The organism is Bacillus sp. BC08, assembly GCF_054326875.1.
Genome location: NZ_JBTGPA010000027.1, coordinates 288018 through 491001, shown reverse-complemented (window position 1 = coordinate 491001; position 202984 = coordinate 288018). Strand labels below are relative to the sequence as shown.

Here is a 202984-nt window from a genome sequence, read left to right as displayed (position 1 = left end):
CAGTAGCACCTGTGTTACCTTGAACACCCTGAGGTCCAGTGGCACCAGTAGCACCGGTAGCGCCCGTGTTACCTCGAGGTCCAGTGGCACCAGTAGCGCCTGTGTTACCCTGAGGTCCAGTGGCGCCGGTAGCGCCCGTGTTACCTCGAGGCCCAGTAGGCCCAGTAGGCCCGGTAGCGCCTGTGTTACCCTGAGGCCCAGTGGCGCCGGTAGCACCCGTGTTACCTCGAGGCCCAGTAGGCCCGGTAGGACCTCTGCCGAACGAAGCTGAATTAACTAGAGTAGTTTGTAACTCTGCAATTAATTTAAGGAGTTCTTGGAGTGTACAATGATCGATTCGGAATAACTTTGTGATGTAAAGTAAATAATTAATTAAAATTTGGAGTTCAACAAATACAGCGCTTGCTATGAAGGTTGGGTTTCTTAATATAGTTATTAAGTTTTTAATAATAGCTAACCCTTGTGCTTTCAGGGAGGAAGTAGCGTCTAGTGAACAAATAAATTTACTTAGTAGGTTCAATGTATCGATTAGATCTTCAATATTTTGAGGAGATGGATTTGCGAAAAGTTTTGGAATTATTTTTGTTAAATCGATAATGATTGCGCGGAATGTTCTAAGTTGTGACTTAGTAACTGGGATTGATGGAGTATTTGGGATTCGTCCGGCGCTACTTGGAAAGCATGGTTTGGAGAATTTGTTCTGACTGTCGTTATAATGAGACATTAAATCTCTCCTTTCTCATGAGGATATGAACGAAACTCATCATAGTAGATGCAAAAATTAGTTAAATGGTCATAGTAAAATCGTTTGTTTAAAGAAAAAATAGAAAAAACGCCTTAGGATAAGGCGTTTTTTCTATTTTCTGCGTATTGATAATATCGTTTGAGTGAAACTTTTGATTTAAATCCAACTAGTTTTATAATTTCTGATTCTGGAGTTTCTTTTTTTATTAAGTTTAAAATATAGGTGTTACGAAAGTGTTGTCCTGAGATTCCTTTACGTAAATTAGCTCTAGATACTTCAAGGCGAATCATTTTTTGGATAGCGATTTCTGTTAATCCCTTTGGTGCATCATTTTCGTATACCCATCTGTATGTTCCGCGATTAAAATCAAATGCAATAAATAATGGGTCATTACTATGGTATTTTGGACGAACGGGTTCTGGGATGCTTTTGTAATAAGTATATAGTTGTTTTTTGTCTTCGCTAGTTAATGTAATTGTTCTTTCTATCCCTGCGGTTGCTGGGATAGATAATGTGTTTGTTTCGAAGTGGACGTGCTGCATAGTTAATGCTGTAAGATCCTGTAAGGATAATCCGTAGTCGATTAACAAGTTTAAAATAGCGATATTACGATCCATTAGTAAAGGGCGCACAGGACGTTGTTTTTCTGAAAGTCCTTCTAATGAAGTGACTATATGCTTTAATCTTTTTTCTTCATCAGATGAAATGAAATCCTCATTACGAAGTGTGCGGTCTGGTTGAATAGAAATTTCCATGTTCTTTAATGGATTAGGGATGTTTAGAAAGTGATGCATTCTATTTAATACAATAAATACACGATGCATCGTTTTCTCAGAGTAATGTCGATTCTTTTTTAAGTCGGAAAAGTAATCTTCATAGTCTTTTGTACAAAGTGTAGCCCATATATTACTGGAAGGGAGCTTTTTGTTTTTTTCTAACCAATGTCCGAAATCTTCAATGTCATAAACATAACGTTTAATGGTTGAAGGTTTTCGGCCTTTATTCAATAAAAAAATAGAAAAGGCTTGTATTGTATCATGGAATTCCGTTGTCTCCATAGTCCCACCACCTTCATTATTTCTTATATTATAGCAAACTTTTCTGAAAATAGTCATTTGCAAGGGAGACAGGAATAATAATATTTGGTGAGTGGATAAAGTGAAACTTTAATCAGTGGAGTATTTGTTCATCCCCCTTGATTATTAGTTGAACCAATCGGGCATTTACGGGCAGTTATCTTTCGTCTAACTTCCTCGCGTTTGCTGAATTTTGAGGTGGGAGTCTTATTGTCTGTTCATGCAGGATAAAATGAGGTGATTGTATGGAACAATCGATGCGAAAGAAAAATAATAATCAAATTAACATTGTGTTAAATCATCGAAAGAAAATTTCTTTACCGGCCGCGGAAAATAAAACGGTAATTTCAAGTGAAACTACTACGAAACATGAGATGTTGCAAAGAATTGAAGAAGAGATGGGAAAGCTAGTTGGAATGGATGATATAAAAAAGATAATAAAAGAAATATATGCTTGGATTTATGTGAATAAAAAAAGACAAGAAATAGGATTGAAGTCTGAGAAGCAAGTACTCCACATGTTGTTTAAAGGGAATCCAGGTACAGGGAAGACAACTGTTGCTAGAATGATAGGGAAATTGTTGTTTGAGATGAATATTCTATCAAAAGGGCACTTAGTTGAAGCTGAACGTGCGGATCTTGTGGGAGAGTACATTGGTCATACAGCTCAAAAAACAAGAGATTTAATAAAAAAAGCAATGGGAGGTATTTTGTTTATTGATGAGGCGTATTCATTAGCTCGAGGGGGAGAAAAAGATTTTGGGAAAGAAGCAATTGATACGCTCGTGAAACATATGGAAGATAAACAACACGGTTTTGTATTGATTTTAGCCGGATATTCAAGAGAGATGAATCACTTTCTTTCATTAAATCCAGGTCTGCAATCCCGTTTTCCATTTATAATTGAATTTGCGGATTACTCGGTAAATCAGTTGTTAGAAATAGGGAAGAGGATGTATGAAGAACGTGAATACCAGTTATCGAAAGAGGCTGAATGGAAATTTAGAGATCATTTACATGCTGTAAAGTACTCATCGCAAATTACATCGTTTAGTAATGGAAGATATGTACGGAATATTGTTGAAAAATCGATTCGTACACAGGCTATGCGCTTGTTGCAAGAGGATACGTATGATAAATATGATCTAATTGGGATATCAAGTAGTGATTTGATGCTTGAAGAGGAGACGCACAGTACGTGAACTGTGCGTCTGTTTTTTGTATAAGTGCTGTTACTCTTTTTTTGCTTTGTCTTGATAAGATTTATGGAAACGTTCCATTTTAGCGCTTTTTTCGTGTGCAGAATTAGGATCATGTCCAATTTGACCTACTGAGCTTTTTTGAGCACCTTTATTAATGTGGTTTGTCATTTGTATTCACCTCGCTTTGAGGATTAGTATAAACATTATGTAAAGAAAAACTCGTTAGAAAAGAAAAACCTCTTTACGTTCTGTAAAGAGGTTGGATTGCTATTTATGCACTGAACGTTCGTTTGTGTCGATACGTCTATGCGGTAAATGCCATTTGTAGTGAATAGAAACCATGCGGAAGCAAACAATTAAAATGAATAAGGTGTATAAAGCCCAATCACTAACAATAATTTGAGCGCCGATTAAGAAACCTGCTAGAATCGTCCAAAAAGCATATACTTCAGCTCGAAGGACGAGAGGTTTTCTACGGGCTAAAAGATCGCGGATAATACCGCCGCCAATGCCAGTTAAAACAGCTGCTACAATTGTAGCGCTAATTGGTAAATTTAATTTCTGAGCATATAATGCTCCTTGTACGGCGAATGCTGATAAGCCGATAGCATCAGTGATGTTTTCCCACTTTTTCCAGTGTCTAATTAATTTATTTGGAAAAAGGAAAATAATTGTCATTGATAAAAGTGCGATTTGGAATAACATGTCTTGTTGCCAAAACGCGACAATCGGATAACCGATTAATAAATTACGAAGGGCACCTCCCCCAAATGCGGTCGCCATTCCTAAAATATACACCCCGAAAATATCATAATCCTCTTCCATTGCAACAATGGCTCCGCTTAGTGCGAAAGCAATTGTGCCTATGATGCTAAAAATCTCCCATGCCATGAATTTTCTCCCCCGCTAACTAGATGAAATGTGCTTCCTCTGCTATTATATTAGAAGGTTTAAATTTCGAAAAGGATGAGTGAACATATTTGATGGAAGAAAAAGAAAAAGTCATATTAGTGGGCTGTCAATTGCCGCAAGAAGATGATGAAAAATTTATGCATTCCATGAAAGAGCTTGCATCGCTAGCGAAGACTGCGCGAGCAGAATTGTTAGTGTCTACAACGCAAAAACGCCCGAAGTTTCATCCGGCGACGTATATAGGTAAAGGTAAATTAGAAGAGCTTACAATGTTAACTGAAGAATTAGAACCGGATGTTATCGTATTTAATAACGAATTAACGCCGAGTCAAATTCGGAATTTATCCTCAGTATTAGATGCGAGGGTAATTGATCGAACACAACTCATATTAGATATTTTTGCGCAACGTGCGAAGTCGAGGGAAGGTAAGCTTCAAGTAGAATTAGCTCAGTTGCAATATACAATGCCGCGTCTTATGGGGCAAGGGTTGTCTTTGTCACGTCTTGGCGGTGGTATTGGAACAAGGGGACCAGGTGAGACGAAACTTGAGACGGATCGTCGTCATATTCGATCACGTATTGATGAAATAAAGAAACAACTTGCAGTCGTTGTGGAACATCGAAAAAGATATCGTGAGAGAAGAAAAGATAATAAAGTATTTCAAGTTTCATTAATAGGATATACGAATGCTGGGAAATCTACACTGTTTAACAGATTAACGGAAGCTGATACATTTGAAGAAAACTTGTTGTTTGCAACGCTAGACCCGACGACAAGGAAAATGCCGTTACCTTCTGGTTATACAGTATTACTAACTGATACGGTTGGTTTTATACAAGATTTACCTACGTCATTAATTGCAGCTTTTCGTTCGACATTAGAAGAGGCTGGTGAAGCGGATGTTATTTTACATGTAGTTGATTCTGCAGATCCTAATTATGTAGGGCATGAAAAAACAGTAAAACAATTATTGTCAGAACTTGAAATTAATCATATTCCTGTTATTACGTTATATAATAAAAAAGATGAATTACATCAAAACTTTATTCCGTTTCCGAAAAGTGACTTCTTAATGACTAGTGCTTTTGAAGAAAATGATTTATTACATATAAAAGAAGCGATAGAAACGAAAATGAAGGAAGAAATGAATCGTTATCAAGTGGAAATTCCTCCGAGTGAAGGTAAGTTGTTAACGTTATTAAAGACGGAAACACTTTTAACAAAGATGGAGTTTTTGGAAGATAAATTTGTATATGATTGCGTAGGGTATATTTTTGCTCATTCATCGCTTAATGTGCAATTAAAGAGATTTTTAGTGGAAGAAGGAGAAAATAAAAATGTTTGAACGTTTGAAAAATGGAGAAAAAATTGCTCCAATTGTAAAAGAAGTAGAGAGCCAAATTACAGAAGTACATAAACGTGCGGATGAAGTAATTGAAAGTAATCAGTTTCGTGTATTAGAAAGTTTTCGTAAACATAAAATTAGCGATTCGCATTTTATTCCGACGACAGGTTACGGTTATGATGATATTGGCCGTGATACGTTAGAAAAAGTGTATGCGGATGTATTTGGAGCGGAAGCTGGTCTTGTTCGTCCGCAAATTATTTCAGGTACTCACGCTATTTCTACAGCGTTATTCGGTATTTTACGTCCAGGAGATGAGTTATTGTACATCACTGGCAAGCCGTATGATACGTTAGAAGAAATCGTTGGTGTACGCGGAAAAGGTGTAGGTTCATTTAAAGAATATAATATTGGTTATAAGGCAGTTCCGCTTACTGAAGAGGGGCTTGTTGATTTTAGAGCTGTTGCGGCTGCAATTCATAGTAATACGAAGATGATTGGTATTCAGCGCTCAAAAGGCTACGCTACTCGTCCGTCATTTACTGTTTCTCAAATTAAAGAGATGATAGCGTTTGTTAAAGAAATTAAATCTGATGTTGTTGTATTTGTAGATAATTGTTATGGCGAGTTTATTGAAGAGCAAGAGCCATGTCATGTTGGTGCAGATTTAATGGCGGGTTCGCTTATTAAAAACCCTGGTGGTGGGATTGTTAAAACTGGTGGTTACATTGTTGGTAAAGAGCAGTATGTTGAAGCGTGTGCATATCGTTTAACATCTCCAGGAATCGGTGCGGAAGCAGGGGCGTCTTTATACAGTCTACAAGAAATGTATCAAGGGTTCTTCTTAGCGCCGCATGTAGCGGGACAAGCGCTAAAAGGTGCGATTTTTACAGCTGCATTTTTAGAGAAGTTAGGAATGAATACATCACCAGCATGGAATGCGCCACGAACAGATTTAATTCAGTCTGTTCAATTTGATGATAAAGATCGTATGATTGCATTCTGCCAAGCAATTCAATATGCATCTCCGATTAATTCTCACTTCACTCCATATGCCAACTATATGCCAGGTTATGAAGATGATGTCATTATGGCTGCGGGAACGTTTATTCAAGGTGCAAGTATTGAATTGTCAGCTGATGGTCCAATTCGTCCGCCTTATGTTGCTTACGTGCAAGGTGGGTTAACTTATTCACATGTGAAGATAGCGATTTGTTCTGCAATTGATGCATTAATTGAAAAAGAATTATTAACAATTTCTTAAGGGGAAGCTGTCGATTTCGACAGCTTTTTTCTAATGAAAGTAATGATTTATTTCATTAGAAAAAAGAATGAAAAAATTTATAAAAAAATCATGTAAGAAAAGCTAACATCTATTGACACTAAACATAACATGTTATAAAATGAGAAGCAGTTAAGGCGAAGGAGGAACTGAAACAATGAAAGAAGATAGACGTTCTGCCCCGCTGTTTCCTATTGGTATTGTTATGGATTTAACACAATTATCTGCACGTCAAATTCGCTACTATGAAGAGCATAATCTTGTTTCTCCAACCCGTACAAAGGGAAATCGTAGATTATTTTCATTTAACGATGTAGATAAGTTGTTAGAGATTAAAGATTTATTAGATCAAGGCTTGAATATGGCTGGTATTAAACAAGTGTTACTAATGAAAGAAAATCAAACAGAAACAGTGAAAATAAAAGAAGAAACGAAAGAAATTTCAAAAACTGAGCTTCGCAAAATACTTCGAGATGAACTACAACATACAGGTAGATTTAATCGAACTTCATTGCGACAAGGGGATATTTCAAGGTTTTTTCACTAAGGATAACTGATTCTGAAGGTGTTTAGAGGGACTAAGGAGGAATTTATAATGGCTAGGTACACAAAAGAAGATATTTTCCGTTTGGCGGAAGAAGAGAATGTAAAGTATATCCGTTTACAATTTACAGACCTTTTAGGAGTAATTAAAAACGTAGAGATTCCAGTGAGACAATTAACGAAAGCTCTTGATAACAAAATGATGTTTGATGGATCTTCGATTGAAGGTTTCGTACGTATTGAAGAATCTGATATGTATTTATATCCTGACTTAGATACTTGGGTAATTTTCCCATGGACTGCTGAAAAAGGTAAAGTTGCTCGTCTAATTTGTGACATTTACAATGCAGATGGCACTCCATTTGATGGAGACCCACGTAACAACTTAAAACGTGTGTTAAAAGAAATGGAAGCTTTAGGATTCTCAGATTTCAATCTTGGACCAGAGCCAGAATTCTTCCTATTTAAAGTAGATGAAAAAGGAAATCCAACATTAGAATTAAACGATAACGGTGGATACTTCGACCTTGCGCCGATGGATCTAGGGGAAAACTGTCGTCGTGATATCGTTCTTGAACTAGAAGAGATGGGCTTTGAAATTGAAGCGTCTCACCATGAGGTTGCTCCAGGGCAACACGAAATTGACTTTAAATATGCAAATGCAATTCGCTCATGTGATGATATTCAAACATTCAAACTTGTTGTAAAAACAATTGCTCGTAAACACGGTTTACATGCAACATTTATGCCAAAACCATTATACGGTGTGAACGGTTCAGGTATGCACTGTAACTTATCACTATTCAAAAATGGTGAGAACGTATTCTTCGATCAAAACGGTGACTTACAATTAAGTGATGATGCTCGTCATTTCATCGCAGGTATTTTAAAACACGCACCAGCATTTACAGCGGTAGCAAATCCAACTGTAAACTCTTACAAGCGTTTAGTACCTGGATACGAAGCTCCTTGTTACGTAGCATGGTCTGCACAAAACCGTAGCCCATTAGTACGTATCCCTGCATCTCGTGGTATTAGTACACGCGTAGAAGTACGTAGTGTTGACCCAGCTGCAAACCCATATTTAGTAATGGCTACATTATTAGCAGCAGGTCTTGACGGAATTAAAAACAAATTAACGCCACCAGCTGCAGTAGACCGTAATATCTATGTAATGACAAAAGAAGAGCGCGAAGAAGCAGGTATCGTTGATTTACCAGCAACATTAGCGCAAGCATTAGTTACATTACAATCTAATGAAGTAGTATGTCGTGCACTAGGTGACCATTTACTTGAGCACTTCATCGAAGCAAAAGAGATTGAGTGGGATATATTCCGCACGCAAGTTCACCAATGGGAACGCGATCAATATATGTCTCTATACTAAGAAACTTAAACCCTTGACACATAACGTGTTGAGGGTTTTTTATTTATCGGGCATTTTTATATGAGGAATAGAAAGGGGCAAGCAAATTCCAAAATGTACTTGCTAATAACTATGCAAAATGAATATCATTTGAAAAAAAGTGAATTGTTTAATATATATGACCTATTTTAATGGGGTGAAAAGTCTTGTTGAAATAAGTTTCAATACAAAGAAAAACCCCCTGATACCGCAGTAATAGAGGGTTTTCGTCATTTATCTACAGTGAATTATGAAGAATATTGTCGTAATTTTTGAACTGAAATTAAGAAGTGTTTAAACAAAAATAAATTATATTGACTCGTTCTATATAAAGAACTAAAATGACAGTAATTAGGGAGTTTTGTATATTCGAAAAATAAAAATAATAATTTTATTTTTGTTTTTTTATGGAATGTTCAACTGAAATCTCATTGGTATTAAATGAGGGGGAGAAGTAATGAATAAGGAAATAAATTTGAAAAATCTATTCACTGTAATATGGAAAAGGATGTGGATACTGCTATTGTTTACGACTCTTACAACGGTAGGAGGAGCTTTGTATAGTGTGTATATGAAAACGCCTCTGTATGCTTCCTCAGCAAGGGTAATTGTTCAAGCTAACGCTGAAACGATGAATACATTGAAAGCGTTGGTGAATGAGCCTGTAATATTAGAAAAAGTAGCTGCTGAATTGAATATAAACAGATCAGCAGGTGCATTAAGTGGACAAATAAGTACGGAAAGTGTACAAGGCTCTCAAATTATGAGGATAAATGTAGTGGATATGGATCCTGTGCTTGCACATAAAATTGCAAATACTACAGCGGCTGTTTATAAACAAGAAGTAGCTAATATACTGAATTTTAATAATGTGAGCATATTACCAGAAGATCCAGTTCAAAAATATTCTATGCCTATAAATATAAATCACTTTAAGACGATACTAATCGCATTCACGTTAGGTATGGTGCTCAGTATCGGTTTTGTTTTTTTATTGGATTCATTGGATGAGAGAATCAAATCAGAACGACGAATTGAACAATTGTTAGATATCCCTGTTTTAGGTGGAATTTCTAAAATGAATAAGAAGAATATGAAAGACAAATTTAGTGGGAAAAATACAGTGTTATTGGGGGAGGGAACAGAGTGGCATACAAAAATAGATGGAAAACAAATAAAGTTAAAGGAGAAAGTATGATTGCGTATACCGCCCCAAGATCGAAAATTTCGGAGCAGTATCGTTCGCTACGAACTAACATTCAATTATCTTCGTCGATTCATAAAAGTAGAACGATAGTGATTACTTCTCCGAGGTACGGTGAAGGGAAATCAACAATTACAGTTAATTTAGCGGTCTCAATGGCGCAAAAAGGCGAAAAAGTATTGGTAATAGACGCGAATTTACGAACACCAACGATTCATGAAATGTTTAGAGTGGAAAATACAATTGGATTAACTGACATATTAAACGGAAAAACAAATTTAGTGGGTGCTGTAAAAAAAACAAAGATGGAAAGTCTGGATGTATTAACTAGCGGTCCAGTACCATTCAATCCGTCAGAAGTACTTAGTTCAGAGGCAATGGATATGCTAATTCAAAAGGCGATGGAACGATATGACATCATATTATTTGACTCTTCTCCTGTATTAGAAGTAACAGATACGAGCATATTAGCTGATAAGTGTGAAGGAGTACTTTTGGTAATCCGGTATAATCGCACTGTGAACGAAGATGCACTTGAAACGAAAAGGGCACTAAGTTTTACGAAAAGTAGAATATTGGGTGCGATTTTGAATGGGAAAGTATAAAAGATATTATTAAATTAAACATTCGTACGTGAAATTGTTCGTTATAAAGAAAATTCAATGAAATTGTGATATGGTGATGTCTCCTAACCGTTATCAATGGAGGCACTCGATTATGCTGTGGGTTGTGAAAATAACCTTAGATGCCGGTCGTCAAAAGTGTAATGTGAGGGAGGGTTAGATGCCCATGTTTTATTAAAGTTTCTAACTATATGTTTTTAATAAAGAGAATATAGTTAGAAACTTTAAGTTTGAAAGAGTTAAGTAAGGAATTGATTAAAGGGGGAAGTTATATGACGTATCGCCGGAGGATATCGTTATTGCTTTTAATGGATTCACTGATAGTATTAACTGCTATTTTTTTTAGTTATTTTTTTGTAAATGCTAGCTTCAGTGTTATCACTTTATCATCAGTTATTAGCTCTATCACTTTATTAGTTAGTCATCATTTGTTTGCTTTTATTTATAAGTTATATAAAAAGGCATTGGAATATGCAAGTATAGGAGAATTGCTAATTATATGCAAGGTTGTTACATATTCTATACTTACTACAGCGGCTGTGCAGCAATTAATCATGGGGAAAATGTATTTTCGATTGTTAGTTGTTACTTGGATGATTCATATTTTATTAATAGGTGGTTCTCGCTTTATTTGGAGAATGTACAGAGATATTTATTATGTTAAAAAAGGCGATAAGAAAAGAACGTTAATTGTTGGTGCTGGATCCGCTGGGACAATGGTTGCTAGACAGTTGTTAAAGAACAGTGCTACGGAATTAATGCCAGTCGCGTTTATTGATGATAATGTCAAAAAACATAATCTAGATATTTGGGGGATTCCTGTAATTGGTGGTATGAACCAAATTGATTACGTTATTAAAAAACTGAATATTGAAATGATAATTTTAGCAATTCCTTCGTTAAACAAAAAAGAAAGGAATATTATTTTAAAAGATTGTTTAAAAACAAATGTGAAAACGCAAATTCTTCCAATGTTAGAAGACTTAGTAACAGGTAAAGTTTCAGTGAATGAATTCAGAGATGTTCAAGTAGAAGATTTATTAGGGCGTGATCCTGTAGAGCTAGATGTGGATATCATTTCAGATTATATAACTGATAAAGTCATTTTAGTTACTGGTGCAGGTGGATCGATAGGCTCAGAAATTTGTAGACAAGTTGCGAAATTTAAGCCCAAAAAATTGATTTTATTAGGGCACGGAGAAAACAGTATATATTCAATAGAAATGGAATTAAATGAAAAACATAATGATAGGAAAGGCGTGTTTATTCCAGAAATCGCAGATATTCAAGATGAAAAGAAGATGCATGTAATAATGAAAAAACATTTTCCTCATGTTGTATATCACGCTGCTGCACATAAACATGTACCATTGATGGAAAACAATCCTGAAGAGGCTGTTAAAAATAATTTGATTGGGACTATGAATATAGCAGAGGCGGCAAGAACACATGGAGTAGGAACGTTTGTTATGATTTCGTCAGATAAAGCAGTGAACCCAACGAGTGTTATGGGGGCAACAAAGAAATTAGCTGAGATGGTAATACAACATAAAGATAAAATAAGTCATACAAAGTTTGTTACTGTACGATTTGGAAATGTCTTAGGGAGTAGAGGGAGTGTTATCCCTTTATTTAAGAAGCAGATTCAAAAAGGTGGACCAGTTACTGTTACTCATCCAGATATGGTTCGTTATTTTATGACAATTCCGGAGGCGTCTAGACTTGTAGTACAAGCTGGTGCGTTAGCTAAAGGTGGAGAAATTTTTGTGCTGGATATGGGAGAAGCAGTAAAAATAGTAGATCTTGCTAAAAACCTCATTCGATTGTCAGGAAACTCCGTGGATGAAATAGGAATAGAATTTACGGGTATACGCCCAGGAGAGAAACTTTTTGAAGAATTACTAAAAGAAGATGAGATGAATGAGCAGCAAGTCCACCCAAGAATTTATGTAGGGCAAGAAATGAATGTTCGTATAGAAGAAATAGAAAAAATAATTTCTGAATATACAGAATTAGATGAATTTGAACTGAGAAAGCGATTGTTAAATTTAGTGAATCAGCGTAAAACTTTAAAACTATTAATACCAGTATCAGGTTAATGACAAAAATTCATAATAAGACGGGTGCGTGGGATGGTGTCTAAAAAAGTTCTGTTTTGTGCAACTGTGGATTATCATTTTAAAGCTTTTCATTTACCGTATTTGAAATGGTTTGCAGACCAAGGTTGGGAAGTACACGTTGCAGCAAATGGGGATATACACCTTCCGTATGTAACTGAAAAATATAATATTCCTATTCAAAGATCACCTCTTAGCATACAAAACCTTCATGCATATAAAAAACTCAAATCAATTATGCATCAAAATAAATATAATATCATTCACTGTCATACGCCTATGGGAGGCGTAATTGCTCGTCTAGCTGCTCGGAAAGCAAGGAGGGAAGGGACGAAGGTCATATATACGGCACATGGATTTCACTTTTGTAAAGGATCATCGTTTATAAATTGGCTTTTATATTATCCAATTGAAAGAAGTTTGGCAATTAATACAGATTGTCTTATAACAATTAACCAAGAAGATTACAATTTAGCAGTTAAACATCGTTTTCAAGCGAAAGATATTAAACTCGTTCATGGTGTAGGGGTAGATATAGAAAGATTTACCCCAGTAACTGAAACGGAAAAACAAGCATTAAAGCTAAAATTTAACTATAATCCACAAGATTTTTTAATGTTTTATGCTGCTGAATTTAATAAGAATAAAAACCAAAGTTTTTTAATTCATGTATTAGCAAAATTGAGAAATGAAATTCCGCATGCGAAGCTTTTACTTGCTGGTGAAGGGCCGTTAATGGAAGAATGCAAAAAACTAGCTACTCAACTTCGGGTGAGTAATATGTTGCACTTTCTTGGTTATAGACATGATATAAACCATTTGCTACAGATGTGTGATCTAGCTGTTGCATCCAGTTACAGGGAAGGTTTGCCAGTTAATATTATGGAAGCCATGGCTTGTGGACTTCCGGTTATCGCTACAAGTAATAGAGGGCATAGGGAGTTAATTATTAATGATAAAAATGGTTGGACTATAGAACGTGATGACATAAAGACGATGGCTGAAAGAATCAATACTATTTCTAAAAATACTAAATTACAAGCGCAGTTTGGACAGTATGGACGTACTATTATTGCGAATGAATATTCAGTTAATGAAGTGTTGAAAGAGAAAAAAGAAATTTATACAAGTTATATGGATGAAATGGAGGATTTAAATTGGGCACTCCATTAAGAGTATTACATGTAGTCGTAAATATGAATAGAGGCGGAGCCGAAACTTTAATTATGAATTTGTATCGTAATATAGACCGCTCAAAAGTACAATTTGATTTTTTAACTTGTAAAGAGGGAGTATTTGATGAAGAGATAGTAAAGTTGGGCGGGGAAGTTCATAGAATTCCATACGTTACAGATGTTGGTCATAGAGGTTATATAAAGGCTCTCAATACCTTCTTTAACTCTCATCCACAATATAAAATTATTCATTCACATATGGATAAAATGAGTGGATTTGTACTTCGTTCAGCAAAAAAAGCAAGGGTGCCAGTTAGGATTGCGCATAGTCATAATACTAGTAGTGAAGGTGGTACTGCTGCAAAAATTTATAAATGGTATGCAGGGAAATCTATAGATACATGTGCAACACACTTGCTAGCATGTTCAAACGCTGCTGCCAGGTGGTTATTTTCAGGTAAAGCTGATGTAGCTAAAATCTTAAAAAATGGAATCGATTGTGATAGATTTTTGTTCTGTCCAGAAATGAGAAAACAAGTTAGAGAAGAATTACAACTTGAGCAAGACGCTCTTGTTATTGGCCATGTTGGAAGATTTGCTCAACAAAAAAATCATACTTACCTTATAGAATTATTCGCTCAGTTAACCCGATTTAGGCCAAATTCAATGCTTTTATTAGCTGGCGAAGGGCCACTTCGTGTGGAAATTGAAAATCAAGTAAGGGAATTGAATTTGGAGAATCATATAAGATTTCTTGGGATACGAGCAGATATAGAGAGGGTACTTCAAGCGTTTGATGCATTTGTTTTTCCATCCATACATGAGGGATTACCACTTACTCTCATAGAGGCGCAAGGAGTTGGTTTACCTTGTATTATATCAGATGCAATTACGAAAGAAGTGGACTTGGGAATGAACCTAGTTGAACATGTTCCTCTGACAGATAAAAAGGCTTGGATAGAAAAAATGAAAAATATAGAAATTAGTAATTTGTCGAGAAAAATACCAACTCAAATATTTTTAGACAAAGGCTACGATATAAAACATACGGCAGAATTAACTCAAGACTATTATTCAGTACTTTCGAGGTGAGGAATATGGAGAATTTAACGATTTTCACCCCTACTTATAATAGAGCGTATTGTCTTACAAATTGTTATGAGAGTTTAAAACGTCAAACATGTAAGAGTTTTATATGGTTAATAATAGATGACGGATCTAATGATAACACAAAAGAATTGGTCGATAGCTGGATAGCTGAAAAACAAATCAAAATTCTGTATCATTGGCAACAAAATCAAGGGATGCATGGTGCACATAATACAGCCTATGAAATGATTGATACGGAGTTAAATGTTTGTATTGATTCAGATGATTATATGCCAGATGATGCTGTAGAAAAAATCCTTTCTTTTTGGGGTAGCTATGGAAATGCTGAAGTTAGTGGAATAATTGGACTGGACTTGTATACAAATGGGCAAATAATTGGCTCAAAGTTACCAGAGAATCTTAAATACTCCACACTTTTTGATCTTTACAACACACATGGTGTCACAGGTGATAAAAAACTGGTCTATCGCACACAATTGACTAAGAAATATCCATATCCCATTTTTAAAAATGAAAAATATGTAGGGTTAGCATATAAATACTATATGTTAGATCAACAATATGAAATGTTATTAATGAACGAAGCACTTTGTTATGTGGAATACATGGCTGATGGATCATCAATGAATATGCTAAATCAATACCGTAAAAATCCAAAAGGTTTTGCTTTTTATCGCAAGGAACTTATGAAATTGCCTTTTACGAATCGACTATTTAAGTATAGGCAAGCTATACATTATGTATCTAGTAGTTTCATATTGAGAAATAGAAGGTTTATACAAGAATCGCCATGTAAAGGACTGACACTTTGCGCACTACCATTTGGGGCTATCCTTTATAGTTACATTACAATGAAAACAAAAATGAAAGTAAACATGTAGAGACTTATTTAGTAATTAAATGAGAGGACAGAATAATGACCATACTTTGGATGAATCTTGCTATCGTATTCATGCTCGCATTTTTTGCAAGGTATTTTGCAATATCAGTGACTAATAGGCTTACATTGATAAAGCCCAATAGGCTGTTGATTATAATGGCGGCTTTATCTCTTGTGTTGGTGGCGGGGCTTCGAAATAATATTGGAGATACTTATTTTTATATGCATGCATATAAAATAACGGAGTTTAATTGGGAATATGTTCAAACTAACAAAGACATGGGCTTTAATATTTTTCAAATGGTTTTGAAAAAATATACGGATAATCCTCAAGTAATGGTTTTTACTACAGCATTGATAACAAATGTACTCATTGTAGCAACACTATATAAATATTCAAGACTAATTGAATTGAGTTTATATGTTTATATTACGTCGGGTATGTATTTAACATCAATGAATGGGATTAGGCAATATTTAGCCGCTGCAATTATTTTTGCTGCCACAAAATATATTTCTGAAGGGAAATGGAAAAAATATGTAGCAATTGTACTATGTGCATCAACATTTCATGCAAGTGCATTAGTTTTAATGCCAATATACTTTTTTGTAAGAAAAAAAGCCTGGTCAGGAACGACATATTTGCTCCTTTTTTTAGCGGTATGTGTAGTAATAGGTTTTAATCAGTTTTCGGAAATTTTATTTTCGGCTATTGGAAATACTCAATATGGTCAATATAAGGAATTTCATGAAGGTGGTGCCAATATACTTAGGGTTGCTGTGAATATAGTGCCAATTATACTGGCTTACCTTGGGAAAGATAAAATAAGGGCGTTATTCCCTGAAAGTGATTATATTGTAAATATGTCTATATTAGGTCTTGTTTTTATGATTATTTCAACACAAAATTGGATATTTGCTAGATTCTCCATATATTTTGGATTATATCAGTTAATATTAATTTCTTGGGTTGTGAAGTCATTTACAGATAAAGATCAAAAGTTGATTTATTATGCAGTTCTAGTGTGCTATTTTATTTATTTTGTATATGAACATGTCATTACTTTGGGAATTATCTATAAGAGTAATCTACTTTGATAATAAATTGCAAAATGCTAGGAGAGGATTGTTGAATGGGGATAGATTCTAAGTCTGAACCTATAAATAAAAAGAAGGTTTTACACATTGTCAGCGCCCTGAATCGCGGGGGAGCTGAAACATTATTAATGAATATATATAGGAAAATAGATAGGGGGCAGCTTCAGTTTGATTTTGTATCCCATCGAAATGAGAAAAATGATTACGAAGATGAAATAATGGCCTTAGGTGGGCGAATATATAAGGTACCTAGTTTAGGACAAATAGGACCTTTTGCCTATGTTAAAGAACTTGTGAAAATTATGTCGGATAATCAATATGAAGTTGTACATGCACATACGGATTATCAAGGTGGTTTTGTTGCTGTAGCGGCAAAAATAGCTGGTATAAAAAAGAGGATTTGTCATTCCCATAGTAATAATTGGCCACAAGACTCTGGAATAAAAGCAAGAGTTATCCTAAAGGTTTTGCAATCTATTATTAAATATGCTGGAACTAATTATTGTGCGTGTAGCGTTGAAGCAGCACGTTTTTTATTTGGTGAGAGAATGCTTCAAAGTCAGAGGATAAAACTGATTAAAAACGGTATAGATATTAATCAATTTACTGATATAGATGCCGGGAGTAGTGTCAGCGTAAGAAGGGAACTTAATATACCGAATACAGCAAAATTAATAGGACATATAGGAAGTTTTTCAGAGTCAAAGAATCATATTTTTATCCTAAAAGTTTTAAAGCAAATTTTAAAAAGAGATTCAAATTATGTTGCTATTCTAGTAGGAGATGGTCCGTTAAGGATTTCTATTGAATTAAAAGCAAAGCAATTAGGGATTTTTGAAAACATTAGATTTTTGGGCGTTAGGAAGGATATTCCACGACTCATGAAGAGCTTTGATGTTTTTATTTTTCCTTCTTTGTTTGAGGGGTTTGGTATTGTAACTTTAGAAGCGCAATCTGCAGGTGTACCATGTGTTGTAGCAGATACACTACCTAATAATACTGACATGGGGTTAGGGATAATGTCATTTGTTGACTTAGATGAAGAAATTGAAATATGGTGTAAAGAAATTTATAAAGCCTTGTTAAAAGAAAGACCAGACAGGGAATTCATAATTAACAATATATCGAAGTTAGGCTTTGATATTAACGATAACATTTACGAGTGGCTATCGTTATATGGAATTGTGTGCAAGGAAGAAGTAGGGTAATCTAATTTGCTTTCATTTTATATGTCTGATGTATAAGGGAAATTGGTAAGCGTAACAGCAAAATACTAATATAAAATGAAGAAGAGAAATCAATAATAGATTTTGTGAGGTATCCTATTATGAAAAAGAAAAGAATATTAATTACATCTTTTGATATGGAAATTGGTGGAGTAGAAAGAAGTTTGATTGGTTTATTAAATACAATTGATTACAGTAAGTATGATATAGATTTAATGTTATTTAAACATGAAGGAGGATTTTTCTCTTTACTACCCAAAGAGCCGAATTTATTAGAAGAATTGCAACGATATACTACTTTTAGAAAATCAATTAAACAGATATTACAAGAAGGGCTTTTCTCAATTGGAATTACTAGGATAATAGGAAAAGTTATGGGTGTTATGCATGGAAGGTTTGTAAATAGTAAAGAACCTGGATACTTTGTCATTCAATATGGATGGAGAATATCTCTTCCATTTCTTCCAAAATTGAGAGAAGAGTACGATGTTGCGATAAGTTTTTTATGGCCGCATTATTTTATAGGAGATAAAGTTCGAGCGAAAAGAAAAATCGGGTGGATTCATACGGATTATTCGAACATACAACTTAACAAAGAAATGGAATGTAAAATGTGGAGGGAAATGGATGATATCGTGGCGGTTTCTGAAAGTTGTAGAGAGACATTCCTGAATAGTCTACCTTATATTAATAAAGAGGTACAAGTGATAGAAAATATAATTGATTCTGAATTTGTTTGTGAACAATCTAATGAAGGAGATATTACTCAGGAAATATCAATAAATAGCGAGCAAATCAAGTTAATTACTGTTGCTAGACTTTCGCATGCTAAGGGAATTGATGACGCTATATATGCGCTTAGACAGTTATTAGATCAAGGATATGATATCGAGTGGTACATAGTTGGATATGGGCCGCAAGAAGCGGAACTTAAATTGTTGATAGATAAACTAGGACTTCAAGATAAATTTGTTTTACTAGGTAAGAAGATTAATCCGTACCCGTACATAAAAGCATGTGATATTTATGTACAACCTTCTAGGTACGAAGGGAAGGCAGTAACAGTTCGGGAAGCGCAAATTCTTAAGAAACCAGTATTAATAACTAATTTTTCAACTGCCAAAAGTCAGTTGGAGAACGGGGTAGATGGATATATTTGTCCAATGGGTATAAAGGGAATTGTCGAAGGAATAAAAAAAATGATTGATGATGTTGAATTCAGAAATGAAATTGTTAATAATGTAAGCCAAAAAAATTATGGTAATGAAATGGAAGTGGAAAAGATATATAGGTTAATTGAATTAGAATAGATTAAGCTATAAAACTAAAAAATCTTTTACTATTTATAAAAGATACTTGGGGGAATTATTTTTATGGATAATGTTTTAGTATTAGATACATCAGTAGGTTCTCTTAATAAGGGTGACGATATAATAATGAAGTGTGTAAAGCATCATCTTTCTGATATAACTAAAAATGCATATGTTTTAACATTACCTACTCATGTTTCACCTTTTCATTGGTACCAAGTAGCGAGAAAATCAAATAGGGTAAAGATTTATAGTGATGCGAAATATAAGTTTGTAGGTGGTTCGAATTTACTAGCAATGGATATGTTTACTCATTTTCCGCAGTGGAATATAAATATATTTAATTATGGTCCTCTAAAGGGGAGTATTCTGGTTGGAGTGGGTGCAGGCAAAGGGAATAAAATAAATCCTTATACAAAAATGTTATATAGAAAAGTTTTATCACATGAATATATACATAGCGTTAGAGATGAAAGAACAAAAAATTTTTTAGAAGAAATGGGGTTTAAAGCTCTAAATACTGGTTGTGCAACTTTGTGGTCTTTTACGCCTGATTTTTGTAGGGGAATTCCGAGTGGAAAATCGGAATCGGTTGTTTTCACATTAACTCATCATTCTAAAAATCGTGAAAAAGATCAATTACTGATAGATATACTTAACAAAAGTTATGAAAATGTCTACTTTTGGATACAAGATGCTGATGATTATGAATATTTAAAATCTCTAGATGGTATACAAGGTATAAAAATTATATCTCCTACTATAGAGGCATATGAAAAAATCCTAAATACAGCCGTTGATTATATTGGAACACGTTTACATGGCGGTATATTTGCTATGCGTCATAAAAAACGTGCAATAATTATCTCTATAGATGAAAGAGCTAAGGGGATGGGTGAAACGTATAATTTAAATCTGATTGATAGAGAAGATTTAAATAATCTCGAAAAAAGGATAAATGGAGAGTTTATCACGGATGTTCAAGTGAATTTTGATGTAGTAAATCAATGGTTAAAACAGTTCTCTAATTAACAAATGTATTGTGGTAAAAATGGCGATTTATTAGGAGGCTCAAATGAATAGTATAATTCTCGATAAAATTGTCGTAAGAAATAATAGGGTTGATTATTATTTTAGTATTAAGGGGGATTTACAAAAGTATTTTAAGACAAGTAATCATATGTTTCTTGAATATAACTATGATGTATCTGATATCCCTTTAAGTATTTTGGCCATTCCGTTTGTTGCGAATGTAGTTCCTCTTGTATGGATTACTAATTCAACAATAGTAATAAATGAATTAGATAAATCTTTTTATATGTGTTTAAATAATATAAAAAATGCATATCAAAACATGTTTCCTGGTGTGAAATTTAAAGGATCCATGGTTGTAGGAGAAATTATTGATAATGTTTACATTCCGGAACTTGAAGCGGCATCTTTATTTAGTGGTGGATTGGATGCACTTACTACATTTATAAGAATAAAAGATAAACATCCCTTGCTAGTTACTGAATATGGATGGCATGAAAATGAAATAGAAGGTAGTAAAGTATGGGAGGCAGATAAAGAAAATGCCGTAAATTTTGTAAAGGATAATGGACTAGAAAATATTTTTATACAATCTAACTATGGGACCTTTATAATTGCAGGGAACATTGACCATGATTTTAGAGAAAAGTTAAACGATACATGGTGGCATGGATTGCATCATGGTCTAGCAATAATATCTGCAGCTATTCCAATAGCTTTTAAATTTAAGATAAAATGTATATACATTGCAAGTTCTAATTCTCCATTATATCAAGTTACTTGTGCATCTGATCCAACTGTGGATAATGAAATAAAATATGCATCTGGAACAGTCTTTCATGATGGATACGAACTTACTAGGCAAGAAAAGATTAAAGTTGTTGTGGACCATTATTCAGCTAGTAAAGAACCTGTTAATATCAGGGTATGTTTTAAAAATGAAGAGAATTGTTGTAAATGTGAAAAATGTTTAAGAACAATTATGGGAATTATCGCTGAAGGGAGAGACCCTCGTGAATATGGTTTTAATATTCCAAGTAATCTTTATCAGTACGTTAAAACTTCTTTAAATAATGAGGTGAAGTTTTTTACTAATACATTCATTGAAATGTATTGGAATTTAATCCAAGTGCGAATGAAACAAAATTGTGATTGTATTACAGATAAAAATTTACTAAATTGGTTTCTAGATTATGATTTCAAGGCGCAACGAAGAAAAGCGTTATTAAAATACAGGATAACAAAGTTTTTCCCGATTTTAAAGAGGAAGATTAGTGCTAAATTTAGTAGAGTGGGTACGCAAAACAACTAAAATATAGAAGGTATTACGATGAGAATACAAAACTCCTTAAAAAATATTTTATTCGGTTTGTCTGGACAAATAATTAGTATTGGTATGGGATTTGTTGTTCGAACTGTTTTTATTTTTACACTCGGTATAGAGTATTTAGGTGTGGAGGGGCTTTTTACAAGTGTACTATTGATGTTTTCCCTAGCTAATTTAGGATTTGATACAGCTATAATATATAGTTTATATAGGCCATTAGCTGAGAAGGATATTTATAAAATACAGGCATTAATGAATTTATATCAAAAAGCATACAGATTAATAGGAGTAGTAGTTTTATTAATAGGGTTATCTCTATTGCCGTTTCTTGATCATTTAGTGAATGCAGATACTACGATTAAAGACATTAACATTATCTATCTTTTATTTTTAATAAGTTCAGTGTCATCATATTATTTTGTATATAAGCAATCTATTATTATTGCTGATCAAAGTAACTATATTATTTCTAAAATACACACTTTGTTCATAATTATATCTAATGCATTACAAATTGTTTTATTAATAATTATTAGTGATTACATTGTAGTACTGGTAGCTCAATTAACATTAAAAGTAATTGAGAATGTATATATTGCAAATAAGGCAAATAAATTATATCCATTTTTAAAAGAAAAAAATAATGCGAAATTATCTAAGACAGACAGACGTGAGTTTTTTGAGAATTTGTATTCCTTGTTGCTATATAAAATTAGTGGTGTAGTAATTAATGCAACAGATAATATAGTTATATCGAAATTTATTGGGGTTATTTGGGTTGGGGTTTATTCAAATTATTTGTTGATCTTAAATACATTAAATACCTTATTAGGCTATTTGTTTTATTCTATCACTGCTAGTGTTGGAAATTTGAATGTGAAAGAAAATGCAGAAAAAAAATATTTTATTTTTCGCGTGATTAATTTTTTGAATTTTTGGATATATGGATTTTGTACAGTTTGCCTTTGGAATTTGATAAATCCTTTCATAACAATCTGGTTAGGTGAGGAATATGTGTTTAATAAGTATGTATTATTTTTCATATTACTTAATTTTTTCACTTCAGGAATGCAAAATACAACTACAATGTTTAGAGAAACCACAGGTTTATTTAAAAAAGGGAAGTACAGACCTATTATAGCGGCAATTATAAATATTGTAGTTTCTATAATTCTCGCGAAACAAATAGGAATAGCAGGAGTGCTTTTAGGGACTGTTATTAGTAGATTATGTACTTACTTTTGGTATGACCCTTATATTATATTTAAAATGATCTTTAAAAAATCTGTAAAAGTATATTTTATTAGATATATTTTGTTTGTAGTGCTTGTATTATTTTCTATTATAGTAACGGATTTTATTAGTTATATTTTTCACATAAATATATTTATGGACATGGCAATACGTAGTATTTTGTGCCTGATTATTCCGAATCTAATCTTTTGGATGGTATTTAAAGAGGCGGAAGAGTATAGATATTTCCTTAACTTAACCCGGATATTAATACAAAAAATAAAATCGAAAACATTAACTCGGAAATTTTCGAATGATAATTATTCATAAATTATAATTTTATTTTTTCCATATCACAGCAAAAAATGCTTTATTTACGGAAGAGATTTTAAGTTGTTCTGAAAATAATAGTAGGTAATAATAGGGTTGTTATGTATAAAGAGTATAGTGCCTTTTTAATAATATTGTAAGTTTAAATAGTATAAATAAAAGAGTATTGAAATAAAAACAGCCAGTAAGAATAGATTTTTTTAGGAAGGAGAAAGGAATTGTAAAAATGCTTTCTAAATAATGGATCTCTAAAAACAATAAAAAGTGATATTACTTCTCTTATATCCAATCAATTTACCTTATGAAACATAAGATGTAGAAAAGCAAAAAAGAGGTGTGAATTGATGTGGAGAAGAAGGGATAATCTTGGGAATTTGAATGATTTAGATTTGGTGTCCAAGCCTCCTTTTCATAATGACATTTTAACTTATGATAGTACGCAATTAAAATGGATTCCAAAATCATTCGAAGATACAAATTCTACAAGTATATATGTATTAGAATTAGATAGATGGGATGTTAAGAATGGTGGGACTGATGCTATCAATACTTCCCAAGGTATTAATAATGCTTTAGTATGGGCGGCTCAACAAGGTTATACGGAAGTTGTGTTACCTAGAGGAATATATTTGATTGATAAACAAACACCCATCGAACCACCAAGTCATTTAACTTTGAATCTAAACGGTTCAACATTAAAAATGGAAACAAATAATTTGACTGGATATGCAATTATAAGTTTTCGTAGAAATCAAGTATATTCTAGGATAACAAATGGTATTATCCAAGGAGATAGATATACACATGATTACTCTAGTGGGGGAACACATGAGGCAGGGTACGGCATTGAATTGGGGAGTTTTACTCCACCAGCTGATGGGGGGAACAATACACGGTTTGTATCTTTAGATAATCTAGATATTTTAGATTGTACAGGAGATGCCATTACACTGAACAGTACTTTTGGGCAGATTTCACCTTTTCCTACAGCATTAGCAAGTTCATTTGAACAGGGAGCAATTAATACAACAGATGGTTCATTGGTAAGTAGTACAACAAAGATACGTTCCAATTTGCAAATTGACATGACTCAAGTGACTATTGTCAAGTATGGTTACTTTGGATTATATGGAAATGGATTTGGAGCATTGGGTTCTGAAATAAAATGCGATTATTATGATGTCATTTTTTACACCTCAAACAATATATTTTTATCTTCAAAAACCAATGTACAATTCTTTGATGAAGTAGAAGTCCCTAAAGGAGCAAGTTATGCTAAAGTTGTTTTGCATCAAGGGAATGTTCCTGCTCCTGCAAATTGTTTAATAAATGTTCGGGTGCCTTCTTTTTCGCAATATACTTATATAGAAAAATGTAATTTACATGATTGCCGTAGACAAGGGATTAGTGTATGTGGGGCAAAGAATGTATATATTCGAGATAATGATATTCATCACATCGCAGGTACCAATCCACAAAGTGGACTAGATATTGAAGATGGATATGATTTAAATCAATATATATATATTGAAAGAAATAATTTTCATGATAATAAAAATTATAATATTATTGTTGTAAATGGGAAATTTATCTATATATCGAATAATTCTATTATGAATACCATTTCAAATGCTTATGTTGGGTTGTCTATTAATGGTGGTGCAGATAGGGTAATCGTAACAGGGAATAATATCCGATTAACCAAGGTCTCTTTGTTAGGAGATGTTATTTTTTCCAATAATTATGTATACGGAGCGCAAGTAAATGTTCAAGGTGTATATGTAAATCGACCTATTAATATATCGGATAATGTTTTTTCTAATAGTAAAATGATTATTGATACTCCCTTTCCATATGCGGTTAAAGTTGATTCCTGTCGTTTTATAAACGATGCAGATAAACTTAATTCCTTGTCAACATTGTATCAGTGGACATTAGAGCTGAAAAATGAACCGCAAACTATCTCAAATTGTATATTTGAAGGACAAGACGTTTTGTATTTAAATTATGTACCAGTAGGAACAGTTAAATCAGGATGGATATTTGAAAATATTATATTTAATAATGTTAAAACTCCAACCTTAGTTGCAGGGACGTATACAAATTGCTTTTTTAAGGATGTAACCTTTTTGGGGATAGCAAGTACAGGAAGCACTTTAGAATTAAAAGGTTGCAAGTTCTTTAGTATAGATAGAAATAACACGTTATTTACAGTGAATAATCTCAAAGCATTCAAGATGATGGATTGTCATATAGAAAAACCAAATGGTACGGTCTTGAATATTCAAAATGTATCTGATGAAATAGTGTTAAGGGGAAATACTATAAAAGTTACAAATGATACTCTTCAGAGAGCTATTATTGTTTTGGATGCAGCGTTTACTGGTAAGCAAGTGATAATTCAAAATAATATTATAAATTCCACAAATTTGATGCAAGTTGGGATAGATAATAGAACAACGAGTAGTACACCTCAAGTAGTAATTCAAAATAACGTGTTAAATAATGCGAAAATTACAATTACGGGGAGGGAATTTTTACAAGGAAATATTGTTAATGGTGTAATCGATTCAAATTAATGCATGGTGATAATTAAATTTGAATAGTTTCAAAAAATTATGAGAAATGAAGTAGAGTGGGTCTATTAATAAATATGTCTATAAAGTATTATATAATGGTACATGGAAGGATTTTGTCCAATGTAATCATTCGAAATAGTTTAATTCCTAATAGATAATATGCTTATTGACTTTTAGTTACTACTATAGAAAAGAGAAAAGCTATTATGTTTTTTATAAACATAATAGCTTTTTGTTATTACGTTAACTGCATACTAAAAAATAGTGAGTAGGAGAATGTTTTAATAACAAATGTTTTTTTATACTATTAAGCGTTGTTTATAAAATTGTTTTTGTGAATATATTTTTTGAGATTTTTACAGTGTGTAATAGTCTCTTGGATAAGCATTTGGAAAATATATTTTGCACCTTTGTGCATTGCTTTCCTCTATATATTAAGTTTTAAAGTTTTGTACTAAAGAAAATGTTTGCAGGTGATAAGTAAAGAAAAATTGAATACAATTTTTTAATTACAACTTGAAAATACTTGATTTCAACCCGTAATGAATACTTTATATATTATTTCACTTTGGAAAAGCATTTGTAATAATTTAAGATGGGGGAATGATTGGTAATGAAGAGACTGTTGGATATCTTTATTTCTTTATTATTATTAATTTGCTTTTTTTTCATTATTCTTTTAGTAGCAATTATAGTTAAAACCCAGATAGGATCACCTATTTTATTTAGACAACAACGTCCAGGGTTACATGGAAAACCCTTTTATCTTTATAAATTTCGTACGATGACCAATGAGCGAGATAATAGGGGGGAGCTCTTACCAGATTACGCTAGATTAACTAAAGTTGGAAAGTTTCTGAGGAAATATAGTTTGGACGAATTACCACAATTAATAAATGTTCTAAAAGGTCAATTAAGTTTGGTAGGCCCTCGACCATTATTAATGGAATATATGCCTTTATATTCGCAAGAGCAAGCTAAAAGGCATAATGTTAAACCTGGAATCACTGGATGGGCTCAAATTAATGGAAGAAATAGTATCTCATGGGATGAGAAATTTAAATTAGATGTATGGTATGTTGAGAATCAAGGTTTTCTTTTAGATTTGAAAATTTTATATCTAACTTTTAGTAAAGTTTTAAAATCGGAAGGGATAACAAATAATAAGCATGTGACTATGCCAGTTTTTAAGGGGGGAATCGAGCATGGGGGGGAATAAAATGAATATTTTGTTTACTAGCTCTGGTAGGAGGGTCACTTTAATTAAAAAATTTAAGGAGGTATTTGAACAAGTAGGAATCAAAGGGAAAATCTTTACTGCAGACTTAAAAGAAACTGCTCCTACCATTTACTTTAGCGATAAGCATTTTATTGTTCCGCGTGTAAATGAAGAAGGGTATATAAATGAATTGTTAAAAATATGTAGATCTGAAATGATAAATCTAATAATTCCGTTAATTGATACCGAATTAACCCTTATGGCTAATAATTCGGAGGTTTTTGAAGGTATTGGTGTAAAAGTACTAGTTTCTAGTATGGAATTAAATAAAATTGCTAATAACAAAAAATACACATATAACTTTTTTGTATCTAATAATATACCAACGCCTAGAGTGTATAGTGATGAAGAGATTGGAAGAAAGGACTATCAATTTCCATTATTAATTAAACCTTATGATGGCAGTTCTAGTAAAGGTGTAACAAAAATAATGAATGAAAAGGAATTGGAATTTTTTAAGGAGTATATACCTAACGCTATGATACAAGAATATGTTTCAGGAGAGGAATACACTATAGATGTCATGGTAGATTTCTATGGGAATATAAAAACGATCGTTCCTAGATTGCGTATAGAGACACGAGCAGGTGAGGTAAGTAAAGGTATAACCAAGAAAGATTTTGACATCATCCAAGCAGCAGAAACTGTAATAAAAGCTCTTCCTAATCCTATTGGATGTATTACTTTACAATGTTTTAAAAAGAAGGATGGACAAATTACATTTATTGAAATAAATCCTCGTTTTGGTGGAGGAATTCCATTATCCATAGAAGCTGGAGCGAATTTTCCACTTTGGACAATTAAAATGTGTCAGGGAGAAGTTTTTACAGATAGAGACTATAATTGGAGAGGAAATTTAACAATGCTTAGATATGATGAAGCGGTTTTTATGGAGAGTATTTAATATGGTGATTCAAGCAATTGTTTTTGATATGGATGATACTTTATATAAAGAGAAAGATTATGTCGTAAGTGGCTTTAAAGCAGTGGATGATTGGATTAAAGATAACTATGGAAAAATTGGTTTTTATAATATCGCAATTCGATTATTTAATTCAGGTGAAAGAAAGTTTGTGTTTAATAAAACACTTAAAAAGTTAGACATTGATTGTGACGAAAAATTGATTAGTAATTTGATAGAACAGTATAGGTTCCATAAACCAGATATTCAATTGTTGGATGAAGCGGATTGGGTACTAAATAATTTGGTTAATACCGTTAAAATAGGACTTATTTCAGATGGATATTTAGTTGCTCAAGAAAGAAAAATAAATGCATTAAAGTTAAAAGAGAGGGTTCATTCAATAATTCTCACTGATAAGCTAGGAAAAGAATGTTGGAAGCCAAGCAAAATTCCTTATGAAAAAATAAGTAAGGAATTACAGGTGCCTCATCAGCAATGTGTCTATATAGGAGATAATTTAAGTAAGGATTTTATAACGGCCAAGAAATTGAAATGGTTAACGATTCATATTAATAGAGAAGATGGAATTTACCATAATCTTATAGTTGAGCAAGCTTATAAAGCGCATTATACAATTAATAATTTAAGGAGATTATCTGATATATCTGTATTAAAGCATATGTTTTTAGATACATAGTATTTAAATATGTATAAAGGATGTGTTTACATGCACACAGTTCAGCATAAAAAGCGAATTTACCTTTCCTCTCCGCACATGAGTGGGAATGAACAAAAATATATCCAAAATGCATTTGATACAAACTGGGTTGCTCCTCTTGGACCAAATGTTGATGGGTTTGAACGAGAACTTGCATCTTTTGTAGGAGTTAAGGGAGGTACTGCAGTTAGTTCAGGTACTGCTGCTATTCATTTAGCTTTACGGTTATTAGGTATTCAAAAGGGAGATACAGTATTTTGTTCCAGTTTTACTTTTGTAGCGAGTGCAAATCCGATTGTTTATTTGGGAGCTGAACCAGTATTTATTGACTCAGAACCGGAAACCTGGAATATGTCACCGAGTGCATTGGCACATGCATTATATGAAGCTAATAAAGTGGGGAATTTACCTAAGGCTATCGTTCTTGTTCATTTATATGGTCAGAGTGCGAAACTAGATGAAATTCTTTCACTCTGTCATCAATATAATGTTCCTATAGTTGAGGATGCAGCAGAATCTCTTGGATCTACATATAAAGGAAAAGCAAGCGGTACATTCGGGAAATTTGGTGTTTACTCATTTAATGGAAATAAAATTATTACCACTTCAGGTGGTGGAATGCTAGTTTCTAATGATGTAGAAGCATTGGAAAGAGCGAGATTTTTAGCGACACAAGCAAAGGATCCAGCTCCACATTATGAGCATAGTGAGATAGGGTATAATTATCGACTGAGTAATATTTTAGCTGGTATTGGTAGAGGACAATTAGAAGTGTTAGAAGATAGAGTGAGAGCTAGAAGATTTATATATAAACGGTATTACGAAGCGCTATCTCACATGCCAGGGTTTTATTTTATGCCTGAATTAGAACATACTCGTCCAAATCGTTGGCTTACTACATTGACAATTAATGAAAAGGAATCTGGGATTTCTATTGGGGAATTGTTGAGAATTTTAGCAGAAGAGAATATTGAAGCGCGTCCTATGTGGAAGCCACTTCATATGCAGTCTCTCTTTAAAGAGAAGAAATATTATCCGCATAGCAAAAATGAAGATGTGTCGCAGTACCTATTTCAAAGTGGAATTTGTTTGCCTTCAGGATCTAATATGTTAGCAGAAGATCAACAAAGGGTAATTCAAAGCGTTTTAAAAGCTGTAGGTAAGTGAAAATAGAATTTGAATTAGATTTGTATACGTACCACTAATTGTTCTTTATAGTGAATTGTTTTTGGCGTTCAGTTTCAATTCACATAAAAAAGGGAGGAGTATAGATATTGAAAATATCTATACTATATAAGTCTGAAGGTAAATTAAAGTATGTAATTGAGAAAGTAATAAAAACAAATAATTTTGTTCTTTAAAAAGAATGATAAAGGGGTATGTTTAACGAATTTAATATGTAAATAGTATTTGTAGTAATTTTCATATATTAGGAGGAAGAAATGAGCGCTATAACTGGCATTATTCACTTTAATAATGAACCTACATCAATTGAACATGGCACACGATTAATGAGTGAATTACAAAAGTACCCTGCTGACGATATTCAAATATGGCACAAAGAAAATGCTTTTCTAGGATGTCATGCACAATGGATTACACCAGAGGCAGTTGGTGAACAATTACCCTTTTATAATTATGAAAAGCAATTGGCAATTACAGCAGATGCTATTATTGATAATCGTGATGAGTTATTTGAAAAATTACAAGTGGATTATTCGGATAGGAAACACATGACAGATAGTGAGTTGATTTTACTCTCTTATCAGAAATGGGGGGAAGCGGCTCCAAAATATTTGGTAGGCGATTTTGCCTTTATGATCTGGGATGAGAAAAAACAAATTCTTTTTGGTGCCAGAGATTTTTCAGGAAGTCGGACCCTTTATTTTTATCGTGGTGAGGAAAAATTTGCTTTTTGTACCATTATAAATCCGTTATTTACTCTACCGTATATTGAGAAAAAATTGAATGAGCAGTGGCTTGCTGAATTTTTAGCTATCCCAGTGAATTTTGAATCGGTAGATCCACAGTTAACAGTTTACAAATATATAGAACAAGTGCCTCCATCACACACTATTTTGGTAAAGGAAGGCGAAGTGAAGTTTTCAAGATACTATATACCAGCTGTTGGGGAAATGCTTAATTTAAAATCAAATGAAGAGTATGAAGAGGCGTTTCGAGAGGTGTATAAAAGTGCAGTGAAGGCACGTTTGCGAACACATCACCAAGTAGGAGCCCATTTGAGTGGAGGATTAGACTCAGGTTCTGTCGTTAGTTTTGCTGCAAGGGATTTATGGACTGAAAATAAAAAATTACATACGTATAGTTATGTTCCAGTAGAAGGATTTGAAGATTGGACACACAAAGGTAGGATAGCTGACGAAAGACCATTTATTCAATCGACTGTAGAGCATGTAGGGAATATACAGGATTATTATTTAGAATTGCCAGAGAGAAGCCCACTATCGGAAATTGATGATTGGCTGGAAACAATGGAGATGCCATATAAATTTTTTGAGAATACTTTTTGGTTGAGTGGAGTTTATGAAAAAGCATCTCAGCATGGAATTGGAGTACTTCTTAGTGGTCAAAGAGGTAATTGGACAGTATCATGGGGACCTATTTTAGATTACCAGGCAATGTTATTGAAAAAGCTACATTGGATTCGTTTTTATCGTGAACTACATTTATATAGTAGAAATATTGGAGTGAAAAAATCACGTGTTTTTGAAGTGGTAAGACGAAAGGCATTTCCATTTTTGCATCATTTACTTTTTTCAGGAAAACAAGATGTAAATTCCGCAATAATTAACCCGGAATTTGCGAGGGAAATGAATGTTTTTGAAAGACTTAGAGAACAAGAAATCGATATAACAGGCACCTCTATTTCTAATGCATATGACATGAAAAGAGAACAGTTTGAAAAACCATATTATTGGAGCATAAATGGCACGTATGAAACGAAATTATCATTACGTTATGCTTTGTGGGATCGTGATCCCACAAATGACTTACGATTGATTCAATTTTGTTTGTCAGTCCCAGAAGAACAGTATGTTCAAAATGGTTTAGATCGAGCCCTGATTCGGAGAGCCACAAAGAACTTCCTTCCTGATAAAGTACGATTGAATCAACGGGTTCGAGGTATTCAAGGTGCAGATGGTGTTTACCGTATGGCTCCTTTTTGGAATGAATTTATTGAGGAAGTTGAAGAACTTAGTGTAGATCCAGTAATCTCACAATTTCTAAATGTAGAGGTAATTAAGAAAGCTATCTCAAAAATTTGTAAAGAACCTCGACCAGAATATGCATTTGATTTAGATTTTAGAGTTTTAATGCGCAGCTTAATCTTCTATCGATTTATAAAAAAAGCAATATGAAAGGAGGTGATACGTATGAAAAAGGAGTGGAAACAACCTGTATTAGAAGTACTTAATATTAATATGACTATGGCTGGGCCTGGGCATAAATATCCAGATGCTGTTCAACCTGACCCAGATGATCCAGTGAAGTACAGTTAAGTCATTGGAAAAATAAAGCTCTTATATAACTTTATTATATAAGAGCTTTCAAAAAATTGACAATGTGGGGGATAGGATGTTTGATTCTATGGGGAATGTGTTATATCAAGCCTTCGGGTTAAAAATAGTAAGTGAAATTCCATTACCCGAATTGTCTCAGCTGAATGAAAAAAAAGAGATGGCAGATGTTCAAGTTGAAATAAAGGATTTGTCAGAACAGTGGTGTAAATATAGCGCGGAAAAGCAAAAAACAATTGTAGTGGAGGATGATGTAGTTATGTTTCATGTTCCTCAAACTGCAATATTTTCTATACAAGCCGGCGAGAAAATCACCTTTTCACCTATGGCAGACGCAGAAGAAGATAAAATTCGCTTATATATTCTGGGAACTTGTATGGGGGCGCTTTTAATGCAACGTAAAACACTCCCATTGCATGGGAGTGTAATTGCCATAGATGGAAAAGCATATGCATTAATTGGTGATTCAGGAGCTGGAAAATCAACGTTAGCCTCGGCTTTTTTGAATAAAGGATATCAGCTTTTAAGTGATGATGTAGTTGCTGTGTCTCTTTTGAATAAAAATAATGTAATAGTTCATCCTTCTTACGCGCAACAAAAATTATGGCAAGAGAGCATAAATGAGTTAGGAATGGAAGTAGCGCAATTGAGCCCTTTATTTGAAAGAGAAACGAAGTATGCTGTTCCTGTGAATTCTCAATTCTTTCCAGATTCATTACCTCTTGCTGGTGTTATTGAATTAGTAAAAACACAGGGAGAAGATATTGAGATGACCCGTATAGAAGGACTCGAGCGCTTGTATAAATTATACCGTCATACTTTTAGGAGTTCTTTGATTTCTAAATTAGGATTGATGGAATGGCATTTTGAAACTTCAACACATATTGCAAGTGGAATGGAAATGTTTCAAGTAAGTCGCCCGACTTCAAGATTTACAGCTCATGAGCTTGTGGAAGTTATTTTAAATACTATACAGAAAGGGAGTATGGTTGATGGTTGTCCACTCGAGAAAAATATCATTAAAACATAACGTTGTCCAAAGTAAAGGTAATATAGTAAGCGATATGGATGGAGAAAAAGTTATGTTAAATGTCCAGAAAGGAAATTACTATAACTTAGGTGAAATAGGCGGAGAAATATGGGAGCTTATTGAAAAGCCAATAATAATTAATCAGCTTGTTACTATGCTAGTATCCAACTATGATATTGAACGAAAAGATTGTGAAGAGCAAGTTCTGTCCTTTTTAGAGTGTTTATTTCAAGAAGGTTTAATTCAAATAAAAGATCAATCTAATAGATAAATTCGTAATTTCAAGAGAACTGTTAGGAAGGGATTAATGAATATTGTGAAAAGGTTAAGGGTATTTTTATCGCTGAACATGGAAACAAAGCTTTTATTTTTAGAGGCTTTTATTTTTTTAGGGTGGGCGCGTGTACTAAAAAGTATTACCTTTTCCAAAGTTGCACCTTCTTTAGGGGATTACATGAACGAAACATCAGTTGCCCAAATTCAGCCACATGGGGATACACTAAAGAAGGTGTCTGAAGCTATTTCTATTATGAGTCGTTATACTTTTTGGGAAAGTCAGTGTCTTGTTAAAGCTATAGCTGGGATGAAAATGCTCGAAAAACGTCACATTGAGAGTACTCTTTATTTAGGAACTGCTAAGGATAGTCATGGGGATTTAATTGCGCATGCATGGTTACGAAGCGGTTCTTTTTATGTTACTGGATCAGAAGGAATGGAGAAATTTACTGTCGTTGGATCATTTGCAAAGAGGCTAAGTGAGGACATTATTAAAGGAGAATAAAATGGAGAAAGATTTTGGTCTTAATGTAGAGTTCATGTCTAAGGAATTGAAACTTCTTTTTGCAATTTTGAAGTTACAAGATGACGAAACAGTGCAAACTTACAGTAATGAATGGTTTTCGGATATTGATTGGGAGGTATTTCTTGAGCAAGCTGTGCATCATCGCGTTTATCCGGTGATATATCAAAAACTTAAACAGGTGGATGAGGAACTAATTCCTTCACATATTGTACAAACCTTGAATAGAAAATATAAAAAAAATACATTTCAAATGCTTTATTTAAGTGCTGAAATGGAACGAATAAATAAACTATGTAATGAAAATGAGATTCGTATGATTTTTCTAAAAGGACCTGTACTATCTCAGGACTTATATGGGGATATTTCTTTACGAACATCCTGTGATTTGGACGTTCTAATTCCGATGCAAAATTTAGAAAAAGTAGAAATGCTACTTTTAGAGCAGGGGTATGTAAAAGACGATTATATTCAAACGATATTAAATGATTGGAAATGGAGGCATCATCATATAACATTTTTTCATCCAACAAAGCAGATTAAGCTTGAAATTCATTGGAGGTTAAACCCCGGACCGGGCAAGGAACCTGGGTTTGAAGAGCTTTGGGGGAGAAAGAGAAAAAGTAACCTTACGAGTAATTCTGTATATATGTTAGGAAAGGAAGATTTATTTTTATTTTTGGTATCTCATGGTGCTAGACATGGTTGGTCCAGATTACGTTGGTTAGTAGATATAAAAAAAATTGTCGATCAAGAACTTAATTGGAGTGAGATCCATAAGTTAATGAGAAAATATCAAATGCGTCATTTAGGAGGACAAGCATTAATTTTAGCAGCTCAATTGCTAGGTGTACGACTAGATGAAAGGATGATGGAATTAGTAGCGAAAAAACATTCAAAGCAGTTAGCTCAAGAGGCACTGTTTTATTTCAAGCAAATGATAAACTTGCATACCGATCCTGTCCCTGAAGAGGTATTTATCTATCATAGTCGATATTTATTTTCACTAATGTCTAATCAGCAAAAAATTTTATATATTATGAGCCAACTATATCCTTATCCAATTGATGCAAAAACATTACCGTTACCTAAATTTCTTCATTTTTTATATTTTCCTCTACGTCCGTTTTTATGTCTTTGGAGGAAAACAAAGAAGCTGGCTTTGTTATAGGGGGAACATCGATGAATCATATTATATATTTTATGAAGAAACTATACTCTTCGGCGGGAAACATACTGTATGTGAATTTATTTGGTATGGTTTTAATAAGTTTACTTGAAGGGATAGGTATTATTTTATTAATTCCTATGATAAGTATGACTGGAATAATTAATATAGGCGAGGAGACTACTTTTATTGCACCTGTCTCTAGATTTTTGCAGGATTTTCCTAAAACAGCAAGTCTAGTTTCTATTTTAGGTATATATATATTAATAGTGTTAGGTCAAAATTTACTACAAAGAAATATAACGCTAAGGGATGCGAGAACGCAACAAGCTTTTATACGAGAATTAAGAATAGAAACATATAGTATGATTTTAAAAGCAAAGTGGAGTTTTTTTTTAGAGAAAAGGAAAACAAATTTAATAAATATATTAACTACAGAATTAGCTCGTGTAAGTTATGGGGTTAATTTAATTTTACAATTGTTAGCTGCTATTCTGTTTACATTTATACAGGTGGGGATTGCGTTTTTATTATCTCCTCAAATAACTATATTTGTTTTGGTCTTTGGTTTATTATTCTTGGTAGCTTCTCGTGTTTTTATAAAAAAAGCACGAATACTAGGCGGTAAGACCTCAGAATTGGCAAAAGACTATCTTTCTGGTATAACAGATCATTTTAATGGAATTAAAGATATAAAGAGTAATACTTTGGAAGCATCACGTATAGATTGGTTACAATCTATAACAAAAAAGATGAGTAATGAGCAAATGGAGTATATGAGAATAAGATCGAAATCTCAATTGTTTTATAAAGTTTCAATGGCTATATTAATTGTATTTTTTTTATTATTATCAGTAAGTATGTTTCAAGCGCAACCCACCCAATTATTATTAATTATCCTCATTTTCTCCAGACTATGGCCAAGATTCATGACGATTCAATCAAATTTAGAACAACTGGCTGCAAGTATTCCTGCTTTTAAGTCATTATGGGAGTTGCAAGTGGAATGTAAGGAAGCGATTGAAATGCAGGATATAGATCAACAAAAACATATAGAGCCGATTCGTATAAAACAAGGTATGGAGTGTAAGGATGTTTACTTTCGTTATAATAAGCAAGAATCTTTATACGCACTTCAAAATATTAATATGCAAATTCCAATAAACAGTATGACGGCCATTGTGGGGCATTCTGGTGCAGGCAAAAGTACATTAATTGATGTATTAATGGGATTAATACAGCCAGAAAAAGGTCAAGTGTTAATAGATGGTACGCTCCTTACAACTGATAATTTATTGTCATTAAGGCGGGCTATTAGTTATGTACCACAAGATCCTTTCTTATTTAATGCAAGCATAAGAGAAAATTTATTGATGATTGAGCCAAATGCAAGTGAAGAACAAATTTGGTCTGCATTAAATTTTGCGGCCGCCGCTGAATTTGTACAAACGCTTCCTAATGGGCTTGATACACTGATTGGGGATCGAGGAGTAAGGCTTTCAGGTGGTGAACGTCAACGACTTGTACTAGCGCGGGCTATTTTAAGACAACCATCCATTTTAATATTAGATGAAGCAACGAGTGCATTAGATACTGAAAATGAATTGAAAATCCAATCAGCAATAGAAAGATTGAAAGGAACGATGACTATCGTCGTAATTGCCCATCGTTTATCAACAATACGTAATGCCGATCAAGTTATTGTGTTAGGAAAAGGTGAAATTGTCCAAAAAGGTGAATTTAATCAATTAGCTAAAGAGAGAAAAGGTGTGTTTCGAAGTTTGTTAGGGTCACAAATGGAAGTTGGTTCTTAGAGAGGAAAGAGTGAATGAATTTTTGTATTCATACAGTTCGAATTGAATAAAAGCCTGAGTGATGGCCAGTTATAACAGGACATTATTCAGGCTTTTATTTGTACGTTTTGTATATTTAGGGAATAAATATAAATAAGTACCTTGCAATGAATAATACCAAGTGGTATATTATGGATGTAATGGGTACCGTGTATTGAACAGTACTGAAATGAGAAAGGGGGATTGACCTTGAACGTTCAGTTTAAAAAAGGCGTGTTAGAACTGTGTGTTTTGGCACTTGTGAAACGTAAGGATTGTTACGGTTATGAACTTGTACAGCAAATCTCAAATAAATTTTTAATATCGGAAGGGTCAGTGTATCCTTTATTACGTCGTTTAACGAAAGAAGGGTATTTTCAAACGTATTTGAAAGAATCTACGGAGGGGCCGCCTCGTAAATATTATCAACTAACTGAGCAAGGGGAAACGCAACTGAATTTGTTAGTAACAGAGTGGCGTGATTTTGCAAAAGGCGTACAAGAAATTATTGAAGGGGTGGAATGGGATGAGTAAAGAACAGTTCCTCAAAGAATTATCAAGTCATCTTAGAAAGTTACCGGAAGAAGAGAGGAAAGATATTTTATTTGATTATGAAGAGCATTTTCAGTTTGGGAAAGAAGAGGGGAAAACTGAAGCGGAAATAATAAAAGGCCTTGGTTCTCCGAAAGTAATTGCGAAAGACTTACTTGCTTTGTATCGCTTTGATGAAATGAAAAAGGACCCATCTACTTCGAATATAACAAGGGCTGTCATGGCTGCGATTGGACTTAGTTTGTTTAATTTCATTATTGTGTTAGGCCCGTTAGTTGCAATTATCGCTTTTATATTTTCATTTTGGGTCGGTGGGATTGCTAGTGTAGTGACACCATTTTTTGTTATTGCAAAAGTATTTATGGGTACTTTTATATGGTTGGATGTATTCGTTAGTATAACGTTTGTTGGAGTAGGTTTGTTGTTATGTATTATCGCTTATTATAGTACGAAGTGGTTTAAAAAGTTATGCGTACGTTATGTATTATGGAACTTCAAAATGATAAAAGGGGAGTAGATGATGAAAAAAATATTGTTAGTAGCAATCGCTTGTATCATTATTGGAGTAATAGGGATTTCACAAACATATGAAAAAGCAGTACAAACTGCAGAAAAAGGAAACAAAGAAGACGTTATTAAAAACGAAACATTAAAAAATATAGAAGTTAAGTTAGACGCTGGGGATATTGTTGTCCAAAAATCTCCCGACTTTTCTTTTTATGTAAAGCAATCAGGAGATGCACGTAAACAAGAGGTTCGTATTGCAGAAGATGGTGACACATTAAAAATTATTGGGGAAAGAGAAAAAGGTGCTTCATTTGATTTTTCTTTTTACGATTTTAGGTTTCAAACATCTACAATAACTCTCCTCGTGCCTGAACGTTCTTACCGGGAGATAAAAATAAATTCATCCGCTGGACAAATAGAAATAAGTGATGTGAAAAGTGATCGTGTAAGTGTTGGTACACTGGCCGGAGAAGTAGATTTGAAACATGTTACAGCAAAAAGTGTGGAAGGATCTTCAAAAGCTGGTGAGGTAAACTTTAAAAAGGTAATAGGGAAAGTAACAGCGAAAACGGCTAGTGGAGAAGTGCATATTATGGATCATGATCCTAAATACGATGTAGAGGCAAGTTCAACTGCTGGGGATGTAGATATTACTTTATTAGAAAAACCACAAGATGCAGTTATAACTGGGCAAAGTGCTGCTGGCGAAGTAATAATTTTTAATGAAGAAAATAAAAATGTAACAATTGGCAATGGTAGTAAAAAGATTAGTGGTAAAACAGCTGCTGGCGATGTGACGATTGAAACTCGTTCATAAGAAATAGAATGTATGAAAATCTATCAAAATACAAAAAGAAGATAATTACCGTATATAAATAAGGTAATTATCTTCTTTTATTATTCTTAGTGTAGATCACGGTATACGCCAATTACTTTTCCGATAACTGACACTTGTTTTAAAATGATAGGTTCTAATGAAGAGTTTTCCGGTTGTAGACGGAAATGGTCTTTTTCTTTATAGAAACGTTTCACAGTTGCTTCGTTATCTTCTGTTAAAGCAACTACAATTTCACCATTATATGCAGACTGTTGTTGGCGAACAACAACTAAATCCCCATCGAAAATACCAGCTTCAATCATACTATCTCCTGAGATACGTAACATAAACACTTGGTCTGCTCCAGCAACAATGCTAGCTGGAAGTGGGAAGTGATCTTCTACACTTTCAACTGCTGTAATCGGTAATCCAGCAGTAACTTTTCCGATAATTGGAACTTGGATAACAGATTGTGTTTCTGTATCCATTCGATCGTCACCTAAAATTTCAATTGCTCGTGGTTTTGTTGGATCGCGTCGAATATATCCTTTTTCTTCTAGTCGTGATAAATGTCCGTGCACTGTAGAACTAGAAGCGAGGCCGACTGCTTGACCAATTTCACGTACGGAAGGTGGATATCCTTTTTCTTGTACTTTTAGCTTAATAAAGTCGAGAATGTCTTGCTGGCGTTTCGTTAACTTTTCCATGTTTTCTAACACCTCGTTTTCTTTCATTTTTCTTATTAATAAGTATAACATGCGAAAAAACATTCTACAAACATAAGTTCGAACAAAAGACGAATTTATGTTACACTGGAGGGAAATAATAGTGAGAAAGAGGGGGGGCATAATGAATGCAATTATTTATGCGCGTGTGAGTACAACGAAAGAAGCGCAAGAAACGTCATTAATACGTCAAAAAGATGAATTATTGCATTTAGCTGAGCGCTATCAAATGAATGTTGCTAAGGTAATTGAAGAACAGGCTAGTGGGTATACGATTGAACGTGACGGTATATTAGAAGTGCTAGATACCATTCGAGATGAACAAATTGATGTGCTACTCATACAAGATGAAACGCGCCTTGGTAGGGGGAATGCAAAGATTGCATTAATGCACTGTTTACATAAAGAGGGAATAAAAGTATACACGCATACGCATAATGGAGAATTACAATTATCGGATTCTGATTCAATGGTATTGGATATTATTGGTATTGTTGAAGAGTATCAAAGAAAGATTCATAACTTGAAAATTAAACGTGGTATGCAACGTGCAGTAGAAAAAGGTTATCGTCCAGAAAATAATTTGAAGAATCGTCATTTAAGCGTAGGACGAGAGAAGAAAGAAGTGCCAATTGAGGAAATTGTACGTTTACGCCGGAATGAATTAACTTTTGAAGAAATTGCAGCAACACTTCGCGGCTTTGGTTATAATGTTTCAAAAGCGACTGTACATCGTAGATATGTAGAATATACAAAGCAATTGCTTGATAAAGAGGACTAACTATTGTATGATAATAATCAGTTTTGAGTAAAAGGGGGATTCGAGATGCAAAGTCACGAACTCATTGAACGCATTAACTTCTTAGCGAAAAAAGCAAAAGCTGAAGGCTTAACTGAAGAAGAACAACGTGAGCGCCAATCGCTACGTGAACAATATTTAAAAGGATTTCGTCAAAATATGTTAAACGAACTTAAAGGAATTAAAGTTGTTAACGAAGAAGGTACTGATGTTACACCGGCGAAATTAAAAGCTTTAAAAAAGCAAGATAATGCAAAATTAAACTAAAAGATGGGCGAAGCCCATCTTTTTTATTTATTATATCCGTTATTTAATAACTTTCCAGTTATTATTGACTGTTGCCTCTATCTTTTTGTGCTTCAATATATAGTTAGCGATAAGTTCAGACATATCTGTTGGTATGTCTTTTATTACGGGCTTATTTTGAAACATAAAGAAGTTTCCTCCGCCGCTTGCGCGATAATTATTCATAACGACGTCATATTCTTCATCCATATTAAGAGGAGTGCCTTTATACTGTAAAGATTCTACTCTCTCGCCAATAGGTTTGGAAATGTTTAATACGTACGAAATCCCTTCCCACATATCGTAATTATAGTGTTGTGGCTTTGGTTCTATGAAGGTAGGGTTTACGATGATAGTTCCATCTGCATGTAATGTGAAATAAGAAGCAGAGAGTTCAAGGGCATTTTTTATATCTGCTCCAGTTATTCTAATTACTTTTAATGTATTTGGATAAATATAATTAGAAACGATGTCACGCATTGTTACATGATCAGGGAAACCTAGAGAAGTATTATGGAATAAGCTTGTACAAGAAATAGAAACATTAGCTATATCCATCTGTATCTTATTTATGAATTCAATAAAAGGATGGTCTTGCAAACGAGTTTGCATAGCGTCTGAAATTTGCATATCTCCATAGATTAGTCCAATAGGTTGATCGAGCCAATTTTGTGTTTTCTCTTCATAATCGGTAACCAAGGAAAGCATATGTTGGTCCGCTGCAATTCCTCGCACGGGCAATAATTGTGAATAACTCTCTTTTCTTACCCATTTTTGTTCTGTTTTCTCGAATGTTACTGTTATTTTTCCGACGGAGTGTCCATTGCATCCAGTCTGTAAAACTGTTACACCATTTATTACGGTGTGAGCGATTTCCCGGTGTTGGTGGCCTGTTAGTAAAATATCTATGCCTTCAATTTCATAGCACATTGCATAACCTTGGTTTTCACCTGTTAAAACTTCAGTCGGTACCCCGGTTTGTAAATCGCGTTCAAATCCTCCATGATACGCTACGACTAGTAAATCTGGTTGCTCTTGTTCGCGAATGTAAGAAACCCATTTTTTTGTTGTTTCCAGTGCATCTTCAAATTGTAGATCTTGAATGTGATGAGGTTGTTCCCAATTAGGAATGTAATGCGTTGTTACCCCTAAAATAGCAATTTTTATATTTGATTCAATATGTTTTATTATATATGGTTTCCCGAAATAAGGTTCTTTTCTGTTTGTATCTAAAATATTTGCTGATAGATACGGGAAGTTCGCAGTAGAAATAGCATGATTTAATACGTCCATTCCATAATTAAATTCATGATTCCCGATAACTGCAGCATCATAACGTAAATAGTTCGCTAATAAGGACATTGGATTTTTCTTATCTTTTGCATATGTAGCGTAATGATAAGTAAAGGGTGTTCCTTGTATGAAGTCACCGTTATCAATTAAAAGAACGTTTCTGTTTTGGGAACGTTCTTTTTTTATAAGAGTAGCAATTTTAGCTAAACCAATTTCGGCTTTGGAGTTATCTTGGTAGTGAATTGGATAAACAGTACCGTGTATATCACTTGTTAATAAGATGTTTAAACTTACTATTTGATTTTGAGTCAATATCATTCACCTTTTCTATTGTTATCTACTAGTTAAGCATATCAAATATATGAAGAGAATTTTAATGAGAATGTATAGAATGTGTAAAGATTCTGTAAATAAGCAATTATTAATAAAAATGTGTGATATATTTCTTCATGTTTACGGAAGGAAATTTATAACAATAAAAATGGAGGCTTTAATATGTTGAAAAAAGTTTTTGCAATGAGCACGACAGTTGTACTGGCGGCGGGATTATTAAGTGGCTGTGGAACGAAGGAATCTAGTGCAAGTAAAAATGCAGATACGAAAAAAGGTTATGTACCGAAGACTTTAAATGTTCAATTTGTTCCTTCTCAAAATGCAGATACGTTAGAGGCGAAGGCAAAACCATTGGAAAAGCTATTAAGTGATAAATTAAATATCCCGGTAAAAGTTAGTATTTCAACGAATTACAATACAATTGTAGAAGCAATGGCATCTAAGCAAGTAGATGTAGGCTTTTTACCTCCAACAGCATATGTACTAGCACATGAGAAAAAGGCTGCAAACGTAATTTTACAAGCACAACGTTTTGGGGTAGATGATGAAACCGGAGCTCCTACAAAGGATTTAGTAGACTTTTATAAATCTGAGTTTGTAGTTAAGAAAGATTCAAATATTAATAGTGTAAAAGATTTAAAAGGTAAAAAAATTGGTTATCAAGATGTAACGTCATCAGCGGGATATGTATGGCCTGCGGCTGTATTGTTAAAAGAGGGTGTTGATCCGTTAAAGGATGTGAAACCTGTTACATTAAAAGGTCACGATCAGTCGCTTATTGCTCTTTTAAATGGTGATGTAGATGCAGCTGTTGTATTCCAAGATGCTCGTAATATTGTGAAAAAAGATTATCCGAATATATTCGATCAAACAAAAATAGTGAAATTTACAGAGAAAATTCCAAACGATACGATTTCGGTACGCTCTGATTTAGATGAAGAGTGGAGTAAGAAATTACAGGATGCTTTCATTGAAATAGGAAAGAATGAGGAAGGTCACAAAATCATTAAAGAAGTATATTCACATGAAGGATATGTTAAATCTGATGATAGTAAATTTGATATCGTTCGTGAATATGGAAAAAAAGTAAAAACGCAATAATACATATGGAAATGGCAGCTAACTGGAAGGAGGGTTTGTTTTCAGTTAGTTTGCCGTTTTGAATACATAGAAGGTAGGTAAGATGTGTGATAGAGTTTCGAAATGTCTCCAAAGTGTATCCGAATGGTACAAAAGGATTGAATAATATAAACTTGAACATTCAAAAAGGTGAGTTTGTTGTAATGGTGGGGCTGTCTGGGGCTGGAAAGTCTACACTTCTAAGATCTGTAAACCGTCTTCATGAGATTACAGAAGGCGACATCATGATTGAAGGTGAATCTATAACTGCTGCAAAAGGAAAAGGATTACGCCGCATGCGCCGAGATATTGGTATGATTTTTCAAAGTTTTAACCTTGTAAAGCGATCAACGGTATTGAAAAATGTATTAGCTGGGCGTGTTGGGTATCATTCGACTTTACGTACAACGTTAGGTCTATTTCCAAAAGAAGATTTGGAGCTTGCCTTTCAGTCGTTAAAAAGGGTGAATATTTTAGAAAAAGCATATGCGCGAGCTGATGAATTATCAGGAGGACAACAGCAACGTGTATCGATTGCACGGGCGTTAGCGCAAGAAGCGAAAATCATATTGGCAGATGAACCTGTTGCGTCGTTAGATCCGCTAACAACAAAGCAAGTATTAGATGATTTGAAAAAAATTAATGAAGATTTTGGAATTACAACAATTGTAAACTTACATTCTATTGATTTAGCTAGGCAATATGCGACACGCATTATTGGATTACATGCAGGCGAAATTGTTTTTGATGGTTCAGTAGAAGAGGCAACGGATGAAAAATTTGCTGAAATTTATGGAGATGTAGCGCAGAAAAGTGAATTATTAGAGGTGGCTGTTAAATGAATGACGTGACGATATATTCGGAATCGATACAGAAGCCACCGAGTAAGTTGAAACATATGTTAACGGCTATTTTAGTCATTTTGCTGTTGTGGGGAAGTAGTATACAGGTCGACGCATCATTTTCAAAACTAGTAGTTGGTTTTCCTAATATGATTGATTTGTTAAAAGAGATGGTGCCACCAGATTGGAGTTATTTTCAAGTTATTACAACAGCGATGTTAGATACAATACGTATGGCGATTATTGGGACGACTTTAGGAGTGATTTTAGCTATTCCACTGGCACTATTTGCGGCAAGTAATGTGTTTACTAGTACATTTTTGTACGGTCCAGCTCGATTGGTTTTAAATTTTATCCGAACGATACCAGATTTATTATTAGCGGCGATTTTCGTAGCTATTTTTGGAATAGGACCACTTCCAGGTATTTTGGCTCTTACTTTTTTCTCAATTGGACTCGTGGCGAAATTGTTGTATGAGTCAATTGAATCGATTGATCCAGGTCCATTAGAAGCGATGACAGCAGTAGGAGCAAATAAAGTGCAATGGATTGTGTATGGGGTAATTCCGCAAGTGAAAGCACATTTTGTTTCCTATGTTCTTTATACATTTGAGGTGAACGTACGTGCAGCAGCTGTTTTAGGTTTAGTAGGGGCAGGCGGTATTGGATTATATTATGACCGTACACTTGGGTTTTTACAATATCAACAAACTGCATCTATTATTATCTATACCCTTGTTGTTGTATTGTTAATTGATTATGTAAGTACATTGTTGCGGGAGAAATTATAATGAGTAAAACGACGTTAATCGTACCAAAACCAAAGAAAACGAGTGTATATCGCTGGTTTATTTTTATAGCACTTGCATTTGTTTATGTATGGGCTTTTTCAGGAGTCCCGTTAGAGGGAATAAAGGATACGGCAGGAGAAATTACAAAAGCAATTATGACAGGTGTATTGAATCCAGATTGGTCGTATGTATCTTTGCCAGATGGTGAAGATTTATTACATGGTTTGATTGATACGTTGGCAATTGCGATATTAGGTACATTTATTTCTGCCTTTTTATCTGTTCCATTCGCTTTTTGGGCAGCAACGAATATGAGCAGTGGAAAATTAACTTCAGGAACTGGGAAATTTGTACTTAGTTTTGTTCGTACATTTCCGGAATTAGTTATGGCACTTTTATTTATAAAAGCTGTTGGACCAGGCTCTTTTGCCGGAGTTCTAGCTTTAGGATTACACTCTATCGGAATGTTAGGGAAATTATATTCAGAAGGAATTGAAAATATAGATAAGGGACCGACGGAAGCGTTAATAGCAACAGGCGCGAATCGCTTCCAAATACTTTGGTATGCAGTATTCCCACAAGTATTACCGGATTTTCTATCGTATACGTTATACAGGTTCGAAATTAATGTACGATCCGCTGCTATTTTAGGTGTTATTGGAGCAGGTGGGATCGGTACGCCTCTAATTTTTGCACTGAGTTCACGCAATTGGTCTCGTGTGGGGGTTATTTTATTGGGTATTATTTTAATGGTAATTATCATTGATTTTATTTCAAGTTCGATAAGGAAGAAAATTGTATAATTTATTTTAAGTACCTATAAAAGGTACTTTTTTACATAATGGGAATAATAAATGTGAACAATAGGGGGGATGATTTGGCTTTACAGCACGAGTTTGTATTTGTTTCGAATGAAAAAAAAGGGTTGGATTTCATAGGTATAGATTGGATTGAACTTTGTTTTCTATATAAAGAAGAGGCAACGATAGATGAGTGTGTTGTATTAAGTGATGAGCTAATCGTATACCTATTAGATTTTACCCATTGGATTCCGACCTATTATCCAGCGAAAAGAGCAGAAGGATTTGGAATTCACTATTATGGTATTACGAAAATAGAACAGCAAGGTGCAGTGATAGCAGAACAGTTATTTTGTTCGCTAGTTAGCATGTTTTCTTTAGCGCTAAAAACAATCGAATTAACAGGACAGTTTCAATGGGAAAATGATAAGAATACGGATGGAGAATATGAAAGATACGTATTTGATCGAGATAAATTATGCCAAGATTTACAGTCGTTTATTTATTTGCTTCGCAGAGTGAAAAATGGGGAAGGATATATTTTGCATTATGGAATTTGAAAATGGTGAATAAATATACAGATAATTCCCTTTCTTTTTAAAATAAAAACAATGAAAAAGTATGTCATATTGAATACCCATACATTCCTGAAAACCTTGATTTTTTTATAAAAAACCAAAAAAATATCAACATATTTGTCGATACATGTTGTATAATCTTGCGTGGGAAGCTATCATATAAATGTATAAAACGTTTACTAATATAAGCGAAGGGAAGAATAGCATGTCACATTCAATCGAACAACTTTCTATCAACACGATTCGCACATTATCCATCGATGCGATTGAAAAAGCAAACTCTGGTCACCCAGGAATGCCAATGGGTGCAGCACCAATGGCTTATACATTATGGACTCAATTTATGAAACACAATCCAAATAACCCAACGTGGTTTAACCGTGATCGTTTCGTATTATCTGCAGGTCATGGTTCAATGTTATTATACAGCCTACTTCACCTATCTGGTTATGATCTAACAATGGATGACTTAAAGAACTTCCGTCAATGGGGAAGCAAAACTCCAGGACATCCTGAGTACGGTCATACAGCAGGTGTAGACGCAACTACTGGTCCACTTGGACAAGGTATTGCAACTGCTGTAGGTATGGCAATGGCTGAAAGACATTTAGCGGCTAAATATAACCGTGATGCGTATAATGTAGTAGATCATCATACATACGCTATTTGTGGTGATGGAGATTTAATGGAAGGCGTTTCTGCTGAAGCATCTTCATTAGCTGCTCATTTACAATTAGGTCGTCTTGTTGTGCTTTACGATTCAAATGATATTTCATTAGATGGCGATTTAAATCGTTCATTCTCTGAAAGTGTAGAAGATCGTTACAAAGCATACGGATGGCAAGTAATCCGTGTTGAGGATGGAAACGATATTGAAGCTATCGCGAAAGCAATTGAAGAAGCGAAAGCTGACGAAAAACGCCCAACGCTAATTGAAGTAAGAACGACAATTGGTTTCGGTTCTCCAAACAAATCAGGAAAATCAGCTTCACATGGTTCTCCACTTGGTGTAGACGAAACAAAATTAACGAAAGAAGCATATGCTTGGACTGCTGAGCAAGACTTCCATGTAGCAGAAGAAGTATATGACAACTTCCGTAAAACTGTACAAGATGTTGGTGAAACTGCGCAAGCAGCGTGGAACACTATGCTAGGTGAATATGCACAAGCATACCCAGAATTAGCAAACGAATTACAAGCGGCAATGAATGGTCTTCTTCCAGAAGGTTGGGAGCAAAACTTACCAATTTATGAATTAGGATCAAAAGCAGCAACTCGTAATTCTTCAGGTGCTGTAATTAATGCAATTGCAGAGTCTGTACCATCATTCTTCGGTGGATCTGCTGACCTTGCTGGTTCTAACAAAACATACATGAATAACGAAAAAGACTTTACAAGAGATGATTACAGCGGAAAAAACATTTGGTACGGTGTACGTGAGTTCGCAATGGGTGCAGCAATGAACGGTATTGCATTACATGGCGGTTTAAAAACTTACGGTGGTACGTTCTTCGTATTCTCTGACTACTTACGTCCAGCAATTCGTCTTGCAGCATTAATGCAATTGCCAGTAACGTATGTATTCACACACGACAGTATCGCTGTTGGTGAAGATGGTCCAACACATGAGCCAATCGAGCAATTAGCAGCGCTACGTGCAATGCCAAATGTATCTGTTATTCGTCCAGCTGATGGTAACGAATCTGTTGCAGCTTGGAGACTAGCTCTAGAATCTACAAACAAGCCAACTGCTTTAGTATTAACTCGTCAAGACCTTCCAACATTAGAAGGTGCAAAAGACGATACGTATGAAAAAGTAGCAAAAGGTGCATATGTAGTTTCTGCGAGCAAGAAAGAAACAGCTGATGTAATCTTACTTGCAACTGGATCTGAAGTAAGTCTAGCTGTTGAAGCACAAAAAGCTCTAGCAGTAGACGGCGTTGACGCAGCTGTTGTCAGCATGCCATCTATGGATCGCTTTGAAGCTCAAACTGCTGAGTACAAAGAATCTGTATTACCAAAAGCAGTAACAAAACGTTTCGCAATCGAAATGGGTGCTACATTCGGATGGCACCGTTACGTAGGTCTTGACGGAGATGTGTTAGGTATCGATACATTCGGTGCTTCTGCTCCTGGTGAGAAGATTATGGAAGAGTATGGATTTACTGTAGAGAACGTTGTTCGTAAAGTAAAAGAAATGCTTTAATGATTTTAGAAAAATCTCTCCGGCATGGAGAGGTTTTTCTATGTAAATGAGTTTTTTCGACAGAAAAAGTTTTTTATCTCTCCGCAGTCAGACAATCATTGCAAAATTTCTTCTATATAATGAAGGGAAAAGGTTGTCCAGATTGGGAGGCGAAAGATGAAAACGTATGAATTGTATTTAATTCAAGAGGATATTGCGAAAGCTTACTTTGGTCGTGAATATTTGTTTTTTGATTTATTTGCTCGATTTTCAGAATCTGGGTCCCTTTCGGAGAAAAAAGTGTTATATAAACAAATGATGTATATAACGATGCCATTACAAGTAATGAAAATTCACCATAAATTAGAACAAGCTTTGCGCGTTCTTGGTAAATATGATCGAACACATCATACACATACACTTTATACAGGAGCGGAATACGGTGAAATAATGGTGAAACCGCACTATATTCGCATGAATACCTCTGGAAACGTTTCTATGGAAACGACTTTCTTTGAGGTGCTAAGGAAGTGTGAATTAACATTTTTAGCAATGGATTATGAAAATACAAAGTACGGATGGCTGAATCCTCTAAAACAAGTACGAACATATGTGTAAAAAATGTCGAATTGTATCTTGTCTTATTGAAAAGGTTTTAGTACACTGTAAGGTAGACAACATGAAGGAGGAAAATATATGCCAATTTGGTTAGGTATTCTAGTGGGCGTAGTAGCACTAGTAGCAGGCGTGGCGTTAGGATTTTTCATTGCCCGCAAATACATGATGAACTACTTAGAAAAAAATCCACCAATTAATGAACAAATGTTAAAAATGATGATGATGCAAATGGGACAAAAACCTTCCCAAAAGAAAATCAATCAAATGATGAGCGCAATGAGCAAGCAACAAACAAAATAAGCGCTAAAGGGCACTCGATAAGAGTGCCCTTTCCTATTGGACTTTTAAAGCGTTTAAAACTTTTAAAAATTCTGTATTTTTGGTAAACTGAAAACATCGCTCATTTTAAGGGAGGAGGATAAAAATGAAGGTATTTATTAATTTAGCTTGGTTTTTTAAACAAGAAAAACGAGCGTACATAATCGGAATTATAATGTTATTTGGTGTCGCGCTTCTTGAACTTGTAGCCCCGAAAGTACTAGGTATGGTAGTAGATGAAATTAATAATGGAACATTAACATCTGAAAAGTTGTTGAAGTGGGTTATTTTGTTAGTAATTGTAGGGATTACTATGTACATATTACGTTATTTATGGCGTATTATGATTTTTGGATCTTCGTTAAAACTAGCTCGTCAATTACGAAAGAATTTATACGAACATTTTACGAAGATGAGCCCATCTTTTTACCAATCACGTCGTACGGGTGATTTGATGGCGCATGCGACCAATGATATTCAGGCGATTCAACAAACTGCTGGATCGGGCGTTTTAACACTGGTTGACTCATTAGCAGTTGGGGGATGTGTACTCGTAGCGATGGGTTTTACAATTAGTTGGAAGTTAACATTGTTAAGCTTAATTCCAATGCCGATTGTAGCGATTTCGACAAACTATTATGGAACGTTATTACATAAAAGGTTTCATAAAGCGCAGCAATCGTTTTCGGAAATCAATGATAAAGTGCAAGAGAGTATGAGTGGGATGAAGGTAATTCGATCACTTGGACAAGAGAAAGAAGATTTACAAGCATTCCGAAAAAAGTCAGAAGATGTTGTACATAAAAATATGTTAGTCGCACGTATTGATTCGTTGTTCGATCCGACAATCTCACTTATCGTTGGATTTTCTTTTTTAATTGCAGTATGTTACGGGTCAGTATTAGTTGTGAGAGGGGAATTAACTGTAGGTGATCTCGTTACATTTACAACGTATTTAGGTACCCTCGTTTGGCCAATGTTAGCCTTTGGGTGGTTGTTTAATATTATGGAGCGTGGGCGTGCTTCGTATGATCGTGTAGAAAAAATTCTCTCTCAAAAATCAGATGTAGTAAACAGAGAAAATGCTGTGCATACAATAGCGAGCGGTGATGTTACATTTGCGGTTGATTCATTTTCATATAAGAAAAATGAATTGTTACAGCTAATAGATGTTCACTTTGATTTAAAGAAGGGTGAAACATTAGGAGTTGTCGGACGTACAGGTGCAGGGAAAACGACGTTATTAAAATGCTTAATCCGTGAGTATGATCATTTTAATGGTGAATTAAAAGTTGGGGAGCGGGATATTCGCGATGTAACACTTTACGGTGTCCGTTCTGCCATTTCATACGTGCCGCAAGATCATTTTTTATTTTCAGCAAGTATTGGGGAGAATATTGCCTTCGGAAAGGCGGATGCTACATATAATGATATTACCCGCGCTGCAGAGATTGCTTGTATTCATGATGATATTCTCCAATTTTCAGAAGGGTATGAAACAGTAGTAGGAGAAAGAGGCGTTTCGTTATCTGGAGGCCAAAAACAGAGAATTTCTATTGCGCGTGCTTTATTAACGAATGCAGAAATTTTAATTTTAGATGATTGTTTATCAGCGGTAGATGCAAAAACGGAAGAAACGATTTTAAATGCATTAAAGAGGGAAAGAGCAGGGAAAACGACGATTATTACAGCTCATCGTTTAAGTGCAATTCAACATGCTAATCTTATACTTGTTGTGGATGAAGGTAGAATTGTGCAACGAGGTACACATGAGCAATTAATGGAAGAAAACGGTTGGTATAAAGAGATGTATGAGAGTCAGCAGTTAGAAGCATTAGTTGAGAAAGGAGGCGTATGATGACTGAGAAGAAGCAGAGTGATTTAAGCAGATTGCTTTCTTATATGAAGCCATATAAAGGGTTGTTATCTTTAGCATTTATCTTTTTAGTTGGTGCAACTGTAACTGAAATGATGGGTCCTTTTTTAATTAAACAATTTCTTGATGAACATTTAGTACCACGTAACTTTGATCAATCAGCACTTGTTACTCTATTTGTAGTGTATCTTATTGCACACTTATTAAAAGTATTATTTACTTATTTAGACTTATTGTATTTTCAAAATATCGCTTTTAAAATTGTTCAAGATATGCGTGTTGAAGTATATGATCATGTTCAAAAGTTGTCATTAAGTTTCTTTGATCGTACGCCGATTGGTACGCTCGTATCGCGAATAACGAATGATACGGAAGCAATTAAAGATTTTTATGTCAGTGTATTATCCACATTTGTCAAAAATGTAGTCTTTTTAATAGGTATTTTAGTAGCAATGTTTTTATTAAATGTAAAACTAGCTCTATTTTCGCTCGTATTAATTCCGATCATGTTTGCAATTATGGTGCTATATCGCCGGAAAAGTGCAGCTTTTTATTTAGAAGTACGTAATCAATTGAGCGTGTTAAATGCAAAGTTAAATGAGTCTATTCAAGGAATGAATATTGTTCAAGTGTTCAGACAAGAAAAGCGTATGAGAAAAGAGTTTGAAGAAGTGAATAATAAACATTATAGTGCAGGGCGACGGACGTTAAAGTTAGACGCATTACTTTTACGCCCGGCAACGGATTTAGTTCATATTATAGCAATTGCGTTAGTACTTGGTTTATTTGGAATTGATGCGCTGAAGAGTCCTGTTGAAGTAGGAGTTCTATATGCGTTTGTTAACTATATACATCGTTTCTTCCAGCCTGTAAACGAGATGATGATGAAATTATCATTTTTCCAACAGGCACTTGTTTCATCTTCACGTGTATTTCATTTAATGGATGAGAAAGATTTAGCGCCAGTTCAAAAAGGGGATGGAAATCCTCAAGTTGTTAATGGAGAAATTGAATTTAAAAACGTTACTTTTTCGTATGATGGAAAACGTGATGTTTTAAAAAATGTATCTTTTCACGTGAAACAAGGGCAAACGGTTGCTTTCGTTGGGCACACTGGTAGCGGAAAAAGTACCATTATGAATTTGTTAATGCGATTTTATAATATTAAGTCCGGAAATATTGTAATAGATGGTGTAGATTTAGAGGGATTTGAAGAGCAGGAAATTAGAAAGAAAATAGGACTCGTATTGCAAGATGCATTTTTATTTGCGGGAAATGTAAAACAAAATATTCGTATGTATAATGAAGAAATTACGGATGAAGAAGTAAAAGAAGCGGCACAATTTGTGCAAGCCAATACGTTTATTGAAAAATTACCAGAGCAGTATGAAACGGAAGTAGTAGAAAGAGGAGCTGCATTTTCTAGTGGTCAACGCCAATTAATTGCTTTCGCTAGAACGATAGCAACGAATCCGAAAGTACTAGTATTAGATGAAGCAACAGCTAATATTGATACAGAAACAGAAGATGCAATCCAAACAGCATTACAGCAAATGAGAAAAGGGAGAACGACGATAGCCATTGCACACAGATTATCTACAATTCAAGATGCGGATCAAATCTTTGTTATGCATGATGGAGAAATAGTAGAAAGAGGTACACATCAAGAATTACTGAGTGAACAAGGGTTGTATTATAATATGTATTTACTACAAAATAAAGGAAGTTTACAAAAAGCCTTGTAATTACAAGGCTTTTTTATTTTGTTTATAAAATATGTTTGCTTTTTATGTCTATAGTATAAACGTCGTGACCCTTTAATAAAGTTGTACATATTGTATGTATACGAAATGAAAAAATTGATAGGAGCTTTTATATGCAAGATAGATCTAGTTCAAATATTACGTTTATCGATGTGTCTCATTGGGAAGGGAATATTGATTGGAATGCAGTGAAAGGATCCGGTATTTCAGCGGCGTATGCAAAAGCGACAGAAGGTGTGAATAATCTTGATCCTACTTTGGTTCAAAATGTACAAGCAGCGCGAAATGCGAATGTATTAATCGGTGCATACCATTTTGCACATCCAGAACTAAATGATGCAATTTCAGAAGCGAAACATTTTGTGAACATATTACAAAGCAATCAGACAGACTTAATGCCAGTTCTAGATTTAGAATCACCGATAGATCCGAGTAATAGTAATTTAACTGGTACTGCTATATCTAATTGGGCAAGAAGTTTCATAAATTATGTGAAACAGGCTACTGGAAAAGATGTCATGTTATATACAGGAGTTTGGTATATTAATGAGTTTGGAATTAACGGGTTAAGTGATATTCCACTTTGGATTTCTAAGTATTCTAGTACGCCGCCTGCTGATGCTGGTGGATGGACAGAGTGGACAGCATGGCAATACACAGATTCTGGTAAAATTTCAGGTGTAGTAGGAAATTGTGACGTATCAGCAGCGGTTTCATTAGAAGCTTTGCAAGGAAATGGAACAAATGGTGGTGGAAATGTTTCCCCGCCTAGTACCGCTACTGCAGTTTACGGTGTTGCTGTAATTAAAGGCGATAATGTAAATCTACGGAGTGGACCATCTTTACAATCTACTGTAATCCGCCAGCTAAATAGAGGAGAATCGTATGAAGTTTTGAGCGAACAAGGTAGCTGGCTTGCTTTAGGTGGAAACGAATGGATATACTATGATCCAAGTTACATTCAGTATAAACATTATGTGGCGACTATTACTGGTGATAATGTGAATCTGCGGGATGCTCCATCATTAACTGGAAATGTTATAAGACAGTTACATCATGGTGAGGCTTATAGGGTATGGTGTAAGCAAGATGGATGGCTTGGTTTAGGTGGAAATGGCTGGATATACTATGATCCAAGTTATATTCAGTATGGTGTACAATAAAATGCACGTAAAAGGTATCTCGCCTGAGATGCCTTTTATACTGCTATTTGAGGGCAACCTGAAACGATCAGTAGGTCATGGGGAAAAATGGCTTATTAAAGTCTCGTTTCATTAAAAATATGTAATTTTTACAAAGTGTATATTGAAAGCATAGTATAATATAATGGATGTTTATAAAAATAAATAAAAATGGAATAAAGGAGTAAACATATGGATTATGTGCTAATAGGTGTGATTTTATTATTATTAGCTGTAGCATTCGTGCTGTTCTATAAAAATAAACAGTTAGAATCAGAGAGTCAGCAAGTAGAGTTTGAAAAGAAACAAGCAATTGAAACGTATGAAAATGAAATTGCAGCTACGGTTACAGAGCATAAAGAACAACAAAATACATTGAAAAGTATGGAACAGAAGAAATATAATGATTTACAAATAAGTGCAGCTAGAGAACTTGAAAATATGCGTATGATGAAAAATCAATTAGCTGTGCAACACAGTAAAGAACGTAGTGAAGTGCAAGAAAAGCATAGTAACGAAATACATATGTTTCAACAATTAATTGCAAATTTGCGAGAGTATACGAAAAATGGAGCTGAAGTGAATACACACGAAACATTACATTATATGAAACGAGGCTTCGTAGAACAAGGCATAATACTAGATAATGAATTTCATATTATGCCGAATGTTTTTATTAGAAATCAGCACGGCGGAAATGATTTTCGAATTCATCATCTTGTTTTAAGTAAAACGGGCATGTATCTACTTGAGACGAAAGAATGGACAGGGAAATTAATTCATGGCTTAACGAAAGAAAATGCTAGTATATATTCATTTATGATTGATGAAATTGGCAAGTATCAACAAGAAGTAGAGAAAGAAGAAACGTTTGAATGCATAACAGGTGAAGATTCATTAACGATACAAGTGAAAAATGAAGGAAATCCGGTATATAGAGCGAAGAAACTAGCTCATATTCTATACAATTGTTTGAAAGAAATCCAAGTTGATATTGTAAAGGAAAACGTAAAACCGATTGTATATTTTTATAATGAGAGTGGGAAAGAAGTGCTAGATCTTTCTGAAGAAAAAACACCGAGATTAAAAGATAGAGAGCAAATTGTAACGTTCTTCAGAAATGAGATCTTAACAGGGAAAGTAATATATACAGATCAAGAGTTAGAAAAGCTTCGAGAAATCATTAACCGGATGAATTATAAAATGAATTAAAAAGAGGTGGGCTTTCTGAGTGCTATATTAAGGGGTATTTTGTATGTTTATGTTTGTTTGTATATACTAATGTATCTTGCGTTTATGTTTGTTATTGATTCGGTTCATATGTCAGTAAGTGTAAAAAGTATGTTTGTAGTAGTCATGCCATTTGCTATATTAGTCGTGATTCAAAAGTTCGTCTTACACACTTCTGTAAATCGTAATACAGAAAAGAAGAAAATGCTAGGTGTAATGATAGTAGGATGTATTCTATTATTAGTGTGCACTGCACAATTAAGTATGAATACATACACCTCAAAGTTTAATCAAGATCGGTGGTTACATGCTGAAGAAAAACGGGTACATATGGTAGATGACCTAATGCGAAAATATAAATTAACAGGGAAATCAAATGAAGAAATTACAAAATTATTAGGAACGCCTACTGAAACAAGAAATGGAGAAGAAGGGATTGTCACTTCGTACTATCTTGGAAATGAACGTGGTTTTATTTCAATCGATAGTGAACAGCTTGTTTTACAATTTGATAGAGATGGTAGGGTTATGGAATATAAGGTGCATAGAGGTTAAAGAAATGTAGAGGGAAGCTATATATTATAGCTTCTTTTTATATTCCAATATAGTAAATGTAGGCAAATAGTAGTCATTCCTATCTATACGAATCGGAATGAGTCTGTTATATTGTAAATGGTTATGTAGTTTAATAGTTTACTAGATGATCTATATTTTAGTTGAGGGGGGGAATTTAACACGAATTTAATTATGACGTGTTAAGTATTATGATGAAAAAAAGATTTTATAATGTTTTAGCTGCATCGATTGTATTTAGTATGGTAACGATTCCAAATTATTCCTATGCTAGCGAGCTTGAAAAAACTGTGACAGTTTCACCTGATGAACAAGCTTTAAAAAGTATTGAAAACCATATGAAAGATGAAGATGGTCGAGGAGAAGATAAAGGAGTACAAAATGAAGTGCCAGGTGAATTTCTTGTACATATAGTGAAAGAAGTACCTTTATATGATTCTAGTAATCTTCAAAAAGAGACAGGGGTTCATATTTCGAATCAAGTCGTAAAAGCTGAGAAGAGAAAAGGAAACGCTTACTATGTTCGGACTTCATCTGAAACTGGATGGATACAAAATAGTAAGGGAAATGTAGAGGTTAAAGAAGTTCATACGTTATCAAGTGAAAAGTTAGTTATTAATGAAGAAACCTCTTCATACTCTGAACCATTTACTTCATACAAAGAAGAAAATGTATTGGAGCCACAAACTATTCAAGTAATAGGACAGGCGGGAGAATGGTTCCAAGTAAGAATAAATAATGAGATGAAATGGATTTATTCACCTTCAGCAAAATTTGAAGGAACAAAGGCTTCGCTTATTCAAGAGGCAACACCAGCACGTACAAAACGTGCAGCGGTTATGTATGCTGCACCAATAGAAGAGAAAACAACGGATATTTATGGTGTAACTTTAAAAGAAATGATTGTACCAAAAGGAAATGACAATATTCGTCCTGGTTATGCGATGAAGCCGAAGTATATTACGATTCATGAGACAGATAATTACAGTGTTGGGGCAAATGCTAGAAACCATGCAATATATTTATATAACCAGGCAACAGGAACGGAAGATCGTTCAGCGTCTTGGCACTTTACGGTAGATGATAAAGAGATTTATCAACATCTTCCATTAAATGAAAATGGTTGGCATGCCGGAGATGGGGCGGAAGGAACTGGGAATCGAGAATCCATTGCGATTGAAATTGCTGTAAATGAAGATGGTGATTATAATAAAGCTGTTGAAAATGCTCGTAAATTAACAGCTTATTTAATGGGAGAATTACATATTCCTTTAGAAAATGTGAAGAAACATCAATTTTGGAGTCAAAAGAATTGTCCGGCTATTATGATTAAAAATAATGCGTGGGAACCATTCTTGCAGGGAACAAAAGTTTATTATGATGCGAACCATAAAGATGATATAACAGGTGGCTGGTACGAAGCAGACATTCGTGAATTAGATAAACGCGACATTATGGTTGGGGATGGAAAAGGATCTTATTGGCCAGAGCGTCTTGTAACACGTGGTGAATTTGCGAATTTAATTTCAAGATCATTGCAGTTACCTGAAGGGTCATCGAATTTTAATGATTTAAATACAGCACATCCATCGCTAATAGATGGTATTAATCGTGCAGCAACAGCCGGGATCATAAGTGGTAGAGGAAATGGGACATTTGCTCCAAATGATACGATTAAACGAGATGAAGCTGTTATCATGATTGACCGTGCACTGCAATATAAAAAAATTAAAGGTAACTTAGTTCCATTACCATTCTCGGATCAAGATTTAGCATATGATAAACAAGCTGTACAACGTGTTTATGGATTAGGTATTGTAAAAGGAAATGAAAATAATGAATTTATGCCGAAAGGTTCTGCAACACGTGGAGAATCGGCAGCATTTATTAATAGAATGTTAAAAGTAATTGAAAGTAAATAATGAAGAAGCATTCGCTTTTGCGAGTGCTTTTTTATTTTTCAATACGTTATGGAAGGGAGAAAGAGGTTTTGGGGTGAATAAGGAATGAAAGCGGAGGTAAGGCATATATATAGATGCATTGGGTTGTTTTTTATCCCGCTTTAATGGGCAGTAAGACCCCCGCCTAAAAATTCAACGAAAGCAAAGAAGTTAGGTGGGGGATTAACTGCCCATTAAAGTCCGATTGGTGAGGGCTAATAATCAGTGGGGGATGAAGAAAACCCCCACTGATTAAAGTTTCACTTTATCGTGCATAAACGGGAAGCCCGATTATAATCAGTGCGGAGTGGACTAAACCTTTACTGATTAAACTTTCACTTTATCACATTGTATAAATGAAGAGGGGGTAAGACGGTGAAAGCTATACCGACTGATGTCCTGAGTAAAGAATTGATGGAAAGAGAAGGGGTTATATCTATTACAGTAAAGGAATTTGAAAAGATAGAAGTAGCTGGAGTAGTAGTCGCTGGTCCTGCAGTTATTTTGATTAATCAAGATTAAGTACATAGTATCAATTTAGACAAGTAAGAAAGCATCCGTTCAGGGTGCTTTTGAAGTTTTCAATGATGATGACATTAGTTTTCACTGGATGTATGTTATGGATGGAATAAAAATAATATAGCAAACTAATATGTTTTACGAATGAATTATGTAGGTAATTCATATTTCCCATATAAAAGGATTTGCTTTAAAATAATGAGTGTAAAGTTCGAGTATTCGAAGTACTACTTGAATTATATCCCTATCCCTTTTCTAAAAATGCGAACAAGTTTTGCCCTATTCTATTCAATAATTAATTGCATAGAAATATATTGTTCGATGACCATTATGGAACGTACATAATGGGAAAATCCCGATCCTTAAAGAGGATGCCCCTAATCTTCATGTGAAAATATGATCGGATAAGAAAGCTGACCAGTCTATGGTTAGCTTTCTTTTTGTTCAAAAACTATTTCTTCTTTAATTTCTGTTTGCAATAATAAAGTTTTTCCAAAACGACGTTTACATTCCGCACGCACTTTTTCAATGGCTAGTAGCTGAGTAGTAGCAGGAACGGTTACGATAGCTTGGCGCGGTTTTCGATTTTCTTCACAAAAGACACATTCCACAACATATTTAGAAATCATATTTTCATCCTTCCGTTTTTAATTTCTAAGTAGGGATTGTCTATGAAGTTGATGTAATCTTTCGTCATTGTTTTATTATTTTCCTCTTTTTTCAAGTGGAAAATAAAAAGGAAGACGAATAGTAGTAGGGGAGGGATGTAGATGGAAAGATGGGTAGGTTGTGCAGCAGTATGTGTAAATGAAAGAAATGAAGTTTTAATGGTGTTGCAAGGGAAAAAGGGTGAAGAAAAAAGGTGGTCTGTCCCAAGTGGCGGGCTTGAAAAGGGAGAAACACTAGAAGAATGTTGTATTCGAGAAGTTTGGGAAGAAACAGGTTACGATGTGGAAGTTGTAAATAAAATATGCGAAAAAAAAGGTATTACATACGGAATTCCAGTGTATGTTCATTATTACTTTGTAAAAAAAATAGGCGGTAGCATGAAAATCCAAGATCCAGATGAATTAATACATGAAATTGATTGGAAGGGGATAGATGAAATGAATGAATTAACGCTATCTTTCCCGGAGGATTATGAGATTTTAAATACATATATAAATAAAAAAGCGAGTGTTTAAACACTTGCTTTTTTAATGTATCCACGATAAGAAAAGCGGAACGATAACTAAACTAGCTCCCGCCGTTAAAAGCATAGATAAACTTGCAATCGTTCCTTCTACAGGACCGATTTCGAATGCTTTTGATGTACCGGTTCCATTTGCGCTCGTGCCTAACATGATGCCTTTTGCGAGTGCTGTTTTAATACGACATATGCGTATGAGAGAAGGACCGAGCAGTGCCCCTGTTAACGCAGTTAAAACAACAAATACGGCCGTTAATTGTGACATGCCACCGATCATTTCTGAAATAGCCATTGCAATTGGTGTTGTTACAATATGAGGTGCTAAACTATGTTCTAACGATGAATCAATTTGAAAAAAATTTGCTAGTAGTGCGGAAGTAATAACTGATAAAAATGAACCGACAATGACGTTAAGTAAGATAGCTATTCCATGTTTTTTCAATAAGTCAAAGTATTTATAGATTGGCCATGCAAAAGCGACTGTCGCAGGCTTTAATAATTCTGTTAACCATTGACCACCTGTTTCATATGTTTCATAAGGTGTGTCTAATCCGAGTAATAACGCAATTAAAATAATAGGACAGACGAGAAGGGGAGAAAGTAAGCTCCAATTCCAGCGTTGATACATTTTCTTCGATATCCAATATGTGAATAGTGTTAATAGTAAACAAAGAAAGCCGATCATTGTGTTGATCCTTTCCGCTTTAGTAGCAATTCTGTTAAGAGTCCTGTAACTAAGGTAACGCAAAGAGTACTAATCATAATAATTAAAATGAGATCGATTCCATATTGTGATAGTGTATCTTTGTAGCGTATGACAGCGACTGCAGAAGGAATAAAAAATAAAATAAGTTCTTTTAATAAAAAGTCTGCTCCGTCCTGTATCCACTCTTTTTTCACTAGGTTAAATTTTAATGAGATTAATAATAAAAAAATACCGATTATACTACCTGGAACTGGGAGGTGTGCCTGTTTTGCAATCCATTCACCTGTCCAAGCGAAACAAAATAATAATAAAATTTGTCCGCTTAATTTCCACCATTTCATACAGTAACCACCTCTTTCTTTTTTTACATAAAAATTGTAAAAAAGAATTAACAATTTCTACTATACGTTCATTCAAAAAATTTGTCTAATATATAAATTATATGTTATTAATATATTAGATGTATTAATCGAAAGTGAAAAGGGTGTCCAAAATGGAATTACGGCATTTGCAATATTTTGTTGTAGTAGCAGAGGAGTTACACTTTGGACGAGCAGCTGCTCGTTTACAAATGACACAACCACCGCTTAGTCAACAAATTCAGCAATTAGAAAAAGAAATGGGAGTTATGTTATTTTCAAGAACGAAGAGAAAGGTTGAATTAACAGAAGCTGGAGAAATGTTTTTAAAAGAAGTAAAAAAAGCGTTCGAACAAATTGAAAAAGCAGTTGAGATTGCACAAAGTGCCCAAAGGGGAGAAGTGGGCTCACTTTCAATTGGTTTTGTAGGTGCGGCGATATATGATATTTTACCATCTATCGTAAGGGAGTATAGAAAGAAATTTCCGAGAGTGTCTGTTGCACTACATGAACTGTCAACACCAGATCAGGTGTATGCACTTCACGATAACCGTATTGATATTGGTTTTTTACGTCCACCAATTCCAACACAATTGCTAGAGTTAGAACCAATTCAAAGGCTTTCTTGTACGTTATGTTTACCGAAGGCACATCCACTCGCTGAAAAGGATGAAATACATATTGAAGATTTAAGAGATGAACCGTTTGTATTTATTACAAGGCCCGTATGGCCAGCGTTATACGATACGATTTTATCACTTTGCCGTGACGTTGGGTTTAGTCCACATATTGTACAAGAAGCAACGGAATATCAAACAGTTATGGGACTTGTAGCGGCAGGAATTGGAATTACAGTAATACCTGTATCGGCGAATAAATTGTATAAAACAGAAGTCGTATATAAAGAGTTATATGATTCTAATTTTGTTGCAGAAATGTCAGTAGCGTACAAAAAAATGAATACTAACCCAGAACTTTTAGAGTTTTTAAAAATAGCAAGAGAGAAGAAAAGAATCGAAGTTGAGGATGATATTAATTAATTTATTTAAAAGTACACCTCATTAAACACTAAAGCGGAAATGCAATACTATTGCATTTCCGCTTTAGTTTGCTTTTTTTAGTTCTATACTAAAGAGATAAACATGTTCATTTTCTTGTAATAGTTGGTCAATAGCGGTTTTTTCCTCAAGCATTGGAACTCTTACCGTTTCTTTATTCGTTTTTATTATAGCCGCTAAAGTCGTTTTTTGATTATATTTTAAGTTTATAGCAGATTGAAGAGTAGTAGATGAAGAGCTATTTATACTTGGAGGTGCTTCTTCAGGAACGAGCATGGAACTACCTTCAATATTAACATACCAGTGTTTTTGCGCTTGTATATCTTTATCGAGTTGGGATTGAGGTGGTAAAAAAGAAAGCTTTACTTTCTTTTTTGGAAAATGTGAGGTAGCTGTATTCACAATTTCGTTTGTTTTTTTACCATTTTGATAATAATCAATCGTAGCATGTATTTCATCTTTTTCATTTTTAAGTGTAACGCTATAAAACATGCTGTTTCCTTCTTGGAAAGGGGTCATTTGTAAAATAGAAGATTGCTCTTCTGTTAATTTGTATGGCTCAACAATGGCAATCTCATTGTTTTTAAGTGGGCTACAACTTGTGAGAAATAATAAAAACAAGATTGATAGTAATTTTGTACGCATGCAATCCCCTCCTTTTTACAATTATATTCTTAATATGATTTTTTCACCATTTTATTTTCTAGGACTAAAGACTTAGAACAAATTCAGATTGTAGTGCGATGTTTAAAATGTCATATTTTTATACACTTGTAGTATAGAATGAGTTTGTTATGAAGTAAGGTAGGGGAAGAACATATGTCTTTATGTCAGTTAGTGAGAAAAAATATAAGAACATTTGCTGCCAAAAGGATGAAGCAATTTATGTGGGTTGCTATGAGTACTATGATTTTATTTTTTATGATATCGCTTCAATTTAATGAAGTAGTTGTTGAGGAATTAGGGATTACATTTTTATTTCAAATGTGTTTTTACACGCTGTTTCTTATATTCATTTTTATATGTACTTTCACTACATATAAAATAACGTTTTCTCTTCTGCAAGTGAGGAAAGAGGAAATTAAATCTTATGTAGCAGAGAATAGGAGCGCACTATGTTTATTATGTCAGGAGCAATTATTTATTTATGGAGCAGCGTTTGTTTTTGGATTAGTTAATGGGATGTTATTTTTGAAATTATTTACGATTATCTTTATGAAAATAGCAGGAATACAAGGGATAAATAGTGCACCGATTACAATATATGCAATAGTAGTTGTTAGTATAATTATGATTGTTATTGTCCTATTATCGATGATGCAATGTTTTCGATTTGTTCAAAGTATACAAGATAAAAATTCGTTTCATTTCAAGGAAAAGGCATGAGAAATCATGCCTTTTCCTATTTTACACATAAAAATAATCATGTTACAGTGTAAAGACCTGACAAAGAATGGGAAGGAAAGGTTGTATAGAATGACAAATGAACAATCGATTGTAAAGGTTGAGCGATTAACGAAGCGAATCGGTTCAAAGACACTTGTAGAAAATATTAGTTTCGAAGTTAAAAAAGGTGAAGTAGTTGGTTTGCTCGGACCAAATGGTGCTGGAAAAACGACTTTAATGAGAATGATGGTCGGCATGATTCGTATGACAGAGGGAGAAGTTTGGATTGACGACCAATCTGTAAAACAGCAATTTGAAAGTACGGCTTCGAAAATTGGAGCAGTAATTGAGACACCGGAATTTTATCCATTTTTGAGCGGCTATGAAAATTTAACATATTTCGGACGGATGAATGGCAATGTGACAGAAGAACGTATCGATGAAGTAGTGAAATTGTTAGGAATGGAACAAGTAATTGACCGCAAAGTAAAAGCATATTCACTCGGCATGAGACAACGTTTAGGAATTGCTCAAGCGCTTATTCACGATCCAGATGTATTGATATTAGATGAACCAACGAATGGATTAGACCCTAGTGGAATACATGAAATGAGAATGTACATAAAGAAAATTGCACATGAACAAGGAAAAGCGGTACTTGTATCTAGTCACTTACTTTCAGAAGTTGAATTAATGTGTGACAGAGTTATCATTATTCAACACGGAGAATATGTCGCGACGCAAAATATTCAGCATAATCAAAGTGAAGAGATGGAAACAATCCGTATACGTGTAGATGATGCGAGTAAAGCGGCAGAAATGCTAGACCAAGATGTTTTAATAAAAGGAAATGATTTACTTATTAATGTAAAAGATGAAGAAATCCCAAATGTTATTCGTACATTGCTTGAGAAAAACATTCAAGTATATCGTGTATATGAAGAAAGAAAAACGTTAGAAGAGCAATTTTTAGAATTAACAGGGGGAAAAGATATTGTTTAATTTAGTGTATAACGAACTGTATAAAATATTTAAGCGAAAGCGAACGATTATTCCATTTGCAGTTATTGCAGTATTAATAATTGGATTAGGATGGGTTACGGTAAAGTATCTAGAACCAGAAACAAAAGGATGGAAAGCCGATTATACAGAACGAACTGTAGAAATTGAGAAAAAACTAGGCATGAAAAAAGAAGCTATTTTAGCAGAAAGATCTGGAGATGAGCTTGTAAAGGAATATCAGCTGAAGATGAAGTATTTGGATACAGATACAGCACCAGCAAGCAGCTCTCCGCTTTCTTTCATGAGAGATACAGGTTTTATCGTATTTCCAATATTGCTCCCATTTATCCTCGTGTATGCAAGTACAATTTTTGCGAATGAATATAGCTGGGGAACATATAAATTTTTAACGATACGACCAGCAAGTCGATTTAAAATTTTGACAGCTAAATTTTTAGCAATCGTGATATTTGCAGCATTATTGTTTATATTTGATATGATTTTCTCCACATTATGTGGGCTTGTTATTTATAAATTCCAGCAGCCTGCATGGAGTGAGTTTATTTTCCAAGACGGAAATATTATAAAACAAAATATTTTTGTAGAAGCTAGTAAGTATTATATTTTATCGTGGTTGCCGACCATTGTGTATGCAGCATTTGCATTTATGATTTCTGTGTTAACAAGATCTAGCGGAGGTGCGATTGGTATTTCACTATTTCTTGCTTTATCAGGAAACATTGCATTACTAGCAGCAACTAGATATGATTGGGCGAAATATTTATTGCCAGCAAACACAGATTTATATAGTATTGCAAAGAATGGAAGTTTTATTGATGGAGTAACGTTCCCGTTTGCTTCATGTATGTTATTCCTATATTTATTTGTATTTTTAAGCATTTCCTATACCGTATTTTTAAAACGTGATTTAACTTAATAAAAAAGGAGCCGTTAAGTATCTCTTAACAGCTCTTTTTTTATGCAAAGTGTTTGAGTGCTTTTTCAGCTAACAAAGCGAAGTATTCTGCACTTATAGGTAATGCTCGTTCGTCTACTGTAAAAGCGGGATGATGCCATTCATGTGTACCACTCGTTCCCATAAAGACGAATGAACCAGGTATTTCTTGTTGATAAAAAGAAAAATCTTCTCCGGCCATTGACGGGGTAGGAGAGATGATATTTAAATTCATTGTTTCTGCAACTTGAGTCGATAAGTTTGTTAGAAATGTATCGTTATGAACAGCAGGAGGCCCTGCATAAAAACGAAATTCTGTTTTTACACCTAATGCATCAGAAACCCCTTGAATAATACGTCTCATTAGTGCAGGGATTTTTTCACGTGTTTCCGTTTGGAATGTACGTACAGTGCCTTCCAGTGTTGCTTGTTCAGGAATAACATTCCACGTATTTCCTGAATGGATGTTTGTAACACTAACGACTGCATTATGAGAGGAACTTATATTCCGGCTTACAATTGTTTGGAGTGCCATAACAATTTGAGAGGACGCGACAATAGGGTCTACCCCAGCATCTGGTACAGCTGCATGTGTACCAACTCCGTGAATTTCAATTTCAAATCGATCAACTCCGGCCATGAGTGGACCATCTTTAATACCGATTGTACCTACTGGTAGATCAGGTTTATTATGCATACCGAAAATAGCTTGCACATCACGTAAATGTCCGGCTTCAATTACTTTGCAAGCACCATCGCTACTTTCTTCAGCTGGCTGGAATATAAAGCGTACCGTTCCGCTAAGAGAAGATTCTTTTTCTTTTAATAAATAAGCGGCACCTATAATAGCAGCTGTATGAAAATCATGACCGCAAGCATGCATCTTGCCGTGAATTTTTGAAGCGTACGGCAGATTTGTTTCTTCTTGAATAGGAAGGGCATCAATATCAGCACGGATCGCTATAATCGGTCCGCTATGATTCCCTGAAATTTCAGCAATAACGCCTGTTTCTAAACTAGAATGTATAATCGTAATGTTTTTTTCTTCTAACCAATTCTTTATAGCTTTCGTCGTTTCAAATTCTTCGTATGATAATTCTGGATGCTCATGCAAATTTCGACGAATAGAAATGAGTGCCTCCGTTAATTGTTCTAGATTTGCTGCCACTTATCATGCCCTCTTTCTTAAATGAAGTATTTACATTAAGTATACAATAAGAAAGGAGAGGATTCTCAAATGAAAATCCTCTCCCGTTTTATCATTTCCCAACAGAAAACTCCCACCTCAAGGAATGGGTAGGACATGTTCCAATGAGTAGGTGGGAGCTGAATGACGGTTAGGCAACAGCCTAAAGGTTCTTCTTGGTGAAGAATCAGTATAAGGTACCGGTATCGTAATCAGTTCGTTCCTATAGAAAGAAAATGTTATAGCTCAGAGGAATTTTTAAATCTACGAAATTGTTTCATTTGTATTTTTTTGAAAGGGACAGAGGACTTTCGACAAAAAAGAAGAAATGATACGTGATCAGTATTTTTTGGTTATATCATGATATCGTTCCCATGCATATCATGAAAAATATTGTAAACAAATAAAAAAAGGAAGTGAGGTGAAAAGCGGTGCTTATCCATAAAGCGTATCAGTTTCGGATCTATCCTAGTGTAGAACAAAAAATAGCTATTACGAAAAAAATTGGTTGTTCACGATTTGTATTTAACTACTTTTTGGAAAAGTGGAATGATAGATATAAAGAAACAGGAAAAGGGTTATCTTATGGCACTTGTTCTTCGCAATTACCTACTCTCAAAAAAGAATTTATATGGCTAAAAGAAGTGGACAGTATCGCTCTTCAATCTTCTCTTCACAACCTTGCTGACTCGTATGCAAGATTCTTCAAAAAACAAAACAAAGCACCCCGGTTTAAATTGAAGAACAATAAAATCCAATCCTATACAACGAAACATACAAATGGAAACATTGCGATTATAGATAATAAATTGAAGTTACCGAAAATTGGTCTTGTCAAATTTGTCAAAAGTCGTGAGATAGAAGGACGAATTTTGAGTGCTACTGTCAGAAGGAATCCAAGTGGAAAATATTTTGTCTCGATTCTTGCTGAAGCAGAAGTACAAGAATTGCCGAAGACCGATTCCGCTGTTGGTATAGAAGTTGGGGTGAAAAACTTTGCTATTCTTTCAACGGGTGAGGTATTCGGTAATCCAAAATGGTCTCGGGTATTAGAAAAGAAACTCGCTCATGCCCAGCGTATTCTATCTAGACGTATAAAAGGCGGAGCGAATTGGCATAAACAGCGAATGAAAGTCGCTCGTATTCATGAACGAATCAAAAATGCAAGAACGGATTACTTGCAAAAACTCTCTACAAGGATCATCAAAAACCACGATGTGATTGGGATAGAAGATTTGCAAGTATCGAATATGTTACAGAATCACAAACTAGCGAAAGCGATTCAAGAAGTATCATGGTCACAATTCAAAGCGATGTTGTTGTATAAGGCATGCTGGTATGGGAAACAAGTGATTGTGGTGTCAAAAACATTCGCTAGTTCCCAAACTTGTTCGCATTGCGACTACAAAAATAAAGATGTGAAAAGCCTGAACCTGCGTGAATGGAAGTGTCCTTCTTGTGGTATGTATCATGATAGAGATGTGAACGCAGCGGAAAATCTGAGAAAAGAGGCCATAAGGCTCCTAACCGTAGGAATTACGGGGATTGCCTACTCATAAAACTGGGGGATACCTTAGTGTTCGTAGGAATCCCCCACTTCAAACAGCTCGTTAGAGTGTTAAGTGGGGGTAGTTCAAGCTGCCAATTTTTTGTGTGTATGATGTTTACGATAACGTCCACGCATTGTATAGGCAATTTGCGGGATTGCAATACCGATTAAAATAAGTGATACACCGAACCATTGTGAAGATAGCACAGCTTCTTTTAAAACGAATACAGACATAATTGTTGTAACCGGTAGTTCTGCTGCACCAAGAATAGTCGCTAAGCCAGAACCGATCTTTGGAATACCAATTGTAAAGGCAATAGAAGGAATAACGATACTAAATGTTCCTAATCCTAAACCGTATTTCCAAAGTCCTTCAGAAATTGCACCGCTAAAAATAAATGTTGGCGGGAATACGATCATTACTAAAGTTAAAGCGCCAGTCATTAAGAGAACACCGCGTGGTAATGAAGGTACTTCAACAGCAACTTTTCCGCTTACGAAAATGTATGTTGCGAATGTAACAGCAGATAATAAACCTAGTATGATTCCAGTCATATCGAAATCACCTGCTGATTTTTCTAGTAAACCACTTGATAAAAAAGTACCTGCAAGTAAGAAAATAACAGAAATCACCTTTTCTCTTGAAGGTAATGTTTTTGTTGCGACTGCTTCAATAATAATGCCGACCCAAACGAATTGGAATAAAAGTATAATTGCAATAGATGCTGGTACAGTTTTTAATGAAGCGTAATAAAAGATTCCAGTGAAACTTGCAGATGTACCTGCAACGAATAAAATTAACGCTTGTTTTAATGGAACACGATGTCTAGAAAATAGAAGTGTAATAGCAAGCAAAATAATCCAACCGAACAAATATTGGCTGCCAATTACCTCTCCAAGTGAAAATCCTTCTGCATAGGCAAGTTTAACAAAAATAGCTAAAATCCCATAACTACACGCTCCTAATAAAACTAAAAGAGAATAACGAAGCATGAAAAATTCCTCCCATCTATATGAAATTGTTCCTAACGGACATATATAACTAGAGGGAAGTATACAAAATTAAAAATGAAGGGTCAAATAAAAGAAAAGTGTGACATTTTATAGAATAATAATAAAAGTATGATATTTATGCATAATCTTGAAATTAATAATAATAGAAGTATTATAAAATCAGCTTTGTATTGTATAAAGATAGCATTTGAAAAAAATATTTTTTAATCAATATGTATGTAGACGTACTCATAACGTGCTAATCATTTGAGAAACTACGTTACCTTTGTTATGTTAATAACAATTAGAGAAGTTTCGTAGTTCAATTGAGATTTTTCTATATAATAGAAGGAAATGAAAACGTTTTTTTAGAAACTGTGTGAAAAGGTAGTTTCTCTTATTATCACGTTGGAAAAGTGATTTCACGAATTGTTCATAGTATTTTTATATGTTTTTGCTACAATATGTAAGGAGAGGAGTGGAACAATGCAAGATATTAGTATTTTTTTAGCGTTTGGCGCAGGTTTTTTATCATTTATTTCCCCGTGTTGCTTACCGCTTTATCCGGCATTTTTATCGTACATAACAGGTATGTCGGTTTCTGAGTTGAAAGAAGAAAATGCAATGCTTCGCAAGAGAAGTATGATACATACAGCGTTTTTCTTACTTGGATTTTCAATTATATTTATTGCAATTGGATTTGGTACAAGCTTTATCGGAGGTATCTTTACAGATTATAAAGATTTAATTAGACAGTTAGGTGGTATATTTATCATCGTGTTCGGTCTTATTATTGTCGGTGTGTTTAAACCGAAATTTTTAATGCAAGACCGCAAATTTACGTTTAAAAATCGTCCGAGTGGCTATTTGGGATCTGTTTTAATTGGATTGGCATTTGCTGCAGGATGGACACCTTGTACAGGACCTATTTTAGTATCTGTCATTGGATTAGCAGCAACGAACCCAGAATCAGCAATGATTTATATGATTGCATACATACTTGGATTTGCTATCCCATTTTTCGTGCTATCATTCTTTATTACGAAAATGTCTTGGATTAAAAGAAATAGTATGAAATTCATGAAAATCGGGGGATACGTTATGATTGTCATGGGTATCTTCCTATACTTTAACTGGATGACGAAAATTATCGTATATTTCTCAAGTTTATTTGGTGGTTTTACTGGTTTTTAGTATTATTCTGTGAAAATGTTGGAAATACTAACGGAAAAGCATATAATGAAAGTATATTTTGCATATAGCCACAAAAAAGGATGAGAAAATATGAACATAGTTGTTTTATCCAGTATCGTTGCTGTTTGTATGGCTGTTGGTGCGATGTTTATTCGTTTAAAAGCAGCTAAGAAACCTGCAACATTGAAAAAAATTATACTTCCACCATTTTTTATGAGTACGGGCGCATTGATGTATGTTTTTCCTGAATTTCGATTAACTCCAGCAGAAATGTTAGAAGCAATTGGTGTCGGTTTGATTTTCTCTATTTTTCTTATTAAAACATCTAAATTTGAAATTAGAGGACAAGAAATCTATTTGAAGCGTTCAAAAGCCTTTGTTTTTATATTAATTGGATTACTTGTCGTGCGAATTGTATTTAAAACATACTTAAGTCAATCGCTTGATTTAGGACAACTTAGTGGCATGTTCTTCTTACTGGCGTTCGCGATGATTGTGTCATGGAGAATTGCTATGTACCGTTCCTTTACGAAATTACAAAAGGAAATGGAAAAAGAAGATGGTTTTTATGATGAAAAAGATATGAAATTAACTTGAAGTATATATCTGTACAGAAAAAACAGCGTCAAAGACGCTGTTTTTTTTGATATTATTAATAATTTTTTGTTCCAATTTCAACTTATAAATTGTTTAGTCTTGCAGTTAACTTGTTTGAAAAATGAAGATTATTTTGCTAATAAAGTTTTATAATTCGAATAATCAATCTCTTTTTCTTGTAGTTTTTTTACTAAAAATTTATGATCACGCTTCGGTGTAGCAATAATATACCCTTTAATAATTAAATCTTGTGTAATTTGAGAGGCTTTTTCTTGTAATGCTAGTTCTCCGATTTTTCCAGCAATTTTTGATTTAGCAACATCACGAAATAGTTCTGGAACAGGACTTACGAGCTCTTCTAACAATTGTTTTTGTTCGTCATCCCATAAATGCCTAGTTTTATTAATATAGTGCTCTTCCCAATCTAAAATAGACATACCATCTTCTTTTGGTAGTCGTTTTAAAAATTTTCTGAACATAAAGTATCCACCGATAGACATGAGTCCTAATAAAATAACAGTCCATAGCACAATAAACCAACTGAACCATCCTTCGAGCAAGCGTATCCCCCCTTAATGATTGCGGTTTTCTTTTATTCATATTATAAACAGTGAGATTCATAGAAAGCAAGAACGCTTGGTCATTTTGACCAAGCGTTATCATTTAAACGAAGTATAGTTGTTCCACACATAAATTGTTACTATCATCTTCTACATATTCAATGATTAATGTGCCAACTTTACGATCTTTATCTTCAGTTGTGAAAATAGAGTAAGAAGTAAAACGTGCTGTTGATAGCCCGCTTATATGTGTAGGTAAAGAAATGTAGTCGTTATCGCGGAAGAATTCCATCAGTTCAATATCCTCAAATTCTTTTCGGTCAACTTGCTTGTTTGTATAGCGGCGTTGAAGTTGTTTTAAAGACTCATTCCAAGAAATTGCTTTTGTATCGTATACCATTGTTCTATCTCCTTACTGTATGTAATCATTAAGAACATACGTTCTAAACTAGTATACTCTTTTTATTAGAAAAGGGAAAGCAAAAAATAATGTAAGCTTGGATTTCCAAGCTTACATTATTGATGCGTCCGTCATAATCTCTATGTTTTATTATAAGTTAGATAAGAATAAGAAACAAGATGATATATATATTGTTGATAGTATTGAAAATTCTGTATATTATAGACGTACTAAAGCGCAAGGGAATGAGAGGATTGGCATATGTAATTTCACTCCAAGGACCGATGGCAAGCGGAAAAACAACATTGGCTAAAAGGTTAGAGCGATGTGGATTTTCAGTTATATATGAAAATCCTTATCCAATTGTAGAAAAGCGAAAGCAATTAAATTTGGATATGAATTCAAAAGAAGGATTTATTATAAATCAAAAAATGTTTATGGAAGCAAAAATAAAGGAGTTTCAAAATGTGAAAGATTCAGTCGTGATTTTTGATCGTGGACCAGAAGACATCCTGTTCTATACACTTTTTTATCCAACGATTATAGGGAAAGAGTGGGATATAGAAGCTGAATTGAAAGATGAATTATATCGATTAAGAGAATGTCGTTCAGATGCGATTTTTTATTTAGATGTGACGAAAAAGAATGTATATGATAGAAAAAATAACGATAGGACAAGAAAACGAAGTACATTTGAAGAGCAATTTAAATTAGTAGAAACGGAAAAAGACTGGTATAAACAATTTCCTGTAACTTATGTGGACACGAATAGGTTAACAGTGGACGAATTAGAGATATATTTTATGAGATGCTTGAAGGAGAGAGGGTTATGAAAAAAATACTTTTATTCGTATATCCAACATTTGCGGAGTTTGAAATAACGGTAGCTACAGCATTACTGAAAAATAAATTTGAAATCATTACAGCGAGTGTAACAAAGGAATTGATTATAAGTGAAACAGGTTTGCAAGTGCAACCACATATAGAATTAAGTGAAGTGCGTGTAGAAGAATATGAGGGGATTATTATTCCAGGCGGAGATGCACTACATATGAAGGATGCCGAAGTACTCTTTACAGTCATTCGTCAATTTTATGAACAAGAAAAATTAGTAGCTGCTATTTGTGCTGGACCATATGCGCTAGCAAAAGCAGGCTTATTCAAAGCAGTCTCGTATACGGTGACTATGGATTATCAAAAATTAGATTGTTTTCCAGTGGAGAATTTTGTATATGAAGAGGTTGTGCAATACTCAAATATTATTACAGCGCAGGGGCATGCATTTGTACCATTTGGAATAGCGATTGCCTCTTATTTTGGAGTAGCAAATGAACATAATATAAATTTTTATGGTGGTAAGGGCAATGTGATGATGGAGAAACTTTTACCTGAGAATGTATAAAAGCTAGCATTTGCTAGCTTTTTTCTTTTTGACATCGATAAATGGCTAACGTTTTCGGATCGCGCCATATACCGTTATGAATTGCCAATTCATTTTCTACTTCTTCTTTTAGCCATTCCTTCATTTCGGCGTGAAGATATGTATTATCAGGTATATTTAACGACGGAAACATGCTAGAAATATAGTTTACAATCGGAGTAGCATGATGAAAAACGAGAGCATTATGAATAACTTCTTCTTCAACAGTTGGAAAAACAGACTGTAATATCTCTTTACCGTTTTCTAAACAAAATGGAGTGACTGAAGATGTTGTTTTCGGCAAATCAAATGCGTCTAACATGCGGTTACACATTTCAATGATACGAGGTAATGTAACGTTAGAATTTGTTGTCGCTAAAAGTGAGCCGCCTGGGCGAATTACTTTATGGAATCCTTGAATTGTTTTTTCGACATCTTTCATGTGATATAACATATGTCTTGCGACGATCCAGTCGTAGCAATTAGCTTCAAAAGGAAGATTACCAGCATCACCTAATCTCCATTCAATTATGCTATTCTTTATTGCAGCTTCAGAAAGCATCGTTTTCGATTGATCAAAACCGGTTAGTTGTCCTTTATGCCCGTTGGTTTGTAAAAGAGAAAGAAAATTCCCGTTAGCGCATCCAACCTCTAATATTTTTTCGTCTCCTTGAAGTTGTAAATGTTCCATGACGAGTTCATCTAAATTTACTTGTTTTTCTTCGTAATGTTTATGCGTATCGATACGAGTTTGTAAATGGTTGCTTACGTTGTATTGGCGTTTTACATCATTCATTTTTTCACATTCCACCTTCGTGCAAAATTGCTGAATCGCATGTGTTAATACGTCGGTTTTCTTTAAACCTTCATATCGAAGTGCAGATTCAAACCTTTCAAGTAATTTTTCTTCAATTCGAAAATGAATATCTTTTCGCTTCATCATTGAAATATCGCCCCTTTGCATCTGTTAGTGAGACTATAGCACGCCTGAAAACTTTGTGTGAATAATTTGTGTACACAAATGGAGGAGATGAAAAAAATGTTTGAATGTGAGTTTAAACTATTGACGATTTAACCGTTTTCATATATTCTTAAATTAAGAAATATTCAAATAATTAAAAGAAATGAGAGAGTCACATGCTTCTTCAAGGAACACATCGAATTGGTCGTATGGCCATGCTGTTGGCACTTGCGGATGAGAATGAAAGCCCTGTATTATCTATCCCGAAAGGTTGGAAGTATTGTACGGGGAAAGTGGGTTCGATGAATTCGCAAAAAGTTGTAGCAGCAATGGAAACAGCGGCTAAGAGCAACCAAGTTATTGAAACAGACGTTTACAGAGAAACACATGCACTTTATCATGCGATTATGGAAGCTTTGTACGGAGTGACGAGAGGTCAAATTCAGTTAGCAGACGTTCTTCGTACAGTAGGACTTCGATTTGCGATTGTGCGCGGTACACCATACGACGGAAAAAAAGAAGGCGAATGGGTTGCTGTTGCATTATATGGAACGATTGGTGCACCTGTAAAAGGATCTGAGCATGAGGCGATTGGTTTAGGAATTAATCACATATGATTTGCCCATAGTCTATTAGTTAGAAGGGGGCCTTACTTTTTTTAGGACAGAAGTCTGTCTTAAAAAGATAAGGTCCCCTTTTGCCTTTTTAAGGAGGAAAAAGAATGATTACGTTAACAGGACACACATTGACAATTGAAGAAATGAAGAGGTTGTTACTTGAAGGAGAAGGTGTAACAGCTTGTCCAAATAGTATGCAAAAGGTGGCAGAGTGCCGCGAAGTAGTTGAGAAAATTGTAGAGGACGGAAAAGTCGTTTACGGTATTACAACTGGATTTGGAAAGTTTAGTGACGTGCTTATTCAAAAAGATGATGTAAAAGCACTTCAACACAATTTAATTCAGTCACATGCATGCGGAATAGGCGATCCATTCCCTGAAGAAGTATCACGCGGTATGTTAATTTTACGAGCGAATACGATGCTTAAAGGAGTATCTGGCGTTAGACCGCTTGTTGTAAATATGCTTCTTGAGTTTGTAAATCGTAAAATTCACCCAGTCGTTCCGCAACAAGGTTCACTTGGTGCGAGTGGCGATTTAGCACCTTTATCTCATCTTGCGCTTGTATTACTAGGTGAAGGTGAAGTGTTCTATAAGGGGAAACGCGTTCATGCGATGGTGGCTCTTACAGAAGAAGGTCTTGAGCCGATTGAACTTGAAGCGAAAGAGGGGCTTGCATTAATCAATGGTACGCAGGCGATGACAGCGCAAGGAGTTCTTTCTTATATAGAAGCAGAAGCAACGGCTTATCAAGCTGAATTCATTGCTTCGATGACAATTGAGGGGTTACAAGGCATTATTGATGCATTTGATGAAAATGTTCATAAAGCACGTGGTTATAAAGAGCAAGTGGAAGTAGCGAGCAGAATTCGTGACATCCTTCACGATAGTAAATTAACAACAAAACAAGGAGAACTACGAGTACAGGATGCATATTCACTTCGCTGTATCCCGCAAGTACACGGTGCTTCTTGGCAAGTTTTAAATTATGTGAAAGAAAAATTAGAAATTGAAATGAATGCAGCAACAGATAATCCACTAATCTTTGATGGCGGAGAAAAAGTAATTTCGGGTGGGAATTTCCATGGTCAACCGATTGCGTTTGCGATGGACTTCTTAAAAGTAGGAATGGCGGAACTTGCAAATATTTCAGAGCGTCGTATTGAGCGTTTAGTAAATCCGCAATTAAATGATTTACCTCCGTTTTTAAGTCCAGAACCAGGACTTCAGTCAGGTGCAATGATTATGCAATACGCTGCAGCGTCACTAGTTTCTGAAAATAAAACGTTAGCACATCCGGCGAGTGTGGATTCAATCCCGTCATCAGCTAACCAAGAAGATCACGTAAGTATGGGAACAATCGCTTCACGCCATGCACATCAAATTATTCAAAACGTAAGACGTGTTCTTTCAATTGAGATGATTTGTGCAATGCAAGCAGCAGAATATCGAGGTATTGAAAACATGAGTACAGTGACGAAGAGCTTCTACCATCAAGGTCGTCAGCAAGTACCTTCTATTACTAATGACCGTATATTCTCAACGGATATTGAAAATATTGCGTATTGGTTAAAAACGAATTATTCGATAAAAGAAAGATTAGATGTAAACGCAGCACTATAAAATGAGAAAAGGGAGAGATTGAAATGGAAAAAGTAAAACAAACAATTCGCGCGCCAAGAGGTACTGAGTTACAAACGAAAGGGTGGGTTCAAGAAGCTGCACTTCGTATGTTAATGAACAATTTAGATCCTGAAGTTGCTGAAAAACCAGAAGAATTAGTTGTATATGGTGGAATTGGCCGTGCAGCTCGTAACTGGGAAAGCTATCAGGCGATTGTAGATTCATTAAAAACGTTAGAAAGCGATGAAACATTACTTGTTCAATCAGGAAAACCAGTTGCAATCTTTAAATCACATGAAGATGCACCTCGCGTACTTTTAGCGAACTCAAACTTAGTACCGAAGTGGGCGAACTGGGATCACTTCCGTGAACTAGAGAAAAAAGGTCTTATGATGTACGGACAAATGACAGCAGGTAGCTGGATTTATATTGGAACACAAGGTATTTTACAAGGAACATATGAAACGTTTGGAGAAGCGGCACGTCAACATTTCGATGGTTCATTAAAAGGTACATTAACACTTACTGCTGGTTTAGGTGGTATGGGTGGTGCACAACCTCTTGCTGTAACGATGAATGGTGGTGTTGTTATTGCTATTGACGTTGATAAGCGCAGCATCGATCGTCGTATTGAAAAGAGATACTGTGATATGTATACAGAATCGTTAGAAGAAGCGTTAACTGTTGCGAATGAGTATAAAGAGAAGAAAGAACCGATTTCTATAGGCTTATTAGGAAATGCGGCAGAGATTTTACCAGAACTAGTGAAACGTAATATTACGCCGGATTTAGTTACGGACCAAACATCTGCTCATGATCCATTAAACGGCTATATTCCAGTAGGTTACACGTTAGAAGAAGCAGCAAAACTTCGTGAAGAAGATCCAGAACGTTACGTACAATTATCAAAAGAAAGTATGACAAAACATGTGGAAGCAATGCTTGCGATGCAAGCAAAAGGTGCAATTACATTTGATTACGGAAATAACATTCGCCAAGTTGCTTTCGATGAAGGTTTGAAAAATGCATTCGATTTCCCAGGATTCGTTCCAGCATTTATCCGTCCATTATTCTGCGAAGGAAAAGGACCGTTCCGCTGGGTAGCACTTTCTGGTGATCCAGAAGATATTTATAAAACAGACGAAGTAATTTTACGTGAATTCGCTGACAATGAGCATTTATGTAACTGGATTCGTATGGCACGTCAGCAAGTTGAGTTCCAAGGTCTTCCATCACGTATTTGTTGGTTAGGTTACGGTGAGCGCGCGAAATTTGGTCGCATCATTAATGAAATGGTTGCAAATGGTGAATTATCAGCACCAATCGTTATCGGCCGCGACCATTTAGATTGTGGCTCAGTAGCATCTCCAAACCGTGAAACAGAAGCGATGAAAGACGGTAGTGATGCAGTAGCAGATTGGCCAATTTTAAATGCATTAATTAACAGTGTAAACGGTGCGAGTTGGGTATCTGTTCACCACGGTGGTGGCGTTGGTATGGGTTATTCACTTCACGCTGGAATGGTTATCGTTGCAGATGGAACAGAAGCAGCAGCAAAACGTATTGAGCGCGTATTAACTTCTGACCCTGGTATGGGGGTTGTTCGTCACGTTGATGCAGGATATGACTTAGCTGTGGAAACTGCGAAAGAAAAAGGCGTTAACATTCCAATGATGAAATAAGGAGGAGAAAACATGCTGGACACTTTACTAATAAATATCGGTCAATTACTAACAATGGATCAAGAAGATGGCTTGTTAAGACGGGAAGCGATGAACACACTTCCTGTTATCGAAAACGGTGTGGTTGGAATTGAAAACGGCGTAATTACTTTCGTTGGAACAGCGGAAGAAGCTAAAGGATTACAAGCGAAAGAAGTAATTGATTGCGGCGGGAAAATGGTTTCTCCTGGTCTTGTTGATCCGCATACTCACCTTGTATTTGGTGGATCTCGTGAAAATGAAATCGCACTAAAATTGCAAGGAGTTCCGTACTTAGAAATTTTAGAACAAGGCGGAGGTATTCTTTCAACTGTAAATGCAACGAAACAGGCGTCGAAAGAAGAACTTGTTCAAAAAGCGAAATTCCATTTAGACCGTATGCTATCTTTCGGAGTTACAACTGTAGAAGCGAAGAGTGGTTACGGATTGGATGATGAGACGGAATGGAAACAATTAGAGGCAACTGCACAATTACAAAAAGAGCATCCAATCGATTTAGTTTCTACATTTTTAGGTGCTCATGCAGTTCCGAAAGAGTATAAAGGTAGATCGAAAGAATTTTTACAATGGATGTTAGACCTACTACCAGAAATGAAAGAGAAGCAATTAGCTGAATTCGTTGATATTTTCTGCGAAACAGGCGTGTTCTCTGTCGAAGAGTCGAAAGAGTTTTTATTAAAAGCGAAAGAGCTTGGCTTTGATGTGAAAATTCATGCTGATGAAATTGACCCTCTTGGTGGTGCGGAAGCAGCGGCTGAAATTGGTGCAGCATCAGCGGACCATTTAGTTGGTGCTTCTGATAAAGGAATTGAAATGCTTGCAAACTCTAATACAGTAGCTACTTTATTACCAGGGACAACTTTCTATTTAAATAAAGAAAGCTTTGCTCGTGGACGTAAAATGATTGATGAAGGTGTTGCTGTTGCGTTAGCTACAGACTTTAACCCAGGTAGCTGTCCAACTGAAAACATTCAGCTTATTATGAGCATCGCAATGCTCAAGCTGAAAATGACACCAGAAGAAGTTTGGAACGCGGTAACAGTTAACTCTTCTTACGCAATTAATCGTGGGGACGTAGCTGGGAAAATTAGAGTTGGTCGCAAGGCAGATTTAGTTTTATGGGATGCTTACAATTATGCTTACGTACCGTATCATTACGGCGTAAGTCATGTAAATACAGTATGGAAGAATGGTAATATCGCATATACAAGAGGTGAACAATCGTGGAGCACGGCCACTATTTAAAGAAGAATGCAAAGTTTATCGATCGTGAAGTGACGAAATGGAGTGAAATGATTAAAGATTGGGAGGAAGGCGTGGAAATATTCGGTGCTGCCTTAATTGGAGCACCCCTTTCTAAACCATCTATTAGTCATTCAGGAGCGAGCTTTGCTCCAAAAACAATTCGTGCGATGTTAGATGCATATAGCACGTACGCAATTACAGAAGAACATGATATGAAGGAAAGTGTCTTATATGATTGCGGCGATATTACGATGCATGTGACGGATATAAAAGAAAGTCATAACCGAATTGCGAAAACAGTTGGTCATGTAACGAAAGTAAATCCGAACATGATACCAATCGTTCTTGGCGGGGATCACTCGATTAGTTTTCCAAGTATAACAGGATTTGCAAACAGTAAAGGAAAGGTCGGGATTATTCAATTTGATGCCCATCATGATTTACGTAATTTAGATGATGGTGGCCCATCAAATGGTACACCGTTCCGTAGTTTACTAGAAAATGGTGTCATTACAGGAAAACAACTCGTTCAAATCGGAATTCGCAATTTTTCAAATGCGCGAGCGTACCATGAATATGCAAAAGAACATGGCGTGACAGTGTATACAATGAAAGATGTACGAGAGCGAGAAATCAAAGATATTATGACGGAAAGTATTGAAGTATTAAGAAAGCAAGGTGTGACTTCTATTTACATTTCTCTTGATATGGATGTACTTGATCAAGCATTTGCACCAGGTTGTCCAGCAATTGGTCCTGGGGGAATGGATAGTACGACTTTACTTGATGCGATTGAATTTCTTGGTAAAGAACCGCTCGTTCAAGGGATGGATATTGTAGAGATTGATCCAACACTTGATTTTAGGGATATGACGAGTCGAGTAGCCGCGCAAGTGATTATGAGTTTCCTTTTAGCGAGAGAGACAGTCCGGAAGCAGGTTAGTATATAGGCGTGAAATTAATAGGGAATGTTTAACGATTCCGTATAAAAAACACATTACTACTTATATGTAGTAATGTGTTTTTATGTAAAAAGAGAAGGTGAAATTAGAATGTATATATGTGTGGAAAAGTTAATAAGATTGCGGGTTTTTAGTGATATTTTACGAATTTATTTTCTTAGTTCGAAAGGATTGACATGAAAAATAATTTTATGATAAAATAAAAATTTTGCTAAAAAAGAAATTGTGTGTTAAGATTGAGAAGGTTACCATATATGGAGGTGGATTATTTGTTTCAAATTGGCGATAACATTGTTTATCCAATGCACGGAGCAGGTATAATTAAAGCCGTAGAAGAGAAGGAAATCGCAGGAGAAAAACAACAGTATTATGTTATAAAAATGTCGGGTAGTAATATGGAAGTAATGATTCCGGCAGGGCGGATATTGAGCTCAAATATACGACCAGTCACGGATATAACGGCAATAGCACACATATTGGATATTTTTCAACATGGAGAATCTGATAGATTACTTACGTGGAAACAAAGGTATAAATTGAACACTGATAAAATAAAGACGGGTAAAATACAAGAAGGTGCTGAAGTTGTACGTGATTTATTACGTATGCAGAAAGAAAAAGCACTTAATGCAAGCGAAAAGAAAATGTTAGATAACGCACACGAATTATTGATTAGTGAACTGGGATTAATTGAAGGTATCACAGAAAGTCAAATAAAAAGCTTTTGTTAAGATTCATTAAAAATAATGTATTACATCCCAAAAAAGATTTTGAATTTTTTGGGAACATAATTATAGAAAATTAATCATTTCAAAGACATTCAACTCTTTCAAACCTCTTTTAGAGCATTAACCTCTTTTGTTATTACTACAATCAAATCCATTTTTATTTTTTAATTCTTTATGAATGTTCGAAGTTTAATTAAATACTTCGATAGAATAGTTACTTGATTTTTGCAATCCTGATTCACACTGGCACGGACGAGGAGCCGTAAGGATGAAAGAGAGGTAGGGCTTTCATTGTTTTAGGTTTATAAGTTATTATTTTTAGAAGAATACTGAACCACTCTCACTTCTACTGCTAAGGAATTTTTTATATGTGAAGAGATAATAATAGTTTATATTCTTTATATAAAAGAGATAAACAAATTGACAACCATATATGTTCAACTAAAAAGGTTTCCTACTAAGGAAACCTTTTTTAGTTTATTTATAGCATTCTATTTGTTTGATATTCGAATATTTTGTGTTTAAAGCGTATAAATTGACGTTACTATCTAAAAGTAAGTATGATGCGATTGTAGTAAGAATTTTTTTAGGGGGAAGAAAAATGACAAGTTCAAATAATAAAGCAGCAAGTATTTATGAAGGAACAAATATAAACGCTTGGGGATCTTTTGAAAATATTGAAGAAACAAAGTTGTTTAATCCGATTCAAATTGGATCTTGGTCTCTTCGTAATTGTATAGCAATGGCACCGATGACTAGATGTTTCGCAAATCATGAAACGGGAGTAGTTGGTACTGATGTCGTTGAGTACTATAGAAAGCGTGCAGCTGATGGAGTTGGATTCATTATTACAGAGGGAATCGTCATTAGCCCAAGAGCAAAAGGAAATCCGGGAGTACCAGGAATTTATACACAAGAACAAATTGATTCGTGGAAGCCTGTTACAGAGGCAGTACATAAAGAAGGCGGAACGATTATTGCTCAAATATGGCATGTTGGACGTATGAGTCATCACGAAATAATTGGTGGGCAAATGCCGCAAGCACCGTCGGCTATTGCTGCAGAAGGAAATGTTCCACGTTTTCGTAAACCGTTTGATACGCCAGAAGCAATGACGTTAGAAGAAATACAAGAAGTGATCGGTCAATACGCACAAGCTGCGAAAAATGCGATCGAAGCTGGATTTGATGGAGTAGAAATACACGGTGCACACGGATATTTAATCGATCAATTTACTTATGAGTTTGCAAATAAGCGTACTGATAAATACGGCGGAGACTTAAAGGAAAGGTTAACGTTTATGAAAGAAGTAACGGCGGCTGTGATAGAAGCTGTTGGAGCTAATAAAACACTTCTTCGTTTCTCTGCTTTCAAAGGTGATAATCCTACTTATATGTGGGAAAACCCTGAGCTTGCAATTGAAACGTTTGTAAATATGTTCAAAGAAGTTGGGTTAACGATGATTCACCCTTCAACGATGAATTATGCCGCAGTTATTGCTGACGGAAAGAATTTTCATCAATTAGTAAGAAAATATTGGGATGGTACGATCGTAGGAGTAGGGAATTTAAATCCGAAAGAGGCTGAAGAAGCGTTGCAAGAAGGAACAATTGATGTAGCGGCATTCGGAAGACCTTTAATTGCTAATCCAGATTTTGTTCATCGAATTAAAAATGCTGAAAGTTTAGTTGAATATGATGCGAAAGAGCATCTTGCTACATTAATTTGAATAAAGATAAAAGGAGAACACATCAGGTGTTCTCCTTTTATTATGGATTTTCATAGGAGGAAGCGGGATGAGTGAAACGCTACTCGTTATTATTAGTATATTGCTCTTATTAATGCTACTATTAATCATTTTTTTTATTATTACATTTTTTATTAAAAAACGGACGCATCATTCTATATTAAAGCTACATCCATACTTAGGAAGAATGCGTTATTTACTTGAAAAGATAGGCCCGGAATTTAGGCAATATTGGTTTGATCATGATACGGATGGAAAGCCTTTTTCACGTTATGATTTTCAAAGTGTAATGTTTTTAGCAAAGTACCGTTCTGAAATACTCGGTTTTGGATCAAAACGAGATTTTGATGCATCTGGCTATTATATTGCTAATACATTATTTCCGATATTAACAGAAGAATTAAGTGTGAATGTAGCGCAAGAACGTGAAGGGAAAAAGTATGTGATTCATAAAGAAGGGTTATTTTCAAGAAGAGAAAAATTGACAGCGGATACAACGAATCTTTGGTTATATGAAGAAGATGATGCGGTTATCGTCGGTGAAAATCGTAAATATCCATGGAAACTGTATGGCATGTTTGGAGCATCAGCAACTTCTTACGGTGCGATTGGCGAAAATTATATTTTAGCGAGTGGGTTTGGCGCGAAGATGGCTGGCGGTTCGTGGATTAATACGGGAGAAGGTGGTGTAATACCGGAGCATTTACATACAGGTGCAAATATCGTTGCGCAAATTGGTCCGGGTTTATTTGGTTATCGTGATGAGGATGGTAATTTTTCAATGGAGCAATTCATGGAGAAAGCGAAAGAAAGCAATATTAAAGCATTCGAATTGAAATTTGGGCAAGGGGCTAAAATACGTGGCGGTCATCTAGAGGGACAAAAAGTAAATGAGAAAATTGCTTCTGTTCGAAATGTACGAGAAGGAGAAACGATTAATTCACCGAATCGATTTTCATTTTTAAATAATGCAGCAGATACACTTTATTTTATTCAGCAATTGCAAGAAACCGGCGGTAAACCTGTCGGTATGAAAATTGTAATTGGGCAGCAGGAGCCGTTGGAAGATTTATTCAAATCGATGAACGAGTTAAACATCTATCCAGATTTTATTACAATAGATGGTTCAGAAGGTGGATCAGGTGCAACGTATAAATCGATGGCAGATAGTATGGGGATGCCGCTTATTCCAGCGTTACTGACATGTATTGATACAGCGAATCATTATGGTGTTCGGGACAAATTCAAAGTGTTTGCTTCAGGGAAATTAATTACACCAGATAAAGTGGCAATTGCTTTAGCTATTGGTGCAGATGCTATAAATTCAGCACGCGGATTTATGATGGCAAGTGGCTGTATAATGGCGCTTCAATGTAATTCGGGGCAATGTCCGTCTGGTGTGGCGACGACGAATCCGCATTATCAAAAAGCGTTAGATCCGTATGAGAAGAAATGGCGCGTAATGAATTATGTTGTTAGTATGAGATATAGTTTGTTCTCACTTGCGGCAGCAGCGGGAGTAAAGAGTCCACGCCATTTAACGAGAGAGCATATTGTGTTTAAAGATGAGGCTGGACGGATAGTTCCTCTTTCAGAATTGTTTCCTATAGTAAATAGAAGGTAAGCTATGAACAGTTATACGAAATAATTAACAAAGAGAGTAAACTAAACTGGTGTTTACTCTCTTTTTATTTAAAATGAAGGAATTATTGACAATAAAAAATAAGTAACTTATAATAAATCTTGAGTTCGAGATAAACAATAGTTCAAATCAAGATTTATTGTGATTATAGAATGAGAAAATATTTTTTGTATATTATCTCGAATTCGAGATAATTTCTATAGGTTAGACGTTAATGTGTAATTTTATAATTAATATCTCGAATTCAAGATAAAATCATAACGATGGATTTTACTTTGCAGTATGGACAAAATGAATAATGAATTTGAATGTATAAAAGTTTTTAAAATGAATTAAAAAGGGGCGGAGAAAATGGAAAAGAAAACGATGGGAATTCATCACATTACAGCAATTGTAGGACACCCACAAGAAAATGTAGATTTTTATGCTGGTGTGTTAGGTTTACGTTTAGTGAAACAAACAGTGAATTTTGATGATCCAGGCACGTACCATCTTTATTTTGGTAATGAAGGAGGAAAGCCCGGAACAATTATTACGTTTTTCCCATGGGCAGGTGCTCGTCAAGGTATTATTGGTGACGGTCAAGTAGGAATCACTTCTTATGTCGTACCAAAGGGCGCAATGGGGTTTTGGGAAAATAGATTAGAAAAATTCGATATTTCGTATACAAAAATGACTCGATTTGGAGAGCAGTATTTAGAATTTGATGATCCACATGGTTTGCATATAGAATTAGTCGAAAGAGAAGAAGGCGAACTAAATAATTGGAGTTTTGGAGAAGTTACACCAGAAGTAGCAATTAAAGGATTTGGCGGTGCTGTTCTTTTATCTGCACAACCTCAAAAAACTGCTGAATTGTTAGAGCATGTTATGGGTCTTGAGAAAATTGGAGAAGAAGGTGAATTTGTTCGATTCCGTTCTTCTGCTGATATTGGAAATATTATCGACTTGAGATTATCAACAATCGGGCGTGGCCAAATGGGTGTTGGTACAGTTCATCATATTGCTTGGAGAGCGAGTGATGATACTGATCAATTAGATTGGAAAGAGTATGTGTCTCGTTTTGGATATCACGTAACTCCTGTACAAGATCGAAATTATTTTAACGCAATTTATTTTAGAGAACACGGGGAAATATTATTTGAAATTGCAACAGACCCTCCTGGTTTCGCTCATGACGAATCATTAGAGACGATGGGTGAGGAATTAAAGTTACCGGAACAATATGAATCACATAGAAAACAAATTGAACAAACACTTCTATCATTTGAAGTGAGAAATTTAGATTAAAGTAATTGAAAGGGGAAAAGAATTATGATGAAACATGTTTTTCAAAAAGGAAAAGATACGTCAAAACCAGTGTTGTTATTACTTCATGGTACAGGAGGTAATGAATTAGATTTATTACCACTTGCAGAAATAGTTGACCCAGAAGCATCTGTATTAAGTGTTAGGGGGAATGTATTAGAAAATGGCATGCCACGTTTCTTCCGTAGATTGGCAGAAGGTATTTTTGATGAAGAGGATTTGATTTTCCGTACGAAGGAATTACATGAGTTTTTAGATGAAGCTGCAAAAACATATGAATTTGATAGAAATAATATTGTAGCTATCGGTTATTCAAATGGAGCAAACATTGCTGCAAGCTTATTATTCCATTACGAAAATGCATTAAAAGGCGCTGTGCTTCATCACCCAATGGTGCCTAGAAGAGGAACACAATTGCCTAATTTAGCAGGGAAATCTGTGTTTATCGCTGCTGGGAAAAATGATCCGATTTGTTCATCAGCAGAGTCAGAGGAATTGAAGGTGCTATTAGAAAATGCAAACGCTAATGTAACAATGCATTGGGAAAATAGAGGGCATCAATTAACAAAGGGTGAAGTAGAAAAAGCGAAAGAATGGTATGACAAAGCATTTTAAAAAAGAAGCATCTGCTAACAGTTAGCAGATGCTTCTTTTTTATTTACGACTGGATTGAAAGATGAGATGAAGAAAGTGGTAGCTGAATATCAACGATCGTACCTTTATTTAATTCGCTTGAAATGTGTAATTTACCATGATGTTCTTCAATTATTTTGTAACACATCATTAACCCTAGTCCTGTTCCCTTTTCTTTTAAACTGTAAAATGGTTCGCCTAGGCGAGAGATACGATCTTCTGGGATACCGCAACCTTCATCAATAATCCGTATTAAAATAAAGGTATCATCTAATGGTTTTGTTTGGATGTAAATATTTCCGCCATTTGGCATCGCTTCTATCGCATTTTTTAATATATTTATAAAAACTTGTTTTAATTGGTTACCATCACATTGAATATCATGTTTGTAATCAAAATGATCCATAATAATATGAACACTATGCATAATAGCAGTTGGTAAAATAAATGTAACTACCTCTTCAATTAAAGCTTGTATGTTACAAGTTTGGACAGATAATACTTGTGGTTTAGACATCGCCATAAATTGACTAGTGATAGATTCCATCTGTGAAATCTCACTTAACATAACATCAATATACCATTTCTGCTCCTCATTTATTTCAGGGAGTAGCAATGTTAGAAAACCTTTTAGAGAAGTGAGTGGATTTCGAATTTCATGGGCGATTCCAGCTGTCAGTTGTCCGACTACTGCGAGTTTTTCTGATTTTCGTAATAACTTTTCCGTTTCTTTTAGCTCGGTAACGTCTCTGCCCATTACGATAAGACCTTTTCGCGAGCCGTCAGGATGATAAAGTGGAACTTTCGATATACTTAAGATTAGATCGAAATCATCTCTATGAATAATAAATTCCTCACCGTGAAGAATTTGTCTTTGTTGCCATGCTAGTTCATCGACTTCTTCACAATGTAAAAAAGCTTCTCGGTACGCTTCGTTATATTGAATGAGTTCCCTATCTTTTTTCCCGTGGTAAGGTACATGATGGAAATTGAAGCAAGAAAGTGCATAGTCATTTGCTTCAAGCCAGCGCCCTTCATGATCCTTAAATATAACAAACGCAGGCATGGAGTCCACTAATGTACGTAATCTCTTCTCACTTTCTTTTAGCATATTCTCAATTCTTTCTGACTTTTCAAGAGGTTTCATAATGGCATATACGCCAGTTAGACGGTTTTGGACAAAAATAGGAACTAGTTTTGTTACGACGTCTAATAAGAATCCATTTTTATGATAAATAGATAAAATATACTCTTGTTGATTATTCGCTTCCGTATTCTTTATATTGTGTAATACTTGTTCAGAAATATGAGCTTCTAAAATAGAGGTAATATGCTTCTGTTCTAATTCTAAAGAAGAGTAACCTAATATTCTTTTTGCAGAAGGATTTATATGTAGAATAACTCCCTCTAAATTTAATGAAATAATACTATCAGGATTGTGTTCAAACAGAGATGCGTACATTTCTGTTAATGAACGATCTTGTGTATGGTTTCGCAAACGTCTAGAAATGTTCGGATGACGTTTTCTTTGAGTTGATGAATATTTTTTACGACTCATAATAGTTCCTCCGTACAAATAGCATCTAAAAAGATTTGTCTATTCATAACTATAATATAGATGTAATGTGTATTTCTATAAAAAATGGAAGTTATATAATAAATTTTGTTTTCTTTATTTTGGAAAAGTGCGTATAGGGTGGTAATAAGGGGAGCTTATATTGTTTTATAAATCTTATGTAAGTTACAAAAGTATGGTTTCCTTATAACATTAGGATAGAAGAGGGGGAGAGAAAATGAAAAATTATATTCAAGGCATTGATCATGTGCAAGTAGCTGCGCCTGTAGGGTGTGAGGAAGAAGCACGAGAGTTTTATAGTGAAAAAATTGGTATGGAGGAAATACCGAAACCAGAGGAATTAAAGAAGCGTGGTGGGTGCTGGTTTAAGTGTGGAAATCAAGAGCTTCATATCGGAGTTGAGCAAAACTTCAATCCAGCTAAAAAGGCGCATCCAGCTTTTTATGTTTTAAGAATAGATGAATTTAAACAAGAGTTAATAAAGCAAGGTATTGAAGTAATAGATGATCATGCACGACCAGATGTAATTAGATTTTATGTGTCAGATCCGTTTGGCAATCGAATTGAATTTATGGAAAATAAAAACTAGGTGGAAATCTACCTAGTTTTTTAACCTTTTCTAAACAATCCTAATACTTCAACCGTTTCTGTAATGTTTACGAATGCATGAGGGTCAATTTCAGAAATTGTTAATTTCATACTTGCTAATTCTTCGCGAGAAACGACTGTCATAAGTACACGTTTTTTTTCGCTGGAATAAGCACCTTCGCCATCAAGTAATGTAATTCCACGTACAACAGTTGAAAGAAGTTGTTTTTTCATTTTTTCTGCTTCATTTGTTACAATCATAAGTGTAACCTTTCGATGTTTCGTATGTATAGCATCGATGACTTTACCAGTTACATAAATTGAAAGTAAGCTTGTAAGAGCAACATCCCAAGTGAAGAAGAATCCTGCAATGACTACAACGACTGTATTTAAAATAATAAGAAATCCGCCAAGTTTAATATCTCTTTTGCGAGACAACAACATACCGATAATATCGAAACCACCAGTTGATCCATTACAGTTAAAAACAAGACCGATACCAGCTCCGGCAATGACACCACCAAAGATTGATGATAAAAGTGGATCTGTTGCTACGACTTTCACTGGAACATAGTATAATGCAACAGATAATACAATAACAGAGATAATCGTGTTAAAAATGACTTTTTTTCCAAGACCTATGTATCCTAAAATAAGGATAGGTAAGTTTAATACAAAGTTAATAATACCTGTGTTTACAGGAGTTACAATCCCTAAAATAATAGCAATTCCGCCAATTCCACTACTTAAAATTTTGTGGGGGATAAGGAAAAGATTAAAGGCAATCGCAATAATAATAGAACCAATAATAACACCAAGAAATCTGACCATCTCTTTCCCGTCCTTCACTAAAAAATTCATATTATTTCAAGATTATATATGATATTGAAAGTTTTGGGTAAAAACAGTTTATTTTGGAAAATTAGATTAATCAAAAGAATTTGAGTATTATATCATTTGGAAGGGGATACAGTTGTGAAGATAAAAACATATCAACAGAAAAGCCCGTTGAAGCAAGAATGTGAGGACTCTTATTTTTGTAATGAAGAAAAAAAGATTTATGGTGTATGTGATGGGGTAACACCACTCGTCCCGTTTCGTGATGAAAAGGGACATAATGGAGCATACATCGCTTCACATTTATTTGCAAGTTATTTTAATTCATTACGCGAAAATCATAGTTTACAAGTTGCCGTTGCAAAAGCAAATGAAGCATTGCAAAGAAAAATGTTAGGCTATGAAGTAGACACGAGAAAAAAAGAGCATTTGTGGTGCACATGTATCGCGGCAGTTCAAATAGTTGGTGAGAAAATTGAATATGCACAATTAGGGGACTGTATGATTGTTGCAATTCTTCAAAATGGAACGATGCAAGTATTAACGAAAGACACGGTTGAAGGAATTAGTAAACGAGCAAAAAAGAAAAGAGAAGAAGATCGTAAAAAGGGGCTATCTGTACCGGAAGAACATGTTTTTCAAGATGTGCGGGAACAGTTAAAATACAATCGTTATCTTGCAAATGTGCAGGGTGGGTATTCCGTTGCGAATGGAATGAAAGAAGCGATTCATTATTTACAGCATGGGGAATTACATATAGATGAAGTGAGTGGGATTTTTATTTGTTCAGACGGATTATTCCACCCAGATTGGCCACTGGAACAAACTGTTGCATATATAAGAAAGAATAGTATGAAGGAATATGTAGCAATTATTGAAGAGCTAGAAGGGGAAAAGAGAATACGACCAGATGATAAAACAATTATGATGATTGATTTGTAAGGGGGATGTTCAAATGGAAATTAAATGTGTTAATTTAACATTTCAAGATGAATTAGTTCCTTTAGAAAAAGTGAATAAACTGATTATCCACCATACATCCGAAGATGGATGGGATGTGTATAAAACACATGAATTTCATCAAAAAGTAAGAGGGTGGAGTGGGATCGGTTATAATTATTTTATTGAAGAAGATGGAACTGTGGTCGAAGGACGAGGTTTACATATTGGAGCACATGCGAAAGATAATAATAGAGAGACAATTGGAATATGTATGACGGGTAATTTTGATAAATATGATCCCACTACCGCACAAATGAATGCATTATATTCTTTATGTAAAATGTTTATAAAGCAGTTTGCTATAAAGAAAGAAAATATACTCGGTCATAGGGAGCTAGAAGGTGTTACAAAAAGTTGTCCTGGAAAGCGTTTTTCTATGGTAGAGTTAAGAAACGTACTATCTTACATATAGAGGAGTAATAAATGATGATGAATATAAAAATACCAAATGATAAAAAAGAAGAGCTAGTAGCACAAATTCAGCAATTTTTCGTTGAAGAAGATTTAGATGAAATTGGGCGTTTTCAAGCAGAACGTTTAATAGAAGAAATGATTAAATTAGTAGGACCGTTTGCATACAATCAAGCAATTGGAGATGCTAGAAAGCTTGTAACAGAGAAATTATCTAATATTGAAGAAGATTTGTATGTGTTAGAGAAGAGTGAAGGGAAGTAAACTTTCGCCAATTATAAAATAAGTATTTGCCACGGTTTCTTTCCGATGTTTTGTTTGGAAAGGACCGTGAAATTGTTTTTGACCATATAAAATAAGCTTTTTCTTTTTTACCAAAAGGGATCCCAGAATTTTAAAAACGTTATTCTTTCTTAACAATCTAGATGAGAAAGAATAACGTTTTTTTTGATTGAGATTAAAAATATATTATCTTAATTTTATCTTTTTTTAATAATTTATTTATGGGCAATTTATAGTTGCTATTTATAATTCCTATATATAGCAGCTATGGATACTACAAAGAAGAAATTTGGATGTGTAACACTTTGTATCCAATTAGCTGTAATCAAAATTTATAACATGAATTGCTCACATAGAATCTTCTTTTGAAAGAAAAGTGGTGTAATTCTTTGTTAAATGAAAGAAGGGATTGGGAAGGTATGAATAAAACAATTTTAAAAACATGTATTATATCAGCAGTTTTAGGTGGAAGTCTATTAAGTGGAACGAATGGAGAGGTGAAAGCGGAAGCAGTTACACCAAAAACGAATCATACTGGTGTATTCAAAGATGTTCCAAAGGGGCACTGGGCATATGAGGCGATTCAGCAATTAACAGGTGAGAAAATCATTTTTGGCTATGATGATGGAAGATTTGGTTTTGGAGATAACGTAACACGCGAACAGGTTGCAGCTTTAATGTATCGTTATTTTAGTATGGAAGAAAACAAAAATTATCAAAACCTATACGGTGACGTAAGTGAAGATTCAACAAGCTATATAAAGGAAATTTTATCTTTAACAGAAATGGGTGTGTTTACGGGTGATGAGCATGGGAACTTTAGACCGAAGGCATCCTTAACACGTGCAGAAATGGCACAGGTTCTTACAAATGCTTTTCATTTAAAGGCAAAGAGTGATCACACTTTTAATGATGTTTCATCGAACTCATGGGCAAGAAACGCAATTAGTGCTATTCAAACAAATAATATTGCAAAAGGAGTAGGACAAGGGAAATTTGCTCCAAGTATGGATGTGACGCGTGAACAGTACGCACAATTTTTATACAATGCAATACAAGAAACGAAAAAAACTCAAGAAACGAAAGGGCAGCTACTGGCCAGCATACTTGGTGAAACAAATTGGCAAGGGACAAAAGTCTATGACAAAGATCATAATGATGTAACGAAAGAGAATCAAAATTTCATTGGGCTTGCAAAATATGATGTTAAAACTGCAAGGTATGAATTTTTTAATGCAAATACAGGAGAGAGTCGTAATGATAGCGGTACCTTTTTTATAACGAATGATGGAAAGAAAAGAGTGCTAATTTCTGAAACGAAAAATTATCAAGCTGTTGTTGAATTAACGCAATTAGATAAGGAGAAATTTACATATAAAAGAATGGGGAAAGATGCAAAAGGAAACGATGTAGAAGTGTTTGTTGAACATGTTCCTTACCATGGAAAAGAACTTTCTTTCACGCGACCTGATAAAAGTTTAGAAAGCTCGACGGGGAAAATAGTTACAAACGTTGATGGAGATGAAATTTTATCTAGTACACTATGGAACGGAACGGTGGTATTAGACGAACAAGGTAATAACGTAACAAAATACAACTCAAACTTAATCAGTCTAGCAAAATACGATAAAAATACAAATAAATACGAGTTCTTCAATGTGAATACAGGAGAAAGTCGTGGAGACTATGGTTTCTTTGATGTTGTACATGGTAATAAAATAAGGGCTCATGCTTCGTTAGGAAATAATAAATATGGTGCGGTCCTTGAACTTACAGAGTTAAATAAAGAGAAATTTACGTATACAAGAATCGGGAAAGATGCGAATGGAAAAGATATAAAAATCTTCGTTGAGCACGAACCGTATACAGGTGACCTAAAACCAAATTTCACAAAGTAAGATGTAAAATAGTTGTTTATAGACAAAAAGATGCCTTCAGGCATCTTTTTGTCGTTTTAAAATGATTTTATGGCAAATATAAAATACAAACTATAGTAACTTACCACTTGCACCACCATACATTTTCGTTCTTTTTTATTTATGCTCTTTATATTCATTAAATTTCTCTTTTACATTACCGACAGTATCTTTAGCAGTGCCTTTTACCTTATCCCATTTTCCTTCAGCTTGTAATTTTTTATTGTCAGTTACTTTCCCAACAACTTCTTTTACTTCGCCTTTTACTTTATCAATAGCACCTTCTACTTTTTCTTTTAAACCATGATCATGTTTAGTCATACATTTCTCCTCCTTGTAGTTTGATTAGAATTCACTTTTCATATTGCAAGTTGAATGATGTATCTAGTAATAGCGTAACAAATCTAGTATGGATATTCAAATGATTGATAGGATAGAAAAGGAATTGTCATAGAATGTATAAGATTGTAATGAAAGGAGAAAGAATGTTAATTATATTTCTTTTGTAGTCCATATTGATTTTGTATAAGCAATTTTCATATGGGCACGTTCCATATTATTTTGACTGCCGCTACCGAACCTTGCTTGTCCAACTATTAAATTACAATTGGATTCAATAGCTGTTTCAATTCGTTTTTGAATTAATGCAGTATGACAGCCTTTACGTTGAAATTCTGGCAAAGTAGCAGATGAAGCTAATGAAGCAACGCCGTTATTTATATAGAGAACCCCTATACTAGCAGGAGTGTTTTGAAATTCGGCTATGAAAAAATGCCAGCCGGGTTTATTGTAGAGAATTTCGTTATTTTGACGGACGCCATCTTTTGTAAAGGATGGCATATTAAATCCGCATACATATATGTCTGCAAAAATATGAAATTCATTTTCTTTCAGTGGACGTACTGAAATGTTAGAAGAAAGCAGGGATGGATCTTCTCTCGGTATACTATATAAAGCGGTATGGAAGCTGGATTGGTAAAATCCTTTTTGAGATAAGTATTGAAATAATTCAGCTGTACCTTGAGCGGGTGTAATTTCAAAACGACAAGGGATTTGTAGCGATTGATAATAAGAGATGATTTCATCTATCTTATCTGTATTTGTAAATGTAGTACCTTTTACGGTATTAAAAGCAGGACCAGCAATTATTTTTGATGAAAAGGCAGTGGCGTTCCCAAATTTTTTCATTTGTATTTGCATTGGATTTTTAGCTAACGCTTGTAATGCTTTCAGTCTAGAAGAGAGCATATGTATTTCTGCGTTTTCTATTTCTTGTGCTGTATTGAGCGTCATAATTGTACTCATATAATTCCTCCGTCAGTAAATATATTTCATAGTACATATACGATGTTTGTTCTGAGATTCCTGTTGAAATGTAAGAGAATAAGAGGTTTTTTGGAAGGGAAATGGAAGTGAACTGTCGAAGGGAGTGAAAACAGATTAAAGGTGGTGCTCTCATGAAACAGAAAGACGTGCAGACATGCTCTAATTGTGGTTCTCAAAACATAGGAGAAGGTGAGTTTGTCGGGTATGCACAAATACGGAAAAAGGAGACGATGTTCACATCTTCACCAGTAGATGCTTATATTTGTACAGATTGCGGAAATGTCCTTTTATTAAAAGTACGACATTATGAAAAGTTCAAGCAGAAGCCGTTATGATTATTGAAAAGTGTTTTTATTAAGGAATTTAATAGGAGTAATATTTTACATATATATGAATATGCCTTATATAAAGAGATGACAACATATACTGTGTGGGATGCTTATTAATCGTTGCACAACATACAAAAATGTATAGAAGAAATTGTGAATTAATATGAGAAAGAAAATTAGCTCTTCTTGGAATATTTCATATCGAAAACTCCTTTAAATGAATAAGGGAGTTTTTATTTTTTTCGTAACAATAATTACCTTTAATTGTTATAATTGGTTATCGAGATAGAGTGTTTTTATTCACACCATAATCATAGAAGAAAACTAGCTAAATCGTATAAAAACCCGCTGTATAACACAATCGCAACCGTAAGTTGACAAAGTGCAACCGCAGGAAGATAGAGATAAGGGTAATGTTTACATACAATTTAGTTAAGAAAACAAAGGGGGACACACATATGGGATTTGGTGAAAAGCTTTTTAAATTAAGAAAGGAAAAGGGCCTTTCTCAAGAAGCATTAGCTGAAAAATTAAACACAACAAGGCAAGCGGTTAGTAAATGGGAAAACGGTCAAGGTTTTCCTGAAACTGAAAAGTTAATAATGATTGGAAATGTATTTGAAGTATCACTCGACTATTTATTAAAAGAAACTGCTGAGCAAGGTAATGAAAATGTGGATGGCTATTATGTAAGTCAGGAAATGGCAGAAGGCTATATAGTGTACGGGCAAAAGATTTCAAAATATATAGCGTTAGGATTTAGTTTGCTCATTTTATCTACAATACCGTATTTATTATTTAAAGAAAATGCAACAATGTCGACATTCCTTGTCATTATCATTGCTGTCCTTGGAATTGGAGCAATGATGGTACCTGCAACGATAGAAGAGAGTCGATACAATGTATTGAAAAAAGAAGAACTACTATTTGATCAAAACTTTCTAAAAGAATTGACAAACAGATATGCGAGTATTAAGAAGAGATATGCTGCAGTGATGATTGTTGGATTTTGTTTTATAGCTGCAGGCGCAATACCGTTTTTGTTTGAGGAAAAAAATATCACTTCAGGAGAATTAGTGCAGTATTATCCGTACTGTGTTGTACTTATTGCAATTGGAGTCTATCTTTTTGTTCGTGTTGTAGGAGTGTGGGAGATATATCGAATTTTAGTAGAAAATAAGGAATACAGTAATCGTTTTATTTTTAAAATGAAAAAGAAAGTAAGGAAAAAGGTAGATAGTTTATAAAAAATAAAAAACATGTTCCGAATCAACGTATTCAAAACATGTTTTTTATCATTTTGAATTATTTCCAAAGAAATAATTCAGAAAATACAGAAAAATGTCGTAATTATTTGCGGAAGTCTGTTATAATAAACGAAAAATGAAAACGCTTTAAAGGGGGATATAACCAATATGATGATGAATGTACCGCTAACAATTAGTTCTATGATGGAAAGAGCAGAAAAACTGTTTTCAAAGAAAGAAATTGTTTCACGGACACATGATACAGTTACGACGTTAACGTATAAGCAGTTAGGTGAAAGGACGAGAAGGCTTTCCAGTTCGTTAAAAAAATTAGGAATTAAAGAAGGCGAGCGTATAGGAACGTTAGCGTGGAATCATCATCGACATGTGGAAGCGTATTTTGCTATTCCTGGTATTGCTTCCGTTTTACACACAATTAATATTCGTTTATCTCCTCAACATATTTCATACATTATTCAGCACGCAGAAGATCGAATTCTACTTATTGATGAAGATCTCGTACCGCTCGTTGAAAAAATTCAATCACAATTATCAACTGTACAAGCCTATATTATTATGACTGATAAAGATGAACTCCCAGACACTACACTGGAGCCTGTATATCATTATGAAAAGCTATTAGAAGAAGGCGATCCAACTTTCCAATTTGTTAAAGATATTGATGAAAATACACCTGCTGGTATGTGTTATACGTCAGCGACTACAGGAAACCCAAAAGGTGTTGTATATACGCATCGTAGTACTGTTTTGCATTGTATGGCACTCGGCTTAGCGGATACAGCTGCTTTATCGGAAAGTGATGCGGCAATGGCGATTGTACCGATGTTCCATGTGAACGCTTGGGGGCTTCCTTTTGCAGCTACTTGGTTTGGAACTAAACAAGTTCTGCCAGGACCAATGTTTACTCCAAAAATTTTATTAGAGATGATTCAAGCTGAAAAAGTAACGATAGCAGCAGGTGTGCCGACGATTTGGCTCGGTGTATTACAAGAGTTAGAAAATAATAGTTACGATTTATCTAGTATAACGAGAATATTATGCGGTGGTGCTGCTGCACCGAAAAGCGTTATTAAAGCATTTGAACAAAAATATAATGTTCCTTTCGTACATGCATATGGTATGACTGAAACAAGCCCACTCGTAACACTTGCACGTTTAAAAAGTTATGAAACAGAATTATCATATGAAGAGCAATTAGAAATCCGCTCAAAACAAGGATATCTTGTCCCTGGTGTAGAGATGAAAGTAGTCGGTACAAACGGTGAAGTGAAGTGGGGTGGTACTGAGATGGGAGAGTTATGTTTACGAGCACCTTGGATCGCTGAAAGCTATTATAACGATGATCGTACTGTCGAAGGATTCCGAGACGGTTGGTTATATACTGGTGATGTTGTTACAGTTGATGAGGAAGGCTGCGTGAAAATTGTTGACCGTACGAAAGATGTTATTAAAAGCGGAGGTGAGTGGATTTCTTCAGTTGACCTTGAAAATGCATTAATGGCACATGATGCTATATTTGAAGCAGCTGTCGTTGCCGTTCCTCATCCGCAGTGGCAAGAGCGACCAATTGCCTGCGTCGTTCAAAAGAAAAATAGTACAGTAACAAAAGAAGAACTATATGAATTTTTAAAACCACAGTTTGCGAAGTGGTGGTTACCAGACGATATTGTATTTATGCAGGAAATTCCGAAAACATCTGTTGGGAAGTTTTTAAAACAGGCGCTTCGGAAAGAACTTGAGCATTTGCATAAAGAGAAATAATTGAAAAAATATTTGTAAACCTATATTTAAAATAAGTTGACAAAAACTAAGTAGAAAGATAATATAACTCCTATAATATGTTATCTAAAAATCATTTTAAGTTTACAAATAGGAGAAGCAAATATGAATACAAAAAACTTAGTTTTCGTCGCTTTATTTAGTTCTATTATGGGAGTGTTAGGGTTAATACCTCCAATTGCTCTTGCTATTACACCAGTTCCGATTACATTACAATCACTCGGTGTTATGCTTGCTGGTGGATTGTTAGGATCACGTCTTGGTGCGTTAAGTCAGCTTATTTTCTTACTTATAGTTGGAGTTGGAGCGCCATTACTTGCTGGTGGACGCGGTGGTCCAGGCGTATTTGTTGGGCCAAGTGCAGGATATTTACTCGGTTATATCGTTGGAGCGTTTGTCATTGGTTATTTAATTGAGCGTTTACGTGAAGTTTCTATAATAAAGGTATTATGTATTAATATAATTGGTGGTATTTTCGTAGTTTATGTATTTGGTATTATTGTACAAGCTTTCTTTATGGATGTTTCTATATGGCAGACGATGAAAGTAAGTGCCGTATTTTTACCAGGTGATTGCATAAAAGCGATTATAGCAGCGATTCTTGTAACGAAATTACATCGTTCATTGAAACATATTATTACGCCTGCTCTAAAGAGTGGGAAATATACAAATGCAGGATAAGAAAGAGAAGAAACACGTTCATTGCGTGTTTCTTTTTATTATTTTGTAGAGAAAGGACAACTTATATGGGAATTACAAAAGAATATAAAAAACATCTCTCTATACAATCAAATAAAATAGCGATAAAGGAAAATGATCGAATTTTAACATATAAAGAATGGTTTGAGTCAGTGTGTAAAGTAGCAAACTGGTTGAATGAAAAAGAATCGAAGAATAAAACGATAGCAATTGTATTAGAGAATAGTATAGAATTTTTACAACTATTTGCTGGTGCTGCTATGGCCGGATGGGTTTGTGTGCCATTAGATATAAAGTGGAAACAGGATGAGCTCAAAGAAAGAATTGCAATCAGTAATCCGGATATGATTGTGACAGAGCGATATAAGGTAAATGATTTACCGGATGAAGAAGAAAGAGTAATAGAAATTGATGAGTGGAAAAGTATGATAGAGAACTACCTGCCTACATATTATCCTATAGAAAATGTGCAACATGCTCCGTTCTATATGGGATTTACATCAGGATCGACTGGGAAGGCGAAAGCATTTTTACGTGCACAACAATCGTGGGTTCATAGTTTTGATTGCAATATAAAGGACTTTCATATGAAAAAAGAAGATTCTATTTTAATAGCTGGGACGTTCGTTCATTCTCTTTTCTTATATGGCGCAATAAGTGCGTTATATGTAGGGCAAACGGTGCACGTTATGAGAAAGTTTATTCCAGATCAAGTGTTGGATAAGTTAGAAACGGAACATATCTCGGTCATGTATACAGTTCCGACAATGCTAGAATCTTTATATAAAGAAAATAGAGTAATAGAAAATGAAATGAAAATTATTTCTTCAGGAGCGAAATGGGAAGCTGAAGCGAAAGAAAAAATAAAGAGTATATTTCCTTATGCACGAAAATATGAATTTTACGGTGCATCGGAACTAAGTTTTGTAACAGCACTTGTTGATGAAGAGAGTGATAGAAGGCCAAATTCAGTAGGGAAACCTTGTCACAATGTGCAAGTTCGAATATGTAATGAAGCAGGAGAAGAGGTACAAAAAGGCGAGATTGGAACTGTTTATGTGAATAGTGATCAGTTTTTTATGGGATACATATTGGATAAGGTTTTAGTTCCAGAGTTGACTGAAGAAGGTTGGATGACAGTACGAGATGTAGGTTATGAAGATGAAGAAGGCTTTATTTATATTGTCGGTAGAGAGAAGAATATGATTTTATTTGGAGGAATTAATATTTTTCCAGAAGAAATAGAAAGTGTATTACATGAACACCCAGCTGTTGATGAAATAGTTGTAATTGGTGTGAAAGATAGTTACTGGGGTGAAAAACCTGTCGCCATCGTAAAAGGAAGTGCTACGAGGCAACAATTAAAAGGTTTTTGCTTACAACGATTATCCTCTTTTAAAATACCGAAAGAATGGCATTTTGTAGATGAAATACCGTATACAGATAGCGGGAAAATCGCTCGTATTGCAGCAAAAAATATGATTGAAAACCGGGAGAAGATATATGAATAGAGCAGTTATTGTAGAAGCAAAAAGGACACCTATTGGTAAGAAGAATGGGATGTTGAAAGATTATGAAGTTCAGCAATTAGTAACGCCGCTTCTTACGTTTTTAAGTAAAGGAATTGAGAGAGAAATAGACGATGTCATATTAGGGAATATTGTGGGGCCGGGAGGGAATGTTGCAAGATTATCTGCCTTAGCGGCAGGACTTGGCTATCATATTCCTGGTGTAACGATTGATCGGCAATGTGGTGCGGGTTTGGAAGCGATTCGCACCGCATGTCATTTCATTCAAGGCGGGGCAGGTAATTGTTATATTGCAGGAGGAGTAGAGAGTACAAGTACATCACCTTTTCAAAATAGAGCGCGATTTTCACCAGAAACAATTGGAGATCCTAATATGGGAGTGGCGGCTGAATATGTTGCAGAGTGTTATAATATAACGCGAGAAATGCAAGACGAGTATGCTTGCATTAGTTATAAACGGACACTGCAAGCATTAGAAAATGGATATTTACAAGATGAAATACTTCCGTTTAATGGCTTTTTTGACGAAGCTATAAAACGAGAAATGAAGTATGAAAGAATGATTAAAAGAACTAAGCCCGTATTTTTACAAAATGGTACAGTAACGGCAGGTAATTCGTGCGGTGTAAATGACGGAGCATGTGCTGTTCTTGTAATGGAAGAGGTGCAAGCCCGAAAACTAGGATACAAGCCTGTTCTTCGTTTCGTCCGCAGTGCTGTAGTTGGAGTGGATCCAAACCTTCCGGGGACTGGTCCTATATTTGCGGTGAACAAATTATTAAACGAAATGAATGTAAAAATAGAAGACATCGACTACTTTGAAATAAATGAAGCATTCGCCTCAAAAGTTGTTGCCTGTGCAAAGGAGTTACAAATTCCGTACGAAAAACTAAATGTAAATGGTGGGGCAATTGCGCTCGGTCATCCGTACGGTGCATCTGGAGCTATGCTTGTAACACGTTTATTTTATCAAGCGCAAAGAGAGCATATGAAATATGGAATTGCGACGTTAGGAATTGGTGGTGGAATAGGGCTTGCGCTATTATTTGAGAAAGTAGAAAACTAGAAAGGGACTAGTTTTCTATTTTGTGAGGAACATAAGCATTGCTACCAGGTTTTGCTTTTATTTCATTCCAAGCGGCGATAGCATCAGCTTTTGATTTTCCTTTATTATTTGGATCTTCGAAAAAGTCGCGAGTGAAACGATTGTATTCAAACTGCGCGCTAATAGTTGTTTTGTATGTAGGATCTTTTTTTCGTTCGTTTTCTTCATACCAAAACGTTATCGCGTCTTCATATGTTTTTCCAACATTCTCTTTAAAAAATTTTTGAAGAGCTACTGTAAAGCGGAAGTTTACTCCGATTTTTTCTTTGAAAAAAGCACGAACATCTTCGCTACAGCGGTGATTGTTAGTAATAATCGTTTGAAGAGAAAGTTCTTTATAAGAGAGAGAAGCTTTACTCACCTTTTGACTAGAGCTGTTTTTTAATATTTTACCAGTATGTAAATAATGTGAGGTACGCTCAGTTATTTCAATCTTAGAGCCACTAGCTGGCAAACCATGCTCACGGCAAAATGCTTGGAGTTCTGCTTTTAACCAATAAAAGTTTTGGAAATCTTCAAGTGATATAGACTTTGTTAAAGGTGGACGCATAGATGTAACAACTTCTTTCTTCCATAATTTTCTTTAATTATAAAACATACGTTCTTTTGGTGGAAGGATTAATTTGTAAATATAACAGGAAGAGGAGATTACATATGGAAAGTGTAATGCAAGTTCGTGTTACGGGAATTTTAATTGAAGATGAAAAAGTATTGCTAGTAAAGCAAAAAGTTGCTAATCGCAATTGGTCTTTACCTGGGGGAAGGATAGAGAATGGTGAAACGTTAGAAGAAGCGATGATTCGAGAAATGAGAGAAGAAACAGGATTAGAAGTTAATATTAAGAAGCTACTCTATGTTTGTGATAAACCAGATGCTAGTCCATCTTTATTACATATTACGTTTCTGCTTGAAAAGATTGAAGGGGAAATTACGCTACCTTCTAATGAGTTTGATCATAATCCAATTCAGGATGTGCAAATGGTACCGATTAACGAATTAAGTCATTATGGTTTTTCGGAAACTTTTATAAAACTGGTAAATGAAGGGTTTGCAAATGCAGGGAGTTATCAAGGATTGAAACGAAATATTGGCCTGTAAATATAGTTGAAGGATAGCTGTTAACTATCCTTCATAAACATGTTTTACACCACTGACTGTAAAGAAGAAACAAGCTGATTTAAAAACTCGTCCCCGGTCATAACCGCTTTTCCGCCGCCGCGCGCACTCTTTTTATTTCCGCCACCTTTTCCTTCAATTGTAGGAAGAGCATCTTTTAAAAGTGTGTTCATATCGAGCGTGACTGATTTTCCGCAAGCAAGAATACATTGTAATTTGTCCTCATTTTCAATAACGAAATATGAAATGGCATGTTCTTGTTGTTCTGTAATAATAGCGGAAAGTTTTGCGATTTCTTGCATAGAACGATTTGTAAACACTCTAGAAATAAGTATGCCAGCGTGTATTTCTAAAGGCTGTTGCAGTAGTTCATTTGCCTCTGCATATAATAATTTTTCATTCATTGTTTGTATTGCTTTTTCGTTTTCTTTTTGAGAAGTAAGAAGTTGTGCTACTTTTGCTGGAATATCATTCTCGCTACTATTTAATTGCTGAGAAACATTTTTTATAATTTGTTGCTGTTGCCCCATTAATTTAAGCGTGCGCCAACCAGCGATAAACGTTAATCGTATGCCGCCTTTATTACGCTCCCATCCTAATACTTGAATAGGCCCTACTTCACCTGTACGTTTCGGATGCGTTCCGCCACAGCCATTGTAGTCGTAATTTTCGATAATAACAACGCGTATATTTTCTGTCATAGTCGGTTCTTTACGAAGGGGGAAAGTTTTTGCTGCTTCTAAGTTCATCCACTCGATGCGAATGGGATGGTTTTCAAAAACAATTTTGTTTGCAATTTGTACTGCTTTTTCAACTGTTTCTGCATGCAGATTGTCTGTTTCTAAATCAATTGTTACCGTCTCTTTTCCAAGATGGAATCCGATTGTAGGTATGTTAAAATGGTCCCAAAAAGCAGCGGATAAAATGTGCTGAGCTGCATGTTGCTGCATATGATCAAAACGGCGCTCCCAATTGATTTTACCTTCTACTTCTTCAGTATGTAATTGTTCTACGATGAAGTGGCGAATTTCTCCATTTATCTCTTCTACATTGATTACATCGATATCATTTAATGTGCCAGTATCATATGATTGTCCGCCACCTGTTGGATAAAATGCCGTTTCGTTTAAAATAACGTATAAGTTACCGTCTTTATCATAATCTTGCTTTATAACTTTTGTAGTAAAGTCTTGCTTATAAGCGTCAGTGTAATATAATTTTTGCTCCAATTGTCTTTCCCCTTTCGTGTTCACTAGTTTCATTGTAAAGCAATTGAAATTAGTTTCCTAATATTTCAGAAGAAAGAAACTATTTTTAGAATTTTCTTGCTATAATAAGGAAAAGAAAATGCGGGGGTGGAATGAATATGTTATATGAAAACGGCGTAGATAAACTGCTTAGTTTAAGCAAAAACATTTCTGAATTGTATCGAGAATTAAATGAAATGACCCGGATTTTAACGGACTGTAATCGAGAAAGTGTGAAGTTTGATCGGTTATATGTGAAAGAGGTACTGTGGAAGAAAGAAGATGTAATAGAGAAATATGACCAGCTGCTTGTACAACTTTGTATAAATGAATGCTTCGATCTAAAAAGTGTCATTACAGGGGAATATAAGTATACATATGAAGAAGTAGAAAACATCGTTTTACAATTTAATGAGAAGTATAATGTCACAATTTTAATTAAAGATGTTTGTAAAGAATTACAGTTTACATATGGCATAGATATGGATATAACGAGAACAGCGCGGGTATCAACAGCTCAAGTATAAAAGGGAAAAGAAAGCAGATCCTTTGCTTTCTTTTTTTATGTAAGAACAGGGAGAGTAGGTTTTTAAGATGAAAGGGAAGTTGCAAAATATACATCCGTTAGGAATGACAATTATAATGGGGACTTTATTTGCGAGGTTTGCCACGTCAATGAGTATTCCTTTTTTAGCGATTTATTTAACGACTGTGAAAGGCGTATCAGCTGGAATGACGGGTGCTATTATCGGAACGAGTGCACTTGTTGGAGTATTTGCTAGTTTTATCGGAGGGAATTTATCGGATCGGTTCGGCCGAAATATGATTATAATATGGTCCATGATCGTTTGGGTGTTTGTATTCATAGGTTTTTCACTTGCAGATCATGTTTTAAGTTTCTTTTTATTAAATGCTTTGAATGGATTATGTAGGTCTTTTTTTGAACCGACGTCAAGAGCATTATTATCAGATTTAACGAAACCACAGTATCGTTTACTCGTATATAATTTGCGTTACGGTGCAATCAATGTTGGAGTAGCAATTGGCCCACTTGTCGGATTACAAATTGGAAGTGCAAAATCAACAATTCCGTTTTTAGTAGCAGCTGGAGTATACATTCTATATACAGCTATATTAGCGTTCCAATTTAAGAAGTATCCAATTGAAAAAAAGAAAGTAAATACAGAAAAGCCCGTCACAATGTTAAATGCAATGCGTATTTTGCGAAAGGATGTCGTATTTTTAGTTGCATTAGTTGGTATTATTTTGAGTAATTGTGGTTTTTCTCACTTAACGACAACAGTATCTCAGTATTTTGCAAATGCACATATATTTCAGGATGGAGTGAAATTATTTTCATATATGTTAGCTTTAAATGCGATTGTTGTAGTTGTAATTCAATACCCTGTTATTCAAATGTGTAAAAAGTATACACCGCTAGTATCCATTATGGTTGGAACTTTATTTGTGAGCGGAGGATTGTTTGGATTTGGAATAGTAGAATCTACGCTAAGTGCTGCCATTTGCACAATTATTTTTACAATTGGAGAAGTTCTCATGTTTTCAATGACGGATGTATTTATAGATGGTATAGCTGTTTCACATTTAAAAGGCACATATTTTGGAGCAATGGGATTTTCAGGAATTGGAGCAGTAATTGGTCCATGGCTTGGGGGCGTACTTCTCGATTACTACGGGTACCAAAATGGATTTATTGTCTTTTCAGCGCTAGCTATATTTTCAACTGTAGCATTTCCTGTAATTTTAGTTGCAAAAGGTTTATTGAAAAAGAGAGATGATAGAAATTGTAATTTAGAATTACATGCGAAATAAAGTGAAACTTTAATCAGTGGGGGTTTTGTTCATCCCCCACTGATTATTAGTTGAACCAATCGGACGTTAACGGACAGTTGATCTCCCACCTAACTTCTTTGCTCCAACTGAATTTTTGGGTGGGAGTTTTACTGTCCGTTAACGTGGGATAAAATAAGCCCCAGCAGACTGCTGGGGCTTATTTTTGTATTCATCCGGCTATTTGCGGCAGTAAAACTCCCGTTGATTACAGTTTTACTTTATTTTAATTCTCAATTTGAAAAAGAACTTTTTCTTCATGTTTATTAGCAACTTCATTTTTGGAAATATGAATGGCTAAATATCCATTCTCTAAGCAGGCTAGCATCTTCTTATAAATAATAGTAGCGGGTAAAGGAATAATCCGCTGTAAAGAACTATTATTATGAAGTATGCAAATATTTAGGCCTGTCTCCATCTTTTTAATAACTACATTTTGTTCGGATACATTTGGTACATCTGTTTCCAAAATGTATTCTTGTTCAGTTTCACAAAGGTCAATATGAATTTGATTTGGGAAACTAAAGTTACTACAAGAATCAGAACAAAATTGATCCATCCATTCTTCGAAACCATCAACATGAAAAAGACAATCCTTCTTTTTCTTGCCCATGTAAGACACCCTCCGTAAAATCTCAATTCATACTATGTTATGCATGAATGAAGTAGGGGTGAAGAATAAATGGAAAAATATAAACATTGTATGTGGCAAAGGTATCTAGTGTGAGCCTTTTGTTTTACATATCATGATGTGCATGATTTTTTTGGCGTGAATGGTTACGGTTTTTTACTTTATGAGATCCGCTTAATGGTTCAGGTTGTCCCTTTTTTTCTTTTGCTTCACGATTGTTTTTTCCCATTGTATGTGACACCTCCTCTTTCTCTTTAGAATGAGAGAAGTTTGCAAATTTATACGAGAATGTTTTTAGAAAAACGGGTAAAGATAAATGGGACTAACTATTATGGAAAGGGGATTATATAATGCCATATCATAAAGATAAACAACAAGCTTTTCAAGCAGCGCAGCAAGGAGTTACACAAGCAGAAAACGCATTTAATAACATTGTGAAAAATGATCCAAACTACGGTCAGGATTTAAAAGAGTTACGCCAAGAGGTTCAGGAAGCGTACGAACAAATTCAAAATGCGTTAGAGGTAGCTTCAGAAACACAACGCCCACAACTTGAGCAATACGAAAATAATCTCCAAAACATTATGCGAAATGTAGATCAATTAGAAAAGTAAATGAGATTGTTGTGTATTCGACAACCTTATTACTTTGACGAACGTTATGCTAAAACAGAAGATTTTTCTATTCGTTTTTTGTTTATTATGCGCAGTACATATATTTCAAGTTGAAAAAGTGGAAGCGAAAATGTTGCTCAGAAAAGAGCTAGAACCAACTGGCTATGTAACGTGGGAAGTACCTAATAATGAAAAGATTATTGCCATTACATTTGATGATGGACCAGATCCAACTTATACACCACAAGTTTTACATTTATTACGTCAATATAAAGCAGAAGCGACATTTTTTATGATTGGATTTCGAGTGCAGCGTAATCCATATTTAGTGAAACAAGTGTTAAAAGAGGGACATGAAATTGGAAACCATACGATGAATCATTTGTATGCCAGTAATTCATCAGACGAAAAATTAGAAAATGATATTTTAGATGGGAAGAAATATTTTGAAAAATGGGTGAAAGAACCTTTGCTATTCCGTCCACCTGGCGGATATATTAACGATGCTGTATTTAAAACCGCGAAAGAAGCGGGTTATCAAACGGTTCTATGGTCGTGGCATCAAGACCCGCGTGATTGGGCAAATCCAGGGGTTGAATCCATTGTAAATCATGTAGTGAAACATGCTAAAAGTGGAGATATCGTATTGTTACATGATGGAGGAAATGATCGCAGTCAAACAGTAGCAGCATTAGCAAAAATTTTACCTGAGCTGAAAAAACAAGGCTACCGATTTGTAACGGTTTCAGAATTACTACGTTATAAACATTAGAAAAAATCCCAAAAGGAAATGGACCTTTTGGGATTTTTCGTTACTGGTTCTTTTTACGTTTCTTATTATTTTGTCGCTCTGCTGGAGTTAAAGGCTCGTTTGAAAATTCTTCATTGTAACCAGTTCCTTGTCCTTGTGCAGATGCCGCATTCATTCCTGAAATAGTATGATTTGCTTTTCTTTTACCCATTTTATTTCACCTCTATAACTTTTTTGTAAGTTGAATGATGAGCAGTTCATAGTATGTATGAACTATAAGCAAAGCGCTAATAGAGCACTTTACTTTATGGTAATAGTATTCATAAGGAGCATGGACATTATTCAAATTTAGAAACATAAAGAAAACTTATGATAATCTATAAGTTTCTTATTATTTACTTATTTAGAAAGTTGTAATAAGATATTATCGTAAGGTATTGAAAAGTTTGTCTACATTTTATATTCAGACAACTTAGTCACGTTTAACAGGGGGGAAACATAATGGTCAAACATAATCCATTTCAATCACGTGCAACTTTTGAAGTAGATGAAAAAACGTATCATTATTATGATTTGAAAGCGCTTGAAAACGCAGGGGTTGGCAACGTATCTCAATTACCATATTCCGTGAAAGTTTTACTTGAATCTGTACTTCGTCAAGTAGACGGACGTGTAATCACAGAAGAGCATGTTACAAATTTAGCGAAATGGGGAACGAAGGATGTGCAAGATATCGATGTTCCATTTAAACCATCTCGTGTAATTTTACAAGATTTCACTGGTGTACCAGCTGTTGTAGATTTGGCTTCGCTTCGTAAAGCAATGGCAGATATGGGCGGGGATCCTGATAAAATTAATCCGGAAATTACTGTAGACCTTGTAATTGACCACTCTGTACAGGTTGATAGAGCGGGTACGGCAGACGCGCTTGCATTCAACATGGACTTAGAGTTTAAACGTAATGAAGAACGTTATAAATTTTTAAGCTGGGCACAAAAATCATTTGATAACTATCGTGCAGTTCCACCAGCTACAGGTATTGTACACCAAGTAAACCTTGAATATTTAGCACCAGTTGTTCATGCTGTGAAAAATGCTGAAGGTGACTTAGTTGCATACCCAGATTCATTAGTTGGAACAGACTCACATACAACAATGATTAACGGTATCGGCGTTCTTGGATGGGGCGTTGGTGGTATTGAAGCAGAAGCAGGAATGCTTGGACAGCCTTCATACTTCCCAGTACCTGAAGTAATCGGTGTGAAATTAACTGGTACACTTCCAAGTGGTACTACAGCAACAGACGTTGCATTAAAAGTAACACAAGTATTACGTCAAAAAGGTGTAGTTGGTAAATTCGTTGAGTTCTTCGGTAATGGACTAAAGAGCATGCCTTTAGCTGACCGTGCAACAATTTCAAACATGGCACCAGAATATGGCGCAACTTGTGGATTCTTCCCAATCGACGAAATTTCATTAGAATACTTACGTTTAACAGGTAGAGATGAAGAGCAAATTCGCGTTGTTGAAGAATACTGTAAAGCGAACGGTTTATTCTATACAGCAGACAGCAAAGATCCAATTTACACTGATCTTGTTGAAATTGATTTAAATACAATCGAATCTAACCTTTCTGGACCGAAACGCCCACAAGATTTAATTCCACTTTCAGATATGAAAGATGCGTTCCACAAAGCTGTTTTAGCGCCAGTTGGAACACAAGGACTTGGATTTAATGAGCAAGAGTTCGATAAAGAAGTGAAGGTTACATTAGAAGATAAAGAAGTAACGATGAAAACAGGTGCAATTGCAATCGCTGCGATTACAAGCTGTACAAATACATCAAACCCATACGTATTAATTGGGGCAGGTCTAGTTGCGAAGAAAGCAATTGAAAAAGGACTTGTAGTACCTGAGTACGTAAAAACATCGTTAGCACCAGGATCTAAAGTTGTTACTGAATACTTAGATAAATCAGGTTTAACAACATATTTAGATCAATTAGGTTTCCAAACAGTTGGTTACGGCTGTACGACTTGTATCGGTAACTCTGGTCCATTAGCAGAGGAATTAGAAGAAGCAATCGCAGCAAACGATTTATTAGTAACATCTGTTTTATCTGGTAACCGTAACTTTGAAGGTCGTATTCACCCACTTGTAAAAGCAAACTACTTAGCATCACCACCACTTGTTGTGGCATATGCACTTGCAGGTACTGTTGATATTGACCTGAAAAATGATGAAATCGGTAAAGATACAAATGGCAATGCTGTATACTTCAACGATATTTGGCCATCAGCGAAAGAAATTGAAGATGTAGTTCAAAGCGTTGTTACATCTGAACTGTTCAAGAAAGAATATGCACAAGTATTTAACAGCAATGAGCGTTGGAATGAAATCCAAACTTCAAACGAAGCTTTATATACTTGGGATAATGATTCAACTTATATTCAAAACCCACCATTCTTTGAAGGTTTATCTAAAGAACCAGGTGAAGTTGAAACATTATCAGGTTTACGCATAGTTGGTAAATTTGGAGATTCTGTAACGACAGACCATATTTCACCAGCAGGTTCAATCGGTAAGCATACACCAGCTGGACGCTACTTATTAGAAAACGGCGTACAACCAGTTGACTTTAACTCTTACGGTTCTCGTCGTGGTAACCACGAAGTTATGATGCGTGGTACATTCGCAAACATCCGTATTAAAAACCAAATCGCACCAGGAACAGAAGGCGGATATACAACATATTGGCCAACTGGTGAAGTAACATCAATCTATGATGCTGCTATGAAATATAAAGAAGATGGCACAGGCCTTCTAGTTGTTGCTGGTAAAGATTACGGTATGGGAAGTTCTCGTGACTGGGCTGCGAAAGGTACAAACTTATTAGGTATTAAAGCAGTAATCGCAGAAAGCTTCGAGCGTATTCACCGTAGTAACCTAGTATTAATGGGTGTATTACCACTTCAATTTAAAGATGGCGAAAGCGCTGAAACATTAGGTCTTGTTGGTAACGAGTCATTTGAAATTCAAATTGACAAAACAGTTAGACCACGCGATCTAGTAAAAGTAGTTGCAACTGATGTAGATGGCAACGAAAAACAATTTGAAGTAGTAGCTCGTTTCGATAGTGAAGTAGAAATTGACTACTACCGTCACGGTGGTATTCTGCAAATGGTTCTTCGTGAAAAAATTGAAGAATCTAAGGTGTCGAACTAAATAATTGAAATAAACGACAAGGAAGCTAACAACTGTTAGCTTCCTTATTTTATGGAAAGGGATGAAACCATTTGGTTTCATCCCTTTCTTTTTACTTTAAAAAATGGAGGAAAGGTCATGAAAGAATATAAAAGAATATTGTTACCGTTACAGAAAGAAAAAATGTTAGTCATAGCAGCCATATGCAGTGGACTCTTTGCAGCTATTTTAAATTTATCCCGTCCACTATTCATGGGGCTAATTGTAGATAATCTTATTCAACGGGAGTTAAAGGAGGCATATTTTTACATTACTTTGTTTGCAGTTAGTCGCTCGTTGATGTGGGTGAACAATCTTTCATTTGATTATGTAAGCTCTAAAGCAAGTCAACGAATATTGCGAAGGAAACGTATAGATGTATTGCGTCATTTTCTCTCATTACCGTTTGAAGCGAGTGAGAAGATTAAACAAGGAGAGTTAGAGACGTTAGTTGTGTCTGATATTCCAAACTGGGTCAGATTATATGGTTCTATATTAATAGAATATGTACACGCTATTGCGCAATTTATAGGTGCGTTCATAGCACTACAACATATAGATATAAAGTTCATATTGTGGGTAACTCCATTTTTATTTTTAAGTGCAACGGTTCCGATGTTGATGGGGAAAAAGGTAAGAAATATTGCAAGCATTGTTCAAAACAATCAATCAAGTGTTGTAGAGATGGTGTCACAGTTTGTAAAAGGAGCACAAGATTTACGTAGTTTGCAACAAGAAAAGTGGGCCATGTGCTTATTTAAAGGAGCAACGGCACAATCATATAAAACAGAAGTAAAGAAGACGATGATGCAACACTGCATTGGAGTAGTTGGAACAGTGATTGAAACAGGAGCATATATCGTTGTTCTCATTATAGGCACGCAAAAAATAATGAAGGGGGAAATGGAAGTTGGTTCACTTGTTGCCGTGTTAGCCACGATTGAAATGCTCTTTTTTCCAGTTCGTTACGTTGGCGATTTATTAATGATGACACAAGTTGCAGTCGCTTCGGCAAATAGAGTTTTTTCCTTTTTAGATAAGCGAGTGGCAGATAGTAAGGTAGAAAGAGCGATGGGGATGACGGTAACAAATGTTTCATTTCAGGAGAACGATGAAGAGAAATGCAGAATTCATAATATTGATTTGCAAATTCACCCCGGTGAACTCGTTATTATTGTGGGGGAAAGTGGTGCAGGAAAAACAACGCTTTTAAAATTAATGACAGGTTTGTATAAACCATCTAACGGTAGCATTGTTTATTATGGTAATGAGGCTCGTATGACTACAGTGTGGCAAGAACCTCGTTTCTTTCGGACGACAGTAAAAGAGAATATGTATTTCGGAGAAGCGTATTTAGAAGATCAATTAGAAAAAAATATTGAACTTGTAAATGTGAAACCGATTATTAGAGATTTACCTGGGGGGATTGAAACTGTATTACATAAAAGTGGTGAAGAGTTTTCGGGAGGAGAAAGAAAACGTCTTGCATTATTGCGAGCAATGGGTTCAAATCCGAATCTTATTATTTTAGATGAACCGACTGCTGGATTAGATCCGAGCAATCAAGAAACTATTTGGGATATGATAGAAGGATTAGGAAGAGAGGTCACGAAAATTGTGGCAACACATGATGTGGAGAAAGCGATACTAGCAGATTGTGTTGTCATAATGAAAGAAGGAAATATTGTTGCGTGTGGAAGGCCTGAAAAATTAATATACAGTCATTCATTTTTTAAGAAATGTGAATAAGGATAAGAGCACTGCTCTTTATCCTTATTCAGCATCATTAATTTGATACTCGATAGATTCTGAATGATTCAGATCAACGTTAAAGGTAGCAGTCATAAGGAAAGTGGCAATTCCAAGAATTAAGAAAAGAACGAATGAGACTAGAGAGACGTAGAGACAAATACGCCCTACTTTCTTTTTTTCAAGATCTTTACTAAAGAGTGAAATAATCCATGTAATAATACCGACTGGGTATAAAAGAAAACTAAGAATATATAATGTTGTTTTTTCGAATGAATTCATAAACAATCCCCCTTTTGTTGTAAGTTTATAATTACGAGAGTAAAAAGGTGAATGGGTCCATAAGAAGATAAGCAACACTTCATCTGTTTTTCTAATTATATGATAAAAAGGAAAAAATTTCACTTTAAATAAGAATATTCTAATTATTTCGACTGTGAATATTTCCAAGCTCGTCCGTATAAGCTAAAATAAGGTATATAGTATTTGAGTGATTAAGTTATAAGAAGACAAACACGTTAGGGTGATATAAAATGTGGCGGAAGTTTACGATTATTGTAGTGTTACTTTGTTTAGCCGGATATGCAGCTTATGAACAGTTTGGTAAAAACGATCAGGTGGTACAAGGGAAGCAAGAAAAAAGTGAAGCTGCTATGAAAGAGATGATTGCAAGTAATGGTATTGAAATAGGGAAGAGTGCCCCGGACTTTACATTAGCGAAGTTAGATGGAACGAATGTAAAGTTATCGGATTTAAAAGGAAAGAAAGTGATTGTAAACTTTTGGGCAACGTGGTGTGGACCTTGTCAGCAAGAAATGCCGGATATGGAGGCTTTCTATAAAGAACATAAAGAAAACGTAGAAATTTTAGCAATAAATTATACGCCTTCAGAAAAAGGTGGGGGAGTAGAAAAGGTAAGCAATTTTGCGAAAGAAAAAGGAATTACTTTTCCCATTTTATTGGACAAGAACATTGATGTGACAACAGCGTATAAAGTAATTACGATCCCAACTTCGTACTTTATAGACACGAAAGGTGTTATTCAAGATAAGTTTATTGGACCGATGACGCAAAAAGAGATGGAGAAACGGATTGCTAAATTAAAATAAAGGTGAAAAGGTAGAGGTAGAAAGTTCGCATTTCTGCCTTTTCTTTTTCACGTAGTGATAGCAGCATGTTATGATAAAAGAAATATAAACGTTTAGAGGTAAAGGAGTGTTTGGAGTGGGGGATATATCCTTACCGTTAGATTATGTTGTAATTGATTTTGAAACAACAGGATTTAACCCTTATAATGATAAAATTATTCAAGTCGCAGCAGTGAAATATCGTAATCATGAACTAGTAGATCAATTTGTTTCCTATGTGAATCCAGAGCGTTCAATTCCGGACCGAATAACGAGTTTAACAGGTATTACAAATTATCGTGTTTCAGATGCACCGACGATTGAAGAAGTATTACCTTTATTTTTAGCATTTTTACATACAAATGTTATTGTCGCTCATAATGCATCTTTTGATATGCGTTTTTTGAAAAGCAATGTAAATATGCTTGGGCTGCCTGAACCTAAAAATAAAGTAATTGACACTGTGTTTTTAGCAAAGAAATATATGAAGCACGCACCGAATCATAAACTTGAAACGTTAAAGCGAATGCTTGGCATTCGCTTAAGTTCTCATAACGCATTTGATGATTGTATTACTTGTGCAGCTGTTTATCAAAAATGTGCATCTATTGAAGAAGAGGCAAAAAGAAAATCGACTACGGAAGTACTTGATGAAACAGCAGTATATGAGGCAGTAAAAAAGATACTTGTACGAAATAAACGTGATATCGAATGGGTTCGTTGTATGAATGTAGGAAGCTATTTAGATATAAAAGCTTTTTATCCAGTTTTGAGAGTAAAAGTAAAAGGGCGAAAGAAATACGTATTAACAGAGATATTAGAAGCTGATGTGAAAGAAATATGTACGAGTTTAAAATGTGAACCGGCGTTAAAAAGCGAAGTTGGTAATACGAGAATTATGCTTAATAGCTTAGAGGACGTCCTGAAATTAGAAAGTTATATTTTAGAACAGTATGATTTCGTACTGCAAGCGCTAAGTGAGTATAAACAAAGTGAAATGAATGCGGATGAAAAACTAAAAGAATATTTAAATATGATGGTATAAAAAAATCCGTGTACGGTTTATTGTACACGGATTTTTTTAGGAGTACTAAAACATAAAATTTTCTTGCAAATCTGATTAAAGAGTTTTTCCTTTGCTCATACTATGTATAGTAAGAATGCGAAGGAGAGAGGGTGAACAGCGTGAGAAGAAGTCGCCGTAAATCATTTGACGAACTTGTGAAAGAAAATAAACAACAATTATTAAGCGATCGTGATGCAATCGATCGTATTGAAGAGCGTATTGAAAAACGTTATGAAATGAAACTTTTTAAGCAAGCTGAATAATTCTTAACACTAGTACGATACTAGTGTTAAGGAGGCGATAGTAATGGGTAATCCGAAAAAGAATTCAAAAGACTTTGCACCGAATCATATTGGGACGCAATCAAAAAAAGCTGGTGGCAATAAAGGAAAGCAAATGCAAGACCAAACAGGTAAACAACCGATTGTTGATAACGGTTAAAAAGGGAGAATGTTGTCATTCTTCTTTTTTGTGACGGATTTTTAAAAGTAAAAAAGGGCTGACTTTTGTCAGCCCTTTTTCGTAATTGTAAAATTTTCAACGAGTAAACGCCAATTTTGCGGGAATGGTAAACCGATCTTCCAGTAACTAATACCACCAATGCCTTGTTCTTTCATTAAGTTGAATTTACTTTGAATAGATCTCGAATCTTCAAACCAAACTTCGTGTTGTACGCCGTTTTCGTCAAAGTAATTGAAATGTGGAGCTTGAGCTGTGAAATCATAGCGGATAGGAACATTGTATTTACGAGCTAGTGCAACAGCTGCAACAGAGCTAACTGCTTTTGCTGGTGGATTCCCTTGTTTGAACGGAAGTTTCCAATCGAATCCGTATAAATTTTGCCCCATCATAATTTTTTGGGGAGGCATTTGAGATTTTGCGTATTGAAGTACTTCTTTTACAGGGCCGATAGGAGAAATCGCCATCGGTGGTCCGCCTTGCCAACCCCAGTCGTATGTCATAATAACGACGAAATCAACAATTTGTCCTTGTGCTTTATAATCGTGAGCTTCGAAAAATTTCCCTTTTTGATTTGAACTTGTTTTCGGTACAAGCGTTGTACTTAATGTGTATCCGTTAGGTAATCGTGTTTTCACATTTCGTAAAAAACGATTATACGCTTCGCGATCTTCAGGTGCCACGCTCTCGAAATCAAAATGAATGTCTCGCATACCGTACTTCTCAGCTGTTCGCAAAATGTTTGTAATAAATTTATTTTGAATTGTTGCGTCCCGTAAAATAACTGATGTTAGATCGGCACTGAAATTGCCATTTTCAATATTTGTAATAACGAGCATAGGGATGGTTTTGCCTTGCGTTGCAATATTCGCGATTTTAGCTGTTTCAGTTGGTTCTTTTAACGTACCATCTCTTTTTGCCTCGAAACTGAAGTAAGCTAAGTATGTTAAAAATGGATTAATAGCACGCGTAGCATTAACCAAACTTTCTTTTATTGGTATAGTTGAAGGTTGTAAATAAGCGATGGATTCTACTGCTCGTTTTGTCCCTTTCGGTATATATAATTGTTGTCCGACATGGAGAATAGATTTTAAAGATAAGTTATTCACTTTAGCTAAGCTAGCGAGAGGAACGTTATATGTTTGAGAAATTCGATAGAGGCTATCGCCAGGCTGTACATAATAATTATTTCCTTTCGTATTCACGATTAGTGCCTGACCGACGACGAGTGTTTCAGATGGATTTAGTCCATTGTCTTTTACTATTTCATCAGGTGTTGATCCATATTTTGATGCCAAGCTATATACGCTATCACCACTACGAACAGTTACAATTTGAATCATATGCTTGCTCCTTTCGGTAAAAGATTCACTGTTTTTATTTTATTTTTGATGTCACTGTATTATGATTAAATGTATGCAAGGTAGCAGAAGTGAAAGAAGGCGAATACATATGTTTGTAGCAGAACATGAAGTTGAAATCCGTTATGCGGAAACAGATCAAATGGGTGTTGTTTACCATTCAAACTATTTGGTGTGGCTGGAATTAGGTCGCACGAAACTTATACAAGATTTAGGATTTTCATATGTTGAAATGGAGAAAGAGGGGATTATTTCTCCTGTGTTAGACTTGCAAATTTCATATCGTAAAGCGATGCGCTACGGTGAAAAAGCAATTGTGAAAACGTGGGTGGATAGCGTGAGCCCGCTTCGGGTTGTATATGGTTATGAAATATATAACGGTGATGGAGACCTTTGTATTACTGCAACTACGACGAATATTTGTGCGAAAAAAGAAGGGTTCAGGCCCGTATCATTTAAAAAGTTATATCCTGAGTGGTATGCGAAATATGAGGAAATTAAGAAAAAATAAAAAAAGTGTGGCTTCTGCCACACTTTTTTTATTTTTCATAATTAAATTGCGGGAAATCATCACCGTCGTTAAATGTAACAGATAAATTATGTCCATCGAAGAACCACTCATCATCGCCTTCAATAAAGAAGTTAATACCTTCTTCTTGAGTTTGAACAGCAGGATATGCAGGATCATCTTTACGAATACCTAAAGAAAGTCCTTTTTGCACAGTACTGCAACCGCCGTATTGTACGAAAAGGCGTAGTGTTTCACCTGATTGTAAGTTTAATTCGTTTTTATACCATTGTGCTGCTTCTTTTGTTACGGAAAGATTCATGTATAGTTCCTCCAAATTATGTTGCTTTTTCTTTAGTATAAAAAATAACGCAAAAAGACGCTATTAATATGCTTCACGTTTTCTTTTTGCGTTATGTGGGTTACGATCTTATTTTTGCTTTTTTGAAAAGTTTGCTTTCGGTTCAGTTTTATTTATAATTCGTCCGATATTTGCACGGTGTTTATAAATAACCATACCTGCTAATAAACACATCGCAATAATGAAGATTTTATCCCCGCTAACAATGGATGCAATAACAGCAACGACGGCTGTTACCATAGAAGAAAGTGATACGTATCTTGTTGTAAATAAAAGGCTGAAAAAGACAACAGCTAATATTGCAAAAACAACTGGAGAGTAGCATAATAGTACGCCAGCAGAAGTTGCAACAGCTTTACCACCACGGAATTTTGCGAAAATCGGATACACATGTCCAAGAACAGCTGCTAATCCGAACCATAGTGGGTGAACATCTAATCCGAAAATAATCGGTAGACTTGTTGCTAATGTACCTTTTAAAATGTCAGCAATTGTAACGATAAAACCTGCTTTTTTCCCTAGTGTGCGGAATGTATTTGTTCCGCCTAGATTACCGCTTCCGTGCTCACGAATATCGATTCCGTAGCCGATTTTTCCAACGACTAGTGCGAATGGAATCGAGCCAAGTAAGTAGGCAACGATAAATAAAAGATATGTAGTAACCATAAGTTCAGTCTCCTTTATTCAAATGTGTTGATAAAGGGTAAAAAGAGTTTTTCCCGTATATTGTACCATACATTTGTAAAGAGCACATTTCTTTTTTGTAAATGAAAAATTCATTATTTCGTGAAAAAAATTTCACAGGAATGTTACATTTCTCACAGAAACACCAAGACTATATGTAGTAACATTTTAATCAAAAGACAACAACATATTGGTGGAGGGTTATAAATGTTACAACGAAATGTACGTGGAGAAGAATTAATGAGAGTATTTGAGACGATTGTCCACGGTAGTGAGCAAGATTTAATGCAAGAAAATGCAAATGTAGATGGCCGCTCTCCGATGGGAGTAATGGGAACGTTCGCATCAGAGAGCGCGAAATATTATGCAGTTGAAAATTTATTGTCAGAGCAAGTGAAAAAAGCGATAAATCAAAATATATTATATCCACATGACTTAGATTTTTATGCGACAGGAACGACGACTTGTTCGCAAATTCCGTTAGCACAAATGCTCGCGAACGGTTTTCATACCGGACATGGGCATATGAGACAACCGCAGGATATTAAAAGTGCATTGGCTCTTTCGTCTATTATTTTTCAGGCGAATCAAAATATGCAGCACGGTGGTCAATCATTTGCACTCTTTGATATTGATTTAGCTCCATATGTGAGAAAAACAGTAGCGAGACATAAGGAACGATTACAGTCATATCCGCTTACGAAAGAACAAATAGATGAATTTGCATGGAAAGAAACAGAAAATGATACGTATCAGGCGTGTGAAGCTTTCGTTCATAATTCCAATAGTATGCATAGTAGGGGCGGGGGACAAGTACCGTTTATTTCTATTAATTATGGAACAGACACATCAAAAGAGGGACGGTTATTAGTTAGACAGCTTTTAAAAGCGACACAAGCTGGTCTTGGTAAAGGAGAAACGCCAATTTTTCCTATTCAAATTTTTAAAATGAAAAAAGGTGTGAATTTTGAAGAATGTGATCCGAACTATGATTTATTTGAATTAGCTTTAGAGACAACGGCTGAACGATTATTCCCTAACTTTTCATTTTTAGATGCGCCATTTAATGCCGTGCATTATGACGGGCGACCGGAAAGTGAAGTATGTTACATGGGATGTCGTACCCGTGTTATGTCTAACATACATGGAGAAGAAACAGCGATTGGAAGAGGCAATTTATCATTTACGTCTATCAACTTAGTGAAATTAGCGTTAATTAGTGGTTCAAAAGAAGCATTTTTTGAAGCGTTAAATTATTACTTAGATTTAGGAATCCAGCAATTATTAGAGAGATTTGAGTATCAATGTACGAAGCGAGCAAGAGATTTTCGATTTTTATATTCGCAAGGTGTATGGCGCGGTGGAGAAAAGTTACATCCTGAAGATTCTGTAGCATCCATTTTAAAGCAAGGTACGCTAAGTCTTGGTTTTATAGGTCTTGCGGAGTGTTTAGTAGCTTTAACAGGAAAGCATCATGGAGAAGATGAAGAGTCATGGAAACTCGGGTATGAAATCATTTCCTTTATGAGAGATAAAATGGATAAAGCGACGGAAGAACATGAACTGAATTTCTCAGTAATTGCAACTCCTGCAGAAGGATTATCAGGGAAGTTTGTGAAAAAAGATAGAGAAGAATTTGGTGTGATTAGCGGTATAACGAACCATAATTATTATACGAATTCATTTCATATCCCAGTTTACTATAACATGCAAGCGATAAATAAAATTCGTTTAGAAGGACCTTTCCATGCCCTATGTAACGGGGGACATATTACGTATATTGAACTAGACGGAGCAGCTATGCATAATAAACAGGCGTTAAAACAAATTGTACGAGCGATGTCAGATCATGGCGTTGGATACGGTTCAATTAATCATCCTGTTGACCGTTGTAAGTGCTGCAGTTACCACGGGGTTATTGGTAATGAATGCCCAAGCTGCGGAAATGAAGACGAGGCTAATATAGAAAGAATTCGCCGTATAACAGGTTATCTTGTAGGTGATATGTCGAAGTGGAATAGTGCGAAACGTAGTGAAGAGATGGACCGGGTGAAGCATAAATGAAAGTGATGAATATTATTCATGATAGTGTAGTAGATGGGGAAGGGTTGCGGACAGTCGTGTTTTTTGCTGGCTGTCCGCATCGTTGTTTCGGTTGCCATAATCCGAAATCGTGGAATATTTGTAATGGAACTGAAATGACAGTAGAAGAAATTGTGAAAGAGATTGCAAGTAATCCATTAACTGACGTAACATTTTCAGGTGGAGATCCATTTTTTCAAGCTGCTGAAGTGAAAAAAGTAGCAAAAGCAGTGAAAGACTTGAAAAAAAATCTGTGGATGTATACAGGTTATACGGTAGAAGAGATACAGAGTTCTCAAAATAATGATATGATAGAGTTGTTACATTATGGGGATGTTTTAGTCGATGGAAGATTTGAAATCGAGAAAAAAGATTTAACACTTCCATTTCGCGGAAGCTCCAATCAACGTATTATTCGATTGAAAGAGTAAAAAGGCGGGATAGATGATATGAATAAAACAGTATTACTTGTTGAAGATGAAAGAAGGCTACGTGAAATCGTTAGTGATTATTTTCGTAATGAAGGCTTTGAAGTAATCGAAGCAGAAGACGGAAAAATAGCGTTAGAATTATTTGCGGAGCATGAAATTGATTTGATTATGTTAGATATTATGTTACCAGAAATAGATGGATGGTCTGTTTGTAGACGAATTAGAAAAGAATCAGCAGTACCAATTATTATGCTGACAGCACGTTCAGATGAGGATGATACATTACTAGGGTTCGAATTAGGTGCAGATGAGTATGTAACGAAACCTTTCAGCCCGAAAGTGTTAGTAGCTCGAGCAAAGACATTATTGAAACGTGCGGATGGCGTGGTAGGAGTAGCAGAAGAAAATACTATGTCCTTAGCTGGAATAGAAGTAAATCGCCTATCTAGAACGGTGTTAGTAGATGGAGAAGAAATTATATTAACACATAAGGAATTTGAACTTCTTGTTTATTTAATGGAGAACAAAGGAATTGTGTTGTCACGTCAACATTTATTAGATCAGCTATGGGGATATGATTACTACGGTGATGACCGAACAGTTGATACTCATATTAAAAAACTACGAAATAAACTAGGAGATAAAGCGAAGCATATCGGTACTGTTATTCGAGTTGGTTACAAATTTGAAGAATAACCTTGAAATTACTATGTACTTTGGTTTTGGGATATAGCAAATTTATACTCTCTTTTGTAGGTGAAATGTACAAAAAATACTTTTCTTGTCTACAATGATAGATAAGAGTATTTTTTTAATTGGATTTCACGATGAGTTCACAAGAAGGACACAGACTGTGACTATACTGAAAGTACGAATTCACCAGAGAGGGGAAATAAAACATGGGATATTACGACGGACCGAATTTAAATGAAGAGCATAGTGAAACGAGAGAAGTGAGAAAATCAGGCAGCAAAAAAGGTTATTTTTTCACAGGTTTAGTCGGAGCAGTAGTTGGAGCTGTTTCAATTAGTTTTGCGGCACCATATATGCCATGGGCTCAAAATAATGGAGCGGCTGTATCATCATTCAGTTCGGATTCAAAAGTTGAAGGTACTGTAGTTCCTGTTGTCAATAAAGCAAAAAATGAAACTGATTTACCTGGTATGATTGAAGGCGCGAAAGATGTTGTTGTAGGTGTAATTAATATGCAACAAAGCATTGATCCATTTGCAATGCAACCGACAGGCCAAGAACAACAAGCTGGTTCAGGATCAGGTGTTATTTATAAAAAAGCAGGAAATAAAGCATATATTGTAACAAATAACCACGTAGTAGATGGAGCAAATAAACTTGCTGTAAAATTAAGTGATGGTAAAAAAGTAGATGCAAAATTAGTAGGGAAAGATCCTTGGTTAGATTTAGCTGTTGTTGAAATTGACGGGTCTAATGTAAATAAAGTTGCTACTTTAGGTGATTCAAGTAAAATCCGTGCTGGTGAAAAAGCAATTGCAATCGGTAATCCACTAGGGTTTGATGGAAGTGTAACGGAAGGTATTATTAGTAGTAAAGAACGTGAAATTCCAGTAGATATTGATGGTGATAAACGTGCGGATTGGAATGCTCAAGTTATTCAAACAGATGCAGCGATTAACCCAGGTAATAGTGGTGGTGCGTTATTTAACCAAAACGGTGAAATAATCGGGATTAATTCAAGTAAAATTGCACAACAAGAAGTTGAAGGAATTGGATTTGCTATTCCAATTAATATCGCAAAACCAGTTATTGAATCACTTGAAAAAGAAGGAGTAGTGAAACGTCCAGCCCTTGGTGTAGGTGTTGTTTCATTAGAAGATGTGCAAGCTTATGCAGTAAATCAATTGAAAGTACCAAAAGAAGTAACAAACGGCGTTGTATTAGGTAAAATTTACCCAATATCACCTGCCGAAAAAGCTGGCTTAGAACAATATGATATTGTAGTAGCATTAGATGATCAAAAAGTAGAAAATTCACTTCAATTCCGTAAATATTTATATGAAAAGAAAAAAGTAGGCGAAAAAGTAGAAGTTACATTTTACCGTAATGGTCAAAAAATGACGAAAACAGCTACTTTAGCAGATAATTCAGCTACAAAGAATCAATAATTGAAATAAAAGAAAGTCTCTTTCATATTGAAAGAGACTTTCTTTATCGGCTATACTAAAGGAATAGGAGGGATAAATTATGACAATTGAAAACCCAACTCGTACGGAAATTGGTGAAGTGTTAAAGAAAAGCAAAACGATTGCAGTTGTTGGATTATCGGATAAACCAGAACGTACATCGTATATGGTTTCAAAAGCAATGCAAGATGCTGGGTATCGCATTATTCCAGTAAACCCAACAGTAGATGAGGTGCTTGGAGAAAAAGCAGTTTCTTCACTAAAGGATATTAAGGAACATGTTGACATTGTAAATGTATTCCGCCGTTCAGAATTTTTAATGGATGTTGCGAAAGAGTTTGTAGAGATTGATGCAGACGTTTTTTGGGCACAATTAGGAGTACAAGATAAAGATACATATAAACTGTTAAAAGAAAAAGGCTATACTGTAATAATGGATCGTTGTATTAAAGTAGAACATGCGATGACAAGATAGTATAGATTTAAAGGTAGAAAGATCGATTCAGCCCTCACTATAGGTAAGTAGGGCCGATGAACGAGGTGTTCATCATGAGATTTTTTAAAGGCTGTTTTTGGGGATTGTTACTTGTTATCCCATTTTGGATATTGATCATTTGGATCATGATAAAGGTTTGGAATGTGTAATCTTGGCATACATATCCATTTCTCGTTGACAAACGATTATTTTTCTGAAATAGTAGCCTAGAGGAATCCTTGTGAAAAAACAAGGATTTTTCTATTGAAAATGGTATATAAAAGAGATAAGATAACTTGCCAAAACTATAGTCGAGGCGTTATTCTATAATAGAAACATATGTTCTGATTTGATTAGGAAAGGGGCAAGGAGTTTGGCGAAGCATCAGTTCCAATATAATGAAGATGCAATTCAAGTGCTAGAAGGACTTGAAGCCGTTCGAAAACGCCCGGGTATGTATATCGGGAGTACGGATAGCCGTGGATTGCATCATTTAGTATATGAAATAGTAGATAACTCCGTTGACGAAGCGTTAGCGGGATTTGGTGACGAAATTTCAGTCGTAATACATAAAGATAATAGTATTAGCGTTATAGATAAAGGGCGAGGAATGCCTACGGGAATGCATAAACTTGGGAAACCTACACCTGAAGTTATTTTAACTGTACTTCATGCTGGTGGTAAGTTTGGTCAAGGTGGTTACAAAACGAGCGGTGGTTTACACGGTGTTGGGGCATCAGTAGTAAACGCCTTATCTGAATGGTTAGTCGTAACGATTAAGCGTGACGGAAGTATTTATGAACAACGCTTTGAAAATGGCGGTGTTCCTGTAACGACGCTTGAGAAAATCGGAAAGACGAAAGAATCTGGTACGACAATGCATTTCAAACCAGATACAACGATTTTCAGCACAACAAATTACAATTACGAAACATTATGTGAAAGATTACGTGAATCTGCATTCTTATTAAAAGGGATGAAAATCTCAATAAAAGATGAGCGAAATGATTTAGAAGATGTCTTTCATTATGAAACAGGAATCGAAGCTTTCGTTTCATACTTAAACGAAGAAAAAGATTCAATCCATCCGGTAGTATATTTTACTGGTGAACAAAATGGAATTGAGGCAGAGCTAGCATTTCAATTTAACGATGGCTACTCAGAGAATATTCTTTCGTTTGTAAATAATGTACGTACAAAAGATGGTGGAACACACGAAGCTGGGTTTAAGACAGCAATGACTCGTGTGTTCAATGAGTATGCTCGTAAAGTTTCACTTTTAAAAGAAAAAGATAAAAACTTAGAAGGTACAGATATTCGTGAAGGTGTAGCGGCTATCGTTTCTGTACGTGTACCAGAAGAAGTACTTCAGTTTGAAGGACAAACGAAGGGAAAACTAGGTACAAGTGAAGCTCGTTCTTCAATTGATGCCATTGTATCAGAGCATTTAGCTTACTTTTTAGAAGAAAACCCGGATGTTGCTACACTTCTTGTGAGAAAGGCAGTTAAAGCAGCGCAAGCACGTGAGGCTGCTCGAAAAGCGAGAGAAGAAGCACGTACTGGTAAAAAGAAAAAGAAATCAGAAGGTACATTAAGTGGTAAGTTAACACCTGCACAATCACGTAACCCGCAGAAAAATGAACTGTACCTAGTGGAGGGTGACTCTGCTGGTGGTTCAGCGAAACAAGGTCGAGACCGACGTTTCCAAGCGGTATTACCGTTACGTGGTAAAGTAATCAATACAGAAAAAGCAAAACTTGCTGATATCTTTAAAAATGAAGAGATTAATACAATCATTTACGCTATTGGCGGTGGTGTAGGGAATGAATTTGCTGTTGAAGATATTAACTACGATAAAGTTGTAATTATGACCGATGCCGATACAGATGGTGCGCACATTCAAGTATTGTTATTAACGTTCTTCTACAGATATATGAAACCACTTATCGAAGCTGGCAAAGTATTTATCGCACTTCCACCTTTATATAAAGTAAGTAAAGGAAAAGGGAAAAGTGAAGTAATTGAATATGCATGGTCTGATGAAGAATTAGATGGTGTAACAAAAAAGGTTGGTAAAGGCTACATGCTGCAGCGCTATAAAGGACTTGGCGAAATGAATGCAGATCAATTATGGGAGACAACTATGAATCCTGAAACACGTACGTTGATTCGTGTGAAAATTGACGATGCATCAAGAGCGGAGCGCCGAGTTACGACATTGATGGGGGATAAAGTAGAACCTCGCCGTAAATGGATCGAACGAAATGTACAATTTGGTATGCAAGAAGAAGGAAATATTTTAGAAAATGAAATGATTATGGAGACGGAGGTGGAATAACATGCAGGCAGAGAAGTTTCATGACCTCCCGCTTGAAGACGTGTTAGGTGACCGCTTTGCACGTTATAGTAAATATATTATTCAAGATCGCGCGCTTCCAGATGCGCGTGACGGTTTAAAACCTGTACAGAGACGTATTTTATATTCTATGTATGTAGAAGGAAACGTACATGATAAAGCATTTCGTAAATCAGCTAAGACAGTCGGTAACGTTATTGGTAACTACCATCCACATGGTGATTCCTCTGTATATGAGGCGATGGTACGTTTAAGTCAAACTTGGAAAGTACGTAATGTTTTAGTTGAAATGCATGGTAATAATGGTAGTGTTGATGGCGATCCAGCAGCGGCAATGCGTTATACGGAAGCTCGATTATCACCAATTGCATCTGAGTTATTACGTGATCTTGATAAAGAAACAGTGGAATTTGTGTCAAACTTCGATGATACGAGTGAAGAACCTGTTGTACTTCCAGCGATGTTCCCGAACTTATTAGTGAACGGATCTACAGGGATTTCAGCTGGTTATGCAACAGAAATTCCTCCGCATCACCTTGGGGAAGTAATTGATGCGACGATGATGCGTATTGATAAGCCGAATAGTACTGTTGATGATTTATTAACAGTTATGAAAGGGCCAGATTTCCCGACCGGTGGTATTATTCAAGGGATTGATGGCATTAAAAAAGCGTATGAAACAGGAAAAGGTAAAATTATTATTCGCGGAAAAGCGGAAGTTGAAACGATTCGTGGTGGTAAGCAACAAATCGTCATTACAGAAATTCCGTATGAAGTAAATAAAGCAAACCTTGTTAAAAAAATGGATGAATTACGTCTAGATAAAAAACTAGATGGAATAGCTGAAGTACGTGATGAGACAGATCGTACAGGTCTTCGCATCGTTGTAGAGCTGAAAAAAGAAGTAAATGCTGAAGGTATTTTAAATTATTTATATAAGAATACAGATTTACAAATTCCATATAACTTTAATATGGTAGCGATAAATAATCGTCGTCCGACACTTATGACATTACCTAAGATTTTGGATGCATATATTGGGCATCAAAAAGAAGTCGTAACAAAGCGTTCTCAATATGAATTACGAAAAGCAGAAAATCGTCAGCATATTGTTGAAGGTTTAATGAAAGCATTATCAATTTTAGATCAAGTAATCGAAACAATTAGAGCTTCTAAAGATAAACGTAATGCGAAAGATAACTTAAGTGCCAAATTTGGTTTTACAGAAGCACAATCAGAAGCAATCGTTTCGTTGCAATTATATCGTTTAACAAATACAGATATTACAGCACTAGAAAAAGAAGCGGATGAATTAAGTACAAAAATTGCAGAATTACAGTCAATTTTACAAAGTGAAAAAAGACTTCTTCAAGTTATTAAAACAGATTTGAAGAGAGTAAAGAAAACATATAGTGATGATCGCCGTGCTATTATTGAAGAACAAATTGAGGAAATTAAAATCGATGTGGAAGTTATGATTCCGCAGGAAGATGTCATCGTTACTGTAACGAAAGAAGGATATGTGAAACGAACAGGTTGGCGTTCACATAATGCATCGAACGGGAAAGACTTCGGTATGAAAGAGGGTGACATCTTACTGGAGCGATTCGATACGAATACGACAGAGACAGTCCTCTTATTTACGAATAAAGGAAACTATATATATCTGCCAGTATATGAAATGCCAGAAATCCGTTGGAAAGATTTAGGTCAACACGTTGCGAATCTCGTTTCACTTGAGCGAGATGAAATGATTATTTGGGCGACCGTCGTACCGAATTTTGAAGAAGAAAAACGATTTATCGTATTTGTAACAAAGAATGGCATGATTAAGAAAACAGAATTAAACCAATATAAAGTACAGCGTTATTCAAGGGCGTTCGTGGCTGTAAACTTGAAAAAAGATGATGAAGTAGTAGATATATTTGCGACAGATGGAACGCGTGATATCGTTCTTGCAACCTATGGTGCATATGCACTTATTTTCCATGAAGATGAAGTAAGTCCAGTTGGTGTAAGGGCCGCTGGTGTGAAAGCCATTAATTTAAAAGAAGATGACTATGTTGCTTCTGGTAAACCGTTAAATGGCGAAAAAGATCAACTTATTCTCGTAACGCAGCGTGGTGCTGTAAAACGTCTAAAAGCATCAGAAATTGAGAAATCAACGAGGGCGAAGCGAGGTCTTGTTATTTTCAAAGAGTTAAAACGTAATCCATACCGTATTGTCGGTATTGAAATTGTTCGAGACGATGAACTAGTTTACATGAAGACAGAGAAACACATTGTAGAAGAAATTGATCCGAAAGCGTATCGAAATAAAGACCGGTATAGTAACGGTAGTTTAGTACTAGATGTTAATGATACTGGTGAAGTTATTGAAACGTGGACGAAAAAACGACCGGAGTAAAGTGAAAGCATCTTGCTATGAATAATAGCAAGATGCTTTTTTCTAGGCAAATTATTATGTCCATAACAATAATCTTGTTATAATAATTGAATGAAATCGTTCTCATAAAGTGAAACTTTAATCAGTGAGTATTTTCTTTATCCCGACTGATTATTAGTTGAAGCCGGACAGATGGAGGGGCAACATGAAAAAAATAGGTGTAGGGATTGTAGGATTTGGGTTTTCTAGTACAACATTTCACATCCCATTATTAGAAACGATAGAAGAATACGATATCCGTGCCGTATTATCTTCAAAAGAAGAAGTAGTAAAAGAAACATTACCGAATGCTAACGTTGTTAGTACAATTGATGAATTGGTGAAGCGAGCTGATATTGACTTAGTGGTCATTACTTCACCGAATACAACTCACTTTCCATATGTAAAAGAAGCAATTTTACATGGTAAGCATGTAGTTGTGGAGAAACCATTTGTTGTTTCAATTGAAGAAGGAAAAGAGCTTATTTCGTTAGCAGAGCAACATAATGTGGTATTAAGTGTATATCATAATCGTCGTTTTGATAATGATTTCTTAACGATAAAGAAATTGTTAGAAGAAAATAGAATAGGGAATGTATATGCATATGAAGCGCATTTTGATCGTTTCCGTCCACATGTGCGCGACCGCTGGAGAGAAAAAAACTTACCAGGATCAGGAATATTATATGATTTAGGCTCGCATTTAATTGACCAAGCATTATCATTATTTGGGAAACCAGATGCAATAAGTGCAGATGTGATCAAACAACGACCAGGTGCAGAAATTGATGATTACTTCCATGTTATACTTCACTACGGTGTGAAACGTGTCACTTTACATAGTAGCAGTTATGTTAAGCAAGCAGGTCCACACTTTACACTGCATGGAGATAAAGGTTCTATCGTGAAATACGGTATGGATTCACAGGAAGAACAATTAAAAAATGGAATGAAGCCAGGCGATAACAGTTATGGAGTAGACGTTGAAGAGAATTTTGCTACTTTAGATGCTGAAGAACAGCTAGAGTGTATTCCGACAGAAGTTGGCTGTTATGACATGTACTATAAAGGTGTAAGAGATAGTATTGTAAATGGCGAGAAACCACCTGTAACAGCGCAAGAAGGCTTAGAAGTTATTCGACTTATTCAATTAGCGATTGAAAGTAGTGAAACGGGTAGAGTCATTTCTATAAAATAAAAAAGACACGAATTTCGTGTCTTTTTTATTAGGAAAATGTGAATATGACTAATTATTTAGCCTAATCGTTTGTCATACATTAACTGGATTTGTATGCCGTATGGATCTTCAATAATACCATATGCTTCACTAAATATATTTTTTTCTAGCGGAGAGATTATTTTCACGTGCTTATCGGAAATTAAATTATTATAAAATCTTTGTATTTCTTCTAAATTAGCGCTTTGAATGCAAAGTGACATATTATTACCAACGTTATAACGTTCAGTAGGATTCATTGTATCTTCTGCTATCATTAGCTTTGTATTTCCAATTTGTAAAACAGAGTGAGCAATATGATCTTTATTTTCATTTGTAATTTTAAAAGAACTATCTCTTTTCGCCAGTTCTTCATACGTAACAATCATTAACTGCTTAGCTTCTAAATTGCGTGTATAAAAATTAATTGCCTCCTTTGCATGCCCATTCATTGAAAGAAAAATAGCTATTTCTAATGTCATAAATTTATAACTCCTTTATTAGTTAATAATTATAATATAGACTAAAAAGGTTTCAATACATGACACCTTTTTGGGAGGGAAATATGAAAAAAACGGAACGAATAAATGATATGCTTATTTACTTAAATAATAAAAGATATTTTAATTTAAAGGATTTAATGGTTAGATATGATATTTCTAAAAGTACCGCGTTGCGAGATATTCAATCACTGGAAGAAATAGGTGTACCGATATATTCTGAACTAGGTAGAAATGGAAGTTACAAAATTATAGAAAATAGTGTGTTATCGCCAATTTATTTTAGTGTGGATGAAATGTATGCGTTATATTTTTCGATTCTTACACTAAATGGATACAAGACGAAACCATTTAATATAGAAAGTATTGCACTTGAAAATAAATTTAAACATGTATTACCGGATAATGTGAGTAAAAATATTTCGATTATGGAGCGAACGCTTTCCTTTGAAGTAACAAATCATAGCAATTTTAGTCCGTACTTAAAAGAAATTTTACAGGGGATTTTTGCTGAGCGAGTTTATCATTTAACATATTTAAAAAAAGATGCGGAGAAAGTATTGGTCGCCCAATTTATTCGAATCGAATCTAAATTTGGCCAGTGGTATGCTAAAATCTTTAACTTTGAGACAAATCATGTTCAAATAATTAGATGTGATAAAATTGTTTCTATTGAGGAAACAAGCAATACGAATCCAAAAAATCTTGAAGAGTTGTTAAGTTATCTTACTAATTTTCATAGAAAGCCTGATGCAACTGATTTTATTGTCATTGTTAATCAAAAAGGAAAAGACATTTTTGATAAAGAGAATTATCCTTCCATGAAGATACAAAAAGAAAATGAAAATTATAGTATAACAGGCTATTTTAACAAGCAAGAAGTTGAGTTTATTGCAAGTTACTTTCTGAATTTCGGTGAAACAATTATCTCAATTCAGCCAGTTATGCTAAAAGAGTTAATCTATAATAAGGTATTATCTATAAAGCAGCATCTAACTTCTTTAAGATAAAGTTAGTTTTAATCATTTTTTTGACATGAAAAAGCCCTTGAGATTTAAATATCTAAAGGGCTTTTTTGTGATGGTATTTGTTCTTTAGAAACATTATTTTTCTGGGACGGACAGTCCATAAAAGAACATCGTAACGATATCTTGTATATGTTTTTCGCGATCTCCTTCAAGAAGCTGTGCCCCGAAATCATCACCTAATTTAGTGAACATTTGAATGTATAGCAACATCATTTCTTTAGTAAGGTGAGGGTTAATTTCATTTTTTTGCTGTGCTTGTTCTAATATTTCTAAATACCAAGGCAGGATTTTTTCGTTTTGATAACTATAAATAAAATCGCGGAGCTCTTCATCTCTTTGCATCATTTGTAGTAACATATCCGGCTGAAATAACCCACCAGTACTCATTTTTCTTACAATCATTTTTTGCATCATATCATGAAAAGGTAATTTTTCCGCTGCAAGATCTTTATAATATTGAAATTCAGATATAATAAATTCTTGTATAAGCTCTCGAAATAACGCATCTTTACTTCCGAAATGATTATAAATGGTAACTTGAGAAACGTTTGCTTCTTTTGCAATATGTTCTATTTTCACTTCATTAAATCCACGTTCTGAAAATAATAAGAAGGCTGCCTCTTTAATGGCACGTTTTTTCTTTTCTTTCACTTTTTCAAAGCCGTTCAATGCAATCACCTCAATTAAAATATACAAGAAAAAATAATGGAAAACAATATTTTTGAAATATGGACATATAAATATTTCAAAAAGTTGTTGCGAATATGAAAGATGAGGAGTACAATAATTTTGAAATATCACATATTAAATATTTCAAAAAATGAGGTGGAATTATGATTTCAGTTCAAAATGTCACAAAACAGTTTTCAAATGGAAAAGGTTTGTTTCATATTACATTTGATGTAAAAGAAGGGGAAGTATTCGGTTACTTAGGACCAAATGGTGCCGGGAAATCCACAACAATTCGTAATTTAATGGGATTTATAAAACCGACAGATGGTAAAGCGACAATTTTTGGATTAGATTGCTGGGATGAAGCAGCGAAAATTCAAAGAGAAGTTGGCTATCTACCAGGAGAAATCTCTTTTATTGAAGGAATGAATGGATTAGAGTTTTTAAAATTAATGCAAGGAATGCGCGGTTTAAAGGATACGAAAAGACGAGATGAATTAATAGAACGTCTGCAATTTGATGTGAAAACACCGATTCGAAAAATGTCTAAAGGTATGAAGCAAAAAGTAGGGATTGTTGCAGCTTTTATGCATGATCCAGAAGTGTTAATTTTAGATGAACCGACATCAGGGCTCGATCCACTTATGCAGCAAGTATTTATAGATTTAATAGTAGAGGAAAAGCAAAGAGGAAAAACAATTCTTATGTCGTCGCATATTTTTACTGAAATTGAGCGTACGTGTGATCGAGTAGCAATTATTAAAGATGGTCGCCTTGTAACGATTGAAAATATTCATGATTTACAAAGTATGAGACGACAGGTAATAGATGTAACCGTATCATCGCAAGAAGAGATTGACTCTCTTACACAATGTAATTTGCAATTTGAAGCGGTGAAAGGAAGAGAAGCGTCGATTATCGTACAAGGAAACTATCAAGCTGTTTTACAAACACTTTCAAACTATAATGTAACGGCACTTCAAACGAGAGCTATGGATTTAGAACATTTATTTATGCATTATTACGATAAGAAAGAAGGGGTAAAGCATGAATAAACAATTGTTTTTAGCTAGTTTGAAAGAAACACAAAAAAGTATTTTGAGTTATGCAACTGGTGCAGCTTTATATTTATGGTTGATAATTTGGATCTTCCCTTCAATGGTATCGGCGAAAGGATTAAATGAATTAATAAGTGCTATGCCTGATAGTGTGAAAAAAATTGTTGGCATGGAAAGTCCGATTCAAAATGTAATGGATTTTTTAGCTGGCGAATATTATAGTCTATTGTTTATTATTATTTTAACAATTTTTTGCGTAACAGTTGCAACGCATTTAATTGCTCGTCATGTAGATAAAGGAGCGATGGCATACTTGCTAGCAACGCCTGTATCTAGAGTGCGAATTGCAATCACACAAGCGGCTATTCTTATATTGGGACTTCTGATTATTGTAGCTGTTACGTATGTAGCGGGTATAGTAGGTGCAGAGTGGTTTTTAGAAGATAATAACTTAAATAAAGAATTATTCCTGAAGATAAATGTAGTTGGAGGGCTCATATTTTTAGTCGTTAGTGCTTATTCATTTTTCTTTTCTTGTATATGTAACGACGAAAGAAAGGCACTTAGCTACTCAGCAAGTTTAACAATTTTATTTTTCGTAGCGGATATGGTAGGTAAATTAAGTGATAAGTTAGAGTGGATGAGAAATATATCATTGTTTACGCTATTTCGTCCGAAAGAGATTGCTGAAGGAACGTATAATATATGGCCAGTGAGTATAGGTTTAACTGCTGGAGCACTTTGTATTTTCATAGTAGCGATTGTAGTGTTTAAGAAGAGGGATTTACCGTTGTAAAGTAGAAAGTCCACTGAGAAAGTGGGCTTTTTTTGATGAGGAGGAAACGAATGAATCATTTGTTCCGGGTGCAGCTATATGTAAATGATATCGAAAAGTCATTATTGTTCTATGAAGAAGTAATTGGTTTAAAGTTGTATAAAAGAAGTATGCATGGAGCTCGTTTTAATCATGACCAGTTTTCTTTATTATTAGTTAGTGATTCAACATTGAATGGAAATCACTATTTTTACAATCGAAAAGAAACGAAGGGGAATGGCTTTGAACTAATTATTGTTGTCAATCGGATTGAAGAAGTATATGAACGTTGTAAAGAGAAGCGGTGCACAATACAAGAAGAAATTCAAACTTACCCATGGGAGATGAGGGGATTTAAAGTGGTCGATCCAGATGGATATTTCCTTAGAATTACATCTGAGTAAAGGTAAACATGAAAAATGTTTATCTTTTTTTATGGAAATATTCAAAAAAATGAACCTTTTTCTAGGCTCATCCGTCTAATACATGTAAAGTTAAATTTGAAGTGAGGATGAAACAGGAGGAGCAATTGTGAAAGTAATCCCTTTATATAAAATGATTGTAAAAGAAGAAACCGATGTTTCTTTAGCGAAAAAAGGTGATCATGAAGCGTTTATGGCGCTTATACATACAGAAAAAGTGAAGATGTATCGCATTGCAAAGGCAATGTTACGTGATGAGACAAATATAGAGGATGCGATACAGGCAACAATTTTAAAAGCCTATGAAAATATAAAAAAATTAAAAAAAGAAGAGTTTTTTCAAACTTGGTTAATTCGAATTCTGATAAATGAGTGTAACAATATTATTAGGTCATACAAAAAGATAATGGTAATAGAAGAAAATGATTACAATATGAGTGCTTACGATCAGTATGAAGATATAGATTTGTGCAATGCGATTCAATCATTACATGAAGAGTTAAGAGCTGTTACGGTGCTTTATTATTATGAAGATATGAATCAAGAGAGTATTGCCAAACTTTTAGAAATACCAAAAGGAACAGTAAAATCGAGATTGTCACGTGCGAGGGAACAACTGCAAAAACAATTAAAGATGGAATAGGGGGTGTATAGGATGGATAACGAAAAATTATTTGATGAAAAATTAAAAAAGAGAATAAAAGGAGAGAATGTGATAGTACCGCCAGAGTTAAATGAAAAGATTAATAGTACCCTTCATAATCTCCCGGTAAAAAAGAAGGGTTACAGAGTTTATATGATGGCTATAAGTGCTGCGGTTCTAACACTTTCAATTGTGTCTATGTCGGAGTTTTCTGATGAAATTTTTGCTCAAAATGGTGGAGTATTTGAATATGTAAAGAAAAAGGCTTTTTCTGATTATGAAAATGAAGAAGAAATAAAATCGAACGTAAATTATCCAGATAAAGAAAAAATTCATGCAAAGATGCTGGATTCTATTGATCATTTTAAAAATATTTCAGGACAATTTGAGGAATATTCTAGCTCGTCAAGAATTGCTACAACATACAAATATGCGATTGATACGGAGCGACAAAGTGGTATCTCTTCGAAAGAAGATAAACTAGCGAAAAAACGAACAATTATATATAACGAGGGCAAGAAAAAAGAATTTGATGATGAGAAGTATACATATAAAGAGACAAAATGGAGCCCGAAAGAAAAAAACTATGAGCTATTAAAATTAAATCCCACAGAAAGGTTATTGAGAAAATCAGGCGAGAAAAAAAGATACGATGATGAATATGTGGGATTTGCTAAGTATAGTATTCAATCAGAATTTGCTGATCTATTAATTCGATATAAAGATTGGAATTATAAAGAAACGAAGTATCTTGGACTGGATTGCTACAAAATAGAAGGGACAATAAACATAGAAATGCCTGTAAGTACATCTGAAGATTTAAGAGGGAAATTTGAAATGGTTGTAGAGAAAAATACAGGGATTATGCTAAAGTTCCTTAGTTTCCACGAGGGTATGATTCAATATTCGATTACGACTGAATGGATACAAATAAACAAAGGGTTGAAAGAGAATGTGTTTCAAAAGGATAGCGCTATGTATGAAAAATTGAAAAATATATTAGATGAATAGAAAATGGAGGGAACTATATGGAGAATACCTCTTCTTCAAGAGAAAAGAAAAATAAAAAACAATATAAAAAGACAATGCTAATAAGTGTATTGTTAGTAGTATTACTATTTGGCGGAGTGGGATATGGTGCTTATGTGTATATGAAAACTTCTAATCTCGTACAAAAGTCTAGTTTGAATTTAGCGCGTGGTGAAAAATCTAATTTACGTGAGAAAGCCGTAAAACCAATTGCAAATAATGTTTCACTTTTAATTATGGGAATTGATGAAAATCAAGAACGACAAAAGGAGTATAATGGTGCTTTTCATACAGATGCACTACTGTTAGCTACTTTTAATAAAGATGATAAGACAGTGAAATTAACGAGTATACCACGTGATACATATACATATGTTCCAGTTGAAAAGAAAAAAGATAAAATAACACATGCATATGGAAGTGGTTTCGTTAAAAATGGTAAAGATGGAGGACCACAAGCTTCAGTGGAAGCGGTAGAAAAAATGTTACAAGTACCTGTTGATTATTTTGTGAAGTTTAATTTTAATGCATTTACTAAAATTGTTGATGGAATAGATGGGATTGAAGTAGATGTTCCAGTTGAATTTACGGAGCAAAATAGTAAAGATGAACCTGACGCAATCCATTTGAAAAAAGGACTACAAAAATTAACAGGGGAAGAAGCACTTGCACTGGCAAGAACGCGTCATATTGATAGTGATGCAATGAGAGGTCAGCGCCAACAGCTTGTTATTGAAGCGATGTTAAGTAAATTAAAAAGTGTAGGTTCGATTACGAAACTAGAAAAAATGGTTGAGGCGGTTGACGGTGATTTTAAAACAAACTTAGTAATGGATGATATTTTATCTTTTTATAAGTACGGTTTAAACGGTTCAGTTGAAAAAATTCAATTAGCTGGTGATGATTTGTATTTACCTAATGGTCCAAATGGGCAACGTGTATATTATTATAATCCTAATAAAAGAGATCTACAGAGTTTGAGTAATACGCTTAGAACACATCTAGGATTAAGTGAAAAGCAGATTGAAGAGAATTGAAGCAGGCGTAATGTCTGCTTTTTTATTTTTGTAGAAAAGAGGTTTGTTACGATATACATTATTTATTAACAATAATTTACAAGTATTTTATAGTGAAAGGATATAAAGACTATTAAATCAATACATAGAATTCAATGAGATATAGTGTTTCGAAAGATTATGGAATTTTTATGAATATTACTGTAAAAAAATAATTTTTTAAAAATTTTCAATAATAACACTTTACAAAACTCAAAAAATTAGTAGAATAATAGTTAATAAGAATCTTCTGATAAATATATAAAGAAAAACAGAATTATCAGAAAATTCTTAAATGAGAGCGTTAAGAATTAGGGAGGGTACAGAAAGTGAAAAAGAAAAAAATGAAAAAACTAACAGCAGTTGTAGCACCAGTTTTAGCAATGAGTATGGCATTAACAGCATGTTCTACATCAGGCGGAGATAAGAAGACAAGCACAAATTCTAGCTCTGGCGGAGATAGCAAATCAGAAGAAAAATTAGCAGCGAAACAAGTACTAAATCGTACGGAAACAAATGAGATTCCGACAATGGATACTTCTAAAAATACTGATACATTAGGTTCTCAAATTTTAGGGAACACAATGGAAGGTTTATATCGATTAGATAAAGATAACAAACCAATCCCAGCCGCGGCAGAGTCAAGCACGAAGAGTGAGGATGGTAAAAAATATACATTCAAATTACGTAAAGATGCAAAATGGTCAAATGGTGATCCTGTAACAGCGAAAGATTTCGTATATGCTTGGCAACGTTTATTAGACCCAAAAACAGCTGCTGAGTATGCATTCATTGCATTCCCAATTAAAAATGCAGAAGCCGTTAATAAAGGGGAAAAACCTGTAACAGAACTAGGAGTAAAGGCAGTAGACGACCTTACTTTTGAAGTTGAATTAGAACAAGCAGTACCATACTTCTTAAACTTAGTAGCATTCCCATCGTACTATCCATTAAATGAGAAGTTCGTAAAAGAAAAAGGGGATAAATACGGTTTAGAGTCTGATACTACAGTATATAACGGACCGTTCGTTCTTACTGATTGGAAGCATGAGCAAGGCTGGAAACTAAAGAAAAACGATCAATATTGGGATAAAAAGACTGTAAAACTAGATGAAATTAATTATAGTGTAGTAAAAGAAGTAGCTACAAGAGTAAACTTATATGATACAAATGCAATTGATTTCGCGCTATTAACAGGTGAATTCGTTGATAAGTATAGAAACAATAAAGAAGAGTTTGGCTCATACTCACAAGTAAGTACTTACTTCTTACGTATGAATCAAAAACGTGGTGGACAAGATACACCGTTAAAGAGCCAAAAATTACGTGAAGCAATCGCATTATCAATCGATAAAAAGAATTTATCAAACGTTATATTAAATGATGGATCTAAGCCTGCGGACTTCTTAGTACCGAAAGGATTAGCAACTGGACCAGACGGTAAAGACTTCCAAGAAACATTTAAAAATGGTATTAAACCAGATGCGAAAAAAGCAGCAGCTGCATGGAATGAAGCGAAAAAAGAGCTTGGGAAAGACCAAGTTACAATTGAGCTATTAAACTATGACACTGGTAATGCGAAAAAAGTTGGTGAATATGTAAAAGATCAAATTGAGAAAAACTTAAAAGGTGTAACTGTTAATATTAAACTTCAGCCATTCAAACAAAAGCTGAAATTAGAAACAGAGCAAGACTATGATATATCATTTGCTGGTTGGGGACCTGACTACGCTGACCCAATGACATTCTTAGATATGTTCCAGTCTAATCATTCTCATAACCAAATGAGCTTCGCTGATTCAAAATATGATGATATGATCAAAAAAGCTGGCGGAGAATTAATGGGTGACGCGAAGAAACGTTGGGAAGAGCTAGGAAAAGCTGAGAAATTACTTCTTGAGCAAGATGTAGCACTTGTACCTTTATACCAACGTGGTGATGCATACGTTCAAAAACCAAACGCAAAAGGCATCGTTCACCATAACATTAGCCCAGAGTATAGCTTCAAGTGGGCATACATGACTGAAAAAGATGGAAAATAATTTTAAACAGTAATACTATCTTTAAGTGGATATATACACGTTTCTTAGCTTATTTTGTAGTGAGAATCTCATCGTCCACAATAGTAAGATAAAATGATAGAGCATTTCAAAAGTAGACTATTTACTTTTGGAATGCTCTTTTACTTTGAGATTAAATGTAAATCAATCGATAAATATAAGGAAGTATTTGTATTGTGATAATTGTAAAAAATACTTGTTATTATCACAAAAAAATAATTTTTAGAATATTTTAAAAATAACTTTACAAAATCTGAAAAATTAGTAGAATATTAATTAATAAGAATTTTCTGATAACTGGTTATTAGAAAATCTATCAAAATTAGTTTCGTACATATAATTGGGGAGGGTACAAAAATGAAGAAAAAGATGAAAAAGTTCACGGCGGTTGTAGCGCCAGTTTTAGCGATGAGTATGGCGTTGACAGCGTGTTCTGGATCTGGTGGGGAGAAGAAATCAACTACGACGTCTAGTGGTGGTGGGGAAGAGAAAAAATCTGAAATTAAATACGCAGCAAAACAAGTGCTAAATCGTACAGAGAATCAAGAAATTCCGACGATGGATGTTTCAAAATCTACCGATACATTAGGTTCTCAAATTTTAGGAAACACAATGGAAGGTTTATATCGATTAGATAAAGATAATAAGCCAATCCCAGCTGCTGCAGAATCTAGTACGAAAAGTGAGGATGGCAAAAAATATACATTTAAATTACGTAAAGATGCAAAATGGTCGAATGGTGACCCTGTAACAGCGAAAGATTTCGTATACGGTTGGCAGCGCTTACTCGATAAAAATACAGCTGCAGAATATGCGTTTATTGCTTTCTATATTAAAAACGCAGAAGCAATTAATAAAGGTGAAAAACCTTTAACAGATTTAGGAGCAAAAGCGGTAGATGATTACACGCTAGAAGTAGAATTAGAAAAACCAGTACCATATTTCTTGAATTTAATGGCATTCCCATCTTACTATCCATTAAATGAGAAATTCGTAAAAGAAAAAGGAGATAAGTTCGGTTTAGAAGCAGATACAACGTTGTATAATGGACCGTTCGTTATGGCTTCATGGAAACATGAACAAGGATGGCAGCTAAAGAAAAATGATAAGTACTGGGATAATAAGACTGTAAAATTAGAAGAAATTAACTACAGTGTAGTAAAAGAAGTTGCTACGAAAGTAAACTTATATGATACAGGGTCAATTGATTTCACATTATTATCAGGAGAATTCGTTGATAAATACAAATCGAACAAAGAGGAATACGGTGAGTATTCAGAAGCGAGTACATTCTTCTTGCGTCTAAATCAAAAACGTAACGGACAAGATACACCGTTAAAGAGCAAAAAACTTCGTGAAGCGATCGCATTATCAATTGATAAAAAAGGATTAGCAACTGTTATTTTAAATAACGGTTCAAAAGCAACAGATCAATTGGTACCAAAAGGACTTGCGACAGGGCCAGACGGTAAAGATTACCAAGATACATTTAAAAACGGTCTAAAATATGATCCGAAAAAAGGTGCAGCAGCTTGGGAAGCAGCGAAAAAAGAACTTGGAAAAGACCAAGTGACAATTGAATTACTAAGTTATGATGATGGAACTGCGAAGAAAATCGCTGACTACTTTAAAGATCAAATTGAGAAAAACTTAAAAGGTGTAACGGTTAACACGAAAATTCAGCCGTTCAAACAAAAATTAAAATTAGAGTCAGCACAAGATTATGAAGTTTCGTTTGCAGGTTGGAGCCCAGATTATTCAGATCCAATGACATTTATTGATATGTTTGAATCGAAGAGCCCATATAACCAAATGAGTTATTCGAATCCAAAATATGATGAAATGGTTAAACAAGCGGGTAATGAATTATTGTCAGATCCGAAGAAGCGTTGGGAAGCTTTAGGGAAAGCAGAAAAATTATTCCTTGAAGAAGACGCAGGATTAGTTCCTTTATACCAAACAGGAAGAGCGTATGTAATGAAGCCGAATGTAAAAGGAATTGTGAAACATAACATCAGTCCAGAATATAGCTTTAAGTGGGCTTATGTAACGGAAGGGAAATAATAAAAAAGAGCGTGTTCAAAGTAGAAACATTACTATTAACACGCTCTTTTTCTATTCAATTAAATAGAGAAGAATAAGAAAAGTAGTACTGACATATAGTAGATGGGGGAGAATTCGTATAGTAGTAATAGTAAAATACATAGTTACTATGAAAATAAAATAATGGAAACTTTAAAAATGAGGATAATTACCAAGATGTTAATTGGTGAAAAAGCATTAATAACTAAGTTCATAGAAAATCTCTCAAAGTTAGTTTCGTACATATAATTGGGGAGGGTACAAGAATGAAGAAAAAAATGAAAAAACTAACGGCAGTTGTAGTGCCAGTTTTAGCAATGAGTATGGCGTTAACAGCATGTTCTTCTGGATCTGGTGGGGAGAAGAAACCGACTACAACGTCTAATAATGGCGGGGAAGAGAAAAAATCTGATATAAAATATGCAGCGAAGCAAGTGCTAAATCGTACAGAAACGAATGAGATTCCGACGATGGATACTTCAAAAAGTACAGATACACTTGGCGCACAAATTTTAGGGAATACGATGGAAGGTTTATATCGCCTTGATAAAGATAATAAGCCAATACCAGCTGTAGCAGAATCTAGCACAAAAAGCGAGGATGGTAAAAAGTATACATTTAAATTACGGAAAGATGCAAAATGGTCAAACGGTGATCCAGTAACAGCGAAAGATTTCGTATTTGCATGGCAACGTCTCGTAGATCCAAAAACAGCTGCGGAGTATGCATTTATTGCTTACTATATTAAAAATGCAGAAACAATTAATCAAGGAAAAGCAGAAGTTGCTACATTAGGTGTAAAAGCAGTAGATGATTATACGCTTGAAGTGGAACTAGAAAGACCGGTACCATATTTCTTGAACTTAATGGCATTTGCGTCATACTATCCATTAAATGAAAAGTTCGTAAAAGAAAAAGGGAATAAATTCGGTTTAGAGTCTGATACAACAGTATATAACGGACCGTTCGTTCTTACTGATTGGAAACATGAGCAAGGCTGGAAATTAAAGAAAAATGAGCAGTATTGGGACAAAAAGACTGTAAAACTAGAGGAAATTAACTATAGTGTAGTAAAAGAACCAGCTACGAGAGTAAATTTATATGATACAGGTGCAATTGATTTCGCACTTTTATCAGGTGAATTTGTTGATAAGTATAGAAATAATAAAGAGGAGTTTGGCGCATATTCGGAAACAAGTACGTTTTATTTACGTCTAAACCAAAAACGTGGTGGGCAAGATACACCGTTAAAGAGCAAAAAATTACGTGAAGCAATTGCATTATCAATTGATAAGAAAGCTTTAACGAATGTCATTTTAAATGATGGTTCAAAACCAGTGGATTACTTAGTACCAAAAGGTTTAGCGAGTGGGCCAGACGGTAAAGATTTCGCAGAAACGTTCAAGAATGGTTTAAAACAAGATTCCAAAAAGGCAGCAGCAGCTTGGGAAGAAGCGAAAAAAGAACTTGGAAAAGATCAAGTCACAATTGAACTGTTAAATTATGATACTGGTAATGCGAAAAAAGTTGGGGAGTATGTAAAAGATCAAGTTGAAAAGAATTTAAAAGGCGTGACAGTAAATATTAAACTGCAACCATTCAAGCAAAAGTTGAAATTAGAATCAGACCAAGATTATGATTTTTCATATGGTGGCTGGAATCCAGATTATGCGGATCCAATGACATACCTTGATATGTTTGAAACGACAAATTCTCAGAACCAGATGAGCTACTCAGATTCAAAATATGATGACATTATTACTAAAAGTAAGACAGAATGGATGGCTGATGCAAAAAAACGTTGGACAGAGTTAGGAAAGGCTGAGAAAATATTACTTGAAGATGATGTAGCGCTTGTACCTTTATACCAAAGTGCTAAATCATATGTTATGAAACCAAATATAAAGGGAATTGTGAAACATAATATTAGTCCGGAATATAGTTTCAAATGGGCGTATATTGAAGAGAAATAATAAAGTGAAACTTTAATCAGACTGCCCAGCAAATGGCAGGATAGAAGAAAAAGCATTTTCAAGTTGCGGTATTAGAGCACTTGAAAATGTTTTTTTCTGTGCACTTTTCTTTCATCACGGAATATATAAAATAAAAAAGGGAGAATCCCATGAAACGAAACACATACATCGATTTCCTAGCTTATTATGGAATAGGAAGTGCTCACCCTGGCGGTTTTACGTTAACAAAACAATTGTTAGCACAACTACCTTTTAAATATGGAGCTAACGTCCTTGAGATAGGCTGCGGTACGGGGAAAACAGCAGCGTATATGACAAAAGAATGTGGTTATAAAGTAACGGCGGTTGAAAAGAATGAGATTATGATTCAAAAGGCGAAAGATAGATGGTCGTTTGAAGGAATAGACATTCAATTAATTGAAGGAAATGTAGAGCAATTACCTTGTTTGCATGAATCATTTGAGTTCGTACTCGGAGAATCGATACTCGCTTTTACGGAGAAAGAAAGGGTGATCTCAGAGTGCTATCGTGTATTACAGAAGGATGGCAAGCTAGTTGTCATTGAAATGATTATTGATAGGCACATTGAGAAGAGTGAGGAAGGAAAAATTGCCCGATTATACGGGATGAAAGAACTATTAACTGAGAATGAATGGGTACAATTATTTCAGAAAGCAAATTTTAAAAGAATTACAATTGCTGGCGGTGGTACAATTGCAGAAACGATCTCGGGCTATATAGAAGAGCCAGAGTGGAATGTATCCGCGCATATTCCAAATGAATTATATGAGGCATGGGTGCAGCATGAAAATGTACGACTTATGTACCAATATATTTTAGGTCATCGTATTTTTATATGTGAAAAATAAAGAAAGAGAGTTGGCTAAAGGTAGTCAACTCTTTATTATTATGTTAAATGAAAAATAATGCAGCTAATGTAATTCCAAAGATGAAACCAAATCCGAGTTCAACGCCCCAGCCACAACCGCCACAATTACCGCAACCACGACCGCCACATCCACATCCACTGAATCCACCACCACAACCAAATCCGCAGCTATCACATCTGCTAATGCCTCCGCAAAGATCACAGCCACCGTTTGCATAAGCGTCATAGTATCCAAATCCTGTATCAAAAGATGAGCGCTGTTGCACTGGTTCAATCCATACAGAGCTTTTTGTCACATCAATTATTTTTCCTAAATGAATGCGACCATCACGATCTTCAATTCGAACGACTTTACCGAAATAACGTTGGCACGTATCGTAACATTTTTGTCTATGCATGTTCTTTCCTCCTTCCCCATTACAGTAATACGATATGTAAAGGGGACAAGTGCGGCTTGTACGAATGCCCTATCTATCATAATTGTTATAGGAAAGGGGAAATATAGGAAGAGGATATATAAGGAGGAAAAGGCATGAAATCTACAGATCAGTTTCAGACATACGAAGTACCGTGGGAAGGATTTATTGAAGCATTGCGAGAAGAAATGAAGAAGCAAGTAGGGGCAGATATAATTGATACAGTAGTTTGCAATTTAGAAGATGGCTTTGAAGTATATACATATGTGCAGGGGGATTTGGAGTTTGAATACAAGGAAGCACTTGAAAGAAAATACGGAAGCGATGCAAAAACTCCTAATGTGTTAACGATTATGTTATTAGCTAGTATTTATAGTACAAGTGAAGAGAATATACGCTTGCATGCGGATAATAAAGATAATCCGGTTGTTGAAGTGTATGTGAAGCAATAAATCAAACTTTTTGATATATGTTTTCAATACGAAAAGTAGGAAAAGTCTGTTTTAAGTGTAGAGCTTAAACAGGCTTTTTTACTTATGGTATCGGATAAAAAACGCTAGAAGGAATAATATTTAGTTTATATAACCGTTTACATAATAAAGTTATGCTATGTTAGTTGTCCTAAAATACAAGTCATATATCTTGTTTCCTCTCATAAATTTAAACATAGGAATTTGTCTACAAAGGTGGCGAAGCCTCATCATGAAAATTCGAATTTGTGCCACATTCATGTTGTTTCTATTTATATGGTTACATCCGTTTTGGACTTTTGCAAAAGGAGAGGAGGCAAAGGAAAGGGTCGTTTCACTTGTATATGATGATTCGGGCAGCATGAGAAATAACGATCGCTGGAAATATGCCAATTACGCTTTGCAAAGTTTAGTTGCGCTATTAGATGAAAAAGATAAATTTTCGTATGTTCCAATGAGCAAGCCGAATGATCCATTAAACATTTCGTTAACGAAGGATAAGAGACAAACAGAAATTGAGGGAATTGGGGCATGGAAAACGTATTTAAATACTCCGTTTAGCGCAGTAGAAACGGCGATGCAATCTATAAAAAAGGAAGCAGATATAGATGGAAAACGTGAATTTTGGCTTATTGTCTTAACTGACGGGGCATTTAATGATTTAGAGAAAGATAAGGTTGGCGGAAAAGAACAAATTACACAGAAGTTAGCACAATTTAAGAAAGAAATGGATGCAAAAAAGATATCGTTACATCCAATTTTAATTACGATGGAAGAGGATTTAGGGCAGCAAGAAAAGGCACAACTAAATACGTTTAAAGAGATATGGAAGAAAGAGATAAATGGAGTTACGATGCCATCTAGTGGAGAGGATGGTATTGTAAAAAGCGTCAATCAAGTGGCAGCATTAGTTGCAAATCGTGATCCGTTCTCTTCTGTTGAATCGATTGTAAAAACGAAAGTAGTAGGGAAGAAAGTAGAGATTACAACACCATTTCCATTAAAGCGTATGACACTTGTACGACAATCGCCTTCTTTGTCTAATTATCAGGTCACACAAATTTCTGAACCGTTACAATTACAATCTTCCTTTTCCATACATGCACCAGGAGAAGCAAAATTATTCGGAAATATAGTTCATATCAGTACGGAAAATCAGGAAGTTATTAAACCAGGAACTTATACGATAGAGGTGGATCGAGATATTGAGAAAGAAGGACTACAAGTACTAGTTGAACCAGCGCTTAACTATACAGTTTCTACTTATGACAAAGATGATCGTAGTCAAAAAAATGTGGGGAAAATGTATGAAGGTGTTACCGCGGTTATTGAAGCGAAGCCGACTGAATTACCAATTCAGTCTTCATATTTTCAGGCAGAAGTAGAAATAGACGGAAAACAGTACCCGATGAAGTGGGACGATAAAAAACATGTATTTTACTATGAAATGAAGATTGATAAAGGATTAGTGCGCGGGAAAGTTCATATGAACATAAAGGGATTTTACAGACAGACGAAAGAATTTAAAATCGAAGTAACGGAAAAACCAAAATTATCACTGCAAACGATAACGAAAGATTATGAAGAAAAAGTAACAAATTTAGAGAATAGTAAACCGTTTATTATACAACCACAGTTAGATGGTAAGCCGATGACCGAGGAGGCTGTAAAGAAACTATTAAAATCTACTGGTGTCACATCTAAACAATCAATCAACTATGAAATAAAACAACATGGTAATCAAATTTATATTTATCCTCGACCTCATTACTCCGACACATTCAATTTCACAGATACCGGCACCGTAGAAGCTACCATCGTAGTGCAAGATTCAAAATTACAAGAAGTAAAGAAAAATATATCACTTCATATTCAAAATGCACCATTTTATGAAAAATATGCGCTTATTTTTAAGTTTGTTATTCCTATCACTTTATTACTGTTAGTAGTAGGAATAATCGTTTTAGGATGGATTGTCCGTCCAAGATTTCACAGGAAAGCACTATTGTATTACGAATGGGATCAAGAGGTAGCGAAAGATTGGTTATATCAATCTGAACCAGAGTTACTTAAAAATAAATGGTGGAAGCACTATTTTGGCATTCCGTTTAGAGCAGAAAGAAAGACTGTGCAATCCGTTACGTTTATAGCAAAGAAAGGATCGAAATCGATATTTGTAGCGAAAGAGTCACAAGTAGTAGGAATGATTATTGATGGGATGTTTATAACAGAGGATGAGGTTGGAATGGAACATAAGACGCTATATCCAAATGAACTTTTAGTAATTGATAGAGGGTATGGTAAAGAAATTTACAAATATGAGTGTGAATAGTAGGTAGGGAAAATAAGGGAGTCTTAGCTTTTCCTCCTCATTTCAAACAAGCAAGAATAGGAAGGTGGTTCACATGACGTTACAAGTTCCAACGATATTAATTGGTTTAGGTGGAATCGGTAGTACTGTAACACATCAAATATATGAAAGGCTACCTGAGGAGCGCCGGAAAAAGGTAGCAATGCACGTATTTGATACAGATGTGAATACATTGAGTAAATTTGATCATATTCGAAAGTTTAAGACGCAAACAAGTTCGAGTAAAACGCCAAGAGAGTATATTGCGGGAGATCCAACGATTCCAGAGTGGTTTCCGATGGACCCGACTATACTTGATAAACCACTGACAGAAGGGGCAGGACAGTTACGCGTTATTTCCCGTTTAGCGTTACGTGCTGCGATGAAAGAAGATAAATTGACGTCCTTTTGGCAAGAAATTGAGAAGATTTTTCCGGTTACAAGCGATCAAACGGAATATGGAGTGCGTGTCATTATCGTAACATCACTAGCGGGCGGAACAGGTTCAGGGATGTTTCTACAAATTGCATTATATTTACGTGAAATGCTTCGAAAAAAACTGCAGCATCACAACATTTTAATACGCGGTGCGTTTCTAATGCCAGATGTGTTAGTTAAGACGAGAACGGTTAGTGCGAAAGAGTTTGAAACGGTGCAAGCAAATGGCTATGCCTCGTTAAAAGAATTACATGCAATTACACTCGGCTCTACCGGAGAACTATCCAAACGCGGTGGCGTCACGATTGAACTAGAGTATCGTCCTGATCAAGTAGATGAAGACGGAAGAACGAATCATACGATTAAACAACATCATTTACCGTACAATTATTGCTTCTTATACGATTATGAAAACCTACATGGACATCATCTCCACAATTTATCGGATTATATGGAGCAAATGGCAAATACGATTTATTTACAGTTATTTAGTCCGATGTCTGCAAATCATTTTGCACAGGAAGATAATCAAATTCAGCAATTAGCAGAATCGAGCGGGAAAGGACGATATTGCGGGGCAGGAACGGCAAAGATTATTTATCCATATGAGCACGTGTTAAAATATTGTGCTTTAAAATGGGCTGTGCAAGGTTTAGATGAATCTTGGCTTCATTTAGATCAACTGTTTCAAGAGAAGAAACAAAGATACGATCAAGATGTAAAACGTGGGATGCAACGTGAAAAGCCAGAGCGTGGGAAAAGTTATTTAGAAGACTTAGAACATCTTGCTACTCGTCCAGAGCAGGCTCATATTTTCTATAGACAAATGTACAATGAAACGCGTGAAGGAGCAGAAGGCGGTAAGATTGGTGTTGCGAAATCTAAACTGTTTTTAGAGGCTGTAGAAAGCTATGTACAGCGTACGGTGCAAAAAGATGAGGAATTAAACCGTCTGCAGCATGAGTGTAAAATTTCGGCTGCGAAGCTGAAAATGATGGAACAAATGAAGGGTGAAGTAGCAAGGGTGGATCATGCGGTTCGTTTATATGCGTATGCGATTCCAAGCCGTGTACATGAACATGTAACGACACTTTTATATGACATGATTGAATCAGACCGTTTTTCACCAAGTGGTTCTGAGGGACAGTCATATCAATTAAATACATGGTTTTTAAAGAAAACAGATCCTGTTCATCCAGTATCAGCTCGTTTTATGTTGTATGAAATTCGAAAGCAGTTAGTAGAGAAAATGAATCGACTACATGAAAATAATGAACAAAAGCGCAATTTAATTCAAAACTACGATAAGAAATTTAATGTAAGTAATATTGATGGGACTGTAACAGCTGTTCGACGAGTAGAAATCGCGCAGCAACAAGGCTGGTTTGGAAAAATGATGAATAATCAGCAGCGTTTGTTTAAAAAAGAATTTGAAGATATTGTAACGCAGTACGTACACAAATTAAACGAGTATCGTAAAGAAATGCTATTAGAACTCGTTTATCAATCACTATATCAAGCGGTTAATAAAATGATTCAATATTGGGAAAGGTTTTTTGATAATTTACACGAAACACGTGAAAATTTATTGTTCGAAATTCAAAAACGAAGCAAGGAATTTGAAGGGAAAACAAACCCAACGAATGTATACGTATTAGCTGAAGAGAAGTTACAAGAAAAGATATGGCAAGATATGCAGCAACATTTAAATTTAGGTGTATTACCGAAAGATATATCTGCAGAAATTTATATGAGTTTATACGGGGAATATTGCCGGGATGCGAAAACTGAAGAGATTCAATCGAAAAAGGTAGAAGACTTTTATCGTGAGCACATACTAAGTTATTGCTACGATGAATTACAAATACGCTATCGCGATAAATTAGAGCTGAATATCGTTGAAGCACTAAGAAAAGAAGCGGATTATAAGAAACGTGATCGTGATGAGTACGTTCGTGAAAAAATTGAAGACTTGTTCCATTTAGCAAGTCCATTCGTGCCGAAAGTTTCTCATCATAGAGAATTACAATATTGGGGTATACATCCATCTTTAAAGAAAGAACTACAAGAGGAATTAATTCAAGAAATGTTTAAAGAAAAAGATACAGTACATGAAGCTTTTTCGCCATTTGAAGTCATTTGTTATCGTGCACATTACGGTTTATCGTTGCAAGACTTCCCTAAGCTTTCGTCTGGACACATTGCAAATGGATTTATGAATGATAAAGGCGATTATTTTCAGTCATACTATCGCCGTGTGAACAAGTTGAATAGTAAAAAATCTAGTCTAACGCCGCATTTAGATAAGTATTGGCACTTACCAGCATTCATGCCAGACTTAAATGCAACGCAAACGAAGTTAGATTACGATAAATGTAATCGAGCTCTTCTATACGCGTATATGTATCGCTGGATTAGTTTAGTTGCTGTTGATGGTCAGTTCGTGTATCAATATAACGGCGTTGGGCGTAGCTTCTTAATTCAGTCGATGGGAAAAAATATTTCAAGTGAAAGTTACAAATTACACAGGGCGTTGCTTCATAATCCGTTTATTTATGAAAACATTTTGTCTAGATTTGAAGAAGAACAAGAAAAAGCGATGATACAGGGCGGACATTTATATACACATCCGTTTGTATTAGGTGCTCAAGATATTAGATGGCTTCGTAAAGAGCATGTCCATAATATTTTAGATATGATTTTAATGTATGACCGTGAAGCAAAATATGATCCAACGCTAGAAGAAACTTCTGATGAATTATTAAGGCTATTCCTTGATGAAATTGAGTTGTATTTCCAAAACTATTACGGTACAGGTGCTGATATGGTTGCAAAGAAAGAGAAAGAAATGTTTATTAAACAATTGTGGGATCGTTCGTATGCGAAAGGTTATGTAGATCCAAATAGTGCTCCTTATAAAAAGTGGCAAAATTTATTAAGTGTTCATGATGAAGAGGAAACGCCAAAAACGAATGTTTAATGAATGAAAAGGGAATCCTTAAAAGTGGCAATACAACTTTAGAAAAGAGGGATTCCGATGCCGTTTTTAGGAAGTGTATATCAAATATTTGGATTGTATCCAGAAATTTATTATGGAATGATTTCAGCTGAGCTACAAGAAGAGGCTCAGAAGGAACATCTTGAAAATAATAGTACAGAAGTTGAAGTGGAAGAATAAAAAAAGTGCAGATGAAAATCTGCACTTTTTATTTGCTTTAAAATGGTTCTATACCCTTAACTGAATTGTTATTTAAAAATAATAATTCAGTAAGGGTATGATGATGTTTCTTGAATTTTATATAATGAAAAATGTATAAAAAAATGCATATAAATATGAAGATGAGAAATAACAATGTTTTCAAGAAAATAATTATGTTTAAAAATAACATTTGATACATAATTAACCGTTATCATACAATTAATTATATTGTTGACAATATAATTAATTGTATGATAAATTCAATCAGCATTCTTAGTAGTGTGTTGCTGAATTAATTGTTTTAAAATTTAATACAGTTTAAAAAGATTGATTTTTCAGTTTTTTTATTGAATTATTAAGTTTATGGGGAGTGAATCATGTATATATTTATTTTCTAAACAGAACAGTAATAAAGATTGTAATAAGTAAGAGATAAACTTGAAAAAGAGGTTTCAATGAATGAGTCTTTTAATAAAGAAAACAATGGATGAAGAAAAGAAAAAAGTATTGAATCAAACTTTAGGTGCAATTGACTTAACTCTTTTAGGGATTGGAGCAATTATTGGTACAGGGATCTTCGTATTAACAGGTATTGTGGCAGCGAAACATGCTGGACCAGCCATTGTATTATCGTTTATATTAGCAGCGATTGTATGTGCGTGTGTAGCTTTCTGTTATGCTGAATTTGCTTCTACAGTTCCAGTTTCGGGAAGTGTATATTCATATACATATATGACACTAGGTGAGATTTTTGCATTTATAGTCGGTTGGTGCGTTATGTTGGAGTACTTATTAGCGACTTCTGCAGTAGCTGCAGGATGGTCAGCGTATTTTCAGTCATTGTTACTAGGGTTTAATATTCACATCCCTACAATCTTTGCTTCGGCACCTGGTATGGGAAAGGGTGGAATTATTGATTTACCAGCAGTTCTTATTATTTTAGTTGTTACATTTTTATTAAGTCGTGGTGCAAAAGAAAGTGCACGAATAAATAATATAATGGTTATTATTAAACTGGCTGTTATTGTAGGGTTTATTGTTGTAGGGACACAATATGTAAAACCAGAGAATTGGCAACCATTTCTACCTTTTGGTTTTCATGGTGTAGTAGGAGGCGCTGCTACTGTATTTTTTGCTTTTTTAGGATTTGATGCAGTTGCAACAGCTGCAGAGGAAGTGAAGCGTCCACAACGTAATGTGCCAATTGGTCTACTTGTTTCATTGTTCATTTGTACCATTCTATACGTAGGTGTTTCACTCGTATTAACTGGAATGGTTCCGTTTACGGAGTTGAATGTCGCTGATCCAGTTGCATATGCATTGCGTATTGTGGGAGAAGATAGAATTGCTGGATTGTTATCGGTGGGAGCGATAGCGGGGCTAACAACAGTTCTGTTAGTAGCTATGTTTGCATTTGTTCGTGTATCTTACTCGATGAGTCGAGATGGGTTGTTACCAAAAAGACTTTCAAGTGTACATAAACGTTTACAAACTCCATTTTTTAATACGTGGGTTACAGGTATTATTGCAGCTTTATTAGCAGGATTAGTGGATTTGAATTTATTAGCTAATTTAGTGAATATGGGAACGATAACAGCATTTGTTTTTGTATCTATAGCTGTTATTGTATTAAGAAAAACACATCCTAATATGAAAAGGCCATTCCGTGCGCCGTTAGTCCCTTTTTTACCAATCGTTTCAATAATAAGTTGTATATATTTAGCTTTGAACCTCTCTCAGCTTACTTTAATTAGTTTTGTAGCATGGGTAATAATAGGTGTAGTTATATATTTTGTATATGCTAAAAAACACAGTAACGTTAGAAATGGAAATAGAGTATAGTCCATTGAAATAATAATTGTAATGTAAATGAAAACACGCTACTTATAAGAACAGGTAGCGTGTTTTTGTTATTTAATAATCCCGTTTTCTAAAATTTTAATAGTAGGAGTAACTTTCACATTAGCTTTTGAAAAGGCACGTGACCAATCATCTTCGACAGTTTTCCATTCTTTATATTGAAATCCTCTCGCATAATCACCAAATCCAAACGGATCAAGTTGCTGTTTTTGAATGTTGTGGATTAAATCATTTAAATCTTTGTTTAGTTGTTTTGTAATAAGAGAAGTTAATTTCTTTCTATCTTTGTCTATATCCATGTTGAATGTAAGTTCAGATACGGAAACTTTAAAATTCATTGCAATATTAAATTTGAAGTGGTTATCGTTATAGCCTGTGTGAATGTCACGATTCATGCTAAGAACATTTATTGTTACGAAATCGTCGCCGTCTGTATCTTTTAGATGACTATTACTTTCAACTGAATGAGAAGGGATTTTCAGTGTAAGTGAAACGGGTATATTCGCTTTCTTTTGTAATAGAAGAAGAAGGGCACTTTCATATCGGTTTAAAGACATTTTATAGATCCCGCGAGAAGTTAATAATGCAGAGCCGGTAACGAGAATATCTTTTTTACCTTTTTTTATTTCTGAGATAGCAGGTGTTATACCTTTATTAAAAGTTTGCCTATGAAATTCATGGAATGTCGTAAACGCGGTTCGATTGTATAGTTTGTTCGTATTAATTAAATCTGTTAAATATTCAGGAAGTGCAGGCTTATCTTTGAAATTATTATATATAACGGAAGAAATTGGACCGTCAACTGCAACCATGCGCATATTTCCGGTATTTTTAGGGTCACGATACCAAACATCAAGGTAAGGCATAGCGCCTTCTTGTTTTAAAAACTTCGTGCTAAATAAAATGAGCTGTAACTTTTCTGTAGATACTAAACCGCTACTTGAACTATTAAATGTTGCTTTTGCTTCTCGAGGAGTATGTACTGTCGCTTCATGAGTTTCGTATTTTTTCTCTACATCTTCATTAAAAATAGGGTTTACGTGGTACACAATTAATTTTCCTTTTGCTTTTGCGTCAAACCCATAAATTAATGAAATGGATTGTTTTTCTAAGTCGAGCCGATCTCCTCCACATCCTGTTAAAAAGGTTATGAGAAAGCAAAATATAGTGAAAATAAAGCGTCTCATTTAAATTTTTCTCCTTTTCCAATGCTGATAAAGTGTCATGTATAAGAGAAATACGACTGGGAATAGAAAAACGATAAAATAACTTGCAGTTCCCCAAAACTCTCGCAATGCACTTATTTGATACGAGGATGGGATATAAAAGAATAAAACGAAAACACACCCGAATAATAAAAACCAAACAGGCAAGGAACTCCTTTTTTTGTTAAGTAATTGATTGATTCCATCTGAAGCAGTGAAAATATAGGGAATGCAAGAATCAAAAATAATGAAGAGATAAAATGACAAAAAGATAATTTCAAACCGTTCAAGAAATGAAAAGTGAAATGGAGTAACAAGAGAAAGCGTGGGCCATAAAAATTTTGTTATACCATCCGGACTAAAATAAACAAAAGAGACGAACGTGACTTGAAGATAAACAAATAGCGTAATCAAATTCGCAAGAACAATCCCTTTTTTGGCAGATGATTTATTACTGAGATAAGGATAAAGAACAAATGCAAACTCAAATCCGAGAAACGCAATAATAGTTGATTTTACTGTGTTGAAAACGGGTATCCATCCCTCTTTCAGGAGAGGAAGTAGATAAACCCAATGCCCGTCTTTAAGTGGGATAAATAATAATAATGGCATCCAAAGTGTAAAGAAGACAGTAAAAACAGCATAACGGCTAATAATAAGAACACCTTTACATGCGAGCATAAGCATTGGAATTGACAGTAACATCATAATTAAAAACATTGGAGATCTAGGTAAAATCCAAATGTGAATAACGTACAAAAGGGAGAAGATTAAGGAAACAGCTGCAAGAACAGCATATAAGATCCAAAAAATCATTCCTACTCTTCCTAGCCACTTCCCAAGATAACGAGTTAGCACATCAAGTAAATGATAACCGGGATGTTTTTCCATGATTTTCACAATACATAGACTGACTAAAGTAGTGATAACGCATCCTATAATAATAGACATCCATCCATCTGTATTCGCCCCTTGTGCAACTTCACGTGGCAGTGTAAGTACACCAAATCCTACTTGAACACCACTAATCGTTAAAATATATTGAAATAAACTAATCTCTCTCTTTGCACGCACTGTCACTTATTTTCCTCCTTTTCTTCTATATCCGGTTGTCGATTTTCTTGTTTTAAGTTAAGTGATAGTGGTCGTTTCTTCATTAGTTTCCATGGTAAACGTACAAGAATGTCTTTTAAATCCGAAGCAAATGCCGGAGAAAAAGGACTACCGTAAGGAACACCAAGTGATTCCATAGAAAGAATATGGATGATGATAACGGACATCCCAACCATAATTCCAATGACCCCAAATAAAGATGCGCTTATCATCATTGGAAAGCGCAGAATCCGAACTCCTGCTGACATTTCCAGATTGGGGATGATAAAAGAAGCGACTGCAGTAATAGATACGACGATAACCATAACATTACTTACTATTCCTGCTTGAACCGCGGCTTGTCCAATGACAATCCCTCCTACGACGCCAATTGTTTGTCCGACGGGACCGGGAAGTCGAACTGCAGCTTCGCGTAGCATTTCAAGTACTAATTCCATCAAAAGTGCTTCTAATATAGGAGGGAAAGGGATTTTTGCCCGAGATTCTCCAATTGTTAACAATAATTTAAGTGGAATCACTTCATAATGGAAGGAAATCATAGCAATATAAAGAGCTGGTGCAAATATTGCAATAAATAATCCAGTGAAACGAAGTAAACGTATGAAAGATGGAATGATTGGTCTAAAGCTGTAATCATCTATTGTTTGAAAAAAAGATGAAAAGGTCATAGGTCCAATTAATACGCCTGGTGAGCGATCGACAACAACAGCAATTCGCCCGTTCAAAATGTGATGGGCCGTTGTGTCAGGGCGCTCAGTGATAGATAATTGCGGAAAGAGAGTATAGGAATTATCTTCAACAAACCCTTCTAATTCTCCAGTAGTAAGAATGGCATCTACTTTGATTGATTCGATGCGGCATGCCATTTCTTGTACGACATCTTCGTTTGTAATGTCTGCTAGATATAGCAAAAAAACCTTTGAAGTAGCTCGTTCACCAACAGTGAATTCCTTCACTTTCAATTCGCGATTTGGAATATATCGACGAATAAGTGCAAGACTGTCGCTCGCTACCTCATTAAATCCTTCGTGTGAGCTTTTTATGGAAGTTTCTGTAGTCGGTTCTTCAATACTTCTTTTTGGCGCAGATTGCGTATCTAGTTCTAAAGCTGTAAGTTGTCCATTTATGAATAAAATGCTTTTTCCATGTAAAAGGGACTGTTCAATGTCTGCCCACTGCTGAACTTTCTTTATATTCCCGATTGTAACGGAGGATTCCCAAAAATCGTCCTCATTCCACTCTTTAAATAGGAGTGGGTGAAGAATATCAATGTTAATAACAGTTTTATCTACAAGTCCTTCCATATATATAAGTGCAGCTTCTTTTCCGTTTTTTAACGGAAAAGTGCGTGTAATTAATTCTGGAATACCGCTAAACAGTTTGGATAAGTGCTTTAGATTAAGGGAAAGAGAAGAAGAAATAGATTTTTTTAATTGGTGATCAGCTTGCTCTTGTGCAGAAAAAGATTTTTCACCACGTATCCATTTATTAAAAGACCCCATTTGTTCGCTTACTCCTTGTCATATATTATATGGGTTATTATGGATAGTTCTATGCGGACATATGCGTAGTTTAAATTTAATATTGTATATTTTTATCTTTAACGCTATAATTATAGTGTTAAAGATGGAATCGTGATATGACCTGTTATGAATCTATCGTTTTATTTATGAATAAATGGATTGGTATTTTAGCAAGATGTGCTAATAGACTACTCCACCATGATAATAACGTGCCGAAATGTGGTGCGTATATTTTCGTGGTGGAGTTTTTTTTATTCTCAAAAAGGGGGAAAGACCATGAATAACAACATGGTTCATATTACAATTGACGGAAAGAAGTATACAGCGGAGCCTGGTTCAACGATATTGGGTGTTATTAATGAGAACGGGATTGAACATCCGCAAATTTGTTACGTGCCAGAAGTAGATCCTATTCAAACATGTGACACTTGTATTGTAGAGGTTGACGGAAAGTTAATGCGCTCTTGTTCGACAGTGGCGATGGAAGGTATGAACATTGAACGTAATTCTACTCGTGCAAAAGAATCACAAACAGAGGCGATGGATCGGTTACTAGAAAATCATTTATTATACTGTACTGTATGTGATAACAACAATGGGAACTGTAAACTGCATAATACAGCAGAATTAATGGAGATCGAACATCAAAAATATCCTTATGAACCGAAAGTAGATGTAAGTGAAGTTGATATGACGCATCCGTTTTATCGCTACGATCCTAATCAATGTATTGCATGCGGTCAATGTGTTGAGGTATGTCAAAACTTACAAGTAAATGAAACGTTATCGATAGACTGGGGAGCGGAACGCCCACGAGTTATTTGGGATGAAGGAGTAAATATTAACGATTCTTCATGCGTGAGCTGTGGCCAATGTGTAACTATTTGTCCTTGTAATGCTTTAATGGAGAAAACGATGCTCGGTGAAGCTGGATTTATGACGGGATTAAAACCAGATATTCTCGAACCGATGGTAGATTTAATTAAAGAAGTTGAACCTGGATATAGTGGCATTTTTGCGGTATCAGAAGTGGAAGCGGCTATGCGTGATACTCGTACGAAGAAAACGAAAACAGTATGTACATTTTGTGGTGTAGGTTGTTCATTTGAAGTGTGGACGAAAGGGCGTAAAATTCTTAAAGTACAGCCTTCTTCTGATGCGCCAGTTAACGCAATTTCTACTTGTGTAAAAGGAAAATTCGGTTGGGATTTCGTAAATTCTAAAGAAAGAATTACAAAACCTTTAATTCGTAAAAATGGAACGTTTGTTGAATCTACATGGGAAGAAGCACTACATGTAGTTGCAAGTAAATTAGGATCTATTAAAGAAGAATACGGTAAAGATGCTATCGGTTTTATTTCTTCATCAAAAATTACGAATGAAGACAATTATGTTATTCAAAAATTAGCTCGACAAGTATTTGAAACGAATAATATTGATAACTGCTCACGTTATTGCCAATCGCCAGCGACAGACGGATTATTCCGTACAATTGGTATGGGCGGAGATGCTGGAACGATTAAAGATATCGCAAAATCCGGTCTTGTTATTATTGTAGGTTGTAATCCGACAGAAGGTCATCCTGTTTTAGCTACACGTATTAAACGTGCGCATAAATTACACGGACAAAAATTAATTGTCGCTGATCTTCGTAAAACAGAAATGGCAGAGCGTTCAGACGTCTTTATTAGTCCAAAACAAGGAACAGATCAAGTGTGGTTAATGGCTGTTACGAAATATATGATGGATCAAGGCTGGCACGATCAACGATTTATTGATGAGAATGTAAACTTCTTTGAAGATTTCAAAGAGAGTCTGACAGAATATACACTTGAATATGCAGAAGAAATGACTGGTATTTCAAAAGAAACACTTATTCAAATGGCTGAAATGATTCGTGATGCAGATGGTACATGTATCCTTTGGGGTATGGGCGTAACGCAAAATACGGGTGGTTCTGATACTTCCGCTGCGATTTCAAACTTACTTCTTGCAACAGGTAATTATCGTCGTCCAGGTGCTGGTGCATATCCACTTCGAGGTCATAATAACGTACAAGGTGCTTGTGATATGGGTACTTTACCAGGATGGCTTCCTGGATATCAGCACGTGACTAACGATATGGAGCGTGCGAAATTTGAAATGGCTTACGGAGTGAAAATTAATAGTGAACCAGGTCTGAATAATATTGAAATGCTTCATGCAATTGATGAAGGAAAAATGAAAGCTATGTATCTTGTTGGAGAGGATATGGCTCTTGTAGACTCTAATGCGAATCATGTACATGAAGTGTTATCAAGCCTTGATTTCTTCGTTGTGCAAGATGTTTTCTTATCTAAAACTGCTCAATATGCAGATGTTGTATTACCAGCAGCACCGTCTCTTGAGAAAGAAGGTACTTTCACAAATACAGAGCGCCGTGTACAAAGATTGTATCAAGTTCTTCCTACGCTTGGAGATGCGAAGCCAGACTGGTGGATTGTGCAGGAGATTGCGAATAAATTAGGTGCAAACTGGAATTATAGCCATCCAAGTGAAATTTTTGCTGAAATGGCAAGTTTATCACCATTATTTTCACAAGCAAACTATGAAGTACTTGAAGGATGGAATAGTTTCCATTGGGGAAGTTTTGATGGAACGAATACACCATTACTTTTCCAAGATGGATTTAACTTCCCAGATAAAAGAGCTCGTTTTGCGATCGCTGATTGGGTACGTCCAGCTGAATTCCCAGCGGAGTTCGATCTTCACATTAATAACGGTCGTATGCTTGAGCATTTCCATGAAGGGAATATGACAAATAAATCAACAGGTATTCAAACGAAAGTACCTGGTGTTTTCGTTGAAATTTCTCCAGCGCTTGCAAAAGAACGTGGAGTGAAAACAGGTTCATTAGTTCGTCTTGTCTCTCCTTTTGGAGCATTAAAATTACGCGCACTTGTAACAGATCGTGTAAAAGCGAATGAATTATATTTACCGATGAACTCTACAGATAATGAAACAGCAATTAATTTCTTAACAGGTCCTGCAGTTGATACGCGTACAAACACACCTGCTTATAAACAGACGAAAGTGCGTATGGAAGTGCTAGAAGTTGAGGGCGAAAATCCGATGCCAAAAGCGAACCCACGTAATAAAAAACGTCATCCTCAAGCTGGTATTGAGGTAGATCGTAAGTGGGCACGTCCAGGGTATGTGCATTTAACGGATAAGTAGGAGGAGAAAAATATGGCTGCACCTATAAAAATGATTCAAAAACAAGAATTAACTGAGGAAGAAATCAAACAGCAAAAATTAGATGATATAAAAGAGCTTCTAGCTAATAATGAAGAAGCTTTAAATCAAATGTTTAATATTGTTGGTGAATTAAATGACATCGGAATGCTAGAAGCCGCAAATTCTATGCTAAAAGCGAAAGAACCAATTGCAAAAATCGTTCTTGGTCAAGTGACTCGTGAGCCTGTTACAAATTTAATTAATAATATGATGGGTGCCGCGGGTGCTTTAACAGAACTTGATCCGGAACTTACGAAAAAGCTTATAGGTAGTTTATTAGTAGGACTAGAAGAAGGAAATGAACATCTAGAGAGTAATAAAAAAGTAGGAGTATTTGATCTTATGAAAGTATTGAAAGACCCAGACATTAACCGTGCTATCGGGTTTGGGCTTCATTTCTTAAAAGGTATGGGTAAAGGGTTAAAAGACGAATAATCTTCATGAAGTGAATCTTTTCGCCCAAATGTTTGTATGAAATAGTTTGGGCGGAAGGCTCATTTTGGTAAAATATATAATAAAGTAAAATGAGGATTTGTTGGAGGTATAATTGTATGTCAAAAAAAGTACATGAATTTAATGATATGATACGAAAACTTCGAAAGGAACTTTTCGGAAAAGGACCGGAACGAATTCATACTGTTTTTGCTGAAAATATGGCGATTGCGACCCTTTACGGAAACTTAACACCTACTGAAAAATTCATTTCAAGTACGATGGACGGTGCGGAAATGGTTCATTTGGCTAGAACGAAAATGATTCAAGAAGTGTATGCTGCGAATTCCCGTGAACATTTGGAGGAACTTGTTGGAGCGAAATTAGTGAATTTATTTTCAGATATGAAAGTAGAAGAAGATATTGCAGTTTCAGTATTCATTTTTGATAAAAATATAACGTGAGAGAAGGATACTGATCGTGAAACCGATACAGGTAGAAAGAGAAATCTTTTGTTATGAACAAGGGGCTTTTAAGCATATAGAGGACAGCATTGTAACAGAGTTTCCAGTCACGATTAAAATGAACGGACAGGAGTTTGTTACAATGGTTAGTACTCCAGAATATATAGAAGATATGGTAATAGGCTTTTTAGCATCTGAAGGAATCATTCGGAAGTATGAAGATATTGATGACATATGGGTACAAGAGAAAGAAGGATTTGTACATGTCACAACGAAAAAAGTGAATCCGTATTACGAACAAATGCAAAATAAACGTTATATTACTTCATGCTGCGGTATGAGTAGACAAGGGTTTGTTTTTGCAAATGATGCACTAAGCGCGAAAAAAATGAATGGCGTACATGTACAGGTTGCTGCAGAAGACTGTTTTCGATTAATGAAAGAAATGCAGCAATCTGCAGAGACATTTCGTCATACAGGCGGCGTTCATAATGCATCTTTGTGTGATGTGAATGGCATTATTTTAAGCCGAATGGATATCGGTAGACATAATGCGTTAGATAAAATTTACGGTTATTGTTTAAAGAATAATATTTCTATAAAAGATAAAATTATTGTTTTTAGTGGTCGTATTTCTTCGGAAATATTATTGAAAGTTGCAAAGATTGGTTGTGAAATTATACTTTCAAAATCAGCTCCAACTGAGTTGGCTTTGCAGCTGGCAGAAGAATTAGGTATTACGACGATAGGATTTATTCGGAATCAATCCTTAAATGTATATACGCATCCAGAGCGTGTTTTAAATATAAAATAAGTAAAAGCGAGGCAATAAATATGAAATCTGTCACATTAGACAAACTACAACGCCCTTTAAAGGATTTACGTATTTCTGTTACTGATCGCTGTAATTTTCGCTGTCGCTATTGTATGCCAGAAGAAATATTTGGTCCTGACTATTCGTTTTTGTCTGATGATAAAATTTTATCTTTTGATGAGATTGAAAGGATAACACGTGTTTTTGTTTCTTTAGGTGTAAGAAAGTTACGAATTACAGGCGGAGAACCGTTACTTCGAAGAGGTCTTCCACAGCTTATTGAGCGCCTTAATAAAATAGATGGTGTGGAAGATATAGGTTTAACAACCAATGGATCGTTACTTAAAAAGTTTGCTCCTGATTTATATAAGGCGGGTTTATCACGTGTGACAGTTAGTTTAGATTCCTTGGAAGAAGATCGTTTTTTCTATTTGAATGGTAATAGAAGTAAAGTGCAAAGGGTTCTAGAAGGAATACAAGCTGCAGCTGAAGTTGGTATGAAAATTAAAATAAACATGGTCGTTCAAAAGGGAAAAAACGAACAGGACATTTTGCAGATGGCACAATACTTTAAGGAAAATAAGCATATTCTTCGTTTTATTGAGTATATGGACGTTGGGAATTATAACGGTTGGGAATTAAAAGAGGTCGTCTCGAAACAAGAAATAGTAGATGCCATTCATCAAGTTATGCCATTAGAACGAATCGAAGCGAATTATGCAGGTGAAGTTGCGACTCGCTATCGTTATATTGGAAGTGATGAAGAGATAGGTATTATTTCATCAGTAACAGATTCCTTCTGTTCCTCATGTACGAGAGCCCGTATTTCTGCAGAAGGGAAATTATATACTTGTTTGTTCGCTTCTAAAGGAAATGATTTGAGAGAACTACTTCGATCTGGATACACTGACGAGGAAATAACAGATATCGTACGTGATATATGGAACAACCGAGAAGATCGTTATTCAGATGAACGCTTAAGTCATACAAGTAAAAAAAGAGCGCCTAAAATTGAAATGTCACATATTGGTGGTTGATATATAAGAGTGACGCTATGATGAATTATATACAAAATGGAAAGTATGCAACGTTTGTAGATTTTCTATTTTATAGTAAAAGTGATGATTGATATCTCTGTAAAAGATGTGCAGAGAAATTAAGCAGCATTCAAAAACCTTTATTTTGAGGAGGTTTTTTGAAGCTGCTTTTTTATTTGGAGAAAATGGAGGAATTAGTAATGGCATTTCATAAACCGGAACAAATTGCTGAGCTTGTAATTGAGGCCGGTGTTCAAAAAGTAAGTCAGACGTTGCCAGCAATGCTTATTCTCGGTTTTTTAGGAGGAGCGTTTATTTCGTTAGGTTTTTTGCTTAACATTCGCGTTTTAGGTAATTTACCAGAGCGTTGGGGTAGTTTAGTCAATGTCTTAGGAGGAGCGGTTTTTCCTGTTGGATTAATGCTCGTCGTATTAGCAGGAGGAGAATTAATTACCGGAAATATGATGTCACTTTCTATGGCGCTTTATGCAAAGAAAATTACATTGGTAAGTGTACTAAATAATTGGGTTTGGATTACTTTCATGAATTTCGTGGGAGCTATTTTTGTTGCGTATTGTTTCGGTCATCTTGGCGGATTGACAGAGGGAGATTATTTAAATAAAACGGTAGCAATTGCAGAAGGAAAGTTACATGAATCGTTTGGGAGAACTTTAATTTTAGCAATTGGATGTAATTGGCTCGTTTGTCTTGCACTTTGGCTCGCTTATGGGACGAGTGATTTTGTCGGAAAAATAATCGGAATTTGGATTCCCATTATGGCATTTGTAGTGATTGGATTTCAGCAAGTAGTAGCAAATATGTTTGTCATCTCGGCAGTTATTTTTGCAGGTCATCTGACGTGGATGGATCTTGCTAGAAATTTTGTTCCTGTCTTTATCGGAAATGTAATTGGAGGAGCTGGATTTGTTGGATTTGCTTACTTTGCTTGTTATCAAAAACAACATTCTAATATGAAATAGAGTTCGTGAGAGGAAGGGTATGTAATGGCTGAGCGGTATTCACGACAACAGTTGTTCAAACCAATTGGGAGTAGAGGGCAAGAAAAAATTCGAAATAAACATGTGTTAATTGTAGGAGCAGGAGCATTAGGAAGTGCAAGTGCCGAAAGTTTCGTGCGTGCAGGTATTGGCAAGTTGACGATTATTGATCGTGATTACGTTGAATGGAGTAATTTACAAAGGCAACAATTGTACTCTGAACAAGATGCTAGAGAGAAAATACCGAAAGCAATTGCTGCGAAAAATCGGCTAGAACAAATTAATTCGGAAGTACAAATACATGCTTTCGTAATGGATGCAGTTGCAGAAAACATGGAAGACCTATTAAAAAATGTAGATGTAATAATTGATGCAACAGATAATTTCGATATTCGATTTGTAATAAATGATTTATCACAAAAACATAAGATTCCATGGGTATACGGTTCTTGCGTTGGATCATACGGTATGAGTTATACGGTTATTCCGCAAGAGACACCGTGTTTACATTGTGTGCTGAAGAACGTTCCAGTTACAGGTATGACATGTGATACAGCTGGAATTATTAGCCCGGCTGTTCAAATCGTCGCAGCATATCAAGTGGCGGAAGCATTTAAAATTTTAGTAGGAGATTTCGCAGCAATTAGAAAAACATTTTTCATGTTTGATATATGGAATAATCAAAACCATTTTATAAAACTAGGGAAAATCAAAACAGGCGAGTGCCCTTCGTGCGGCTTAAATCGAACTTATCCTTATTTATCATACGAAAATCAAACGAAGGTAGCTGCTTTATGCGGAAGAAATACAGTGCAAATTAGGCCAGTAGAAAATAGAAAGTACGATTTTGACGATATAGAAAAAGTATTAAATAAACTAGGGAAAGTAGATCGGAATCCGTATTTACTATCTTGCCAACTAGATGATTACCGCGTCGTTATTTTTCGGGATGGTCGTGTTTTTATTCATGGTACAAATGATATTTCGAAAGCGAAACAATTATATTATCGCGTATTCGGTTAATAGAAAGGGTTGTCAACAATGGAAAGAAGAGTGCCAATTACGGTTGAAGAAGCTGTTCGTAAAGTAATGGGATTTGCTAATGAGGGATTAAAGGAGCTACTACCTATTGAATTAGCTTACGGGCGTATATTAGCAGAGGATTTAGTAGCTGACCATGATGTACCTTCATTCAATCGTTCACCGTATGACGGGTTTGCTATTAGAGCAGAAGATACGAATGTAGCAAGTTATGAAACGCCAATTGTGTTTGAAGTAATTGGTGAAATTGGTGCGGGATCAATATTCCACGAGAAAGTAGGCCCGTTTCAAGCAGTTCGAATTATGACGGGAGCGCAAATTCCGAATGGGTGTGATGCGGTGGTTATGTTAGAGCTGACTAGTCAATATGAGGAAGATGGCAACAATTATATGGAAGTGAAGCGATCATTCAAAACGGGTGACAATATTTCTTTTCAAGGTGAAGATGCTCGTAAAGGAACGGTTCTTGCAAAGAAAGGGTCATACATTCATCCAGGTATTTCAGCTCTTCTGGCTACGTTCGGTTATAGTGAGGTGCCAGTGGCGAGAAAGCCTGTAATTGGATTGTTAGCGACTGGTAGTGAATTGCTGGATGTAAATGATTCACTACAGCCAGGGAAAATCCGAAATAGTAATACGTATATGATATTGTCTCAAATTCGAAGAGCGGGCGGCAGAGTAAAATATTTTGGGAAGTTTAGCGATGATTTTCATACATGTTTCACAGCTGTAAAAGAAGCGTTAAGCCAAGTAGATATGCTCATTACAACAGGCGGTGTATCAGTAGGAGATTACGATTATTTACCAGCTATTTACGAAAAGTTAGGTGCCTCTGTTCTTTTCAATAAAGTTGCAATGCGGCCAGGAAGTGTTACGACAGTAGCACAATTAAATGGCAAGTTATTATTTGGTTTATCAGGAAATCCATCTGCTTGTTACGTAGGATTTGAATTGTTTGTAAGACCTTGTATTCGGACGTATATGTTTAGTGAAAAAGCACATATGAAAAGAGAAAAAGCTTTATTAGGAGAAGATTTTTTAAAACCAAATCCATTTACAAGATTTGTGCGAGCAAAACTGACATATAACGAAGGGCAATTAATTGCTTATCCATCAGGGTTTGATAAATCTAGCTCGGTTTCTTCCCTAGCAGAGACAAATATATTTATTGTACTTCCAGGTGGTACAAGGGGTTATAAAAAAGATATGTTCGTAGATATTCTCTTGCTGGAAGATAATGAAGGTAGTGAATGGCCTGGGACATTTTATAAAGTGAGAGGTGTTTCTAATGGGACAAGCACTGTTTGAAATTGTAGATATACCGATTGTAGTTGAAGAAGTAACGAATAAAGTCGCAAGAAGAGAAGCAGGTGCAATTACAACATTTATTGGTACGGTGAGAGAACTTACAAAAGGAAAACGAACGCTACATTTAGAGTACGAAGCATATAAACCGATGGCAGTAAAACAACTTACAAGAATTGGTGAAGAAATAAATGAAAAGTGGCCGGACGCAAAAGTAGCAATTACGCACCGTGTAGGGCGGCTAGAAATTATGGATATTGCGGTAGTCATTGCAGTTTCATCACCGCATCGTAAAGTAGCTTATGAAGCGAATGAATACACGATTGAACGTATAAAACGAATCGTCCCAATTTGGAAAAAAGAATTTTGGGAAGATGGAACGATGTGGATTGGAGATCAGCTTGAAAATACGGCATATCCAGAAGGAAAACCGAAGAAGGAAGAATGAGAAGATGATTACAATTTTATTGTTCGCAAATTTGCGTCAGGAAGTCGGATCGGATCGATTCGTAATTTTAGAAAAACAAGAAATGACAGTTCAGCAATTAAAAGAATGGCTCAAAGCAAGCTATTGTTTACAATCGCTTGATAGAGTGATGGTGGCTGTGAATGAAGAGTTTGTAACGAATGAAGAGATGATAAAAGCTGGAGATATAGTCGCATTAATCCCGCCTGTTAGCGGGGGATAATAAGATTTTTCGCCAAGAAAATGTTGTATATAAATTCGAATATGAGAAGGGATGAGTGCTATGATTACGCAAGAACAAATAATGAACGCATTAAAACATGTAGAGGATCCGGAGTTACACAAAAGTATTGTAGAATTAAATATGGTTAGAAATATACAAATGAATGGAACAGAGGTTAAACTTGAAGTAGTGCTAACGATTCAAGGTTGTCCATTAAAGGCAATAATTCAACAAGATGTAGAAGAGTCTCTTCAGGCAATTGGTGCATCTAAGGTAGATTTGACATTTGGTTCTATGACACAAGAAGAACGAGCTGCGCTAACAGAGAAGTTAAAGAAAAATACTAGAACAGAGACTGGTATGCCGAGCATGCTTCGCCTTGATTCAGGGGTACGATTTATTACTGTAACGAGTGGTAAAGGTGGAGTTGGAAAATCAACAGTGACAATTAACCTTGCAACTGCTTTAGCTCGTATGGGCAAAAAAGTGGGGATATTAGATGCAGATATATATGGTTTTAGCATTCCAGCTATGATGGAAACGAATCAAAAACCGACGATGATTGATCAAACAGCAATTCCAGTCGTTAGTCACGGTGTTAAAATTATGTCGATGGGATTTTTTACGGAAGGAAATAACCCGGTTATGTGGCGCGGGCCGATGTTAAATAAATGGATTCAAAATTTCCTTGCGAATACGCACTGGGGAGAATTAGATTATTTACTTCTTGATTTACCACCTGGTACAGGAGATGTTGCTATTGATGTTGCAGCAATGATCCCGCAGGCGCAAGAGATTATCGTTACAACACCACACAATGTAGCTTCATTCGTAGCATCTAGAGTAGGTGTTATGGCAAAACATACGAAACATGAAATTTTAGGGATTGTAGAAAATATGGCTTATTATGAAGAGCAAGATGGATCAAAAAACTATCTCTTCGGAAAAGGTGGCGGCGAAATGCTTGCAGAACAATTGCAAACAGAAGTGATCGCGCAAATACCTTTTGCAAAACGAGAAGAAAACAACGGTTCATCTGTATATGATGAAGACTCTCTTGTAGGAGAAGTGTTTACATCGTTAGCAGAAGATATTATTTATAGAGGATAGAGGAGGAAGTTTAGTATGGCTTGTAATATCGATCATTCTATGGAAGATGTAATGAATAAGCTTGAAAATCAAAAGGATTATTTACCGGAAGTGATTTTTAAAGAGTTAAAGGGATTTTTGCAAGGAAATCATCCACAGGAAATATTAAACGATATCTTTCATCTTTTAAAAAAGTATGACTTAGTTAGTGAAGAAGAAAGAGAGACGAGAAATACTCAATTATTGTTGATTATAAAATAAATATTTTTTGGCTTTGTTTTTTTCAGGAGGGGTAAATGTAATGGATATGAAAAAGATGATTGAAACGATAGAAGCAACAAAAGTGACTGAAGAAGAATTATCGATTTCTAATTTACATCAAAAGCTTGTGAAGTTATATAGTCAAAAAAATGTTGCTTATTATACGGAACTATTAAAATATATTTTATCACTATCCGTGCATCTAAAATTACATCTCGTATTGAAATATTTTGGCGTGCGACCGTTTGTTGCCGCCGATGAGCGTATGCAATTTCAAGAGATATTTAAATGTTTAGCTAACAAAGATGATAATGGCGAATGGTTTCTAAATTTCGTTTCTTTATATGTAGGGTTAATCGTAGTTCTTCATTTTGATGAAAAAGAGATTGAGAGAAGTTTTTTCGATGATATGGTAGTGGGTGAAGGGAATAAAATATAAGGTTCTGCTCATAACATCTTTCTGTTTAATTGGCTATATAAATATGAAGGTAACTAATTAATAAAAAGCGTTCTTCAGTTGTTTCCATCGTTTTTTCATGTTACCATTAAGCGAATTTTTCATAGGGAGAGAAAGCGATGAAATGGATTTATTTTATTATTATTAACATTATAGCTTTTAGCCTTATGGGGCTTGATAAACGAAAAGCGAAGAAGAAACAGTGGAGAACGCCAGAAAGTACGTTGTTTTTGTCAGCGGCAGCTGGAGGGGCAGTTGGTGCTTGGATCGGTATGTATATGTTTCACCATAAAACACATAAAAAGAAATTTGTTTTCGGTATACCATTACTTGTCGTTACAACAGTATGTTTACTTTTTACTGTATGAGAAATGTCGAAAGAATTGCAGATTGATTATTGGTAAAGTGAGCATGCGGGACCGTATAATGGAGAAAAATGAGAAGAGGAGAAAAAGGAAGATGGGGAGTCAATCAGCACAGCAAAAAAAAGGGATTATATATGCGGCTGGTGCTTATACGATGTGGGGAATCCTACCAATCTATTGGAAATGGGTTGAGGAAGTTCCGGCAGATGAGATATTAGCACACCGCATCGTTTGGGCGTTCGTTTTTATGTTACTCGTATTAGGTGTTACGAAAAGGTTTCGTCAGTTTATTGGGGAGTTCGTGAATCTTTTTAAACGACCTAAATTATTAATGTCATTAACAATAGCTTCAGTTTTGATTAGCGGAAACTGGTTTGTCTACATATGGGCCGTTAATCATAATCATGTCATTGAAGCTAGTCTCGGCTATTATATTAATCCACTTATTAGTATTTTACTTGGTACAGTCGTTTTAAAGGAAAAGTTAAACTTTTGGCAATATGTTGCAGTTGGTTTAGCTGGAGTAGGGGTTATTATTTTAACAGTACGTTTCGGGGCTATTCCGTGGGTCTCTTTATCACTTGCCCTTTCATTTGGATTATATGGATTAACGAAAAAATTGTTAAACTATGATGCGACAATTGGACTTACGATGGAAACGATGTTAGTGACGCCGTTTGCGATTATTTATCTAGTAATGACAGGAGTACATGGTTTCGGCTCATTTGGCTCTATTTCCATGTTATCGACGTTACTATTAATAGGAGCGGGCGTTGTTACTGCTTTACCACTTTTTTATTTTGCAAAAGGAGCGCAACTTATTCCGCTTTATATGGTTGGATTTTTACAATATATTGCGCCAACGATTAGTTTAATTTTAGGTGTATTCGTATTTGGTGAACATTTCACCTCTACTCATATGATTGCATTTTTCTGTATATGGGTTGCATTATTTGTATTCTCGGTAGCGAAAACAAAGTTCTTAGTGCAGAAACAACCGAAATTTATAAAAAATAAATCAGCAAAAGTATCATAATGCGTAGTATTTTCTACGCATTTTTCTTTATACTGATACTATATAGAATTTCCATTATAGCTAGTAGGGAGCTGAGAACGTGGAAACAATTTTACATAATGATCCGCTTATGGCCGCTGTAATTTCATGGTTTTTAGCACAATTAACGAAAGTAGTCTTTAAATTGGTTAAAACGGGTGAATTTGATTTTGCAAAGTTTTTCGCTTCAGGTGGGATGCCAAGTTCTCATGCTTCAACTGTTACAGCACTTGCGACAGGTGTTGGTGTTGTGGAAGGTGTGGAAAGTTCCATGTTTGCGATCGCTGCTATCTTTGCAATAATTGTTATGTATGATGCTTCAGGGGTAAGACTTGCAGTAAGTAAACAAGCGAAAATATTGAATGAGTTTTTTCACGGTAGACAAACAGAATATAAGAAGTTAAATGAACTTGTCGGGCATACACCGTATGAAGTAGTAGTTGGTGCTTTAGTAGGGATAATTGTCGGAGTAGGATATTGTTTATGAGCAGAACATTTTACATGTTCTGCTTTTCTTTGTTTTCATACATATTCAGCTATCTTTTTGAATATCGTTATACGGATTTCGAAAGGGTGGGTGAGTAACTTGTTATTATATGAAAAAGTGCATGAAGAGATAGCAAGACGAACAACTGCACTTCAAACGATGCAACAGCGAGATGGGACGTGGCACTTTTGTTTTGAAGGTGCACCATTAACAGATTGCCATATGATCTTTTTATTAAAATTATTAGGTAGAGATAAAGAGATAGAACCATTTGTAAAAAGATTAGCATCACTCCAAACAAATGAAGGAACATGGAAATTGTATGAAGATGAAGTGGGTGGTAATTTATCTGCTACAATTCAATCTTATGCTGCCTTACTTGCTTCAAAAAAATATACAAAAGAAGATGCGAATATGAAGCGAGCGGAAATGTTTATAAATGAGCGTGGCGGGGTAGCACGTGCTCATTTTATGACGAAGTTTTTATTAGCGGTTCATGGAGAATATGAATATCCTTCGCTCTTTCATTTGCCAACACCAATTATGTTTCTCCAAAGTGATTCACTTCTCAGTATATTTGAGTTAAGTAGCTCAGCACGTATTCATTTAATTCCGATGATGTTGTGTTTAAATAAAAAATTTCGTGTAGGGAAAAAGTTACTGCCAAATTTAAATCACATTTCGGGAGGAGGCGGAGAATGGTTTCGGGAGGATCGATCTCCGTTGTTTCAAACATTAGTAAGTGATGTAAAACAAATTATATCGTATCCACTATCTTTACATCATAAAGGAAATGAGGAAGTCGAACGTTTTATGAAAGAACGTATTGATGAAAATGGAACGTTATATAGTTACGCAACTGCCTCGTTTTATATGATTTATGCTTTACTCGCGTTAGGACATTCTCTTCAATCAACAATGATTCAAAAGGCTATAACCGGGATAACATCTTATATATGGAAGATGGAAAGAGGGCATCATTTGCAAAACTCTCCTTCAACTGTATGGGATACGGCTTTACTCAGCTATGCGTTACAAGAGGCCCACGTACCGAAAGATAATAAGATGATTCAACATGCAGTAACATATTTATTAAAAAAACAGCATACAAAAAAAGCTGATTGGAGCGTACATGCACCAGCGCTTGCTCCTGGTGGTTGGGGTTTTTCGGATGTGAATACGACAATCCCTGATGTTGATGATACAACAGCCGTGCTAAGAGTATTGGCAAAAAGTCGAGGGAACGAAAATGTAGATTATGCTTGGAAGAAAGGGGTCACTTGGGTTAAAGGATTACAAAATAATGATGGTGGCTGGGGAGCATTTGAAAAAGGTGTGACGAGCAATTTATTAGCAAATTTACCAATAGAAAATGCAAGCGACATGATTACAGATCCTTCTACACCAGATATTACAGGAAGAGTGTTAGAGCTTTTCGGGACATATGCGCAAAATGAATTGCCTGAGAAACAAAAACAAAGTGCGATAAATTGGTTAATGAATGTACAAGAGAAAAATGGATCATGGTATGGAAAATGGGGGATTTGTTATATATATGGTACGTGGGCGGTGATGACAGGTTTACGGTCACTCGGAATTCCATCTAGCAATCCATCATTGAAACGAGCAGCTTTATGGCTTGAACATATACAGCATGAAGATGGTGGCTGGGGAGAATCATGCCACAGTAGTGTGGAAAAAAGGTTCGTTACTTTACCATTCAGTACACCATCCCAAACAGCATGGGCGTTAGATGCTCTCATTTCTTACTATGATAAAGAAACACCAGCAATTCGAAAAGGTATCTCATATTTGCTTGCCAATCGTTATATGAATGAAAAATATCCTACTGGAACAGGTTTACCAGGTGGTTTTTATATTTGTTATCATAGCTATGCCCATATATATCCGCTACTTACTTTGGCACATTATATAAAAAAATATCGAAAATAAACCGAGAGGATATCTCTCGGTTTATTTGGTTGGGTAGTAGGTCCCTGTTGAAAAGAATAAGGTTGTGCTTTCCTTATTTTTCTGTTGACTGGCGTTTTTGACGTGCATCAGCGGCATTTGCACGTGCGTTTGCTTCTAAGTCATTGTGGTCAGCGAGTTCACGAGAGAACTCAACATCAATGCCATCGGTAGCTTTGTTTTGTTTGAAATTTTTTTTGTTCATTCGACACAATCTCCTTGCACTTTATGCGACGTTGCAAAGTTAGTTTGACACAAATAGACTTTTTTATACAAAGAGGAATTAGGAAGTAAAGAGCCGAAATATACAGTATAAGTAATAGAAATGGGGGATAGGGATGGAGCTTTTAAATGGGAGAACAGCTGTTGTAACAGGAGCTGCACAGGGAATTGGAAAAGAGATTGCAAGGGTTTATGCAAAACTAGGGGCGAAAGTATTAATTAGCGATGTAAATGAAGAAAAGCTACAAAAAACGACACGTGAGTTATCGGATGAAGGATATGAAGTGAGTTTATATCGATGTGATGTGAGTAATCAAAATGAAGCGAAGTCATTAATTGAATATGCGGTTCAAAAATTCGGTACATTACATATTTTGGTAAATAATGCTGGAATTACAAGAGATGCAATGTTACATAAAATGGAGAAGTCTTCTTGGGAACAAGTATTGCAAGTGAACTTAACTGGAGTTTTTTATTGTATGCAACCAGCGCTTCTTTACATGAGACAACAAGGGTATGGACGCATTATTAATATATCTTCAATTAGTAGAGAAGGAAATATAGGTCAAGCAAACTATGCAGCTACGAAGGCAGGCGTTGTAGGTTTAACGAAAACGGCAGCGAAAGAAGTTGGAAGTTTCGGTATTACGTGTAATGCGATTTGTCCAGGATTTATGGATACAGATATGACAAAAACAATACCAGATAAAGTGAAAGAAAAGATGGTCGGCGCGATTCCAGTTGGTAGAATTGGAACGCCAGAAGATATTGCGAACGCAGCTGCCTTTTTAGCATCAGAATACGCATCCTATATTACAGGAGAAGTATTAAATGTGAGCGGGGGACTGCAAGTTTAAAGGAATACATAAAGAAAAAGAACCTGACCGGATAGGTCAGGTTCTTTTTCTTTAGTTTAAGTTGAGCCAAACACTCTTCACTTCTGTATAGTTATTTAATGCGTAAGATCCCATTTCACGACCAAGACCAGATTGTTTAAATCCTCCAAATGGAGATGCTGCATCAAAGACGTTATAACAGTTTACCCATACAGTACCAGCACGCACTTTACTTGCAACATAGTGTGCTGTTTTAACATTTTCTGTCCACACACCAGCCGCTAAGCCGAATTGTGATTTATTTGCACGTTCAATTACTTCATCGATATCGTTAAAAGGTATTGCAGAAATAACTGGACCGAAAATTTCTTCTTTTGCGATCGTCATTTCGTCATTTACGTCAGCGAATACTGTAGGAGAAACGAAGTAGCCTTGATCGAATGGATTACTTCCTCCGCAAAGTACTTCAGCGCCTTCTTCAATCCCTTTTTCAATGTAGCCCATTACACGTTTTTGTTGTTCTTCGGAAACGAGAGGACCGATTGTAGTTTCTGGACTTAGACCAGCGCCTTGATTTAATTTTTTAGAATAAAGGACGAGATCAGCCATGACATTATCGTACATTTTCTTTGGAACAAATAAGCGTGATCCAGCAGAGCATACTTGTCCTTGGTTAAACATAACACCAGAAAGTGCACCAGGAATCGCGCGAGATAAGTCGGCGTCTGGTAAAATAATGTTCGGTGATTTACCGCCAAGCTCTAAAGTAACACGTTTCAATGATTCAGATGCTTGGCGCATAATTTGTTTACCGACTGGAGTAGAGCCAGTAAATGCAATTTTATCAACGAGTGGATGATTAACAAGAGCTTGTCCAGCTGATTCACCGAAGCCAGGAACGATATTAATAACACCTTTCGGGAATCCAGCTTCTTCAATTAATTCAGCTAAGTATAGAGCGGATAGTGGAGTTTGTTCTGCAGGTTTTAAAACGATTGTACATCCTGTAGCAAGCGCTGCTCCCATTTTCCACATTGCCATAAGAAGTGGGAAATTCCAAGGAATAATTTGACCGACGACACCAACAGCCTCATGGCGTGTATAGTTAAAGTAATCACCGGAAACAGGAATTGTTTGACCAACGATTTTCGTAGCCCAGCCAGCGTAATAGCGCATATGTTCAATTGCAAGTGGTATGTCTGCTGCCATTGTTTCACGGATTGGCTTTCCGTTATCTAATGTTTCGAGCTGTGCAAGCTCTTCTTTATGCTCTTCCATTAAATCAGCTAACTTGTACATAAGACGGCTTCGCTCAGCAGTGCTCATGCGAGACCAAGGACCTTCGTCAAAAGCCATGCGAGCTGCAACGACAGCTTTATGAATATCTTCGCGACCAGCCTCAGAAACGACGGCAAGTGTTTCGCCGGTTGCTGGGTTAGGTGTTTTAAATGTTTTACCGGAAGCGCTTTCAATGAAAGATCCATTCACATATAACTTTTTTGTACCTTGAAGAAACTTTTCTACCTTTTCATGAAGATTTACAGCTAGTTGACTCATTGTATAACCCCCTTGAAAATATAATGTAAACGCAGTACAAGACGGCGTTTATTCCGAAATCAAGGATGTGGGAACTAGATGGAAAGCCTCTAATTTAAATCATAATTAATAAATACTGAAAATTCAAATTTCAATTGTGTTACAATTGTAAAAAATATGTAATGTAAGAGAACCTTCTATAAGAATATAAAAAATCCTGCTTGTTTTTGCTTTCTAGTAGGAAAAACTAGAAGAACAATGGTACAATAATACCTCGTGAGAGGAGGGAGAAAAATGAAGGATTATCATGATGATCCACGCTTTCGAATCGCCCATAGAGAAGCGTTAATTGGTCTTGGACTTGCTATTATCAATTTTATAATATGGTATGGATTTGCTTATGGGCTTGGTAGTAAAAATCCAAGTGAATATACATATGTATTCGGTTTTCCAGCATGGTTTTTTTATAGCTGTATCGTTGGGTTTGTCGTTATGGTTATTTTACTTAGTTTAGTTGTTCGTTTTGTATTTCAAGATATTTCACTCGATGAGGAAGAAAAAAGTGAGGAATAATAGATGAATTGGTATGTAATCATTCCAATGATAATTTCATTTATCGTTGTGTTTTTAATTGGTGTATATGCTTCAAGACGCGTACAAGCGACTGCTAATAATAAATTTTTACAAGAGTATTTTCTTGGTGGGCGTGAACTTGGCGGTTTATTATTAGCGATGACAATGATTGCTACGTACGGTAGTGCAAGTAGCTTTATTGGTGGTCCTGGTATTGCTTATAATATGGGTCTTGGATGGGTACTGCTATCTGCGATTCAAGTTGTAACAGGGTATATCGTTTTAACGGTTATTGGTAAAAAGTTTGCAATTATCGCTAGGAAGATGGAAGCCATTACTCTTATCGATTATTTAAAGGGAAGATACAATAATAAAGCGGTTGTTATACTTTCTGCGTTATGTATTATTATCTTCTTATTTTCAGCAACAGTAGCTCAATGGGTCGGCGGTGGCCGATTAATTGAGTCGCTAACGGGTCTATCTTATACAACAGCACTATTTTTATTTACTTTTTCTGTACTTGTGTACGTATTAATTGGGGGATTTCGTGCAGTTGCTTTATCAGATACGTTATTAGGAATCATTATGTTAGTTGGAACGACAATCATTTTAATTGCTACTGTCATTGCTGGTGGTGGAATTGAAAAGATTATGCAGGAACTTGTTCAAATCAATCCAAATTTAATTACACCGTTCGGAGCGGATGGTAGTTTAACGAAATCATACGTGACATCATTTTGGATTTTAATTGGAATTGGCGTTGTTGGTTTACCACAAATTAGTGTGCGTGCCATGTCTTATAAAGATTCAAAAGCTATGCATCAAGCGTTAATAATTGGAACGGTTGTTGTGGGTACAATTATGATTGGTATGCATTTAACAGGTGTATTTGCACGAGTCGTACTTCCAGGGATAACGGTACCGGATAAAGTTATGCCGCTACTCGCGATGGAAGTGTTGCCACCTTGGTTAGCTGGTGTTTTCTTAGCTGCGCCAATGGCAGCAATTATGTCTACAGTAAACTCGTTATTGTTACTTGTAAGTTCATCAATTATTAAAGACATATACGTAAATTACATAAATAAAGATGCAGCAGACAGTACGATCAGAAAAGGAAGTTTGTGGATTACTGGTATCGTAGGACTACTCGTTTATGCAGCGGCAATTAAACCACCAGATTTTTTAATATGGTTAAATTTATTTTCTTTCGGTGGATTAGAAGCAGCATTCATTTGGCCGATTGTATTAGGGTTATATTGGAGAAAAGGGAATGCTACAGGAGCGCTTGCTTCTATTTTAGTTGGGGTAGGTTCATATATGTGTATTCATCTTTTCTATCCAAATCCGTTCGGTATACATACAGTTGTCTTCCCAATTTGTTTTGCGTTTATCGCTTATATCATTGGAAGTATGAGTGTTGTGAAGAAAAACAGTATAGGTTAGAGGAAGAACGTAGTCCTTATAGGACTGCGTTTTTTCGTATAAATTTGTTCTTTTTTATTCTGTATACCTATTGCGATTCATAAATTAATAACAATTGAGGGGATGGAGTTGAGGTCGATGAAAAAAGTATTATTTTTAGGAGACCCGGGAATTGATGACTCTTTAGCAATTATGTATGGATTGTTGCATCCTGATATTGATATTGTCGGCGTAGTAACGGGATATGGAAATGTAACGCAAGAAAAGGCGACGAGTAATGCAGCATATTTATTACAGTTAGCAGGAAGGGAAGATATACCGATTATTAATGGTGCGAAGATTCCTTTATCTGGAGATATTACAACATACTATCCGGAAATACACGGGGCAGAAGGTTTAGGACCAATTCGTCCTCCGAAAAATCTTTCTCCGAATATAAAGCCTTTTTGTGAGTTTTTTGATATTCTTGAAAAATATAAAGGAGAATTAATCATTGTTGATGCTGGCAGGTCAACGACACTTGCGACAGCGTTTATTTTGCAAAAACCGATGATGAAGTATGTGAAAGAATATTATATAATGGGCGGTGCTTTTTTAATGCCTGGTAATGTTACACCAGTCGCAGAGGCGAATTTTCATGGTGATCCCATTGCTTCACAATTAGTGATGCAAAATGCCAAGAATGTAACATTAGTACCACTTAACGTTACATCTGAAGCAATTATTACGCCAGAAATGGTGAAATATATTACGGAACACTCTAAAACGAATTTTAATAAATTAATTGAACCAATATTTACGTATTATTATAAAGCGTATAAAAAGTTAAACCCAAAAATAACAGGGAGCCCAGTACATGATGTCGTTACAATGATGGTTGCGGCGAATCCGTCTCTTTTAGATTATGTATATCGCCGTGTCGATGTAGATACAGTTGGAATTGCAAAGGGTGAAAGTATTGCTGATTTCCGTCCGCAACCCGACTCAAAAGCTTTAAAGAATTGGGTGCGAATCGGTTGGTCATTACATTATAAAAAATTTCTCGAAGACTTCGTGAAAATTATGACGTAGACATAATAGGAGAATACAAGTTAAAATAATGGAGATGGTTATTTAAATAACCATCTCCATTATTTTGTTTTTTTAGATAAATAGAGAAGAGTTACACAATAGGAGAGGAATTTTACTTGAAAAAAACTATAGTATGCGCAGTAATTGTGGGTATTTTCATTTTGCTAATATCGGGTAATTTTTTAGTGAAAAAAGTGTGGAGTTCAAATAATGATGATGCGCAGTATATAGCATCCTTTATTGAAGAACATAAAGATGAAAAAAATAGTGCGCTTCTAGTAAAGAGAAATGATAAAGTTGTTTATTCTGTAAATCCCAACGTTGTATTACCTGTTGCTAGTACGATGAAATTAATTGTGGCGCTTGAATATACGAAACAAGTTACAGAAGGGAAAATTGATCCGTCTAGTTTCGTTTCCATAAATGATGTGAATCGTTATTACGTACCGAATACAGATGGTGGTGCACAAGATAGATGGCAAAGGTATTTGCAAAAGACAGATAAGATAACAGAAGGGGCAGTTTCTTTAGAAGAAGTGGCAAAAGGAATGGTTAAGTTTAGTTCGAATGCGAATGCTGAATATTTAATGGAAGTGTTAGGGTTAGATAATATTAATCAAAATTTACAAAGTTTATCCCTTCCAGCGCATCAGCCGCTATTTCCGATTGTTTCATCTTTATACATCCCTGGATATTTGCATAAAGAACTACATGTTCCGAAATATAAAATAGAGAAAAAGTTAAAAGAAATGTCTCAAGAGCAATATCGTGAATATGCGATGATTATTCATGAACGCTTAAAAAAGAAGGGACCATTATTACAGAAGGAAATTCCTCTTTATTTAGAGGAACGTTACGATAAAATTTGGTCAGATCGATTACCAGCAGCTTCTGCAAACGATTATATGGTACTGCTTCAAAAGGCAAATCATAAAGGTGGCCTAACAGAAGCGGAAGAAAAAGTGTGGGCGAACATCGTTGAAACAGATATGAGTGCTAAAAAATATCGTAAAACATTTAGACATGCAGGGCAAAAAAATGGTTATACGCCATGGACAGTTACAAAAGCAGTTTATGCAATGGATAAACGCGGGAACTGTACAGAAATAGTGTTTTTAGCAAATAATTTAAATGAAGACGACAGTGCAGAAATACGTAAACATTTAGCAAACTTACATTTCCAAGTGTTGCAAAGTGATAAGTATGATGCGACTTTTATTAAATAAACTCGGTGCAGAGAGCACCGAGTTTTTTATATACAAGCACTTTTTTTCTATCTCTGGGTATGATGGGTAGTAATACTTAGGTGAGAGGGGAAAAGGTGATGAAACAAAGTAAAGAAGAGTTTATAAAGAGTGAAGGCGCTGATTTCCCTGGGAAAACATATGTGGATTGTGTATTACAACATGTATTTCATTTTCAACGAAATTACTTATTAAAACATATGTTTCAAGTGCATAAAGCGCATATTACAATGCTGACGGAAGAAAATTTAATGAAAAAGGAAGAAGCTAAAGTTATATTACACGCACTCAAAAAGATAGAGGGAGTTCCGAAAGATCAATTGCTATATACAAAGCAGCATGAAGATCTCTTTTTTTTAGTGGAACATTTAATTTCTCAAGAAGCGAAATGTGATTATGTAAGCAATATGCATATTGGTAGAAGTAGAAATGATATGGGTGTAACGATGTATCGCATGAGTTTAAGGCGATATGTATTACGGTTAATGGAACATCATTTGTTATTGCAAGAAAGTATGTTGCAACTTGCCGATAATCATAAGGAAACAATTATGCCAGCTTATACACATACACAACCAGCACAACCAACAACATTTGGTCATTATACGTTAGCGATTTATGATACGATGCAAAGAGATTTAGAAAGAATGAAAAAAACGTACAAACTTTTAAATCAATCTCCAATGGGGGCTGCAGCTCTTTCTACAACAAGTTTCCCAATTAAACGAGAGCGAGTTGCCAATTTACTTGGATTTACAAATGTAATTGAGAATTCATATGATGCTGTTGCTGGAGCAGATTATTTATTAGAAGTTAGCTCGTTACTGATGGTAATGATGACGAATACGAGTAGATGGATTCATGACTTCTTACTATTAGCGACGAAAGAATATGATGGTATTACTGTTGCAAAGCCATATGTACAAATTAGTAGCATTATGCCGCAAAAGCGAAATCCAGTTTCTATTGAACATGCCCGTGCGATTACGAGTAGTGCTTTAGGAGAAGCATTTACAGTATTTCAAATGATTCATAATACACCATTTGGTGATATTGTTGATACAGAAGATGATTTGCAGCCGTATTTATATAAAGGAATTGAAAAGACCATTCGTGTTTTTTGTATTATGAATGCGGTCATTCGAACGATGAAAGTAGAAAAAGAAACGTTAAAAAGCCGTTCTTATAAACATGCAATTACGATAACTGATTTCGCAGATGTTTTAACGAAAAACTATGACATTCCATTTCGACATGCGCATCAGGCAGCGAGTGTTATTGCGAATATGTCATTGGAGCAACAAAAGGAGCTACATGAATTACATTTAAAAGATGTAAATATATACTTACAAGAAAATTTTAAAATACATTTATTAGAAAACGAGTGGGAAGAGATTGTATCGCCAGAAGCTTTTATTCAAAAAAGAAATGTATACGGTGGACCGAGTAAAAAAGAAATGGAGCGCATGATTAAAAATCGAAAAGAGTCATTTCAAAAAGAGGAAGAGGTATTTGAAAGGGAAAAACAAAGGATTTTACAAGCTGAAAATGATTTGAATACGTTAGCTTTGAATATTATTGAATCGTAAAAGAGGGATTTAGTGGATTAATCGCCAATACTTAATGAAACTATAAATAGAGAGAAGAGATTGTCGATGATTCAATTACATGTATATGAAGAAATTCTTGCTTTTAAAGAAGAGGTTACGCCATTTTTAGAAAAGAATGAGCAGGAAAATAATCTTATATTAGGTGTATTACAAATGGTTCAACAACCGATATTTATGGGGATAGCAAAACAAGAGGAAGAGATAGCGGCTGTATTTCTTCAAACGGAAGAGAAGAAACAAATCATTGTTGCTACGTCTGAAATTGCGGAAGCGGACATCGTGGAACTTGCAAAAAAATTAACGAAAGTATACCCAAATGTTCCAGGATTGATTGGTAATAAGAAAATTGTACAGAAATTAGCGGAAAAGATTGCGACGTTAGAACAGAAAAAAACTACTGTTGCAATGGAGCAAGGTGTATATGAATTAAAACAAGTAAAGAAAAAGTGGAACGGAGATGGAATCTTTCGAGAAGCAAGTAGTGAGGAGCTACCATTAATAGAACAGTGGATATATCAATTTTGCGAAGATGTGAAGCTTCCTACTACGAAAGAAGAAGCGAAACAAACCGCCCATACATTAATTACTAATCGTCGTCTTTTTGGTCTAGAAGTAGACGGGAAACTTGTTTCTGTAGCTGCAAAAACGAGACCGACTACAAACAATATAACAGTTAATTTCGTATATACACCGAAAGAAGCGCGGAAAAAAGGGTACGCATCTAGTTGTGTTGCCGCACTTAGTCAACGTATGTTAGATGAAGGTTACAAAACAACGACTTTATATACGGATCTGGCAAATCCGACATCAAATAAAATTTACCAAGAGATTGGTTATGAACAAATTGCAGAGTCTGTACTTATATTTTTAGAGAAATAGAATGAAAAGGCACGCTAGTAGAGCGTGCCTTTTTGTTATTCATCAATTCGAATTACTTCACCTTGCGGGAAATTCTCAGTTTCTAGTAAGCTACGAATTGCTTTCGCAACGTATTCAGGTGATAGTAGTTTTCCTTCTTCTTTTAGTGCGATAAAGCGATCTAAATTTATGAAGTCTTCTTTATTTGTTTCACGAATTTGTGCTTGCATACTTGTATCAACAACACCAGGTGCAAATGCGACGATTTTTACCGGATATTCTTTTTCTGCTTCTTCGGTTGCTACGCACTGTGTAAACATATTTACACCAGCTTTCGTTGTACAATAAGCGCCCCATCCAAAATAAGGTTTTTTTCCTGCGCCAGATGAAATGTTTATAACACGTTTATCTACTTTCCAATCTTTCGTATGTTTCATGAAAGTGGAGGTAAGAATCATCGGTGCAAGTAAATTAATTTGAATGTTCGTAATGAGCAGTTCGCTTTCAGCTTTTTCTATTGGTTTCATTGGTGCGAGTGTACCAGCGTTATTAATTAAATGAATAGATGATACAGTGTCTTCTTGAATAGATGAAATGATTTCGTTAAAGTTCGTTTCTAAATTATGTACATCTTGAAGATCTAAGGAGTGGAAAATACAATTGCTGTTATATTGCTCTGCGAGTTTCGTAAGTTCTTTATTTTCTCTTCTAGAAATAGAGATGATACTCGTGTTTTCTTCTAACAATTGTGCGGCGATTGCCTCACCTAAACCTTGTGAAGTTCCTGTTACGATAACATAACGCATAGTGTAGTAAGCTCCTCTCGTATGTGCGGAATTTTGTTGGACAAAGTACATTGCATAGTTTGTCTACATTTTATAGTATAGAGCACTTTTTACTATAATTGAAATGAGATGATTGTGTGCCTTTTATAAATCGTTTTACGACAACAGTACCTGGTGCCGTCACGTTCACTGGGAATACGCTGGGACTTAGCCCTACATCACCTGCACCAGGTAATATTTTTGGTACACTTGCTGTGTTTACGACAGTAAATACAGCGTTGCAAGTACCAGGATTCCCAGCAGGGACAACAGATGAGTGGCAATTGAATTCTTCAAGTGCAATTTTAAACCTTCCAGTGGGAAGCAGTGTGTTATATGCAGAATTGGTTTGGGCTGGTACTTTCCGGACTGATACGGAAGATGTTTTACCGTTTTTAAATGATAACATTACATTTACTACGCCAGCAGGGACGTTTTCTGTTACGCCAGATCCTGCTACCGCGCAACAAGGTTCAGTAGGAAACCAATTTTATTACGCTCGCTCTGCTAATGTAACGAATCTTGTTAGTGCAGGTGGGGCAGGAACTTATACAACGGGTGCAGTGCCAGCTGCAAGAACTTCATCAGATCCAACTATCAGTCGTTCGGCTGGTTGGACACTTGAGGTTGTTTATCAAAATGCAAGTTTGCCACTTCGGAATTTGTCAGTTTATGCAGGTCAAGAAATTATCGATGCTTCATCACCACCAGTTGATGCTACTATTTCAGGATTTGCTACTCCGGGGACAGGAGCAGTTACAGGACGAGTGCTCGTAACTGCTCAAGAAGGTGATTCTAACATTGTTGGAGACCAACTTCGCTTTGGACCGAATGCAAATGCTACAGTTGCATTATCAGGCCCGAGAAACCCTGCTAATAATTTCTTTCAATCACAAATTTGTAATGACATTGGAGAGCTAGATACAACCGGGACATTTGGAGATTTGAATCAGCCGTTAGGGATAGCTTTAGCTGTCCGAAGACAAGGATGGGATATTACGAATGTAAATGCCTCTGCATCATTAGTAAATAATCAAACGTCAGCAACTGTTCGTTTCGTTACAAATGGTGATGGATACGCTGCGGCTGGTTTTGGTGTTCAAATTGATGCAACAGGTCCAATTATTAATCCTGTTAAATCGGTTAATAGAACAGTCGCAGGGGTAGGGGATACTCTCACTTATACGATTACGGTCCCAAATACAGGCACAGGAAGTGCAGAAAATGTTATATTACAAGACAGTATTCCGAACGGAACGACGTTTGTTGCAGGTAGTGTAACGGTAGGAGGAGTAACACAGCCGAATGCGAACCCTGCGAATGGAATTAATTTAGGCACAATCCCAACTAACGCGCAAAGAGTTGTTACATTTCAAGTGCGAATAACATCGTTTCCGAACCCAAATCCTATTCCGAATCGCGCAATGGTGTCATATCAATTCCGTCCTTTCGTCGGTAGCCCACCAATTACAAGTATGTCTTCTTCAAATACAGTACAAACGACAGTGAATCAAGCAACTATAAGTATGCAAAAATCTGTAGATTTACAGACAGCAACACTTAATGATGTATTAACATACACGGTTAATGTGACGAATAATGGAAATGTCACTGCAAATAATGTTGTTTTTGTTGATAGTATCCCTGGTGGCACAACATTTGTTCCAAATAGTGTTACGGTAAATGGGGTAGCACGTCCAGGAGCAAATCCAGCAAGTAGTATTAATCTAGGAAGTATTAATGCTTCGCAAACGACTGTAGTGCGCTTTCAAGCTCGAGTAACATCTAATCCGCTTGTCAATCCAATTCCGAATCGTGCAAGTGCAACATTTAACTTTACTCCAGTACCCGGTCAACAACCAGTTTCAGGGCAAGCGACAAGTAATACTGTAGTTACTACTATTAATATAGCTGATATAAGAACGAGAAAAACAGTAGATAGAGCTTTTGCGACAGTGAATGATGTTCTTACGTACACTGTTACAATTGAAAATGCAGGAAATGTACTTGCGACGAATGTTATTTTTCAAGATCCAATCCCAATTGGAACGACTTTTATAGCAAATAGTGTAACTGTAGATGGGGTTTCACAACCAGGAGTAAATCCTTCGACTGGGTTTGCTGTAGCAAATATTTCTCCAGGTGGAAGTAGGACGGTTACATTTCAAGTCCGGGTGACATCTACGCCATCAGGAGGTACGATTGCGAATCGCGGGAATGTATCTGCTAATTTTGTCGTTATTCCGAATCAACCACCAGTGACGATTAATAGACAAACGAATACAGTTGTGACACAAGTGAATACAGGTGGTTTAAATGTAATAAAAGAAGTGAATACAACACAAGCGGCAGTAGGAGATACTTTAACGTACACGATTGCCGTCCAAAATACAGGAAACGTTCCGCTAACGAATGCGTTTTTCCAAGATGCTATTTCTCCCGCTGTCTCATTTGTTGCAAATTCTGTAACAATTAATGGAGTACCGCAAAGTGGATTAAATCCGAATACAGGATTTTCTCTTCCTAATATTCCTGCGGCTCAAACAGTTGTAGTCACATTTGACGTATTAATTGTACAGGATCCACAAAACGAAGATATTTTAAATCAAGCAAATGTAACAGCAAGTTTTCAAGTGAATCCGAGTGAACCACCCGTAACAATTAATGTTCCGAGTAATGTTGTGAATACAACAGTACAAACAGGGAACTTTGAAGTTGTGAAATCAGTGAATTCGGATGTTGCAACGGTAGGGGATGTTTTAGTATATACAATTGAAATTATAAATGCAGGTAGTGTACCAGCTACAAATGTATTTTTCCAAGATTCAATTCCGCAAGGGACATTATTTATCGAAAATAGTGTAGTTGTTAATGGAGTTTTACAAGAAGGCGCAGATCCAGAACTTGGATTCTCATTAAATAATTTGCCTACTGGCGCGAGTACAATTGTTACGTTTGAAGTATTAATTGATGAAATCCCTCAAGGAAATAATGTTGTAAATAATGCGAATGTAACTGGAGATTTTCTTGTAAATCCAACAGAGCCACCAATTACTGTAACGGTGCCAAGTAATACTGTTATGACAGTCGTGAATTCTTCAGGGTTAAATGTAATAAAGAGTGTAAGTGCTACTGAAGCAGGTGTAGGAGATACGCTAACGTATACAATTCGTATACAAAATAGTGGAACAGTAGCAGCGACAAATATTTCATTCCTTGATCCGATTCCATCTGGAACAACGTTTGTAGCAAATAGTGTAATAATAAATGGAACACCTCAACCAGGTTTAAACCCAACAACTGGATTTCCGCTTGCTAACATTCCAGTCGGAGGGATGGTAACAGTTACTTTTCAAGTGACGATAACGAGTGTACCACCAAATAGAGTTCTTCCGAATAATGCAAATGTCACTGCTGATTTCCAAGTAAGTCCTCTCCAGCCACCAATTACAATTGTAACGATTAGTAATATTGTTGTGACGCGAGTGAATGTAGGATCACTTAATGTAATGAAGAGTGTAAATACACCCCAAGCAGGTATAGGAGATACGCTAACGTATACGATTCGTATTCAAAATACAGGAACTGTTCCTGCAACGAATATTATTTTTCAAGATCCAATTCCGTCTGGTGCTGCATTTGTAGCAAATAGTGTAACGATAAATGGAGTCGTTCAGCAAGGCGCAGACCCTATGGCAGGTTTCCCAGTACCGAATATTCCGGTCGGGCAAACGGCTACGATTACGTTTCAAGTTACAGTGACGAATGTTCCGAGCGGTGGAAATATAAGAAACCAATCGAACGTTACTGCAAGTTTTCTTATAAATCCAGCAAATCCTCCAATAACGACTGTAACAAATAGTAATTTTGTAGTGACGCAAGTAAACACAGCGCAGCTAAGTATACAAAAATCTTCATCTGTACAACAAGCAGCACTTGGAGAAACTTACACGTATTCTGTTATCATTCGAAATAACGGCACAGTAACAGCAACGAATGTTTCTTTCCTTGATCCAATTGCTGCAGAAACAACATTTGTCGCAAATAGTGTAACGATAAATGGAGCGCCACAACCTGGATTTGACCCAAATGTTGGTTTCACACTTCCGAATATTGCAGCTGGAACATCATTGACAGTAACGTTCCAAGTTATGGTAGTTGCACCGTCTACACGTGGAGCAGTATTAAATACAGCATCTGCTACAGCCACTTTTTTATTAAATCCGTTACAACCACCTGTAACAACATCGAACTCAAGTAATACAACGGTAGTTACAATACCGTTACCTCCTCCTGGTGAAGTAACAGCAACAAAAACAGTTGACGTTGCTGCTGGAGCTGTTGGGGATGTATTAACGTATACTGTGCTAATTTCAAACGTAGGAATTATACCTGTTACAGATGTGTTCTTCCAAGATGTGATTCCAGAAGGAACAACATTTGAAGAAGATAGTGTAACGATAGGTGGGGTACAGCAACTCGGTTTAAATCCAGAACTCGGATTTACAGTTACTCCATTATTAATCGATGGTGGAAGTATTGAGGTAACGTTCCGAGTGATGATTACAGAAATTCCAGATAATGAAGTCATATTAAATGATGCAGACGTTACATTTACTTCACAGCCAAATCCGCAGGAACCACCGATTACGGAAACGATATTAACGAATTTAGTCGTTACGACGATTAATATAGCGTTTATTTTCCCGTTAAAACTAGTAGATAAAGAAGTAGCGACTGTAGGAGAAATTTTAACGTATAATGTACTGATCTTTAATTTTGGAACAGTGGCAGCGACTGATGTTGAATTTATCGATACTACTTCTGCAGGTGTAGCATTTGTACCGGGAAGTGTGAGCATAAATGGGGTGCCGGCACCAGGATTAGATCCTTTCATTGGTTTTCCAGTTCCAGATATCCCTGTAGATGATTTTGTACTTGTCACATATCAGGAAGTGGTTACGAGCATACCTGAGGGTGGAACGATTGTTAACTTTGTAGACGTTACAGCTACATTTGCTGTAAGTGAAACGGAGCCGCCTATTACAGAAACAACAACAAGTAATACGACATTAACAGAAATTAATGAACCTGGTTTAAATGTTTTAAAATCAGTAAGTCAGCCGGTTGTTGCAGTAGGTGATACAATCACATATACAACAGTAGTTCAAAATACAGGTACAGTGGTAGCGACGAATGTTCAATATAGTGATGTATTACCGTCCTCAATCACATTTATACCAGATAGTGTAACGATAGATGGTGTGCTACAACCCGGATTCAATCTTAATAATGGATTCCCGCTTCCAGATATAAGCCCAGGTGAAAGTGTAGAAGTTACGTTCCAAGTAACAGTTGTCAGTGTCCCATCAAACGGAACAATTGCTAATACCGCGAATGTTACGGGAAGCTTTATACTAATACCAGGAGAACCACCAGTTGTAGTAAACCAACCGAGCAATACAACACTTACAACTGTAAATAGAGGACGATTTAATGTTATTAAACAAGTAAATAGGGCTGCTACTCTCGTTGGAGATGTATTAACGTATACGGTGCAAATAACGAATACAGGAACAGTAACAGCAAATGATGTTCAGTTTATTGATACCATTTCAGCAGGAGCGTCATTTATACCGAATAGTGTAACGATAAATGGAGCCCCGCAACCAAACTTAAATCCGATTACTGGTTTTGGAGTTGGAGATATACCAGTTGGTGAAACAGTTATTGTAACGTTCCAAGCGACAGTTACAAGCATCCCGTCATCGGGAACCATTACGAACGTTGCAAATATAACAGGAAGTTTTACTTTAGTGCCAGGAGAGCCACCAGTTATAGTAACTGAACCGAGTAATACGACAATAACAAGGGTGAATAGAGGACGATTTAATGTTATAAAAAACGTAAATAAGCAAGCAACACGATTAGGGGATACGTTAACTTATAGTGTGCAAGTTACAAATACAGGAACGGTAACTGCGACAAATGTTCAGTTTATTGATATTCCATCGCCTGATTTAGAATTCGTTCCAGGAAGTGTACAAATAAATGGGGTTCCGCAAGTAGGTTTAAATCCTTTTGTAGGCTTTTCATTACCAGATCTTGCAGTAGGGGATAGTATATTAATTACATTTGAAGTAAATGTAATCGCAATTCCGCCGTCTAGTAGCATTATGAATACAGCAAGAGTAACTGGTGATTTCGAATTGATTCCAGGAGAACCACCGTTCACAATTACGAACTCAAGTAATACGACAGTCACACCAGTAAATAGAGGTAGTTTAGATATGCTGAAAGAAGTAGATCATCCAATTGTTGGAGTAGGAGAAACAGTAACGTATACTGTTCGTATATTAAATACAGGTACTGCTGATGCGATGAATGTTCAGTTTATAGATGTGTTATCTCAGGAAGCTGAGTTTGTTCCAAATAGTGTAACGATAAATGGAGTTCCGCAGCCGGGGTTAAATCCGCAGGTTGGATTTACGATACCAGATATTCCGGTCGGTGAGACTGCACTTGTAACGTATGAAGCTACGATTACAAGTTTTCCGGATGGGGGTACAGTAGTCAACGTTGCTGGGGCGTTAGCAGAGTATATTTTAGTACCAGGAGAGCCGCCAGTTACAGTAATGGACACGAGTAATACAGTTATTGTAACGGTAAATACTGCAATTTTATTTGTTGCAAAAGGAGCGGATTTTGAAGTAGCAATGGTAGGAGATGTTGTCACTTACGGAATTGCTGTTATTAATGATAGTACAATTCCTGTGACGAATATTGTTTTAACAGATATCATTGATCCGAATACGTTATTTATAAATGGCACAGTAACAGTAAATGATGTACCTTTTCCATTTGCTAATCCGAATACTGGTATTCCGTTAGGTGATTTTCAACCAAATGATGCAGCAATTATTAATTTCCAAGTTGTAATAACAGGGGGGCAAATAAATAATTTAGTTACAAATACTGCTACAGCGAATGGATTTGCAACTGTGAATCCAAATGAACCGCCTGTAGTAGTTGAGGGCGATAGTAATACAGTTGTTATCCCGTTTATTCCTCAAAATGTCTCAACGACAGTCGTAAAAACGGCGGATCATCAAACAGCAACAATTGGAGATGTTATTACATTTACGACAGTTATTACAAATACAGGGGATACAGCAATACAAAATATTCGTTTTCAAGATATGTTAGATAGTAGTGTTCGATTTGTCATTGGAAGTGTAACGGTTGATAATACGCCAGTGTCAAATGTAAACCCAGTATCAGGATTTCTTATAGGAAGTTTAAATCCAGGGGAAGCACGGACAGTTTCGTTCCAAGTAGTAGTTCAGAGCGCGCCAAGTGGTTCAGGGAATTATATTAATCAAGCGAGTATCCGTTTCGAACATCAAGTAGGAACAGTATTGCCGCCTGTTACACAAATAATAGAAAGTAATATTGTTGTTATCCCGTTTGTCCCAACAATCGAACAAATTTGTGAAACAAACTTTAATTGCTTAGAGAAAATTCCGTTTCAATGTTCTCCGTGTAATCAGTTGCACGGGCATAAAAAATAAAACCAAAAAGAGCATCCTAAAAGAATAGGATGCTCTTTTTATGTGTATTGATCATATAGATTCATTTTCGGGCGGGGTAAAAAACTCGTTGATTTTGTTGGAAAGTAGAAATGGAATGGCCCCTTTTATAACAGAAATGTCCCAGTCCCACCATGCGAGATTCTCTAGTTTTTCAATGATTTCCTGCGGGAAACGATATCGAACTAATTTTGCAGGATTACCAGCTACAATTGCATATGGTGGTACATCTTTTGTAACGACACTCTTTGCGCCAATAATGGCACCGTTACCAATAGTAACACCAGATAAAATGCAGGATTGATAACCAATCCATACATCGTTGCCGACTACGATATCACCTTTTGAAGAAGGGTGACCAGTAATATGTGCTCCTTCATCAAAAAGTGCATTAAATGGGTAAGTCGTTATCCAGTCTGCGCGATGTTCACCGCCGAGTATGAACACGACTTCTTCTCCTAATGAACAAAACTTACCTATTTTTAAGTTTGTTTCATCGTTCCAAGAAAAAATAGTTGGCCCTACTTTACTATAAGTATAATCACCAATATCATATTTATTATATTCAGGTTTTTGATTTAAATATAACATAACAAATTTAGCATCCTCTCTAAAGCACGTAATAGATATGGAACATTATATGCAATTTGGAATCAGTCGAACTGTGTTGTATGAATTGGTAATACACAAAATTAGTACGCGCAAGGAATAAAAAAGGAGTGGAATGAATGATATACGAAATGGGATTATATAATAAACCTTTTCAGTCAATTCAATCAGGAAAAAAAGTATATGAAATACGCCTATACGATACAAAACGTCAACCCATAAAACGAGGCGATCATATTGTATTTACGAACCTTACGACGACAGCGACTATTACTGTAAAAGTAACGGAAATAAAACGATACGAAAGCTTTAAAGCAATGTACGAACAAATGGATAAAAAATTATTGGATTGTGAAAATGATAGTTTGGAGGAAATGCTAGAAAGTACATACAAAATATATACGAAAGAACAAGAACAAAAGTGGGGAACAGTTGCGATTGGTATTGAGGTAATAAAATGATAAGAAATCGCGGCGCGGCTATCATTGTGCAGGAAGGGAAAATTGCTCTTATAAAACGTATTCGAGAAGATGAAGTGTACTATGTTTTTCCGGGCGGAGGAATTGAGGAAGATGAAACAGCTGAAGAGGCAACGAAGCGAGAGGTTTATGAAGAATTAGGGGTATATATAGAAGTGGAACATCTTATTACAAAGGTGGAGTATAAGGGTACGGAGTATTATTTTAATACCTATATTACTGATGGGATTTTCGGCAGTGGTAAAGCGGAGGAATTCGAGCTGAAAGATAGAGGAATTTATATTCCGTTGTGGTTGCCGATACACGAGTTGGAAAAAGTGAATATAAAACCATATGAAGTGGTCGGAAGTATATTCAATCATTATAAAAATAAGGTCTGACAACATACAAAAAAAACCATTGACATAGCCTTCTGATTTAAGTATTGTATTCGAGTATGTTTATAATCAGGAGGTTTATATGAGCAATCAAACAACTACACATCATGTGAAAATGACAACAGCGGATCCATCTGGAATTGGCCTATTTGGATTAGCGATGGTAACACTTGTAGCATCATCTCAAAAGCTAGGCTTAACAGATGGCGTTTCTCTTGTATTACCATGGGCAATCTTTTTAGGAGGATTTGCACAAATCTTTGCGTGCATTCACGATGCAAAGCATAACAATACATTCGGTACAACAGCATTCGGTGCATACGGCCTATTTTGGTTAGGTGTTGGAATGACTTGGTTAATTCAACTTGGAGTATTTGGCGAGAAATTAGCACAAGCTGCAGATTCAAAACAGCTTGGGGTAGCCTTTATCGGATATTTGATTTTCACAATCTTTATGACAATTGGTGCAATGGAAACACATAAAGTATTATTTATGATTTTCGTCCTTATTGATTTCTTATTTATCGGTCTTTCATTAAGTACTTTAGGTGTTATGCCGCATGCAATGCATAATTTAGCAGCATATTCAGAACTTCTTATTTCATTATTATCTTTCTATGGTTCAGCAGCAGCAGTGTTAAATACACACTTCGGAAAAGTTGTTTTACCAGTTGGAAAGCCGTTTGGTATTTTTAAAAAGTAATAAAAAAGCACAGATGATTGTATAGTCATCTGTGCTTTTTTGTATGAAGTAAACGGAAATAATAAAAAATATAATTGAAATTGATTCTCATTATTAATATAATGAGAATGATAATCATTTATTGTAAGAGGGGGATGCCGAAGTGGCGAAAATTTTAATAGCTTATGCAAGTATGTCAGGAAATACAGAGAGTATTGCTGACTTAATTAAAGTTAGTTTAGATGCTTTTGATCATGAAGTAGTATTACAAGAAATGGAAGGCATGGATGCAGAAGAATTATTAGTCTATGATGGAATCATTTTAGGATCTTATACGTGGGGCGATGGTGAACTACCATTTGAAGCGGAAGATTTCCATGATGACTTAGAAAATATAGATTTATCAGGGAAAAAAGTAGCGGTATTCGGATCAGGAGATACGGCGTACGAACTGTTTTGTGAAGCGGTAACGATATTTGAAGAGAAACTTGTAGAACGCGGTGCAGAGCTTGTACAAGAAGGGTTGAAAATTGAATTAGCTCCAGAAGATGAAGAGGATGTTGAAAAATGCAGTAATTTTGCAATTGCATTTGCTGAGAAGTTCTAAGAATGGGAGTGTCAATGTGGAGAAGATGTTAAGTGCGACCGCTATTACAAAATTAAGAGATGGAAAACTTATGTTAGCTACTACATATAATGGCTTATTTATTGAACAAGACGGAGAATGGAAACAAATTTTAAATGGTTTTCAAAAACGAATTAGGGATTTACATAGCGAAGATAATGTAGTGTATGGTGTAGGGGACGAAGGGATTTTTATTCGTAGTATGGATGGTGGAGAGAACTGGACAGTGCAGCGTTTTCCAACAAAAGCAACGAGTTGGAATGTGTGTAGTAATGTACAAGGAACTGTCATTGCTCATGGAGATAAAACGTTGTATCATTCGAATGATTTTGGTTCGACATGGGAAACCATTCATCCATTTCTTGAGTATGGTGGCGGGGCACCATCTATTCGATCGTTATTTCTATATAAACATTACTTATTTATCGGTACGAAAATACATGCTAAATATGGTGGTGTTTGGCTCTTTAATTTGGAGACACGTAAATTAAAGAGGATTAAGATTGTGATGAATCAGATGATCTCAGCGTTGACTTTACACAATTCTTACATAGTAGCAGCCAGTGGATCGTGCAAGGGGATTAGCGGGAATATTTCTTTTTGTAAAATAGATGAAAGTATTGAGAGTGAAAAAACATATTGGCACATATGTCAAAGTGAGCAGAAAGCAAGTAGCTATTTAGCCTTAAGTGTAGATCAACATGTGCTATATACAACATCAACGCAAAATAAGGCAGGGATTAGTAAGGTTTGTCGTGTGCTTCTAGAAGAAGGAATTATTAAAGTATGTGACTCAGTTAAAGGGCATGGCTGGCGCATCGTTAATCAAAAAGAAGGCTATGTTGTAGCTGGATCAGGTGAATCAAAAGCGATGCAGTGGAAGAAAAAATTTATTTAGCAAAAAAACTTTGCTTTTATTATAGTGATATGATATATTATATCTAAACCATTTTACTTTTAATAATATAGAGATTTAAATGAGCTGTAACTTCCGAGGAGGATAGCAATGTTAAATCTCCTCTGGGGTTGCAGTTTTTTAATGTCTGAAGTATTATTGTAAAGTGGTTGAAAATGAATATGTACATATAGGTACATTGTAGGAGGATTTTTTTCATGCAAAACGGTAAAGTAAAATGGTTTAACTCAGAAAAAGGTTTCGGTTTCATCGAAGTTGAAGGCGGAGAAGACGTATTCGTTCATTTCTCAGCTATCCAAGGCGACGGCTTCAAAACTTTAGAAGAAGGTCAAGAAGTTACTTTCGAAGTAGAACAAGGTAACCGTGGACCTCAAGCTACAAACGTTAACAAGAAGTAATTATGGAAAAAAGAAGGGCTTGCCCTTCTTTTTTTTTGCATTTTTATTGAATAACCTTCTATGTACATATCATAATGAGATTGAATTTTCGTTTTGAAACGAAGTAATACATGCATAAAGTGCATGAATAAATAAATACTGAAAATAAAGTATGTGTGAAAAGGAATGTAGAAAGAGGTAAATAAATTGGAAAACGCTACACATTTTATTGTGTTTGATATAGAGAGAAATTTCAGGCCGTATAAATCAGACGATCCGTCAGAGATAGTTGATATCGGGGCTGTAAAAATAGAAGCAAGTACAATGAAGGTCATCGGAGAATTTTCGGAGTTAGTAAAACCAGGTGCACGTCTTACTCGTCATACGACAAAATTAACGGGAATTACAAAGGAAGATTTAATTGGTGTGGAGAAATTTCCGCAAATTATAGAGAAATTTATTCAGTTTATCGGAGAAGACTCTCTATTTGTTTCATGGGGAAGAGAAGATTATCGTTTTCTATCTCATGATTGTACGTTACACGGTGTAGAATGCCCATGTATGGAAAAAGAGAGAAAATTTGATTTACAGAAATTTGTTTTCCAAGCGTATGAAGAACTATTTGAGAATACACCAAGTTTACAGTTTGCAGTAGAACAGCTCGGCTTAACATGGGAAGGGAAGCAACACCGAGCGTTAGCAGATGCTGAAAATACAGCCAAGATACTTCTTAAAGTATATAGCGAGAGAGATATTCATAAACGGTACAAAAGACATGGTGAACTTGAACTTGTAGAGAACGGAAAACTAACAGAAAAGGCGAAAAAAAAGATGCGAAAATGGGTATTTAAAGAAATGAGAAAAAATACAGAGCGTCCTTTCGTTTGGAGTATATTTGAAAGTAGTGACACGTGGGAAAATATAACGGAAAGATACTATATAAGCGAATCTACAATAGAACTATTGAAAAAGCATTTTCCAACAGCGGTTAGAAAGGCGGAAAGGCAGATTAGGTATTTGGCTGAGATGGAGAAAGTAGTAGAAGAAAGTTAGTGCTATAATCTATTTTATTCATATGTACAACTAAACTCCAGGATTAAGTCGCTGAGGTTTAGTGGGAAAATTTCCGGCTTGTCCCGTATTAGTAATGGAATATTTTATTGTTGTTAGTACGAATGTACATATTATTTGTTTTCTGAGAAAGATAATTGAGAGTAGTGTGAGAAATAGAACAAAAAGGAGAGAAGGTTACGCAGAGGATTCATTATTTAGGGAGAGATAACGTGAATTTCCAGTTTGAAATATAATAGGAATAGCCTTGTTTACATTGTTCGAATTAACGAGTTAATATTCATTTTCTGAAAACGGAATATTTAATCTGTTTTCTACAGCACGTAAACGTTGGTTTAAACGGTTCAGCCGGCGGGTGTGTCGCTCAACTGTATTTTCTAATTGGTGAACTCTTTCATTTAAGCTATTCACTTGAAAGTTTAACTTATTTATTTTTTGTTCAAGTTCATATATTATTCTTTATGATGAATTGTAACACCCCATATATATCCTCCGTTCTATTAAAATAAGTTTAATCTATAGTAGTATATGTATAAATGAAAGGTAACTTAATTTAGAAGACTTGGAAAATGCTTAATATATCTTTAAATCATGGTGTATGACAGATTAAAATTGAAGAATAAGATAAGAGCTTTATACAAGGGAGGTGTGATAGTGATAGAATTGGATATTAAAAACGTCAATGTACAGATGGAATTAAACGGAGTCTTTTGGAATGAGGATGGGATCGCTGAAATGACAGTGACTACAAAAGAAGAGCATTCTCTTCTTCTTCGTCTAGTAGTTGACTTAGAAAGTAAAACTATTAGGGCGACGAGTGCCGAAATAGTGAATGGATTCTGTCCTCTGTGCAAACAGAAAAGGGACGAATGTAGGGAACTGAATGACTTACAAAACAAAATGGATATTTTAGAAGAAGCTTACGATTGGGTGAGAGAGCATCCAGAATATCGTTTTCAATTATCTTTTTACGAGTACAATAAATTTGAGGTAGTAAAGTGAAATTTTCATTTTAACAACATACATAGTGACTAAAAGACAACACCAAAAACTTATAGACGGACTTGTTCAACTAGAAATATTGAAGTAAATATCTCTAATGAAAATAAGCTTGTACAACAAAAAAGGAATCTACTTGATTGTTCAACTAATGTCCTTTTGGATCAAAAAACATATTTTGTTATAAAGCAGAAAAACCGATTCTTAGTAGAATCGGTTTTTTTATATAACTGTCAACTATGTCCCAAATAAAAGAGCGCTTGTTAACAGCGCTCAGTAAGAAAAGTTATATGGAAGCATTTATCCCGCATTAACGGGCAGTAAGACCCCCACTGATTAAAGTTTCACTTTATTCAATCCCGTTCGGATCATAAGAATACTGCTGCTTATTCTCAATTCGCTCAATCACATCTTGCAACTCATCCGGCTTCAGAAACTCAATTGGAGAGAAGCCTTTCTCAAACGTAAGTGTATCAGCCTCGATCATTAATACGTATCGGTCATTTACCTTTGCGATATGTATTTGATCCCCGAAATCAGCAAGCAGGGCCTTTACAGAGATATGATCTGCTTTTAGCTTTAATTCCACTTCAGGAGCATGCTCGACAATTTGAGCGGTAGCTTCCATTACTTCTTCGGTTGAAAATTGTTCCATAATTTCACGTTTTGGACTGGCAGCCCATACTTCCATTGCTTGGTCAAATTGTTCACGTTCTTCCGTACCTTCTTCAAATACATCTTCAATTTGGTCATATACCATGTCCATTACTTGTGTTTTCATAATTTCAGGCATAGAGCGTTCGTACTCGACGAATTTTAAGAAGTCTTCAAAGTAACGGGCGTGTGATGCCTGGTGAATTTTTAGTTCACCTACTTCGACCATACCTTCTTCAGGCATGTACGGATATTGGATAGATTTCATGTTTTTTGTTGTGATGGCCATTTCAACGTTACGAATAAGTGTCGATTCATCTGAAATAGAAGCGACTTTCGGTTCGAAGTCACATTTCATAACAAAAACGAATGGATCATCAAAGTATTTGCGTAGTTTTGCTTGCGCAATTAAAAATACACCACCGCGTACAGCGCTTGTATCCAGATACGTATAAACGAGAGGTTCACTCATATCTTTGAAGTTTTCCTTTGTTTCCGCAAAGCGAATGCGATTAAAGAGGTTGTAATGAGGGTTTGAATCAAGTTCGTGCCCTTCTTCTACAATGAAGCGACCGATCTTTGTCGGAGCTTGTTCTGTTTTCGCATGACGTTCTACTTTTCGCTTTGAAATTTTTAATAATTCACCATTCAAAAATTCTTTTAAGGAGCTATCTCCATACTCTTCAGCGTCTAATGTTTGAAAATGTTTGTAGCGTTTATCAACAGCTTCACCTTTTCCTTCTACTTGTACAACATAAAAGGAAAGATAATTTATTTCAAAATCCATATTTATCACCTTGTTTCATTTCATTAACTCTTATCAGTATAGAGATGGAAAAAACTTTCGTCAATTTATATAAGGAAGGGGGGACCCCTTCCTTCATATATTTTTTATTTTCGAAATTAAAATCCGTCTTCTAATGCTGAAAATGGAATATTTAGTCTGTTTTCTATTGTACGTAAACGTTGGTTTAAGCGGTTTAATCTACGTGTATGACGCTCAACCGTGTTTTCTAATTGACGTACTCTTTGTTCAAGCTCATTTACTCGTCTTTCTAGTTGACGGTTTCCAGTACCAGGAAAAGAGATTGGGAGTTGAAATTGTCGATTTTGATCATATGGATTAACTTGTTCTGCTGGATCTATATATTGTTGGTATTGTGCTTGTAAATCATATTGAGGCTGATAAGCATTTTGGTTATATGGATCGTATGGATTGTAGGGGTACATAAAAACATCCTCCATTTCTTTAAAATAGGTTAATTCACCATAATGTATGTGTAAAAGCGGAGTGTGGCACGGCAAATACCTATTTATGTTCACAGGATGTTCCTTTATAAATAAGAATATGGAGTTTTACATTTGTATTTCTTTTGTTTTATGGTATATACTGGATAAAAAGGCGAGGTTACATAAAGGTTACAATTCTATCCAACTCCAACTTTTATGTAAATATGTATAGACATTTAGAAAAGAAAAGAGTAATTTATATAGAGTAAAAAATAACTTGTAACATTTTATAAATATATTGTAAAATGATTGTAACAAAACATACATAAAAATGAAATAATACATAAAAGTAATATTGGGAAAAAGGGGAGAGTATATTGTTCCGTAAAGTAAAGGGTATATTAGTTGGGGTGTTATGTGTAGCTATAGTGAGTGGTTGTGGTGCAAAAGTAAGTGATGTTGCATTAGTAAGTGATATTGGTGGCCACACGGTAGAGGCTAAAGCAGAGGTACAGGATTCTATTAGTTTAGTAGATGGTCGTACTGGTACGGAAGTGAAAAAGTTAGATTTATCGAGTCTAGGTTATTTTGAAGACGAAGCAAAATTTAAAAAATCAGTAACGAAGGTTGCTAGCGAGGTTGGGAAAAGCGTTGACAAAAAGATGGTTCCATCACGTGTAGCATCTGATGGAAGTTGGCAAGAAGGAAAACCTTCTTATGAATTAATGGAAAAAGAATTAGTAGATAAATTATTAAACGTTGGTATGTGGGATTCTTCATATCAATTACCTATTGTTGAGAAAAAGCCTACTGCAACATTAAGTGATGCGCAAGGAAGTGGTACGGTAATTGGTAGATATGAAACGAATTTAGGTGGCTCAGCAGGTGGCCGTATTGAGAATATTCGCTTGTCAGCAGCGAGCATAAATGGAGTTGTATTAGCAAAAGGAGACAGTTTCTCTTTCAATGCATTAATTGGTGATACAACGCCAGATAAAGGATATCAACTAGGAAAAGAAATTGTAGATGGTAAATTAGTAGATGGATACGGCGGTGGTGTTTGTCAAACATCATCAACATTATACAATGCAGCAGATCAAGCTGGTTTGAAAATGGTAGAGAGAACAACACATTCTAAAACGGTAGGTTATGTTCCACAAGGAAGAGATGCTACAATTGCATATCCATACTTAGACTTAGTGTTTGAAAACACGAATGATGCACCTGTGAAGCTTTATATGGGCATTCAGGGCGGAAAGTTAGTTGCCGAAGTACATAAAATGAAATAAGAGTTATAAAGTCACCTTTTCTGAAAGTTAGAAGAGGTGACTTTTTTATTATGAAAATAAAAATGTGTATAAATTCTGACTTTTCTTATTTACATAGGATGATTTTAGTTGTATTCTTCATAGTAACGGTAATATGAAATAGGAAAATATCGGGATAAGGAGATGGAGTTATTCATGGTACAAATTCATCCGAAAACACGTATTGGTCATGTTCAATTTAAAGTGCAAGATTTAGAGCGCCAAATTGCTTTTTATGAGAATGTAGTAGGCCTAGAAGTAATTAAGCAAGGGGGGAATAAAGCATATTTATCAGGAAAAGGTGGAAAGGACACGTTACTTGTTCTTGAAAAGTTAGAGGACGGGGTGCTGCAAGAGCCGCGTACGACTGGTATATATCATGTAGCCTTTTTAGTTCCGACTCGTGAAGCCTTTGCTTCGGCATTATTTGGGGTGATTCGTAATAAGAATGTAATTGATAGCCCAGCTGAACAAGAAGGGCGTTATACATATTCTAATGAAATTTTACCAATTTCAAGGTTTAATAGTGCAAGTGATCATACGTATAGCGAAGCGTTTTATTTACAAGACTTAGAGGGAAATGGTATTGAAATTTATGCAGACCGTCCGCGTGATCAATGGGGAGAAGGACCAGGAGGAAGTACGCCGCTAGATTTAAAAGAACTGGCAACACTCGTTGATTATGAGGCTGATGGATTACCTGCTAATACTGTCGTTGGGCACGTACATTTACGAATAGCTGATGTAGAGAAGTCACATGAGTTTTATGTAGAGACAGTAGGGTTTGAAGTACAACAACGCGAAGATGACTGCTTATTCATTTCTGCAGGAGGATATCATCATCATATAGGTGCAAATACGTGGAACGGCGTAAATAATCCACACCCACCCGCACATGCAACTGGACTTAAAGTGTATACAATTGTATTACCGCACAAAGAAGCGTTAGATGAAGTGAAAGAAAGATTAATAGAAAAACAACATAAAGTAAACGAAAGTACAAACGGATTTACAGTAGTAGATCCTAGTGGTATTACAGTGCAGTTTGAAATAGAAACAGCATAAAAGAAGTCGGAAGGTGTATAATCACTTTCCGACTTCTTTTTGATATGTAATCCAAGTAGCACAAGGATTGAAAGGAAAGGATTTTAATATTTCCATTGCATATATACTCGTTGAATCGAATTCACCTTGAATGAAAGAATAACCGTGTGTACTTGCATACATAGCTTGTTTGAAAACGAGAAGTTTCAGTAAGGATAAATTTTCTGTAGTGTGAGTCCCGCACCATCCTAGTTCTACTGTATTAGTCTTTTCTGATGTATGGAGGAAAGAGTACCCAATAATTTCATTCTCTTCATCTATCATTACAAAGCTCGCATCTAGTAATGCGTCATCAGCTAAGATCTGTTCTTTCCAAGCTTCGAGCGGGAATGAGGCAACTGGATTTGCTAAGTGAGTATCCTCATAATTCTTTTTTACTAAGTGAGCTAGCTTTTCAAAGAAGCTATTATTAGACAAGATGTTTGATAAGCTTTGTACATCATAATTTGAATGAAGCATTGTATCGATAGGGATGATTTTTTGTACGTCTAATATTGGCATATAAGTTCTTCGGATTTCCGTAAAATTATGTTCTTCATAATAGGCTTTTAAATGAGCCGATGTTTCCCATATAGATGTTTGTAATGGTAAGTTGAAGTTTTCTCGTTTTAGAATCTCGTTTAATAAAAATTGTTCTATGTGTAGCTCTGAATAGAAAGGGTTCGTATATATTCGGAAGTATGTGCAGTATGGATGGAAGTTACTGCCCCAGGTGAGAAAAATACCTACTACATCTTTTTTATAGCAGGCAACATACGCACATTTTGTTTTACTATCTCGTAATAAGTTAAATAGATAAGGGTCTTCATTATATAAATCAATAAGTTGTTTTACTTTTAGCTCGTTACTTCTATTATATTTCTCTATAATAAGATTATTTTCATTGGATGATTTTTTCATAGCTCAATCCAAAACCTTCTTACTATATTTCCGTCTTCTTCAGTGAAATCATCATCACGAAGTCCACCGTTATGTAAAATTGTTTTTTCAGAAGCAGTATTCGCTTCGTCACAAACGACAAGTGCTTTCGTAATGTTTAATTCCTTTGTTTTTTCTAGCGATAATTCTAATAACTTCGTAGCATAACCTTTTCTTCTTTCAGAAGGGCGAATGCCATAACCAATATGACCTCCAGCGTTAAATAAATGTTCGGTTAAACTATGACGTATATTAACAGCCCCTACAATTTTATTTTCATCTGTGACGAGCCAATATGTAGAGTCTGGTACCCAATTTTCAGGAAGATTTATTCCGTTATGCGCATCGTGAAGTTCTTGAATCATCGCCGTGAAATTAGAAGGATCTTTTGAGATAACCCATGGAATCATCGTTTCACCGCTATCTTTCCATTCTTTATAAAAATCTAAGTATTCTTCTTGTAAATCGGTAGTAGGTGTAAGTAAAGAGACGTTCATTGATGGTAAGCTCCTTTATTTATGTAGTATGTATAAAAATTATGATACAAAATGTAAGCGGTTTCTATACTTTCTCAACCTCGTTTTATGCAATCTATAGCTCGTTTTTAAATGGAAAATAAAGTTTATGGTTTTTCGTATAAAAAGTAGGTTAAATTTGATTTATGTTAATATTTTTAATATTAACATAAATCACCTGGGATATTAAGTATATTTTAATGAAATGCTTTTATATCGATAATTAGATGTGTGTGATAATTTTTGCTTTATCTATCTATAATGAATGAAAGGGGGAAGGGCTCGTGAGTGTAAATGTTGATCTAATTATAAGAATCGGTGTTGCGGGTTTGTTAGGAGCAATAATCGGTATTGAAAGGGAAATTCGATCAAAAGAGGCGGGATTAAAAACACATTTCCTAGTAGCGGTAGGAAGTGCTTTAATAATGGTCGTTTCAAAATATGCCTTTTCAGATATTATGAATGAGGAACATATGGCTCTTGATCCGAGCCGTATTGCAGCACAAGTTGTTAGTGGTGTAGGTTTTTTAGGTGCAGGGACAATTATTATTCAAAAGCAGGCGGTGAAAGGATTAACGACAGCGGCTGGTTTATGGGCTACAGCCGGACTTGGATTAGCGATTGGTGCTGGCATGTATGTAGTAGGGATTGGAGCGACGATTCTCGTTTTAATTGGTTTAGAGATTGTGAGTCGTATTTTTAAGGTGCAATTTTTATTTCCGCAAAATATAACAGTGCAAATATGTATAAATAAACATGAGGCGGTACAACAAATAGTAGAAAAGCTACAAGTGAAAGGCATTCCAATACTTTCATATGAAGTGGAAGCTTTACAGCAAGAAGCAGAAATAGTTTATAAGGTAAGGATGCAGCTGAAAAACATATCGTCAGAAGAAAAGAATGAGTTGATTCAGCATATGCAAACATTACCGGAAGTTACGTTTATAAAGTTGAAATCATAGCGTTGAGAACGAGGATAGATGTAGCCGGAATTTCGCTATTATCTATCTTTTTTTGATATAAAATGCACATAAAGTCAAGTGTTAATTTTGCTAGGCATGGATACATATGTGAACGTTCCCTTATTTTTTCTCAATACAGAATAAAAAGTAAGAATAGTAAAATAATGGTGCGGGACACTAAAAAATGTAAGGTAGGGGAGAGCATGAAAGGCTATTCAAAAAAATTGTTAGTAGGGGTAAGTTTTGCTAGTTTCATGTTAGGGAGTTTCCAAGGAAGCACATTGGCAGAAAGTACAAAGGGAGAACAAGTTTCTTATCGGAATGTGCTCAAAATGGAGCCAGTTGGTGTACAACTGCCAGTGCAAGAGTTAGCTCACTCATCAAAAGTGCTTGAAAACAAGTCTTTTGAGAAAAGGCTACAATTTGCTGATTTGTCGCAAAGACCGCCTGAAGTGAAAAAAGAAAGTAGGCAATTAGCTGCAGCGAAAACTTATACAATTGCTGAATTAAATCAACTAAGCAATCAGCAGTTAGTAGATTTACTTGTAACAATTGATTGGGAGCAAATTACGGATCTATTTCAGTTTAATAAGGATAGTCTGGCATTCTATCAAAATGATAGTAGGACGCAGGCAATTATTGATAAATTGAAGCAGCAGGGACAAGCTTATACGAAAGATGATTCCAAAGGGATTGAGACTTTAGTAGAGGTATTACGGTCAGGATTTTATTTAGGATTTTATCATACAGAATTAAGTAAACTAAATGAGCGGAGCTATCATGATAAATGCTTACCTGCATTAAAAACGATTGCGAATAACCCGAATTTCAAACTTGGTACGTTAGAACAAAATAGAGTTGTATCATC

At 35.3% G+C, this 202984-nt stretch carries 195 protein-coding genes and 3 pseudogenes (1 of these 198 running past the window's edge); 155 read left to right on the top strand and 43 right to left on the bottom strand.

All coding sequences use genetic code 11. The features are described 5' to 3' along the window. Together ACXVYO_RS08695 and ACXVYO_RS08690 are read right to left on the bottom strand one after the other, a co-directional pair. The coding region (locus ACXVYO_RS08695) for a collagen-like repeat preface domain-containing protein (protein WP_458466698.1) at window positions 1–724 on the bottom strand (724 nt) is incomplete at its 3' end. Window positions 725–837: 113 nt separating this feature from the next. Continuing rightward, on the bottom strand, window positions 838–1803 hold the full coding sequence (locus ACXVYO_RS08690) for a tyrosine-type recombinase/integrase (protein ID WP_048544247.1): 966 nt from the start codon (window positions 1801–1803) through the stop codon (window positions 838–840). 263 nt (window positions 1804–2066) lie between these two features. Between ACXVYO_RS08690 and spoVK the strand changes: the two genes are divergently transcribed. Further along, window positions 2067–3023, top strand: a complete 957-nt coding sequence (gene spoVK / locus ACXVYO_RS08685) for a stage V sporulation protein K (RefSeq protein ID WP_061677942.1) — start codon at window positions 2067–2069, stop codon at window positions 3021–3023. Window positions 3024–3053: 30 nt separating this feature from the next. Here the strand turns inward: spoVK and ACXVYO_RS08680 are convergent, their stop codons facing one another. Together ACXVYO_RS08680 and ACXVYO_RS08675 are read right to left on the bottom strand one after the other, a co-directional pair. Beyond that, the gene (locus ACXVYO_RS08680) at window positions 3054–3191 is read right to left on the bottom strand and encodes a hypothetical protein (RefSeq protein ID WP_458466697.1); all 138 of its coding nucleotides are present in this window, start codon (window positions 3189–3191) and stop codon (window positions 3054–3056) included. Between the two features lie 99 nt (window positions 3192–3290). After that, window positions 3291–3914 carry a trimeric intracellular cation channel family protein gene (locus ACXVYO_RS08675; RefSeq protein ID WP_048544241.1) on the bottom strand — a complete coding sequence of 208 codons (624 nt, stop codon included), beginning with the start codon at window positions 3912–3914 and terminating at the stop codon, window positions 3291–3293. Window positions 3915–4006: 92 nt separating this feature from the next. Between ACXVYO_RS08675 and hflX the strand changes: the two genes are divergently transcribed. The 31 genes from hflX to ACXVYO_RS08520 all read left to right on the top strand — a co-directional run bounded on the left by hflX (window position 4007) and on the right by ACXVYO_RS08520 (window position 38900). Next, window positions 4007–5281 carry a GTPase HflX gene (gene hflX, locus ACXVYO_RS08670; protein WP_458466716.1) on the top strand — a complete coding sequence of 425 codons (1275 nt, stop codon included), beginning with the start codon at window positions 4007–4009 and terminating at the stop codon, window positions 5279–5281. Then, window positions 5274–6545, top strand: a complete 1272-nt coding sequence (locus ACXVYO_RS08665; RefSeq protein ID WP_458466696.1) for a methionine gamma-lyase family protein — start codon at window positions 5274–5276, stop codon at window positions 6543–6545. The genes hflX and ACXVYO_RS08665 overlap by 8 nt, the downstream gene beginning before the upstream one ends. A 175-nt stretch (window positions 6546–6720) precedes the next feature. After that, window positions 6721–7110: a transcriptional repressor GlnR gene (gene glnR, locus ACXVYO_RS08660; RefSeq protein ID WP_458466695.1), complete on the top strand. Its 390-nt coding sequence runs from the start codon at window positions 6721–6723 to the stop codon at window positions 7108–7110. A gap of 48 nt (window positions 7111–7158) precedes the next feature. Beyond that, on the top strand, window positions 7159–8493 hold the full coding sequence (gene glnA / locus ACXVYO_RS08655) for a type I glutamate--ammonia ligase (RefSeq protein WP_458466694.1): 1335 nt from the start codon (window positions 7159–7161) through the stop codon (window positions 8491–8493). 475 nt (window positions 8494–8968) lie between these two features. Beyond that, window positions 8969–9709: a YveK family protein gene (locus ACXVYO_RS08650; RefSeq protein WP_458466693.1), complete on the top strand. Its 741-nt coding sequence runs from the start codon at window positions 8969–8971 to the stop codon at window positions 9707–9709. Beyond that, entirely contained in the window at window positions 9658–10320 is a 663-nt protein-coding gene (locus ACXVYO_RS08645) for a CpsD/CapB family tyrosine-protein kinase (RefSeq protein WP_458466692.1), read from the top strand. Before ACXVYO_RS08650 ends, ACXVYO_RS08645 begins: the two co-directional genes overlap by 52 nt. A 290-nt stretch (window positions 10321–10610) precedes the next feature. Continuing rightward, window positions 10611–12437 (top strand): polysaccharide biosynthesis protein, encoded by a 1827-nt coding sequence (locus ACXVYO_RS08640; RefSeq protein ID WP_458466691.1) that lies wholly within the window; start codon window positions 10611–10613, stop codon window positions 12435–12437. Between the two features lie 33 nt (window positions 12438–12470). Further along, the gene (locus ACXVYO_RS08635; protein WP_458466690.1) at window positions 12471–13628 is read left to right on the top strand and encodes a glycosyltransferase family 4 protein; all 1158 of its coding nucleotides are present in this window, start codon (window positions 12471–12473) and stop codon (window positions 13626–13628) included. Next, window positions 13613–14722, top strand: coding sequence for a glycosyltransferase family 1 protein (locus tag ACXVYO_RS08630; RefSeq protein ID WP_458466689.1), 1110 nt, complete (start codon window positions 13613–13615; stop codon window positions 14720–14722). The genes ACXVYO_RS08635 and ACXVYO_RS08630 overlap by 16 nt, the downstream gene beginning before the upstream one ends. 5 nt (window positions 14723–14727) lie before the next feature. Next, window positions 14728–15621, top strand: a complete 894-nt coding sequence (locus ACXVYO_RS08625) for a glycosyltransferase family 2 protein (RefSeq protein WP_458466688.1) — start codon at window positions 14728–14730, stop codon at window positions 15619–15621. A gap of 35 nt (window positions 15622–15656) precedes the next feature. Further along, window positions 15657–16718, top strand: a complete 1062-nt coding sequence (locus ACXVYO_RS08620; RefSeq protein WP_458466687.1) for an EpsG family protein — start codon at window positions 15657–15659, stop codon at window positions 16716–16718. 35 nt (window positions 16719–16753) lie between these two features. Next, entirely contained in the window at window positions 16754–17926 is a 1173-nt protein-coding gene (locus ACXVYO_RS08615) for a glycosyltransferase family 1 protein (protein WP_458466686.1), read from the top strand. A 119-nt stretch (window positions 17927–18045) separates the two neighbouring features. Continuing rightward, window positions 18046–19254: a glycosyltransferase gene (locus tag ACXVYO_RS08610; RefSeq protein WP_458466685.1), complete on the top strand. Its 1209-nt coding sequence runs from the start codon at window positions 18046–18048 to the stop codon at window positions 19252–19254. A gap of 63 nt (window positions 19255–19317) precedes the next feature. Continuing rightward, complete coding sequence (locus ACXVYO_RS08605) at window positions 19318–20286, top strand: polysaccharide pyruvyl transferase family protein (protein WP_458466684.1); 969 nt, start codon at window positions 19318–19320, stop codon at window positions 20284–20286. Between the two features lie 43 nt (window positions 20287–20329). Next, a complete protein-coding gene (locus ACXVYO_RS08600) occupies window positions 20330–21598 on the top strand; it encodes a peptidase (RefSeq protein ID WP_458466683.1) in 1269 nt (422 codons plus the stop codon). A gap of 18 nt (window positions 21599–21616) precedes the next feature. After that, window positions 21617–23176, top strand: a complete 1560-nt coding sequence (locus ACXVYO_RS08595; RefSeq protein ID WP_458466682.1) for a lipopolysaccharide biosynthesis protein — start codon at window positions 21617–21619, stop codon at window positions 23174–23176. A gap of 344 nt (window positions 23177–23520) precedes the next feature. After that, the gene (locus tag ACXVYO_RS08590; protein WP_458466715.1) at window positions 23521–25755 is read left to right on the top strand and encodes a right-handed parallel beta-helix repeat-containing protein; all 2235 of its coding nucleotides are present in this window, start codon (window positions 23521–23523) and stop codon (window positions 25753–25755) included. A gap of 613 nt (window positions 25756–26368) precedes the next feature. Continuing rightward, window positions 26369–26974: a sugar transferase gene (locus tag ACXVYO_RS08585; RefSeq protein WP_458466681.1), complete on the top strand. Its 606-nt coding sequence runs from the start codon at window positions 26369–26371 to the stop codon at window positions 26972–26974. Continuing rightward, window positions 26961–27938 (top strand): ATP-grasp domain-containing protein, encoded by a 978-nt coding sequence (locus ACXVYO_RS08580; RefSeq protein WP_458466680.1) that lies wholly within the window; start codon window positions 26961–26963, stop codon window positions 27936–27938. Before ACXVYO_RS08585 ends, ACXVYO_RS08580 begins: the two co-directional genes overlap by 14 nt. Window position 27939: 1 nt before the next feature. Then, complete coding sequence (locus ACXVYO_RS08575) at window positions 27940–28635, top strand: HAD family hydrolase (protein ID WP_458466679.1); 696 nt, start codon at window positions 27940–27942, stop codon at window positions 28633–28635. Between the two features lie 30 nt (window positions 28636–28665). After that, entirely contained in the window at window positions 28666–29823 is a 1158-nt protein-coding gene (locus tag ACXVYO_RS08570; protein ID WP_458466678.1) for an aminotransferase class I/II-fold pyridoxal phosphate-dependent enzyme, read from the top strand. Window positions 29824–30098: 275 nt separating this feature from the next. Then, window positions 30099–32036: a lasso peptide isopeptide bond-forming cyclase gene (locus tag ACXVYO_RS08565; RefSeq protein WP_458466677.1), complete on the top strand. Its 1938-nt coding sequence runs from the start codon at window positions 30099–30101 to the stop codon at window positions 32034–32036. Window positions 32037–32051: 15 nt separating this feature from the next. After that, the gene (locus ACXVYO_RS08560; protein ID WP_000712621.1) at window positions 32052–32177 is read left to right on the top strand and encodes a paeninodin family lasso peptide; all 126 of its coding nucleotides are present in this window, start codon (window positions 32052–32054) and stop codon (window positions 32175–32177) included. A 76-nt stretch (window positions 32178–32253) separates the two neighbouring features. Then, window positions 32254–33225 carry an aldolase gene (locus ACXVYO_RS08555; protein WP_458466676.1) on the top strand — a complete coding sequence of 324 codons (972 nt, stop codon included), beginning with the start codon at window positions 32254–32256 and terminating at the stop codon, window positions 33223–33225. Then, window positions 33188–33496 (top strand): lasso peptide biosynthesis PqqD family chaperone, encoded by a 309-nt coding sequence (locus ACXVYO_RS08550; protein WP_458466675.1) that lies wholly within the window; start codon window positions 33188–33190, stop codon window positions 33494–33496. Before ACXVYO_RS08555 ends, ACXVYO_RS08550 begins: the two co-directional genes overlap by 38 nt. Before the next feature lie 36 nt (window positions 33497–33532). Beyond that, window positions 33533–34006, top strand: a complete 474-nt coding sequence (locus tag ACXVYO_RS08545) for a lasso peptide biosynthesis B2 protein (RefSeq protein WP_458466673.1) — start codon at window positions 33533–33535, stop codon at window positions 34004–34006. 1 nt (window position 34007) lies between these two features. Further along, complete coding sequence (locus ACXVYO_RS08540) at window positions 34008–35195, top strand: nucleotidyltransferase domain-containing protein (protein WP_458466672.1); 1188 nt, start codon at window positions 34008–34010, stop codon at window positions 35193–35195. Between the two features lie 11 nt (window positions 35196–35206). Further along, the gene (locus tag ACXVYO_RS08535) at window positions 35207–37006 is read left to right on the top strand and encodes an ABC transporter ATP-binding protein (RefSeq protein WP_458466671.1); all 1800 of its coding nucleotides are present in this window, start codon (window positions 35207–35209) and stop codon (window positions 37004–37006) included. A 228-nt stretch (window positions 37007–37234) separates the two neighbouring features. Beyond that, entirely contained in the window at window positions 37235–37558 is a 324-nt protein-coding gene (locus ACXVYO_RS08530) for a PadR family transcriptional regulator (protein ID WP_001102620.1), read from the top strand. Next, entirely contained in the window at window positions 37551–38093 is a 543-nt protein-coding gene (locus tag ACXVYO_RS08525) for a DUF1700 domain-containing protein (RefSeq protein WP_458466670.1), read from the top strand. Before ACXVYO_RS08530 ends, ACXVYO_RS08525 begins: the two co-directional genes overlap by 8 nt. Further along, window positions 38094–38900 (top strand): DUF4097 family beta strand repeat-containing protein, encoded by an 807-nt coding sequence (locus ACXVYO_RS08520; protein WP_458466669.1) that lies wholly within the window; start codon window positions 38094–38096, stop codon window positions 38898–38900. An 86-nt stretch (window positions 38901–38986) separates the two neighbouring features. On the opposite strand, the gene lexA is transcribed toward ACXVYO_RS08520, so the two are convergent. Further along, complete coding sequence (gene lexA / locus ACXVYO_RS08515; RefSeq protein WP_060631883.1) at window positions 38987–39607, bottom strand: transcriptional repressor LexA; 621 nt, start codon at window positions 39605–39607, stop codon at window positions 38987–38989. A gap of 142 nt (window positions 39608–39749) precedes the next feature. On the opposite strand from lexA, the gene ACXVYO_RS08510 reads away from it, so the two are divergent. Both ACXVYO_RS08510 and ACXVYO_RS08505 read left to right on the top strand, forming a co-directional pair. Then, complete coding sequence (locus tag ACXVYO_RS08510) at window positions 39750–40406, top strand: YneB family resolvase-like protein (protein WP_458466668.1); 657 nt, start codon at window positions 39750–39752, stop codon at window positions 40404–40406. A 45-nt stretch (window positions 40407–40451) separates the two neighbouring features. Next, window positions 40452–40691: a DUF896 domain-containing protein gene (locus ACXVYO_RS08505; RefSeq protein ID WP_001190582.1), complete on the top strand. Its 240-nt coding sequence runs from the start codon at window positions 40452–40454 to the stop codon at window positions 40689–40691. 39 nt (window positions 40692–40730) lie between these two features. Here the strand turns inward: ACXVYO_RS08505 and ACXVYO_RS08500 are convergent, their stop codons facing one another. Continuing rightward, window positions 40731–42314 carry a bifunctional metallophosphatase/5'-nucleotidase gene (locus tag ACXVYO_RS08500; RefSeq protein WP_458466667.1) on the bottom strand — a complete coding sequence of 528 codons (1584 nt, stop codon included), beginning with the start codon at window positions 42312–42314 and terminating at the stop codon, window positions 40731–40733. 183 nt (window positions 42315–42497) lie between these two features. Between ACXVYO_RS08500 and ACXVYO_RS08495 the strand changes: the two genes are divergently transcribed. From ACXVYO_RS08495 to ACXVYO_RS08425, 15 genes are all read left to right on the top strand, one after another. After that, window positions 42498–43436: a phosphate/phosphite/phosphonate ABC transporter substrate-binding protein gene (locus ACXVYO_RS08495; RefSeq protein WP_000915049.1), complete on the top strand. Its 939-nt coding sequence runs from the start codon at window positions 42498–42500 to the stop codon at window positions 43434–43436. A gap of 86 nt (window positions 43437–43522) precedes the next feature. Next, complete coding sequence (gene phnC, locus ACXVYO_RS08490; protein WP_458466666.1) at window positions 43523–44296, top strand: phosphonate ABC transporter ATP-binding protein; 774 nt, start codon at window positions 43523–43525, stop codon at window positions 44294–44296. Then, the gene (gene phnE, locus ACXVYO_RS08485; protein ID WP_458466665.1) at window positions 44293–45087 is read left to right on the top strand and encodes a phosphonate ABC transporter, permease protein PhnE; all 795 of its coding nucleotides are present in this window, start codon (window positions 44293–44295) and stop codon (window positions 45085–45087) included. The genes phnC and phnE (ACXVYO_RS08485) overlap by 4 nt, the downstream gene beginning before the upstream one ends. After that, complete coding sequence (gene phnE, locus ACXVYO_RS08480) at window positions 45087–45890, top strand: phosphonate ABC transporter, permease protein PhnE (protein WP_458466664.1); 804 nt, start codon at window positions 45087–45089, stop codon at window positions 45888–45890. Before phnE (ACXVYO_RS08485) ends, phnE (ACXVYO_RS08480) begins: the two co-directional genes overlap by 1 nt. A gap of 74 nt (window positions 45891–45964) precedes the next feature. After that, the gene (locus ACXVYO_RS08475) at window positions 45965–46447 is read left to right on the top strand and encodes a coproporphyrinogen III oxidase (protein ID WP_458466663.1); all 483 of its coding nucleotides are present in this window, start codon (window positions 45965–45967) and stop codon (window positions 46445–46447) included. Between the two features lie 223 nt (window positions 46448–46670). After that, a complete protein-coding gene (gene tkt, locus ACXVYO_RS08470) occupies window positions 46671–48671 on the top strand; it encodes a transketolase (protein ID WP_458466662.1) in 2001 nt (666 codons plus the stop codon). Between the two features lie 156 nt (window positions 48672–48827). Further along, on the top strand, window positions 48828–49268 hold the full coding sequence (gene sirA, locus ACXVYO_RS08465; RefSeq protein WP_000860645.1) for a sporulation inhibitor of replication protein SirA: 441 nt from the start codon (window positions 48828–48830) through the stop codon (window positions 49266–49268). 78 nt (window positions 49269–49346) lie between these two features. Continuing rightward, window positions 49347–49568, top strand: coding sequence for a YneF family protein (locus ACXVYO_RS08460; protein ID WP_001123316.1), 222 nt, complete (start codon window positions 49347–49349; stop codon window positions 49566–49568). A gap of 124 nt (window positions 49569–49692) precedes the next feature. After that, the gene (locus ACXVYO_RS08455) at window positions 49693–51444 is read left to right on the top strand and encodes an ABC transporter ATP-binding protein (RefSeq protein ID WP_458466661.1); all 1752 of its coding nucleotides are present in this window, start codon (window positions 49693–49695) and stop codon (window positions 51442–51444) included. After that, window positions 51444–53207 carry an ABC transporter ATP-binding protein gene (locus ACXVYO_RS08450; protein ID WP_458466660.1) on the top strand — a complete coding sequence of 588 codons (1764 nt, stop codon included), beginning with the start codon at window positions 51444–51446 and terminating at the stop codon, window positions 53205–53207. The genes ACXVYO_RS08455 and ACXVYO_RS08450 overlap by 1 nt, the downstream gene beginning before the upstream one ends. Before the next feature lie 131 nt (window positions 53208–53338). Next, window positions 53339–54388: a GH25 family lysozyme gene (locus tag ACXVYO_RS08445; protein ID WP_458466659.1), complete on the top strand. Its 1050-nt coding sequence runs from the start codon at window positions 53339–53341 to the stop codon at window positions 54386–54388. A 210-nt stretch (window positions 54389–54598) separates the two neighbouring features. Continuing rightward, window positions 54599–55618 carry a nuclease-related domain-containing protein gene (locus ACXVYO_RS08440; RefSeq protein WP_458466658.1) on the top strand — a complete coding sequence of 340 codons (1020 nt, stop codon included), beginning with the start codon at window positions 54599–54601 and terminating at the stop codon, window positions 55616–55618. A 6-nt stretch (window positions 55619–55624) separates the two neighbouring features. Next, complete coding sequence (locus ACXVYO_RS08435) at window positions 55625–56191, top strand: hypothetical protein (protein ID WP_458466657.1); 567 nt, start codon at window positions 55625–55627, stop codon at window positions 56189–56191. 212 nt (window positions 56192–56403) lie between these two features. Next, window positions 56404–58131 (top strand): S-layer homology domain-containing protein, encoded by a 1728-nt coding sequence (locus ACXVYO_RS08430; RefSeq protein ID WP_458466714.1) that lies wholly within the window; start codon window positions 56404–56406, stop codon window positions 58129–58131. Between the two features lie 393 nt (window positions 58132–58524). Continuing rightward, window positions 58525–58671 (top strand): BC1881 family protein, encoded by a 147-nt coding sequence (locus tag ACXVYO_RS08425; protein WP_000644411.1) that lies wholly within the window; start codon window positions 58525–58527, stop codon window positions 58669–58671. A 425-nt stretch (window positions 58672–59096) separates the two neighbouring features. On the opposite strand, the gene ACXVYO_RS08420 is transcribed toward ACXVYO_RS08425, so the two are convergent. Then, complete coding sequence (locus ACXVYO_RS08420; protein WP_073515957.1) at window positions 59097–59297, bottom strand: DUF3903 domain-containing protein; 201 nt, start codon at window positions 59295–59297, stop codon at window positions 59097–59099. Between the two features lie 141 nt (window positions 59298–59438). Between ACXVYO_RS08420 and ACXVYO_RS08415 the strand changes: the two genes are divergently transcribed. Then, window positions 59439–59852 (top strand): NUDIX hydrolase, encoded by a 414-nt coding sequence (locus tag ACXVYO_RS08415; RefSeq protein ID WP_458466656.1) that lies wholly within the window; start codon window positions 59439–59441, stop codon window positions 59850–59852. Between the two features lie 12 nt (window positions 59853–59864). Here the strand turns inward: ACXVYO_RS08415 and ACXVYO_RS08410 are convergent, their stop codons facing one another. Both ACXVYO_RS08410 and ACXVYO_RS08405 read right to left on the bottom strand, forming a co-directional pair. Further along, window positions 59865–60542 carry an LrgB family protein gene (locus tag ACXVYO_RS08410; RefSeq protein ID WP_458466655.1) on the bottom strand — a complete coding sequence of 226 codons (678 nt, stop codon included), beginning with the start codon at window positions 60540–60542 and terminating at the stop codon, window positions 59865–59867. Then, window positions 60539–60904, bottom strand: coding sequence for a CidA/LrgA family holin-like protein (locus tag ACXVYO_RS08405; protein ID WP_000872363.1), 366 nt, complete (start codon window positions 60902–60904; stop codon window positions 60539–60541). Before ACXVYO_RS08405 ends, ACXVYO_RS08410 begins: the two co-directional genes overlap by 4 nt. A 152-nt stretch (window positions 60905–61056) precedes the next feature. Here ACXVYO_RS08405 and alsR point away from each other — a divergent pair, with 152 nt between their 5' ends. Continuing rightward, window positions 61057–61962 carry an acetoin biosynthesis transcriptional regulator AlsR gene (alsR, locus tag ACXVYO_RS08400; protein WP_458466654.1) on the top strand — a complete coding sequence of 302 codons (906 nt, stop codon included), beginning with the start codon at window positions 61057–61059 and terminating at the stop codon, window positions 61960–61962. A 63-nt stretch (window positions 61963–62025) separates the two neighbouring features. Here the strand turns inward: alsR and ACXVYO_RS08395 are convergent, their stop codons facing one another. Continuing rightward, a complete protein-coding gene (locus ACXVYO_RS08395; RefSeq protein ID WP_458466653.1) occupies window positions 62026–62625 on the bottom strand; it encodes a histidine kinase in 600 nt (199 codons plus the stop codon). Between the two features lie 174 nt (window positions 62626–62799). Between ACXVYO_RS08395 and ACXVYO_RS08390 the strand changes: the two genes are divergently transcribed. From ACXVYO_RS08390 to ACXVYO_RS08380, 3 genes are all read left to right on the top strand, one after another. After that, window positions 62800–63366 (top strand): ABC transporter permease, encoded by a 567-nt coding sequence (locus tag ACXVYO_RS08390; protein ID WP_458466652.1) that lies wholly within the window; start codon window positions 62800–62802, stop codon window positions 63364–63366. A 90-nt stretch (window positions 63367–63456) separates the two neighbouring features. After that, entirely contained in the window at window positions 63457–64368 is a 912-nt protein-coding gene (locus ACXVYO_RS08385) for an ATP-binding cassette domain-containing protein (RefSeq protein WP_458466651.1), read from the top strand. Then, window positions 64361–65305, top strand: a complete 945-nt coding sequence (locus ACXVYO_RS08380; RefSeq protein WP_458466650.1) for an ABC transporter permease — start codon at window positions 64361–64363, stop codon at window positions 65303–65305. The genes ACXVYO_RS08385 and ACXVYO_RS08380 overlap by 8 nt, the downstream gene beginning before the upstream one ends. 40 nt (window positions 65306–65345) lie before the next feature. Here ACXVYO_RS08380 and ACXVYO_RS08375 read toward each other — a convergent pair whose 3' ends face one another. Then, on the bottom strand, window positions 65346–66491 hold the full coding sequence (locus tag ACXVYO_RS08375; protein ID WP_458466649.1) for a M20 peptidase aminoacylase family protein: 1146 nt from the start codon (window positions 66489–66491) through the stop codon (window positions 65346–65348). Between the two features lie 449 nt (window positions 66492–66940). On the opposite strand from ACXVYO_RS08375, the gene tnpB reads away from it, so the two are divergent. Further along, window positions 66941–68068: an IS200/IS605 family element RNA-guided endonuclease TnpB gene (gene tnpB, locus ACXVYO_RS08370; RefSeq protein WP_458466648.1), complete on the top strand. Its 1128-nt coding sequence runs from the start codon at window positions 66941–66943 to the stop codon at window positions 68066–68068. 74 nt (window positions 68069–68142) lie between these two features. Here tnpB and ACXVYO_RS08365 read toward each other — a convergent pair whose 3' ends face one another. Then, on the bottom strand, window positions 68143–69051 hold the full coding sequence (locus tag ACXVYO_RS08365) for an EamA family transporter (RefSeq protein ID WP_458466647.1): 909 nt from the start codon (window positions 69049–69051) through the stop codon (window positions 68143–68145). A gap of 326 nt (window positions 69052–69377) precedes the next feature. Between ACXVYO_RS08365 and ACXVYO_RS08360 the strand changes: the two are divergent. The 3 genes and pseudogenes from ACXVYO_RS08360 (at window position 69378) to ACXVYO_RS08350 (ending at window position 70842) form a co-directional block, all read left to right on the top strand. After that, window positions 69378–69521: pseudogene (locus tag ACXVYO_RS08360) on the top strand (peptidase T). Between the two features lie 16 nt (window positions 69522–69537). Beyond that, window positions 69538–70245 (top strand): cytochrome c-type biogenesis protein CcdA, encoded by a 708-nt coding sequence (gene ccdA, locus ACXVYO_RS08355; protein WP_097844375.1) that lies wholly within the window; start codon window positions 69538–69540, stop codon window positions 70243–70245. A 90-nt stretch (window positions 70246–70335) separates the two neighbouring features. Continuing rightward, the gene (locus tag ACXVYO_RS08350) at window positions 70336–70842 is read left to right on the top strand and encodes a CcdC family protein (RefSeq protein ID WP_375811993.1); all 507 of its coding nucleotides are present in this window, start codon (window positions 70336–70338) and stop codon (window positions 70840–70842) included. A 128-nt stretch (window positions 70843–70970) separates the two neighbouring features. Here the strand turns inward: ACXVYO_RS08350 and ACXVYO_RS08345 are convergent, their stop codons facing one another. Together ACXVYO_RS08345 and ACXVYO_RS08340 are read right to left on the bottom strand one after the other, a co-directional pair. Further along, on the bottom strand, window positions 70971–71402 hold the full coding sequence (locus ACXVYO_RS08345; protein ID WP_000889382.1) for a DUF2621 domain-containing protein: 432 nt from the start codon (window positions 71400–71402) through the stop codon (window positions 70971–70973). Between the two features lie 103 nt (window positions 71403–71505). Next, on the bottom strand, window positions 71506–71802 hold the full coding sequence (locus ACXVYO_RS08340; protein ID WP_063262435.1) for a hypothetical protein: 297 nt from the start codon (window positions 71800–71802) through the stop codon (window positions 71506–71508). A gap of 245 nt (window positions 71803–72047) precedes the next feature. Between ACXVYO_RS08340 and ACXVYO_RS08335 the strand changes: the two genes are divergently transcribed. Beyond that, window positions 72048–72635 (top strand): AAA family ATPase, encoded by a 588-nt coding sequence (locus ACXVYO_RS08335; RefSeq protein WP_458466646.1) that lies wholly within the window; start codon window positions 72048–72050, stop codon window positions 72633–72635. Continuing rightward, the gene (locus ACXVYO_RS08330) at window positions 72632–73204 is read left to right on the top strand and encodes a DJ-1/PfpI family protein (RefSeq protein WP_458466645.1); all 573 of its coding nucleotides are present in this window, start codon (window positions 72632–72634) and stop codon (window positions 73202–73204) included. The genes ACXVYO_RS08335 and ACXVYO_RS08330 overlap by 4 nt, the downstream gene beginning before the upstream one ends. A gap of 13 nt (window positions 73205–73217) precedes the next feature. Here ACXVYO_RS08330 and ACXVYO_RS08325 read toward each other — a convergent pair whose 3' ends face one another. Further along, on the bottom strand, window positions 73218–74165 hold the full coding sequence (locus ACXVYO_RS08325; protein WP_458466644.1) for a class I SAM-dependent methyltransferase: 948 nt from the start codon (window positions 74163–74165) through the stop codon (window positions 73218–73220). Window positions 74166–74359: 194 nt separating this feature from the next. Here ACXVYO_RS08325 and hutP point away from each other — a divergent pair, with 194 nt between their 5' ends. The 10 genes from hutP (at window position 74360) to ACXVYO_RS08275 (ending at window position 86390) form a co-directional block, all read left to right on the top strand. Beyond that, window positions 74360–74800: a hut operon transcriptional regulator HutP gene (gene hutP / locus ACXVYO_RS08320; RefSeq protein WP_000926516.1), complete on the top strand. Its 441-nt coding sequence runs from the start codon at window positions 74360–74362 to the stop codon at window positions 74798–74800. A gap of 104 nt (window positions 74801–74904) precedes the next feature. Further along, window positions 74905–76422 carry a histidine ammonia-lyase gene (gene hutH, locus ACXVYO_RS08315; protein ID WP_000631839.1) on the top strand — a complete coding sequence of 506 codons (1518 nt, stop codon included), beginning with the start codon at window positions 74905–74907 and terminating at the stop codon, window positions 76420–76422. 23 nt (window positions 76423–76445) lie between these two features. Beyond that, window positions 76446–78104: a urocanate hydratase gene (gene hutU / locus ACXVYO_RS08310; RefSeq protein WP_029439737.1), complete on the top strand. Its 1659-nt coding sequence runs from the start codon at window positions 76446–76448 to the stop codon at window positions 78102–78104. Window positions 78105–78116: 12 nt separating this feature from the next. Next, on the top strand, window positions 78117–79388 hold the full coding sequence (gene hutI / locus ACXVYO_RS08305; RefSeq protein WP_000887557.1) for an imidazolonepropionase: 1272 nt from the start codon (window positions 78117–78119) through the stop codon (window positions 79386–79388). Continuing rightward, window positions 79367–80338, top strand: a complete 972-nt coding sequence (gene hutG / locus ACXVYO_RS08300) for a formimidoylglutamase (RefSeq protein ID WP_060631858.1) — start codon at window positions 79367–79369, stop codon at window positions 80336–80338. Before hutI ends, hutG begins: the two co-directional genes overlap by 22 nt. Before the next feature lie 281 nt (window positions 80339–80619). Then, the gene (locus ACXVYO_RS08295; protein ID WP_458466713.1) at window positions 80620–81081 is read left to right on the top strand and encodes a CarD family transcriptional regulator; all 462 of its coding nucleotides are present in this window, start codon (window positions 80620–80622) and stop codon (window positions 81079–81081) included. Window positions 81082–81679: 598 nt separating this feature from the next. Beyond that, on the top strand, window positions 81680–82807 hold the full coding sequence (locus tag ACXVYO_RS08290) for an alkene reductase (protein ID WP_458466643.1): 1128 nt from the start codon (window positions 81680–81682) through the stop codon (window positions 82805–82807). A 67-nt stretch (window positions 82808–82874) separates the two neighbouring features. After that, on the top strand, window positions 82875–84449 hold the full coding sequence (locus tag ACXVYO_RS08285) for a glutamate synthase-related protein (protein ID WP_458466642.1): 1575 nt from the start codon (window positions 82875–82877) through the stop codon (window positions 84447–84449). A 369-nt stretch (window positions 84450–84818) separates the two neighbouring features. Then, complete coding sequence (locus tag ACXVYO_RS08280) at window positions 84819–85757, top strand: ring-cleaving dioxygenase (RefSeq protein WP_458466641.1); 939 nt, start codon at window positions 84819–84821, stop codon at window positions 85755–85757. Between the two features lie 24 nt (window positions 85758–85781). Next, complete coding sequence (locus ACXVYO_RS08275; RefSeq protein WP_458466640.1) at window positions 85782–86390, top strand: alpha/beta hydrolase; 609 nt, start codon at window positions 85782–85784, stop codon at window positions 86388–86390. Between the two features lie 43 nt (window positions 86391–86433). Here the strand turns inward: ACXVYO_RS08275 and ACXVYO_RS08270 are convergent, their stop codons facing one another. Continuing rightward, the gene (locus ACXVYO_RS08270; RefSeq protein ID WP_458466639.1) at window positions 86434–87966 is read right to left on the bottom strand and encodes a BA3702 family sensor histidine kinase; all 1533 of its coding nucleotides are present in this window, start codon (window positions 87964–87966) and stop codon (window positions 86434–86436) included. Window positions 87967–88201: 235 nt separating this feature from the next. Here ACXVYO_RS08270 and ACXVYO_RS08265 point away from each other — a divergent pair, with 235 nt between their 5' ends. Then, a complete protein-coding gene (locus tag ACXVYO_RS08265; RefSeq protein ID WP_458466638.1) occupies window positions 88202–88573 on the top strand; it encodes a VOC family protein in 372 nt (123 codons plus the stop codon). Window positions 88574–88593: 20 nt separating this feature from the next. Here ACXVYO_RS08265 and ACXVYO_RS08260 read toward each other — a convergent pair whose 3' ends face one another. Beyond that, complete coding sequence (locus ACXVYO_RS08260) at window positions 88594–89433, bottom strand: YitT family protein (protein ID WP_458466637.1); 840 nt, start codon at window positions 89431–89433, stop codon at window positions 88594–88596. 96 nt (window positions 89434–89529) lie between these two features. Here ACXVYO_RS08260 and ACXVYO_RS08255 point away from each other — a divergent pair, with 96 nt between their 5' ends. The 4 genes from ACXVYO_RS08255 to ACXVYO_RS08240 all read left to right on the top strand — a co-directional run bounded on the left by ACXVYO_RS08255 (window position 89530) and on the right by ACXVYO_RS08240 (window position 93002). Next, the gene (locus ACXVYO_RS08255) at window positions 89530–90351 is read left to right on the top strand and encodes a protein phosphatase 2C domain-containing protein (RefSeq protein WP_458466636.1); all 822 of its coding nucleotides are present in this window, start codon (window positions 89530–89532) and stop codon (window positions 90349–90351) included. A gap of 13 nt (window positions 90352–90364) precedes the next feature. After that, the gene (locus ACXVYO_RS08250; protein WP_458466635.1) at window positions 90365–90823 is read left to right on the top strand and encodes a peptidoglycan recognition protein family protein; all 459 of its coding nucleotides are present in this window, start codon (window positions 90365–90367) and stop codon (window positions 90821–90823) included. Between the two features lie 11 nt (window positions 90824–90834). Beyond that, the gene (locus tag ACXVYO_RS08245; RefSeq protein ID WP_001983516.1) at window positions 90835–91086 is read left to right on the top strand and encodes a DUF2164 domain-containing protein; all 252 of its coding nucleotides are present in this window, start codon (window positions 90835–90837) and stop codon (window positions 91084–91086) included. A gap of 437 nt (window positions 91087–91523) precedes the next feature. Then, entirely contained in the window at window positions 91524–93002 is a 1479-nt protein-coding gene (locus ACXVYO_RS08240; RefSeq protein WP_458466634.1) for a DUF4822 domain-containing protein, read from the top strand. Window positions 93003–93137: 135 nt separating this feature from the next. On the opposite strand, the gene ACXVYO_RS08235 is transcribed toward ACXVYO_RS08240, so the two are convergent. Together ACXVYO_RS08235 and ACXVYO_RS08230 are read right to left on the bottom strand one after the other, a co-directional pair. After that, complete coding sequence (locus tag ACXVYO_RS08235) at window positions 93138–93341, bottom strand: CsbD family protein (protein ID WP_458466633.1); 204 nt, start codon at window positions 93339–93341, stop codon at window positions 93138–93140. Window positions 93342–93512: 171 nt separating this feature from the next. Next, a complete protein-coding gene (locus ACXVYO_RS08230; protein WP_458466632.1) occupies window positions 93513–94325 on the bottom strand; it encodes a GNAT family N-acetyltransferase in 813 nt (270 codons plus the stop codon). Window positions 94326–94477: 152 nt separating this feature from the next. Here ACXVYO_RS08230 and ACXVYO_RS08225 point away from each other — a divergent pair, with 152 nt between their 5' ends. The 7 genes and pseudogenes from ACXVYO_RS08225 (at window position 94478) to ACXVYO_RS08195 (ending at window position 101016) form a co-directional block, all read left to right on the top strand. Further along, window positions 94478–94681 (top strand): hypothetical protein, encoded by a 204-nt coding sequence (locus tag ACXVYO_RS08225; RefSeq protein ID WP_000810212.1) that lies wholly within the window; start codon window positions 94478–94480, stop codon window positions 94679–94681. Between the two features lie 3 nt (window positions 94682–94684). Continuing rightward, window positions 94685–94789 (top strand): annotated as a pseudogene (locus tag ACXVYO_RS08220) (GNAT family N-acetyltransferase); the annotation flags it as partial. 344 nt (window positions 94790–95133) lie between these two features. Beyond that, window positions 95134–95922 carry a helix-turn-helix domain-containing protein gene (locus ACXVYO_RS08215; protein WP_458466631.1) on the top strand — a complete coding sequence of 263 codons (789 nt, stop codon included), beginning with the start codon at window positions 95134–95136 and terminating at the stop codon, window positions 95920–95922. A gap of 168 nt (window positions 95923–96090) precedes the next feature. Continuing rightward, window positions 96091–97704, top strand: a complete 1614-nt coding sequence (locus tag ACXVYO_RS08210) for a long-chain fatty acid--CoA ligase (RefSeq protein ID WP_458466630.1) — start codon at window positions 96091–96093, stop codon at window positions 97702–97704. Between the two features lie 123 nt (window positions 97705–97827). Further along, on the top strand, window positions 97828–98403 hold the full coding sequence (locus ACXVYO_RS08205; RefSeq protein WP_001093321.1) for a biotin transporter BioY: 576 nt from the start codon (window positions 97828–97830) through the stop codon (window positions 98401–98403). 65 nt (window positions 98404–98468) lie between these two features. Further along, window positions 98469–99932: an acyl-CoA synthetase gene (locus ACXVYO_RS08200; protein WP_458466629.1), complete on the top strand. Its 1464-nt coding sequence runs from the start codon at window positions 98469–98471 to the stop codon at window positions 99930–99932. Then, window positions 99925–101016 (top strand): acetyl-CoA C-acyltransferase, encoded by a 1092-nt coding sequence (locus ACXVYO_RS08195; protein WP_458466628.1) that lies wholly within the window; start codon window positions 99925–99927, stop codon window positions 101014–101016. Before ACXVYO_RS08200 ends, ACXVYO_RS08195 begins: the two co-directional genes overlap by 8 nt. A 7-nt stretch (window positions 101017–101023) precedes the next feature. Here ACXVYO_RS08195 and ACXVYO_RS08190 read toward each other — a convergent pair whose 3' ends face one another. Beyond that, entirely contained in the window at window positions 101024–101605 is a 582-nt protein-coding gene (locus tag ACXVYO_RS08190) for a DUF6434 domain-containing protein (RefSeq protein ID WP_458466627.1), read from the bottom strand. Window positions 101606–101709: 104 nt separating this feature from the next. On the opposite strand from ACXVYO_RS08190, the gene ACXVYO_RS08185 reads away from it, so the two are divergent. Then, the gene (locus ACXVYO_RS08185) at window positions 101710–102153 is read left to right on the top strand and encodes an NUDIX hydrolase (RefSeq protein ID WP_458466626.1); all 444 of its coding nucleotides are present in this window, start codon (window positions 101710–101712) and stop codon (window positions 102151–102153) included. Window positions 102154–102197: 44 nt separating this feature from the next. Here ACXVYO_RS08185 and ACXVYO_RS08180 read toward each other — a convergent pair whose 3' ends face one another. Continuing rightward, entirely contained in the window at window positions 102198–103400 is a 1203-nt protein-coding gene (locus tag ACXVYO_RS08180) for an alanyl-tRNA editing protein (protein WP_458466625.1), read from the bottom strand. 137 nt (window positions 103401–103537) lie between these two features. Here ACXVYO_RS08180 and ACXVYO_RS08175 point away from each other — a divergent pair, with 137 nt between their 5' ends. After that, window positions 103538–103945, top strand: coding sequence for a hypothetical protein (locus tag ACXVYO_RS08175; protein WP_166704008.1), 408 nt, complete (start codon window positions 103538–103540; stop codon window positions 103943–103945). A 67-nt stretch (window positions 103946–104012) separates the two neighbouring features. Next, on the top strand, window positions 104013–105251 hold the full coding sequence (locus tag ACXVYO_RS08170) for an MDR family MFS transporter (RefSeq protein ID WP_458466624.1): 1239 nt from the start codon (window positions 104013–104015) through the stop codon (window positions 105249–105251). A 244-nt stretch (window positions 105252–105495) separates the two neighbouring features. Here the strand turns inward: ACXVYO_RS08170 and ACXVYO_RS08165 are convergent, their stop codons facing one another. Together ACXVYO_RS08165 and ACXVYO_RS08160 are read right to left on the bottom strand one after the other, a co-directional pair. After that, on the bottom strand, window positions 105496–105882 hold the full coding sequence (locus tag ACXVYO_RS08165) for an Hsp20/alpha crystallin family protein (protein ID WP_061678577.1): 387 nt from the start codon (window positions 105880–105882) through the stop codon (window positions 105496–105498). A gap of 124 nt (window positions 105883–106006) precedes the next feature. Next, the gene (locus ACXVYO_RS08160) at window positions 106007–106129 is read right to left on the bottom strand and encodes a small acid-soluble spore protein P (RefSeq protein ID WP_000517650.1); all 123 of its coding nucleotides are present in this window, start codon (window positions 106127–106129) and stop codon (window positions 106007–106009) included. A gap of 121 nt (window positions 106130–106250) precedes the next feature. On the opposite strand from ACXVYO_RS08160, the gene ACXVYO_RS08155 reads away from it, so the two are divergent. After that, a complete protein-coding gene (locus ACXVYO_RS08155; RefSeq protein WP_458466623.1) occupies window positions 106251–106514 on the top strand; it encodes a hypothetical protein in 264 nt (87 codons plus the stop codon). A gap of 46 nt (window positions 106515–106560) precedes the next feature. After that, a complete protein-coding gene (pdaB, locus tag ACXVYO_RS08150) occupies window positions 106561–107286 on the top strand; it encodes a polysaccharide deacetylase family sporulation protein PdaB (RefSeq protein ID WP_458466622.1) in 726 nt (241 codons plus the stop codon). Between the two features lie 40 nt (window positions 107287–107326). Here pdaB and sspO read toward each other — a convergent pair whose 3' ends face one another. Further along, window positions 107327–107476, bottom strand: coding sequence for a small acid-soluble spore protein O (sspO, locus tag ACXVYO_RS08145; RefSeq protein WP_458466621.1), 150 nt, complete (start codon window positions 107474–107476; stop codon window positions 107327–107329). A gap of 290 nt (window positions 107477–107766) precedes the next feature. Between sspO and acnA the strand changes: the two genes are divergently transcribed. Together acnA and ACXVYO_RS08135 are read left to right on the top strand one after the other, a co-directional pair. Next, a complete protein-coding gene (gene acnA / locus ACXVYO_RS08140) occupies window positions 107767–110490 on the top strand; it encodes an aconitate hydratase AcnA (protein ID WP_458466620.1) in 2724 nt (907 codons plus the stop codon). 117 nt (window positions 110491–110607) lie between these two features. Then, window positions 110608–112257, top strand: a complete 1650-nt coding sequence (locus ACXVYO_RS08135; RefSeq protein WP_458466619.1) for an ABC transporter ATP-binding protein — start codon at window positions 110608–110610, stop codon at window positions 112255–112257. A gap of 24 nt (window positions 112258–112281) precedes the next feature. On the opposite strand, the gene ACXVYO_RS08130 is transcribed toward ACXVYO_RS08135, so the two are convergent. Next, the gene (locus ACXVYO_RS08130) at window positions 112282–112539 is read right to left on the bottom strand and encodes a hypothetical protein (protein ID WP_073515911.1); all 258 of its coding nucleotides are present in this window, start codon (window positions 112537–112539) and stop codon (window positions 112282–112284) included. 251 nt (window positions 112540–112790) lie between these two features. Between ACXVYO_RS08130 and ACXVYO_RS08125 the strand changes: the two genes are divergently transcribed. The 4 genes from ACXVYO_RS08125 to sspN all read left to right on the top strand — a co-directional run bounded on the left by ACXVYO_RS08125 (window position 112791) and on the right by sspN (window position 114891). Beyond that, window positions 112791–113366, top strand: coding sequence for a TlpA family protein disulfide reductase (locus ACXVYO_RS08125; protein ID WP_073515910.1), 576 nt, complete (start codon window positions 112791–112793; stop codon window positions 113364–113366). A gap of 115 nt (window positions 113367–113481) precedes the next feature. Further along, complete coding sequence (locus ACXVYO_RS08120; RefSeq protein WP_458466618.1) at window positions 113482–114429, top strand: 3'-5' exonuclease; 948 nt, start codon at window positions 113482–113484, stop codon at window positions 114427–114429. Between the two features lie 140 nt (window positions 114430–114569). Continuing rightward, window positions 114570–114713 (top strand): FbpB family small basic protein, encoded by a 144-nt coding sequence (locus ACXVYO_RS08115; protein ID WP_001254697.1) that lies wholly within the window; start codon window positions 114570–114572, stop codon window positions 114711–114713. A gap of 43 nt (window positions 114714–114756) precedes the next feature. Next, window positions 114757–114891 (top strand): acid-soluble spore protein SspN, encoded by a 135-nt coding sequence (gene sspN, locus ACXVYO_RS08110; protein WP_000527987.1) that lies wholly within the window; start codon window positions 114757–114759, stop codon window positions 114889–114891. 68 nt (window positions 114892–114959) lie between these two features. On the opposite strand, the gene ACXVYO_RS08105 is transcribed toward sspN, so the two are convergent. After that, window positions 114960–116252 carry a glycosyl hydrolase family 18 protein gene (locus tag ACXVYO_RS08105; RefSeq protein ID WP_088023459.1) on the bottom strand — a complete coding sequence of 431 codons (1293 nt, stop codon included), beginning with the start codon at window positions 116250–116252 and terminating at the stop codon, window positions 114960–114962. A gap of 109 nt (window positions 116253–116361) precedes the next feature. Here ACXVYO_RS08105 and ACXVYO_RS08100 point away from each other — a divergent pair, with 109 nt between their 5' ends. Then, window positions 116362–116781, top strand: a complete 420-nt coding sequence (locus tag ACXVYO_RS08100; protein WP_073515907.1) for an acyl-CoA thioesterase — start codon at window positions 116362–116364, stop codon at window positions 116779–116781. 28 nt (window positions 116782–116809) lie between these two features. Here the strand turns inward: ACXVYO_RS08100 and ACXVYO_RS08095 are convergent, their stop codons facing one another. Both ACXVYO_RS08095 and plsY read right to left on the bottom strand, forming a co-directional pair. Continuing rightward, window positions 116810–117100, bottom strand: coding sequence for a HesB/YadR/YfhF family protein (locus ACXVYO_RS08095; RefSeq protein ID WP_458466617.1), 291 nt, complete (start codon window positions 117098–117100; stop codon window positions 116810–116812). A 108-nt stretch (window positions 117101–117208) separates the two neighbouring features. Further along, a complete protein-coding gene (gene plsY, locus ACXVYO_RS08090; RefSeq protein ID WP_000258967.1) occupies window positions 117209–117805 on the bottom strand; it encodes a glycerol-3-phosphate 1-O-acyltransferase PlsY in 597 nt (198 codons plus the stop codon). 225 nt (window positions 117806–118030) lie between these two features. Here plsY and ACXVYO_RS08085 point away from each other — a divergent pair, with 225 nt between their 5' ends. From ACXVYO_RS08085 to ACXVYO_RS08050, 8 genes are all read left to right on the top strand, one after another. Then, the gene (locus ACXVYO_RS08085; protein WP_458466615.1) at window positions 118031–119887 is read left to right on the top strand and encodes an anaerobic ribonucleoside triphosphate reductase; all 1857 of its coding nucleotides are present in this window, start codon (window positions 118031–118033) and stop codon (window positions 119885–119887) included. Next, a complete protein-coding gene (gene nrdG, locus ACXVYO_RS08080; RefSeq protein WP_458466614.1) occupies window positions 119884–120336 on the top strand; it encodes an anaerobic ribonucleoside-triphosphate reductase activating protein in 453 nt (150 codons plus the stop codon). Before ACXVYO_RS08085 ends, nrdG begins: the two co-directional genes overlap by 4 nt. Window positions 120337–120354: 18 nt before the next feature. Further along, complete coding sequence (locus ACXVYO_RS08075) at window positions 120355–121032, top strand: response regulator transcription factor (RefSeq protein WP_001044678.1); 678 nt, start codon at window positions 120355–120357, stop codon at window positions 121030–121032. 203 nt (window positions 121033–121235) lie between these two features. Next, window positions 121236–122477, top strand: a complete 1242-nt coding sequence (locus tag ACXVYO_RS08070; RefSeq protein WP_458466613.1) for a S1C family serine protease — start codon at window positions 121236–121238, stop codon at window positions 122475–122477. A 79-nt stretch (window positions 122478–122556) separates the two neighbouring features. Continuing rightward, a complete protein-coding gene (locus ACXVYO_RS08065; protein WP_458466612.1) occupies window positions 122557–122970 on the top strand; it encodes a CoA-binding protein in 414 nt (137 codons plus the stop codon). Between the two features lie 373 nt (window positions 122971–123343). Beyond that, window positions 123344–125308 (top strand): DNA topoisomerase IV subunit B, encoded by a 1965-nt coding sequence (gene parE, locus ACXVYO_RS08060; RefSeq protein ID WP_458466611.1) that lies wholly within the window; start codon window positions 123344–123346, stop codon window positions 125306–125308. Window position 125309: 1 nt separating this feature from the next. Next, window positions 125310–127733 (top strand): DNA topoisomerase IV subunit A, encoded by a 2424-nt coding sequence (gene parC, locus ACXVYO_RS08055; RefSeq protein WP_458466610.1) that lies wholly within the window; start codon window positions 125310–125312, stop codon window positions 127731–127733. Window positions 127734–127917: 184 nt separating this feature from the next. Beyond that, on the top strand, window positions 127918–128949 hold the full coding sequence (locus ACXVYO_RS08050) for an oxidoreductase (RefSeq protein WP_458466609.1): 1032 nt from the start codon (window positions 127918–127920) through the stop codon (window positions 128947–128949). 56 nt (window positions 128950–129005) lie between these two features. Here ACXVYO_RS08050 and ACXVYO_RS08045 read toward each other — a convergent pair whose 3' ends face one another. Beyond that, the gene (locus ACXVYO_RS08045) at window positions 129006–129449 is read right to left on the bottom strand and encodes a VOC family protein (protein ID WP_458466608.1); all 444 of its coding nucleotides are present in this window, start codon (window positions 129447–129449) and stop codon (window positions 129006–129008) included. Window positions 129450–129508: 59 nt separating this feature from the next. Between ACXVYO_RS08045 and ACXVYO_RS08040 the strand changes: the two genes are divergently transcribed. After that, complete coding sequence (locus tag ACXVYO_RS08040) at window positions 129509–130477, top strand: helix-turn-helix transcriptional regulator (protein ID WP_458466607.1); 969 nt, start codon at window positions 129509–129511, stop codon at window positions 130475–130477. Window positions 130478–130570: 93 nt separating this feature from the next. Here the strand turns inward: ACXVYO_RS08040 and ACXVYO_RS08035 are convergent, their stop codons facing one another. Further along, entirely contained in the window at window positions 130571–131173 is a 603-nt protein-coding gene (locus ACXVYO_RS08035) for a TetR/AcrR family transcriptional regulator (RefSeq protein WP_458466606.1), read from the bottom strand. 155 nt (window positions 131174–131328) lie between these two features. On the opposite strand from ACXVYO_RS08035, the gene ACXVYO_RS08030 reads away from it, so the two are divergent. The 10 genes from ACXVYO_RS08030 (at window position 131329) to ACXVYO_RS07985 (ending at window position 143172) form a co-directional block, all read left to right on the top strand. Next, on the top strand, window positions 131329–132222 hold the full coding sequence (locus ACXVYO_RS08030; RefSeq protein ID WP_458466605.1) for an ABC transporter ATP-binding protein: 894 nt from the start codon (window positions 131329–131331) through the stop codon (window positions 132220–132222). After that, the gene (locus ACXVYO_RS08025; protein WP_458466604.1) at window positions 132215–133021 is read left to right on the top strand and encodes an ABC transporter permease subunit; all 807 of its coding nucleotides are present in this window, start codon (window positions 132215–132217) and stop codon (window positions 133019–133021) included. The genes ACXVYO_RS08030 and ACXVYO_RS08025 overlap by 8 nt, the downstream gene beginning before the upstream one ends. A 50-nt stretch (window positions 133022–133071) precedes the next feature. Beyond that, a complete protein-coding gene (locus ACXVYO_RS08020) occupies window positions 133072–133443 on the top strand; it encodes a VOC family protein (protein ID WP_458466603.1) in 372 nt (123 codons plus the stop codon). A 127-nt stretch (window positions 133444–133570) separates the two neighbouring features. Then, entirely contained in the window at window positions 133571–134104 is a 534-nt protein-coding gene (locus ACXVYO_RS08015) for an RNA polymerase sigma factor (RefSeq protein WP_458466602.1), read from the top strand. A gap of 12 nt (window positions 134105–134116) precedes the next feature. Beyond that, window positions 134117–135115, top strand: coding sequence for an anti-sigma factor (locus tag ACXVYO_RS08010; RefSeq protein ID WP_458466601.1), 999 nt, complete (start codon window positions 134117–134119; stop codon window positions 135113–135115). Between the two features lie 17 nt (window positions 135116–135132). Beyond that, on the top strand, window positions 135133–136170 hold the full coding sequence (locus ACXVYO_RS08005) for an LCP family protein (protein WP_458466600.1): 1038 nt from the start codon (window positions 135133–135135) through the stop codon (window positions 136168–136170). A gap of 347 nt (window positions 136171–136517) precedes the next feature. Then, complete coding sequence (locus tag ACXVYO_RS08000; protein ID WP_458466599.1) at window positions 136518–138230, top strand: peptide ABC transporter substrate-binding protein; 1713 nt, start codon at window positions 136518–136520, stop codon at window positions 138228–138230. Window positions 138231–138605: 375 nt separating this feature from the next. Continuing rightward, a complete protein-coding gene (locus tag ACXVYO_RS07995; RefSeq protein WP_458466598.1) occupies window positions 138606–140312 on the top strand; it encodes an ABC transporter substrate-binding protein in 1707 nt (568 codons plus the stop codon). Window positions 140313–140596: 284 nt separating this feature from the next. Further along, on the top strand, window positions 140597–142303 hold the full coding sequence (locus tag ACXVYO_RS07990) for a peptide ABC transporter substrate-binding protein (RefSeq protein ID WP_458466597.1): 1707 nt from the start codon (window positions 140597–140599) through the stop codon (window positions 142301–142303). Between the two features lie 149 nt (window positions 142304–142452). Beyond that, the gene (locus ACXVYO_RS07985; RefSeq protein ID WP_458466596.1) at window positions 142453–143172 is read left to right on the top strand and encodes a class I SAM-dependent methyltransferase; all 720 of its coding nucleotides are present in this window, start codon (window positions 142453–142455) and stop codon (window positions 143170–143172) included. A gap of 43 nt (window positions 143173–143215) precedes the next feature. On the opposite strand, the gene ACXVYO_RS07980 is transcribed toward ACXVYO_RS07985, so the two are convergent. After that, window positions 143216–143590 carry a hypothetical protein gene (locus tag ACXVYO_RS07980; protein ID WP_458466595.1) on the bottom strand — a complete coding sequence of 125 codons (375 nt, stop codon included), beginning with the start codon at window positions 143588–143590 and terminating at the stop codon, window positions 143216–143218. A gap of 134 nt (window positions 143591–143724) precedes the next feature. On the opposite strand from ACXVYO_RS07980, the gene ACXVYO_RS07975 reads away from it, so the two are divergent. From ACXVYO_RS07975 to ACXVYO_RS07955, 5 genes are all read left to right on the top strand, one after another. Beyond that, entirely contained in the window at window positions 143725–144060 is a 336-nt protein-coding gene (locus ACXVYO_RS07975; RefSeq protein WP_458466594.1) for a hypothetical protein, read from the top strand. 250 nt (window positions 144061–144310) lie between these two features. After that, window positions 144311–146410 (top strand): vWA domain-containing protein, encoded by a 2100-nt coding sequence (locus ACXVYO_RS07970; RefSeq protein WP_458466593.1) that lies wholly within the window; start codon window positions 144311–144313, stop codon window positions 146408–146410. Between the two features lie 73 nt (window positions 146411–146483). Next, on the top strand, window positions 146484–149846 hold the full coding sequence (locus ACXVYO_RS07965) for a tubulin-like doman-containing protein (RefSeq protein WP_458466592.1): 3363 nt from the start codon (window positions 146484–146486) through the stop codon (window positions 149844–149846). Window positions 149847–149903: 57 nt separating this feature from the next. After that, complete coding sequence (locus tag ACXVYO_RS07960; protein ID WP_458466591.1) at window positions 149904–150044, top strand: phosphonate ABC transporter permease; 141 nt, start codon at window positions 149904–149906, stop codon at window positions 150042–150044. A 480-nt stretch (window positions 150045–150524) separates the two neighbouring features. Then, window positions 150525–151907: an amino acid permease gene (locus tag ACXVYO_RS07955; protein WP_458466590.1), complete on the top strand. Its 1383-nt coding sequence runs from the start codon at window positions 150525–150527 to the stop codon at window positions 151905–151907. A gap of 68 nt (window positions 151908–151975) precedes the next feature. On the opposite strand, the gene ACXVYO_RS07950 is transcribed toward ACXVYO_RS07955, so the two are convergent. Genes ACXVYO_RS07950 through ACXVYO_RS07940 form a run of 3 tightly spaced genes read right to left on the bottom strand, consistent with a single transcriptional unit; the run spans window position 151976 to window position 155745 of the window. Further along, window positions 151976–153112 carry a Ger(x)C family spore germination protein gene (locus tag ACXVYO_RS07950; protein WP_458466589.1) on the bottom strand — a complete coding sequence of 379 codons (1137 nt, stop codon included), beginning with the start codon at window positions 153110–153112 and terminating at the stop codon, window positions 151976–151978. Continuing rightward, complete coding sequence (locus tag ACXVYO_RS07945; protein ID WP_458466588.1) at window positions 153113–154210, bottom strand: endospore germination permease; 1098 nt, start codon at window positions 154208–154210, stop codon at window positions 153113–153115. It lies immediately after the preceding gene. After that, window positions 154207–155745 carry a spore germination protein gene (locus tag ACXVYO_RS07940; RefSeq protein ID WP_458466587.1) on the bottom strand — a complete coding sequence of 513 codons (1539 nt, stop codon included), beginning with the start codon at window positions 155743–155745 and terminating at the stop codon, window positions 154207–154209. The genes ACXVYO_RS07945 and ACXVYO_RS07940 overlap by 4 nt, the downstream gene beginning before the upstream one ends. 297 nt (window positions 155746–156042) lie before the next feature. On the opposite strand from ACXVYO_RS07940, the gene fdhF reads away from it, so the two are divergent. The 17 genes from fdhF (at window position 156043) to ACXVYO_RS07855 (ending at window position 171488) form a co-directional block, all read left to right on the top strand. Further along, window positions 156043–158982 carry a formate dehydrogenase subunit alpha gene (fdhF, locus tag ACXVYO_RS07935; protein ID WP_458466586.1) on the top strand — a complete coding sequence of 980 codons (2940 nt, stop codon included), beginning with the start codon at window positions 156043–156045 and terminating at the stop codon, window positions 158980–158982. A gap of 12 nt (window positions 158983–158994) precedes the next feature. After that, the gene (locus ACXVYO_RS07930) at window positions 158995–159477 is read left to right on the top strand and encodes a DUF1641 domain-containing protein (protein ID WP_458466585.1); all 483 of its coding nucleotides are present in this window, start codon (window positions 158995–158997) and stop codon (window positions 159475–159477) included. A 116-nt stretch (window positions 159478–159593) separates the two neighbouring features. Then, the gene (locus ACXVYO_RS07925; RefSeq protein WP_458466584.1) at window positions 159594–159938 is read left to right on the top strand and encodes a DUF2294 domain-containing protein; all 345 of its coding nucleotides are present in this window, start codon (window positions 159594–159596) and stop codon (window positions 159936–159938) included. A gap of 16 nt (window positions 159939–159954) precedes the next feature. After that, window positions 159955–160752 (top strand): formate dehydrogenase accessory sulfurtransferase FdhD, encoded by a 798-nt coding sequence (fdhD, locus tag ACXVYO_RS07920; RefSeq protein WP_458466583.1) that lies wholly within the window; start codon window positions 159955–159957, stop codon window positions 160750–160752. A gap of 20 nt (window positions 160753–160772) precedes the next feature. Further along, on the top strand, window positions 160773–161789 hold the full coding sequence (moaA, locus tag ACXVYO_RS07915) for a GTP 3',8-cyclase MoaA (protein ID WP_458466582.1): 1017 nt from the start codon (window positions 160773–160775) through the stop codon (window positions 161787–161789). Between the two features lie 200 nt (window positions 161790–161989). Continuing rightward, complete coding sequence (locus ACXVYO_RS07910) at window positions 161990–162769, top strand: formate/nitrite transporter family protein (RefSeq protein WP_033656377.1); 780 nt, start codon at window positions 161990–161992, stop codon at window positions 162767–162769. A gap of 24 nt (window positions 162770–162793) precedes the next feature. Continuing rightward, a complete protein-coding gene (locus ACXVYO_RS07905; protein WP_458466580.1) occupies window positions 162794–163810 on the top strand; it encodes a molybdopterin-synthase adenylyltransferase MoeB in 1017 nt (338 codons plus the stop codon). 18 nt (window positions 163811–163828) lie between these two features. After that, entirely contained in the window at window positions 163829–165136 is a 1308-nt protein-coding gene (gene moeA / locus ACXVYO_RS07900) for a molybdopterin molybdotransferase MoeA (RefSeq protein ID WP_458466579.1), read from the top strand. Next, the gene (gene moaE / locus ACXVYO_RS07895; RefSeq protein ID WP_139893311.1) at window positions 165117–165581 is read left to right on the top strand and encodes a molybdopterin synthase catalytic subunit MoaE; all 465 of its coding nucleotides are present in this window, start codon (window positions 165117–165119) and stop codon (window positions 165579–165581) included. Before moeA ends, moaE begins: the two co-directional genes overlap by 20 nt. 4 nt (window positions 165582–165585) lie before the next feature. Further along, window positions 165586–165822, top strand: a complete 237-nt coding sequence (gene moaD / locus ACXVYO_RS07890; RefSeq protein WP_458466578.1) for a molybdopterin converting factor subunit 1 — start codon at window positions 165586–165588, stop codon at window positions 165820–165822. A 60-nt stretch (window positions 165823–165882) separates the two neighbouring features. Next, window positions 165883–166932 (top strand): P-loop NTPase, encoded by a 1050-nt coding sequence (locus tag ACXVYO_RS07885; protein ID WP_458466577.1) that lies wholly within the window; start codon window positions 165883–165885, stop codon window positions 166930–166932. 15 nt (window positions 166933–166947) lie between these two features. After that, window positions 166948–167172 (top strand): hypothetical protein, encoded by a 225-nt coding sequence (locus tag ACXVYO_RS07880; RefSeq protein ID WP_458466576.1) that lies wholly within the window; start codon window positions 166948–166950, stop codon window positions 167170–167172. A 40-nt stretch (window positions 167173–167212) separates the two neighbouring features. Beyond that, on the top strand, window positions 167213–167611 hold the full coding sequence (locus ACXVYO_RS07875) for a hypothetical protein (RefSeq protein ID WP_458466575.1): 399 nt from the start codon (window positions 167213–167215) through the stop codon (window positions 167609–167611). A gap of 137 nt (window positions 167612–167748) precedes the next feature. Further along, window positions 167749–167997: a DUF1294 domain-containing protein gene (locus tag ACXVYO_RS07870; protein WP_458466574.1), complete on the top strand. Its 249-nt coding sequence runs from the start codon at window positions 167749–167751 to the stop codon at window positions 167995–167997. A gap of 91 nt (window positions 167998–168088) precedes the next feature. Next, window positions 168089–169030, top strand: coding sequence for an EamA family transporter RarD (rarD, locus tag ACXVYO_RS07865; RefSeq protein ID WP_458466573.1), 942 nt, complete (start codon window positions 168089–168091; stop codon window positions 169028–169030). A 79-nt stretch (window positions 169031–169109) separates the two neighbouring features. After that, window positions 169110–169535, top strand: a complete 426-nt coding sequence (locus ACXVYO_RS07860) for a divergent PAP2 family protein (protein ID WP_048527641.1) — start codon at window positions 169110–169112, stop codon at window positions 169533–169535. Window positions 169536–169634: 99 nt separating this feature from the next. Continuing rightward, window positions 169635–171488 carry a terpene cyclase/mutase family protein gene (locus ACXVYO_RS07855; protein WP_458466572.1) on the top strand — a complete coding sequence of 618 codons (1854 nt, stop codon included), beginning with the start codon at window positions 169635–169637 and terminating at the stop codon, window positions 171486–171488. Between the two features lie 73 nt (window positions 171489–171561). Here the strand turns inward: ACXVYO_RS07855 and ACXVYO_RS07850 are convergent, their stop codons facing one another. Further along, window positions 171562–171711 carry a YfhD family protein gene (locus tag ACXVYO_RS07850; protein ID WP_001035808.1) on the bottom strand — a complete coding sequence of 50 codons (150 nt, stop codon included), beginning with the start codon at window positions 171709–171711 and terminating at the stop codon, window positions 171562–171564. A 133-nt stretch (window positions 171712–171844) separates the two neighbouring features. On the opposite strand from ACXVYO_RS07850, the gene fabG reads away from it, so the two are divergent. After that, window positions 171845–172585 carry a 3-oxoacyl-ACP reductase FabG gene (gene fabG, locus ACXVYO_RS07845; RefSeq protein WP_458466571.1) on the top strand — a complete coding sequence of 247 codons (741 nt, stop codon included), beginning with the start codon at window positions 171845–171847 and terminating at the stop codon, window positions 172583–172585. 51 nt (window positions 172586–172636) lie between these two features. Here the strand turns inward: fabG and dhaS are convergent, their stop codons facing one another. Beyond that, window positions 172637–174121, bottom strand: coding sequence for an aldehyde dehydrogenase DhaS (gene dhaS / locus ACXVYO_RS07840; RefSeq protein WP_000080277.1), 1485 nt, complete (start codon window positions 174119–174121; stop codon window positions 172637–172639). Between the two features lie 273 nt (window positions 174122–174394). Between dhaS and ACXVYO_RS07835 the strand changes: the two genes are divergently transcribed. The 6 genes from ACXVYO_RS07835 (at window position 174395) to ACXVYO_RS07810 (ending at window position 180899) form a co-directional block, all read left to right on the top strand. Then, complete coding sequence (locus ACXVYO_RS07835) at window positions 174395–174673, top strand: YhdT family protein (protein WP_000656242.1); 279 nt, start codon at window positions 174395–174397, stop codon at window positions 174671–174673. Window positions 174674–174676: 3 nt separating this feature from the next. Beyond that, the gene (panF, locus tag ACXVYO_RS07830; RefSeq protein ID WP_458466570.1) at window positions 174677–176116 is read left to right on the top strand and encodes a sodium/pantothenate symporter; all 1440 of its coding nucleotides are present in this window, start codon (window positions 174677–174679) and stop codon (window positions 176114–176116) included. Between the two features lie 102 nt (window positions 176117–176218). Continuing rightward, window positions 176219–177166: a nucleoside hydrolase gene (locus ACXVYO_RS07825; RefSeq protein ID WP_458466569.1), complete on the top strand. Its 948-nt coding sequence runs from the start codon at window positions 176219–176221 to the stop codon at window positions 177164–177166. A 116-nt stretch (window positions 177167–177282) separates the two neighbouring features. Beyond that, entirely contained in the window at window positions 177283–178392 is a 1110-nt protein-coding gene (locus ACXVYO_RS07820; RefSeq protein WP_458466568.1) for a serine hydrolase, read from the top strand. A gap of 98 nt (window positions 178393–178490) precedes the next feature. Continuing rightward, entirely contained in the window at window positions 178491–179999 is a 1509-nt protein-coding gene (argH, locus tag ACXVYO_RS07815) for an argininosuccinate lyase (RefSeq protein WP_458466567.1), read from the top strand. Window positions 180000–180065: 66 nt separating this feature from the next. Then, window positions 180066–180899 carry a GNAT family N-acetyltransferase gene (locus ACXVYO_RS07810; protein ID WP_458466566.1) on the top strand — a complete coding sequence of 278 codons (834 nt, stop codon included), beginning with the start codon at window positions 180066–180068 and terminating at the stop codon, window positions 180897–180899. Between the two features lie 35 nt (window positions 180900–180934). Here the strand turns inward: ACXVYO_RS07810 and ACXVYO_RS07805 are convergent, their stop codons facing one another. Further along, a complete protein-coding gene (locus tag ACXVYO_RS07805) occupies window positions 180935–181684 on the bottom strand; it encodes a (S)-benzoin forming benzil reductase (protein ID WP_458466565.1) in 750 nt (249 codons plus the stop codon). Window positions 181685–181800: 116 nt separating this feature from the next. On the opposite strand from ACXVYO_RS07805, the gene ACXVYO_RS07800 reads away from it, so the two are divergent. Next, window positions 181801–189273 carry a DUF7507 domain-containing protein gene (locus tag ACXVYO_RS07800; protein ID WP_458466564.1) on the top strand — a complete coding sequence of 2491 codons (7473 nt, stop codon included), beginning with the start codon at window positions 181801–181803 and terminating at the stop codon, window positions 189271–189273. A 51-nt stretch (window positions 189274–189324) separates the two neighbouring features. Here the strand turns inward: ACXVYO_RS07800 and ACXVYO_RS07795 are convergent, their stop codons facing one another. Continuing rightward, window positions 189325–189882, bottom strand: a complete 558-nt coding sequence (locus ACXVYO_RS07795) for a CatB-related O-acetyltransferase (protein ID WP_458466563.1) — start codon at window positions 189880–189882, stop codon at window positions 189325–189327. A 137-nt stretch (window positions 189883–190019) separates the two neighbouring features. Between ACXVYO_RS07795 and ACXVYO_RS07790 the strand changes: the two genes are divergently transcribed. The 7 genes from ACXVYO_RS07790 (at window position 190020) to ACXVYO_RS07760 (ending at window position 194409) form a co-directional block, all read left to right on the top strand. After that, the gene (locus tag ACXVYO_RS07790) at window positions 190020–190361 is read left to right on the top strand and encodes an ASCH domain-containing protein (RefSeq protein WP_458466562.1); all 342 of its coding nucleotides are present in this window, start codon (window positions 190020–190022) and stop codon (window positions 190359–190361) included. After that, a complete protein-coding gene (locus ACXVYO_RS07785; protein WP_458466561.1) occupies window positions 190358–190759 on the top strand; it encodes an NUDIX hydrolase in 402 nt (133 codons plus the stop codon). The genes ACXVYO_RS07790 and ACXVYO_RS07785 overlap by 4 nt, the downstream gene beginning before the upstream one ends. Before the next feature lie 79 nt (window positions 190760–190838). Then, window positions 190839–191459, top strand: a complete 621-nt coding sequence (locus ACXVYO_RS07780; RefSeq protein WP_000070938.1) for an acetate uptake transporter — start codon at window positions 190839–190841, stop codon at window positions 191457–191459. A 142-nt stretch (window positions 191460–191601) separates the two neighbouring features. Continuing rightward, the gene (locus ACXVYO_RS07775; RefSeq protein WP_458466560.1) at window positions 191602–192045 is read left to right on the top strand and encodes a flavodoxin; all 444 of its coding nucleotides are present in this window, start codon (window positions 191602–191604) and stop codon (window positions 192043–192045) included. Between the two features lie 16 nt (window positions 192046–192061). Beyond that, window positions 192062–192961: a WD40/YVTN/BNR-like repeat-containing protein gene (locus tag ACXVYO_RS07770; protein ID WP_458466559.1), complete on the top strand. Its 900-nt coding sequence runs from the start codon at window positions 192062–192064 to the stop codon at window positions 192959–192961. A 215-nt stretch (window positions 192962–193176) separates the two neighbouring features. Then, window positions 193177–193377 (top strand): cold shock-like protein CspB, encoded by a 201-nt coding sequence (gene cspB, locus ACXVYO_RS07765; protein ID WP_001179148.1) that lies wholly within the window; start codon window positions 193177–193179, stop codon window positions 193375–193377. Window positions 193378–193563: 186 nt separating this feature from the next. Continuing rightward, complete coding sequence (locus ACXVYO_RS07760; RefSeq protein WP_458466558.1) at window positions 193564–194409, top strand: exonuclease; 846 nt, start codon at window positions 193564–193566, stop codon at window positions 194407–194409. Window positions 194410–194700: 291 nt separating this feature from the next. Here ACXVYO_RS07760 and ACXVYO_RS07755 read toward each other — a convergent pair. After that, a pseudogene (locus ACXVYO_RS07755) lies at window positions 194701–194823 on the bottom strand (hypothetical protein); the annotation flags it as partial. Between the two features lie 258 nt (window positions 194824–195081). Between ACXVYO_RS07755 and ACXVYO_RS07750 the strand changes: the two are divergent. Beyond that, window positions 195082–195429, top strand: a complete 348-nt coding sequence (locus ACXVYO_RS07750) for a hypothetical protein (protein WP_458466557.1) — start codon at window positions 195082–195084, stop codon at window positions 195427–195429. Window positions 195430–195775: 346 nt separating this feature from the next. Here the strand turns inward: ACXVYO_RS07750 and ACXVYO_RS07745 are convergent, their stop codons facing one another. Together ACXVYO_RS07745 and ACXVYO_RS07740 are read right to left on the bottom strand one after the other, a co-directional pair. Then, on the bottom strand, window positions 195776–196867 hold the full coding sequence (locus ACXVYO_RS07745; RefSeq protein WP_458466556.1) for a DUF3900 domain-containing protein: 1092 nt from the start codon (window positions 196865–196867) through the stop codon (window positions 195776–195778). A gap of 116 nt (window positions 196868–196983) precedes the next feature. Continuing rightward, window positions 196984–197325, bottom strand: a complete 342-nt coding sequence (locus ACXVYO_RS07740; RefSeq protein ID WP_458466712.1) for a hypothetical protein — start codon at window positions 197323–197325, stop codon at window positions 196984–196986. A gap of 362 nt (window positions 197326–197687) precedes the next feature. On the opposite strand from ACXVYO_RS07740, the gene ACXVYO_RS07735 reads away from it, so the two are divergent. Further along, entirely contained in the window at window positions 197688–198599 is a 912-nt protein-coding gene (locus tag ACXVYO_RS07735) for a VanW family protein (RefSeq protein ID WP_458466555.1), read from the top strand. Between the two features lie 174 nt (window positions 198600–198773). Continuing rightward, window positions 198774–199682 carry a VOC family protein gene (locus ACXVYO_RS07730; RefSeq protein ID WP_458466553.1) on the top strand — a complete coding sequence of 303 codons (909 nt, stop codon included), beginning with the start codon at window positions 198774–198776 and terminating at the stop codon, window positions 199680–199682. Between the two features lie 21 nt (window positions 199683–199703). Here ACXVYO_RS07730 and ACXVYO_RS07725 read toward each other — a convergent pair whose 3' ends face one another. Both ACXVYO_RS07725 and ACXVYO_RS07720 read right to left on the bottom strand, forming a co-directional pair. Next, a complete protein-coding gene (locus ACXVYO_RS07725) occupies window positions 199704–200621 on the bottom strand; it encodes a GNAT family acetyltransferase (protein WP_458466551.1) in 918 nt (305 codons plus the stop codon). Next, window positions 200618–201136 (bottom strand): GNAT family N-acetyltransferase, encoded by a 519-nt coding sequence (locus ACXVYO_RS07720; RefSeq protein ID WP_458466550.1) that lies wholly within the window; start codon window positions 201134–201136, stop codon window positions 200618–200620. The genes ACXVYO_RS07725 and ACXVYO_RS07720 overlap by 4 nt, the downstream gene beginning before the upstream one ends. 302 nt (window positions 201137–201438) lie before the next feature. On the opposite strand from ACXVYO_RS07720, the gene ACXVYO_RS07715 reads away from it, so the two are divergent. Then, window positions 201439–202116, top strand: coding sequence for an MgtC/SapB family protein (locus ACXVYO_RS07715; protein ID WP_458466549.1), 678 nt, complete (start codon window positions 201439–201441; stop codon window positions 202114–202116). A gap of 203 nt (window positions 202117–202319) precedes the next feature. Further along, window positions 202320–202984, top strand: the 5' portion of a protein-coding gene (colA, locus tag ACXVYO_RS07710) for a collagenase ColA (protein ID WP_458466548.1). The gene runs 2251 nt beyond the window's last position; 665 of the gene's 2916 nt are visible here — the first part of the coding sequence; the start codon lies at window positions 202320–202322; the stop codon falls past the right edge of the window.

What these genes read in the sequence shown, in the direction of transcription:
- ACXVYO_RS08690 (WP_048544247.1), bottom strand. Translation starts at nt 1,803, where the DNA reads ATGGAGACAACGGAATTCCATGATACAATACAAGCCTTTTCTATTTTT.
- spoVK (WP_061677942.1), top strand. Translation starts at nt 2,067, where the DNA reads ATGGAACAATCGATGCGAAAGAAAAATAATAATCAAATTAACATTGTG.
- ACXVYO_RS08680 (WP_458466697.1), bottom strand. Translation starts at nt 3,191, where the DNA reads ATGACAAACCACATTAATAAAGGTGCTCAAAAAAGCTCAGTAGGTCAA.
- ACXVYO_RS08675 (WP_048544241.1), bottom strand. Translation starts at nt 3,914, where the DNA reads ATGGCATGGGAGATTTTTAGCATCATAGGCACAATTGCTTTCGCACTA.
- hflX (WP_458466716.1), top strand. Translation starts at nt 4,007, where the DNA reads ATGGAAGAAAAAGAAAAAGTCATATTAGTGGGCTGTCAATTGCCGCAA.
- ACXVYO_RS08665 (WP_458466696.1), top strand. Translation starts at nt 5,274, where the DNA reads ATGTTTGAACGTTTGAAAAATGGAGAAAAAATTGCTCCAATTGTAAAA.
- glnR (WP_458466695.1), top strand. Translation starts at nt 6,721, where the DNA reads ATGAAAGAAGATAGACGTTCTGCCCCGCTGTTTCCTATTGGTATTGTT.
- glnA (WP_458466694.1), top strand. Translation starts at nt 7,159, where the DNA reads ATGGCTAGGTACACAAAAGAAGATATTTTCCGTTTGGCGGAAGAAGAG.
- ACXVYO_RS08650 (WP_458466693.1), top strand. Translation starts at nt 8,969, where the DNA reads ATGAATAAGGAAATAAATTTGAAAAATCTATTCACTGTAATATGGAAA.
- ACXVYO_RS08640 (WP_458466691.1), top strand. Translation starts at nt 10,611, where the DNA reads ATGACGTATCGCCGGAGGATATCGTTATTGCTTTTAATGGATTCACTG.
- ACXVYO_RS08635 (WP_458466690.1), top strand. Translation starts at nt 12,471, where the DNA reads ATGGTGTCTAAAAAAGTTCTGTTTTGTGCAACTGTGGATTATCATTTT.
- ACXVYO_RS08625 (WP_458466688.1), top strand. Translation starts at nt 14,728, where the DNA reads ATGGAGAATTTAACGATTTTCACCCCTACTTATAATAGAGCGTATTGT.
- ACXVYO_RS08620 (WP_458466687.1), top strand. Translation starts at nt 15,657, where the DNA reads ATGACCATACTTTGGATGAATCTTGCTATCGTATTCATGCTCGCATTT.
- ACXVYO_RS08615 (WP_458466686.1), top strand. Translation starts at nt 16,754, where the DNA reads ATGGGGATAGATTCTAAGTCTGAACCTATAAATAAAAAGAAGGTTTTA.
- ACXVYO_RS08610 (WP_458466685.1), top strand. Translation starts at nt 18,046, where the DNA reads ATGAAAAAGAAAAGAATATTAATTACATCTTTTGATATGGAAATTGGT.
- ACXVYO_RS08605 (WP_458466684.1), top strand. Translation starts at nt 19,318, where the DNA reads ATGGATAATGTTTTAGTATTAGATACATCAGTAGGTTCTCTTAATAAG.
- ACXVYO_RS08600 (WP_458466683.1), top strand. Translation starts at nt 20,330, where the DNA reads ATGAATAGTATAATTCTCGATAAAATTGTCGTAAGAAATAATAGGGTT.
- ACXVYO_RS08595 (WP_458466682.1), top strand. Translation starts at nt 21,617, where the DNA reads ATGAGAATACAAAACTCCTTAAAAAATATTTTATTCGGTTTGTCTGGA.
- ACXVYO_RS08590 (WP_458466715.1), top strand. Translation starts at nt 23,521, where the DNA reads ATGTGGAGAAGAAGGGATAATCTTGGGAATTTGAATGATTTAGATTTG.
- ACXVYO_RS08585 (WP_458466681.1), top strand. Translation starts at nt 26,369, where the DNA reads ATGAAGAGACTGTTGGATATCTTTATTTCTTTATTATTATTAATTTGC.
- ACXVYO_RS08580 (WP_458466680.1), top strand. Translation starts at nt 26,961, where the DNA reads ATGGGGGGGAATAAAATGAATATTTTGTTTACTAGCTCTGGTAGGAGG.
- ACXVYO_RS08575 (WP_458466679.1), top strand. Translation starts at nt 27,940, where the DNA reads ATGGTGATTCAAGCAATTGTTTTTGATATGGATGATACTTTATATAAA.
- ACXVYO_RS08570 (WP_458466678.1), top strand. Translation starts at nt 28,666, where the DNA reads ATGCACACAGTTCAGCATAAAAAGCGAATTTACCTTTCCTCTCCGCAC.
- ACXVYO_RS08565 (WP_458466677.1), top strand. Translation starts at nt 30,099, where the DNA reads ATGAGCGCTATAACTGGCATTATTCACTTTAATAATGAACCTACATCA.
- ACXVYO_RS08560 (WP_000712621.1), top strand. Translation starts at nt 32,052, where the DNA reads ATGAAAAAGGAGTGGAAACAACCTGTATTAGAAGTACTTAATATTAAT.
- ACXVYO_RS08555 (WP_458466676.1), top strand. Translation starts at nt 32,254, where the DNA reads ATGTTTGATTCTATGGGGAATGTGTTATATCAAGCCTTCGGGTTAAAA.
- ACXVYO_RS08550 (WP_458466675.1), top strand. Translation starts at nt 33,188, where the DNA reads ATGGTTGTCCACTCGAGAAAAATATCATTAAAACATAACGTTGTCCAA.
- ACXVYO_RS08545 (WP_458466673.1), top strand. Translation starts at nt 33,533, where the DNA reads ATGAATATTGTGAAAAGGTTAAGGGTATTTTTATCGCTGAACATGGAA.
- ACXVYO_RS08540 (WP_458466672.1), top strand. Translation starts at nt 34,008, where the DNA reads ATGGAGAAAGATTTTGGTCTTAATGTAGAGTTCATGTCTAAGGAATTG.
- ACXVYO_RS08535 (WP_458466671.1), top strand. Translation starts at nt 35,207, where the DNA reads ATGAATCATATTATATATTTTATGAAGAAACTATACTCTTCGGCGGGA.
- ACXVYO_RS08525 (WP_458466670.1), top strand. Translation starts at nt 37,551, where the DNA reads ATGAGTAAAGAACAGTTCCTCAAAGAATTATCAAGTCATCTTAGAAAG.
- ACXVYO_RS08520 (WP_458466669.1), top strand. Translation starts at nt 38,094, where the DNA reads ATGATGAAAAAAATATTGTTAGTAGCAATCGCTTGTATCATTATTGGA.
- lexA (WP_060631883.1), bottom strand. Translation starts at nt 39,607, where the DNA reads ATGGAAAAGTTAACGAAACGCCAGCAAGACATTCTCGACTTTATTAAG.
- ACXVYO_RS08510 (WP_458466668.1), top strand. Translation starts at nt 39,750, where the DNA reads ATGAATGCAATTATTTATGCGCGTGTGAGTACAACGAAAGAAGCGCAA.
- ACXVYO_RS08505 (WP_001190582.1), top strand. Translation starts at nt 40,452, where the DNA reads ATGCAAAGTCACGAACTCATTGAACGCATTAACTTCTTAGCGAAAAAA.
- ACXVYO_RS08495 (WP_000915049.1), top strand. Translation starts at nt 42,498, where the DNA reads ATGTTGAAAAAAGTTTTTGCAATGAGCACGACAGTTGTACTGGCGGCG.
- phnE (WP_458466665.1), top strand. Translation starts at nt 44,293, where the DNA reads ATGAATGACGTGACGATATATTCGGAATCGATACAGAAGCCACCGAGT.
- phnE (WP_458466664.1), top strand. Translation starts at nt 45,087, where the DNA reads ATGAGTAAAACGACGTTAATCGTACCAAAACCAAAGAAAACGAGTGTA.
- tkt (WP_458466662.1), top strand. Translation starts at nt 46,671, where the DNA reads ATGTCACATTCAATCGAACAACTTTCTATCAACACGATTCGCACATTA.
- sirA (WP_000860645.1), top strand. Translation starts at nt 48,828, where the DNA reads ATGAAAACGTATGAATTGTATTTAATTCAAGAGGATATTGCGAAAGCT.
- ACXVYO_RS08460 (WP_001123316.1), top strand. Translation starts at nt 49,347, where the DNA reads ATGCCAATTTGGTTAGGTATTCTAGTGGGCGTAGTAGCACTAGTAGCA.
- ACXVYO_RS08455 (WP_458466661.1), top strand. Translation starts at nt 49,693, where the DNA reads ATGAAGGTATTTATTAATTTAGCTTGGTTTTTTAAACAAGAAAAACGA.
- ACXVYO_RS08450 (WP_458466660.1), top strand. Translation starts at nt 51,444, where the DNA reads ATGACTGAGAAGAAGCAGAGTGATTTAAGCAGATTGCTTTCTTATATG.
- ACXVYO_RS08445 (WP_458466659.1), top strand. Translation starts at nt 53,339, where the DNA reads ATGCAAGATAGATCTAGTTCAAATATTACGTTTATCGATGTGTCTCAT.
- ACXVYO_RS08440 (WP_458466658.1), top strand. Translation starts at nt 54,599, where the DNA reads ATGGATTATGTGCTAATAGGTGTGATTTTATTATTATTAGCTGTAGCA.
- ACXVYO_RS08430 (WP_458466714.1), top strand. Translation starts at nt 56,404, where the DNA reads ATGAAAAAAAGATTTTATAATGTTTTAGCTGCATCGATTGTATTTAGT.
- ACXVYO_RS08420 (WP_073515957.1), bottom strand. Translation starts at nt 59,297, where the DNA reads ATGATTTCTAAATATGTTGTGGAATGTGTCTTTTGTGAAGAAAATCGA.
- ACXVYO_RS08415 (WP_458466656.1), top strand. Translation starts at nt 59,439, where the DNA reads ATGGAAAGATGGGTAGGTTGTGCAGCAGTATGTGTAAATGAAAGAAAT.
- ACXVYO_RS08410 (WP_458466655.1), bottom strand. Translation starts at nt 60,542, where the DNA reads ATGATCGGCTTTCTTTGTTTACTATTAACACTATTCACATATTGGATA.
- ACXVYO_RS08405 (WP_000872363.1), bottom strand. Translation starts at nt 60,904, where the DNA reads ATGAAATGGTGGAAATTAAGCGGACAAATTTTATTATTATTTTGTTTC.
- alsR (WP_458466654.1), top strand. Translation starts at nt 61,057, where the DNA reads ATGGAATTACGGCATTTGCAATATTTTGTTGTAGTAGCAGAGGAGTTA.
- ACXVYO_RS08395 (WP_458466653.1), bottom strand. Translation starts at nt 62,625, where the DNA reads ATGCGTACAAAATTACTATCAATCTTGTTTTTATTATTTCTCACAAGT.
- ACXVYO_RS08390 (WP_458466652.1), top strand. Translation starts at nt 62,800, where the DNA reads ATGTCTTTATGTCAGTTAGTGAGAAAAAATATAAGAACATTTGCTGCC.
- ACXVYO_RS08385 (WP_458466651.1), top strand. Translation starts at nt 63,457, where the DNA reads ATGACAAATGAACAATCGATTGTAAAGGTTGAGCGATTAACGAAGCGA.
- ACXVYO_RS08365 (WP_458466647.1), bottom strand. Translation starts at nt 69,051, where the DNA reads ATGCTTCGTTATTCTCTTTTAGTTTTATTAGGAGCGTGTAGTTATGGG.
- ccdA (WP_097844375.1), top strand. Translation starts at nt 69,538, where the DNA reads ATGCAAGATATTAGTATTTTTTTAGCGTTTGGCGCAGGTTTTTTATCA.
- ACXVYO_RS08350 (WP_375811993.1), top strand. Translation starts at nt 70,336, where the DNA reads ATGAACATAGTTGTTTTATCCAGTATCGTTGCTGTTTGTATGGCTGTT.
- ACXVYO_RS08340 (WP_063262435.1), bottom strand. Translation starts at nt 71,802, where the DNA reads ATGGTATACGATACAAAAGCAATTTCTTGGAATGAGTCTTTAAAACAA.
- ACXVYO_RS08335 (WP_458466646.1), top strand. Translation starts at nt 72,048, where the DNA reads ATGAGAGGATTGGCATATGTAATTTCACTCCAAGGACCGATGGCAAGC.
- ACXVYO_RS08330 (WP_458466645.1), top strand. Translation starts at nt 72,632, where the DNA reads ATGAAAAAAATACTTTTATTCGTATATCCAACATTTGCGGAGTTTGAA.
- ACXVYO_RS08325 (WP_458466644.1), bottom strand. Translation starts at nt 74,165, where the DNA reads ATGATGAAGCGAAAAGATATTCATTTTCGAATTGAAGAAAAATTACTT.
- hutP (WP_000926516.1), top strand. Translation starts at nt 74,360, where the DNA reads ATGCTTCTTCAAGGAACACATCGAATTGGTCGTATGGCCATGCTGTTG.
- hutH (WP_000631839.1), top strand. Translation starts at nt 74,905, where the DNA reads ATGATTACGTTAACAGGACACACATTGACAATTGAAGAAATGAAGAGG.
- hutU (WP_029439737.1), top strand. Translation starts at nt 76,446, where the DNA reads ATGGAAAAAGTAAAACAAACAATTCGCGCGCCAAGAGGTACTGAGTTA.
- hutI (WP_000887557.1), top strand. Translation starts at nt 78,117, where the DNA reads ATGCTGGACACTTTACTAATAAATATCGGTCAATTACTAACAATGGAT.
- ACXVYO_RS08290 (WP_458466643.1), top strand. Translation starts at nt 81,680, where the DNA reads ATGACAAGTTCAAATAATAAAGCAGCAAGTATTTATGAAGGAACAAAT.
- ACXVYO_RS08285 (WP_458466642.1), top strand. Translation starts at nt 82,875, where the DNA reads ATGAGTGAAACGCTACTCGTTATTATTAGTATATTGCTCTTATTAATG.
- ACXVYO_RS08280 (WP_458466641.1), top strand. Translation starts at nt 84,819, where the DNA reads ATGGAAAAGAAAACGATGGGAATTCATCACATTACAGCAATTGTAGGA.
- ACXVYO_RS08275 (WP_458466640.1), top strand. Translation starts at nt 85,782, where the DNA reads ATGATGAAACATGTTTTTCAAAAAGGAAAAGATACGTCAAAACCAGTG.
- ACXVYO_RS08270 (WP_458466639.1), bottom strand. Translation starts at nt 87,966, where the DNA reads ATGAGTCGTAAAAAATATTCATCAACTCAAAGAAAACGTCATCCGAAC.
- ACXVYO_RS08265 (WP_458466638.1), top strand. Translation starts at nt 88,202, where the DNA reads ATGAAAAATTATATTCAAGGCATTGATCATGTGCAAGTAGCTGCGCCT.
- ACXVYO_RS08260 (WP_458466637.1), bottom strand. Translation starts at nt 89,433, where the DNA reads ATGAATTTTTTAGTGAAGGACGGGAAAGAGATGGTCAGATTTCTTGGT.
- ACXVYO_RS08250 (WP_458466635.1), top strand. Translation starts at nt 90,365, where the DNA reads ATGGAAATTAAATGTGTTAATTTAACATTTCAAGATGAATTAGTTCCT.
- ACXVYO_RS08245 (WP_001983516.1), top strand. Translation starts at nt 90,835, where the DNA reads ATGATGATGAATATAAAAATACCAAATGATAAAAAAGAAGAGCTAGTA.
- ACXVYO_RS08240 (WP_458466634.1), top strand. Translation starts at nt 91,524, where the DNA reads ATGAATAAAACAATTTTAAAAACATGTATTATATCAGCAGTTTTAGGT.
- ACXVYO_RS08235 (WP_458466633.1), bottom strand. Translation starts at nt 93,341, where the DNA reads ATGACTAAACATGATCATGGTTTAAAAGAAAAAGTAGAAGGTGCTATT.
- ACXVYO_RS08230 (WP_458466632.1), bottom strand. Translation starts at nt 94,325, where the DNA reads ATGAGTACAATTATGACGCTCAATACAGCACAAGAAATAGAAAACGCA.
- ACXVYO_RS08225 (WP_000810212.1), top strand. Translation starts at nt 94,478, where the DNA reads ATGAAACAGAAAGACGTGCAGACATGCTCTAATTGTGGTTCTCAAAAC.
- ACXVYO_RS08215 (WP_458466631.1), top strand. Translation starts at nt 95,134, where the DNA reads ATGGGATTTGGTGAAAAGCTTTTTAAATTAAGAAAGGAAAAGGGCCTT.
- ACXVYO_RS08210 (WP_458466630.1), top strand. Translation starts at nt 96,091, where the DNA reads ATGATGATGAATGTACCGCTAACAATTAGTTCTATGATGGAAAGAGCA.
- ACXVYO_RS08205 (WP_001093321.1), top strand. Translation starts at nt 97,828, where the DNA reads ATGAATACAAAAAACTTAGTTTTCGTCGCTTTATTTAGTTCTATTATG.
- ACXVYO_RS08200 (WP_458466629.1), top strand. Translation starts at nt 98,469, where the DNA reads ATGGGAATTACAAAAGAATATAAAAAACATCTCTCTATACAATCAAAT.
- ACXVYO_RS08195 (WP_458466628.1), top strand. Translation starts at nt 99,925, where the DNA reads ATGAATAGAGCAGTTATTGTAGAAGCAAAAAGGACACCTATTGGTAAG.
- ACXVYO_RS08190 (WP_458466627.1), bottom strand. Translation starts at nt 101,605, where the DNA reads ATGCGTCCACCTTTAACAAAGTCTATATCACTTGAAGATTTCCAAAAC.
- ACXVYO_RS08185 (WP_458466626.1), top strand. Translation starts at nt 101,710, where the DNA reads ATGGAAAGTGTAATGCAAGTTCGTGTTACGGGAATTTTAATTGAAGAT.
- ACXVYO_RS08175 (WP_166704008.1), top strand. Translation starts at nt 103,538, where the DNA reads ATGTTATATGAAAACGGCGTAGATAAACTGCTTAGTTTAAGCAAAAAC.
- ACXVYO_RS08170 (WP_458466624.1), top strand. Translation starts at nt 104,013, where the DNA reads ATGAAAGGGAAGTTGCAAAATATACATCCGTTAGGAATGACAATTATA.
- ACXVYO_RS08165 (WP_061678577.1), bottom strand. Translation starts at nt 105,882, where the DNA reads ATGGGCAAGAAAAAGAAGGATTGTCTTTTTCATGTTGATGGTTTCGAA.
- ACXVYO_RS08160 (WP_000517650.1), bottom strand. Translation starts at nt 106,129, where the DNA reads ATGGGAAAAAACAATCGTGAAGCAAAAGAAAAAAAGGGACAACCTGAA.
- ACXVYO_RS08155 (WP_458466623.1), top strand. Translation starts at nt 106,251, where the DNA reads ATGCCATATCATAAAGATAAACAACAAGCTTTTCAAGCAGCGCAGCAA.
- pdaB (WP_458466622.1), top strand. Translation starts at nt 106,561, where the DNA reads ATGCTAAAACAGAAGATTTTTCTATTCGTTTTTTGTTTATTATGCGCA.
- sspO (WP_458466621.1), bottom strand. Translation starts at nt 107,476, where the DNA reads ATGGGTAAAAGAAAAGCAAATCATACTATTTCAGGAATGAATGCGGCA.
- acnA (WP_458466620.1), top strand. Translation starts at nt 107,767, where the DNA reads ATGGTCAAACATAATCCATTTCAATCACGTGCAACTTTTGAAGTAGAT.
- ACXVYO_RS08135 (WP_458466619.1), top strand. Translation starts at nt 110,608, where the DNA reads ATGAAAGAATATAAAAGAATATTGTTACCGTTACAGAAAGAAAAAATG.
- ACXVYO_RS08130 (WP_073515911.1), bottom strand. Translation starts at nt 112,539, where the DNA reads ATGAATTCATTCGAAAAAACAACATTATATATTCTTAGTTTTCTTTTA.
- ACXVYO_RS08125 (WP_073515910.1), top strand. Translation starts at nt 112,791, where the DNA reads ATGTGGCGGAAGTTTACGATTATTGTAGTGTTACTTTGTTTAGCCGGA.
- sspN (WP_000527987.1), top strand. Translation starts at nt 114,757, where the DNA reads ATGGGTAATCCGAAAAAGAATTCAAAAGACTTTGCACCGAATCATATT.
- ACXVYO_RS08105 (WP_088023459.1), bottom strand. Translation starts at nt 116,252, where the DNA reads ATGATTCAAATTGTAACTGTTCGTAGTGGTGATAGCGTATATAGCTTG.
- ACXVYO_RS08100 (WP_073515907.1), top strand. Translation starts at nt 116,362, where the DNA reads ATGTTTGTAGCAGAACATGAAGTTGAAATCCGTTATGCGGAAACAGAT.
- ACXVYO_RS08095 (WP_458466617.1), bottom strand. Translation starts at nt 117,100, where the DNA reads ATGAATCTTTCCGTAACAAAAGAAGCAGCACAATGGTATAAAAACGAA.
- plsY (WP_000258967.1), bottom strand. Translation starts at nt 117,805, where the DNA reads ATGGTTACTACATATCTTTTATTTATCGTTGCCTACTTACTTGGCTCG.
- ACXVYO_RS08085 (WP_458466615.1), top strand. Translation starts at nt 118,031, where the DNA reads ATGTTACAACGAAATGTACGTGGAGAAGAATTAATGAGAGTATTTGAG.
- nrdG (WP_458466614.1), top strand. Translation starts at nt 119,884, where the DNA reads ATGAAAGTGATGAATATTATTCATGATAGTGTAGTAGATGGGGAAGGG.
- ACXVYO_RS08075 (WP_001044678.1), top strand. Translation starts at nt 120,355, where the DNA reads ATGAATAAAACAGTATTACTTGTTGAAGATGAAAGAAGGCTACGTGAA.
- ACXVYO_RS08070 (WP_458466613.1), top strand. Translation starts at nt 121,236, where the DNA reads ATGGGATATTACGACGGACCGAATTTAAATGAAGAGCATAGTGAAACG.
- ACXVYO_RS08065 (WP_458466612.1), top strand. Translation starts at nt 122,557, where the DNA reads ATGACAATTGAAAACCCAACTCGTACGGAAATTGGTGAAGTGTTAAAG.
- parC (WP_458466610.1), top strand. Translation starts at nt 125,310, where the DNA reads ATGCAGGCAGAGAAGTTTCATGACCTCCCGCTTGAAGACGTGTTAGGT.
- ACXVYO_RS08050 (WP_458466609.1), top strand. Translation starts at nt 127,918, where the DNA reads ATGAAAAAAATAGGTGTAGGGATTGTAGGATTTGGGTTTTCTAGTACA.
- ACXVYO_RS08045 (WP_458466608.1), bottom strand. Translation starts at nt 129,449, where the DNA reads ATGACATTAGAAATAGCTATTTTTCTTTCAATGAATGGGCATGCAAAG.
- ACXVYO_RS08040 (WP_458466607.1), top strand. Translation starts at nt 129,509, where the DNA reads ATGACACCTTTTTGGGAGGGAAATATGAAAAAAACGGAACGAATAAAT.
- ACXVYO_RS08030 (WP_458466605.1), top strand. Translation starts at nt 131,329, where the DNA reads ATGATTTCAGTTCAAAATGTCACAAAACAGTTTTCAAATGGAAAAGGT.
- ACXVYO_RS08025 (WP_458466604.1), top strand. Translation starts at nt 132,215, where the DNA reads ATGAATAAACAATTGTTTTTAGCTAGTTTGAAAGAAACACAAAAAAGT.
- ACXVYO_RS08020 (WP_458466603.1), top strand. Translation starts at nt 133,072, where the DNA reads ATGAATCATTTGTTCCGGGTGCAGCTATATGTAAATGATATCGAAAAG.
- ACXVYO_RS08010 (WP_458466601.1), top strand. Translation starts at nt 134,117, where the DNA reads ATGGATAACGAAAAATTATTTGATGAAAAATTAAAAAAGAGAATAAAA.
- ACXVYO_RS08005 (WP_458466600.1), top strand. Translation starts at nt 135,133, where the DNA reads ATGGAGAATACCTCTTCTTCAAGAGAAAAGAAAAATAAAAAACAATAT.
- ACXVYO_RS07995 (WP_458466598.1), top strand. Translation starts at nt 138,606, where the DNA reads ATGAAGAAAAAGATGAAAAAGTTCACGGCGGTTGTAGCGCCAGTTTTA.
- ACXVYO_RS07990 (WP_458466597.1), top strand. Translation starts at nt 140,597, where the DNA reads ATGAAGAAAAAAATGAAAAAACTAACGGCAGTTGTAGTGCCAGTTTTA.
- ACXVYO_RS07985 (WP_458466596.1), top strand. Translation starts at nt 142,453, where the DNA reads ATGAAACGAAACACATACATCGATTTCCTAGCTTATTATGGAATAGGA.
- ACXVYO_RS07980 (WP_458466595.1), bottom strand. Translation starts at nt 143,590, where the DNA reads ATGCATAGACAAAAATGTTACGATACGTGCCAACGTTATTTCGGTAAA.
- ACXVYO_RS07975 (WP_458466594.1), top strand. Translation starts at nt 143,725, where the DNA reads ATGAAATCTACAGATCAGTTTCAGACATACGAAGTACCGTGGGAAGGA.
- ACXVYO_RS07970 (WP_458466593.1), top strand. Translation starts at nt 144,311, where the DNA reads ATGAAAATTCGAATTTGTGCCACATTCATGTTGTTTCTATTTATATGG.
- ACXVYO_RS07965 (WP_458466592.1), top strand. Translation starts at nt 146,484, where the DNA reads ATGACGTTACAAGTTCCAACGATATTAATTGGTTTAGGTGGAATCGGT.
- ACXVYO_RS07960 (WP_458466591.1), top strand. Translation starts at nt 149,904, where the DNA reads ATGCCGTTTTTAGGAAGTGTATATCAAATATTTGGATTGTATCCAGAA.
- ACXVYO_RS07955 (WP_458466590.1), top strand. Translation starts at nt 150,525, where the DNA reads ATGAGTCTTTTAATAAAGAAAACAATGGATGAAGAAAAGAAAAAAGTA.
- ACXVYO_RS07950 (WP_458466589.1), bottom strand. Translation starts at nt 153,112, where the DNA reads ATGAGACGCTTTATTTTCACTATATTTTGCTTTCTCATAACCTTTTTA.
- ACXVYO_RS07940 (WP_458466587.1), bottom strand. Translation starts at nt 155,745, where the DNA reads ATGGGGTCTTTTAATAAATGGATACGTGGTGAAAAATCTTTTTCTGCA.
- fdhF (WP_458466586.1), top strand. Translation starts at nt 156,043, where the DNA reads ATGAATAACAACATGGTTCATATTACAATTGACGGAAAGAAGTATACA.
- ACXVYO_RS07930 (WP_458466585.1), top strand. Translation starts at nt 158,995, where the DNA reads ATGGCTGCACCTATAAAAATGATTCAAAAACAAGAATTAACTGAGGAA.
- ACXVYO_RS07925 (WP_458466584.1), top strand. Translation starts at nt 159,594, where the DNA reads ATGTCAAAAAAAGTACATGAATTTAATGATATGATACGAAAACTTCGA.
- moaA (WP_458466582.1), top strand. Translation starts at nt 160,773, where the DNA reads ATGAAATCTGTCACATTAGACAAACTACAACGCCCTTTAAAGGATTTA.
- ACXVYO_RS07910 (WP_033656377.1), top strand. Translation starts at nt 161,990, where the DNA reads ATGGCATTTCATAAACCGGAACAAATTGCTGAGCTTGTAATTGAGGCC.
- ACXVYO_RS07905 (WP_458466580.1), top strand. Translation starts at nt 162,794, where the DNA reads ATGGCTGAGCGGTATTCACGACAACAGTTGTTCAAACCAATTGGGAGT.
- moeA (WP_458466579.1), top strand. Translation starts at nt 163,829, where the DNA reads ATGGAAAGAAGAGTGCCAATTACGGTTGAAGAAGCTGTTCGTAAAGTA.
- moaE (WP_139893311.1), top strand. Translation starts at nt 165,117, where the DNA reads ATGGGACAAGCACTGTTTGAAATTGTAGATATACCGATTGTAGTTGAA.
- moaD (WP_458466578.1), top strand. Translation starts at nt 165,586, where the DNA reads ATGATTACAATTTTATTGTTCGCAAATTTGCGTCAGGAAGTCGGATCG.
- ACXVYO_RS07885 (WP_458466577.1), top strand. Translation starts at nt 165,883, where the DNA reads ATGATTACGCAAGAACAAATAATGAACGCATTAAAACATGTAGAGGAT.
- ACXVYO_RS07880 (WP_458466576.1), top strand. Translation starts at nt 166,948, where the DNA reads ATGGCTTGTAATATCGATCATTCTATGGAAGATGTAATGAATAAGCTT.
- ACXVYO_RS07875 (WP_458466575.1), top strand. Translation starts at nt 167,213, where the DNA reads ATGGATATGAAAAAGATGATTGAAACGATAGAAGCAACAAAAGTGACT.
- ACXVYO_RS07870 (WP_458466574.1), top strand. Translation starts at nt 167,749, where the DNA reads ATGAAATGGATTTATTTTATTATTATTAACATTATAGCTTTTAGCCTT.
- rarD (WP_458466573.1), top strand. Translation starts at nt 168,089, where the DNA reads ATGGGGAGTCAATCAGCACAGCAAAAAAAAGGGATTATATATGCGGCT.
- ACXVYO_RS07850 (WP_001035808.1), bottom strand. Translation starts at nt 171,711, where the DNA reads ATGAACAAAAAAAATTTCAAACAAAACAAAGCTACCGATGGCATTGAT.
- fabG (WP_458466571.1), top strand. Translation starts at nt 171,845, where the DNA reads ATGGAGCTTTTAAATGGGAGAACAGCTGTTGTAACAGGAGCTGCACAG.
- dhaS (WP_000080277.1), bottom strand. Translation starts at nt 174,121, where the DNA reads ATGAGTCAACTAGCTGTAAATCTTCATGAAAAGGTAGAAAAGTTTCTT.
- ACXVYO_RS07835 (WP_000656242.1), top strand. Translation starts at nt 174,395, where the DNA reads ATGAAGGATTATCATGATGATCCACGCTTTCGAATCGCCCATAGAGAA.
- panF (WP_458466570.1), top strand. Translation starts at nt 174,677, where the DNA reads ATGAATTGGTATGTAATCATTCCAATGATAATTTCATTTATCGTTGTG.
- ACXVYO_RS07825 (WP_458466569.1), top strand. Translation starts at nt 176,219, where the DNA reads ATGGAGTTGAGGTCGATGAAAAAAGTATTATTTTTAGGAGACCCGGGA.
- argH (WP_458466567.1), top strand. Translation starts at nt 178,491, where the DNA reads ATGAAACAAAGTAAAGAAGAGTTTATAAAGAGTGAAGGCGCTGATTTC.
- ACXVYO_RS07810 (WP_458466566.1), top strand. Translation starts at nt 180,066, where the DNA reads ATGATTCAATTACATGTATATGAAGAAATTCTTGCTTTTAAAGAAGAG.
- ACXVYO_RS07805 (WP_458466565.1), bottom strand. Translation starts at nt 181,684, where the DNA reads ATGCGTTATGTTATCGTAACAGGAACTTCACAAGGTTTAGGTGAGGCA.
- ACXVYO_RS07795 (WP_458466563.1), bottom strand. Translation starts at nt 189,882, where the DNA reads ATGTTATATTTAAATCAAAAACCTGAATATAATAAATATGATATTGGT.
- ACXVYO_RS07790 (WP_458466562.1), top strand. Translation starts at nt 190,020, where the DNA reads ATGATATACGAAATGGGATTATATAATAAACCTTTTCAGTCAATTCAA.
- ACXVYO_RS07785 (WP_458466561.1), top strand. Translation starts at nt 190,358, where the DNA reads ATGATAAGAAATCGCGGCGCGGCTATCATTGTGCAGGAAGGGAAAATT.
- ACXVYO_RS07780 (WP_000070938.1), top strand. Translation starts at nt 190,839, where the DNA reads ATGAGCAATCAAACAACTACACATCATGTGAAAATGACAACAGCGGAT.
- cspB (WP_001179148.1), top strand. Translation starts at nt 193,177, where the DNA reads ATGCAAAACGGTAAAGTAAAATGGTTTAACTCAGAAAAAGGTTTCGGT.
- ACXVYO_RS07745 (WP_458466556.1), bottom strand. Translation starts at nt 196,867, where the DNA reads ATGGATTTTGAAATAAATTATCTTTCCTTTTATGTTGTACAAGTAGAA.
- ACXVYO_RS07740 (WP_458466712.1), bottom strand. Translation starts at nt 197,325, where the DNA reads ATGGAGGATGTTTTTATGTACCCCTACAATCCATACGATCCATATAAC.
- ACXVYO_RS07730 (WP_458466553.1), top strand. Translation starts at nt 198,774, where the DNA reads ATGGTACAAATTCATCCGAAAACACGTATTGGTCATGTTCAATTTAAA.
- ACXVYO_RS07725 (WP_458466551.1), bottom strand. Translation starts at nt 200,621, where the DNA reads ATGAAAAAATCATCCAATGAAAATAATCTTATTATAGAGAAATATAAT.
- ACXVYO_RS07720 (WP_458466550.1), bottom strand. Translation starts at nt 201,136, where the DNA reads ATGAACGTCTCTTTACTTACACCTACTACCGATTTACAAGAAGAATAC.